Genomic DNA, 230,686 nt, shown 5'->3' with positions numbered 1-230,686 from the left:
AAGTGTTTTGAATACCTAGGATACAAAGAAGGTCAGTTCCCAGTAACTGAAAAGATGTGTAAGCAAATTCTTGCATTACCTATATATCCAGAGCTTACTAATGAAGAAGTTGAATATATATGTGAATGTATAAAAGAATTTTATAATTAATAAAGGCTTTGTTTATCCAACAACAACCAGGTTGTTGGATAAACCTAATTAATTGTTAAAAAAGTATCAATATTTATTAAAATAGTAATTGCTAATTTGAACAGTAGGAGACGATATAATGAAAGATTTAAAAATATCCTTAGTAGGACTTGGCTATGTAGGAATGCCTTTAGCAGTAGCTTTTGCTAAAAAGGTTCCTGTAGTTGGATTTGATGTAAACAAGGAAAAGATAAATAAGTACTTAAGCGGAGTAGATGTGACTAATGAAGTTGGCGATGAGGCTATTAAAGCATCTACTGTAGATTTTACAAGTGATGAAACAAAACTAAGAGGATGTAACTTCCATATAGTTGCAGTACCAACTCCAACTAATGAAGATAAAACTCCAGATCTAAGACCAGTTATAGGTGCTAGTGAAATTTTAGGAAGAAACTTAACTAAAGGTTCTATAGTAGTATATGAATCTACAGTATATCCAGGGGTAACAGAAGAAATCTGTGTACCAATATTAGAAAGACAATCTGGACTTATCTGTGGACAAGATTTTAAAATAGGATATTCTCCAGAGAGAATAAACCCAGGTGATAAGGTTCATAGATTAGAAAACATAATGAAGATAGTATCTGGTATGGATGAAGAAACTCTAGATACAGTTGCTAAAGCTTATGAACTAGTTATAGAAGCTGGAGTATATAGAGCTGAAAGCATAAAGGTTGCAGAAGCAGCTAAATTAATAGAAAACTGTCAAAGAGATGTTAACATAGCCTTTGTTAATGAACTTGCTATGATCTTTGATAGAATGGGTATAGATACTAAAGCTGTAATAGATGCTGCAGGTAGTAAGTGGAACTTTATAAAGCTAAACCCAGGTTTAGTAGGAGGACACTGTATTGGAGTAGATCCATATTACCTAATCCACAGAGCTAAAGAGGTTGGTGTTGAATCAAAGGTTATAGCTGCTGGAAGAAACATAAATGATGGAATGGCTAAGTATATCGCAGAGAACACAGTGAAAAGTTTAATAAAAGCTAATAAGAGAGTTAAAAATGCAAAGGTAGCAGTTCTTGGACTTACCTTTAAGGAAGATTGTCCAGATACAAGAAATACAAAGGTAGTGGATATCATAGATGAACTTAAAGACTATGGAGTTAATGTATTAGCCACAGATCCTGTAGCAAGTAAAGAAGAAATTAAACATGAGTATGGAATAGATATGGTTTCTATGGAAGATATTAAAGAGGTAGATGCTATTATACTTGCTGTATCTCATCATAATTACAGAGAAATGACCATTAAAGACTTTGCTCCACTATATAGAAGCGAAGCTTTAGATGAAGTAGCAGCAGCTAAGGATGAAGTAGAAAAAGATGTGTTCATAGATGTAAAAGGCATCATTGATAGACATAGTGTAGATACAGATTCTGTGGTTTACTGGAGATTGTAATATAAAAAATAAACAATATAAATAAAACACCGAATATCTAATATATTCGGTGTTTTTACTATTATTTTTTATCGGCAAATATATAATCTCTCATTTGTTTTTTAACGGTTTCAATATCAAACTTTAGATAGTATATTCCAGTGCTCATATCACCAGCTCCATCTCCATCCCTTGGGAATCTTTCTTGCTCTAAATTCCCATTTCCTAAACCGGCTACCTTAGTTGCTAGAGATATAAAATCACCAGAACTTAGGTTAGTTTGAACTAAAGGAAGGATGTTATTTAGAATACTAGGATAAGATGTAGGAGATGCAGCAAGAGCTTTATTAAACACTGCAGACATTACATTTCTATGTCTGTGGGTTCTTTCATAATCTCCACCACTAGCATATCTTATTCTAGAATAGGCCAAGGCTTGATTACCTGTTAATAAGGTAGCGCCTGTAGAACTTACTCCAGGAATATGAGATACTTCCTCTTCAGTAATATCTATTGTAATTCCACCAAGGATATCAATAATTTCTGGCAATGAAGAAAAGTTTACTGATACAAAATCCTCTACATTAAGGCCAAAGTTTTCATTTAAAGTTCTTAAAGCTAAGGTTGGCCCTCCAAAGGCATAGGCATGATTTATTTTATCCATACCACGGTCTGGGATATTAACATAAGAATCCCTCATAATAGATGTTACTTTAACCTTATTATGAGCGGAATCAATGGTAGCTATCATTATGGAGTCAGAACGACCAGCTTGTCCTTCTTCTGCATCAATACCATATAAAGCTATATTTTTTATGGATTCATGGTTGTCGTATTCTTTAAAGGCATCCTTTGAAGCAATACCTAACTTAGATTTGTCAATCTCTACTTTATCCATCTTATTATATAATGAATAAAAATATCCTCCTCCAATAGCTATTATAAATATCAACACTCCTAGAATTCCCATTGAAATTTTAAATCCCAGTGAGCGTTTTTTCTTTTTTCTTCTTTTATTTTTCTTTTTTTCAGGATCAATTCTGTTTTGTGACATAGTTACACTCCTCTCTGTACCTAATTCTATCATCATATGTTAAAGGTGTAAATATAAAGAAATGCATAATGGTGGATTATTCCATGAAGTTTATTATAAATTTTTATGAACATGATACGATGATATAATTATGAACTAATAATAAAAATAATAGTATATATAGGCGCAAAATCAAGGATATTGTAGAATACATTAGGTTATTATTCATAATTATACATAATATTACTAGTAACATTAGTTTTTTACTAGTAATGTTACTGGAAATATGATATTATACAAATGTGACAGTTATGTATGCAATTGAAATATAAAGAAATATGTACTATTATACGGATGTTACAACTAGGTATTCAAATTATATTTTTATATGGTAAAAATATACATAAGATGTTGTAATATGTATAAATTGATTTTGTAAGGAGAATTAATTTGGAAGAGAATATTATTAGTTTAAATGACATCTTCGAAATTTTAAAAAGAAAGTGGAAAATTATATTAGTATTTGCTTTGACCTCTACTTTAGTAGCATCAATAGCATTATTTTTACTAATAACTCCACAATATGAATCAACCACTAAGGTATTTATAGGTAAAGAAGAAAGTCAGCAGGAAGGATATAATATTTTAGATATACAAATGTATCAAAAATTATTAAAGACCTATGCTGAAATTATTAAAACTGAAGACTTGGTAAAAAAAGCTATAGATAAAACAGGATTCGAAATAAACCCTAAAGAAGCAGTTGAAAATTTAACAGTGGTATCCCTAGCTGATACACAAATTATTGAAATAAAGTATAAAAGCAGCTCACCAGAAGAAGCTGTAAAGTTAGTATCTGCTATAAAAGATGAATTTGTTAAATTATCAACAGAATTAGTTCCTAATGGAAATGTACAAGTCCTAGAAGAACCTAGATTTCCATTAAGAGCAGTAAGTCCTAACAAGAGTATGGGGCTTATAATAGCTATAGTATTGGGAGTGTTTATAGGAATAGGAGTTATCTTCCTTATAGAGTTTATGGATAACACCTATAAAAATAAAGATAGGCTAGAAGAAGAATTAAACATACCAGTTTTAGGAGTAATACCAAAGATAGACCTATAAAATCTTAAGTAGGATGATTAACACAAGATGGAAACGGAGGAATAATAATTTTGGAAGAACAAGTAATTAGCCTTGGAGAAATTCTAGAAGTGTTAAAGAAAAGGTGGAAGTTGATACTAATAGTAACTTTATTAGCGACTTTAGTATCAGGGTTGGTAAGCTTTTTCTTAATAAGTCCTAAGTATGAAGCAAGTACTAAGTTATTTATAGGTAAAGAAGCAGGAGCAGAGGCAGGTTATGATCAAAGTGAGATAGCTATGTATCAAAAGTTAATGAAGACCTATTCTGAAGCCATAAAAACTAGAGATTTAGTTGGTAGAGCTATAAAGGTTACAAACAGTAATCTAACAGAAGATGAAGTTCTTAAGAAGCTTACAGTGGTAACTGTAGCTGATACACAAATCCTTCAAATTAAAATTGATGATAAAAATCCTAATATGGCAGCAACTATGGTACAAGCTATAACCAATGAGTTTGTAACTACATCTAAGGTTTTGGTGCCAAATGGTAATATAAAAGTTATAGAATCAGTAAAAGTTCCAGAAATACCAGTGAGCCCTAATAAAAAAATGAATATAGCTATAGCCTTTTTATTAGGATTAATGGTAAGTGTAGGAGTAAGCTTTTTACTTGAGTTTTTAGATAATACATATAGAAATAGGGAACAATTAGAAAAGGAATTAGATATTCCTGTAATAGGAACTATACCTCACACTGAGCAATAGAAAGTTACAGCAGATAATCTTAATAGATTTTTACTTAAGGAGAGAAATTAATGTTTATAGTAGAAAAAGATCCCAGGTCTATAGCTTCAGAAAGTTATAGGACTCTAAGAACAAATTTGCAATATTCATCCTTTGATGAGGAATATAAAGTAATAGTAGTAACTAGTGCAGAACCAGGAGAAGGAAAGAGTACTACAGCAGGAAACTTAGCATTATCTATAGCTGAAGGAGATAAAAAGGTGGTACTTATTGATTGTGACTTAAGAAAACCATCACTACATAAAAAATTTGAAATATCTAATACTGCAGGACTTTCTGATGTAATAGTTGGGAAGGAGAGTATTTCTGTAGTAGGACATAGATATAATAATAATCTTACCGTATTGACCTCAGGTAAGATTCCACCTAATCCATCTGAGATGTTAGGGTCAAAATCCATGAAGGCTCTCATAGATGCCTTAAAAAAGGTTTTTGATTATGTAATATTAGATACGCCACCTGTACAAGCTGTTACTGATGCGCAAATACTATCTACTAGAGCCGATGGAACATTGCTTGTCATTAGAGCAGAAAAAACAAAAAAAGATTCTGTTGTAAATTCTATTAATCTTTTAAAAAAGGTTAATGCAAATATCATCGGTACCATATTAAATGGAGTAGACACTAAAAGAAACAGCTATTATTACTATTATGGTGATAAATAATATATAAAATTTCACTTAAAGGTTGGAGGAGTGCTTATGATAGATTTTCATAGCCATATACTTCATGGAGTGGATGATGGATCTAAAGATGAAGATATGACTGTAGACATGCTTAAATTAGCAAAAAAGTTAGGAACCACAGGAATTGTTGCCACCCCCCATTTTTTTAGGGGTAGGTTTCAAGTACCTTATGAAGAAATTAAAAGAGAAGTAGATAAATTGAAAATTTTAGCTAAAAATAAGGATATAGATATAGAAATATATTGTGGGCAAGAGGTTTACTATACTAGTAGAATTCTAGAAAGCTTTCAATGTGGTGATATAGGTACCATAGAAAACAGTAGATATATGTTAATAGAATTTCCTTTAAGAGAGTTTTCTGTGGATGAAGTTATAAATGACATCTATGAACTTCAATTAAATGGAGTTGTACCTATCATCGCTCATCCTGAGCGGTATAAAACATTTATAGAAGCCCCAGAATTGATAAATAAGTTTATTGAAGAGGGGTTTTTATTTCAACTAAACACAGGGAGCATAACAGGAGATTTTGGTGGTGGAGTTAAAAAGACTGCTAAATTATTTGTAAAACATAAAATATATAGCACTATAGGTTCCGATGGTCATAGGTCTCAAGTTAGAACCACAGATATGACAGCAGGGATAAAAGCTATAGAAAAAATAAACCCTGGATATGTAAGGGAGATGGATAACATTTCTCAGGAAATCTTAATGAATAATAAGGTTGAATTTAGAGGAGAAAGGATTAGAAAACAAGGTGGAATTTTTAATATATTTAGAAGATGAGTTGAACGTTGTTCAATATACATAAATTTAAACTGGGTGTATCGATTATATAAAAGTCGGGAAATTGGGGGAACTTTTTAGAATCGATAGGGGTTAAATAAAATTCGACATAAATAACTTAAATTTAAAGGGAATTATGAACTGTAGTCTGTACTTGGGCGCTTGGACTACAGGGAGTTAGTAGCGCAACCCACCTTTATCTTATTAATTCGGGGTAACTATAAGTTTGAAGGGGAAATTTATGGTATATGAGTTAGTGAAAGATAGCGGTGGGTTATTTTTATCTGGTTTTATAAATTAAGAATTGGTGGGCAGTCTTAATAAAGGAAAGTATAAAGATGAAAATGAAATATTAGGGGGTTATTATATGGCAAATCATAACTCAAATAAGAATTTAATAATTCTAGGTGCTGGTGGCCATGGTCATGTTGTTAAGGAAGTTGCAGAAGCTATGGGGATATTTAATAAAATAGACTTTTTAGATGATAATTCTAATGAAGCCATAGGGTTATGTTCTGAAAATTCGAAATTTATAGAAGAATACACCTATGCAATACCAGCCTTTGGAAACAATGAACTACGTATGGAGTGGATTGAAAAACTTGAAAAGAATAAATTTCAAATTCCAACTTTAATTCATCCTACAGCATATATTAGTCCATCAGCTAAAGTATCTTTAGGTACAGTAGTAGAAGCTAAAGCAGTTATAAATACAAACTCAAAAATTGGAAAGGGTTCTATTATAAGTATTGGAACCATTATTGATCATGATGCCACCATTGGTTATGGATGCCATGTGGACTGTGGAGCAGTGGTAAAGTCTAACTGCATCGTTGCTGTCTTATCTAAAATTAATAGTGGTCAGGTTATAGAATATAATAATTCAAATGGATGAAGTAATAGATCATAATATTACTTTAACTTAAGGGAGGAATTGATATGTATTTAAAAGTAAAAAGATTATTTGACTTTATACTTGCACTTATAGGATTAATTTTACTATCGCCATTATTTTTGATAATTATTATAGCTATAAAACTTGACTCTAAAGGTCCTGTTTTCTTTAAACAAAAGAGAGTGGGGGTTAATAAAACTCACTTTAATATTCTGAAATTTCGCACCATGAGAATAGATACACCTAAGGATATGCCAACCCATCTCCTTAAAAATCCAGAGCAGTATATAACTAAGGTAGGTAAATTCTTAAGAAAGACTAGTTTAGATGAATTGCCACAAATTTTGAATATAATAGCTGGCTCCATGGCAATAGTTGGACCTAGACCTGCTCTATGGAATCAATATGATTTAATAGCAGAAAGGGACAAGTATGGAGCTAATAACATACGTCCTGGTCTTACTGGATGGGCACAGATCAATGGAAGAGATACAGTATCCATTGAAGACAAAGCAAGATATGACGGAAATTATGTTGAAAATTTGGGAGTAAAAATAGATGCTAAATGCTTCTTTGGAACTGTTGTTTCTGTACTAAAGAGAGATGGAGTACTAGAAGGTGGAGTTAAGGAAGCAGTTAAGGGGAATGAAGTGGAAGTGCAGAGGGATTCGGTGTCCTTTTGATATGGGAAGGTGGTTAGCGGATGAAGAAAATACTTATAACAGGTGCTAATAGTTATATAGGTACAAGCTTCGAAAAATGGCTGAAGCAATGGTCAGAAGATTACTTAGTTGATACTGTAGATATGATAGATGGAACTTGGAGAGAGAAGAGCTTTTCAGGATATGATGTAGTATTTCATGTGGCTGGGATTGCTCATGTTTCTACAGATCCCAATATGGAAGAACTATATTATAAGATTAATCGTGATTTAACGGTAGAGACTGCAAAAAAATCAAAAGAGGAAGGTGTAAAGCAGTTTATTTTTATGAGTAGTATTATTGTATATGGGGACAGTAGTAGTTCAAAAGGGATAATTGATAGGAGCACGGTTCCAACACCAAGAAATTTCTATGGCAATAGTAAGCTCCAGGCTGAAGAGGGCATTAAGAGTTTAGAGTGTGATAATTTTAAGATTGTTGTGTTAAGACCACCTATGATTTATGGGAAAGGCTCAAAGGGGAACTACCCTAAGCTTGCTAAGGCAGCTCAGAAGCTTCCCATATTCCCTGATTTTGATAATGAGCGCAGTATGCTTCATATAGATAACATTTGTGAGTTTATAAGGTTGATGATTGATAATGAAGAAGGTGGTTTATTCTTCCCGCAGAATGCTGAATATGTTAAGACGTCAGAGATGGTTAGGCTGATTGCAGAAATTCATGGGAAGAAGATAAGGTTAGTGAAGATATTCAATCCGGTGTTGAGGTTAATGTTTGGAAGAGTTGGAATGGTTAATAAGGTATTTGGTAATTTGGTTTATGAGAAGAGTGTGAGTCAGTACGATAAGGGAAACTATAAAATATTAGGTTTAAAGGAAACGATAGAGAGGACTGAAACTTAGAATGAAGGTTATGTATTTGGCATTTGAAGGTTTTGATACACAAAATGGTACTAATCATTTAGCATTAACAATGATAGATGAGTTTTTAAATGCTGGTATGGATGTTTATCTTGTATCAAGTCATTCTAAAGGTATGGCAGATGATATACCAGATATTTTTAAAAATCGTAAAGGATTTACATACGATATTATAAATAGATCAATTGTTTCAAAAACAAATTTTTTTCAAAGGTATTGGGATGGCTTTAGATATGCTTTTAATTGTATGAAAGCATGGAAAAAACATATTGATAGCATTAATATAATAATTTTGCAGTCAACTCCAACAGCAGTTTTTTCTTCAATATTACTTAGATGGTTTGGGAAAAAACCAGTAATATATAATTCATATGATGTATTTCCGGATGGACCATATGCTATGGGTGCTATAACTAATAAATTGGTTTTTAAAGTACTGCAAAGATTGCAGCAGATTGTATATAAAAATAGTGAAAAAATTGTTGTGATTTCATCAGACATGAAATATCAATTACAAAAGATAGGAGTCCCATCAGATAAGCTTGTTGAAATTAAAAATTGGTATGACGACAAAGCTATTAGAGTGGTACCATTTGATAAAAACAAGTTTGCAAAGAAATATCAATTAAGTAAAGATGCCTTTTATGTTCAATACGCAGGGAATTTTGGCTATACCTTTAATTATAAGATGGTACTAGATATTGCGGCACTATTAAAGAGCAACAAAGAAATAATTATTCAAATGATTGGTGATGGAGCATTTAGAGAAGCTTTTGTTAGTGAAGCTAATGAACGCGGACTTGACAATATAATTTTTTATCCTTGGCAACCACTTGATATAATTTCGGATGTATATAGTGTTTGTTCTGTTGAATTGATTCCTTTATCTAATGGAGTGATTTGGAATAGCTTTCCTAGTAAGGGTTCATTGTTAATGGCGTGTGGTCGTGTGATTTTATGTGCGACTGAAAAAGAATCTGATTATTATAAACAAATAAATGAAAATGATGTTGGTATTTGTGTCTCAAATAAATCTCCAGAGAAAGCAGCGAGCTCTATATCTATGCTATTTAAACATAGAGAAAGATTAAAAGAAATTGGAATAAATGCTCAGGAGTATGGAAGAAAAGAATACTCAAGCTCGGTGAATGTTAATAAGTTTATAAAACTTTTAGATGAAGTAGTTAATAGTAGAACAAAAGGTATTAGCAAAACAAAAAAAGGAAATGAGGTGGAAGTAAATGTTTGAAAATAAAAATTTACTTATTACTGGGGGAACAGGTTCATTTGGAAATGCTGTTTTAGAAAGGTTTCTTAGTACAGGTATTAGAGAAATTCGTATTTTTTCTAGAGATGAAAAGAAGCAAGATGATATGCGCAGATATTACCAAAATGAAAAAATAAAATATTATATTGGTGATGTTCGCGACTTAATGAGCGTAAAAAATGCTATGCATGATGTAGACTATATTTTCCACGCAGCAGCATTAAAACAAGTACCATCTTGTGAATTTTTCCCAATAGAAGCAGTAAAAACGAATGTATTTGGTACAGACAATGTACTAACTGCAGCAATTGAAGCTGGGGTAAAAAAGGTAGTTTGCTTATCTACAGATAAAGCGGCTTACCCAGTTAATGCTATGGGAATATCTAAAGCTATGATGGAGAAAACTTTTGTGGCAAAATCAAGAACAGTTTCTCCAGAAAGAACATTAATTTGTGGAACACGATATGGCAATGTAATGGCATCACGGGGTTCGGTAATTCCATTATTCGTTGAACAAATAAAGTCCGGTAAGCCATTGACTGTAACAGACCCTAGAATGACCCGATTCATTATGAGTCTTGACGAAGCAGTTGAATTAGTTTTATATGCTTTTCAGAATGCTCAAACAGGAGATATTATGGTTCAAAAGTCGCCATCAGCTTATATTGGAGATTTAGCACAAGCAATCAAAGAAATTTTTAATGCTGATAATGAAATTCAAGTTATTGGAACTCGTCATGGAGAAAAGATGTATGAGGTTCTTTTAACTAATGAAGAGGCTTCAAAAGCAGTGGATATGGAGAATTTCTATAGGGTTCCGGCTGATAATAGAGATTTAAACTATGAAAAATACCTTGAGGAAGGATCTACAAAGATAACACTTACAGATGAATACAATTCAAATAATACAAGAATTCTTTCGGTTGATGATATAAAGCGAAAATTACTTCAACTTGACTATATTCAGAATGAACTATATAAATTACGTTTAGATGAAGCTGCTGTTGCTAAATGAGAACATCGAATATGTAAATGAAAGGTAGGACAAACTATGAAATTTCTTGTATTAGGTGCAACAGGTATGGCAGGACATACTATCTCTATATATTTGAAGGAAAAAGGTCATGATGTGACAGCATTTTCTACAAATTCATTTCCTTATTGTAGAAATATAAATGGAAATGCTATGGATAAGGAGTTTATGATATCAATGTTAAAGCATGATGATTATGATGTGGTTATCAATTGTATAGGTGTATTAAATCAAGCTTGCGATAAAGAACCATCTAAAGCGGTGTATCTTAATGGCTACTTGCCACATTTTATTGCTGATACATTAAGAGATACTAAAACAAAACTTATCCACATGAGTACTGACTGTGTTTTCTCTGGAAAACTGGGGTCATATAAAGAAGATAGCCTTCGCGATGGCGAAACATTCTATGATAGAACAAAGGCACTTGGTGAAATTGAGGATAATAAGAATCTAACGTTTAGAAATTCAATTGTTGGTCCTGATATGAAAGATGGGGGAATAGGACTGTTTAACTGGTTTATGAAACAGAAAGGCACTATAAATGGCTATTCTAAGGCTATCTGGACAGGGGTTACAACACTAACATTGGCTAAGGCTATGGAAAGGGCTGCTTCAGAGGATTTATCGGGTATTTATAATCTTGTAAATAATGAAAGCATAAGTAAATTTGATTTACTTAATTTATTTAATAAGCACATGCGGAATGGAAAATTGAATGTGATATCAAGTGATTCAGTTAATTTAAATAAATCTCTTGTCAACAATAGAAAAGATTTTTCATTTGAAATACCTAATTATGAACAAATGGTGATAGAGATGGAAGAATGGATTTATAACCATAAAGAGCTTTATCCACATTATTTTAAATAAAGGATGGAAATTTGAAATGGAGAACAAAGCAGTTTGTTTTATATTTATGGGAAATCTTTATCTATGTCCATACATAACTAAATATCTTGAACACATAGATTACCCTTTTGACATTATATATTGGAATCGTGATGGAATCAAAGAAGATATAAGGGCAAGAAACGTTTATAGCTTTGAATATGAGTTAAACAATACAAATCATAAATTCGAAAAATTGAAAGGTTATTGGTATTTTAAAAAGTATGCTACAAAGATACTTAAAGAAAATAGTTATGATGGAGTTATAGTATTACAAACTATAGCTGGAATTCTACTACATGAAGTATTGAGAAAACAATATTTTAATAAGTTTATTTTAGATATAAGAGATTATACTTTAGAAAAAAACAAAATATTTTATTATATTGAAAAAAAAGTTATTAAGGCATCTGCTTTTACTGTAATTTCATCGGAAGGTTTTAAAAAATTTTTACCTGAGTTTGAATATGTAATTTTACATAATAATAGAATGTTAGATAAAACTATGGTTTCAAAAATTAAAAAACGAAGTAAACTTACAAATAAACTTGTAATAGCTTTTATTGGATTTATCAGTTATCAAGAGCAACATAAGAAATTACTAAAGATATTTAAAAATGATGAAAGATTTGAATTGTACTTTATTGGAAAAGATGCTGAAAAGTTGATACCATTTTGTAAAGAAAATGATATCAATAATGTCAAAATAGAAGGAAAGTTTTTGCCACAAAATATTTTGTATTTTTATGAGAATGTTAATATTATTAATAATCTATACGGAAATAACACACCTATATTAGACTATGCATTATCAAATAAATTATATTTTGCAGCAGAACTGAGGATGCCAATATTAGTATGTGAGAAAACATTTATGGAAGAAATATCCAAAAAATATGACTTAGGGTACACAGTGAATTTTAATGATCCAGAAATTTGCAATAAGATTTATAATTATTATCATAATATAGGTTGGAAAGTTTTTGAGCAGAATTGTGATTTGTTTTTACAGAAAGTTAATGATGAAAATAAAAACTTTGAAACAAAAGTAAAAAAGTTTATCAAAGGAGAACGAAATGATTAAGGTATTGCACATAGTTCCAGCATTAGATGGTGGAGGAGTAGAAAACTTACTATTAAATTACTATAATAATATAAATAGAAATATCTTCAAATTTGATTTTATTGTGTTTGGGCAAGAAAAAGGTGCTCTTGAATCTACTTTTGAGAAACTAGGTTCAAAAATTTATCATATACCACCAAGACATGTAGCTTTTTTTTCTAGTCTTAAACAAATGAAAAAAATTATATGCTCTAATAGATATGATATTGTGCATACTCATCAAAATAGAATGTCATTTATTCCATTATTTTTTGCCGAAATATGTGGAATACAGATGAGAATAGCTCATAGCCATATGGCATATGAACCAGAAAACCTATTAAAAAAAATTGAAAGAAAATTATGTTCATGGTTAATTAAATGCTATGCAACAGAGTGGTTTGCTTGTGGGATAGATGCAACAAAATGGCTATATGGTAAAAAAGCTGTCACAAATGTTAAAGGTTATATTATGAATAATGCTATAAATATTGAAAAATTTATCTTCAATGAGAATACAAGACGAATAACACGAAAAGAACTAGATATTGAAGGGAAATTTGTTATAGGCAATGTGGGCAGATTATCTTATCAGAAAAATCATGAATTTCTTATTAGAATTTTTAATGAAATCTATAAACTTAATAAGAATGCAATCTTATTGTTAGTAGGTAGAGGAGAACTTGAAAATGAAGTGAGAGAGCAAGTTGAAAATCTTGGATTACAAGAGGTGGTGAAATTTTTAGGTGTTCGAAATGATGTGCCACAACTTTTACAGGCTATGGACGTATTTTTACTACCATCAAGATATGAAGGATTAGGTATTGTCTATATAGAAGCTCAAGCTACAGGCTTAGCTAGTTTTGGATCAGACAAAGTTGTACCAAAAGAGGCAAAAATAACAGATTTAATGCATTTCATAGATCTAAAAGAATCTCCTAAATATTGGGCAAGTGAAATACTCAAATATGATAACGGATATGAAAGAAATGATTTATCCGTAGAAATTGTAAATAGAGGATATGATATAAAAAGAGAAGCTAGAAAGTTGGAATTAATTTATGAGAAAAGTAAAAAATAATTCAAGTGAAAATGTTTTTTCTATATCAGAAATATTATCTTTAATTTTTATAGTTATGCTCAGTATTTTAGCAGGGATAATAATATTGCTTGATTCATCTAGACCATCTCATTATGAATGGCTTCCTATATTACCAATTAGTTTTGGAATTATAAATATATTTTCTTTGAAAATATATCACAACATATTTAAAAAAGGTGCCTATATAATTGTTATATTTCTATATTTAGTACGCAATGTTATTACACCATTAATTATGAGATTTGGGGATTATTATGGGTTCTTCAAAATTATCAATGTTGAAAATGTTAATAAAGCAATTATGTTAATGATATATGAAACGGTAAGTGTGTTCATATTTTTATTATTATTGAATTGTAAAACTATAAAGATACGTAAACCGAAATTAAAAAGCAAAATAGCGACAAAATTACAAATAAAATTATTCTCATTGATAATAGTAACTCTTACTGTTATATGTATATTTGCATATCTTAGAGTACCTGAAATAAAATTAAATTATACAACAATTTTTCAAAGCTCAAAAGCTGTGGGTGCATTAGGGGCATATGAATTGTTACCATCAGGATCAATAAATAGAATACTATATACATTATTTAATTTTTGTTTTAACATCATACAACTATTTATTTCAGTATGGCTAATATATAACACTAGAAAAGTCATTGGAGCAAATATAATTAGTTTACTTACATCTTTACTTGTAGTATTTTTTCAATTTTTCTTTATGACAGGCGAAAATGCGTACACATTTATGATAGCATTTATTTTAATCAAAATTATATATAAATTATATAATAACCAAAGAAAAAAATTAAATATTATTATTGGATTAGCAGGATTAACTTTATTGGTTGTTATTTATATTGCAAAAGCTAATACGGTAACAACTGGATCGCATTTATCAGATTTATCGCAAATGTTTCAAGCTTATTTTCCAGGTGTTTGTAATATGTCAGGTGTATATAATATAAGTAATCCTAATAAGTTATCAACTTTATTTTATGATTTTTATTATATGATACCTTTTAGGGAAACTTTATTTGGTTGGTCAGGAGAGCGCTTGGCTGCTGTTTATACTGCTCAAAATGTAGCACCTTCACAAATAATACCTTGCATCGGACAGGCATATTATTATCTAGGATTTATATTTGCACCTCTTGTTCCGTGTTTTTTTATATATGTTGCAGTGAAATATAAAGATATGACAATGAATCAAAGCAATATTTGGAAATATGCAACGTATACATTACTTTGCTTGTTTGCGGCAGTAACACCGGTTATGTATAATGCCACTATTTTTGGTTTAAGATTTTTTGGTACTATATTACCAATGATGATTATTTCTTCTTATTCTAAAGATGAGACAGTTAAAAAAAACATATAAATAATAATAACGTAACAAGAATCGAAGATGTACAACAACTTATAGTATAAATATAAAAGTTATTCATGAAAAATGGAGGGGCAAAATGCTATCACCTAAAATTAGAAGATTAGAGCAAAATAATAGATTTATAAGAAGTTTATTTTATATCTTAAGAAAAACTAATACTTCATTTCAAAATTTAAAGTTTGAAGTTAAAGCCAGATTAAGAGTATTAGGATTTGAAGATAAAAACTATGTGAAAATAAAAAAAATAAAAAATATTTATAATAACGCTCGTTGTTTTATTATTGCAACAGGACCAAGTCTTACAATAGAGGATATGGAGAAATTGAAAAATGAATATACTTTTGGAATGAACTCAATATGCCTTATATTTGATAGAACAGATTTTAGACCATCATATTTTGGGATACAGGATGTGCATGTATATGAAAAAGTAAAGAAAAATCTAAGTGCTTATTGTAAGGAGAATGTGTTTGTTAGTAGTAATATTTGCAAAGTGTACAACACTCCGAAAGAATGGATTAAATTTCCTTTGAATTTAAGTTATCATGCATTTCAAATAAGATATGGTCAAGAGTATTTTGCGAAATTTAGTGATGATTGTTACAACGTAGTTTATGATGGGTCTTCAATAACTTATTCGTTAATTCAAATTGCTGCTTATATGGGATTTCAAGAAATATATTTACTGGGATGTGATTGTAGCTATTCTGATGATAAAAATAAACAACATTTTATTGAAACGGGTCACTATGATCCTACATATAAAACTGCTGGTGAACGCATGATTGCTGCATATAAAGCAGCAAAAGAGTATGCTGATGCACATGGTATTAAAATATATAATGCAACTAGAGGTGGCATGTTGGAGGTCTTTCCACGTGTAGATTTAGATGAAGTTTTAGGAGTTAAGGAGATAAAATGAGTTCAATAGTAAAAATACTTAAAAATAAAAATGCTAAGGCTGGTTCTTTTTATTTAATAGGTAATATATTTAATAAAGCAATTGTATTTTTAACTATTCCAATTTTTACAAGATTAATGTCTACAACAGATTTTGGAATAGTTAACACATATATGTCTTGGGTTTCTATTTTATCATTAATAGTAGGACTTTCATTAGGTAGTTCAATACGGAGTGCATATATGGATTTTAAGGATAGTTTGGAAGAGTATATTTCTTCTATACTTTTTCTTTCGCTAATTAACTTTGTTATATCGTCTACACTAATTATTACGTTTTCATATTTATTTATAAAGCAAATAGATATATTTTTGATTTTGCTATGCTTAATTCAATCTTATATGACATTTATATCAAATACTATAAGTGTTAAATATATGGTTAAAATGGATTATGTTAAAAATACACTTTTATTAGCATTACCAAATACAATTGTTGCAATTTTATCAGTACTTTTTTTAATAAACATGGATAGTCATAAGTATCTTGGGAGAATAATTCCATATGTTATAGTTACATCAATATTAGGGTGTTATTATCTTATAAGATATTTTGTTAAGGAGAAAACTTTTGTAAATAGAACATACTGGAAATATGCAGTTTTATTATCAATACCACTTATTTTTCATGGATTATCTGTTAATGTTTTAAGTGTTTCAGATAGAACAATGATAACTGCTTTTAGAAGTGCTTCAGAAACGGGTATTTATAGCTTAGTTTACAATTTAAGTATGATTCCATTAGTTGTAACCACATCAATGGAAAGTATATGGATACCTTGGTTCAATAACAAATTGCAAAATGGCGAGAGAAATATTATAAATAGAAATGTAAAAATATACATTGAAATAATAGTAATTGTAATGATAGGATTACTTTTTATAGGCCCAGAAATTCTTGTAGTAATGGCGCCGAAAGAATATTGGAGTGGTAAGATATTAATACCACCAATATTATTAGCTTCGTTCTTTATATTTTTATATTCTATTTCAGTTGATTTAGAATATTATTATAAATCAACTAAAATTATTGCAACTAATACCATAATCGCTGCATTTGTAAATCTTGGTCTTAATTTTATTTTTATACCGAAGTATGGAGCGATAGCCGCAGCATATACAACTGTTATAGCATATATAGTATCTTTTGTAGTTCATTATAATGCTGCTAGAAAACTTGATAATCAGTTATTTCCATTTAGTGTTTATGTTAAACCAATTCTAATAATGGTTATTGCTGTATTCATTTCATATTTAATAATGAATAAGTTTATTATGAGATGGACAATAGTTATAATTGGACTAGGATTATATGCAGTTATATCATATAAAAAACATAGATTTACAATTTTATTAAAACAATAGCAAGTCCTCTCTGGCTTTCGCCCCCCAGGGTGGTTACAAGATTGTATTAGAAGCCAATTTGCTTATGATACAAGAATCTCTAAAAGCAATACTTGTCCTTTTAGGTCAGAGACATCAAGAGAATTGCAAGATAATCCAGTTTTTTCAATGGAGTGCGATTAGATTATTTATGATATTGAAACTGTTACATATTTTTCATTACAACTTGCAAGCGTATATGGTATTCAAACGAAATTATCTTTTGGGGATGGATAATAGGTATGTATATAGTTTTACAAGAGATGGACAAGGTGTAAAAAATGAAGGTGTTATTTCCTACTTTAGTAATAATGGAGGAAAAGAGCCTGATCCATCGACGGTCGTATCTACATGGGAGTTGGACGAGGCATATGATTATGATGAAAAATATTCTAAAAAAATGGTTTTAGAATATTTATTGCTACTAGAGGTAGGTTCTTGGAAAGTTTTGAAAGAGTTTCTCTCGATAATTTACTGGAACCGTAAAGCGATTAGAACAAAGCTGGATATGCTAAGAGATGTGTGCAATATAATTTGACTGGATGATAATATGGGATTTAATGGAGTATATTTGTTAGAATGCGACTGTATGGTTTCTATTTACACAGTAAACAAGAAAATGATTCCTTTTCTGCTAACTCAGCTGATTAAAATAAAATGAAGTAGATGGGGGAGTTGTAGATTAATAGCATGTAAAAAATCAACCAAACCTTTAAAGGAACTTTTGAGATTTTATTAGAAATATTTACGTCCCGAAAGCAAAATAGAGTTCAGTTAAATGGTACACGGCAAGGCGACTTCTAAAATCTATTCTGCGATAAGTGAATATTCCAACGATACGTCCGCGCCCCTATGGTTTCTTGGAACAAGAATATTCTAGGTAAGAGTTGCAGATATTTTAAAACATGGACAAAAATAATTATTGAAAGGAAGGAGAGCATTCTGTAAGAATGCGGAAATTTTTATGAAAACAGTAGCATTAATCCCAATAAAATTGGGAAGTAAAAGAGTGCCAAAAAAGAACATCAAACCTTTTTTTGACGGAACACCTCTGATGACATTCATTCAGCGTGTTTGTTTGGAATCAGATCGTATCGATGAGACTTACATCTACTGTTCAGATGAATCTATTAAGGAATATGTGCTTCCAGGGATAAAGTTTTTGAAACGTCCAGAATTTTTAGATGGAGATTCAATGAACGCGAATGACATCATCAGAGAGTTCATGAAATCAGTTGATGCAGATATTTATGTTAACACACACACAACATCTCCGTTTGCTAAGGTGAGCACAATAAATACCTGTGTCGATAAAGTTGCGTCCGGAGAATACGATAGTGCATTTTGTGCTGAAAGTTTGAAAACTTTTATGTGGAAGGATGGAAAGCCTATCAATTTCGATCCGGACCATTTTCCAAGAACACAAGATTTGCCTTTAATATACGCAGAAACTTGCATTGCCTATGTGTTCAAGAAGGAGACTTTTGAAAAGTTCGACAGAAGAGTTGGAGATAATCCATTTATTTGTGAGGTGGGAAAGATTGAAGCCATGGATATAGATTATCCAGAAGATTTTGAGATTTGTGATTCGATTTACAAGGAGGTAATGAGTAAATGAACGTTCAAATAACGGATTGTACTATTAGAGACGGGGGGTACTTGTTAAATAAAAATTCAGAGCCCGAATTTGTAAAGGGAGTCATTAGCGGATTGGTTTCTGCTGGCATTGATTTTATTGAAACAGGATTTCTGCAAAATAAGGTAAATGAAGAAACAATTGTTTATCATAATTCAAAAGATATAGTAAAGTATTTGCCTGAGGATTGTAAGAATTCGAACTACATGGGTTTTTGTGATAATAGTCGTTATTCTGTAGATAACCTTGACGAATACGATGGGAAGTCTTTTAAGTGGTTAAGGATCTCTTTCGCAAAACATGAAATTGATTCTTCATTAGAATTTTGCCAGGCCGCCATGAAAAAAGGGTATCTAGTTCAATTCAATCCAATGGACTCAATTAGCTATTCTTTTGAGGAGAGGGAAGAGTTAATAAACAAAGTGAATACGATTAAGCCGGATGCTTTTTCTATTGTCGATACATTTGGTGCTATGTATCTCGATGATCTTACTAAGATTTTTAGGCAGGTTGATGTGTTGCTTGATAAGGATATCAAGATAGGTCTTCATTCGCACGATAATTTGGGGCTTTCTTGTGCACTTGCTGAACATATGGTTATGTTAGCAGAAGAAACAGATCGAGACATAATCATTGATGGCTCATTATTTGGTATGGGGAGAGGAGCTGGTAATGCTTCCACAGAATTGCTTGCAGATTATTTAAACAAAAAATGTGGAAAGAACTACAATATACCAGCTCTATTGGAAACTATTGATAAATATATCGCACCTATGCGCTGTGATATTCACTGGGGGTATGATCTTCCGATGTACATTTGTGGTAGTGAACATTCACATGTTGATAATGTTTACTACTTGAGGGATCATTGCAACTGCTCTACAAGGGAAATGTATGAAGTTATTAGCGCATTGACCCCATCTCAGAGGACAAGATACGGAGCTAACTATTCTAAGACAGATTTTACAGATTTGCAGAAGATATATGACGGACTGAAACTGGAGGTGAAGGAATAAATGAATTGCTCAGATTACTTAGTTGATTTTTTGATTAAAAAGGGAGTAACTGATGTGTTTGGTTACTCTGGAGGGTATATAGTTCCATTTATGGATGCTCTTTATGCAAGAAAAGACGAAATAACTGTTCATGTGTGTTATAACGAGCAAGGATGCTCGTTCGCTGCTAACGGTTATGCCCGTACAAGTGGAAAATTAGGTGTATACTTCACGACTTCTGGTCCTGGGGCTGTAAATGCTCTTGGAGGATTAGTGGATGCTTGGTTCGATGGAATACCAATTATGGGTATTTGCGGTAATGTACCTACGAATGAAATGAAAGGTTTTTCAGGGATTCGTCAGAATGGGTTCCAAGAGATGGATATTGTTTCATTAACACGTTCAATTACAAAGTATTCAGTTACACCAAATAGTGCAGAAGATTTTCCAGAAATAATTGCAAGAGCTTATAATATGGCAATGCTAGGACATAAAGGAGGGGTTATCATTGATTTTCCGTACAACATCCAGAAAACCAGTATTGGTTGTAGGTAATGGAGCAAGATCGGCTGGAGCAACTGAATTAATTCATGAATTTACAAAGAAGACCCATATTCCTGTTCTTACAACACTTAATGCTGTTGACTTGGCACAGGACGATATTAGAATAGGTTTTATTGGTACTTACGGCAATCGTGTTGCTAATATGATTCTTAATGAATGTGATTTACTAATATCTGTTGGGGCAAAACTCGGATTAAGACAGATTGGCCATATAACAGAAAGGTTTGCGCCAAAGGCAGAATTGATAAGAGTGGATATTGACCAGTATGAGTTAAGTCGCAATATAAAGGATAATGAAGAAAAGCATTTAATGGATGCAAAAGATTTCATGAAAATTCTATTAGAAGAAAATATCCCAGATTATTCTGAGTGGTTCAATAAATGCAAGAAGGCAAAAGAAGTATTAGATGGAATTGATAATGTCACTGGAAATATGGCAATTGAAAAGATATCTTCCCTTTTGCCAGAAAATCCGGTGGTAGCTATTGATATTGGTCAACATATGTGCTGGAGTGCACAGTCATTATCATTAAAAGGTAATTATGGTAGAATTCTCATTGGTGGTAGCTATGGTTCTATGGGATGTGGTTTACCATATGCAATAGGTGCATCTATTTCAAATAAAAATGGACTGATATTCTGCATAACAGGTGATGGGGGTCTTCAAATGAATATTCAAGAACTTGAAACCGTAAGACGTGAGAAATTACCAATAAAAATTCTTGTTATTAATAATGAGGTACTGGGAAAAATTAGTGAGATTCAAGAAGGATCTTACAATGCTAGATTCGCGCAGACCACAAAGGAAAGCGGATATACAGTTCCGGCTTTTGAAAAAATAGCAGAAGCTTATGGCATTAAAGCAGCTGCAATTGCATCGTATGAGGAACTTGACAAGTATACGGATTGGCTCGCGGATAATGATCCATGTTTAATTAACATTCATATTCCTGAAGCTACTTTACTGATACCAAAGATCAAATGGGAAACTTGTACTATTAAGCCAGATCTTGATGATAAGACTATGGCTCAAGTACAAAGTTTCATTGGTTAAATATCGATTAGGTTCCTAGTAGATATAATAGTGCTATTAGGGCCTTGAACTATAATAAGTGTAAAGGTGGAAATCTCGAATGATTAAATTTTTAGCGATGGATGTTGATGGCACATTAACTGATGGTAAAGTGTATATGGGCAACGATGGTGAGTCATTTAAGGTCTTTGATATAAAAGATGGATGTGGTATAAAAGAGATACTGCCTACATATGGGATTGTTCCAATCATTATTACTGCAAGAGATAGCAAAATTCTCTTGAATAGATGTGCAGAATTAGGAATTACTGAAATTCATCAATGTGTAAGAAAAAAACTCGATTGTTTAAGAGAAATTGTTAAAAAATATTCGACAGATAAAGAGCATTATACTCTTCAAAATGTTGCGTATGTTGGCGATGATATACTAGATTTGCAATGCATGGAAACAATAAAGCAAGCTGGAGGTTTAGCTGCATGCCCAAGTGATGCTGTTGAAAAGGTAATTGAGTGTTGTGATTATATTGCTCCCCACAAAGGTGGAGAGGGCGCTGTGCGTGATGTAGTTGAATACCTAGTAGCTGCTATTAATAAAGAACGAACACCTAAAAATAAGGAACTAAGCAATAGAATCGCACAGGCAATTAGTTTTATTTCCCAATTGGACTTTAACGCACTTACAGTTGGAAAATACGAAGTAGAAGATGGATTTTTCTACTTCGTTCAAGAATATGAGGCTTTTGATGAGAACGATAGTATTTACGAGTCTCATAAAAAATATATTGATATACAATGGTTAGTAGAAGGATATGAAAAATTGTTAGTTACAGATATTAGAAATTTAAAAATATCTGATCAATATGATGAAGCAAGAGATGTAATTCATTACGCAGAATCTGATAATATGTCTGGAATGATTCTGAGTAAAGGAAGTTGTGCGATTCTGTTTCCAAATGATGCGCACAGAGCTGTATGTGTTAATAGAAAAAAATGCATAATCAAAAAGGTAGTTGGGAAGATGAAAATCGATTTAGAGTAATACACATAGACTTATATTAAATGGTATCAAGGTAAAAAATAAAAAAGTGGAAGGATATAAATGATGAAAAAAATAATGCTCGTCTTCGGTACTCGTCCAGAGGCAATAAAGATGTCCCCCTTGGTTAAGGAATTGAAGATAAGAAAGAATATGGAAATAGTTGTATGTGTTACCGGGCAGCATCGTCAAATGTTGGACCAGGTACTGGATGCTTTTGATGTTGTACCAGATTATGATTTATCTATAATGAAGGAAAAACAGACATTGTTTGATGTAACAATAAATATTCTTGAAACAATGAAAGAAGTCTTAGAAGAAGTAAAGCCAGACGTGGTATTGGTCCACGGCGATACTTCTACTACTTTTGTTACTTCTCTTGCTTGTTTTTATATGCAGATACCGGTTGGACATGTTGAGGCTGGGCTTAGAACTTATAATATTTATTCTCCATATCCTGAGGAATTTAATCGCCAAGCTGTTGGTATAGTGGCCAAGTATAATTTTGCACCGACGGAAACGTCCAAGCAAAACCTTATTAAAGAAGGGAAAAACCCTGCAACTATTTATGTTACTGGAAATACTGCTATAGATGCATTAAAGACTACTGTTAGGGAAGATTATACTCATGACCAACTTAAATGGGCAGAAGGTAGTAGACTTATTATGATAACTGCTCATAGAAGAGAGAATCTAGGTGAGCCTATGAGAAATATGTTTAGGGCCATTAAAAGGATAGTAGATGAAACACCAGATATTAAAGCTATTTATCCTATTCATATGAATCCTGTAGTAAGACAAGCTGCAAATGAAATTCTTGGAGATTGTGATAGGATTAGAATAATTGAGCCACTTGATGTATTAGATTTTCATAATTTCCTTTCTAGGTCTCATTTGATTTTAACTGATAGTGGTGGTATCCAGGAAGAAGCTCCAAGTTTAGGTAAGCCTGTGCTTGTTATGCGTGATACTACAGAGAGACCTGAAGGAATAACCGCTGGTACGTTAAAATTAGTGGGAACTGATGAAGAGATTATTTATAATACATTTAAGTTATTACTTGAGGATAAATTAGAATATGAAAAAATGAGCCATGCAAGTAATCCATATGGTGATGGTTTTGCAAGTAAGAGAATAGCAGATATTTTGGAGGGTCTAGGCACTTCTGTCCAAGAAGCTGAAACATTAGAGGAAGTTGCTGCTTCAAAATAGTCTTTAAATACTAGGAGATTGAAATATGAAGGATATAGATATTAGAAATTTATTAGGTAGGGATGCAATACAACTTAAATCAGAGCATATTGATAGGTATATCAAGGATAAGGTTATTCTTGTAACTGGTGGTGGAGGAAGTATTGGTTCAGAGATAATTAGGCAAATAACTAAATTTTCACCAAAGAAAATTCTTATTTTAGATATATATGAAAACAATGCTTATGATTTACAAATGGAGCTTAATAGAGACTGTCCCCAGCTGTGTAAAAGTGTGATAATTACTTCAGTGAGGGATTTGGTAAGAATGGATCAGGTATTTTGCCAGTATAGACCTGATGTGGTATTTCATGCTGCTGCTCATAAGCATGTTCCTCTGATGGAAGAGAATATGGCTGATGCAATTAAAAACAACATAATAGGCACCTATAATGTTGTTAAGTGCGCCCATAAGTATGTAGTAGATAAGTTTGTATTAATAAGTACAGATAAAGCTGTGAATCCTACTAATATAATGGGAGCTACTAAGAGGTTTTGTGAACTTATAGTACAAGCTTTTAATGAAGTTAGTAAAACTGATTTTGTAGCTGTGAGATTTGGAAATGTTTTAGGAAGTAATGGTTCTGTGATACCACTATTTAAAAGGCAGATTGAAAAAGGTGGACCTGTCACAGTTACACATCGAGAGATAACTAGGTTCTTCATGACTATACCAGAAGCAGCTCAGCTTGTAATTCAAGCAGGAGGCTTTGCAGAGGGGGGAGAAATATTTGTCCTTGATATGGGGAAGCCAGTTAAGATGGTGGAGCTAGCTAAGGAGTTAATAGCTCTTTCAGGTTATAAACCAGAGGTTGATATAAAGATAGAGTATATAGGCCTAAGACCAGGAGAAAAACTTTATGAAGAACTACTCATGGATGAAGTTGCATTAACTTCTACAGAACACGATAAAATCTTTGTAGAAAAACCTAAAGAAGCAAATATAGACTTCATAGAATTATCTATAAAAGAATTTAAAAACGTAGACAATATGTCTAAAGAAGAAATTATAAAATTAATGAAAGAAAAGGTTCCTACTTACTACCCTATGGGGTTAGATTACGGGGTATCCCCAATAGCTGAAATCTCGCAAACCCTTGCTACGTAAACTACTAGTTAACTAGTTATATAGTTTTATAGTTAAATATGGATAAAGTTATAAAGTTAACTAGGTTTATAGCTTTATATTTATATAGTTTCCTAAGGAAAATTTTAAATAGTTAAATATAATAAAATGTAATGGGGTCAGACCCCATTACATTTTATTATATTATTAGTAAGGCGTACTACATGCTAGTGCAATTATAAAGAAGAATATATATATAGCAACGGTAAAAATGATTGAAGCTATGAATCCAAACAATGACCATTTACCTATAGCATCTGAACTTCTTGGTTTATTATCCTTCCACATAAAATAAACTATTATTCCAACGATAGGAAAGCAACAAGCTATTATATTTGCAATGGTGTCAGGCTCATCTTTTACTATTGGATGGCCATAATTATATGAATTATTATTATTATTCATTGATTGCTGGTTATTTGGATTTGTAGCATTGCCACATTCAGGACAGAAGGTGACGTTATCTAGAATTTCTTTTCCACATTTAGAACAATACATATGCGAATCCTCCTTAAAAATTAAGTTAGTTTTTTATTTGATTTTTGGGTTACCACAGTGTATACAGAATTTAGCATCAACACTTATTACTTTTTTGCAATTATTACAAAGAGTTTCATTTTCATCCATATTTGAAATGGCATTTGTATCACTCACTATAGGAGTACCACAAGTTGTGCAGAATTTACTGTCAGGGTTAAGTGGGGTTTTACAGTTTCTACAAACATTATCGAGATTATCTAGTACAAGTTTTTCATTAAAGTTTATAGAATTTGTGATAACTCTCTTTTTAAATATCAATTTACTAATAAATAAAGTTAATGAAACGAACAATATAAGTATTGGAGAATACTTAAGGTTTCCAAAAATGAAATCACCCAAGCCAGTAAAATAATTATCATTAAAAGTCATACTCAATACAAAACATCTGATAAAAGAGTATAATGAAAATGATGTTATAATCCCAAGGTTTATTAATAATATTTGTATAACTAAGTCAATAGTTTTAGATTTATTTTTGAAATATGAACTTATCAAGTATGATATTAGAATCGTAATAATATATATTCCGTAATAACATAATTCTAATAATAAGAATGGCACATTATCTATGCTAATATCATTTTTGAACATATTTATGGGTATAGCTAAAATTGGACCTAGAAATAAAAAAATGCAAGTACTTAATCCCACGTCTAAGATGTTAGAGGAAGCATACCCTATAAACACTAGAATTGCTAAGAGGAAGCATAATATAACCTCATAAAGTACATCATTAAAAGGTACAAAATCTATAATTAAAGATGTAATTATAGCTATAGAAGTGGCAATGGCAAGACAAATTATTTTTTTAGTATTAATGGATTTTTTATCATAATTAATCATTCTATTTAATTCCTCCAATGAGGCATATATTATAGGCCTCTCAAAATTTTTTGTAATTTAACTCCATGACTATAACCAAGTTTTCCAATAAAAATAATAATATATATTGTAGCAATGCCAGCTAAAATACCTGTGATTAGCCTTCTTGTATTTGTACTTGTCCACTTTCCTAAGTATTGTCCTATACCATCAATTCCGATAGGTATCAATAGAACAAAACTAAACATCAAGGGTATTTCTATGAAAAATGCCATTAGTAATGCTATTAAGTATCCAATTAATATACCAGTGCAACGAGCACAAATAGGAAACTGCTTTCCTTTATAAAAGAATGAACGCTCAGGTAGCTTGTGACATATAAAAAGATAGTCAAGTATTTTCATATTTTGATTTTTTCCTTTCTCATTAAAACCCATTAGTTGCTAGCCTAAACACAATGAATAATATGTATACAATTATGATTTTATGCGGATTTTGATTAAAGTAGTAGCTAATATATTAAGCTACTACTTTAATCAAAACATTATAATGTAAAAAATAATTAAAAGTTTACAGTTATTCTAGTAAGAAGAAAATGAACTTCCAGCTAAGCCTAATATAATACAGAGTATGTATATAATAGCTACGGCAATAACCCCACCGATGGCCCATTTGCAAACTGCACTTGAACTCTTTGGTTTTGTATCCTTCCAAACTAAATAAAGTACTAGTCCAACTATTGGAAAACAACAACTTGCTATGTTTGCAAGGGTGTTTGGCTCATCGTTAACAATTGGTTGCCCATTGTTATATGTATTTTGAATATTTCCCATTGATTGTTGTTGGCTAGTTGGATTTGTATTATTGCCACATTCAGGACAGTAGATGGCATTGTCAGGAATTGATTTCCCGCATTTTGAACAAAACATGTATATATCCCCCTTAAAATTAAAATATTGTATAAATTCCATTAACAATTGTATCATTTATTGTAGAAATAGTAAACAATTTAGGTACAAAAGTAACTCCCTAAGCCTGCTGAGGCAAAATAAGACATATTCACGATTTGTTCACAATTATTGTTGTACTTATAGTAAGTGGATGCAGCATAACGGAGCCCATTTAACTTTAGGAACTCTTTTTTCTCTACAACGAGCATTTATGGTGAGCCGGTAGGTAGAAAGAATTTTGCTTCCTCACCAGGGTTTGAATTTATCAAATTAAAGGAAATTATAAGAGAAACATTAAAATATATAGATTAAGCTTATAATCATGATAAAATAAACATAGAAGATTATAGTGAGATGACAATAATAATGGATGATATTATGAAATTAATTAAAGATAGTGGAATAGATATTGATATGCTCTATGATGTTATAGCCTTATGTGCTTTTGGAAGTTATTTAGTAGCAACAGAAAATTATATACATAATAAATCAGGGGTAGAATAGCGTTAGTTTACTATGGGGTCAGATTTGTTCCATAAAATGGGAGAAAGTCTGACCCCAATTTTAAATTACATTTGGTTACCTGTTGGTTCAGATATACTCTTAAGAGCATCTTGGGCATTGTCAGAAAGAATAGGTTCAAGGGAAATATCTCCTAGTGAAACAATACCTACAAGACTATTATTTTCTACGATTGGAAGTCTACGTATCTGTTCTCTACTCATTATTTCAGCAGCATCATGAACATCCATTTCTGGGTTCCCTACAGTAGGGTTTGAAGTCATGATATTTCTCACTTTTGTTTGAGCTGAATCCTGACCTGAGGCTACAGACCTTAAAGCAATATCACGATCAGTAACAATACCATTTATCATTTTGTTACTACATACTGGTATGGAGCCAACATTATATTGTTTCATAAGTTGAGCAGCCTTTTCAATAGAATCCTCTGGGGTTAAACAAGCAACATCTTTTGACATGATTTCTTTTACTTTCATAAATTTCACCTCCATATATAGAGTAACCAATTAAATTATTATTTATTAGCTTGATATGCTGAAATTTTTGTGAAATTCATACTAGATATAGATCTATATATCAGGCTATAAAGGTCAATAAAGTCTAAAAGATTTTTAAATTAGCCTAAAAAATGCAAAATATCCTAAAAACAACCTATAAATTATAGCAAAATAGTTACAATTTTTTAATATTTATGGTAATATGATAAATAGGGGTTGACTGAATTATTAAAGTCAGACCATTCGCTAGAGAAATGAGGGGATAATTATGGGAAAAAAACTAATTTCACTTATTTTAGGCTTATCATTAACTTGTACTGTTTCGGCACCTGCCTTTGCTGCAGAATTAGAGGTAGATAAAGAAACAAAAAAAGTACAAGCTATAGAGAAACTTGAAAAGCTAAGTGATGAAACAGTGGAACTAAAGGAAAATGATGGACAAGTCTTTTTATCAGGAGAGCTTTCTGATAAAGAAGTTCCAGGCGAGGGTTCAGCAACTAAATTTTTAGAGGAAAACAAAGAGCTCTTTGGAATTGACAATACAAAAGAGGAACTAAAGGTTGTTGAAGTAAATAAAGATGACATAGGGGATACTTTTGTAAAGTTTGCACAAGTTATTGAGGGAACAGAAGTAGATAACAGTTTAATAAATGTGCACTATGATAAAAATGGAGTTATAGTTAGTGTTAACGGTAACCTTGAAGAAAATAAAGAAATCACTACTCTTGGTAGTAAGGTTATTTCTCCTGAGGAAGCTATTGAAATAGCAAAAAGTCAATTTGAAATTAAAAAATTAAAAAAGACGCCAAAGGCTGAAAAGTTAGTAATAACTGAAGATGGTGTGAACTATGAAGTTTACAAGATAAATATTTTCTTTATGGAGCCTACCATAGGAAATTATGATGTTTTTGTTGAAGTAAATTCTGGTAAGGTAATTAAAATAGAAGATAAGATTAGATATAATAATCCAGTAACTGGAACAGGCATTGATGTTCTTGGAAAAACTAGAGAGTTAAATTTGAATCAATCTGGAGATCAATATCAAATGATTGATTTAACAAATAAGGGTAGCATATATACCTATGATGCAAAGAATGGCATTAGTGATGGAGATTTAGTTTCAAATACTACTGGAAAGTTTACAACTGAAGCTGATAAGTCGCCAGTTAGCGCACATCATAATGCGGGTAAGGTAATTAGCTTCTATAAAAATGTATTTCAAAGAGATAGTCTAGATAACAATGGAATGGATGTTCACTCTTTTACACACTTTGACTTGAATTATAATAATGCCTTTTGGAGTGGTGGTGTAATGATTTATGGAGATGGAGATGGAGAAGAATTTACATATCTTAGCGGAGATTTAGATGTGGTTGGCCATGAAATGACTCATGGAGTAATAGAGTATACAGCTGACCTTGCATATCATAATCAATCGGGTGCATTAAATGAATCTATGGCTGATGTGTTTGGAGTACTTATTTCAACTTATGATAAGTATAATGTTGCTAATAGAGGAACTTGGAAGTTTGACTCAGCTGATTGGGTTGTAGGAGATGATATTTATACTCCTAACATTCAAGGTGATGCTTTAAGAAGTTTAAAAGACCCTACCCTATATGGTCAACCAGCACATATGACTGAGTACTATGAGCTTGCTGATACAAAAGATGAAGATTGGGGAGGAGTTCATATTAACTCAGGGATTCCAAATAAAGCAGCATATAATATAGCTAAAAGTATAGGAATGGATAAGACTGCAAGGATATATTACAGAGCATTAACTCAGTACATGCATGCGGATACTAATTTTCAACAAGCAGCATACTGCCTTGTACAAGCAGCAGCTGACTTATATGGAAAAGGATCTAATGAGATCACTGTAATAAAGAATAGTTTTGCTTCAACTGGAGTGGCATATAAAGGACAGAAACCAGTTATTTCAGGAGTTACAGCTAAGAATGTAACAGTTGGAAATGTGTTTGATACAAAAGCTGGAGTTACAGCTGCAGATCTTGAAGACGGAAGCTTAACTTCAAAAATAGCTGTTAGTGGAACCATAAATACAAATAAAGTAGGTAAATACACTTTAACTTATACAGTAACAGATAGCGATGGAAACAAGGTAAGTATACCTAGAGTTATTAATGTTGTTGCTAGAAATGTACAAATTAATGCATTAATAGGTACTGATAGATACGATACAGCAGTTAGACTAAGTAAGGGTCAATTTACAACTGCAAACACTGTAATGATAGCAAATGGTGGAGCTTTAGCAGATGGATTAGCTGCTACACCACTAGCAACCTTTAAAAAAGCACCTTTACTTTTAACAGAAGCAAGTAGTCTCCCAGAAGGAACTAAAGGTGAAATAAAGAGATTAGGTGCAAAAAATGCTATTATTGTAGGTGGAAGTGGAGTAGTTAATGACAGTGTAATAAAGGATTTAAAAGCACTAGGTGTAACTAACGTGGAGAGAATTGGTGGAAAAGATAGATATGAGACATCTTTAGAGATTGCTAAGTATATTGATAAAAATTGCTATGAAGTAAGTAAAGTAGTTATAAGTAATGGACATGGTGAAGCAGACGCTCTATCCATAGCTTCCGTAGCAGGTAGAGATAAGATGGCAATAGTTTTAGTAGAAAAGGATACAATTCCAACGAAAGTTTATAGTTGGTTACAATCAGAATCTCTACAAAATGCCTATATCATAGGTGGTACTGGGGTAGTTTCTGATAATGTACTAAGTAAGGTTAATGGAATCACTTCAGGAAATATAACAAAGAATAGATTAGGTGGCAAAGATAGATATGCAACTAATGCCATGGTTATAGATAAATTCTATGGAAGTGTTGTAAATAAAACTTATATAGCAAAAGGATATGAATTAATAGATGCTCTAGCAGCAGGTCCAGTTGCAGCCCTTAATGGATCACCAGTGGTTTTATCAGATGATGACTTAACAACAGAACAAAAAACTGTACTAGATAAGAGATTTGGAAATATAATCATAAGAACTGGTGGCGGAATTGCAGATAAAGCAGTAAATTCTTTAAAAAGTTGCATTCAACAGTAATTAAGTAATAGAGTCCAAGTATGGAGGATACTACTATTTCTTAGACTCGAATATAAAGCTGGTGTGGTATTTCACACCAGCTTTTGTTATGTGTAAATCATTAGTATGTATGCTGAGCTGTGAGGCAAAAGAAACCAGAAGTTCATGTTTTAAAATTTTATAAATTTTGTTTTTTAAACTTTAAATTTCATAATAATTGTTTGTAAGTTTTGTGCTAAATTTGATAGGTTTTCACTAGAATTTGCAATTTCTTCTATAGAGGCAACTTGTTCTTCCATGGATGCTGTTGCTTCTTCAGTTGCAGCCGCACTTTCTTCAGCAAGGGATGAAAGCTTTTCTAAAATATCTAGTATTTCATATTTTGTTTTTTCCATATTTTCTCCTGAAACATTTAACTGTTTAACTACTTTTCCAGATTCTTTCATTGATTCAGCAATTAACATATACTTATCTCTAGTATTAATTACACTACTAGCTTGTTCTTTAGATATATTAGATAGCCTTTCCATTGTATTTACAGCATTTTTAGCATTTTTTTGCAATTCATTAACCATTCCATCAATCTCTTTTGTAGAAGTCGAAGATTGTTCGGCTAATTTTCTGATTTCATCTGCTACCACTGTAAAACCTCTACCTGCTTCCCCGGCTCTTGCTGCTTCTATTGCTGCGTTTAATGCTAATAAATTAGTCTGTTCTGCTATAGAGGCAATGACATTACTTGCTTGTCCAATTTTATTAGAACTATCATTAGTTTTTAATATAACTTCATATATCTCTTTTGTTGCATCATTGCTTTCTTCTGTTATTTTTGATAGGATATCAATGTCATTTAAACCCTCATTAACCACTTCTGCTACCTTCATTGAAGCAGTATTTAAATTTCTCACATTTTTCTGATCTTTTTCAATAATTTCTCCTAATATAGTAGCTTTTGAAGAACCTTCTTCTGTAATTAGTGATTGTTCAGAGGCTTCCATTGCTATTTCTTCTACTGTTTTTGATACTTCGTCTACAGCTATGGCTGATTGTTGTGAAGTAGCCATCAACTCCTCTGAAGCAGCAGTAACTTGTTCAGAAGAATCACTGACTTTGTCAATAATATCCCTAAGATTTTTAATTATGCCTTGTAGAGCTTGGGCTAAGGCTCCAATTTCATCATTTTTTTTAAGATAGTCTTCAGAAATATCTTCTGTAATATCTAAATTAGCTATTTTTTCTGAATGTTTTATTGTTTTTATAATAGGTTTAGTGATGGACTTACCAATTAAATATGTAATAGCAATACTAATAAATAAAATTATAGAAGTAACTATTATAATTGTTCTTTGTAGCCTAGGAATTGCAGATAAAACCTCACTCTTGTTGGCAGTAGTAATAAATATCCAATCAGTACCTTCAATAGGAGCAAATCCAGCATATAAATCATTACCTTCAAGGGAATAGGTGCTAACTCCTTTCTTATCTTTCAATGCTTTCTGAAGTAGCGTAGACATTGAGGTTAGACTTTTATCTTTTTTCATTTCTTCAGACGGATTAAACTGATTTAATACTTTTTCCCTGTCTGGATGAGCAATTATTGTTCCATTACTATTAATAATATAGCTATATCCTTCATCACCATATCCAATATCATCTATAATTTCACTTAAAGCATTTCCGTCTCTACGCCCTATTAAAGCACCTATAACTTTACCCTCTCTCTCAATAGGGGCTGCATACATTAAAACAATTTCATTGGTTACACGACTAATTAATAAGTCGGATACATTCACTTCGCCATTTAAAGCCTTTTTTACATATTCTCTATCACCTAATTGGTTAGTTGATCCATTTGAATAACGGGCAGTACCATCAGGATCAACCACAGCAATATCAAGAAAATTTAGTCCTTCTACTTGTCTTTGTAGTATAGGTTGTTGTAATGTCCAATCCATGCTCTTAATTTTGTCTAATAGAGCTATTGTTTTTAAGCACTGTTCTTGAGTCTCACTTCTACTCTCTGTTACTCGTGCTCCTTCGGCTGCTAGTGAAACTAGAGATTTTTCTGCTTCTTTTGTAAGAGCAATATTAATATTTTGCGTAGAAATCATCTCTAATGAAATTGATGATAATAAAATTAGCACAGAGAAGTAGATAACTAATTTTGTTTTAATACTTTTTATTTTAAACTTCCTTTTAAAGTTTTTTAGATTTTTCATTTTCATCCCTCCATTTAATTAATCTATAGATTTTGGTTTTAATACTACTACTTAAGAGTAGATATTTATAATATGCTAGATGCAACATAGTGTAAATAGGTTACTTTAAAAATAAATATTGCAAAATATGTAGTTTGTATTCCAATTCATATTATAACAAATTATCCTATAAAACAACAGAATTAAAATATTTTATACAAATAATACTAATTTTTTAACTTAAACAATCAAAAAAATTAGGCTTAAGTTGTTAACTAATGAAGCTTAAACCTATAGAAATTGAAGATAGGAGTTCTAAATTTCAATATTACTTTGAAAACATACAAATATAGGATATAATATACTGGTAAGGAGGGGAATATATGAGAAAAGATAGGATACAAACCATATTATGCATAGTATTATCCGTTGCGTTAATTGCTACTTTAGCTTTAGGTATAAATAGATCTAAGAAGGAAAAAGAAAAGATTTTAGAAAGTAAGAAACTATATGAAAGCTCAATAAATCTAACATCTAAACTGGGAGAAGAGAAAAAAGAAGGTAATGTTAAGAGAGAAACCAAAGGAAGTGAAGAAAAGTTCATTTTGGAAGGAAAAACTCTACTTTCTCTTGGAGATGGAGTTTCAAAAGGAAGTACATATCAAGAAAAGGTAAAAACTCTTTTGAATTTAAAAAGTGTAACAAATAACTCTAATAATGGCTTAGTTATGAGTAGTATGCTTAACTTAATTAATGTAGAAGCCCTCAAGGATATAGATATTATAATTATTATGGTAGGTACTAATGACTACACTAAAGGAAGAGCTCTAGGAACTAAAGATGATGGGGGAGAAGTTGAATCTTTTTACGGAGATGTGCAAGCGGTTATAAATACATCACAAAAGGCTAAGCCTGAGGCAAAACTTGTATTTTTAACTCCATTAAAGCATGGATATATTGAAGGACAGCCAAGCTATCCTGATAAAAACAATATTGATCTTGGTCTAGAGGATTACTCCATGGCAATTAAAGAAGTATGTAATAAAAATTCTATACCAGTAATAGACTTATTTAATGAAAGTGGCATAGAAGCAGAAAACATAGCTGATTATACTGTAGATAATATGAATCTAAATGAAGCTGGAAATGAAAAAGTAGCCAAGACTATCAGCGAAGGTTTAAAGGAGATATTTAAGTAGGATATACTAAAGTGGATATACATAGTAGATATGCTAAAGTAGATATGCATAATAATATTGTAGTTTTGTGATATAGATGAAAATTCTTAGAAATGACAAAAGTTAATCAATGCAGAAACCATTAAATTTTGGTTTCAAATGATTAACTTGTCATGAATAAGAATTTTCAATAGGAATTATTTAAATTGCTTATTATTTTGAAAGTATTTATACACATAAAGAATTAAGTGAGGACCTTAGCTTGTTAAGAGCTACGGTTCTTCTTTTTGCTGCTGTTGAATAGTTAAGGTTTCTGGATTTTGAATAATCTTTTAGGTTGCCTTCACAATTTATGTATATGAAGGTTATTAGATCTCTTAAGTTATCTTGGAGGTTGTCCACTTCTCTTTTTATAAGTTTATACATTTCTTTTTCTATAAAACTATCTTCAGTTGATGCATCAGCTATTAAAGTATCCTCTATTCTAAGGTTAGTTTCAATTGGAGCTTCGATGGTTTGTACTTCATTATCTTTTGCTCTTTGCCTTATTAGGTAATTAAAGTTATTTTTTATTGCATAGGATATATAAGCTGTAAAATTGCCTTTTTCCGGAGTGTATTTTTCAAGGCAACGCATTAAGGTTATGTTTCCCATTTGAATTAAGTCTTCCATTTCATAGCCTCGGACATGAACCTTTGAAGCTTCTTTAATTATTAGGTATTTGTATTCATTAATCAATTCTTCCATTGCACTTTGGTCTTTATTTTTTGCTTTTAATATAAGATTCTTTAAATTGGAATAATCCATAGATATAACCCCCTAAAATACTTTAATAATATATATGCATTTTTTTGAAAAAGTGGAAATATAACTGATAAAAAATTTTAACACAAACATTAGTTTGTGTAAATATACAATTGAAATATTTGGATAAAAAATATCTGAACAAAATATTTGAATAAAAATATCTGGATTAAAATTTTAATTTTATATTTATATGTTTTCTTATAATATATAGTGAAAGAGGAACAATATATATAAGGGAAATATATAAGGGAGAAATATACAGGATATTGATATACTGTATTAGTTGATAATTAAAACAGAATAATATATATTATCAAAAGATAAGAGATTTAAATGGTTTGAATATATTCTTTCTGTATTATAAAAAAATTTTAAAATAATGCAGAATATCTTGCAATAGATAATAATTGTTTGTTAATATGTAAGTATGGAAGATAATATGAATGCGGAGGTAATGAAATGGAACCTTTAAAATTAACTAATTCAGTTCATTGGGTTGGGGTTAATAATCCTGAACTTAGAGTATTTGACATAATAATGGAAACAAAAATGGGAACTACATATAATTCCTATTTAATTGAAGATGAAAAAATCACTATTGTTGACACAGTTAAGGATGGATACTTTGAACAATATTTAAAGAATATTAAATCTATTATTGGTGATAAAAAAATAGATTATATTGTAGTTCAGCATACAGAACTTGATCATAGTGGTTCATTAAAGGAACTATTAAAGGAATATCCAGAAGCTCAGGTTGTTGGATCAAAGGCTGCAGTAAGATATCTTAGAGGAATTATAAACATGGAATTTAAGTCTATAGATGCTTCAGGAGAGCTATCTATAGGAAAGAAGACATTAAGATTCGTAAATGCACCAAATCTTCACTGGCCTGACAGTATATTTACTTACTTAGCAGATGAAAAGATATTATTTACATGTGATTTTATGGGATGTCACTATTCACCAAGTGGGTGCATTACTGATAGTTGTTCTGGAAACTATGAAACTGAAATGAAGTATTATTTTGATGTTATCATGGGACCTTTCAAAAAATTTATTAATACGGCCCTTGATAAGATTGAAAATATAGAAACTGAAATTATTGCTCCTAGCCATGGTCCAATTCATATTGATGATAGAGAGTATTATAAAAATTTATATAAAACTTGGGCTAAGGAAGCTGCTATTGAAGAAAAAAACATCCAAATATTCTATGTTTCTGCCTATGGAAATACAGAAAAGGTTGCAAATCATTTAAAGGATGCCATTGAAAAAAGAGGAATTAAGGCTGGAGTTCATGAAATTACAACTACTCCTTTAGAGAAACTTGTATCTCTTGTAGAAAAGTCAAGTGGTATATTAGTAGGTTCTCCTACTATAAATCAAGATGCAGTGGAGCCAGCTTGGAATTTACTTGCTCATGTTAGTGCTATTGTAAATAGAGGTAAAATTGCTGGAGCTTTTGGATCTTATGGTTGGAGTGGAGAAAGTGTGCCTATGCTTTCAGAGAGATTAAAGAGCCTTAAATTTAATGTAATTGATCCAGGTTTTAAATTTAACTTTGTACCAAGTGAAGAAGAACTTAAGCTAGCAGATGAATTTGCTGATAACTTCCTTGGAATGTTAAAATAAATTTAGTATATAATAATAGATTATGGTATATTATTAAGGTATGAGATATAATATAAAAAATGTTATATTCCATACCTTTTTTCATAGCCAATACTAATTTCAAACTTAATAATATGTTTACATGAAAGATTTTATTATGGAATATGCTATAGAGAGAAAATATGGTAAAATGTAAGAAAGCTGATAAATTTCATTGCATTTTTATAGGAGTGATTATATTGAAGTGGTTAAATAAATTAGAGAGAAATTATGGCAGGTATGCCATTAGTGGATTGATGAAATACATTGTAGCAGCTAATTTGGCTGTATTTTTATTAGAGGTTATAAATCCAGGGTTAGAGGCAAACCTAATGTTAATACCTCAGGCAGTAATGGCAGGTCAAGTGTGGAGGTTAGTTACCTTTATTTTAATTCCACCAGCAACCAGTGCCTTTTGGATACTCTTTACCCTTTATTTCTATTATATTATAGGTATGGGGTTAGAACAGGCTTGGGGAAGCTTTAAATTTAATATATATTATTTAGTAGGGATGATTGCTACCATAATTGTATCTTTAATTGGAGGTAGTCCTGCTACAGGGGTATTTATAAATTTAACTTTATTTTTAGCCTTTGCATCCATATATCCTAACCATGAAGTTTTACTATTTTTCATTTTACCAGTTAAAGTTAAGTATTTAGGAATTTTAAATGCAGTGCTTTTGGCACAGCAGTTTATAATGGGTGGAGTTGGAATAAAACTCATGATCCTTGCATCCTTAGCTAACTACTTTATTTTCTTTGGAAAAGACTTTATAGAGTTATTTAAAACTAAGAAGAAAGTTAAGAGGAATAAGGAAAAATTTAAAGTCATAGAGATGAAAGATTATGTACGTCATAGATGTACTGTATGTGGAATAACTGAAAGAGATGACCCTAATATGGAGTTTAGATATTGTTCAAAATGTAGTGGACATAAGGAATATTGCATGAATCACTTGAAAAATCATGAACATATTAATGATTAGTAGTGTATACCATGACTTTTTGTTAAAAAATTAAGGGATCCATCAGAATTAAATGCTAACTATTAAGGTTAGTTAAATTTTGATGTATTCCTTTTTTATTCCATGACTACCAGCTCTAGTATTCCCATCTTATTTAAAGGTGAGGAAAGAGCTTCTATATCCTAGGATAAGGATTTCTATATATGAAGGAGGAAAATTTATGAGATATGAAGGTGCAGTTTATAGACCACCTAGTGAAGGAAGAAGTTTAATAGTTCAAGCTACCATTGGTTGTTCTCACAACAAATGTAGTTTTTGTAATATGTATAAGGCAAAGCAGTTTAGAATGAGGGATTTAGAAGAAGTAATTGAGGATTTAGTTTGGGCTAGGGAGAGGTATGGACATATAGAAAAAATATTTATAGCTGATGGTGATGCTCTTATCATACCTACAGAAAGACTTATTACAATTTTGGATAAAATTAAAGAATTATTTTCAGAATGTAAAAGCATTACTGTATATGCTAGTCCCAAGTCCATTTTACTTAAAACTCCAGAAGAACTAAAGCTTTTAAAAAGTAAGGGTTTGGCAATGGTATATCTAGGTATAGAAAGCGGAGATGATGAGGTTCTGCTTAAAGTGAATAAGGGAGCAACCTCAAAGGAGCTTATTGAGGCTGGAAGAAAAATTAAGGATAGTGGAATAAAACTATCTTGCACTCTAATAAGTGGCTTAGGTGGGTTAGAAAACTGGAAAAATCATGCTTTAAACTCAGCAAAGGTTATTAATGCCATAAATCCAGATTATCTAGGCCTTTTAACTCTTATGACTCCTGAAGATGCACCTATATATGAAGAAATAAAAAGAGGAGCTCTTATGCTTTTAAATCCTAGGGAAGTAATGGAGGAGGTTTATCACCTTGTTAAAGAACTAGATCTTACAAACTGCATATTTAGAAGCAATCATGCATCAAACTATGCACCACTAGCTGCAGTATTAGGTAAAGAAAAGGAAAGATTACTTTCAGATATAGAAGGTTTTTTAGCAGGACAAAATAACTTTAAACCAGAATATTTTAGAGGGCTTTAATAATATTGAAATAAAGCCCTCCCTTTGATATAATTAGGATGTTAAAAAACTTTAAAACCTAATGGAGAAGGTTAGCACATAATGTAAACCATTACCTAATTTCAACAGAGCCTAAATATTAATGTACTATTTAAATTAAAGAGCTGTTTAATTTAAAAACAGTCTATTAAGGAAGGATGTTAATAATGAAAAATACATACATAAATATTCTTAAGAGAGAAGTTATACCAGCCTTAGGATGTACAGAGCCCATAGCTCTAGCCCTTGCAACGGCGAAATGTAGTCAAGCTTTAGGAGGAGTTCCAGATAGGGTTACGGTTCTTGTTAGCTGTAATATTCTAAAAAATGGTATGGGAGTAGGAATACCTGGTACAGGAATGGTTGGTTTAAATATTGCAGCAGCCCTTGGAGCTATTGGTGGTAATGCAGAGGCTGGATTAGAGGTTTTAAAGGATGTTACTAAGTCAGATATTGATAAATCAAAGGAATATTTAGCTGAGGGCAAGGTTACAATAGACCTTACTAAAGCGCCGGAAAAACTTTATGTAGAGGTTATTGGACATAAGGGCCATGATAGCTCTTCTGTAATAATTAAAAATAAACATAACAATATAGTTTTAATTACTAGAAATGAAGAGATATTGTTTGAAATCGAAGAGGTTAAAACTGTAGCTACAGAGGATAATGGAGACGAGGAACAGTTATCTGTTAAAGATATATATGAATTCATAAAAACTGTACCCTATGAGGATATAGAGTTCTTAATGGAAGGTATAGAAATGAATCGTAGAGTTTCAGAGGCTGGAAGAAAAGAAGAATATGGACTTAAAGCAGGAAAAATTTTATTAGATGGAAAGAACAGTAAAATGTTTGCAGATTCACTTCAAACCTATGCCATGGGATTAACTGCTGCAGGCGTTGATGCTAGAATGGATGGATGTACACTGCCAGTAATGAGTACAGCAGGTAGTGGAAACCAAGGATTAACAGCTACTTTACCTGTAATTGCAGCGGCAGAAAAACTAGGAGTTAGTGATGATACTTTAGTTAGAGCCGTAGCCCTTAGTGATCTTATAACTATTCATGTAAAAAGCTTTATAGGAAGACTTTCAGCTCTATGTGGATGTGGAGTTGCAGCTTCAATTGGAGCTAGCTGTGCCATTGTTTATATGCTAGGAGGAGAACTATGTGCTATAAATAAAGCTATAAAAAATATGGTGGCAGACGTTTCTGGTATGGTCTGTGATGGAGCAAAGCCAGGATGTGCTCTAAAAATTTCTACAGCAGTAGGTACATCAGTGCTATGTGCAGCCCTTGCATTGGAAGGGGTAGAAGTTTCATCTCATGATGGAATTGTTCATGAGGATGTGGAGAGAACTATAAAGAACATGGCAGATTTAGGGGTAGTTGGAATGGCTGATGCAGACAGAGTTATCCTTAATTTGATGATGTGTAAGTAAAAGGGATGAATTTTTAACTTGGAAGGGATAAATTTTTAACTCGTAATAGTTGACAGTATGGTTTAAATTATCTATAATTTTATAGGAAATTAAGTTTTGTAAAACTAAATAGAAGTGTAATTTTTAAAATTATACAAGTGCTGAAGCAAACCACTTTGATAACCTTCAAAGTGGTATTTTTTTTTGCCGGAAAGGAGAATATCTATGACTAAGAAAACTTTAAAAGAATTATTTTATGATAAGAAATTTTATAAGATGGTATTATTTTTAGCTTTACCAATTATATTGCAGAACCTAATAGCATCCTCAGTAAATATGTTAGATACTTTGATGATAGGAAGAGTTGGAGAAGTAGAGTTAGCAGCAGTAGGTATTGCTAATCAATTTTATTTTATATTTAGCTTATTTATAATGGGAATAAGTTCAGGATGTGCAGTTTTTATAGCTCAACTTTGGGGGAAGAGAGATAAAAATAATATACAGAAGGTTTTAGGTATTGGAATTATAAGTAGTGTTCTTATAACCACTGTTTTTAATTTAGTAGGAGTATTATTTCCAGAGAAAATAATTTCAATTTTCAACATAGATCCTCAAGTTATTAAGATAGGGGCTAGCTATTTAAAAATAGTTTGTTTTAGTTATATCTTTACAGCTATATCTTTTAACTATGCAGCTGCTTTAAGGAGTGTAGAAAATACTGTACTTCCAATGTTAGCTAGTTTTTTAGGGCTAGTTGTAAATGGAGTTCTTAATACTGTCCTTATATTTGGTTTATTAGGTTTTCCAGCAATGGGAGTTAGGGGGGCAGCTATTGCCACCATAATAGCTAGAGGTTCAGAATGTGCACTTTTAGTTTTATATACCTATACTTCTAAGAATATTTTAGCTGCCAAAGCTAAAGATTTATTTAATATTACAAGAGAGCTGACTAAAAGTGTATTTGTAACTATGATACCAGTGCTTTTAAATGAAGCTTGTTGGGGGTTGGGGAACCTAACCTATGCAGTAATTTATGGAAGAATAGGAACTCAAGCTACGGCATCTATACAAATATGTACAACCATCTTTAATCTATTTATGATTATAACCTTTGGACTTGCCAATGTGGCGGTGGTAGTTATAGGTAAGGAAATTGGAGCTGGAAGAGAAAAGCGAGGATTACTTTATGCTAGAAGACTATGTGTAATTTCTTTGATTACAGGAGTTATATTAGCTGTAGTTTTAGCTATAACTTCACCAATAGTTTTAACTGTGTTTAAAGTTTCTGAGGAAGTGCTAAGAAATTCTTTAAGGATTCTATATGTATACTCTGCTCTAATGCCTCTTAGAGTATTTACAGTAATTTTGGTAGTTGGAATCTTAAGAGGAGGCGGTGATGCTAAATATGGTGCTATTGTACAGGGTATAACTCTATGGGGCATCGGAATCCCATTATCTTTTGTGGCAGCTTTTATATTACATCTACCAATATATTTGGTGGTTTCAGTTACTGCAGCAGAGGAAATTGTAAAATGTATTATTGTAGTTAGAAGATATAGAAGTAATAAGTGGATAAATAATATAGTAAATCAAGTTTCTAAGGAAAGTGTAGAAATAGTTATATAATTCTTTGTGTATCGGTATGTGTTGCTTAGCAATTATCATACCGATTTTTTTAGTGAACTGTTGTCAGCCGAAAAAAATTTATATATAATTTATTATAAGGGAATTATTTGAAAATTATTTAAATAAAATATTTTGGGTGGGGTATATTATGACATATAAAGAAATGAAGTTAAAAATGCGAGATGGAAAAGAGATTTATTTATACAAATGGGAGCTAGATGAAGGTGTTAAACCTAAGGGAGTTATACAACTTATTCATGGTATGGCTGAATATGGTAGCAGATATGATAGATTTGCAAAGGAATTGGTTAAGGATGGTTTTATAGTTTATGCTGATGACCATAGAGGCCATGGAAAATCTGCAGAAAGCCTAAGTGCTTTAGGATATATTAGCGATAATGATGGATTCCATGACATGGTTCATGATCAACGTGAAATAAATAATTTTATAAAAGAAGAAAACCCATCACTAGATATTTATATTTTTAGTCACAGTATGGGGTCTTTCATAGCACAAAGGTATATGGAGATATATGGAGACACTGTTAAGGGTGTAATTTTATCTGGAACTGGTGGTAAACCTAATACTTCAATGAATATGGGAATATTTTTGTCAAAGGTTATAATGAATCTTAGGGGTAGAAGATCTAGTGGAAAGTTAATGGATGATTTAGGCTTTGGAAATTACAATAAGCTAGTAGAAAATCAAAAAACTAAATATGATTGGTTAAGTAGGGACGAGGAGGAAGTAGAAAAATATATTCTAGACCCCTATTGTGGAGGAGTGTTTCCGGTATCCTTTTTCTATGATTTTTTAAAGGGAATGAAGGCAATACATAAAAAGGACAATCTTGCTAGCATACCAAAGAACTTATCTATAACCATGTTTAGTGGTGATAAGGACCCAGTAGGAAACTATGGCAAGGGAATATTATCTCTAGTTGATACTTTTAAAAGTTTAGGTATTAAAAATTTAAGTTATAAACTATATGAAGGTGGAAGACATGAAATATTAAATGAAATAAATAGGGATATGGTTACAGAAGATATTAAGGCGTGTTTAAATAGCTGGGTTAAAGGGGATAATTAGATTAGTAGGATTATCTCTAGTTTGACATATTAATCATTACAATATAGAATAGATAGAGTTGTAGTTATTTGAATTTACTATGGTTTGCAAGTGTTGTTTATGAGAAAATTATAGGAAGTTTTGCCATTGTAAAACAAATGACTTCTTATGGAAAGATGTTACTTAATTTGGAGGAATGATTATGTCAAAAACCATAGAATATAAAGATCTAACTGGAGACTATGTCCTTGTTGATGTGAGAAGTACAGGAGAATTTAATGAGGCTACTATTAACGGTGCAGTAAGTATTCCTCTTTTTAATGATGAAGAAAGAGCAATTATTGGAACCATATATACTAGAAAAAGTACTGAGGAAGCAAAGAGATTAGGGGTAGAGACAGTATCTAAAAAACTACCTTATATATATGATAAAATTTATGAGCTTGAAAAACAACATAAAAATGTAGTATTATTTTGTGCTAGAGGTGGCATGAGAAGTGCATCTATTACAGATCTTTTAGGTGCCCTTGGCATGAGAGTTAGCAGAATAAAGGATGGTTATAAAGGCTATAGAGCCTTCATAAATGAGGAGTTGCCTAAGGTTAATGAAAAAGTTACCTATATAGTACTTCATGGTAATACGGGAGTTGGAAAAACTGAGATTTTAAAAAAACTTAGAGCTGATGGATATGATGTATTGGATTTAGAAGGATGTGCTAATCATAGAGGCTCCATATTAGGTGCTGTAGGCCTTGGAGATGGTACTAGCCAAAAGCAGTTTGAATCTAATATCTATGAGGAATTAAAGGCTGTTAAGGGTAAATATGTATTCATTGAAGCAGAAAGTAGAAGGATAGGAAGGGTTTTAATTCCGGAATATATACATTCTGATATGAAAAGGGGACTTCACATATTTGTAGATGCTCCAATAGATTTTAGAAGTAAGATAATAATTGATGAATACACTAAAAATAATAGCTGTAATGAAGAAATTTGTGATGCACTAAGAAGATTAAAGAAACACATCAGTGAAAAAAACATAGAAATATATTGTGATATGGTTAATAATGATCAGTATGAAGAAGTGGTTAAGGAACTTATGGTAAGGTACTATGACCCACTATATACTCACAGCTCTGATAAGTATGAATATGACAAAAAGCTTATGATAAACTCCATAGATGAAGGAGTAGAAGAATTAAAAAGCTTTATAGATAATTTAAAATGTGAAGAATAAAATATGTATATTAAGTAAAGCTTATAATTAATGTTTATGAGACTTTTGTAAAATAAACTAATCTAAATAAACCTTAAGCACGTACTAATATTATTCGCTAACAATAATATTAAAGCACATGCTATATATTCCATATAAGATTAGTAATATATTTTACGAAAACATAGCAGAACAGTAATTATAGGCTTTTTCATGTAAAATTTTAATATTTACTATATTTTAAATAAGGAACTTTGCGGTTCATTAAAGGGATAGAATTTTATTCAAGTAATTAGAAAAATAATAAAAAAATACCGCAAAAATAAGAACGTTTGTTTTGGAATTTCAAGAAAAAACTTTACTCCTTTGGAATAAAGTTATACAATAACAAATGTAACTCAACTTTTAAGGAGGGATAATATGGCGCAAAAGGAGAATAATAGAGGTACTTATGAAGTTACAGATCTCACATCTCTTGAAAAATTAGAGCCAGTAAGGGTTAGGCCTGGAATGTACATTGGCTCAACGGGTACTAAGGGTCTGCACCATTGTATATGGGAAATACTAGATAACTCTATTGATGAAGTTGCCAATGGATTTGGAGACAGGATAATAGTTACTTTAAGTAAGGATAAAACCGTTACTATAGAAGATAATGGAAGAGGAATACCTACAGGAATACATCCTGTTAAAAATAAATCTGGGGTGGAGATGGTTTATACAGAACTTCACACAGGAGGTAAATTCAATAATAATAACTATAAGACCTCAGGAGGACTTCATGGAGTTGGAGCTGCTGTTGTAAATGCTCTGTCTAAGTGGTTAGAGGTAGAAGTTAAACAAAAAGGAAATATTTATCTGCAAAAATTTCACTATGGATATGACAAAGAACTTAAAAGGGACATGCCGGGAACCCCAGCTACACCTTTGAAGATTGTAGGAAAGTCTAATGAAACTGGTACTAAAGTAACTTTTTTAGCAGATGGTGAAGTTTTCGGAAATATAGATTATAAGTTTGAAATAATTGATGAAAGATTAAAGGAGCTATCCTTTCAAAATAAAGGGATTACCTTAATTCTAAGAGATGCAAGGAAAGATGATGTTGTAGAAAAAGTATATCATTCAGAGAGAGGCCTTTTAGACTTTATAGATTATTTAAATGAAAGTAAAACCGTCCTTCACAAAGAGCCAATAATTTTCCAAGGAGAAAGAGAAATTAATGGACTTATGGTATCGGGAGAAATATGCATACAGTTTACAGATTCTACGGCAGAGCATATTGCTAGCTATGTAAATAATATTCCCACAAAAGAAGCTGGTACTCATGAAACAGGATTTAAGACTGGTATGACTAGAGCCTTTAAAGAAGGTAGTAAGAAGTTAAATCTTTTAAAGGAAAAGGATAAGGACTTTGAAGGGGACGATATTAGAGAAGGTATGACTGCCATTGTAAAGGTAAGAATTACAAATCCAGTCTTTGAGGGTCAAACTAAAACTAAGCTAGGAAATGTTGAAGCCTATTCTGCAATGAATGACCTTGCCTATACTAAGCTAGGTGAATGGATAGAGGATAATAAAGAACTAGCTACTGTAATTATTAATAATGCTATTTCAGCTGCAGCTAGAAGAGAGAAAATTAAGAAAATAAATGAAGCAGAGAAGAAAAAGATAGGAAATGGTACTGCACCACTGGCAGGAAAAATAGCTGTCTGTACTTTGAAAGACAGAGAATTTACTGAGTTTATAGTGGTGGAGGGAGATTCTGCGGGAGGTTCTGCAAAACAAGCAAGGGATAGACGATTCCAAACCATAATGCCTTCTAAGGGTAAGATTATGAATACGGAAAAACAAAAATTAGAAAATGTTCTTGCAAGTGAAGAACTTAGAATCTTTAATACTGCCATAGGAACTGGAGTTTTAGAAAACTTTAAACCAGAGGAATTAAAGTATGGAAAGATAATTATACTAAGTGATGCCGATGTGGATGGATATCATATCAGAACCCTTTGGATGACTTATGTTTATAGATATATGAGACAACTTATTCAAAATGGAAATTTATTTATTGCATTACCACCTCTTTATAAGGTTTATAAAATCACTAAAAATGGTGAGGTTAGTAAGTACGTTTATAATGATGAAGAGCTAAATAAGGCTAAGAAGGAAATTGGTAAGGGTGCATTAATTCAAAGGTACAAAGGGTTGGGAGAGATGAATGCAGACCAACTTTGGGATACTACATTAAATCCGGCTACTAGAACTCTTCAAAGGGTTACCATTGAGGATGCTGCTAAGGCTGAAAAGATGATTTCCTTGTTCATGGGAGATGTGGTAGAGCCAAGAAGAAACTATATGTACAATCACGGTGAATTTTAGGAGGTGTTATAATGGCAAAGAAAAAAGAACCAATTCCAATAGATAATAATATTATAGATGTTTCTATAGATGAGGCTATGCCAGAGAACTATCTTCCCTATGCTGTAGAAGTATCAAAGGATAGAGCTCTTCCAGACGTAAGGGATGGACTAAAGCCTGTTCATAGAAGAATTTTATATGGAGCTTATATGCTTAAGGCATTCCCAGATAAGCCATATTATAAGTCTGCCAGAATAGTAGGAGATATTCTAGGTAAGTACCATCCCCATGGAGATACATCAGTTTATGATGCCATGGTAATTTTATCTCAGGATTTTACTACAAGAAAGCCCCTTATAGATGGTCATGGAAACTGGGGATCTATAGATGGAGATAGTGCAGCTGCCATGCGTTATACAGAAGCTAGACTATCTGGCATTGCCTTAGAAATGCTTAAAGATATTGATAAAGATGTAGTTGATATGATGGATAACTACTCTGATACAGAAAAGGAACCTACAGTTTTACCTGCAAAATATCCAAACCTTCTTGTTAATGGAGCCTTTGGTATTGCTGTAGGATTGGCTACCAATATTCCACCCCATAACTTAGGAGAGGTTATTGATGGAGCCATTGCCTATGCAGATAATGAGGAAATAACCACTAGAGAACTTATGGAATACATAAAGGGACCGGATTTACCTACTGGTGGAATATTAATGGGAAAGGATTCTTTAGTGGCTGCCTATGAAACTGGGGAAGGAAAAGTGGTTTTAAGAGCTAAAACTCATTTTGAAACCTTGGATAATGGTAGACTTGGTCTTGTTATTTCAGAGTTTCCTTATAGAAAAAATAAGGCTAAGCTTCTTCAAGCAATATCTGATTTAACAGGAGATAAAAAGCATAGCAAAGCAGTGGAAGCCATTGCGGATATTAGAGATGAATCTGATAGAAATGGTATTAGAGCCGTTGTAGAATTTAAGAAAAACACTACAGAGGAAACGGCGGATAGAGTCCTTAAATATCTATTTAAGAGAACGGAGCTTCAATGTAATATATCCTTTAACATGGTGGCTTTAGCTGGTGGAAAGCCTAGGACCATGGGACTTAGGACTATAATTAAATACTATATAGAACATCAAAAGGAAGTTATTACAAGAAGAACAAAAAGAGAGCTAGAAATAGCAGAAAAGAGATTCCATATTGTAGAAGGCTTTATTAAAGCTATTGGAATCATGGATGAAATAATTAAAACTATTAGGGCATCTAAATCTAAAAAGGATGCAGGAGAAAATTTAATAAGCAAATTTGGCTTTACTAACCCTCAAGCAGAAGCTATTTTAGAGTTGATGCTTTATAGACTTACAGGTCTTGAAATTAAGATATTCCAAAAGGAACATAAGGAATTAGAGACTAAGATTAGGGGACTTAAGAAGGTATTAAGTAGTGAAAAGGAGCTTATTAAAGTTATTAAAAAGGAGCTTCTAGAGGTTAAGGAAAAATATGATGACCCAAGGAGAACTACTATTTTAGAAGATGATAGTGATGCTAATATTCAATTAGAAGAACTTATAGTAGAGGAAGATGTGGTAGTAACCATGTCTAAGGATGGATATGTTAAGAGAACTGCTTTAAAATCCTTTATTAGAACAACACAAAATACTGAGGATATAGAATATAGAGAAGGAGACTTTAATAGATTCTTCTTTGAATGTAATACCAGAGATACCCTATGTATCTTTACAAATCAGGGAAATATGTATCAATGTAAGGTTGCAAATTTAATTGAGTTTAAGTGGAGAGACAAGGGTGAGAGAATTCAAGGATTTATTAGAACTCTAGATTTAGATAAGGAACACATAGTAAATGCCTTTGTAGTACAGGATTTCTCTATTACTAGGGATGTGCTTCTTATGACCTCTAGAGGTCTTATCAAGAAAACTGAACTTAGCAAGTTTATTACTAATAATTCAAGACTTCAAGGTATTAAGCTTAAAAAGGATGAAGAATTGATAAGTGCTGAATTAGTGGATAAAGATAGAGAAGAAAGATTTATTGAAATAACTACTGCTAAGGGATTAAACTTCATTGCACAGGAGCCTAAGGTTGAGCCAGTGGATAGAGGTATAGTTGGAAAACCTATAGTTAATTTAACCCATGGAGATAGTATAACTCAGTGTAGTTATGTAGATGAATTTAATTATAAAGAGTTCTATATAACTGTTAATAAAAAGGGGATCTTAAGAACTTCCAGTAGAAGAAGCGGAGAACCGGTTATAACTACATCAAACTCTAACGGTGAGTTATTCCTATTTACAGCTGGTGGAGAGTTATTTAAAATGTCAGCCTTAATGATACAAAACATAGATAAAAAGGGTATTGAACTGGAAAAGCTATTTGAAGGTTATAATTCTAAGGATCCAGTGATTGCAATAATATCTGTGGATAATGAAGGAAGCTCTAAAGAAAATTTCTACTTCTTTACTGAAAAAGGTGTAGTAAAGAAAACTAGTATAGAAGAATTCACTGGTGAGTTTACTAATATCTCAGCATATAAATTTAAGACTCCGGAGGATAAGCTAATTAAAGTAGAAGTTGAAGCTGACAAAGGAGAAGGGTTACTCTTCACAAGAAAGGGTATGTGCCTTAAATTTGATTTAGAAGCTATAAATGTCATGGGGAAAAATGCTACTGGAGTTATGGGAATTAGCTTAAAGGATGATGATAAAGTTATCTTTGCAAAAGCAAGAAGCGGTGCTATTTCAAATAAAAATAATGAATTATGCGTAGATTTATTTGAAGAAAACCTGAAAATAACTACCCAAAATGGTCAAGAGAACATAGTGGATTTAGGAGCCTTACCAATTCAAAATAGAGCTGGTAGAGGTAAAAATGTCATTGTATTTATGGATGATGACTTTATAGAAAAGGTAGAGCTAATTAAGTAATAGAAGTAAAGTGGGGGTAGCATGGATAAGATATTTTTAAAACATGGAGTTAGGTTGCTTTATGAAAGAGTTCCAGGAAATATAACTTCTTTTACCATAGGGTTAGAAGCAGGAGCTAATAGTGAACATTCTAATAATCTGGGCATTGCCCATGTTGTAGAACACATGGTATTTAAGGGTACCCATAGTAAAAGCGAGAAGGAAATCAATGAGATATGCAATGAGTACCTAGGATTTCATAATGCTATGACTAATTATCCCTATGTAGTTTATTATGGAAGCTCCTTAAAGGAAGATTTTAAAAATGCCTTTAATATATATTTTGATATAGTATTTAATCCAGCCTTTAGAGAAGAAGGTTTTAAGGAAGAAATGGCAGTTATCATAGAGGAACTTAAGGAGTGGAGTGATGATGTAGTTCAGCACTGTGAAGATTTTTTATTCTATGAAACCTTTGAAAAAAGAAGAATAAAGGAGTTAATCATAGGCAGAGAAGAAACTATAAAGGCTCTAACCTTAGAAGAGATAAGGGAGTACCATGAGAAGTTTTACACCCTAGATAACTGTGTAGTTTCTGTAGTAACTTCTTTAGACCTAAGTGAGGTTATTGAAATTATTGAAGGTGAAATAGCATCCTTGAATAAGACAAAACCTTTATTAACGCATAACACCTGTGAAATAGAAGTCCTGGAAGGGGTAAAATCATCCTTCACCCAAAGGAGCTCTGAAAGAGTTTCATCAAGGGAAAGTCAAGAAGAAAAGACTTTTTCCCTTTACGAGAATCCCAAGGCTGGAGTGTATATTGAAGAGAATCTCTCAATTAATGGATGCAAGGTTCAATATATATTTCCCATTCATAACCTAAGTGAAAGGGAAGTTACCTTACTTCAATTATTTAATGAATATTTTGCAGGGGGCACTAGCTCCTTGCTCTATGATGAAATCAGAACTAAGAGAGGTTTAGTATATGATATTCAAGGAAAGGTTAAGGGAGAAAAGGGCATAAAACTATATACCATAACTTTATCTACATCTAAGGAAAATATTGATTTGGTTAAAGAGATAATTAAAGAAAACATTGATAAAGTAAAAGCTTTAAAGGGCATATTTACTGAAGATTTCTTTAAAAAATATATAAAGAGTCAAAATTTAAAGAGAATGTTAGCTCTAGAGAAATCCATAGTTTTATCTATGCACCTAGCTGTCTATGAAATAATGCACAGTGGTGGAGAATTACTTTTAAATGAGTTTTATAACCTAAGTAATTGCACAGAAGAAGAAATCCTTAGTGTAATAGATAAGGTATTTATTAAGGAAACAATAGGAATCATAAGGAATTAAAGGTAAGGTGATTTGGTGAATACTGTTTGGAAAGATAGTCAGTGCTCTATGGAGGTTTTAAAGGAGCTACTTAAGGATATAAAGGTTACTCCTATTACGCTTAGGGTGCTTATGAATAGAGGAATAGATACTAAGGAAAAGGCAGATGAATTTTTAAATTCTTCTTTGAATAAGCTATATAACCCTTATCTTATGAAGGATATGGATAAGGCCATAGAAATTATGGTGGAGGCTATAAATAATAAGGAAAAAATTATGGTCTACGGAGATTATGATGCAGACGGAGTTACTAGTACTGCCATTCTTTATAAGGCTATAAAAAGCTGTGGTGGAATAGTAGCTTATCATATACCACATAGGGAAAATGAAGGCTATGGTATGAGTATTTCTAGAATAGAGACCATAGCAGAGGAAGGCTTTAATCTTATAATAAGTTGCGATAATGGGATTTCTGCTATAGAAGAGGTAAAAAGAGCTAAGGAACTTGGATTAAAGGTTATTATCACAGATCATCATGAACTTCCCTTTGAGGAGATAGATGGAGAAAGAAAGATGGTAATTCCAAGTAGTGATGCCTTAATAAACCCTAAGCAGGAGGATTGTAATTATCCCTTTAAACTTTTATGTGGAGCCGGTGTGGCTTATAAGTTTTCTTTAGCTTTATATGGAGCTATGAATATGAAGGATAAAAATACTGATGATCTTCTAGAATTAGCTGCCATTGGCACTATATGCGATGTGGTAGATTTAATGGATGAAAATAGAATCATTGCAAAGGAAGGGCTAAAGATACTTTCTAATACAAGAAATTTAGGAATAAAAGCTTTAAAACATATAATTGATATAAAGGATGAGGTAACTTGTTATAATGTTGGCTTTAACATTGGTCCTTGTATCAATGCTACAGGAAGGCTAGAAACTGCTGAGCTATCCTTAGATCTACTACTTTGTAAAGATATGGGTCAGGCTATGGATATTGCTACAAAGGTTTTTAATCTTAATAAGGAAAGGCAAGACCTTACCACAGAAAGTGTGGAACAAGTTTGTGCTGACATAGAAGGGTCTTCTTTGATAAATGATAGAGTACTTGTAGTATATAACCAGCATATCCATGAGAGTATTGCAGGAATTGTAGCAGGCAGAGTTAAGGAAAGGTATGGTAAGCCAACCTTTATTTTAACCCAGGGAAAAGATATGCCAAAGGGTTCAGGTAGATCCATTGAAGAATATAATATGTTTGAAGAAATGCTAAAATGTAAGGATTTACTAAGCAAGTTTGGTGGACATCCAATGGCAGCAGGACTTTCCATAGAAGAAAAAAATATTTCAAAGTTTAGACAATTATTAAATGAAAACTGCTATTTAAGTGAGGAAGATCTTGCTTCTAAAATGAGAGTAGATTCTCCCATAAAGTTAAATTATATAACAGAACAGGTTGTAGAAGAATTCAAGTTATTAGAGCCCTTTGGAAAGGGAAATCCAACGCCAATTCTAAAGGCTAATAGAGTTTTAGTGGCAGATATAAGATTTTTAGGAAGTGAATATCAGCATGTTAAATTTAGATTTAATGTGGAAAGTACCAATAATCTGATAGATGGTTTATATTTCAATAAAAGAGATGAAGTTATTGAGATTTTAAAAGATGTCTATGGAGATGAATATGGAGATATTGGAAGTGGGTATATAAGACCGAAGGGTCTATTTCTAAATATATTATTTCAGCCAGATATAAATGAATATATGGGAAGAAGAAGTGTGCAATTAAAACTTAAAGATATAAAATGCAACTAAAAGTATAAGATGTAAAAGGTAATTAAAAGTTTTATATAAGAAAGTCAATTAAAAGTTAAAATCCCATTAATAAAGAGATGCACCTATAAGGTGCATCTCCTATTTAGGGTTTACTTACTATTAAATAATTTATTCAGATATTAATATATCCTATAAATTTCTTTCGTAAGCTTCAACCATTTTTTTAACCATTTGTCCGCCGATTGATCCAGCTTCTCTAGAAGTTAAATCACCATTATATCCTTCTTTTAGGTTAACTCCAACTTCTTGAGCTGCTTCCATCTTAAATCTGTCTAAACCTGCTTTAGCTTCTGGTACTAATAATCTACTTTTGCTTGTCATTTTATATTCCTCCTCCAATAAATTAGTAGAAGTCAACAAACATATTAATGTGAACCTCTTATTATTTAAACAAACTTTGCTAACTTCTTAAATAATAAACTTACCACACGCTACTTACAAATATTTGATTAAAGATTTTTTTCGTAAGCTTCAACCATTTTTTTAACCATTTGACCACCAACTGATCCAGCTTCTCTAGAAGTTAGGTCTCCGTTATATCCTTCTTTAAGATTAACTCCTACTTCTTGAGCAGCCTCCATTTTAAATTTGTTTAAACCTGCTTTAGCTTGAGGTACTGCTGGTTGATTAGAATTATTATTATTGTTTGACATGTATTTTCACCTCCTTTGTTTTGATAATAGTATTGTACCCGGATATAAGAAGATTATTTAAGAGAATGGGTGGAAACATATGAAAGATTATGAGCAATTACCTTTTTATGTATATATTCAATAGTTTTTAATATAAAATTCATATTTTATATTTACATTTGTCTTCATATGTGGCATAACTTAATAAGGAGAATAATATATCTAATATAATAAAAAACATATTATAATAAAAATCTATAAAATCTATAAAATCCATATAGTAATAACATTATTTTTAGCTTTAGCGAGATTACATATACTCGTCTAAGGCTTAGATATTTTTATTTTAAATATTTCAAAGCTATTAAAGCTTTTACTAGGTAATTTTAGGAGGACTTTTAAATTGAGTAACAAAAAAATCATTATGACAGGTGGAGGAACAGCTGGACATGTAACTCCCAATATCGCACTTGTGCCCAAGCTAAAGGAGCTAGGATATGAAATACAGTATATAGGTACTGAACATGGAATAGAAAGAAAACTTATAGAAGCAGAAAAAATTAAATATCATAGTATTTCTAGTGGTAAGTTAAGAAGATATTTTGATGTAAAGAACTTTACAGATCCTTTTAAGGTTATTAAAGGGGTTTTTGAAGCAAAGTCAATTATAAAAAAAGAAAAACCAGCCATAGTTTTTTCAAAGGGAGGATTTGTATCAGTTCCAGTGGTGTTAGGAGCTTATTTTAATAAAATTCCAATTATAATACATGAGTCAGATATTACACCTGGTCTAGCAAATAAAATATCCATGCCCTATGCAACAAAGATTTGTGTTACCTTTGAAGAGGCTATGGATCATGTTAATAAAAAGAAAGCTGTACTTACAGGTTCACCAATTAGAAGTGAACTATTTAAGGGCAGCAAAACAAAGGCTAAGGAATTTTGTAAATTTAAAGATGATAAGCCTGTAATTTTAGTTACTGGTGGCAGCTTAGGTTCAAGAATTATAAATGAATGTGTTAGAGAAGCGTTACAGGACCTACTTAAAACTTTTAATGTAATACATCTATGTGGAAAAGGTAATTTAGATAAGAGTTTAAATGTAGTTGAGGGATACGCTCAGTTTGATTATATTAAAGAACAGTTATCAGATTTAATGCAATTGGCAGATATAGTAGTTTCTAGAGCAGGGTCTAATACTATATTTGAGCTTTTAGCTTTAAAGAAACCTAATATTTTAATACCGCTATCAGCTAAGGCAAGTAGAGGAGATCAAATTTTAAATGCTAAGTCTTTTAATAAATCAGGATATAGTAAAGTTATAGAGGAAGAAAATTTAAATGCATTGACTCTTTTAGAAGCTATTGATGAAGTTAATAGAGATAAAGAAACTTATATTAAAAACATGAGCAAAAGCAAACAAAGGGACAGTCTTGGAAAAATAATAGATCTAATTGAAAGCTGTAAAAGAAAATAAGAAAAACCCTGAAACCCGCACTATGACAACAACTAGTTAAATAGTTTTATAGTTAAATATATAAAATTTTCCCTATATAAATAGTTATATAGGGATATTTTTATATAGTGAAAATGATAAATATATAAATAGTCCATACATAAAATCCTATGGCATTAGTGAATAATAGTAAATATATTAAACATAGGAAAGATAGGAGAAGTTTCAATGGAGATAAAGTTAAAGTTCTTAGGAGCTACTAAGTGTGTTACAGGCTCTAGTCATTTACTTACTGTTAATAATAAAAAAATACTTTTAGATTGTGGCTTATTTCAAAGTAATGATTTGAAGTCTTATAGTAATGATATATTGAATGTGGATCCTAAGGAAATTGACTATATTGTGTTATCTCATAGTCATGTGGATCATAGTGGTAGGATACCTCTTTTCTTTAAGTTAGGATTTCAAGGGAAGGTAATTTGTACTGAGCCTACTAAGGAATTATGTGGGTATTTACTTAAGGATGCTGCTAGGATTCAACAGGAGGAAACTTATTTTGAAAATCTTTCTAGACATGGTAAAGGAGTTAAAGCTTTAAGTCCACTATATGATGAAGAGGATGTGGAACTAGCTCTAAAAAGTTTTTATACCTACGGATATAATGAGGAAATCCTATTGGAAGAGGATATAAAAGTTATTTTTAGAGATGCAGGTCATATATTAGGTTCTGCAATATGTGAAATTTTAATCAAAAATTGTGGTGAAAGTTGGATTAAATTGATATATACTGGAGATATAGGAAGTATTAATAGAGATATTTTAAATAATCCAGAAAAAGAACTCCAGGGAGATTTTTTAATCCTTGAAAGTACTTATGGAGATAAGATGCATGAAGAAAAAGATAATTATGCAAAACTCCTAGAAATTGTAAAGGATATCATGGAGGGTGACGGAAATTTAATAATTCCTTGTTTTTCCTTAGGAAGAACCCAGGAGATTATATACATGCTAAATACTTTTATAGAAAGTGGACAGGTGCAGGGCTGTAATGTATATATAGATAGTCCTTTGGCAGCAGGAATTACCAAAATATTTAGAAAGTATGAAGAATACTTTGATAAGAAGGCTAAGGCTCTTATAGAAAAAGGTGATGATCCATTGAACTTTAAAGGACTGCATTTTGTTGAAAGTAGTGATGATGGAAAAAAGGTTTATGAAGTTAAGTCAAAATCCATAATTATTGTAGCTGGAGGAGTTTATGATGGGGGGAGAATAGCTAACCATCTAAGAAATAATCTTCCTAGACCAGAGTGTGGCGTATTAATTACCTCCTATCAAGGGAACCAGAGCATTGGAAATAAATTGTTAAAAGGAAATAAAAGAATTAAACTCCAAGGTGAGAACATTGAGGTTAAAGGAAAAGTTTTTTATATGGATGGACTATCAGGTCATGCAGATAAGGCAGGACTATATAATTGGGTAAGTAGTATGAAGGAAAAACCTAAGAAAATATTTCTAGTTCATGGTGAAGGAAAAAATATTGAATCCTTCACTAATAAATTAAAAAGTGAAAATTATTCCGTGGTTATACCGGATTTTTTGGATGAATTTCCCTTAGAAATTAATTAAAAACTTAACAAAGTGTGTTAATTTTTAGGGTTGAATTTTAATAAAATTAAGGTATAATTTAAATGTAAGGTCATGTTAAACATTACCAAACCTTTAGTTTGGCATTAATATGTCTTAGAGAAATAGCTAAATATAAGTGAATTCATGATAGCATTTTCACAAAGAAAAAATAAGATTATGAGTTTGCTAATAAAATATTTATAGAAGAAAGAGGGTTGCTTACAATGAGAAAAATGAAAACTATGGACGGTAACACCGCCGCAGCTCACGTAGCCTATGCATATACTGATGTAGCAGCTATATACCCAATTACTCCTTCATCACCAATGGCTGAACACTGTGATGAGTGGGCAGCACAAGGTAGAGAAAATGTATTCGGACAAAAGCTAAAGATAATGGAAATGCAATCAGAGGCAGGCGCAGCTGGAGCAGTTCACGGTTCACTACAAGCAGGTGCATTAACAACTACTTTCACAGCATCTCAAGGATTATTACTTATGGTTCCAAACATGTACAAGATTGCTGGAGAATTACTTCCAGGTGTTTTACATGTAAGTGCTAGAGCATTAGCAGCACAAGCTTTATCCATATTTGGAGATCATCAAGACGTTATGGCTACAAGACAAACAGGTTTTGCTTTACTTGCTACTAATAGCGTTCAAGAAGTTATGGACCTTGCTCCAGTAGCTCACTTAGCATCTATTGAAGGTAGAGTTCCATTCTTACATTTCTTCGATGGATTTAGAACATCACATGAAATACAAAAAATTCAAACTTGGGACTATGAAACTCTAGGAAAATTCTTAAATAGGGATGCAGTAGATGCATATAGAGCAAGTGCTTTAAACCCAGAGAATCCTGTAACTAGAGGAACAGCTCAAAACCCTGATATATACTTCCAAGCTAGAGAAGCTTCAAACCCATTCTACAATGCAATTCCAGGAGTTGTAGAAAAATATATGGAAATGATCAATAAAGAAATTGGTACTGATTACCACCTATTCAATTACTATGGAGCACCAGATGCAGAGAGAGTAATTGTTGCAATGGGTTCAGTATGTGATGTTGCTGAGGAAACAGTTGATTACTTAACAGCTCAGGGAGAAAAAGTTGGACTAGTTAAAGTTCACTTATATAGACCATTCTCATTAGAACACTTCTTTAAACATATGCCAGCAACAGTTAAAAAGATTGCTGTATTAGATAGAACAAAAGAGCCAGGATCTGCTGGAGAGCCACTATATCAAGATGTTAGAAATGCATTCTATGATAGAGCTGAAAGACCAGTTATTATTGGTGGAAGATATGGATTAGGTTCAAAAGATACTACTCCATCTCAAATAGTTACTGTATTCGATCACTTAAAAGAAAAAGAACTTAAAAATGGATTCACTATAGGAATAGTTGATGATGTTACAAATACATCACTAGACATTACAAGAACTATAGCTACTACACCAGCAGGAACTGTTGAGTGTAAATTCTGGGGATTAGGATCTGACGGAACAGTTGGAGCTAATAAGAGTGCTATAAAAATTATAGGAGACCATACAGACATGTATGCTCAAGCATACTTTGCTTATGACTCTAAAAAATCTGGTGGAGTAACAATGTCTCACTTAAGATTTGGTAAAGAAGAGATTAAATCTCCATACCTAATCAATCAAGCTAACTACATTGGATGTCATAACCAATCTTATGTTAATAGCTATGATGTATTAGCTGGAATTAAAGATGGTGGTACATTCCTATTAAACTGTATTTGGGATGAAAAAGATTTAGAAGAACATTTACCAGCATCAATGAAGAGATATATTGCTGAGCATAACATAAACTTCTACACAATAAATGCTGTAAAAGTTGCTCAAGAAATTGGTCTTGGCGGAAGAATTAACATGATTTGTCAAGCTGCTTTCTTCAAATTAGCTGAAATCATTCCAGTAGATGAAGCTATTAAATACCTTAAAGATGCAGTTCAAACATCTTATGGTAAAAAAGGTGAAAAAATTGTTAAAATGAACAACGATGCTATAGATGCTGGAGTTAATGCTATAGTTAAAGTTAACGTTCCAGAAGCTTGGAAAAATGCAGAAGATAAAAATGAATGTAAGAAGGATACTCCTGACTTCATTAAAAACATCGTTGAAGTTATGAATAGACAAGAAGGAGACAAACTTCCTGTAAGTGCTTTTGAAGGAAGAGAAGATGGTACTTTTGACCATGGAACAGCTGCTTATGAAAAGAGAGAAATAGCTGTTAACGTACCAGAATGGATTCCAGAAAATTGTATCCAATGTAACCAATGTTCTTATGTATGTCCTCATGCTACAATAAGACCATCTATTGGAACAGAAGAAGATTTTGCTAATGCACCAGCAGCTATTAAGCTTGCAGATGCAAAAGGCGGACAACTTAAAGGCTTAAAATTCACAATGTCTGTAGCTGTTCAAGATTGTACAGGCTGTGGAAACTGTGCACAAGTTTGTCCAGCTAAACAAAAAGCTTTAGTTATGAAACCTCTTGATACTCAAAAGGATCAAATAGAGTCTTGGAATTTCACAGTTAAAATGAAAAAACCTGAAAATCCATTAGGTGTTGCTTCAGTTAAAGGTAGCCAATTTGAGACTCCACTTCTAGAGTTCTCAGGTGCTTGTGCAGGTTGTGGAGAAACTCCATATGCTAAGCTTATAACTCAATTATTTGGAGACAGAATGATGATAGCTAATGCTACAGGATGTTCTTCAATTTGGGGAGGAAGTGCTCCTTCAACTCCATACACTAAGAATCAAGAAGGTAAAGGACCAGCTTGGGCTAACTCATTATTTGAAGATAACGCTGAGTTCGGTTTAGGTATGTTCTTAGGTGCTAATCATCAAAGAGAAAAACTTACTGACTTAGTTAAAAAAGCAGTATCAACAAGTTGTAATGAAGAGTTAAAAGCTGCTTTAAATGAATGGTTAGAGAATAAAGATAATGCAGAAGCTTCAAAAGCTGCTACTAAGAAAGTACTTCCATTAATCGAAGCAAACAAAACTTGCTGCGAAACAATGGAAGAGTTATATAAATTCAAAGACTTCTTCGTTAAGAGATCTCAATGGATCTTTGGTGGAGACGGTTGGGCATACGACATTGGATATGGCGGTGTTGACCACGTTCTAGCATCAGGAGAAGATGTAAATGTATTTGTATTTGATACAGAAGTTTACTCTAACACTGGTGGACAATCTTCTAAAGCTACTCCAACTGCAGCAATTGCTAAATTTGCAGCTTCAGGTAAGAGAACTAAGAAGAAAGATCTTGGAATGATGGCAATGAGCTATGGCTATGTATATGTTGCTCAAATAGCTATGGGAGCTGACCAAGCTCAAACTCTTAAAGCTATAAGAGAAGCAGAGGCATATCCAGGTCCATCTTTAATAATTGCTTATGCTCCATGTATCAACCATGGAATTAAGACAGGAATGGGTAATACTCAATTGGAATCTAAAAAAGCTGTTGCTTGCGGATATTGGGGATTATATAGATTCAACCCAACTCTTAAAGAAGAAGGTAAGAATCCATTTAGCTTAGATTCTAAAGAGCCAACTGAATCTTTCAGAGACTTCTTATTAAACGAAGTAAGATATGCATCACTTCAAAAAATGTTCCCAGAAGTAGCTGAGGAATTATTTGTTAAGACTGAACAAGATGCAAAAGAAAGATTAGAATCTTATAAAAAACTTGCAGCTCAACAATAGTTTTAAATAATTTAAGGGTTGTCTCCGTTTTGGGGCAGCCCTTTTCTTTATGCAAAATTAGGATAATTGTTGGATTAAAATAAAAACTTTGTATTAAAATATTATAAAACACTTCTAAAATATGAAGATTAAGGGTACAATGAAGAGGAGTATTATTTAAGGAGGCTATTAATATGGGAAATAACTGTTGTGGAAATAATGAAGATAAAAAAGAAACAGGATGCTGCGGAGGACATGAGCAAGAAAGTCATGAATGCTGCTGTGGAGGACACGACCATGAACATGAGCATGAAGAGTGTGGTTGTGGCTGCGGAGAGCACGAAGCAATGTTCGTTGAGTTAGAAGATGAAGAAGGAAATGTAACTCAATGTGAAATAGTTGATGGATTTTTATTTGAAGAAAATGAATATGCCTTAGTACAAAATCCAGATGATGGTTCAATATACTTATTTAAAGTAGTTGGTGATGATGAAGTAGGAGAACTTGTTGTACCAGAAGATTCAGAGTATGATGCAGCAAAAGCATATTACGAAGAATTACTTGCAAATGAAAATAGTGAAAACTAATTAAACTTTTAAGAGCCGCTATTTATATAGCGGCTTTTATGCTTAGCTACTCCATATTCTCCTATGGAAATAATATATTAAGAAGGATATGGAATGGATGATCAATGGTTAAGAATAACATGAAAGTAGGTCAATTTCACATGGAAAAACTAGCTATATTTGATATTGATTATACATTAACTAAAAAGGAGACTTCTATAGAATTATATAAATATATGCTTAAGAAGGATAGGAAGTTACTTAGGTATTTACCATCACATATAATAACTGGTATTTTTTATGGTTTAAAGGTTTATAATGCTGGAAGAACTAAGGAGAATTTTTTAAGATTTTTAGCAGGAACCAGTGAGGAAGACTTAAAGAAGCTAGTGAAAAGCTTTTATAAGGAAAAGATAGAGAGTATATTGTATGAAGATGCAATTAAAGCAATTAAGGACTTTAAGGAAAAGGGCTATAAGATATATTTAATTTCTGCCTCTCCTGAGTTTTATGTTAATGAATTTTATAGTATAAAAGAAGTAGATAAGGTTATTGGAACTAAGTTTCATATTGATGAAGGAAAATTTAATCCTAAAATTTTAGGGGAAAATTGCAAAGGTGAAGCAAAGGTAAAAAGATTAATGGAGGAATTAAAAAAAGACAATATAGAAGTGGATTTTAAAAATTCCTATATGTTTTCTGATTCTCTTTCGGATTTACCTCTTTTGAAGTTAGTGGGCAAGGGATATTTAATAAATTATAAGAAGAATCATGAATTAGAGATTTTAAGGTGGCGATAATTATGGAGAATTGTATAAATGATTACTTTATAAAAAATGATGAAGCTTATGAAAGGGAGGAATTTCAAGATATATATGTGGTAGAAGGTAAGTGCATATATGAAGTTATTAGGGTTATAGATGGAGCTCCTCTATTTTTAGATGAACATTTAGCTAGGCTTGAAAATTCTTTAAAGTTAGAAAAAAAAGAAGAACTTATATCTATGGATAAGATTAAGGAGTACATAGGAAAGTTAATAACTCTAAACAGAGTTGAAAATGGTAATTTAAAGCTTGTAATAAATAAGGATAATCTATTTATATTTTTTATAAAGCATTCTTATCCAACTAAGGATATGTATAGTAATGGAGTAAAGACTATTCTTTATTTTGGAGAAAGACATAATCCTAATGCAAAGGTTATAGATAATTCCTTTAGGGGAAAAGTTAATGAAAAAATAGATGCTAGTGGCAGTTATGAAGCTATTTTAGTAAATAGTAAAGGGTACATTACAGAGGGAAGCAAGTCCAATATATTTATGATCAAGGGTGATGAAATAATTACAGCCCCAGTAGAAGGGGTACTTCCAGGAATAACTAGAAGCGAGATAATAAAAGCTTGTGAAGAATTGGGCTTAAAGGTAAGAGAAGAAAATATTCATTATGAACATATAAAAAATTTAGATGGATTATTTATATCTGGAACTTCTCCTAAGGTGCTACCTATAAATGAAGTTGAAGGTATTATAAAATATGATAAAATTTATCAAAGAATTTATGATATAAAAGATAAGTTTGAAGAATTAATTACAAGAAACTTGAAGAATTATAAAACAAGTAAATAGTAAAGTATGTCAAAAACAATACGATAATATATTATAGTATTGTTTTTGTATTTTAGAAGGAAATGATCTGTATTATGTATTAGGGGTGATAATGTGGAAAATAAGACATTAAGGGGAACTGCAAAAGTACTTGATGGCAAACTGATTATTACTGATGAAGAAAATATTTCTGAGGGTCCTTGGATTGTAAAGGGCAAGGATGTTGGTTTATTTGTAGATGAACAAGAAGTAAAAGGAAGAGCTAGAGTTAGCTCTGAAAGTAAGATAGATATAATTTTTAATGAATCTAAGGCAATAAGAGAATTGAATATAAATATTAGTGAAGACAAAATGACAGCTAGTATATCAATAAACTATAGTCCAGAAGTAATTTATACTTTAGAAGATACACCAGAAGCACCTATGATTACATTAAATGCAAAGGTAAAAGGAGAGAAATTTCCACCTAAATATACAAGAGATGAATTATTAAAAGAACTTAAAGATAAGAACATAGTTTATGGGATTGACAATAAGATGTTAGATGACATAAAAAATATGGACAAGATAGAAAATGTTGTAGTTGCTAGAGGAAAGGAACCTATTGAACCTATAGATGATGTATTAGAAGTATATTTTGATACTAGTACCCATAAAGGATTTAAAAGTGACCAAAGTGGTAATGTAGATTTTAAATCTATAGGTAGTATAACAAGTGTGAAGAAAGATGATATCCTTGCAAAGCGTACTGTAGGAAAAGAAGGTACCATAGGTATTAACCTATTTTCACAACCTATCCAACCAAAGAAAAGAAAAGTTAAGGACATGATGGTAAAATCAGGATGCAAATTTAAGGATAAGGATACTATAGTGTCTACAATGGAGGGAAAACCTCAAGTAAAGGGATGTATTTTTCAGGTTAATAATGTTCATGAGGTTCTTAGTGATGTAGATATAACTACAGGGGATATTAATTTTATAGGCGATGTAATTATTAATGCTGATGTTAAAGAAGGTATGAAGGTTAAATCAGGAAATACCATAATTATAAAGGGAAATGCAGTAAGATGTAGTCTTTGGTCAGAGGGAGATATGCAAATTATTGGTAGTGCAATTTCATCTACCATAAAGATTAGAAGTGAGTTCTCTGAGTTTAAAGGATATTTAGAAGAGTTATCTGCCATAGTGGATAGTTTTCATAGCTTGTATAAGGCTGTAATAGCTGTTAAAGAAGGTGGAGATATAAAGGGGAATATAAGAGATTGTGATATTATAGCCCTTGTTATAAAGAGTAAATTTCCTTTGATAACAAAGATAATTAATAAAGTATTAAATACAATGGTTGAAATTAATGATAATAACAATGAATTATTTAGAGTGTTAAAGATTAAATATGCTAATAAGAACTACATGTTAATAAGTGGTGTAGAAGAACTAATTAAGGTTAAAACTTTGGCAGAAGAGAAAATAAAGGCCATAGAAGCTATGAAAGATATTAATTCAGATGCTACAATAGGGTACATTCAAGATTGTACAGTATTTTGCTCTGGGGGCTTGACAATAAATGGAAAAGGTATTTATAAATCCAATGTTTACGCAGAAAAGGGTATATATTTTACAGGAGAAGGTCAATGCGAGCTTCGAGGTGGAAAAGTTAAGGCGGAAAGTGAAATTAAGGCTAAGGTAGTAGGTTCACCTTCGGGGGTTATGACGGAGGTCGTAGTAGGTAAGGAAGGACATATTTATTGTGATGTTGCTTACTTAAATACTAAGTTTATAGTTGGAAATATGGAAACTATAATGGATGAAACATGCAAAAATGTTCATGTATATATAGATAAAAATCGAGATTTAATTGTTGATAAGTTTAAAATTTAGGAGGGGTAAAAGTGGCAGAGGAATTTAAATTACTTGTGTTTAGATTAGGAGACCAGTGCTTTGCAGCAGATATTAGAGAGGTAGAACGTATTCTAAACTATGAAGAGCCAACAAAAATTCCAGATTCACAAGATTTTTTACAGGGAGTTATAAATTATCAAGATGGAATATTACCAGTTATTAGTTTAGCTAAAAAATTTGGAATATATAATCTGGAAGATAAAGAAAAGGATGGTTCAATAATCGTTGCTAGAAACGAAGATGGTGCCATGGGAGTTATAGTAGAAGCTGTTAATGAAGTTATATCTAGGAAAGTTGAGGATTTAGAACCCACACCAGATATATCTTCTAATATATCGAAGCGATATGTGAAGGGTATAATAAAAGACAAGAACAAAAATACTATTATTTTACTTTTAAATTTAAATGAACTTCTTTCAAAGGATGAAAAGGAGAAAATAGAAAGGTAAGCTATGGAATACAAGGAGATAAAAGTAGGCATTGCAGATTATAAAATAGCCAAATGTCCAGATAGACTTATGACAATTGGGCTAGGTTCTTGTATTGGTATTGCCATAATAGATAAAAAAAGTGGAATTGGAGGCCTTGCCCATATTATGCTTCCAGACAGTGAAAAGTTTAATAAGATAGCAAATGAAATAAAGTTTGCTAATCTTGCAATACCTATTCTGATTAAAGAAATGGTAGAAAATGGTGCAAAAGAAAAGGATCTAAGAGCTAAGATTGCTGGTGGAGCGTCTATGTTTAACTTTGCAGACAGTAAGGTTAATATGGATATAGGTGCTAGAAATAGCCTAGCAGTTAAGGGTATATTAAAGGCTAGAAAGATACCTATAGATAGTGAAGAAATTGGAGGAACTAAAGGAAGAACAATAACCTTTGATACAGTAACAGGGGAGCTATATGTAAAAACTGTAGGAGAAGGTATTAAAATTATATAGAAATTAATGATTGGAGTGATTACATATGGTACAAAAGGTTTCAGTTATGGTTGTAGATGACTCCGCTTTAATGCGAAAGATGATATCAGACATGATAAATATGGAAGATGACATGGAAGTGATAGCAATTGCAAGAAATGGAGAAGATCTTTTAGAAAAGTTAAAAAAGCAGGTTCCAGATGTTATCACTTTAGATATTGAAATGCCAAAGATGAATGGAATAGAAGCTTTGAAGAAAATAATGGAGTTAAAGATACCTACTAAAGTTATTATGATTAGTAGTTTAACACAAGATGGTGCCGAGGAAACTATGGAATGTTTAGAAAATGGAGCTATAGATTTTGTACCAAAACCATCAGGTTCAATTTCTTTAAACATTAATGTAGTTAGAGAAATTTTAGTTTCAAAAATAAGAGGCATCAGATTTGTTAGAAAGACTTCTTCCATTAGTAACACAAAAGATGTTGACATTAAAGAAGATAAAAAAAGAGAAATACATAGAGTTTCTACAGTATTGAAAATAAGAGAAAGAGACTCAATGCCTAAAGCTATAAGAAGTAAAGAGATAGGTAATAAAAAAATCTCAGCAATTGTAATGGGGGCATCTACAGGTGGTCCTAAGGCATTATTTAATGTCATTACAAATCTTCCAGAAAAATTAGGAGTTCCTGTATTAGTGGTTCAGCATATGCCAGAAGGCTTTACAAAAGCATTTGCTGAAAGACTTGATAAATTTTCTAAGGTTAAGGTGGTGGAAGCCAGGGAAGGTATGTCCATAGAAAAGGATGTTGTATATATAGCACCTGGTGGTAAACATATGGAGATAAGTAGAAACAAAACTATAACCTTAAATTTAGAACCTCCAATGTGGGGAGTGAGGCCAGCTGTAGACAAGCTATTTATATCAGGAGCTAAGGTATATGGAGAGAATTTATTAGGGATTATCCTCACTGGCATGGGAAGAGATGGGGCTGATGGAATTATAGAAGTTAAAAAAGCAGGTGGAGCCACTATATCAGAAGATGAGTCTACTTGTATAATATATGGAATGCCTAAAGCAGCTTATGACACTAATATGATAGACGAAGTTATTCCACTTTATGATATTAGTAAAAGAATAGCTAATATAGTACTGGGGGATGTGAAGAATTAATGGATTTTACAAAGTTTGAAAGTTTTATATTAAGAGAGTTTAATTTAGATTTGTCTGGCTATAAATCAGCTCAGTTACATAGAAGAATACTTACTATTATGTCTAGAGCTGGAGCTAAAGATTTAGATGAATATATGATATTAATAAAAAAAGATAAGGTCATAAGGGAAAAGTTTTTGGATTATGTTACGATAAATGTAACAGAGTTCTATAGAAACCCACAAATATTTCAGGAACTTGAAAATTTTATAAAAAGTGAATTATCCTATAACAGACCACTAAAAATATGGAGTGCAGCTTGCTCTATTGGTGCAGAACCTTATTCTATATCTATGATGCTAAAGGAGATGACTCCTAGTGTTAGGCATAAGATATTAGCTACGGATATAGATACTAACATCTTAATAAGAGCAAAAGCAGGAGAGTATGTAAGTGGAGATATTAAAAACATACCTAAAGTTAAGCTTCATAAGTATTTTAAACATGAGGGGGAAAAATTTATAATTAACCAGGAAGTAAAAGATCTAGTAACCTTTAAAAAACATGATCTTATATTAGATAGCTATGAAGGTGGCTTTGACATAATTGTATGTAGAAATGTGGTTATATATTTTACTAATGAAGTAAAAGAAAAAATTTATGAAAGGTTTTCTAAAGCATTAAATCCAGGAGGTTTATTATTTATAGGTGCTACAGAAAGTATATATGGATATAAAAATTTTGGTTTTGAGAAACTTTCAACATTTATCTATAAGAAAATTTAAGGAGGGGTAACATGGACACTTCTCAATATCTATCTATGTTTTTAGAAGAGTCAAGTGATAATCTACAACTATTAAATGAGTCATTACTTATATTAGAAAATGATTCGGAAGATATGGAAATATTAAATCAGATTTTCAGAGTTGCACATACCATTAAAGGAATGGCTGCTACTATGGGTTATACTAAAATGGCAGAACTTACCCATAAGATGGAGGATGTACTTTCTAAGTTTAGAGAGGGACAACTTAAAGTAACCCATGAAGTGGTAACAGTATTGTTTAATTGTTTAGATATTTTAGAATCCATGGTAGGTGATATTACTGATGGAGGTGATGGAGACTTAGAGATTAATAACATTGTAACTCAGCTAGTAAAGATAGCAGAGGGAAATGAAAACATCCAAAAGGAAGAAAATTCATCAGAGGTAATTCAGAATAAAGATAAAGAAGTGGTACAAGATATAATTGGCAGTGAGGAGATTGTAGACTTAGGTCTTGATGAATATGATATTGATACCTTAAAGGAAGCTTTAAAGAATAATTTCAATACCTTCCATGTTCATGTTGGACTTGATGAAAAAACTATTTTAAAATCTGCTAGAGCATTTATTTTATTTCAGACTTTAGAGGAGAATGGAGAAATCCTAAAATCAAATCCAAAGCTTGAAGATTTAGAAAGTGAAAATTTTGATTTTGATATTGATTTAGTATTTGTAACAGAAACATCTCAGGACATAATAAGAAATTCTATTAATGGAATATCTGAAATAAGGCAAGTAGATGTAAGAGATATAAGTGGCTTGGTTATAAATGGTAAAAGTATTAGCGATGCTAAAGGAGCTAATGAAGTTGCTGCCACAGCTTTAGCTACTAGTACTAAGGCTACAAATACTGCTGAAATTGCTAAAGACAAAGAAAGTTCTAACAAAGTAGTAGAGCTGAAGGATTCAAAAAATAATCTTAAGGCAAAAACTGTAGAAACAGCACCTAGTACCAAAGAGGAAAATAAAAAACAACCAGTAAAACATAAAAATAAAGGTGTTGGACAATCTGTTAGAGTGGATTTAGAAAGATTAGATAACTTTATGAATATGGTATCTGAGCTAGTAATTCATAGAACTAGATTAGAGCAAATAAGTGCTAATCATAAGATTGTGGAATTAAATGAAACCTTAGAAGAAGTAGCAAGAACTACTACTGATCTTCAAGATTTAGTTATGAAGATTAGAATGTTACCTTTAGATGTAGTATTTAATAGATTCCCAAGAATGATAAGAGATTTATCAATGGAACTAAATAAAGAGATTGATTTTGAAATTCAAGGACAGGATACAGAGCTTGATAGAACTGTAATTGAAGAGATAGGTGAACCTTTAATACATTTACTTAGAAATGCTGCAGACCATGGAGTTGAGTCAGCAGAAAAAAGAATTAGTCAAGGTAAGCCAGCAGCAGGAAAGATAAAATTAATTGCCTATTCTGAAGGTACCAAGGCTGTTATAAAGGTAGAAGATGATGGTAGTGGTATCAATGTAGAAAAGGTTAAGGCTAAGGCAGAGAAAGTTGGTATTAATACTGAAGGAATGAGTGATAATGATATAAAAAATCTTATTTTCTCTCAAGGGTTTAGTACTAATGAAGTAGTTACTGATATATCAGGAAGAGGAGTTGGAATGGATGTTGTAAAAACAAAAATTTCAAGCCTTGGAGGAACCGTAGATGTATTCAGTGAAGAAGGAAAAGGAACCTCCTTTATAATAAAGTTGCCTTTAACTCTACAAATAATTCAATCCTTACTTGTTAAGATTGGAACAGAGACTATGGCTATATCCTTAGGATTTATAGATAGAGTTATGGAATATAATCCAGAGGAAATTAAAAGAACAAATAATAAAGAAATTGTGGTATATAATGATAAGGTGTTTAAATTAGTAAGAATTAATGATAAATTAGATATAGAAAGTAAGGATTATGGAAAAAAATACGTAATACTTGCAAAGGTTGGCGAAAAAGAAGTTGCCTTACTAGTTGATTCATTATTAGGACAAAAGGAAATAGTTATTAAAACATTTGGAAATATACTAAAATCGACAAAAGAATATATTGGAGCTACCATATTAGGTGATGGATTAGTAACCTTAATTTTAGATGTAGCAGCACTTATTTAGGAGGAGAGCTATGGAGTTTACCGAGTTACAAATAGATGCATTGAGAGAGATAGGCAATATAGGTCTTGGAAATGCAGCTACAGCCATGGCGCAAATCTTGGGGAAAGAGATTCAAATATCAGTTCCCCTGGTAAATGTTATTTCCTTAGAGGATATTTTTGAAAGGGTAGATGAAGAAACTGTAGTTTATGCGGTAATTGCAAGAGTTCTTGGTGAAGCCCCAGGAAATATATTATTTATGTTTGATACAGCTACAATGATGAAGATTGCAGAAATGCTAGTTGGAAAGCAAGAGGGAGAAGAGTTAAATGAACTAGGTTATTCAGCCCTTGGAGAAATAGGTAACATAATATTTGCAACCTATATGAATGCCATAAGTCAAATGACTAATTTAAGGCTATTCCCGTCGGTACCGGCAGTAGCAAAGGACATGCTTACAGCAGTGCTTTCCACAACTTTCATTGAATCTGGTCAATTTAATGACTATGTATTAGATATAGAAACAGGATTTTCTCAGGAGAATGAAGACTTAAAAGGTGATTTTTATTTTATCCCAGCGCCAGGGTCTTTGGAAAGAATATTAGAATCATTAGGATTAAATTAACGGAGGTTATGTAGAAAATGGCAAGAGTATTAATAGTAGACGATGCGACTTTTATGAGAATGATGGTTAAGGATATTTTAGAGAAGAATGGATATGAAGTTATTGGAGAAGCTAATAACGGAATTAAGGCAGTGGAGATCTATAAAGCAGAAAAACCAGATATAGTGACCATGGATATTACAATGCCTGAGATGGATGGAATAGAAGCAGTTAAACAAATAAAAGCATTTGACCCAAGTGCAAAGATAGTTATGTGTAGTGCAATGGGACAACAAAGCATGGTTATGGATGCTATAAAGGCTGGAGCAAAGGATTTTATAGTTAAACCATTCCAAGCAGACAGGGTACTTGAAGCTATAAAAAAAGTATTAGGATAATATGGGAGGGATTTTAGTGCAAGTTGTGGTTTTTACAATAGGTGACGAAGAATTCGCAGTAGAGACAAGCAAAGTTCAAGGAATAAACGGACTAATGAAAATCACAAAGGTTCCCAAAGCGGAAAAATATATTAAAGGACTTATAAATCTAAGGGGAAGTATACTTTCCGTATTAGATATTAATCTTCTTTTAGGTATGAATGTAAGTGATGAAAACAATAATAACATTATAGTAATAGATTTAGATGGTGAGCAGGTTGGAATAACTGTAGACCATGTAGAAGAAGTCATGAATGTGGAAGAAGATATGATTAAAAGAGTTCATGAAGATAAAAATAAGCCTTTTATAAAAGGACTTATAAATCTTGAAAATAGAATATTAACTATGATTGATATTGATAAACTACTACAATAGACCCACTGGGTAGAAAGAGGTAGAATATGGCAGAAACCTTATCGCAAAGTGAAATAGATGCACTTTTATCTGCCTTGTCTTCTGGTGACTTAGAACCAAGTGACATTGAAAAAGATGAAGAAAACGTTAAAATTAAAAATTATGATTTTAAAAGACCACAAAAGTTTTCTAAGGATGTTATTAGAGCAGTAGAAGTTATCCACGATAATTATGCAAGGATAGTATCTAACTACTTAACAGCTCAGCTTAGAAGTAATGTTAAGGTGAAGATAGAAAGTGTAGAACAAATAACCTATGAAGAATTTATACATTCTATTCCAAGCACCACTGTGCTTAATTTGTTTAGAATGCCTCCTCTTGATGGTCAAATAATATTAGAGACTAACGAGGAATTTGTCCTTAGAATATTTGATGTTCTAGCTGGAGGAAGTGGAGACAAAAAGCCTAAATTTAAGGAACTCACAGATATAGAAAAAAACATTATTAAGCATGTTAATCAGGAGATGATTTCTAAGTTAAAGTTAGCTTGGGAAGATGTAATGGAAGTAGAACCAATTCTAGATAGTATAGAAACTAATCCAGCATTGAATCAAATTCTAGCTCCTAATGAGCCTGTAGCATTAGTAACTTTTAGTGTAGATATGTTTGATACAAGTTTACTTATAAATATATGTATTCCGTATTTAAGCATAGAAAAAGTTTTAGACAACTTGGTTATAAAAAATTGGTTCAGCACCATAGATAATGAACAAGGTGAAGAGGTAAAAGCAAATATAAACAAAACTATAAAAAATGTAGATGTAGCAATGAAGGCTGTCCTTGGAGAAACGAAGATTTCCGTAAATGACTTCTTGAATTTATTTACAGGAGACATTGTTACCCTAGATAGAAGTTATGATAGTACAGTTGATATTTATGTTGAAGATGAACTTCTATTTAAAGCTAAACCAGGATTAAAGGGTAAGAATAAGGCAGTTCAAATAATTGAATATATTGACAAGGGAGTTGAGAATGATGGATAATTCGTTTCTTTCACAAGAGGAAATAGATGCACTTCTAAATGGAGATGGTGGTTCTTCGGAAACTGAACCAGTTAATGAACCAGCTGAGGAATTATCAGATTTAGAAAAGGATTTATTAGGTGAAGTAGGAAATATATCTATGGGCACAGCAGCCACAGCGCTTTCAGCTGTAGTTGGTAAACCTGTAAATATTACAACTCCAACTATAACTCTTAGTACATTAGATAAGCTGAAAAAAAGCTTTAAAACACCTAATATAGTATTAGATGTTCAATTTGTCAGTGGAATAGTTGGGGGAAATCTATTTATAATAAATATTGAAGATTCAGCTGTTATAGCAAACTTAATGATGGGTGGAGATGGTGTTGTAGAGCCGCCAAATGAACTTTCTGAATTAGAAATAAGTGCTGTTCAGGAGGCTATGAACCAAATGATAGGTTCAGCAGCAACTTCCATGGCAACTATGTTCAGTAGAGAGGTAAATATATCACCTCCTATATCTTCTGTTTGTGATGAAAATTCAGAGGAAATATCTACAGATATATCTGCAGACGAAGAAATAGTGAATGTTTCTTTTAGAATGACTATAGGTGATCTAGTAGATAGTAATATTGTTCAAATATTACCAATTGCTACAGCAAAGAAAATTGTAAGTATTATGATGGGAACTGAGGAAGGTGCACCAGTATCAGAATCTACAAAGGCATCAACTGAAGTGAAAGTTGTAGCTGAGCCTAAAGAAATTTCTATGAATAATGAAGTTGTAGCTAATGAAATAGCTTCAAAAGACACTAATAGAAATGAAAATAATTACAGTGTTCAAGGTCAAGGAATTGTAGAAAATCATGAAGAACCTGTTAACGTGAAGCAAGCATCCTTTGGACAACTAGAAGAAATTAGAGGTGCAGAAATGCCTAAAAATATAGACTTAATATTAGATGTTCCATTAGAATTATCAGTAGAGCTTGGTAGAACAAAGAAGAATATAAGAGATATTCTAGCTCTTACTAGAGGTTCTTTAATTGAATTAAACAAACTAGCAGAGGAACCAGTAGACATTTTTATCAACGGTAAAAGAATTGCCCATGGTGAAGTAGTTGTAGTAGATGAAAACTTTGGCGTTAAAATTACTGAAATTGCTAGTGGAGAGGATAGAGTAAAAAGTCTTTCTAAGTAAAGACTTTTTTTCTATTAATGAGGCAATAACAAGTTTGTAAAAAATTTACTAAAAAACCCTATAAACTTTAATTAAATAGGTTCGAGTATAAAGGTAGAGAGAAGTAGTTGGGAGTGAAAACATGAAAATTAATAATGGAAATATTCACGCTCTATATGTAAATAGCTATAAGACTAAAGAAAATGCTAAAGCAGAAAATTCTAAATCAAACAAGGATATGGTTAAGGATACTTGTCAGCTTTCAACTTTAGGAAAGAGCTTGAATAAATTAGCATTAGAAGAAGAAAGTGTTGGTATCAGTGATAAAGAAGTAGAAAAGATAAAAAGTAGAGTTTCTAAAGGAACCTATACTGTGGATTCACAGGTTTTGGCTAAGGCTATGATGGCATATGGGAAAGGTGGACAATAGATGAAAAACCAGCTTAAAGGAATATTAGAAGAAGAGCTAAAGGCAATAAAGGCTCTTATAGATATTTTAGAAGCTCAACATGAACTATTGGTTCTTCAAGATGTGTTTAAATTAGAAGCTATAACTAAAGATATTGATGATTGTAGTAGAAACTTAGCAAGAGCTGAAGGTTTAAGAAGAAGCTTAACAGGTAAAGAATCTATTAAAAAAATAGTAGAAGAAGTAGATGAAAAGGAAATTACTCATATATATGATGAGATGGTTAAAGCTATTAACGCTTTAGTAATTCAAAAGGAAACTAATGAACTACTAATAAAACAAAGTCTTAGCTATACAAATTCTATGTTAGCTATGATAAGTCCTAAAAAAGAGCCGGTAGTTTATAATGGATATGGAAAAATAAAGAGATAAGGAGAAGGTTATGTCAGGATTATTTGCAACATTAAATACATCAAAGGGCGGTATGTTTGCTCAACAGCAATATATCAATGTAACTAGCCATAATATTTCAAATGCTAATACGCCAGGTTTTTCAAGACAACATATTGTACTTCAAACAGCAAGACCTCAAACCATAGCAGGGGGCGTAGGACAGATTGGTACAGGAGTAACAGTAAGTTCCATTGAAAGAACAAGAAATCAGTTTCTTGATTTTCAAATAAGAAAAGAAAGCTCTCTTCTTGGAAATTATGGTGTTAGACAAGATTACTTATCAGAAATTGAAGGTATTTTTAATGAACCTTCTGATACAGGAATGTCAGAACTTATGTCGGAGTTTTTCGATGCTTGGCAAACTCTTTCTAAAAATCCAGAAAAGTCTGATGCTAGAACAGTAGTAGCTCAAAAGGCAAAAGCTTTAGCAGATGAATTAAATCATACTTATAAGAAGTTAAATGATACTAAGGATAATGCAGCTAAAGAAATACAAAACAACCTTTTTGAAGTAAACACTATTCTTGATCAATTAAATTCTATAAATAAAGAAATAATAACTGTTACCATTGCAGGGAACAATCCGAATGACTTATTAGATAGCAGAGATTTACTTTTAGATGAGCTAAGTACAAAGTTTGGTATCGATACTAGAAATCAAATACTTAATGGAATTACTTGTAAACCAGAAGATAATGACTCTATGAATCTAATAAGAAATAAAGATTCTCAAGATATTAATAAATTAGGATTTGTAAATAAACTAACAAAAAATCCAGATGGAAGTTATGATATAGAATACTATAAAAATGGAGATATGACTTCAGATAAAAATAAGGTTACATTAACAGGAGTTACCATTTCTGATGAGCAATATGAAAATTTAAATAATGGAAGAGTACTTGTTACTGAAGAAGATGGAAGTGTGAATCTTACAGGTGGAGCATTAAATAATGATCAAATATTTAATCCATCCTCAGGAAGACTAGGTGGACTTCAATCAATTCACGAAGATGCTGAAAGTTACATCGAACAAGTTAATACCTTGGCAAAGACTTTAGCATTTGCAGTAAATGCTATTCATACAGAAGGAGTTCCAGCAGGTGAACAGTATGCCTTCTTTGTTAATTCAGGAAATGACCCTCTTGATTACGATGGTATTACAGCAGGAAATATAACAATGAATTCAGATATCCTAAAAAATGTTATGCTAATTCAGGCTGGAGCAAGTAAGGGTTCAGGTTCTACTGATGGAGATAGAGCAGGAGCATTAGCAAGCCTAAGAGACTTTGGACTTAATATAGATAGTATTCAAAGTGGTAAAAAGAAGGATGGCTCAGTATATGACTATAAAGCTTTTGTAGAGGAACATCTAGGTACTACTGCTGGAGGAGAGGTACCAAAGTTTAATACTATAGATGGAGGAGTCAAGGTAGAGGGATTCTTTAAAAATACTATAAATAAGTTAGGAGTTCAGTCTGAGGAAGCTACTAGAATTGTTAAAAACCAAAACACTTTGTTAAAGGGACTTGTTGAAAGAAGACTTTCAACTTCAGGAGTATCCTTAGATGAGGAAGCTATAAATCTTGTACAATTCCAACATGCCTTCCAAGCTAATGCAAAGGTAATAACAACGGTAGATCAACTCCTTGATGTAGTAATTGGTCTAGTTAGATAAAAAGATAAGAAGTTGAGGTGATAAAATGAGAATAACTCATGGTGTAATGGTTAGTGGCTTTTTAGGTGATATGAATACTAACTTAAATAGCTTAAACAAAATACAAAAGCAATTAAATACTGGTAAGGTATTTTCAAAACCTTCAGATGACCCTTTTAAAGTAGCAAGATCCATGCAGATGTATTCAGAAATAAATGCTAATAAACAATATAACACTAATATAAAGGATACTATAAACTGGATGGATACCACAGACACAGCTCTAAGCAATGGTACTAAGTGTCTTCAAAGAATAAGGGAACTTATGGTATCTTCTGGAAATGCTGCCTATGGTTCATCAGAACTTACTGCTATTAAAGAAGAGATAAATGAGAGAGTAGCAGAATTTGGACAGATCTTAAATACTAGCTTTGATGGAAAGTATATCTTTGGTGGTAAAGATGGAGCTTTAAAACCAGTAGAAGTAAATTTAGATGGGGTAACAGGTGAAAATTCCATAAGTATATCAGGAGATGAAAATATTATAAATAAATCTCTAAAAGTAGAGATATCTTCTGGTGTTAAAGTGGATTACAATGTAAATGCTGTAGAAGTTTTAAAGTTTAAGGACAAAGCAGGTAATGATATTGAAGTTACACAATTCTTTGATGACCTTCTACATAACTTGAGTGATGTAAATGGTAAGTCTAAGGTTGTAGGAGAAAACTTGGATCAGATGGATAAGGTAATAGAAAATATGATTAGTATAAGTGCTAAGGTTGGTACTGTGCAAAATAGGATGGAAAGTGCTAAGGAGCTGAATACAGCACAAAATGAAAACCTTACAGAAATACTATCTGGTAATGAAGATATAGATTTCATGGAAAAGAGTATGGAGATGGCTGTAGCAAGAACCATCTACGTAGCATCCCTACAAACTAGCTCCAAAGTCCTTCAGCCATCAATTCTAGACTTTTTATAGAGACTTGTAGGCTATGAAAATTCTTTTCCGTGACATGATAAGTGTTTGAAGCATATTTTTAATTAAGAAACTCTAAGTCTACGCTTTTGTGAAATTACCTATCCTCACTATTGGCCATCCTGGCTCAGAGCTCGGCTCTTGCCGTCAGTGGCAAGAGTTACGGTAATTTCACAACGCTACAACTAAGAGTTTCGAGAATCACAAATTTTATTGCTTCTGCACCACTTATCCTTGTCACTACAAAGAATTTTCAAATATAAGAAAGTCACATAAAAGTTGATAGTAGATAAGCAGTAATTAATAGAGATAAGAGGTGTCATTATGGCCGTAGAGGAAAAAGAAAAGAATATTATTACCTTTAATAATGGGTTGCCGGGGTTTGAGAGTTTAAAAACTTTTGTTCTTGAGGAGATAGAAGGGTCAGAGCCTTTTAAGACCCTTAAGTCTACAGAGGATGTGAATATTGGCTTTGTTACTATAGTTCCCTTTGATTTCAAAGTGGATTATGAAGTTAAGTTAACAGAGGCTGTTATAAATTCTCTTAAGATAGAAGCTCCTGAAGATGTTTTGATTTTAAATACGGTTACTCTTAATAGTGATGTTAAGAAGATAACTACTAATTTAAAGGCTCCTATTATAATAAATTCAAAAAATAACTTAGGGTATCAAATGATTCTAGATAGGGAAAACTATAGCATTAAACATCCCTTAATAAAGGAGTGATAGTATGCTAGTGGTAACAAGAAAACCAGGTGAAGGAATTAAAATTGGAGACAATGTAGAGATAACTATAGTTAAAATTGACGATAACTCTGTTAAGGTATCTATCAATGCACCTAAGGAAGTTAAAATATTAAGAAGTGAGCTTTATAAAGAAGTAGGAGAAGAAAACATCAATGCTTCTAAAATAAACATGGAGCTATTACCTAAAATAAAAAAATAATTTTATACATAACCCCCAAATAGTTAAATATTCACACTTTTAACTATATGACTATATAAATAGTTAGCTATATAAGTATAAAACTATATAGCTATATAACTAGTTAAATAGTAACTAGTTGTTGTCATAGTGCGGGGTTGAGAGGTTAAGTATATATATCAGGGAAGATAATTAATATAATTTACCGAAACATTTATTATAAAATATTATAATTTGGGGGAATTAATATGGAAGTTAGTAGAGTTAATGTTGGAAGAGCCATGGAAGGTGTAACTCCAGCAAGAGAAGTTCAACCTATATCACAAAATAATGCAACGACACAGGAAGCTATAGATAAAAATCAAAATTATAAATTAGAAGAGATTCATAAGGCTGTTGATAAACTTAATAAATTTATGGAAGACGAAGATATCCATGCAGAGTATGAGGTACATGATAAATTTAATCAGATAATGATAAAAATAGTAGATAATAAAACCAAGGATGTATTACTCGAAGTACCACCAAAAAAAATCCTAGATATGGTTGCTAAAATGTGTGAAATGGTGGGGATACTTGTAGACAAAAAGGCCTAAACTGGAGGAGATAAAATGTATAATGCAGGTGCTAATGCATATAACGCGTACAAAAGTAATAGTGTTAATTATGCTTCTAAGGAGCAATTGCTATTAATGCTTTTAGATGGAGCTGTAAAATTTGCTAAAATGGCTAGACAAGCTATATTAGATAAAGATGTAAAAGGTAGTCATGAAAATCTTGTGAAAACTCAAGATATATTTACAGAGCTTATGATTACTTTAGATCAAAATGCCGGTGAATGGGCAGTGAATATGTATAAGATATATGAGTTTATAAAAGAAAGACTTTTCCAGGCAAACATTAAAAAGGATGTAAAAATTATAGATGAAGTTATGCCACTTATAGAAGAAGTAAGAAACACATGGCAGGAAGCTTATGAAGTTTCAAAAGGAAAAAGATAAGGAGGACTAAGTATGAGAATAACAGGACTTGCCACAGGAATGGATATGGACCAATTAGTCAAGGAAACTATGCAGCCCTATAGAATTAAAATTCAACAACAGAAGCAACAAAAAGACATAATGGAGATAAAACAACAACTTTACAGAGACTTAATTAAGGAGTCTAAGGAACTTTATGATAAGTATTTTGATGTTGCGAAAACAGATAGTTTACTATTAAGCAAGAATTGGTCAACAGTAAAATTTCAATCATCCAATGAGAATGTGTTAACTGTAACTGGTGGTAGTGATGTAAAGCCGGGAAATTACACAGTAACAGGGAATACAGCCACAGCAGCTAAGGCAATAGTGACAGAGGGACTAGATTCAGGTAATAGCCTTGTGATAAATGGAAAAGAATTTACGCTACAAGGTGATACAGCAAAAGCAAGGGCTGAAAACTTAAATAAAGAATTAAAAGCAGCAGGAATGAATGTATCGGTTAGATATAGTGATTTTGCAGGAACAGAAGCTGGAAATCAAAGTGGATTTATCTTTGAATCTACAGTTTTAGGTAAGGATAGTACATTTACAATAGGTGGGACAAGTTCATTAGTAGGAACTATAGTAGAGGGAATAGATGCAACAGCCGCAACTGTAACTGGTTTTACAGTTCAGGATTTAAAAGATGCTAATGGCGAAATAAATGTAAATGGTGAGATAGTAACTATTGATATTACACCTGAAAATGTTAATGATGATATAGAGAAGTTATTACAGAGTAAATTGAAAGATAAAAAATTAACTGCGGAAATTGATGACAGTGGAAATATTACTTTTAGTAGCACAGTATTAGGAAGTAAAGTTGAAGATCCTAATATCAAAATAAGTGGTAATACTGGAACTTTTACTAGTGGAATAAATGCTACTTATACTACTAATACTTTAAATGCAGCTGATATAAAAGGGAAAACTATATCTATTAATGGAAATGTTATTGACTTATCTAAAGCAGTTGATGGACAAGAAGTAGAATATTTAAATAAGGTATTAAAAGAACAAAACATAAAGGTAACTGCTAAGTTAGATGAAGCTGATACAAGTAAGATTATATTTACTTCTACCAAAGCTGGAGCAGATGGTAAAGTTGATGTAGGTATATTAGATGGTACAACAATGTCATCACAAGGCACAGACGCTGAAATAGTAGTAAAAGATGATAAAGGTGGAGTGTTTACCCATACTGGTATTTCTAATACGTTAACTTTAGATGGAATGACTTTTAAATTTACAGGAGAAATACCAGCAGAAGGGATAAGTGTAAATGGTAAAAATGATGCTGCTGGGGTAAAAGATAAGCTTGTTAATTTTATTAACGATTATAATAAGCTTATGGAAAAACTTAACACCTTAACTATAGAAAAAAGAAATAAAAACTATATGCCATTAACAGATGAGCAAAAGAAAGAAATGTCAGAGAATGAGATAAAAATTTGGAATGAAAAGGTTAAGCAAGGACAGTTATATAAAGATTCTGATGTATCAAGAATAGCAAATTCTATGAAGAGTGCTATGAGAGGTCTTGTAGATGGAGTAGATGGAAATTTAGAGAAGTTTGGTATTAAACCAGTTGCAGACTATCAAGGAACTAAAAATGGAACTTTTGTTATTGATGAAGATAAACTTACTAATGCTTTAGAAAATAATTTAGAAGATGTAATGAAATTATTTATTTCAACTCCACCATCAGATGATAGTTTATCTGCTCTAGAAAAGAATAAATCAACAGGCGTTGCTCAAAGGTTAAAAGGCATACTATATAATGAAACTGTAAGTATATCATCAAGTTTAATTAAAAAAGTTGGTATAGAAGGTTCAGCTTCATCAGTTAATAGTGAGATAACAAAAGCTATAAAAAAATATGATAGAAAGATGGAAGATATGGAGAAGGATTTTGCTAAAAGAGAACAGCAGCTATATTCTAAATGGGCAACCATAGAATCTATGATGAATAAGCTTAATGCACAACAAAGTTATCTTACATCTCAATTAGGAATGTAGTATATTATGGAATTAAAGGAATTGCTTTTAAGGTATAAAGAAATTACAGAGAAGTTTATTGAAGCTATAAAAAATGATGAAGAAGCCGATAAATTTCTAGAAGAAAGAACAGAAATAATAGAAGAAATGAACAGTATGAATATAAAAAAAGAAGAATTAAAGAAAGTAGTAGAAGAAATAAATTTGTTAACTGTGGAAAAAGAAGCTTTTAATATTCTTAATGAAGAAAGAAGTAAAATAAAGGATGAAATCTTTCAATTAAAAAAAAGTAAAAGGGCTGCTTTTGCATATGAAAATAAATTTAATGGTATTAATTTTATAAATAAAGAGATATAAAATTAAAAAAGAAAAATTGATAAAAAAATAAAAAAAGGTATAAAGTTCATCTTGAACCTACCGATAAATATATTAGAAGATAAAATTAGAATAAACTCATGAGAAACATATCTAGTTATATACTTCTATCAAAGAAGTTATAAATATAAAAGGACAAGGATGTCCGTTAAAATCAAGGAGGAATTAATTATGATAATTAATCACAACATGAATGCGTTAAACGCACACAGAAACATGGGAATCAACACTACTTCAGCAGGTAAATCTATGGAGAAATTATCTTCAGGTTTAAGAATAAACAGAGCTGGAGATGACGCTGCAGGATTAGCAATTTCTGAAAAAATGAGAGGACAAATCAGAGGATTAGAGCAAGCTTCAAGAAACTCTCAAGATGGTATTTCTTTAATTCAAACAGCAGAAGGTGCTTTAAATGAAACTCACAACATTCTTCAAAGAATGAGAGAATTAGCAGTTCAAGCATCAAGTGATACAAATATCCAAGATGATAGAGCTCAAATTGGTAAAGAAATTACAGAATTACAAAATGAAATCAACAGAATAGCAAGCCAAACAGAGTTTAACAAGAAAAAACTTATCAATGGATCTTTATCAGGAGCTGATAACAATGCTTCAGTATTATTACAAGTTGGAGCTAACTCAAAACAAACTGTTACTTTAAAGATTGCAACTATGACAGTAAGTGCTTTAGGAGTAAGTGCTGGAAAAATAGTTATATCATCTGCTACTAGTGCAGCTAGTATTACAGCAATGATAGATACTATAAACACTGCAATAGATACTGTTTCTGGAGAAAGAGCAAAACTTGGAGCAATGCAAAACAGATTAGAGCATACAATTGCTAATGTTAATACTTCATCAGAAAACTTAACAGCTGCAGAATCAAGAGTTAGAGATGTTGATATGGCTAAAGAAATGATGAATTTCTCTAAAAATAACATTTTACAACAAGCTGCACAAGCTATGCTTGCTCAAGCTAACCAACAACCACAAGGAGTTCTTCAATTATTAAGATAATTTAGAACTGGATTATTTTTAAAAGGTACCGATTTATCGGTGCCTTTTTTGTGTAGAGTATTTAAGTTTTTGTTTGAAACAACGATAATAGTGATATATAGAAAAGTGACATAAAAAAGGAGTGATTTATATAGCTATTAATAGATTAACACAAAATAATATAGATAAAGCTATAGAATATGAAGTATATGAAGAAATAAGTAAAGATAATAAAAAAATACTAAGAATATTTACTGAGGGAAAAAGTATTTATTTAGGAAGTAAATATTCTGTTCAAAGGGACATAGATTCAATAAAGGATTTTATTTTAAGTAATGGAGATAAACATAGTATAATCATTGGATTAGGAACTGGAGAGTACATAGAAGAAATAGAGCCTTTAATTAAAGAAGATAATAAGCTGATTATAATCGAACCTAATATTGAGGTTTATAATAAATATATCTATGGAAAAGAAAATAAGTATGAAAACATAGCAATAATTTCTATGACAGATGAATTTTTAAAGTATTTAGAAATGTATATTGGAGGCATTGCTTTAAAATCCTTTGTAGTTCAAGAATACCCTAATTATAGAAATGCATATCCTGCAGAAGTTCATAATATTTATGAGCTTATTAGAAGCGTCACAAGAAGAAGAGTTATTAATAGAAACACCAATATATTTTTTTCTAAGATTTGGTTTGAATCTACCATTTCTGATCTTAAATATTTAAGTAAAAGTAAAAATATAGTGAATATGAAAAATGCATATAGTGGTAAACCAGCAGTTATAGTATCAGCAGGACCATCACTATCCAAGAACATAAGTCAACTTAAACAGTTTGAAGATAAGGCTGTGATTTTTACTGGAGGAAGAACATGGAGAACTCTAATAGAAGAAGGAATAAAGGCGGATTTTCTATCTATAATAGATGCCCATGAATTATCTTATGAATTGGTTGATGAAGTTATTAATAAAGAAGAGGTAACATTAGTACATTCAGAGATTTTGCCTAATAAAGTTCTGAAATTACATAAAGGAAATAGAGTGTTCTATCCTTATGCACCTTGGATAAATGATATAGTGGAAAATCCTAATTATAATTTTACTCATTCATCTGTTGCACATACTTGTACAAAATTAGCTATGTATATGGGATGTAATCCTATAATATTTTTAGGTCAGGATTTAGCATATACAGATGATAAGGTTCATGCAGAAAATGCTGAATTTGTACAAGAAAAGTATAAGGATAAAGAAGATATCACTAAGGTAGCTGATAACTTTAGTCCGTACGTGGAAGATATATATGGAAATAAGGTAAGAACAAGTATGACATTAAATTTTTTTAGAGAAGAATTTGAGGAAATTATTAAGGAAAACTCTCAAATAGAATTTATTAATTCCACAGAAGGCGGAGCAAATATCAAGGGAACACAGATTAAAAAATTTATGGATAATAAAGTTATGTTTGATAATGTAATAGATAAGAATCATATATCTGTTAATTATGAAAATATGATTGGATGTATAAGCGATGATAAAGTTATAGATATAATTGATTGTGCTATAAATTATTTAAAAGAGTTAGAGATAAAATTAATAGAAGCTATAAAACATAATGAAAAGTATTATGATAATTTTACTAGTAAACATAAAATATTAAAGAGCTCATTAAAGATTTTAGAAGATACAGATAAATTTATAAGAGAAATACCTAAAGAAATTAGATTTATAGAATATTTATTTGCAGATACTATTAATATCGTTTTATATAATCCAGATTATAAAATTGGAAATGAAGATACGGAGTTAAGTAAGGCTAAGAAAATATATGAAAAAAGTAAAATACTATATTCAAACTTGTTAAATGAAGCTGAATATGCATTAAAATATATAAAAAATGAAAGAAAATCTATATGTAAAGGGGAAACTTACAGTGAATATTAAGGAATTTGCAGAAAATTTAGTAGAACTTATTAGTATAAATAATGAAGAAACAAGAAACAATGGGGGTAAAATAAATACTCAAGTGTTTGAAAGTATACTTGAATATATACAAATATTCATGACAGAAGCTATAAAAGTAAATAGTAATTGTATTAATATAGAAAAATTCAATGAAATTCTTAAAGAGATATTAGAAGCCCTAAAAAACAATGATTTAATCTTAATGAGTGATATGTTTGAATATGAGATTATACCAGAAATAAATAAAGTTATAGAACAATTAAGTTAATGAGGTGTATTAGATGAGTAAAAAGGTATTAATAACAGGAGCAGATGGATTTATTGGAAGTCACCTTACAGAAACACTTTTAGAAGAAGGTTATGATGTTAAGGCATTTACATATTATAATTCATTTAATTCATGGGGCTGGTTAGATACATTGTCTAAAGATAAGTTAAAGGAAATTGAAGTGTTTACAGGAGATATAAGAGATCCTAATGGAGTTAGAGAAGCTATGAAAGGAGTAGATGAAGTATTTCATCTTGCAGCCTTAATTGCAATTCCTTTTAGTTATCATTCACCAGATTCTTATGTTGATACTAATATAAAAGGAACTCTGAATGTGCTACAAGCTGCAAGAGACTTGGAGACTGAAAGGATACTGGTAACTTCTACGTCAGAAGTTTATGGAACAGCCCAGTACGTACCTATAGACGAATTGCACCCATATCAGGGTCAATCTCCTTATTCAGCAACTAAGATAGGTGCAGATAGGTTAGCTGAATCTTTTTATAGAAGCTTTAATATGCCGATTTCTATTGTTAGACCATTTAATACATACGGCCCAAGACAGTCAGCTAGAGCTGTTATTCCAACAATAATTACCCAATTATTATCTGGAGAAACTGAAATAAAATTAGGTTCTTTAACACCTACAAGAGACTTTAATTTTGTTAAGGATACAGCAAGAGGATTTATAGAAATTGCTAAATCAGATAGAACCATAGGCGAAGAGATAAACATAGCTACTCAAGATGAAATATCCATAGGAAGATTAGCAGAGGAAATGATAAGACAAATAAATCCAAATGCAAAAATCGTATGTGATGATCAAAGATTAAGACCCGATAAAAGTGAAGTAAATAGATTATTAGGTTCAAATGAAAAAATTAAGAAGTTAACAAATTGGTTGCCTAGTTATACTTTCGAAGAAGGAATTAGAGAAACTATAGAATGGTTTAGAAAACCAGAAAACTTAGCTAAGTATAAAGCTGACATATATAATATTTAATTAAAGGAGATGGGCTAAGTGAAGAAGTTTATTCCGCTTTCAGTACCTAATTTAAAAGGAAATGAATTAAAGTATGTAGTAGATGCAGTAGAAAAAGAATGGGTATCTACTGGTGGAGCATATATAAATGAATTTGAGGATAGCATAGCTAAATATCTTAATGTTGAATCTGCCGTTGCTTGTCAAAGTGGAACTGCTGGTATTCATTTATCGTTAATTTTAAGTGGAGTAGATGCTGGAGATGAAGTCATAGTTCCTACATTGACATTTATTGCAGCAGTAAATCCTGTTAGATATATTGGAGCAGAACCTATATTTATGGATTGTGATGATTCATTAACAATGGATGCTAATAAACTAAAAATGTTTTGTGAAGAAGAGTGTGAATTTATTGGTGGAAAATTAATAAATAAGCTTAATAGGAAGCATATAAAAGCCATAATTGTAGTTCATGTTTTTGGTAATAGTGTAAATATAGAGAGGATAATGGATATTGCACAAAAATATAACCTTAAAGTTATAGAGGATGCAACAGAAGCATTAGGAACTAAATTCATTTCAGGAAAATATATTGGAAAGTATGCGGGAACTATAGGTGATTTTGGAGTGTACTCGTTTAATGGAAATAAAATAATTACCACTGGTGGAGGTGGGATGATAGTATCAAATCATCCGGAACTTTTAGCAAAAGGAAAATACCTCTCTACGCAAGCTAAAGATGATGAACTTTACTATATACATGATGAAATAGGATATAATTATCGAATGACTAATTTACAAGCAGCACTAGGGGTTGCGCAATTAGAACAATTAGATAAATTTATAGAAATTAAGAAAAAAAATTATGAGTTATATAATAATGGATTGAAAAATACTAAAGGATTAACAATGCTTGATTTTAATAATAATATACAACCCAATTATTGGTTTTATTCTTTATTAATAAATAATGATATATATCCATTAAGAGTTAAAGAAATTATTCCGTATCTTAAAGAAAAAAATATACAAGTAAGACCAATATGGAATTTAATTCATACTCAAAAACCGTATAGAGAATCAAGAGCTTATAAAATAGATAGAGCTAATTATTATTTAGAAAATGTGATAAATATTCCATGTAGTAGCAATTTAACAGAAGAAGAAGTTAATTATGTTATTAATGTTTTGAATAGTATTTAAAGCATTATTAAGTATGGGGAGATATAGCTATGAATATTCAGGATATAATAATAAATGAAGAGATAAGTATAAGACAAGCTGCTAAGATTTTAGATAAAACTGCCAAGCAGGTTTTACTTATAACAGAAGATAATAAGTTAAAGGCTATACTTACAGATGGCGATATAAGAAGATGGATTTTAAAGAGTGGGGATTTGTCGGCACCTGTAAAAGAAATTGCTAACTATTCGCCTAAATATATAACAGAAACAGAGAGATATAAAGCTAAAAGACTTATGAAGAAATATTCAATTAGTTCTATACCTGTAGTTAGTATTGAAGGGGAAGTAAAATCAATAATATTTTGGAACGACTTGGATATGTCTAGTGTTGAGAAGAAGCCTTCATTAGATATACCAGTGGTAATTATGGCTGGAGGGTTAGGCACTAGGTTATATCCTTACACTAAAATTTTACCTAAGCCTCTTATACCTATTGGTGATATACCTATAGTAGAAAGAATAATTAATAGATTTAAGGAATTTGGATGTAATGAATATTATTTAACCGTTAATTATAAGAAAAATATGATTAAAGCATATTTTGAAGAAGTAGTTAAGAATTATAATATATACTATATAGAAGAAGATAAACCGCTAGGTACTGGAGGGAGCCTTTATTTTCTTAAAGATAAAATAAAGAGCACATTTTTTGTATCTAACTGTGATATATTAATAGATAGTGATTATGAAGCCATGTATGAGTATCATAAAGAAAATAAAAACTTTATTACTATGGTATGTGCAGTTAAAAATATGGTAATACCTTATGGTGTAGTTAATTTAAATAATGAAGGAAATATACAGAGTATGGTAGAAAAACCTGAGTATTCATTTTTAACTAATACAGGAATGTACATAATAGAGCCTGAGGCACTACAATTAATAAAGGAAGACACATTTATTCACTTACCTGATATAGCAAAAGAATGTATGGATAAAGGAATGAAAGTTGGAGTTTATCCAATAACAGAGAGAGCTTGGATGGATATGGGACAACCAGATGAAATGCAAGAAATGATGAAAAGATTAGAGGAAGGTTAATGAAAAAGATTGTATTAGTAGGTGGAGGAGGGCACTGTAAAAGTGTCATTGACTCCATAAGAAGTAAAAATGAATTTGAAATAGTAGGTATTACAGATCCTGTTGACAAAGGGGAGATACTTAATGTTAAGATACTTGGAACGGATTATATATTACAAGATATGCATAATCAAGGTGTTGAATATGCATTTATTACAGTTGGAAGTATTGGAAATCCTAAATTAAGAATTACTTTATATGATATGCTAAGTAAAATAGGATTTAAATTTCCAGCTATAATAGATAAAACGGCTATTGTATCGGAAGAATGTGGTATAGGTGAAGGAACTTTTGTAGGAAAAGGTGCTATAGTAAATGCAGAAGCTATAATAGGGAAACAAGCTATTATAAATACAGGAGCTATAGTTGAGCATGACTGCCTAGTTGGAGATTTTGTACATATTGCTCCAGGAGCAACTCTGAGCGGAGGAGTGACCATAGAAAAGTATTGTCATGTAGGAACAAATGCTACTATTATTGAGGGAATAAGTGTAGTCAAAAGTACTGTAATTGGAGCAGGATCCGTAGTAATTAATTCAATAGATAAAGTATCTAAAGTATATGGAAATCCAGCAAGGGGGAAAGAATATGAATAAGGTATTTATTATTGCAGAAGCTGGTGTTAATCATAATGGAAGTGTTGAAGTAGCAAAAAAGTTAATAGATGAAGCAGTAATAGCAGGAGCTGATGCAGTTAAGTTTCAAACCTTTAAAGCGGAAAATTTAGTGACTAAGAATGCTAAACAAGCTAAATATCAAGTAAGAAATTTAAGCGAAGAGACTTCGCAGTTTGAAATGCTGAAAAAGTTAGAATTGGATTACGCTGAATATAGAGAGTTGGTAGAATATTGTAAAAAGAGACATATAATGTTTTTATCATCACCATTTGATATAGAAAGTATAGAGTTTTTAGATAACTTGGGAATTGAAGTATTTAAAATTCCATCTGGAGAAATAGAAAATGTACCTTACCTTGAAAAGGTAGCTAGAATAGGTAAAAAGATTATCTTATCTACAGGAATGAGTGATTTATCAGACATAGAATTTGCTTTAAGCACTCTAAGAAATAATGGTAATAATGAAATTATTGTATTACATTGTAATACAGATTATCCTACTAATATGAATGATGTAAATTTGAAAGCAATGGAGACAATAAAAGAAGCATTTAAGGTTGATGTTGGATACTCTGATCATACAGAAGGAATAGAGGTTTCAATTGCAGCTGTAGCAATGGGAGCAAAGGTAATAGAGAAACATTTTACACTTGATAAAACTATGGAAGGACCTGATCATTTAGCTAGTTTAAATCCAGATGAGCTTAGGATGATGATTAAGTCTATTAGAAATATAGAAAAGGCTCTTGGAGATGGAATCAAGTATCCCACCACTGTAGAAAAAGAAAATAAGAAGATAGTAAGGAAAAGTATCGTTGCTAGTGTAGATATAAAATGCGGTGAAGTTTTCACAGAAAAAAATTTAACTGTTAAGAGACCTGCAAGTGGAATAAACCCCAAGATGTGGCACGCTATAATTGGTATGGTTTCTAAAAAAGATTATAGAAAGGATGATCTAATTCAATGGTAAAAAGAATATGTGTGATTACTGGAACAAGAGCTGAATATGGATTACTGAAGCCGTTAATAATGAAAATGATAGATGATAAAGAGATAGATTTAAAATTGGTTGTTACAGGAATGCACATGTCAACAGAATTTGGACTTACATATAAATTGATTGAAGAAGATGGCATAGTTATTGATGAAAAAATAGAAATATTACTAAGTTCAGATTCACATGTAGCTACTTCAAAAGCAATGGGATTAGCTATTATTAGCTTTAGTGAGTATATTAATAGAACTAAGCCTGACATGGTAATTGTACTTGGTGATAGATATGAAATATTGGCTGCAAGTATTTCAGCTATGGTAGCTAATGTTCCTATAGCACATATACATGGAGGAGAGATAACCGAGGGAGCACAGGATGATGTATTTAGGCACTGCATAACTAAATTGAGTTATCTTCATTTTACAAGTACTGAAAGTTATAGAAAGAGGGTAATGCAGTTAGGGGAAGAGCCTCATAGAGTTTTCAATGTTGGAGCTATAGGAATAGAAAATATTAAAGTATTAAAATTATTATCCCAGGAAGAGATAGAAAAAAGTATAAATTTTGTTTTGAATAAAAAATTTGCGCTTGTTACATTTCATCCAGTTACACTAGAACAAGGATTAGCAGAGATACAGATTACAGAGTTATTAGGTGCTTTAGAAGAATTTGATGATATGAAATTTATAATTACAAAAGCTAATTCTGATAATGAGGGGAGAAAAATAAATAGAAAGATAGATGAATTTATATCTAAAAACCCAGAGAAATATATTGGTTTTGTTTCTATGGGACAACTAAAATATTTAAGTGCTATGAAGTATTGTAGTATGGTAATAGGGAATTCATCTAGTGGAATTATAGAAGCTCCTTCCTTTAATATCCCTACTATAAATATTGGTGATAGACAAAAGGGAAGATTGCAAGCTAAAACGGTAATCAATTGTGACCCTATTAAAAGTGATATTATTAAAGCAATAAAAAGAGGACTAAGTAAAGAATTTAAAGATAAAATATCAAAGATTGAAAATCCATATGGAGATGGAGATACATCTAACAAAATACTATATGAAATAAAAAAAGCGTTAAGCAAAGAGATAGAGTTAAAAAAAACTTTTTACGATATAAATATGATGTGAAAGGTAAAGGTATAAATGTATAGTAATAAAAGAATCTTAGCAATAATACCTGCAAGAAGCGGTTCTAAGGGGCTAAGGCATAAAAATATAAAATTATTAAATGATAAGCCATTAATAGCATATACCATTGAAGCTGCTATTGAAAGTGATATATTTACCGATATAGTTGTTTCTACTGATTCAGAAGAGTATGCCAATATATCTAAACGATATGGAGCAAGTATACCATTTTTAAGACCAGATGAATTAGCTAGCGACATAGCTAGTAGTACAGATATGATTGTGTATACCATTCAAAGATTAAAGGAGTTAGGGAAAGTATATGATTATTTTATGTTACTACAACCTACTTCACCCCTAAGAAAAGCTTTAGACATAAAAAAATCATTAGATTTATTAATAGAAAACAAATTAGATTCTGTAGTAAGTGTTTGTGAGGCTGAACATTCTTTAAGTATATATAATACATTGAGTGATAGTTTATCTTTAGAAGGTTTTATAAATAAAAACAGTGCAACTCGAAGGCAAGATGACAAAAAGTATTATCGTATAAATGGTTCAATATATATATCTAATGTTGAAAAATATTTAAGCGAAAGGGATTTCTACGGAAAGAAAAGCAAAGCATACATTATGAGTAGAGAAAGCTCAATAGATATTGATACAGAGCTAGATTTTAGAATTGCAGAATATATTATGGCCCAAAATATATAATTGAGCTAATTATGTTGAGGTCAAATATCACTTAGCATAATGCTATGGAATATTCATACTGGTCTTTCATTCATTAAGAGGTGATAAATTTGCATTATAAACTAAACACACTATATTTTAGTGCTACAGATACAACTAAGAAAGTAATATCTGGTATAGCAGAAGGACTTTCGGAAGATATGAACCTAAAGGAAAGCATAAATAGTATTGATTTTACCTTACCAAAGATAAGGGAGAAATCTGTATCTTTTTCAAAGGATGATATTGTTATTGTAGGAGTTCCAGTTTATGCAGGGCGAGTGCCTAATGTGCTTTTAAGGTATATAAATTCTATTGTGGGTAATGGTGCGTTGGCTGTCGCAGTGGTGGTTTATGGAAATAGAAATTATGATGATGCTTTGATAGAGTTAAGAGATATATTAGAACTAGATGGCTTTAGGGTTATTGTGGGGGCTGCATTTATAGGACAACATTCTTTTTCTAAAACCTTAGCTAAGAATAGACCTGATGAAAAGGATATGGATATAGTTAGGAATTTTGCTGATAAAATATATAGTAAAATTGCTGCTGGAGAAGATGGACAGGATCTATTAATAAATGAACAAAAGCCTTATAGAAATTATTATATGCCTAGGGATGAAAAGGGAGAGCCTATTGATATAAGAAAGGTGAAGCCCAAAACTAAGGATAGTTGTATAGATTGTAAACTTTGTGCTAGTGTTTGTACCATGGGCTCTGTTGATCTTGAAGATGTGACTAAAGTTAATGGAATTTGTATTAAATGTTGTGCATGTATTAAAAAATGTCCTGTAGAAGCAAAGTATTTTGATGATATTGGATATTTAAAGCACAAAGAAGAATTAGAAATAAATTTTATACATAGAAAAGAACCAGAATTATTTTTGTAAACAGATAATTGTAAAAAGCATTAATGGCTAATAATAGCTGTTAATGCTTTTTATATGTGATAAAGTTTTAAAAAAACCATAAAGTTATAATGTTAAATATCGATAATATTATTAATTTTAATTATATATTACTAAAATTTTGTGACAGAGGAGATTAAATTTATGAAAAGCTTAAAATGGAAAATAACTACTATTATTCTTACTATTATTATAATTATTTCGTTGTCTATGATGTTTATGGGACTTTTTAAGTCATTTAGTGTTACTAAAAATATTATAAACAAACAATCAGAAGATGCAATAGGTTCAGGTTATAGTGTGCTAGATATTTATCTTAAGGAGCAGTTTGGTACATTAAGTCTTAATGATGATGGGAAACTTATAGACTCTAATGGTAAGCCCATTGATGGTGACTATGAGTTTATTGACGAATTAGCGGAAGGTATGGATATACTTGCTACTGTCTTTGCTAAGTCTGGTGATGATTATGTGAGAGTTTTGACCACAATTAGAGATGATAAAGGGGAACGAATTATTGGAACAAAATTGGATGCTAGTGGTAAAGCCTATGAAGAGATTTCAAAGGGGAATGAATATTTTGGAGAAGCTGATATATTAGGTGAAAAGTATATGACAAAATATGCACCTATTTTTGGTGATAATAATGAAGTCATTGGTATTTATTATGTTGGAAAATCTGTAGAATCAATTTTAGATATATATAATGAAGGTGTATTATCTACCATAAAATCGGTAGTTATAGTAATTGTTATTGGACTACTTATATCTGTTGCTATAAGCTATAGCTTAGGGGCATCAATTACAAAACCTATAGTTGCTTTAACTAATACTATAAAAAAACAGTCAAATTTAGACTTTAAGTTTAATGAAAAAGATGAAACATTAAAATATATGAAAAGGAAAAATGAAATAGGAATTATGGCAAATTCTCTGAAGGTTATGGAGGACAATGTAAGAGACTTTGTTATAAAAACTTCAGAAGGTGCAGAAAAGGTAGTGGCAACTTCCCAGGAACTAACAGCAACAGCAGAACAGTCAGCCATAGCTTCTGAAGAAATATCAAGAACTATAGAAAATATAGCTAGTGGAGCAAGTAGCCAAGCTCAAGATACAGGAGAAGCAGCTTTAAGTGTAGAAGAAATGGGTAGTTTACTAGAAGAGAATAAAGAATATACAGAGGAATTAAATAACGCAGCAAAGGATATAGAAAAGGAAAAAGAAGAAGGTTTTATTATATTAAAAGATTTAGTATTAAAAACGGGAGAAAGTAATAATGCTTCTAAACAGGTGTATGAAATTATATTAAGTAATAACGAAAGTGCAGAAAAGATAGAAAAGGCAAGTACAATGATTCAGTCTATATCGGAACAAACAAATCTACTTGCTTTGAATGCAGCTATTGAAGCAGCAAGAGCAGGCGAGCATGGAAGAGGTTTTGCCGTAGTAGCAGAAGAGATAAGAAAACTTGCTGAAGAATCTAATAATTTTACAGGAGAAATCAAAACTGTAATAGAAGAGTTAAAATTAAAATCTGAAAATGCAGTAAATAGAATGAAAGAAGTAAAAGGGATAATTGATTCCCAATCTGAAAGTGTAGAAAAAACTGAAGAAAAATTTCATAGAATATCAAATTCTATAGAAATAACTAATAATGTTATAGATAAGCTTAATGAATCATCAGAAAAAATGAATGAAAATAAAGAAAAGCTTGTAGACTTAATGCAAAATCTATCTGCTATAGCAGAAGAAAATGCAGCAGGAACTGAGGAAGCTTCAGCAGCTATAGAAGAACAATCAGCAAGTATCGAAGAAATAGCCAATGGTAGTGAAGGATTGGTAAATATTATAGATGAACTACAAGGTATTATCAATAAATTTACAGTATAAATATTCCACGGGGTCAGACCCCGAGGAAAAGAATTCCTGGGGGTCTGACCCTATGGTGATTTTTTCAATTAAATTTGGTCACAGGCATTTGTAAAAGAATGGTTCAATCCCTGCATTTTACATGGTATAATAAAATAGTATGAAGATGAATATACTATGGTTTTAAGAGAAAAAATAATTAAAAAGCAGGTGGCTTTACAGGTGGCTTTATATGAACAATGATATTCGCTGGAAACAGAGATTTTCTAATTATAAAAAGGCTACATCACAACTAACGGAGTTTATAGAAAAAGGTGACCTTAATAAATTTGAAGTTCAAGGTTTAATAAAATGTTTTGAATATACTTTTGAATTAGCATGGAAGACTATGAAAGATTATCTTGAATTAGAAGGATTTGAAGTAAAAAGTCCAAGGGGAATGATAAAAACTGTTTTTCAAATTCAGTTGATTGAAGATGGACATATATGGATTGATGCATTGGAAAAGAGAAACTTAATGTCATATACTTATAATGAAGAAGTGGCTGAAGAAGCAGTAGAGCTTATTCGTAAATCCTATTATCCTATTATTAAAAAATTATATTCTAAATTGGAGGAATTACAGTGAGTTTTGGGCTAAGAGAATTAGATTTAGAATATATAGTTAGTGTTATAAGAGGATTTGATGAGATTGAAAAAGCATCTATATTTGGTTCCCGTGCTAAGGGTAATTATAAGCCAGGCTCAGATATTGATATAGCTGTCTATGGAGAAAATATAAATTTGGATATTTTATCAAAACTTAATTCAATACTGGAAGAAAAAAGTCCTATGCCGTACTTTTTGACATAGTTGATTATTCACATTTAAAGCATAAGGAATTAAAGGAACATATAGATAGGGTAGGGAAAGTTATCTTTTCTAGGTGACGGGCACTTGTGAAAGAATGGAAAAGCATTAATGGCTAAAAATAGCTGTTAATGCTTTTGCTAATCATAAAGTAATTAATAAAAAGTGACGATAAGTAAAATGGATTTAGTTGTCAACATAGTTTAAATAAATGGAACTTTATTCCATGGGGTCAGACCCCAAGGAAAAAAATTCCTGGGGGTCAGACCCCGTGGTAATTTTTGTGAGGAGTGAGATAATGAGATTAAGTAGAAATATGTCCGCTATGAGGATATTTAATAGCTATACTAAAAATTTAGTAGCTCAATCTAAGGCTTATGGTAGTATTAGTTCAGGTAATAAGATACAGACCTATAGAGATGATCCTAATGCTAAGGCTAAGAGTGATAAGTTGAAGTTAGAGATTAGAGGTCTTCAAATGGCCACTAGAAATATTCAAGATAGTGTAAGTCTTATGCAAACCATGGATGGTGGTATGCAAAGTATAAGTGAAGCCTTACAAAGGTCTAGAGAACTTATGGTTCAAGCTGGAGGAGCAACTACGCCGGAAGATAGAGCAGTTATTCAAAAGGAAATAGATGAGAATCTAGAACATATAACTTATACTGCTAATAATACGGAGATGAATGGTGTAAAGCTGTTAGCCGATAAAAATAATCCAGGTGATACAGTGGATCTACTTATTGGAGCAACTAGTGACTATGTAACTAAACTGCCAACATATAATTTAACATCTACAGGACTAGGACTTGTGAATGCTGACGGTAGCAATAAAATAAGTGTGGAGAATATGAATGATGGATTAGAACGCTTAGATGATGCTATAGATAAGCTTAATTCTGGAAGAGGAAAGTATGGAGCTCTAAGTAATAGAATGGAGTCTACTGCAGATTATACCAGTGAAATAGTAGGTAAGGTTGAAGGAGCAGAAGGTGAAATTACTGGTACTGATATAGCACTAGAAATGGTTGAATATGCTAAAAACTCAATTTTAGTGGAATCAGGTATGGCTATGATGGCTCAAAGTAATGAATTTCCACAGGATATTCTACAAATATTGAGCAATGTATATCCTAATAGGTAGAGAAAAAGTAATTTCGTGTAGCAAATAAGGAATTTTAAGTAAAAAGTAAATAATTTACGTTTAAAAGGTTGAATGGAAGAAAAATATAGTATATAATGCAGATATGTGAAAAAATTAAATAGGCAAAATTGACGAAAGTTAGTGACGCAAAGCTATAGGGGCTAAGCCTAAGGGTATGCCAGCCAGTTGCCAAAGAGTAAGTATACTTTTTGTTTTAGGTATTATAGAAGTAAATAATATTTTTATTTTAACCTTGTTGTAATTAAAAGCTACTCTTTTTGAGTAGCTTTTTTTATATAAAATTTATAGTTTTTCATATAAAAGTTGCAATTGGCTTTATAAAATATACCATATTGTAAATGATTACCCAGGTTCATGTTTTACAATGAGTATTTTACATAAGATTACATGTAACCATTATTATTCAATCTTTACCATACTGTTTTTTACTAATGATGAATTTTGTAGATTTATTTCTATTTAAAGTAAGTTTAAAGTGTATAAAATAAATAAAAAATCGTATAACTAACAAAAAAAAGAAGGGATTTAAGTATTTATGTCTAATTTATAAACATTAAGTATGTTTAAGTGGAAAATGGAGGTATAAAATGTCACAAAATGAAGTATATGGATTGTTAAAAAAATCTATGAATGTAACTGTTGAGGCTAATAAGGTTATTGCTAATAATATTGCAAATGTAAATATAAAAAACTATAAGAGATATTATGTTCCCTTCGAACAGGTTATGGAAGAGTCAACAGCTAATGGTAATTTAAAAACTACAAATGAAAAACATATAGGCATTGGAAGCAAAGATGTACAAGTTAAAAGAGATGATAGTGCATCTATGCGAGAAGATGGTAATAACGTGGATATTGAAACAGAAATGACAAGTCAAGCTGCTAATACTATGATGTATGAATCTTTAGTTAGATTTGCCAGTGGAAAGCTAAATAGTACAAGTAGAGTTATAAAAGGAGGGAACTAAAAGTGGAGGCATTTAGAGGAATGAGAATTTCAGCTAGTGGTCTTACTGCAGAAAGATTAAGAATGGATACTATCTCTTCTAATATTGTTAATGCAGGAACTACTAGAGGAAAAGATGGGAAACCTTATGTAAGAAAGATTGCTATGTTTCAAGAGAACTTAAAGGAAGCCTACAATAAAAGCAATGGAAAAGTAGAGGACAAGTTAAATGGGGTTAAAGCAGTTGGCATTGTAGATGATGAATCAGAACTTATTAAAGTATATAATCCAAGTCATCCAGATGCGGATGAAGAAGGATTTGTATCTATGCCAAATGTAAATATCTCCAATGAAATGGTGGAGTTAATAGCATCAAGTAGAGCTTATGAAGCCAATGTCAATGCAATGAACGCACAAAAAAGTATGTTTTTAAAAACTTTAGAAATAGGTAAATAAAAGATGGGAGTAGTACTTTATGATGAACAATTACATACCAAATGCAACAATTTTTCAAAATGAGCTAAGGGAAATTTATGGGGTAAAAGAAAAGGATACTGAAGAGAATAGCACTTCGGGTGGCACAGGATTTGCAGCTGTTATAAAGGATGAATTGCAAAAGGTCAACGATCTACAAGTTGAAGCAGATAACAATGTAACAGGATATATTGCAGGAGAAAAAAGTATCCATGAAGTAGTATTAGCTACAGAAGAGGCATCTATGTCCCTAGAGCTTGCTATTCAAATAAGAAATAAGCTAGTTGATGCTTATAAGGAATTTAATAATATGCAAGTATAATGGGGGTAAGGATTAGATGAGTAAGCTATCGGAGCTAATGAAGAAGATAAAAGATAAGTGGAATTCCATGTCGAAAACTAGAAAGATAGCTTTAGTGATAATTGCGGTGGTGACTTTTATAGCAGTAGGAACACTACTTTATGTATCACTTAAACCAAAGTATACGGTTTTATTTTCAAATATGGATTCCCAAGATTCAGGAAAGATTATAGCCAATCTAGAGGGCAAAGGAACTAAGTATGAAATAGAAGGAAATTCCATTTTAGTTGAAAAGTCTCAAGTAGATAAACTGAGAATGGAAATGCTGTCAGAGGTTCAAATAACAGAAGGAAGCCAAGGCTTCGAACTTTTTGATAAGGGTAGCATTGGGGCCACAGATGAAGAATCAAGAATAATGTATCAAAGAGCACTTTCTGGAGAACTTGAAAGAACTATAAAGGGTTTTGAAGAAGTTGAGGCTGCAAAAGTAAACTTAGTTTTACCAACCAACTCAGCCTTTGTAACTAAACCAACTCCTGCTAGTGCTTCAGTAACGGTAAAGTTAGTGCCAGGAAATGAACTTTCACCTGAACAAGTTAAAGCTATTGTACACTTAGTAACAGGTAGTGTGGAAAACTTAGATAAGGAAGACGTTACAATAGTATCAGACAATCTAAAGTTATTAACGGAAGGTTTGTTTGATAATGAAAAAGGGACCCAAGCTACTAGTACAGAAAATCAAATTGATTCAACTAAAAAAGTTGAGAAAGAATATGAAAAGAAAATCTTAAATGTATTAGAACCAATATATAAAGATAATGTAAAAGTATCTGTAAATGCACAGCTTAATTTTGACGCTGTAAAGCAGAATAATGTTACATATGATCCAAAGGGATCCGCAGTAGTAAGTGAGCATATTATTAAAGACAATAGTAAGGGTACTGAAAATACTTCAGGAAGTACTGTAGATAATAATATGACTAATGAGCAAGATGCAGAAAAAGATACTGAAAAAGCAGGCTATTCGGAAGAAACAAGAAATTTTAATAATACTAAGAGTGAAGAAACAGTTGTCAAGGCACCAGGTCAAGTGGAGAGAATTACCACATCTGTTGTTGTAAATGGAGATATGGATAATGCAACTAAGAATACTATAAAAAATTTAGTATCTGATGCCATTGGTTTTGATGAGGCACGAGGTGATGGAATTTCAGTTGAAAGCTTAACATTTAATGATGATTATAAAACACAAGCTGAAGAAGAAATTAACGCTATGAAGGAAGCAGAAGCAAAATCTAGAAGGATTAAGCTTATTGCTTTAGGAGTAGGAGCAGTTATAGCACTTATACTTATTATTGTAGTTGTTTCTATTATTAGAAGTAAGAGAAAAGAAGATGATGAAGAAGATGAAGAGGCTATAGAAGGGCTAGATGTAGTTATAGGAGATGAAACTTTAGAAACAGTGGCGGATTTATACAAAGATTTAGATTTAGAAGCAGAAACTGAAAGAGAAAAGATTATGAAAGAAGTTAAAAAATATGCAGAAAAGAAACCTGAACAGGTAGCGGATATTATAAAATCATGGATGACTGATGAAGAAGGGAGATAGTAATGGCTAAAACAGAAAAATTTACAGGTATTCAAAAGGCAGCAATATTATTTATCTCTTTGGGACCAGATGCATCTGCAGCAATAATAAAAAGATTAAATGAAAGAGATATACAAAAGATAACCTATGAGATTGCTAATATGTCATCAGTTAAAGCTGAGGACAGACAAGCTGTTTTAGATGAATTTATGGAATTAAATAAGGCTAAGGATTATATTCTTGAAGGTGGAGTAGAGTATGCTAGAAGCGTTTTATCTAAAGCTTTAGGAACTCAAAAGGCCAACGATATTCTAGAGAGAGTTACAGAGTTTTCACAGCAGTTTAGACCTTTTTCTATTGCTAGAAAAGCCGATGCAACTCAGCTTATGAATGTAATTTCAGGAGAACATCCTCAGACTATAGCATTAATACTTTGTCATCTACAGCCGGACAAAGCGGGACAGATAATGTCTGCACTTCCATCTGAATTACAGAGTGAAGTTGCTTTTAGAGTTGCTACTATGAGTAATATATATCCGGTGGTAGTGAAAGAAATTGAAGAGGTATTAAATAGTAAGTTATCTTCAGTGGTTACTAGTGAAAGTAGTGTTATAGGAGGAGTTCAATCTTTAGTTAATATACTTAACCAAGTTGATAGGACTACAGAGAAAAACATTACAGAAGGTCTTGAAAGGGAAGATATGGAACTTGCAGATAAAGTTAAGGAATCTATGTTTGTATTTGAGGATATTATTACTATCAATGATGTGGAAATTCAAAGAATTTTACGTGAGGTTGATAATAAGGAGCTATGTATGGCTCTAAAGGGTACTTCAGAACAAGTAATAGAAACTATATCAAGAAACCTTTCAAAACGTGCAGCAGCTACATTGAAAGAAGATATGGAATTCTTAGGACCTGTAAGACTTATGGATGTTGAAAAAGCTCAACAAAAAATTGTTGCCTTAATTAGAAGACTAGATGAAGCTGGAGAAATAACAATTGTAAGAGGTGGAGACGATGCACTCATCTTATAGGGTAATAAAAAGTGTTAATGTATGTGAAAGTGGAACCAAGGCAATAGATACAGACTTTTATATAGAGCCAGCTCCCATAGTAGAGGAGACTATAGAGCTTGAGGATACTAATCCTAGGAGCATGGAGGAGTATCTAAAACTAAAGAAAAAGGGTGAAGAAATAGTTGAAAATGCCCATAAAGAAGGGGAAGCTATTCTTGCAAATGCAAATGCAAAAGTAGAAGAAATCCTATATGAAGCCAAGGAAGATGGATTTAATAAGGGTTATGAAGAAGGCCATAGTATTGGTTATAAAGAAGGCTATGACAAGGCTTATGATGAAGGAGTAAAAAAAGGTGAAGAAATAATTCGAAATGCAAATTTTATTCTTTATCAAGCTAAGGAAGAGTATGATAAATTTCTTAAGTCTAAGGAGATGGGCATTAGAAAAATTATTGTAAATGCCGTAGAAAATATGCTTAAAAAGGAGCTTGAAAGTAAGGAAGCACTAAATGGATTACTTTTCAACATCCTATCTGAAGAGAAAAATGCCAAGATGATAATTATAAGGGTAGCACCTAACTATTTAGAAGAAATAGAGACAAAGATAGAAGAATTCAAGCATAGTATGGGCATCAGAGGAGAAGTTGTGGTTTTACAGGATAATTATTTAGATTATGGAACCTTAGTTGTTGAAAAGGATGATGGAAAAACCACCTTTACTATTAAGGGGAGCATAGAGAAACTAAAGGAAATTCTCATGGAAGCATAGAGGAAGATGGTATTATGATTAATTTGAATATAGGAGACATTGAAAAAAGTATTAGTAAAACAAATTTTAATCATATGGAAGGCATAGTTAAAAACATAATAGGTCTTACCATTGAAGTAAAAGGAGTTAAGGGTTTTGTAGGGGAAATTTTCCACATATATAATGAGGAAAACAAAACTATAGTCTGTGAAGTAGTAGGTTTTAAAGATGGAAATTTGATTCTTATGCCCCTTGGAAACCTAATAGGGATATCTCCTGGATGCAGAGTAGAGAGAACAGGAAAGCAGTTAAGCATAAAGTGTTCAGATGAACTTTTAGGAAGAGTTTTAGATGGAATTGGAAATCCTTTAGATGAAAAGGAATTGTCACTTTATAAGAATTATCCCTTGGAAGCTATGCCACCAGACCCATTGAAGAGAAGAAGAATTAAAGAAGTTCTTCCTACAGGGGTAAGAGCCATTGATGGATTTCTTACTTGTGGTGAAGGACAAAGGATTGGTATTTTTGCTGGTTCAGGGGTAGGAAAAAGTACTACTCTTGGAATGATTGCTAGAGAAGCTAAGGCTGATGTAAATGTAATATCCCTAATAGGAGAAAGAGGTAGAGAGGTTTTAGATTTTATAGAAAAAGATCTAGGTCCAGAAGGGTTAAAGAAATCTGTAGTAGTATGTGCTACATCTGATCAACCGGCTCTTGTTAGGCTAAAGGGTGCATTTACTGCTACAGCCATTGCGGAATACTTTAGAGATAAAGGATTAAAGGTTATTCTTATGATGGATTCTGTGACACGTTTTGCTATGGCACAAAGGGAAATTGGTCTTGCTATAGGAGAGCCTCCAGCTACTAAAGGATATACTCCTTCGGTTTTTGCAATGTTACCTAAACTTCTTGAGCGTAGCGGTATGTCTGATAAAGGATCTATTACAGCTTTTTATACCGTCCTTGTTGATGGAGATGACTTTAATGAACCAATTGCAGATGCGGTAAGAGGTATTTTAGATGGACATATTGTCTTAAGCCGTGAGTTAGCTACTAAAAATCATTATCCAGCCATAGATGTACTTAAAAGTGTATCTAGACTTATGCCAGAAATTGCAGAGGAAATCCATATAAAGGCTGCCTCACTTGCTAGAGATTTAATGGCCTCTTATAAAGAAGCTGAAGATTTAATAAATCTAGGAGCTTATGTAAAGGGAAGTAATTCTAAAATAGATATGGCCATTGAATATATAGATAGTATAAATGGATTTTTAACTCAAGAGATAAAAGAAGGTTGCGAAATTGAAGCTAGTAAAGACATGCTTATTAATATGTTTAAATAAAGGTGGTGTAAATTTTGGGACAAACTTATAAGTTTAAATTACAAAGGTTATTGGACTTAAGAGAAAAAGAAGAAGATGGTAAAAAAATAGTTTTTATGGAGGCCCTTAGGGATAAGAACAGGGTAGAAGAAGAACTTAAAAGTCTAGAGGATAGCTTCCAAAGATACTCTACTGTGAATAATAACATGAGTGTAACTGAAAGAAAAATTCAGCATCATTACTTAAATCTATTAAATAGTACTATTGATATTACACAAGAAAAGCTTAAAACTGATGAAGAAAGAGTGAAGCTCACTAGGAAAGAATTAGTTACTGCTCAAGTAAATAAAAAGATTGTAGGCATATTAAAAGATAAGGATCAGGCAGCATTTATAAAAGAAGAAAATCGAATAGAACAAATTCAAAATGATGAATTTGCACTTTATGGATTTATACGTGAGTGTGGGAGGCGATAAATTTGATGGAAATGGCACAATTTAGTGTTGGAAATGACCTGTATAAAGGTAGTAGTACTAGTGATAAAGTTAAAAAGTCTGAAGGAAATAAAGGATATTCTAATAAGGAATTTTCCAAGGAACTTAAAAACTACAGTACAGATAATGAAAGCTCTAAAACTAAATCAGTAAATTCTATTAAGCAAGAAAAAGTTAAAGAGCCTTCGAAGGATTACATATTGAGCTCTGAGGAAGTTCATGAAGGTGAAAAGCTAAGTACCTCAGAAGATATGCAGTCACTAATAAATCTAATAATAGCTCTTTTGAATAAGAAGGATCCTTCTAAGGATGAAATGGTTTCTTCTGATCTTATCAGTGGAAATGAAGGTAAAGTGGAACTACAACCTTTATTAGACCTTTTAGGAAGTGAAAAAAGGGCAAATGGCTTATTAGAATTATTAAGTGAAGCATCAATTAATAGTGACATGAAAAATAAACTTACAGAGTTATTAACTTTAATTAATGAAGATATTACTGAGCTAGACAATAGTAGTGAAAGTCTTATGAAACTATTAACAGCAGAAGAAGGTATAGATAATGATGATCTAATAAGTCAGTTACAAAAAATAGTTTCAATGAAAGATGCTAATAAAGAAGAGGAGCCTTTAAATATACCTAGAAGAATAGAACTGGAAGCTAATGTTATAGAAAAAAGTAGTGTAGTAGCTAGAGTAGAAGATAATGAAGAAAGTAGTAGTAGTAAAGATAGTAAGTTTTCAAAGGAAACAGCTATTTTGAATAAAGTAATTAATGGTGAAGAGAAGGATTCAAAGGTTACAAGAGCTGCTGATTTTATGTCATACTTTGAAAATAGTGTACAAAAATCAGGAGAAGTATCTAGTGAAAAGCCTATAGCTATTACAAAGAGTGATCTTAATAATGATGTGATAAAAGCTTTATCATACATGGATAAAAATGGGGTTAAGGATTTAACTGTAAAGATTTATCCTAAAGAGTTGGGTGAAATATCCATATCTGTAAGTATGGAACAAGGTGCTTTAAAGGCAATGATTAAGGCTACATCAAAGGAAACTGTAGAAATGTTAGCTTTAGGACTTAAGGACATAAATGAAAAGCTAAATGGAAACAACATAAAAATACAATCAGTAGATATAGGACTTTATGAAGAGGATACTACCTATTATGCTCATGGAAACAACCAAGGCAAAGCATATGAAAATGGTGGACAAAGAGGTAGTGAGAATGGTAGACAAGGGTCAGAGGTCAATATAGTTGAAGAGGATGTTATACCTGAAGCTAATGTGAAAGCCTCTAATGAGATAGATTTACTAGTTTAGGAGATGATGAAATGGCAATATCAACTAATAATACAACAGCACCTTGGGTTGAAGGAAACAAAACTAAAAATGGTACGCCTATTGTAAAACCAGGGGCAGAACTTGACAAAAATTCCTTCTTTAAAATATTAGCTGCTGAGCTTTCTAATCAGGATCCAACTCAATCACAAGATACTACTGCATATGTCTCACAGTTAGCTCAATTTACAACCCTTGAACAGATGAGTTCATTAAATTCTACAATGACTCTTTCATCTGCACAAGGATTAACTGGAAAATTTGTAGCTTTAGATGCATTGGATGCTAATGGAGTACCTCAGTGTGGCGTAGTTAGGGCTGTGTATAAACATAAGGGAGACGTTTATGTTACTGTGGAAGGTGTAGATGGAAAATATACAGATTATGAATATAGCCAAGTTACAGATGTCATTGATTCGGGAGATCCAAATATGGATAACTTAACCTTCTCTAATGCAGTAACATTGATGGGTAAAATTGTTGAAATAGCATTGCCAGCAGATACATCTGTAGAAAAGCCTAAGGGAGATGGCAAGGAAGAAGAAAAGCCAGTAAAGCCTAAGAGTATTACAGGGAAAGTTCTAGAAGTATATAGGGATGCAGAAGGCATAAAGCTTAAGGTTGAAGTTGAAGTTGATGGAAAAATAGAAATCAGAGATTACTTATTTGACTCTGTAATTGGAGTAAAAGGTTAATAAAATTACATTAAAAAATAGAGAATCGGAGGGATAGTATAATATGTTAAATTCAATGTACTCAGGGATATCAGGTTTAGGAGCAAATCAAAAAAAGTTAGATGTAATAGGAAATAACGTGGCTAACTCAGGAACTACTTCCTTTAAATCATCTTCAGTTACTTTTCAGGATAGTATGTATCAAAGTTATAAGGGAGCATCAGGTCCAGGATTAAACTTAGGAGGAGTTAACCCTTCTAGAGTTGGTATGGGAGTTTCTATACAAAGTATAGTAACAAACATGGCTCAAGGAAGTCTGCAACCAACAGGAAGACCTTATGATGTAGCTGTAGATGGAACAGGATATTTTATAGTAGCTAAAGGAAAAGAAAATGGCACAATAACAGTTAATCCAGATCAAAGTATGGAATCTACAACCTTAGAGAGCTTTTATACAAGAGATGGTTCATTTAAGGTAGATAGTAAGGGAAATCTTCTAAATTCTAATGGATATAGAATTATGGGTTATGCTATAAGTGATGGAACAGCAACATCTCCATTAGGTGGAATAGTTAATTATGTAGATGGAGAATCCGAAAACTTAAATGCTAATCAAAATGAATTAGTAGCACTTAAAATACCAGAAACTGTTTCTAAGCTGGTAACTGATAAAGATGGAAATCCAGAAGTAGATGCTGGTGGAAATCCAACAGGAAGAAGAGAAGATGTTAGAATTCAAGGTTTCTCTATAGAAAATGATGGACTAATTAAGGCTGTCCTTGCTGATGGTAGTACTACTGTTCTTGGACAAGTTGCCATGGCGTCATTTACTAACAATGAAGGTCTTGAGCAAAAGGGAAATAATATGTATTCTCCTTCAGCAAACTCAGGAAATCCATTAGCTAGAGTTGGTAAATATACTGATAAAGCTGCTTTAGGTGCAAGAGAAGACAATGGCAAGGCTTATGGACAAGTTTTAAATGGATTCTTAGAGATGTCAAATGTTGATTTATCTGCACAGTTTACAGATATGATAGTTGCAACTCGTTCTTTCCAGGCTTGCGGTAAAATCATCACTACTGCAGATGAAATATTACAAGAACTTGTAAATTTAAAAAGATAATTTATTTAAATATGTAAATGTGATTTTCCTTAGGCTAGGACGGTGCTTATATTGATCTTAGCTTAAGTAAATTTACTATATCATAGGAGGTATAGGAGAATATGATAGAGGTTAATCCCTTAAATGGAAACAAATTTATTCTTAATAGTAATCACATTGAAAAAATTGAAGAAATCCCAGAGACAGTAATTACCTTAGTCAATGGAAAAAAGTATTTAGTTAAAGAAAGTTCTAAAGAAATAGTTGATAAGGTTATAGAATTTAGACGAAAATACTGGGCAAATGTACGGTTGGAGGAAAGCAATGAAGAAGAATGATATGTTAACAGCTATAGGTTTTGTGATTGCAATTGTTCTTGTATTTTATGGAATGCTAAATGGAGGATCGTTAAAGCTATTCTTTGATGTACCATCCTTAGCTATAACAGTAGGAGGGTCCTTCGGTGCACTTTTAATGTCTTATCCAATGAATGAAATAAAAAGATTTATCAAGGTTGCAGCACAAGCTTTCAAAGAAGATGGAACATCTAAGGTAGATAATATTGCACTATTTGTTAATTTATCTAAAAAAGCTAGAAGAGATGGACTACTTTCTTTAGAAGAAGATATACAAGAGATTAGTAACGAGTTTGTTAAAAAAGGCTTAAATATGATAGTTGACGGTATTGAACCTGAATCTATTAGAGAAGTTATGACTTTAGAAATTAAAGAATTAGAAAAAAGACATGAAGATGCAGCATCTATGTTCACAACTTGGGGAGCATATGCTCCAGCCATGGGTATGATTGGAACATTGATTGGACTTATTCAAATGCTTGCTAACCTATCAGATGCAGACAACTTAGCATCAGGTATGGGTAAGGCTCTTATTACAACTTTTTATGGATCAATGCTTGCTAACTTAGTTGTACTTCCTATAGCAGGAAAGCTAAATTATAAAACATCTAAGGAAGTAAACCAAATGGAAATGATGATTGAAGGAGTACTTTCTATACAATCAGGAGTAAACCCAAGGGTAATTGAAGATAAAATGATAGTATATTTATCACCAGAGGATAGAGTAAAGTATTTAAGTAGTGTTAATCAAGGAGAGTAGGTGAATAATTATGGCCAAGAAAGACATAAAAACTGATGGGTGGTTAGCTACTTATGCAGATACTGTTACTTTGCTATTAACCTTCTTTGTTTTACTTTATTCACTATCAACTATAGACTCACAAAAATTTCAGCAGATAGCTGTAGCCATGCAAAGTGCTTTTAGTGGTAAGGCTGATAGGTCCATACTTGAATTTAACTCAAGTAGTGGTGATGTACCTATAGTTGGAAAGCCACAGCTTACAGTGGAGGATATTCAAGAAAATGAAGACTTGGAAATTTTAGAGGACGTATTAACTTACATTAAGGAAAATGATTTAGAGAATGATGTTCAAATATATGAAGATGAAAAAGGTCTTAATATCCAGATGAAGGATTCGGTGCTTTTTGATACTGGAAAGGCAGAACTAAGGTCAGATAGTAAAAACGTATTAGATAAGGTTAGTGACTTAATTGGAAAGGTAGATAACAAGATTATAATTGAAGGTCATACAGATAATGTACCAATTAACACACCAGCTATGCCAAATAACTGGCATCTATCTTCTGCTAGAGCATTAAGCGTACTGGATTATTTTCTTGGTAGTAAAAAGATTTTAAATCCTCAAAGATTTTCAGCTCAGGGATGTGGAGAGTATAGACCTATAGCAAAAAACGATACGGATGAAGGTCGAGCTAAAAATAGAAGAGTTAATATTATAGTTGTAACTAATGTAAAGGAGCAAGGAAATGAGCAAGAAAAATAGTAATGGCAATGAGTTAGAAAAAGAAAAGGGCGGAAGTTCTAAATTAGTTCTAATTATAGTAACCGCTATAGTAATATTTGCACTTATAAGTGGAGCTGTATTTGTTGGATATACCATTGCAACAAAGAATGTAGGTAAAAATAATAATGGCACTAGTGAAAGTAATGTAGTAGAAAAGGAAGCTACCTTAAATTTAGACGAGTTCTTAGTAAATTTAAGTGATGAGGGAAAGTCTAAATTTGTAAAGGTGAAAATTTCCTTAGGTTCGAATTTAGAGAATAAGGATTTGCAAGAAGAACTTACAGCAAAGATTCCACAAATAAGAGACTGTATAAATAAGGTATTAAGAGCTAAGAAATCTACGGATTTCAAAACAGAGGGAGATGCTTTATTAAAAGAAGAGATAGTCGTAAAGGCAAATGAACTTTTAAATAGTGGTAAGATAACCAATATTTATTTCACAGATATAATTGTTCAATAGGTGACCTATGGATAGTCAATTGATTTTAACCTTATTAAAACTTGTAATATTTTTCCCATTAGTTATAGGATTAATTCTTTGGCTAGGGAAGACAGTTGAGAAATATAGTCACATAAACAGAAAATCTACAATGAGAGTAGTAGAGAGACTAACCATTAGTAAGGATAACTCTCTGCTCATTGTAAAGATAAGAGATAAATATTATTTAGTAACTTCAGCTCAAGGAAAAATAGAAATTGTAGAAGAAGTTGCAGGGGAAGATTATAAAGAAATTGAAATGATTAAATTAAAGAATAGTAGTGAGTTAAAACAAATTTTTAAAGACAAGTATCTTAAATGGAGAAAGTAAAATATTATTTTAGGAATAAAGGGATAATACATATGAAAAAATTTGATCTAAAAAAGTTTATAAAACCCATAACGCTAATACTACTGGTGTTTTGTGTTATTTCAATTAGTAGTAAAGTAGCTTATGCTACTGGAGATACCATGCCAATTCCAGATATAAATATATCTTTTGGTGATGGGGATGCAAAAACTCCTACTGAATATGTGGACAATATAAAATTATTATTAGTACTAACAGTACTTACAATACTTCCATCAATCCTTATAATGACCACAGGATTTATAAGAATTGTAACAGTACTTTCTTTCTTTAAGAGTGCTATAGGAGCTACATCACTGCCAAAACAAATAATTGTTGGGTTGTCCTTATTTTTAACTTTCTTTGTAATGGCACCTACCTTTTCAGAAATTAATGAAAAGGCAGTTCAGCCTTATATGAAGGAAGAAATAACAATGGATGTTGCTATAGATAAAGGGATAAAGCCCATGAGGGAATTTATGTTAAAGCAAACTAGAGTAAAAGATTTAAAGTTGTTTCTTGAAGCTGGAAAGGTAGAGGACGCTATTAAAGTAGAAAAGGATGCAGATGGTAAGGAAACTTATAATTATGATGATGTTCCACTTTATACAATTGTACCAGCCTTTGTTATAAGTGAGTTAAGAACAGCCTTTGAAATAGGATTTTTGTTATTTATACCATTTATATTGGTGGACATTGTAACAGCTAGTGTTCTTATGTCTATGGGTATGTTTATGTTACCGCCAGCTATGATTTCTCTGCCATTTAAATTACTTTTATTTGTATTAGTAGATGGATGGAATTTGTTAAGTCAATCCTTAATACTAGGATTTTAGAGAGGTGATGTAATATGACACAGACTATGGTGGTTGCAATATTACAGGATATGGTGAAGACAGCTTTAATGGCAGCTGGACCAATACTACTTACAGCTACGGTAGTAGGTCTTTTGATAAGTATATTTCAAGCCACAACTCAGATACAAGAACAAACTTTAACCTTTGTACCTAAAATAATAGCTGTGGCAATAGTGGGAATAATTACTGCCACATTTATAGGAAACACAGTGATAGGTTTTACTCAAAGAATTTTTTCAATAATTTCTAATATAGGAGCTTAGGTGGGATAACGTTGGTAGATATTTTAATGTTTATAGCTTTTTTAATGGTGTTTATGAGGATAACATCCTTGATTTTTACAGTGCCAACCTTTTTCCCAACAGGAACACCAAATATAGCAAAGATTGGTGTAGGACTTATTATATCCATGATTTTATCTCCCATAATCAGTACTGAAGCATTACCAGAAATAAGGAATATGTTTGTTTTAATAGTGCTTATAGGTAAAGAAGTAATTATAGGAATATGTCTAGGATATATAGTAAATTTACTGTTTAGTGTTGTACAAATGGCAGGACAAATTATGGATTTTTCCATGGGCTTTTCTATGATGAGCCTATTTGACCCAGTTGCAGGTGAAAACATATCAGTAATGGGAAGGTTGATGTACTGGATTTGTCTTGCTGTATTTATGTTAGTTGATGGACATCTTATTTTAGTGCAGTGTCTTATAGATAGTTTTACTTCAGTTCCTGTAGGGACTGTAACCTTTAATAAAGAAATTTTGGGATATATTATTCAAGTTGTATTTGAATTTTTTACTATTGGGATTAAGATTGCAGTGCCAATAATGCTTATAATACTTATGACGGAAATTGTATTGGGCTTGGTATCAAGAGTTATGCCTCAGCTTAATGCTATGATACTAGGAATGCCAATCAAGATTTTTGTTGGACTTGCGACCTTTGTAATTTCTATTCCTTTAATTATGAAAATTATAGCTTCAAATTTTGGTGCTATTAAGCATATATTCTCGGAAATATTCACTATGATGCCCTTTATATTAATTTCCGCATCTAATGATAGTGGAGATAAAACGGAAAAACCTACTCCTAAAAAACTTCAAGATGCTAAGAAAAAAGGTCAAGTAGCTAAAAGTAAGGAATTATCTTCTGCCTTAACTCTTTTAGCAGCTACTTTAGTTATAGCTATCTTAAGTAGCTTTGTGCTAAAGGTATTAAGCTCCAGTATGACAAAGTATCTAGGGAGTTACTTAAATTTTCAATTAAGCCAAGAGAGTTTAGTAGGACTTTTAATAAAGGTATTCATAGATATATTTAAAATATTTATACCAGTGGCAGTTCCTATTATGGTTATAGGCGTAATTGGATCAATAATTCAAACTGGTTTTATATATACTGGAGATCCATTAAAACCTAAGTTTAGCAAACTAAATCCTATAAGTGGATTTAAAAGAATGTTTTCTATAAGATCCTTAGTGGATTTAGTAAAAAATTTAGGTATTGTTTCTATTGTAGGATATATAGGATATAAGTTTGTTATAGATAATTACTATAGTCTTTTGAACTTTGGAAATCTTAAAACAGGAACAATACTTACAGAATTGGCTAGTTTAATAATTAATGTTTTTGTTAAAGTTGGGATAGCCTTATTAATAATAGGATGCATAGATTTTTTATATCAGAAATTCCAACATAATAAGGATTTAAAAATGACTAAACAAGAGATAAAGGAAGAATATAAACAACAAGAAGGAGACCCTATAGTTAAGGGAAAAAGAAAACAAAAGCAAAGAGAAATGGCTATGAGAAGAATGATGCAATCAGTACCAGATGCTACTGTTGTAATTACAAACCCAACTCACATTGCGGTGGCTTTGAAATATGAAGAAAATAGTGGAAAAGCACCGATAGTTGTGGCAAAGGGCAGTGAGTATGTGGCGTTAAAGATTAAGGAAAAGGCGATTGAAAATAATGTACCAATTATAGAAAATAAACCATTAGCTAGACTCATGTTCAAAGAAGTGGATTTAGATAAGGAAATTCCCTTTGATATGTATAAGGCAGTGGCAGAAATATTAGTATTAGTTTATAAAATGAAGAAATAATGTAAAAAGGATGATAATTATGCTTAAAGATAAGGGATTTAGTATTAAGAATAACTTAGATATAATAGTAGCATTTGGGGTAATTCTTATTGTACTAATGATAATTATACCATTACCCCCAGGAATACTTGATATTTTCTTTGCCATTAATATTTCAATATCTATAGTTATAATGTTACTTACAATGTTTACTACAAATGTATTGCAACTATCAGTATTCCCAACATTATTACTTGTAACTACCCTATTTAGGTTAGCACTAAATGTATCATCTACTAGACTTATTCTAGGACAAGCAGATGCAGGAAAGATAGTGCAAGCTTTTGGAGAGTTCGTAATTGGTGGAAACTATTTCGTAGGAATAATAATATTTTTAATTATTGTTATTATACAGTTTTTAGTTATAACTAGTGGTGCTGGAAGAGTATCTGAGGTTTCAGCAAGATTCACCTTAGATGCAATGCCAGGAAAGCAAATGAGTATAGATGCAGATTTAAATGCAGGAATGATTACAGAAGAAGATGCTAGGAAAAAGAGACTTGACCTTCAAAGGGAAGCAGATTTTTATGGAGCTATGGATGGTGCATCTAAATTTGTTAAAGGTGATGCCATAGCAGGTATTATAATTACTATAATAAATATTTTAGGTGGTATTGTTATAGGGGCAGTAATGATGGATATGAGCATAGGCGAGTCTGCTGCTAAGTTTACACAACTCACCATAGGAGATGGACTTGTAAGTCAATTACCTGCACTGTTAATTTCTACAGCTTCGGGTATCTTAGTTACTCGTTCAGGAAGCGATGATAACTTTGGAGCACAGGTATCATCACAATTGACAGCATTCCCAGTAGTTATAGCAATTGCATCTCTAGTACTTTTTATCCTTGGAATAATTCCAGGGATGCCTACACTAGTATTCTTTGCTCTATCTGCAGCATCAGGAACAAGTGCTTATCTAATGTATAAGGATGAAAAGCAACAAGCTAAGCAGAAGATAGAAATAGAAGAAAAGGAAATTGTAGAGAGTGAGAGTAGAGAGCCAGAAAATGTGATGAATTTAATTTCTGTTGAGCCATTAGAGGTAGAAATAGGCTATGGACTTATTCCTATGGCTGATGAATCCTCAGGAGGAGATTTATTGCAGAGAATCTCATCAGTGAGAAGACAATGTGCTATAGAGATGGGAATTGTGGTTCAACCTATTAGAATTAGAGACAATCTGCAAATTAGAAATAATGAATATGTAATAAAGATAAGAGGAACAGTGATAGCTAGAGCGGACATAATGCCAAGCATGTTTCTATGTATGAATCCTTCTGGAGAAGATATAAATATTCAAGGAATAAAGACCATAGAACCTACCTTTGGAATAGAAGCTCTTTGGATAAATAAGGATCAAAGAGAAGATGCAGAGATAAAGGGACTTACTGTGGTAGATCCAACTACAGTTATGGTTACTCATCTTACAGAAACTATTAAAGCTCATTCTTATGAACTTCTTGGACGTCAAGAAACTAAAGTTATTTTAGATTCTGTAAAGGAAAAGTATCCTACTGTGGTAGAGGAACTTGTACCGGACCTTATGACCATAGGAGAAATTCAAAAGGTGTTACAAGGACTTTTAAAAGAGAAGGTATCTATAAAAGACATGGTAACTATATTAGAATGTCTTGCTGATAATTCGCGAAATACTAAGGATATTGAAATGTTAACGGAATATGTAAGATTTTCATTAAGTAGAACTATTTGCAATGATCTAGTGGATGATGAACATAGAATTACTGCAGTAACCATATCTCCAGATATAGAAAAACTAATAGGAAGTAATATTCAAAAATCTATGCAGGGTTCTTTCCCAGCAATAAATCCAGATATTACAACAGAAATATTTAATAGTATTAAGGGAATGTTAGAAAGTACACACTTTCCAACTAATATACCTATAATTCTAGTTTCTCCAAGAATTAGACCAGCTTTTAGAAAGCTTATAGAAATGGTATTTCCAAGCATTGTAGTGTTATCTTTAAATGAAATACCTAATGATGTAGAGATAAGGACCGAAGGAGTTGTATCTATCTAATGATTATAAAGAAATATGTAGCTTCTACCATGAAGGAAGCATTAAGTAAGATAGGTAAGGAGTTAGGAAAAGATGCTGTAATTATAAGTCAGAGAGCTATAAGAAAGCCTGGTATTAAAGGGTTGTTTTCTCCTAAAGTAGTGGAGATAACCGCAGCTGTTGAATCTAAATCTAATGATTTAAGTTGGGATGATAAAGAAATAAACAGTAAGAGTATTTTACCAGTAGATATAGTGGAAAATGATGAAGTGGAGCTAAGACAAGAAGTTGAAACAATGAAGAGTCTTATAAATTCCTATTTTTCTACTCAAAGCAATAATTCTATAAATGAAGAAATTAAATTAGAAGAATTAGATAACAAAAACAAAGAAGAAAGTGAGTTGCAACAAGAAAAGACTAATAATAGTGAAATTTATTTTAAAGAAGCCAAGGAAAGACTTAGAGAAGTAGATATATCTAAAGATATAATTGAAGAATTAATAGAAACTATAAAAATAAATAAACAAGTGTCTTCCGTTGATGAAATCATGAATGGAATTAAAGAGGAACTTGGCGCTATTATAAAAATAGATTCTAGTGAAATAAATGGAACCATAGCTTTAGTTGGTCCTACAGGAGTAGGAAAAACTACAACTATAGCAAAGCTAGCAGGGGAGCTAGCTCTTGTAAAAAAGAAAAAGGTAGGTTTAATTACTGTAGACACCTATAGAATAGGAGCAGTAGAACAGTTAAAAACCTATGCAGATATTATGAATATTGATTTTAAAGTGGTATTTTCATTAGCTGAGATGGAAGAAGCTATAAACTCAATGAAAGACTGTGATGTGATCTTATTAGATACTACTGGAAGGAGTAGTAAAAATACTATGCAAGTATTAGAATTGAAGGCTTTTCTAGATAGGGCTAAGGTGGATAATGCTTATTTAGTAGTCAGTGCTACTACTAAGAGTGGTGACATGGACATCATAGCTAATGGATTTTCTAATATAAATTACAAGGGACTAATACTAACTAAGCTAGATGAGACTTCAACTTATGGTTCCATACTAAATATATGTAGAAGGACTCAAGTTCCTATTAAATTTATCACTGTAGGCCAGAATGTACCAGATGATATAAAGGTACCATTGGAGGATGAGATAATAAAATTGGTGTTAGGGGAAAATAGTATATGTTAGACCAGGCTTCAAGATTAAGACAAATGGTATTTGAAAAGCAAGATACTATGGAAGAAGGCAATAATAATACTAAAATCTTTACCATAACTTCCGGTAAGGGAGGGGTAGGTAAGAGTAACATGGTAATTAATTTAGCAATTTCTCTTAAAAAACTAGGGAAAAAGGTCTTAGTACTAGATGCAGATTTAGGTATGGGCAATGTAGATGTTTTAATAGGGACTATACCTAGATATACCATTTTTGATATAATATTAAATAATAAATCTGTTAATGAGGTAGTAATAAATGGACCTTTAGGTATAAAAATTTTATGTGGAGGTACAGGGCTTTCTAGATTAGATGACTTAAATAGGTCGCAAAGAGAAGTTTTAATTAATAAGTTAGGAGAAATAAAAGATTTTGACTATATATTAATTGATACAGGAGCAGGCATAAATAGAACAGTTATGGCCTTTATAGAGTGTAGTCATGAAGTTTTTATTGTGACTACTCCGGAACCAACAGCATTAACGGATGCATATAGCTTATTAAAAACCATATGTAATCATAATGTGAAAAATAGAGCAAAGATTATTGTTAATAAGGTTTTAAGCAAGGAAGAAGGAAATGATACTTTTAATAGACTTAATAGTTCAGCAAATAGATTTCTAGGAGCTAATCTAGTGCATTTAGGAAACATCGCTGAAGATAAAAAATTAGTGCAAGCTGTAAGGATGCAAAGACCTGTGGTATTGTCTTTCCCTAAAAGTGAAGTAAGTGAAAACATTGAGTCTATTGCAAAGGGGTTAGAAGGTATATCTTATAATAAGGGCAATAGCATCCAGGGTATATTTAAAAAAATGCTTAATATTTTTTCATAGGAGGAGAGTATGAAAGCTAATAATATGATGGAAATCAATAATAAAATAGAGATTTATACAAAAAATCGAGAATTAGCAAAATCAAAAATTCAGGATATTGATGAAGATGGTATATATATAGCTATAGCTACACCTATACTAAATGGCATAAGCTATCCCTTAAGTACTGGAGACACAGTTAAGTGTAATTATAATGATGGAAAAGGTAATATATATAATTTTCAAGCTAAGGTGAAAGGGAGAAAATTTGATAAAATAGCCTTGATTACATTGGAAAGAGAAAGTGAATTGCATAAGGTACAAAGAAGAGACTATGTAAGATTGCCATTTATAAATGCTATGAAATATTCACCAATAGATAAGTATAATGAAAGTGTCCTCAGGGATATTGAAAACTGCGATTATAGGGAAGGACAAACTTTAGATTTAAGTGGTGGAGGTATTAGAATAAAGGTAAAGGAAAGTCTTAATTTAGGGCAACTAGTCATGTTGAATACTAAGATTAATAACGAAGATATATTAGCCTTAGGTAAAATCGTTAGAGATGAAACACAAAATAAAAATGAATATGTATATGGAGTAAAATTTCAATTTATTGATGATAAGGTAAGGGAAAATATAATACAGTTTATTTTTAAGAATATGAGAAAGTTAATGAAAACAAAGTAGGAGGGAAATGATGTGTCTGTAGCTTGTGATGTAGATGTTAGAGAAGAAATAATTAAAAAAAATATACCTCTTGTAAAGTATATTGCTTCCAAGATTATCGTAGGAAAAAATAAATATGTTGAATATGAAGACTTAATAAGTTATGGAATGATTGGGCTTATGGATGCTATAAATAAGTTTGATGACACTAAGGGTATGAAATTTTCCACCTATGCTGCCATAAGAATAAATGGAAGTATTATAGATGAAATACGAAAAAATAGTCCTATATCTAAAAGAGCCATCGATAAGCTTAATAGATACAATAAGGTAGTGGAAGAATTACAAAATAAACTTTACAGAGAACCAAAAGATATTGAAGTAGCTGAAAGAATGGAAATAAGTTTAAAGGAGCTTACAGATATACAAGGTTATGTAAACTATATTTCAATGATGTCCTTAGAAACTATTTTATTTGGTGATGATGAGGAAATGTCTTTAATCAATTCCATAGAGGATACTAAAAGTCCTTCTCCACAAAAGTCTTTGGAAGAAAAAGAAATGCTAGAGTACTTGAGGAGAGGCCTGGATAATCTAAAGGAAAGAGATAGACTTATACTAAATCTATACTACTTTGAAAAACTTACTTTAAAACAAGTAGGAGCAGTGTTAGAAGTATCAGAATCAAGAGTTTGTCAACTTCATAGTAGAGCTATTTTAAATTTAAGAAAAGAAATTGAGAAACTCCAATATGATATTAAGTCATAGAAGATAGGTGAGAATATGTATATTTTATTAATTATTATTGGAGTGGCTTTAATTGCTACAAATATAAGGGCTATAATGAGAGAAGAAAATAACTTTAGTAAAGCTATGATAGATGCAGAATCTAATATAGATGAAGTAGACATGAGACTTGTTGAAATAAGAAGTGAGTTTGCTAAAACAATTACAGAATTACAAAGAGAAATAAATGACTTAAAAAAAGTAAATCATACTGTATTTATTAAAAATGAATTATTAGAAAAAAGGGATGATTCAGATAAAAATATTAGTAATGATGAGTACATAAATACCTTGGTAGATAAGATTGATTCCTTAGATGATGATATTCTTCTTCAAGGAGAAAATATGGATGAATTAATGGACGATTTAAAAGAAGAAGAAAAAGACGGTAATCCTAAAAAAGATATAAAGGGTAATAGCTTAAAAGTAGAAGAGGTAAAAGCCTTATTAGCTGAAGGCTTAAGTGAAGAAGGCATAGCACAACGGCTGAATATAGGAAAGGGTGAGGTCTTATTAATAAAGGAATTATATTTAAAATAAAAAAATTTATTAAAGTTTTAAGTGATAGAAAAATTTTATTTGGTATAGGCATTGGCATAATACTAGGAATATTTTTTAGTATCCCTGCAAAAATAGATTATAAACTTAGCGATGGTGAAATTGAAATAAGAGCAAAAAAATTAGGAATGACCTATCCAGACCAGATTAAAATTGATATAAAGGCGGGTGCAAACAATGATTAGAGGATTGTATACAGTAGCTTCAGGAATAATTACCAGTGAAAAAAATCAAAGTGCTATTATGAATAATATAGCAAATATAAACACTACAGGATATAAATCACAGATTTTGTCCATGAAGAGTTTTGATGAGGTATATATTTCTAATAAAGATGGAAAAAACAATGAAAGAGTAACCATTGGAGCTATGAGTAATGGAGTAGAAATAAATGATCGAACCACTAATTTCTCACAAGGAACTATAAAGGATACAGGAGTAACAACTGATTTTGCCCTTCAGGGAGAAGGATTTTTTGTAGTTCAAAGACAAACCGCTAATGGAGCTACAAATTATTATACAAGAGATGGTCATTTTGCTGTAGACACTTCAGGATATTTAGTGACCTCTAATGGAGATAGGGTACTTAGTAGGAGTGGGAATGGATTAGCACCTATATATATAGGTGAAGGAAGTATTTCTGCAGACAATATTGGGAATATATCTGTAGATGGACGAGACGCTGGCAGATTAGCTGTAGTTAATTTTCCAAAGGATAACCAAGGTAAATATGAAAATCTAAATGAATTTACATATAATCTTTATGAAGGAGTTAATCCTACCTTTGTTAATAATCCTTATGTAGTTAATAAATCCCTTGAAGGATCTAATGTTAGCGTAGTTCAAGAAACTAGTAACATGATGACTGTTATGAGAAACTTTGAAAGTAATGCAACTATTTTAAAGGTTTTAGATTCTACCTTGGACAAGGCTGTAAATGAAATAGGTAAAGCTAGATAGAATTAATAGAGAAAGAAAAATTTGAGGAGTGAGTTTATGTACGGTATGTTTTACACCAATAGAAGTGCAATGGAAGCACAACAGAATAAATTAGACTTAGTATCAAATAATATAGCAAATTCCGGTACTATTGGATATAAAAAAGTAACATCTACATTCCAAGACCTTTATACCAGTTCATTAGAGAGACTAGGAGTACCATGGTCTAAGAATGCAAATACTGAACTTTATGTTGGTACAGGGGTTAAATCTACTAATGAAGTTAGAATAAAAACTCAAGGAAGCTTAACTAATACAAAGATATCTACAGATTTAGCTATAGATGGAGAAGGATTCTTTAAAGTATATAAACAAGATGGAAGTGCAGCCTATACTAGAAATGGAAACTTCAAAGTGGATGCTTCAGGAATTTTAGTAGATAATAATGGATATAGATTATCTATAACTGATGCTAATGGTAATGAGATAAATGTGCCAGGGGGTCCAATTAACTTTGCTAAAGATAAGTTTTCTATAGATGCAAATGGGGCTTTATCCTTAGATAATGATGGAAACTCTATAAAAGTTGGAGATATTAAAACTTATAAGACCATAGGTGATACAGATTTTATTTCTGCAGGACAAAGCTTATTTGTTCCAATAGAAGGAGCTACTGTATTGGAGACTACGGATAGAGATATTTATCAAGGGTTTACGGAAAGATCTAATGTAGATATGTCTACTGAGATGACTGACATGATTGTAGCCCAAAGAGCTTTTCAATTAAGCTCCTCTGCATTAAAAACTGCAGATGATATGTGGGGAATGATAAATAACTTAAGATAGTAATGGAAATAGAAAAGAATGAAAGACATAGTTTTTCATTCTTTTTTTATATTTTCAAACATATAATATAACATTAACAAAGGATAAATTTTAAATAGAAGGGGTGATATTATGGGGTAGGATATTTATTTGGATGTTTGCTAAGTATATTATTTTGGAAGTTTGATAGACATAGATTAGCAATAAAAGTCAATGAGAAATTTAGTGCTAAAATAAGAAGCAAAGTAGTTTTACGATGGGTATACTTTATACTTATACCTACCATAGGGATAATTATAAGTCTTATATCTAATAGGGAGATTGTTAATGCTATTGTAGCTTTCTTCGTTATTGAGATAAGCAATAGTGAAAGAAAAACAGTAATTAAAAAATCCACTGAAAAAAAGGAGTTTTACAATACTTTATCCTTAATTAGCAAATCATTGATTTGTGGTTTTTTAGCACCCTTAATTTATATTCTAATCATAGGTAATGGAGGAGGAGTAATATATACATTAATATATTATATCAGTGACGATGAGAGTCTAAAGTTTATTAATGGTATATTAAATGTGTTAAATATTATTCCAACTCTAATAGGTGGAATGTTCTTATATATTGTCTATATTATTAGAAATAAAACCTTTAAAATTAATTTCAAGGGGGATTTTTTAAAAAATCTATTTACTAATCCACTTTTAAACATTTATATTTTTGCTGCATATATTGAATCAGTTAATTTTTACTACATAGAAGATAAGGGGGTACATTATCTAAAAAGTTATGGGGTGTATCAAGGAAAGATTGATGATTTATGTGTTAAGGATTTTTTAACTGTGATATATGGAGTGTGTTTTATTTTCTTTGTTATATTTTGGATTTATATTATTAATAAGGGATCAATTCTAAAATTAGTGGTACAGTAAACAAAAGGAGGCAGTCTTTAGGGACAGCCTCCTTTGGAGCTAAAGAATTACTTAATTTGGTTTATAACCTCTGTAAGAGGTGGAATAACTTGTTTCTTTCTAGAAACTACCTGGTCAATATATGCTGTTCCATTGTTTAACTTAATGTTAAAGGCTCTTGAGAATACTTCTTTGTGTTCGCCACACACAATGAATAAAGAAGAACTTTTAAATATGTCAGTAACCATAAGAATAATTAGGTCAAACTTTCCTTGACTTGCTTTTTCATTCATTACAGTTTTTAAATCATTAATTAGTGGAGTAAATCCATCCATATAAGTAGTTGTTATTTGTCCAACACCTACTTTAAAATTACCCATATTAAAGATTTTGAAATCTTGGTATAAAAGTTCCTTTGAGCTTTTTCCTTCTAATGAAGTTCCAGCTTTAAACATCTCTTGAGCAAATTTTTCTATATCTATACTTGCTATTTCAGCTAATCTCTTTAGTATGATTTCATCTACAATAGTTGCTGTTGGAGATTTTAATAGTAGAGTATCGGAAATAATAGCTCCACATAATAATCCAGCTACTTTCTTAGATGGTCTAATTCCATTTTCAAAGAAAATATTAGCAACAATGGTAGAAGTACTTCCTACAGGCTCATTTCTAAAGTATATTGGTTGACCTGTTTGAATATCTCCTATTCTATGGTGGTCGATAATTTCTAAAATGTCTGCATCTTCAAGACCGTCTACAGACTGAGTCTTTTCGTTATGATCCACTAAAATTACTTTCTTTCTTTGTTGGGTTATTAAATGATATCTAGAAATGCTTCCAACCACGGAACCATCTTCATCTAAAACTGGATAACTTCTATATCTAGTTTCTAGCATAATATCTTTAATCTCCTCAATGAAGTCACTAGTAGAGAAGGTAATTAAATTATTTTTAGTCATTACGTATTCTATAGGAATACTTTGAGGTATTAGTCTAGCAGCAGTAAAAGAGTCATAAGGAGTAGTGATTATAGTGCATCCTTTTTCTTTAGCTAGGTCAATAATTTTTTCAGAGGGATTTGTATTATTAGTGATTATCATTAATCTAGCATTACAATCTAATACAAATTCTTGAACTAACTCACGGTCTCCACAGATGCAAATATCTTCCGCTTCTATTAAATTTCTATCATTTGGTTCCATCATAGAAACTACAACTTTCCCCTTAAGTTCTAAGTTTTCATCTGATAAGTAAACAATTTTAGCGGATAGAGTTTCTAAAATGTTACTTAGACTTGTTTTACTTTTAGCTAAAACGTAATTATCCCAAATGTCTAGATAACTAGCTGCCAGATTTGATACAGATACAATTCCAGCTAATTTTTCATTAGGATATATAACTGGGAGAGTTTTAATGTTTTTTTGCTTCATTATAGACCAAGCCATTTTTAAGGATATGTCTGAAGCAATAGGAGCTACTGTATCTATTTTTAAATCTATAATTTGAGGCTTTACAGTTTGAACAAGCTGTGGTGGCTGAACTCCAAAGTAATCTAGGATAAACTGAGTTTCTCTACTAATTTCCCCTAGTCTAATTGGAATTGCATTGATTCGTTGGGTTTTATTTTTAAACTCTGAATAAGCAATGGCTGCACAAATAGAATCAGAGTCAGGATTTCTATGACCTGTTATGTATACTTTATTTACCATGAATAACCTTCCTTTATAATATCTATTCTTATTTATAATTAGTATTTTAAAGGTTTATTTACCTTATGTAAAGTTAAAGTTTTCATATACTGGTAGGATGGTACATATATTTTAATGATAGATTATTTCTAACTATAAATAAAAAAATTGTAAGGGGGAAAAAATGTGAGTGCTAAAGAATATAGAGGGCTATCTACCAATGAAATAGAAGATAGGCTGAAAGAATACGGACTAAATGAGTTACAGAGTAAGAAAAAAGTGTCACCTATAAAAATATTCTTGTCACAATTTAATGATTTGATTATTTGGATACTAATGGTGGCAACCGTTATATCGGGTTTTATGGGGGATAAAGCAGACGCTATAACTATTCTAATAATTATAGTAATGAATGGAATTTTAGGTTTTGTACAAGAATATAAAACTGAAAAATCCTTAGAACAGTTAAAAAAATTATCATCACCTACTGCTAAGGTAATAAGGGATGGAAAAATTGAAGTTATTAATTCCATATATTTAGTACCAGGAGATTTGGTTATATTAGAAAGTGGGGATAGGATACCTGCTGATAGTATTTTAGTTGAAGGAAATAATCTTATGATGGATGAATCTCTTCTAACTGGTGAATCCGTAGGAGTGCACAAGAATCCAGAGGACAGTGATAATAATATATATATGGGAACTATCGTATTGACAGGTAGGGGAAAAGCAAAGGTATATGGAACTGGAATGAATACAGAAATGGGGAGAATAGCTCATATGCTTCACTCTATAGAAGATGAACCATCCCCACTAAAGGAAAGATTAAATTCCCTTGGAAAAGTACTTGTAGTTCTTTGCTTAACTATATGTGCAGTAGTAACCTTTTTAGGTATTTATAGAGGTGAAAATGTCTATGACATGTTTTTATCTGGGGTTAGTTTAGCCGTTGCTGCTATTCCAGAAGGGTTATCAGCTATAGTAACTGTTGCCCTTGCTTTAGGGGTATCAAGAATGCTTAAGAGAAATGCCCTAGTAAGAAAGTTACCAGCAGTGGAAACCCTAGGATGTACCTCTGTAATATGTAGTGATAAAACAGGAACTTTAACAGAAAATAGAATGACGGTAACAGCACTTCTTCATAATGGAAAAATTCATGATATTGATGAAGATAAAAGTTTTGACCATGATATTTTAAAAAAGATATTTGTATATTGTAATGATTGTAACTATAATTATTCTTCTAATTCCATGGAAAAGGCTTTAATGGGAGACCCAACAGAGACTGCTTTAATAAAAGGCTTCTTTAAAAAGGTTTCTGAAATAGAAAGATTTAATAGTAAAGTAGAGAGGATTTTTGATATCCCATTTGATTCTACAAGAAAAATGATGACAGTAATTGTGAAGGACGTAACTACTAAGAAGGATGTATGTTATGTTAAAGGAGCTCCAGAGCGAGTACTTGATAGATGTTCACATATATTAGTAAATGGAAGGGTAGAGCCATTAACTATACCTTATAGAAGAAGTGTAGAAAAGCTTATTGATGATATGTCCTTTAGAGCGCTTAGATGCATTGCAGGTGCATATAAAGATAATAACTTAATTAAGGGAGACAAGGTGGAAAATGGTTTAATTTTTGTAGGGGTGGCTGGAATTATAGACCCACCAAGAAAAGAAGTAAAGGATGCAGTTTTAAAGTGCAGAGTTGCAGGAATAAGACCGGTTATGATTACAGGTGACCACAAAAATACAGCCTTTGCCATAGGGAAAGATCTAAATATATGTAATGAAAGCAAGGAAGTAATTACAGGAGCTGAACTTGATAGAATAAATGATAAAGAACTTGAAAAATCCATAGACGATTATAGAATATTTGCAAGGGTTAGCCCTAAACATAAATTAAGAATAGTAAAAGCTTTTAAAAGTAGAGGTAATATTGTAGCTATGACTGGGGATGGAGTTAATGATGCCCCTGCTATTAAAGAAGCTGACATTGGAATAGCTATGGGAATTTCAGGAACAGATGTAACTAAGGAAGCGGCATCTATGATATTGTTAGATGACAACTTTGCTACTATTGTAACTGCAGTAGAAGAAGGTAGAGTTATATATGATAATATTAGAAAATTTATAAGATATCTATTATCCTGTAACTTAGGTGAAGTATTGACTATGTTCTTAGCTTCATTGTTTTATTTAGAAGTACCACTGCTTCCAATTCAAATTTTATTTGTAAATTTAGTTACTGATGGACTTCCAGCTATAGCTCTTGGAGTAGACCCACCAAATAAAAATATAATGTATGAAAAGCCAAGAAAAAAAGGCGAAAGTGTTTTTGCAAGGGGATTAAAAGAAAAGATATTAATTAGAGGTGCATTAATTGGTGTTTGTACAGTTCTTGCATTCTTAGCGGGTAAGTATTATGGATATGGATTAGGAGTATGTAGAACTTTAGCCCTTGGAACTTTAATTTGCTCACAGTTAATTCACGTATTTGAATGTAGAAGTGAAAAGTATTCTCTCTTTGAAATCAATCCATTTACCAATATGTATTTATTGGGTTCTGTTATTATTTCAGTGACAGCACTTTTATTAGTAATATATGTTCCTATGTTACAAGGTATATTCCATACCATGTCTATAGGTATTGGACAGTGGGCAATCATTGTATTTTTCTCAGGAATAATATCCTTTATTAATAGCATTGCTACTTTTGTAGGAAACAGAACTTAAGAATATTTTAAGTGAAAAATAGCCATGGTACTTTCTGATATTCTCATCCTTATAATAGACAATTTTATTATTTAAACTGTCTACCATAAGGGAAGCATATCACTGTAGATGCCTTGGCTATTTATATGCTTATAGCTTGTACAAATATATTGCTGTAATTTTAAGCAGAGCCCAACAATTACAAAAGATTAGCAAATATGGAGGCACCAATTACTGTGAATAAACCTGCCACTGCTATTGCAAGACCACTCATAGCACCTTCTATTTCTCCAATTTCCATTGCCTTTGAAGTTCCTATGGCATGGGAAGAGGTTCCTATGGCAATTCCTTTAGCAATTGGTTCATGGATATGAAATACCTTACAAATAACTTCAGCAAGGATATTACCAATAATACCAGTTACAATAATGACAGCTACTGTAATTGTAACAATTCCATTTAGCTCTTCTGAAATTCCCATTCCTATAGCTGTGGTAATGGACTTTGGAAGCAAGGTTACATACTGTTCATGGGTAAACTGAAAAAGCAAGGCGAATAAAAATACACTTATAAGACTGGCTGCTACTCCTGAAAAAATTCCTATTATAATAGCTTTAAAATTGTTTTTTAATAAATCCAGTTGCTCATATAGAGGGATTGCTAGACATACTGTAGCAGGAGTTAGTAAATAGCTTAAATATTTTGCTCCATTATTGTAACTTTCAAAATCTACTTTAAAAATAACTAAAGCTGCCATTACAAAAAGAATTGAAATAAGTAAGGGATTAAAGATCCCATTATTAAATTTCTTTTTTAAAAACAACCCTATTTCATAGCCTAGAATACTGACCACTACTCCGAAAAATGCTGAATTACATAATAAATCCTTCAATTTCTATTCATCCTCTCTAGCTTAATCATAAACTGGGTAACCTTACCTGTCACTATCATTACAATAACTGTGGTTAAAATAGTTATTATAATAACAGGAATCCAAATATTCTTTAGTACATCCCAAGAAACTAATAAACCAACTGCTGCTGGTATAAACATAAGAGGCATAATTTCTATTAAAAAAGTTCCAGTTTCCTTCACTTGTTCAAGGGAAATTATTTTTGTTTTTAAAATTATAAGCATGAGAATTAAACCATATATACTAGCAGGAATAGGTAATGGAATAATATATTTTAATATTTCTCCAATAAAAGTTACTGCCAAAATAATTCCAAATTGACGAAAATACTTCATATAAACATCCCTTTCTAAATTGGTACTACCAATTTAGAATTGTACATCTTTTTTATAGGTATGTCAAAAAACACAGGATACAAATAGTATCCTGTGCTAACTAAAAAGTTAAGTTTTCCAATTACGCCCCAGCCAAGGGAGCTTCATTACTTATTTAAATCTTCTATCTTGTCTTACTCTCTGTATCTTCTTTTGACCACCTTCAACAGGAACTAAGTCTCTCTTATTAGTAAGGTTCATAACGTTCATTATGCTTATGTAGTCCTTAACTTTCTTTTTCTTCTTTTTCTTTTTAGAATAATCAGGTTTTAAACCTTGGATTAATAAAGAATGGCCTTGAGATACAGGAATGAATTCTGGCTTTTTAAACCATCTCTTTTTCTTATAAACACAAGTTGCTATAGTTCTAGCACTGTCTTGTTTCACTACAATAGTAACAATAATAGTATTTAAAATTCCAAGAAAAGATTTCTCCTCTGTTTTAACAGATAAAGCCCTTCCTTGAACTTGTGTTATTCTATCACCATATCTATTTATAAAAGCATTAGAATAACTTTGTGATAATTTGTCTTTGAATCCCATATGAATAACTCCTTTACATGAAGAATAAATAACTACGTATAATATCTGACTGTATTCAAGTGTATAATATTACACAATATCATTATTATATAATAATTAAGTTGTTATAACAAGTTTATGTTTAATTTTTAAAAATATATCATGAATTTTTTAAAATTATAATATGAATTTTTATGTTTTTGTTCCAAAAGTCCTTTTATAAGAATATTAATATACTAAATGATTTTATTTGGGAGGACAGTATGAAAAGAGTTTTAAAACCCAGTGAAGTTTTGTACGATTTTGAAATTGTTGAAGATAGAGAAATAGAAGGCGAATTTATATTGCCACAATATAAGGATGCATATAATAAAATAAAAACCTCACTTCTTTTAAATGGGGAAGGATATAATATTTACTTAGTTGATGAATTTTGCAAGGATAGAGTAAAACATATTATTAGCTATGTAAAACATATATTGACGGATGGAAAGCCACCAAAGGATATATGTTATGTTATAAAAGGAAATGTAAAGGAACCTGTTCCTTTGTTTGTTAACAATGGATATGGAAATAAGCTTAAAAAGGTAGTAGACAAAATTCAAGAATTTTATGCAGAAAGTATATTTAAATTTTATAATGGTATAGATAATAAAGAAAAAGAGCACCTTATTAGTACTATTAAAGATAGGCGTAGCAAAATAGTTGGAGATTTAATTAAACTTTCTAAAGAATATGGTTTTGATATAAAAACTAGTGGGGATGGATTTACATTTATACCCCTAGTTGATGGAAAAGAAATGACAGAGGATGAATTCGATAATCTTAAGGAAGAAGAAAAATTTGAAATATTAAATAAAGTGGATGAGTTAAAGATAAATGCTAATGACATATTAGAAAAGTTAAGAAATATGAAAAATGATGAAATAAATAGAATTAGAGAGATAATGGATAACTTTTTTAAAGAAGAAATGGAAGAGTTAAATGTAATAATAGAAGAAGAATTTAATGATGATAGTGAGGCTAAGGCTTATATTCATTACTTAATTACTGAGATTAAGGGTGAACTTGAGGAAAACTATTCTATAAGCTACGAGGATGATGAAGAAGCTATAAGAGACATTATATATAAATATGATGTAAATGTAATTGTTGATAATTCAGATATTGAATATCCACCAGTAATCTTTGAAGAAGATCCTAGTGTATCTAACCTTTTTGGATCTATAGATTATGAAAATCATAATAATATATATGTATCTACTGTAAAATCCATAAGAGCAGGTAGTTATTTAAGAGCTAATGGGGGATGCCTAATTCTTAGAGCCAGTAGTCTACTTAGTAATTCTCAGTCTTATTATTATTTGAAAAGAGCTATAATATCAGAAAAAGTAGACTTGGATTACAACAGAGGATATATAGAACTATTTACTTTAAGTAGTTTAAAACCAGTACCTATGCCAATTAATACTAAAGTAATAATAATTGGGGATTATGATATTTATGACGCATTGTATAACTATGATAAAGAATTCAGAACAATATTTAAGACGAGGGCTGATTATAGAGGAGTATTGAAGGCTGAGAATAAGGTTAAAACTGTATTAATAAAAGAAATAAATAGATTGTCTAAGGAAAATAATATTAAACCTATAACATCTAGTGGCATAAGAGAAATTGCAAAATTTTTATCTAGAAAGGCAGAAAATAAAAATAAGATACATTTTGACCATGATGAATTATCAAACCTTATAATACAAGCTAATTATAAAGCAGCAGAAGAGGCAAGGGAGTTTATTGATGGAGATAATATAGAGAACATTGCTTATAGGAAAGAACCTATAGAAAGAGAATATCTAGAGTTATATGATGAAAAAAGATTGTTAATAGATGTTTCGGGAAGCAAGGTGGGGCAAATTAACGGGCTTTCTGTCATTGATACGGGATATACAAGTTTTGGTAAACCTGTTAAAATAACCTGTACCTGTTTTAAGGGAGAAGGAAAAATCATTGATGCTCAAAGGGAATCCAACCTAAGTGGTAAAATTCATACTAAGGGAATTAATATTTTAAAAGGATATATTAATAATATCAATGGAGGATATAAAACTCTACCAGTAGATTTCAATCTTAGCTTTGAGCAGTTATATGGAGTTATAGATGGTGATAGTGCATCAGTAGCTGAAGCATTAGCTATAATATCTGCTCTTTGCAAGATTCCTATCAAACAAAATATTTCAATTACTGGATCCATAAATCAATTTGGTCAAGTACAGCCTATAGGTGGTGTAAATGAAAAAATTGAAGGATTCTTCGAAGTGTGTAAAATCATGGATGATACGGAAGGAAAGGGAGTTGTTATTCCTCTATCTAATAAAGATGATTTAGTACTTTCAAGAGAAGTTGAGAGAGCAATTTTTGAAGGTGAATTTAAAATATATACTATAGAAACTGTGGAAGATGCCATGGAGTTAATATTTGATGCTGAAGAAATTACTATGGATAATATAATGGAGTTAATAAGTAAGCAGTGTATAGAATATGAGAAGAAATGATGGTAAAGGAATGGTGCAAATTCCTTGAAACCCCCATGAATAGAACAAATAGTTAACTATATTCATATATAACTATTTATATATGTAAAAATTAATATAGGTATATAGGTATATAGTGAAATAGTAATATAGGTATATTGTTATATAACTAGCTAGTTTTATGGGAATGTATTAGCATATCATATATTTTCAATATTGAGGGAATAGATATACAATAAGTGTAAAGTGGAGAGTATTATGCAACTTTTAAGGTGATGAGTTGTAATAATACCCTCCATTTATATTTAATTAAGTTATTTAAAATAGAGCGATTGCCTTTGGAAGAGAAGTTTAATTATATAGGTTTTGCTCTTCGAAACATCCATTTTAGTTTTATAACTTCAATCAACTACATACCTAATTAATAATTGTATATTAGTATAATTATTCTATATAAAGAATTTTATGAATGTTTCGAAAATTAAAATATAAAGTTTGAAAAACTTTATATTAATAAATTTTGAATGGGGATGGGTATATGAAAAAGAATTTAAACAGCTTAAAGAGTAAACTTATAATTTCGTTGCTAGGAGTATCTATTATCCCTTTAATTTTTATAGCCTTATTGGTTTATAATGAATGTTATAGTTTACTTAAGGATAACTTAAAGTACTCCACTGGTCAAACACTGGTAGAGGTGAATAGAGGGATAGAAAATTATTTTAATACAGTAGCGAATCAAATAAATTCACTAACACTTAACAGTAAGTTTATTGAGTTGGACAATAGTAGTGAAAGCATTAAAGATATAATAAGTCATATGAATAATGTAGAAGTATCAGATTCTAATATTAGTACAGTGTTTTATGGAACAGAGAATGGTGATTTTTATACTTCCCACAAAATTAATCTTCCAGATGGATATAATCATAAGGAGAAGGAATGGTATACTTTAGCTACAGCAAATAAGGACTCCTATATAATTACATCTCCATATACTAGTGCTGAAGATCAAAAAACTACGGTTACACTGGCTAGGACAGTGGTAAAGGATGGACAGGTTGTTGGAGTTGTTGGATTAGATTTATCTTTAGATGTTTTTAGTTCAAGTATATCTAACATAAAAATAGGTGATGAAGGGGTTGTAGTTGTATGTAGTAGTAATGGGGATATTATATCTCATACAGATGAAGGCTTAATAGGTAAAAATTTAATAGAGGTAGATGAGGAACTTAAATCTGTAGTAGATGATAATTCAGGTTTTATAGAATTAAGTAATAATGGAAAAAGAAATTTTGTAGTTTATAATTTGAATTCCTTAGAAAACATAAAATTAGTGGCATTTATACCGGAAATAGAATTATTAAAAGATACTAATGCAGTTAGAAGCTTTTTAATAATAGGGATAATTGTAATAGGAATAGTTGCAATAATTATAAGCATAATTTTAGGAGAAGGCATCGCTAAAAATATGAAAAAGGTTAAGAACGTAATATCTAAAGCTGCCAAAGGAGATTTTACAGGTAAAGTAGAAATTAAGTCCAAAGATGACTTTAAAGAATTAGGAGATTACTTTAACAATATGATGGAATCAATTGCACTGTTAATGAAAAATGTGGACAAGTCATCTCAGGTGGTATTAAAAACTGCAGCTGATTTAGCTATAATGTCTAATGAAACTACTACTGCCCTTTCACAAACGCATATAGCCATGGATGAAATAGCTTCAGGTGCATCTAATCAAGCTGAAAGTACTATTCAATGTGCAAGCCATATGGAGGATTTAGCCCAAGGAATTGATAATATAGAAAACTCCTCTACAGAAATTGATAGTATATCTAAAGATACAAAGAATTATAGTATTGAAGGAAGCAAAATAGTTTCAGAGCTAATAAACAGTTCAACGAAAATAAAAGATACTTTTGAAGTTGTTGGAAATATAGTGAAAGAAGTAAATGAAAGTATGGATCAAATAAATCTTATATCTAAAACAATTTCTGATATAACAGAACAAACTAATTTATTATCTTTGAATGCATCTATAGAGGCAGCTAGATCTGGCGAGGCAGGTAAGGGATTTGCTGTAGTAGCTAATGAAATAAGAAGATTAGCAGATCAATCAAAGAGTTCAACTGATAGAATAAATGTTATGATTAAAGCGATAGAAGAAAAATCTATGTTAGCTGTATCTGCTATAAATAACTCTCAACAAGTGGTAGATGAAGAAGGAAAAATGGTAAGTGAAACCTCACAAATTTTTGAAAACATATCTGGAAGTGTACTTGAGTTATCAAGTAAGATAAGTGAAATTAAAAAATCTATTGAGAATATTCAATATGAAAAAATTAATGTAGTAAAAGAAATAGAAAATGTTACATCAATTTCAGAAAGCACTGCTTCAGCCACAGAAGAAATATCAGCTTCTACAGAAGAAATTACTGCTAATATGGATGAAATTTCAAGATATACTCAAAATTTAAATGAATTATCTGAAACTTTAAAATTTGAGATTTCAAAGTTTATAATTGAATAATACATTATATAAAAAATGTATGAGTGAATTTCACTCATACATTTTCAAATTATATAAAGAATTTAATTTTAGAATAATTATACATTAAATCTAAAGTTTACTACATCTCCATCTTGCATTATATATTCTTTTCCTTCAAGTCTGTAGAAGCCTTTTTCTTTAGCTGCAGCTTCAGAACCACATTCAACTAACTTATCAAAGGAAATTACCTCAGCACGGATAAATCCACGTTCAATGTCGGTATGAATTTTACCGGCAGCAGCAGGTGCCTTTGTACCTATTTTAATTGTCCAAGCTCTTACCTCTTGAACACCAGCAGTTAAGTAGCTCATTAGTCCAAGAAGTTTATAACTTGCATGGATTAGTTTATCAAGACCTGATTCTTCAAGACCATACTCTGAAAGTAAGTCTTTCTTTTCTTCATCATCTAATGTAGATAATTCTTCTTCTAATTTAGCACATACTATGATAATTTCAGATTTCTCCTTAGCAGCATAGGCTTCTACTTCTTTTACCATTTCGTTTTCTCCGCCACACTCCATTAAGTCTTCTTCACTTACATTGCATGCATATAATACAGGTTTAGAAGTTATTAAGAAAAGAGATTTAACAAATTCATCTTCTTCATCTGTAAACTCTAAAGTTCTAACTGGCATATTGTCTTCTAAATGTTTTTTAATTTTTTCCATAATTGCATATTCAACCTTTGCAGTCTTATCCCCTGAGCGTACTAGTTTTATAGACTTTTCCATTCTTCTTTCTAGGACTTCTAAATCAGAAAAAATTAATTCTAAATTAATAGTTTCAATATCTCTTATAGGTGATACAGATCCTTCTACATGAACAACATTATCATCTTTAAAACATCTAACAGTATGAACAATTGAAGCTACTTCTCTTATATGAGATAAAAACTTGTTTCCAAGTCCTTCACCTTTACTTGCTCCTTTAACTAATCCTGCTATGTCATAGAATTCTATGGCAGTATGCACTTGTTTTTTAGAATTATATAATTTTTGTAATACATCAAGACGGTTGTCAGGTACACTAACAACTCCTACATTTGGCTCTATAGTACAAAAGGGATAGTTAGCAGACTCTGCTCCTGCTTTTGTAATGGCATTAAATAATGTACTTTTTCCTACGTTAGGTAAACCTACTATTCCTAATTTCATATAATACTCGTCCTTTCTATGTAAACCATGTGGCTTATTACTTAAAAATTTCATTCTTTTAAATTATACTCTACAGAAAAGGGAATTTCAATAATTCTACAAGTTATATAGAGTAATAGAGAAAAAACCGTAGAAAAATAAGGAACTATATTATATAAATGTAATATATTTGAAATTAGTTGGAGATTCTTTATATATATCTATAAATTTGTTTAAAAAAAGTTTTTCATTTAGGGAATATTTAAAAGGAATTTATGTAAACTTATAGAATTATTTATGGTACAATGAAAAGTGTATAAATGGATTCTATAGTTTATATTTTATAAACCATAGACGAAACAAAGGAGAATATATAATGGAATTTAAACACTTTTCAGTAATGTTAGAAGAATGCATAGAAATGTTAGATATTAAAGAAGATGGTATATATGTTGATTGCACTTTAGGTGGAGCAGGTCATTCAAAGGAAATTTTAAAGAAACTTTCACCAAAGGGAAGATTAATAGGAATAGACCAAGATTTAGATGCTCTTAAGGCTGCAAAGGAAAAGCTAAAGGATTTTAATAACATTACCTATGTACACAATAATTTTTATAATATTAAGGACATATTGGAGTCTTTAGGAATAGAAAAAGTTGATGGTATACTCATGGATTTAGGAGTTTCATCTTATCAGTTGGATCAAGGTGAAAGAGGCTTTAGTTATATGAAGGAAGCGGCCTTAGATATGAGAATGAATAGGGAAGAAGCTTTTTCAGCCTATAATGTAGTGAATGAATATAGTGAGGATGAACTCTTTAGAATTCTTAGAGATTTTGGGGAGGAGAAGTTTTCAAGAAGAATTGCGAGCAGGATAGTAGAAAAAAGAAAAGTAAAACCTGTTGAAACTACCCTTGAACTTGTAAAAATTATAGATGAGTGCATACCTGCCAAGTTTAAAAGGGAGGGTGGACACCCTGCTAAAAGAACATTTCAAGGTATTAGAATAGAAGTAAACAGCGAATTGAGTATTTTAGATAGAGCCATAGGAGATGGCATAGAAGCTTTAAATAAGGATGGAGTTATGGCAATAATTACATTCCATTCTTTAGAAGATAGAATTGTAAAAAATAAGTTTAGAGATTTAGTGGATCCATGTAAATGTCCTAAGGATCTTCCTATGTGTGTTTGTGGGAAAAAGCCAATAATTAAATTGATTAACAAAAAGCCTATAGAAGCCACTAAGGAAGAACTTGCTAATAATTCAAGAAGTAAAAGCGCCAAGTTAAGGGGATGTAAAAAGATTTAGTTCTAAAAACTAGATGGGGGTAGTAAAATGGTAGTAGAAAATAGAAAAAATACGGTAAGTGGGAATACAGCTTTAGCTTCTCAGGTAAATCCGTTACCTAGAGAAAGGGTAAAAACTCCTACTAAACAAGGCCCTAGTAAAGAAGAATTAAGAAAAGTTAGAAAGCAAAAGATAGCAAAATTTTTAAAGCTTAATGGAAGTATAGTAGCAGTAGGACTAGTTGGGGCTATTATTGTATCTAGATACAGTGCTATATATAATAATCAAAAGGAAATAATAGTTCTTCAAGAGCAGATACAAACGCTAACAGAAGAGAGTGAAGATTTGAGAATAAAACTACTTAAGTTTAACAATTTTTCCTACATAGAAGAAGTTGCCACTAAAGAATTAAAAATGATTGAACCAAAGAGTACTAATGCAATCTATTGTGATATTGATGCAATTAAAGAGATAGCTACAAGTAGCACTAATGAAGAAAAAGGGGTTAGTTTATTAAATAAAATTAAAAACTTATTATTTAATTAGTTAGTGAGGTAATTGTAGGTGGCAAAGAAATATTTTGTTGATAAGGTGTTAATGAAAAAGAGAATGATGTTAGCTATGCTATTAGCCTTCTTAGTTTTCCTAGGATTAAGTATAAGATTAGGTTATGTTATGTTTGTTGAAGAATCAACCTATAAGTCTTTGGCGAAACAGCAATGGACCAGTGATGTTAGGATAAATGCTAAAAGAGGTAAGATATTAGATAGAAATGGTAATGAGCTAGCAATAAGTGCTAATGTTTATAGAGCGGACTTAGATTTGAACACTTTAAGAAAAGATATAGAAAATAATGGAATGACCATGGAACAAGTTGCAACAACTCTAAGTGGAATAATTGGAGAAGAACAGGCTGACGTGTTACACATATTAACTAATCCTCTTCCCAATGGAAAACCTAGAGGCTCTGCAATATTAAAGAGAAGAATAGAAAAGGATGCAACAGATGCCATAAGAGAGTTTTGTAAAAATAATAACATAAATGGTATAGTAATATCACCTGATACGAAAAGGTATTATCCAAATGGTAATTTTGCTGCCCATATATTAGGTCATACTAATTCAGATGGAGAAGGACTCACAGGGTTAGAACTGTATTATAATAAGTATCTATCTGGAGTTCCAGGAATTAAAGTTGCTGAAATTGACCAAAAGAGTGAGGGATTACCATATACAATCTCAGAATTTACAGAACCTATTGATGGAAGAAACGTAGTTACTACCATTGATGAAAATATACAAAACTTTGCAGAAAAGTTAGCTGAAGAGGCCTTGGCAGATAATGAGGCTAAAGCAGTATCAATTATGGTTATGGATCCTAATACAGGAGAAATATTGGCTTTAGCAAATAAGCCAGATTATGATCCTAATAATCCGTGGGTTGGGGGAACATCAGATGATGACATTCAGCAGATGTGGAGAAATAGATTAGTCAGTGATGCCTATGAACCTGGTTCTATTTTTAAGGTAGTTACAGCCACGGCGGCCATAGAAAAAGGGATTCTTACAGAGGGAGAAGCTTTTAATTGTGGAGGCTCCCTTAATATTGGGGGAAGAAATATTCACTGTTGGAAGACTTCAGGTCATGGTCCTCAAACCTTTGAAGAAATATTAAAAAATTCTTGTAATGTTGGATTTATGGTTTTAGGAGAAAGATTAGGTGCTGCAAATCTTAACGAATATATTGAAAAGTTTGGGTTAGGACATAAAACCGGAATTGATTTACCTGGTGAATCAGCTGGTATAGTTAAAGCCACAAAAGATATATCTGTAACAGACTTAGCTACTATATCCTTTGGACAAAGCAATACAACTACAGGAGTTCAATTTATGAGAGCTTTCAATGCAATTGCCAATGGTGGATATTTGATAACACCTCATTTAATGAAGGAAATAAATCATTATGATGATAAAAAAGAGCTAGTAGTTGATGAAACCTATAAGATAGAAAAGCAACAACGTTTTACTCCAGAGGCTATGACTGAAATGAGGTCTCATTTAGAACAAGTAGTTGGTGCAGGTGGAGGATCAAAGGCTAAAATTGATGGATATAGAATTGCTGGTAAAACTGGTACAGCACAAAAGGTAGACACTGTTAATGGTGGATATGCAAATGGTAAGTATCTATCATCCTTTGCAGGGATGGCTCCTGCTGATAATCCAAAGTATACAGTATTTGTATCTATTGATGAACCAAATCCATCTTGGTACTATGCGGGACAAATTGCTGCCCCAGTTGGACAAAAGTTATTTAATGATTTGTTTAATTATACAGAAATGAAGCCTAATGGAAGCTATATGGAAGTTGATGAAAGTTTAAAAGCAGATGTAATTGTTCCTGAGGTTAGGGGACTATCAGTTGCAGATGCTAAAAAAGTAATAACTGATGCAGGGTTAACTATTAGAGTAGAAGGTAGTGGAGGCACTATAACAGATATAAATCCAAAACCAGGGTTTACTCTTAAGGAAGGTAAAGAGATAATCCTATATGCAGGAGGCAGTAATGGAAGCGCAGATACAGTTATAATTCCTGATTTAAAGGGATTTACAAAGGAAAGTATCATAAAGCTTTTCAATGATTTAGGATTAAAGAGTGAATTTATAGGTGAAGGTCTAGTGGTAGAACAAAGTGTTGCAGGAAACCAAGAAATTAAAAAAGGAACCACGGTAACCTTCCATCTTGGCACCTTAGTAGATTAGATTATCCGGTAGTTACAGGTTGACTTGTGCTACCGGATTTTATATGCTATAAGGTATAAAAATTAAATTTTGGACAATGTTTTAATTAGAAAGAAAAGTATTTTAAGGATGTGAGCAAGATGAAAATAGAAGAGATATTAAAGGGATCAACCTATACAGTGTTAAGTGGAGATGAGAGTATAGAAATTAATGATCCTCAATATGATAGTAGAAAGATAAAATGTGAAGATATGTTTTTTGCAATAGGAGGATTTAATGTAGATGGACACAATTTTATATCAAAGGCTATAGAAAATGGTGCTAAAGCTGTAGTGGTTGAAAAAGATGTGACTCTTGTTGAAGGAATAACGTTTATAAAAGTTGAAAATGGTAGAAGGGCATTAGCTATAGCAGCTTCAAACTTTTATGATAATCCAAGCAAAAAGATGAAAATAATAGGTATAACTGGTACCAATGGCAAGACTACTTCTGCCTTTATGTTAAAGGGAATATTAGAGGCAAAGGGGTATAAAGTTGGGCTAATAGGTACCATAGCTAACTATATAGGGGATAAGGAGATTCATACAGAAAAAACTACTCCAGAATCTTTGGAATTGCAAAAGCTTTTTAAGGATATGGTAGACAGTGATATAGATTATTGTGTTATGGAAGTTTCATCTCACTCTTTAGACTTAGATAGAGTTTATGGGATTGAATTTTCACAAGGGATATTTACAAATCTAACTCAAGACCATTTAGATTTCCATAAAACCTTTGAAAACTACTTCAATGCAAAAAGCAAGTTGTTTAAAATTTGTAAACATTCTGTGGTAAATGTAGATGATAGTTATGGAATTAAGCTTCTTGAAAAAATAAATTCAAGGGTAACAACTTATTCTATTGAAAAAGAAAGTGATTTAAGGGGAACAGACATTAATTTAGAATCTACGGGAATTATATTTAATTTAAAAGGAAATGAAAAAACATATAAAGTTCAGTTGCCTATACCAGGTAGATATAATGTTTACAATGCACTAGGTTGTATTGGAGCTGCCTTAGATGAAGGTATAGATATGGATACTATTGTTGAAGGACTTTCTAAGGTTACTGTGCCTGGAAGATGTGAGAACTTAACTTTAGGGATGAACTTAGGTTTTCAAGTAATTAGAGATTATTCTCATACTCCAGATAGCTTAAAAAATATCTTAGAAAATCTTAGAGAACTTACTAAAGGAAAGTTGATTTGTATCTTTGGGTGTGGTGGTGATAGAGATAGAACCAAAAGACCTATCATGGGTGAAATAGGAACAGAACTCAGTGATATAGCCATAATAACCTCTGATAATCCAAGAAGCGAAGATCCTTATATGATATTAGAAGATATTAAGGCTGGGGTTGAGAAATCTAACTATAAACTTATTGAAAATAGAAGAGAAGCCATAAAAACAGCCTTACTCCTCGGGGAAAAAGATGATATTATAGTAATTGCAGGAAAAGGACATGAAACTTACCAAATCCTTAAAAATGAAACTATTCATTTTGATGAAAAGGAAGTTGTATTAGAATTGATAGAGGAGTTGGAGCTTTAGATGGAAACTATAAGGTTAAAGGAAATAGCTGAGGCTATATCCGGAGAAATATTAATTAGTGGAGCTACAGAAGAGTTTTCTAATGTAACCATAGATAGTAGAAATGTCTCTTTGGGAGATATTTTTATAGCAATCAAGGGAGAAAACTTTGATGGTCATAAATTTGTAAAGGGAGCTATAGATAGTGGAGCTAAACTTTGTATAGTACATGAAAAAGAACAATATGAAGATTTAGATGAAAAAGATTTATCTATAATTTTAGTTAAGGATACTAAGAGGGCCCTTCTTGATTTAGCATCCTACTATATTAGTACTTTAGATATAAATGTGGTAGGAATTACTGGTTCTACTGGTAAGACATCCACAAAGGATTTAATGGCAGCAGCTCTTAGCAAAAAATATAGGGTGTTTAAAACCCAAGGGAATTTTAATAATGATATTGGACTTCCTTTGATGATATTTAAATTAGATAAAACTTACCAGGTTGCAATTTTAGAGATGGGTATGAGTGATTTGGGAGAAATTGATACCTTGGCAAAAGTAGCAAAACCATCTATAGGGGTCATAACTAACATAGGTACATCTCACCTAGAAAACTTAAAGACTAGAGAAAATATTTTAAAAGCTAAACTAGAAATAGCAAATAATTTTACAGAAGAAAATGTGTTAATTATAAATGGAGATAATGATATGCTTCACAATTATTACACAGATAAATATAAAATTGTAAAAATTGGTATAGATAGTGATTATAATTTTAAAGGTTGTAGAATAATTATAAATAAGGACAGTATAGAGTTTGGTGTTAAGGAAAATGGTGAGGATGTAAATGCTACTATAAAAGTACCAGTACCAGGAAAACATAATGTGCTTAATTCATTATTGGCAATAGCTGTAGCTAGAGAGCTTAAGGTTACCTATGAAGAAATCCAAGGAGGAATAGAAAATTTACAGGCTACATCTATGAGATTGGATGTTTTAAATTTAGATGACTATACTATAATAAATGATGCTTATAATGCAAGTCCAGATTCTATGGAGGCTGCTCTAGAGGTCTTAAAACAATATAATGGAAGAAAAATTGCTGTACTTGGAACCATGAAGGAACTAGGTGAGGATTCTGCTAGAGCTCATGAGCAGGTAGGAGCTTATGCAAAGGCAAGGGGCATAGATTTATTATTTACCCTAGGAGAGTTTAATGAGAACTTTAAAAAGGGCTATGGCAGTGAAAATTTTATGGATTTTAATTCCATGGAGGAGCTAATAGCAGAATTAAAGAAAACTATTAAAAGTGATGATATTTTATTAATAAAGGCATCTAGATCTATGAAATTTGAAAATATAATTAAAGAATTACAAAAGAAAAATATATAGGGAGGGATGGAATATGAATAAGTTAATATATTCTATTTTAGTAGCATTTATAATATCTTTTGCAATAGCACCATTTATAATACCAGGATTACACAAGTTGAAATTTGGCCAAAACATTAGAGAAGATGGACCACAAAGTCATTTAAAAAAACAGGGAACTCCAACCATGGGAGGAATAATATTTATTATTTCTACTTGTATTACTATGATATTAATGGTTAGAAATCCTCATGATGAAGCAATGCTTGCTCTTTATGCCCTTATCGCCTTTGGAGCTATAGGATTTTTAGATGATGGTCTAAAGATAATCAAGAAGAAGAATGAAGGCTTAAAAAGTTATCAAAAAATGTTGCTTTTGGTAATAGTATCTATAGTCTTTGGATATTATGCTAAGGATAAAATAGGAACGGATATTATGATACCTTTCCTAGGTACAGTAACTTGGGATTTAAAAGTGCTATTTATACCTTTTATAGTAGTATACTTTGCAGCAGTAACTAATGCGGTTAATCTTACAGATGGATTAGATGGGCTTTGTAGTTCTATTACCCTTTTAATTATGACTTTCTTTGCTCTTGTAAGTTTTGGCATGGCATATTATACTTTAGCAATTTTCTGTGGAATTCTAGCTGGAGCTATTCTTGGATTCTTAAAGTACAACTCGTATCCAGCACAAATTTTCATGGGAGATGGTGGTTCATTAGCTCTTGGAGGAGCTGTTGCAGCTATTGCTATGATATTAAAGCTAGAGCTTATAGTAATAATTGTAGGTGGAGTTTATTTATTAGAAACTCTTTCAGTAATTATTCAGGTTGCTTCCTTTAAACTTACTGGAAAGAGAGTATTTAAGATGGCACCTCTACATCATCACTTTGAATTAAAGGGATGGCATGAAAGTAAGATAGTAGCAGTATTTTCCATCATAACAGTTATACTATGTTTAATAGGATTCCTTGCACTAACTTATTAAAATGGCGTAGGAGGAATTTAATATGAAAAAACCCAAAATGAAATTGGGAGATGTGGACTTTCTACTTTTTGCTGTAATTATTATGTTAGTTACAGTGGGAGTTGTCATGGTATATAGTGCTAGTTCATATTTTTCAGCCTTTAAATATGATGATGCAGAATTCTTTTTATGGAAACAGCTTCAGTGGGCTGGACTTGGACTTATTGGAATGATGATCACATTGAATATCGATTACCATAAGTATAAAAAGTATACAAGAATTTTAATAATCTTTACATTTATAGCCCTTTGCTTAGTGTTTTTATTTCCACCAGTAAAGGGAGCTCAGCGGTGGATTAGACTTGGACCTCTATCCTTTCAACCATCGGAGATTGCAAAGTACGTGGTAGTGCTTTTTGTAGCAAAATATATATCAAGCAATCCCCAAAATATAAAAAAGTTTTGGAAGGGCGTAGTGCCTAACCTTTTATTTGCAGGTTTTATAGCAGGAATGATTCTTCTTGAAAAGAATCTTAGTATTGCCACAGTCACCATGGTGGTTAGTCTTATAATGTTATTTGTAGCTGGAACTAAAGTTATTCATATGGGAGGACTAATAGGAACTGTAGGAGTTTTAGGTGCTGTTTTTATTTTAACAGAGGAATATAGACTTAGAAGACTTTTAAGTTTTACTAATCCTTGGAGTGATTCTCAAGGAGATGGATATCAATTGGTACAATCTCTCTTAGCATTAGGTTCTGGAGGACTTATTGGTGTTGGAATAGGTCAATCAAGACAAAAGTGTTTTTATATTCCTGAACCTCATAATGATTTTATATTGTCAGTTATAGGTGAAGAACTAGGTTTTATAGGCTGTGCCTTTATAATTATATTGTTTATACTGTTTCTATGGAGGGGAGTTATTGCAGCATCTAAGGCAAAGGATATGTACGGTTCCCTATTAGCTACAGGAATAACTTCTGTAGTAGTTATTCAAAGCTTAATCAATATTGCTGTTGTTACAGGCTCTATGCCAGTAACAGGGGTTCCTCTACCATTCATAAGCTATGGAGGGTCTTCCTTAGTAATTAATATGCTATTTATGGGAATACTTCTTAATATAACTCGGCAGAACAATAAAAAAACTTCATAGAAATAATAGGACTGAAGAATAGAAAGCATCTTCAGTCCTATTATTTTGGCTCTGTTGTTGATTAAAGTGATAAATCATGGAGACGATTTATAGGAACATTAATTATGGAGGTTTGATAATGAGTTCGCCAAATTATCACGAAGTGTTAGCGTTAGCTAGAGAAGTAAAAGAAAATGAAAGATTAAAACTAATTTTAGAAATAAGTAAAACAATGAATGATGTTTTAATATTGAGCCTAGCTGTATGGGACGTCCAGAAAGTAGTGATCTTTTAAGAGTACTAGGAAGAGTAATAAAAAAGATAGTGTGCTTGTAACAAAACAGTGAATCTGTTACAAGCACACTATCTTCCTATAGTAAATCAAAACATATAGCAATCCCTACGGGTTCTCGCAGAGTAGGTTCATATAATATCCAAAGAATTAATAACCTTCATAGCAAGGTAAAAAGTTTTATGAGGCCCTATAAAGGTGTTTCAACTAAGTATCTTAGTAATTATATGTTTCTTTTTAAATACATAGAGTCAAAATATGAGGCTACGCCTATATTTTTTTAGGGGCACAAAGCCTTGTTTCAGCACGAACTTTAAGGGACGTCCACCAATATTCTCATAGCATGTATATTCTATCACTGTAATTTTCAACAGAGCCATAATATTTAATATTTTTGTAATGAATTTGTAATATAAAAATGGTATGATAGAAGGTGTATTAATTTACTTTCATGTTCATATATTGTAATTTGGTGGTGAAGATGTGGCAAAAAAAACTAAACAGAGTTATGGTAATTATATAATAGATAATAAAGAAGAGATATTAAAGCGAAAGAAAAAAATAATTAAATTAAAAAAGACCATGTTACTACTTGTAGTAATGATTTCTATTTTAATAACTTTGGCTTTAACTTTACCTACTTTTAATTTATCAGAGATTTTAGTTAGTGGGTTGGTAAATTTATCTGAAGACGGTGTTAAAACAACTACAAAGCTTCAAAAGGGTACCAATATATTCAAGATAAAAACAAAAAAAATAGAAAAAGAGTTAGAGAAAAACCCTTACATATTAGAAGCAACCATTATTAGAAAATACCCTAACAAACTCTCTATTGCTATCAATGAGAGAAAGATTGCTTTCTACACAGAAATATCAGGAGGTTTCTATGTGATTGATGATAAGGGTGTGGTTTTGGAAAAAAAGGAATCTATCGAAGGTATAGAAGCTTTAAAGATTGAAGGAATTGATGAAACATGTTTAAAAATAGGCGAACAGATTAAAAATATAGACGAAGATAAAATAAAGGCAATTTGCAATATTCATAAATTTATAAAAGAAAATAGTTTGTTTGAAAAATATAACATAATAAAATTGGAAGTTAATGACTTTGTAGACTTGAAATTATACGTAAATAATTTACACATGAAACTTGGAACTGTTGATAAAGTTAATAGCAAAGTTGCTAGGGGGTTTAGCATAATAGAAAGTGGGACCCTTGGAGAGATGAAGGGATATGTGGATGTAAGTTTTGAAGGCAATCCAGTTATTTATAAGGAAAAATAGATCAAAAGATTAAAAAGTAAAAGCATCATAGTTCAAGAAAGATTTTATTGGGAGGTAGGGTAAGTGAAAAGTATTATTTCCAAGCTATGTACCGGACTTATATTTTTAATGTTTGGATTTGTTATAATCACTCAACTTAATACTATAGGAGAGCAAAGTACAGATAAAGTTGAGGGTTCACAAAGTCCAGAAATATTATTAGAAAATGAGCAATTAAAAAAACAAAAGGAAGAATTGGAAAAGGCTGTTGAGGAACTAGAGGTGAAGGCGGCTGAATACGAAAAGGAAGCAACAGAAGATACAAAGAATCAAAGGCTCCTTGAAGAGCTAAATAATACTAGACTTAGAGCCGGATTAACTAATGTTGAGGGGCCAGGTATTACAATATATATTGATCCTAAAACTAGTTTATTCACTCCACAAGTAGAAGATGATCCTATACAAGATTATGAGTTACTGTATATCGTTAATGAATTATATGCTGCAGGGGCTGAAGCTGTATCTATAAATGATATAAGACTTATTGGAAACAGCAGTATAAGGATAGCAGGAAATAGTATTAGAATTAATGGTGAAAGAATTTCACAACAGGAGCGTATAGTTATAAAAGCTATAGGAAATAAGACTATATTAGAAGGGGCTATGGGATGGTTCATTCCTAATAGAGTGAAAAGAATCTGTGAGGTTACATCGGAAACAAAGGATAATATTAAAATTAAAAAGGCAAGTATACCAGTAAAATATGAACACATAAAAGAAGTACAAGAAAACTAAAAGTAGGAGTGATGAAATGATTGCATTAATAGGACTTATAATAGGAATTATATTAGGAATAGCTTTCAACATAAATTTTCCACTTAAATTATCACCATATATATCTGTTGCAATATTTGCTTGTATAGACTCCACTTTTGGGGCTATTAGAGCTACCTTAAATAAGGATTTTAGACCAGATATATTTATATCAGGATTCTTTGGAAATGCATTTTTAGCAGCAGGAATGGTTTATCTAGGGGATAAGCTGGGTATACCTGTATATATTGCAGCAATTATAATATTTGGACAGAGGATATTTACAAACTTTGCTGTTATAAGAAGGTTATTGATGGATAGAATAAAAACACATCATTAAGGAGATAATTAAATGCGAGTTAATGAAGCTAATATATTTTTACTTATAGCTACCATTATAATTGGTATTTTAATAGCTATGAATGTAAATTTAGGAGGAAAAACTAAATTTTTAGATGTAGAGCAGTATCAAAAGGCATATGATAGTAGGACAAAGTTACAAAATGAAATAAGTAATTTAGAAGACCAATATGTTGAAACTAATGATAAAATTAATAAATATGAAAGAAGTAGTATATCTGAGGATGAAGTTAGAAAAGAGATGATTGGAGAGATAAGCAAAAATAAACTTGCATTAGGTTTGCTTCCAGTGGTGGGAAATGGTGTAAAGATTACTTTAAATGATGCACCGGAAGCTACAATTTTAGGGCAAGATGTACCCCTTTATATGTTAATTCATGATTCGGATTTAACAATGGTTGTTAATGATTTAAGAGCTGCAGGAGCAGAGGCAATAGCTATTAATGGATATAGAATAATAGGTTCAACAGCTGGACTTTGTGCTGGAGCAACCATAGAGTTAGATGGGATAAAAGTAATAGCTCCTTTTTACATTACAGCTATTGGAAATCAGGATGTAATAAATAGTTTTCTTGAAAATCAACAAAATCAACTTAAGAGTTTGAAGGCAAGAGGCTGTTATGTAGATATTGAATCAGTTTATGATGAAAAGTTGCCAGCCTATAATGGAGAGTTAAAAAGTGAGTATCTAAAATTAAAATAAAAAACTAGAAAAAATTAATAATATTAAAGGTTTTTTAGATTATATCGAGAATAAATTATATGGGCATATATTTTCCATTATAAGCTAGAGTTTGTATATGAGACGGGAGGAATAAAATTGTCTATTGAAGAAAATTTTATAAAATTGAAGAATGAGTTGCCAGAAGAAGTGACATTGATTTCAGTATCAAAAACTAGATCTATAGCTGAAATACAAAATGTATATGACTTAGGGGAAAGAAATTTTGGAGAGAATAAAGTTCAAGAGTTAATGGAAAAGCAAGAAATCTTACCTAAGGATATTAGGTGGCACTTAATAGGTCATCTTCAAAGAAATAAGGTTAAATATTTAGTTGGACGAGTTTATTTAATACATTCTTTAGATAGTGTTAGACTTTTACAGGAGATTGAAAAACAATTTTCAAGTAAGGAACTTATTGCAAATGTATTAATTCAAATTAATATAGGTAGAGAAGAGTCTAAAACTGGGATTATGATGGAGGATTTAGATGAACTTATAAATGCTTGTGAACAGTGTAAAAACGTCAAGGTGAAAGGTATTATGGCTACTATTCCAAAAGGAGATACTGAAAGTTGTAATTACTATTTTACTAAGACTAAAGAAGTATTTGATACCCTGAAAACTAAAAGCTATAAAAATATTACCATGGAGATTTTATCTATGGGAATGAGTGGAGATTATAAAGAAGCTTTAAAAGTAGGATCAAATATGATTCGAATTGGTGAAGGGGTTTTTGGGAAAAGAGATTATAACAAATTAAAGTAGGAGGAAGGTTTATTATGGAATTTTTCAAAGGAATAAGTAGAATGATGGGATTTGATGAAGAAGATGATGAAGAATTATTAGAGAACAGGGAAGAAAACTATGATGAAGGTGAAGAGGAGATTGAAATTGAACCTTTCGTAAGCAAGAAGCAAAATAAAATAGTTAATATTCATACTGCATCATCCTCAAAGGTTGTAATTAGTAAGCCTTCAAATTATGATGAGGGAAAAATTATTGTAGACAATTTAAAGTCTAGAAGAATAGTTATTGTTAACTTAAATGGAGTAGAGCCTAAGGAAGGTCAAAGAATACTTGATTTCCTAATAGGAGCTATTTACGCATTAGAGGGAGGACTTCAACCTGTAGAAAAGGGAGTATTTATATTAACTCCATCTAATATTGAAGTTAGTAATGAATTAAAAAATGAGCTTACAAACAAAGGAATTTTTAGTTCCTTCAAATAAGTCTAGTACTCGAACTTAGTAAAGTATTACGTGGTTAATTTTATATATATTTGAGTGGTAGAATATAGCTTAAAAAACATGAACAGTATTAAGAGGAATTATAATAATATATAATGAATTAGAGGAAAGCTATGGAGAAGAAGGCATTTTTAGATATATTTAAAGACCACGATAAAAATTATATTTCAAGTATATATGAGGACATAGAACTATGTAAGAACATAGAAATTCCTATATATACAAAGGAGTTTGTGACTCCGGATATCTATATGAATATAAAAAACAACCAAAGTAAACTTGGGGTTTTTGTTCATGGTACTGGTGTGTTTGCGGATTGTGAGAGAAAGATGTTATGTTTTTCTACTAATACATATGAAACTCTGGACTATGATATTCATATTGTAAAGATAAAAAATAAATCAAAGTTTAAAGATCTTAAGCATAAAGATTATTTAGGCTCTATAATGGCTTTAGGAGTTAAGAGAAGCTTATTTGGAGACTTAGTAGTAAAAGGAGATGCTTGCTTTGTTCCAATGACAAGGTCAGTTTCTCAATATGTTCAATATAATTTAACTAACATTGGAAATTGTCCATGTACTATTGATAGAATAGATATAAATAGTGAAGATATCCCAAAGATTGAATTTGAAGAAAAGATTATAATGGTTACATCCCTTAGACTAGATAATGTGGTACCTAGTATTTGCAATATGTCTAGGGCTAAGGGCACAGATCTTATAAGTAATGGGTCTGTATTATTAAATTATCTTAAATGTAATAGAAAGGATAAATTAATAGAAATGAAGGATACTATTACCATAAGGGGATTTGGAAAGTATAAAATTAATTCAATTGAAGGAGAAACTAGTAAGGGACGAATTAAATTATTAATAGGTAAATATATTTAATGCGGGGTGAAGGATATGAAGATGACAGCTATGGACATTATGAACAAAGATTTTAAAAAAGCCATGAGAGGATATAACATGGATGAGGTGGATGAATTTTTAGAACAAATTTCTGAGGATTATGAAACCGTGTATAAGGAAAATGCTATTTTAAAGGAAAAATTAGATGTTTTTCAAGATAAATTAGATCATTATTCAAAGATGGAAACTACTATTCAAAGCACTTTGTTATTAGCACAAAATGCTGCAGAACAGGCAAAGCAAAGTTCTCAATCAGAAGCTGAACTTATAATTAAAAATGCAAATGAAAGTGCTAAAAGAATTTTAGATAAAGCTCACACTGATGTTTTAAATATCAATGATGAATTCGATAGAACAAAACAGGAATTTGCTAAGTTTAGGAGCAAGTTTAGAAACTTTATAGTTACACAAATGGAAATGTTTGAAGCGCTAGAAAAAGATTTTGATAAAAATTATAATATTTCAACTGTAATGGAAGAGAAGGTACATGAGCCAGTATTAGAAGTTGCTTCTGAGAAGGATGTAGAAAGCTTTGAATATAATACAGCTGAATTAGAGGATATAAAAAGTTTTTTTGTAGATAAGTAATATTGAAATTTTATTTACATATATTGTGTAATTTTTGGTAAATATGATTAATGTATAAATAGAATTCTTTGCTTTAGAGAGAGTTTTTACTCCCACTGAAGGTTATTAATAGAACTATAAGTATGAATTTATTCATACTTATAATTCGTTGTCCTTTAGGGGAAATTATTATCCAGGGACGTAGCAGCTCTTTAATCTCACTTTAGGGTGAGATTTTTTTATCTGCTGAAAGCTATTGACATATCCCGGAACATGTATATTATAATAGATGTAGTTGTACCCAATTAATGTGAAAAATTATATTTCGATATGTATTAACATAATTGGTGACCTAAATTTGTATTAAAGAAAAGTACCTAGAATTATTTGTACCTAGGAAGAAAAGAGGAGATTTTAGCATGAGGATAGGAATTATAGGAGCTATGGAAGAGGAAGTAAGCTCTCTAATAGCTGATATGGAAATAAAGAAAAAAGTTACAAGAGCAATGATGACATTTAATCATGGAACTATTTATGATAAGGATGTTGTAATAGTTAGAAGTGGAATAGGTAAGGTAAATGCAGCAGTTTGTACACAAATTTTAGTTGATGATTTCAATGTGGATGCTGTTATAAATGTCGGTATAGCTGGTGGTATTGGAGAAGATATATATCCAGGAGATGTGGTTATTGCAACAGATTTAGTGGAGCATGATATGGACACAACTAAATTTGGAGATAGACCAGGTCAAGTTCCTAATATGGAAGTCTTTGACTTTAAATGTGATAAGGGATTAGTAGAAAAAGCCCAAAGTGCTTGTGAAGGTATAAAAGATATAAATATTTTCACTGGTAGAATAGTATCTGGAGATCAATTTATAGCTGATATAGAGAAGATAAGATGGTTAAAAAGCGAGTTTAATGCGCTATCTTGTGAGATGGAAGGAGCAAGTATAGCTCATGCAGCTTATCTTAATAACAAACCTTTTGTTATAATACGATCAATTTCTGACAATGCTAATAATGGAGCACATATGGACTATGAAAAATTTAAAGAAATATCAGTTAAAAATTCAAATACCATATTACGTTCTATGTTAAAAACTTTATAAGGTGATATTATATGAAAAGAATACTTGCAGAAAAAAATAGTGGAGAAAAAATTACAGTACAGGTTAAGGATGTAATCATTGGTGGAGATGACTTAGTGTTTATATCTGGACCATGTGCAGTGGAAAACTATGATAAAATGATAAAGATAGGAAGAGCCTTGAAGGACCAGGGAGCACATATGATGAGAGCAGGTGCCTTCAAGCCTAGAACATCTCCCTATGATTTTCAAGGTCTCGGTATAGAAGGACTAAAAATACTTAAAGAAGTGGGAAATGAATTTGGTTTGCCAGTAGTATCTGAGGTAATGGATGCTAGAGATATAGAAATTTCTCTTCCTTATGTAGATATGATACAGGTTGGTTCTAGAAATATGTATAACTATACATTTTTGAAGGAATTAGGAAAGCTTAAAGTACCTGTACTTCTAAAAAGAGGGATAAGTGCAACTGTAGCTGAATGGATTTATGCAGCTGAATATGTTTTAAAGGAAGGTAATAATCAAGTAGTACTTTGTGAAAGAGGAGTAAGAACCTTTGAGACTACCACTAGAAATACCTTGGATTTAAACTCTGTAGCAGTGATTAAGGAAAATTATAGACTTCCTGTTATTGTGGACCCTAGTCATGGAACTGGAAGGCGTGAGTTAGTTGAAGCTATGAGTTTAGCTGCTGTGGCAGCTGGTGCAGATGGATTAATTATAGAAAGTCATGTAAATCCTGATAATTCTGTATCAGATGCAAGACAAACTATTAATGTAGAAAATTTAAAAAAAATTATAAATAAGTCTAATGCCATTAAAAATATTTTATCCGAGTTAAGATAAGGGGGAGTGGTTTTGACTTTAGGAATAATAATAGTAGTATTAGGTCTAATAATAGATAGAGGAACAAAATGGTGGGCTATAGGTACCTTAAAGGGTTCAGAAGGATTAACTGTAATTAAGGATTTCTTTACTCTTGATTATCTAGAAAACCGTGGAGCTGCTTTTGGAATGCTTCAAAATAAGCAGTGGTTATTTATTGTTATTACTATAGTTGTAGTTATAGGAATGATATTCTATTTATTAAAGTATAAGCCTAAGTTTAAATTAGTATATGTATCTATTGCTATGATAATTGCGGGAGCAATAGGTAATCTTATAGATAGAATAAGTTATAATTATGTAGTAGATTTTATTATGGTTCATTATAGGGATGTATATTATTTTCCAACCTTTAATGTGGCTGACATGCTAGTTTGTATAGGAACATTTTTTCTATTAATATGTATACTGAAGGATGAGATTTAATGGATTTTAAAAATTATATTATAGAAGAAGAAAATGTAGGGAAGAGACTTGACTTATTTGTAAGTGAAAATGAAGTAGATATGTCTAGATCTTTTGTCCAGGGAATTATTGAAAAACAACAAGTGAAAGTCAATGGACAGATAAGAAAAAGTAATTACAAATTAAGAGTAGGGGATCAGGTTCGAGTAGAACTAGCTGAGCCAGTGGAGCTTCAAGTAGAGGCTGAAGATATTCCTTTAGATATAATTTATGAGGACAGTGATGTTATAGTAATAAATAAACCACAGGACATGGTAGTCCATCCTGCCCCAGGAAATTATACTGGAACTCTTGTTAATGGTCTTCTTTATCATTGTAAGGACTTATCAGGTATAAACGGAGTTATAAGACCTGGTATAGTGCATAGAATTGATAAAGATACTTCTGGGGTATTAGTAGTTGCTAAAAATGATAAATCGCATAATTCATTAGCTATGCAGCTAAAGGACCACTCCATGAAGAGAACTTACTATGCCATAGTAGAAGGTATAGTAAAAGAGGAAGAGGGTACGGTTAGAAACAATATAGGAAGACATCCTGTAGAGAGAATAAAGATGGCTGTAGTTAAGGATGGAAAAGAAGCTATTACTAATTATAAAGTGCTGGACCGATTTAAAAGTAATACCTTGGTGGAATGTAGATTAGAAACAGGTAGAACACATCAAATTAGAGTTCATATGGCTCATTTACATCATCCACTAATTGGAGATCAAGTATATGGATATAAAAAACAGAAGTTTAAATTGCAAGGTCAAGCACTTCATGCGAAAAATTTAGGCTTTATACATCCTACCACAGGAGAGTATATGGAGTTTGATTCACAACTTCCAGAATATTTTCAGGATATATTAGATAAATTAAGAAAAGAAGTTTAGGGAGGGATTGTTATGGAACTGAAATCAGTACTTATGGACGATAAAGCAATTAAGAGAACTCTGACGAGAATTTCTCATGAAATTATAGAAAAAAACAAGGGTACAGAAAACTTAGTTATATTAGGAATTAAAAGTAGAGGAGTGCCACTAGCTAATAGAATTGCTGAACTGATCAACATGTTTGAAGGTGAAGAGGTAGAAGTAGGGAGTGTAGATATAACTAAATATAGAGACGACCTAAAAAAACCTGAAAACTTAAAGGAACATAATAGTATAGAATTAGGTGTAGACATAACTGGTAAGAGAATAATTCTAGTGGATGATGTTTTATTTACAGGAAGAAGTGTAAGAGCGGCAATAGATGCAATCATAGATAGAGGAAGACCTGAAATGATTCAGTTAGCTGTACTTGTAGATAGAGGTCATAGAGAGCTGCCAATAAGAGCTGATTATGTGGGGAAAAACATACCAACTTCAAGAAAAGAGGATATATCTGTTGAACTAGTAGAAAAAGATGGAGTGGACTCTGTAAGTCTATACGAGAATAATTAGGAGAAAAAATTTATGTATAAAATAATTGTAACTACTACCTTTGGTATAGAGGCTATTACAGGCAAGGAGCTAAAGAATTTAGGATATGAAGACTTAAAAATAGAAAATGGAAAGATAACCTTTGAAGGAGATGAAATGGATGTTGCTATCTGTAATATCCATTTAAGAACTGCAGAGAGAGTTTTTCTAGAGATGGCAGAATTTGAAGCTACCTCCTTTGAAGAATTATTTCAAGGAACTAAAAAAGTTGACTGGGGTAGCTTAATACCTATTGATGGTAAGATGCATGTTATAGGAAAATCTGTTAAATCTACTTTACATAGTGTACCTGACTGTCAAGGTATAGTAAAAAAAGCTGTAGTAGAAAAAATGAAAGAAAAATATGATACTAATTGGTTTAGTGAAGATGGACCAGTATATAAGATAGAAGTTGGAATTCTAAAGGATAAGGTAACCCTTGCAGTAGATACCTCTGGAATAGGACTTCATAAGAGGGGATATAGGGAAAATGCAGGAATGGCTCCTTTGAAGGAAACCTTAGCAGCAGCCTTAGTTTTGATAGCCAAATTCAATGGAGATGAGCTTTTAATAGACCCATTTTGTGGATCAGGAACTATACCTATAGAAGCGGCACTGATAGCTAAAAATATAGCACCAGGAGTTAATAGACACTTTGTAAGTGAAACTTGGCCTACCTTTGACAAAGAAATTTGGGAGCAGGTACGCGAAGGAGCGAAAAGAAGTGTTAATAAAAAAGACTTCGTTATTCAAGGCTCTGATATAGATGGAAGAGTACTTAGAACTGCCATGGATAATGCTAAAAAAGCAGGTGTAGAGAAGTATGTTAACTTCCAAAGACTTGATATGAAGGATGTAAGAAATAGAAAAAAAGGTGGTATGATAATAACTAATCCACCTTATGGAGAGAGACTTTTAGATGAAGATGAGGTTAAGTATCTCTACAAAACTTTTTCTAATGTGTATGCAGGACTAGAGGATTGGTCTTGCTATGTACTAACATCCTATGATGACTTTCAAAAGGTATTTGGAAAAAAGGCTGATAAAAACAGAAAACTTTATAATGGAAGAATTCAGTGTTATTACTATCAATATAATCCGAAGAAATAAATTAAAGACTATCTCAAAAAAATTTGAGATAGTCTTTGTTTTAAGCTTGCTTTAAATCAAGTTTTATAGGATCTACATAGATGGTTTTGTTTGTGGAGTAGGTTACCATACCAGGCTTTCCTTTAGCCATTTTTTTAACATTTCTAATTTCTGTGTAGTCTATAGGTACCTTTGTAGAGTTTTTACCCTTGCTATAGAAGGCGGCTAAGGTTGCAGCTTCAAGAAGGGTGGAATCAGGTACTTCTCCAAGGTTTTTAATGATTACATGGGAACCTGGAATATTTTTTATGTGAAGCCAAATATCATTGTTATGAGCAAACTTCAGAGTTAAATAATCATTTTCTAGATTGTTTTTACCTACATATATATCAATGCCATCACTAGATATGAAGTGGAGTGGTTTTGAAGGCTTAGTCTTTTTACTTTTCATAGACTTTTTGAAAGCAATGTAGCCAGTTTCCACTAACTCATTTTTTATATCCTCTAAATCTTTATAGTTATCAGCATTTTCAATATTACTAAGTACTGATTGAAGATATTCATCCTCTTCTTCGGCTAATTCTATTTGGATATAAGCATTTTCTTCTGCAGCTTTTAATTTACTGTATTTTTTAAAATACTTTTGAGCATTTTCAGAAGGGGTTTTATTTACATCTAAAGGAATTTTAATATATTCTTCTTCCTCACTATAATAATTTAATGCTTCAACCTCTTTATCACCCTTTTTAATATTATAAATATTTGCAGTTATAAGCTCTCCATATAGATTATATTTTTGCTTTTCTTCACATTCAATTAAAGTTTTTTTTAGAATGTTTAATTTTTTTTCAACTCTGTCTATGTTATTTATAACTAGCTTTTGCATATCATGACTTTTACTTTGAAGTCTACTTATTTTATCCTTTGCATGATAGAAGCTTTCTAGAAGACTACTAGGAGAAGAATATTCTTCACATTGTCCACCATAATCTAAAATATACTCTAGCTTTATACAGTGGAAATCTTTTAGTTCATCATTTATGGAATAGCTATAAAGGTCATAATTATTATCTTTGGATTTAGCAAAAAACTCTATTAAGAATTCATAGATTCCCTTTAGGTTATTTTTACTTAAAGGAATATTTCTTTTATTTAGCCTAAAAGAAATCTCTTTAGCTATAGGATTACTTACTCCATCTAAAACTCTAGTAAAGAATTTTTCATTTAGCTCTTCATCTTCATAGAGACTAAAAGTTTTTTCTTGAAATGATTCAAAGGTAGTGTTGAATATATCAAGTTTATTACTTTCAGGAGGATATACATATTCAATACCAGGATAGAGTACTCTATAGCTATTTATATCTGGTGTAATATGTTTTATGGAATCCATGATGAGTCCATCTCTTTTTCTTATCAAAGTAATGTTACTGTGTCTACCCATGATTTCAATTATCAGGGTATATATACTGTTAAAGCCTAATTCATCACTACTTTCAAAATCTAAAAGTAGGATTCTGTCGTTATTTAATTGAGTAACATCTTTTAAAACTGCAGTATTTAGATATTTTCTTAAAACCATACAAAATACAGGTGCCTTAAGTGGACTTTCCTTAGAGTAATCAATAAAGTTTATTCTAGGATAAGAAGCGTTAGCGTTTAGCAGTAGTCTAACAGGTTTCCTATTTATTTTAAAGCTCAGTATTATTTCATCCTTTTCAGGTTGGGTTATTTTATCTATTCTACTGCTTATTAGAGTGTTTTTTATTTCATTGGCTAGAGAGCGCAAATATAATCCATCTAGTGCCATATAAATCATCCTTTCATTTAAGCATATATTTTACAGTATATCACTATTATTTTATAAATAAAATACAAAATAAGTTAGGACAAGGATAATTTCCTTAATTGAAGATGATATAATAAAAGTAATATTGAATTTAAGGAATATTTAAGTTAAAGGAACTGTAGTTGTTTAAGAAGTAATAAGAATGAATTTACATAAGAGTTGAATATATAGAAAAAATTATAAAGGCAGGGTGGATATAAATGGAGTTAAGGAAAAGTATCATTAACTTAAGAAGGGAATTTCATAGATGTGCAGAAGCTGGGTGGTTAGAATTTGAAACCACCATAAAAATAATGGATTACTTGAAAAAACTTGGATATAATCTACAATATGGTAAGGAAATACATAGTAATCCAATGGGTATGGCTGATGAAGAAATACTTACTAATCATAGGATAGAGTGTAGTAGAGCAATTAAAAACAAGTCCTATAATGTAGATGAAATTCTACAAGGCTATACTGGGGTAGTAGCAAGTATAGATACAGGAGTTCAGGGTCCTACCATGGCTTTTAGATTTGATATAGATGGTCTTAAGGTTGAGGAAGCTAAGGAAAATCATAGACCTTTTAAAGAGGGATTTTCTTCTAAAAATCCAGGAATATGTCATTGTTGTGGTCACGATGCTCATATAGCTATGGGCCTTCAGCTTGCAAATACTATTGTAGAGATGAAAGAAAAATTAACAGGAAAAATAAAGCTCATATTTCAACCAGCAGAGGAAGAGGTTAGAGGGGCTAAGTCTATGGTAGAAGCTGGAGTTTTAAAAGATGTAGATTATTTATTCTCTGGTCACATCGGCTTTATTAATAAAAATAATGCCATAGCTGTTAAAGTTAAAAATTTGCTTGCTACTAATAAAGTGGAGGTAGAGTTCTTAGGTAAATCTGCCCATGCAGGTCTTTGTCCAGAAGAGGGAAGAAATGCTCTTTTAGCAGGAGCAAGCTGTATTTTAAATCTTCATAGCCAAGTGCAATTTGGAAAAGGAGTAGGAAGACTTAACGTAGGAACTCTTCATGGAGGAACTGGAAAAAATGTTATAGCAGATAAAGCAGTTTTACAGTTGGAAACAAGGGGCGATACTAACGAAATTAATGATAGAATCATGGATATGGTTTGTCGAGTAGTTAAGGGTGCAGCAATTTCCTACAATGTGGAATATAATATAAGAGTAGTTGGTTCTGCAAGGGCATATAATAGCACCGATAATGAATTTTCTAAGATAGTAATAAAAAATCTTAGAAGTTTACCTATAGAAATTATTGAAGAATTTTCCTTTGGAGCTTCTGAGGATATAACTTATATGTTAGAAGAGGTGGAAAAGCAAGGGGGAAAGGGAATCTATTTTATAATTCCATCTTCTATTGTGGCACCACATCATAATCCCTATTTTGATTTTAATGAAGAATCACTTATAATAGGTCATGATGCATATGTACGTATGATAAGAACTTTTTTACAAAAAGATATAATTTAAACTTGAGATAAATTTACTAAATTAAACAAGCTAAGGGATGTGTAGTTTTGAAAGAAGCAATGAAAGAAATTTTGGAAAAATATTATGGATATAAAAGCTTTAGGACAGGTCAACAGCCAGTTATAGAATCTATTTTAAAGGGAGAGGATGCACTTACTATAATGTCTACAGGTAGTGGTAAGTCTATATGTTATCAAGTGCCTGCTTTAATCCTTCAGGGATTAACTATAGTAATTTCACCTTTAATTTCCCTTATGAAGGATCAAGTAGATGCACTTAAGGACATGGGGATACCTTGTAGCTATATTAATAGCTCCTTAAGCAGTAAAGATTTTAAAGAAGTATTAGATGGAATAAAGGAAGAAAAATATAAAATACTTTATATAGCCCCTGAGAGATTAGATAATATAGAATTTTATAATGTAATTTCTAGGATACCTATTAGCCAGATAGCTATAGATGAGGCCCATTGTGTATCTCAATGGGGTCATGACTTTAGAGCTAGTTATAAAAGAATTGCAGGTTTTATAGAAAGGCTTATGGTGAGACCTATAGTTACAGCCTTTACTGCAACAGCTTCTAAAGAAGTAAGACAAGATATAGTAAAACTTTTAAAGCTTCAAAGTCCTAAAATATTTATTACTGGCTTTGATAGAGAAAACTTGTCTATAAATATAGTTAAATCTGAGAATAGGAAGAAATATCTTCTTAAATTTATGGAAGACAATAAAGAGAACTCTGGTATTATATATGGAGCTACTAGAAAGGAAGTAGATAATATTTATAGAGAGCTTTCTAGTAAGGGATATAATATAGCTAGATATCATGCGGGTTTATCTGATGAGGAAAGAAAAGAGAATCAAGAAGATTTTATTTATGATAGAGTTAAGATTATGGTGGCAACTAATGCCTTTGGTATGGGAATAGATAAGTCTAATATAAGATATGTGGTTCACTATAATATGCCTAAAAATATAGAAGGTTATTACCAAGAGATTGGAAGAGCTGGTAGAGATGGTGAGAAGAGTCAGTGTATATTATTATTTTCTCCAGGAGATATCCATGTTCAAAAGTATTTAATAGAGATGAGTATAGAAAATCCGGAGAGAAAAAACAATCAGTATAAAGCACTTCAGCAGATGGTGGATTTTGTTTATAGTAATGATTGTTATAGAAAATATATTTTAAATTACTTTGGAGAAAGTTATGAAGATGATTGTAATAATTGTAGTAATTGTTTAAATCAGGGAGAGATAGTTGATAAAACTGTAGATGCTCAAAAGGTATTATCTTGTATATATAGGATGAAACGAAACTATGGTGCAACTATGCTTATAGATGTACTAAGAGGATCGAAAAATAAAAAGGTTACACAGTTTAATTTTCAAGAGCTATCTACCTATGGAATAATGAAGGATTATTCAAGTGAAAACCTAAAAACTTTTATAAATACATTAATTTCTCATGGGTATATAAATCAAGTTGAAGGAACTTATCCTGTCCTTGCATTAAATAATAAGTCTATGGAAGTACTTAGAGGTAAGGAAGTAGTTCACTTTAAAGAATTTAAAGTTAAAGTAAATGCAGAGGTAAGAAATGAACTCTTTGATATATTAAGAGAACTTAGATATAACATGGCAAAGGCTGCTGGAATTCCTCCATATATAATTTTTAGTGATGGAACCCTTAGGGAAATGAGTGTTAAGCATCCTACAAATAAGGAGGAGTTTTTAGAGATATCTGGAGTGGGAGAAACTAAGTATAGTAAGTATGGTAAGGAATTTCAAGGTGCTATTATAGAGTATGTTGAAGCTAACAATCTAACTGTTAAGGAAAAGAATAACCCTGACAAAAGCTATGAAGAAGCTAGTGTAACTAAATCAGAAGAAATTAGTAGTATTAATGAGGAATCAGGGGATTTTTATGTAAATACTGATAAAAAGCTATTTGAAAGGTTAGTTTTAGTGCGAAAGGAATTTAGCAGGATAGAAGGTGCCATGGAACAGAATATCATAGCAAAAAATACTCTAAAAGAGATAAGTGGAAGATATCCTAAAACCTTAGAAGAGCTAAAGGATATAGGAGGTATGGGGCCTAAGAAGATAGAAAAATATGGAGTGGCTTTAATAGAAGCAGTAAATACATATATAGAAGAAGAAGGAATAACTCCTATATGGGAAGAAAAAAAGAAAAAAAGATTAGTTATAGATGGAGATGAAAGAAAGAATAAGGAAATAGCTTTAGACATGCTAAATGAAGACTTTGCAATTGAGGATATTGCAGAAGAGATTGAGGTATCAATTTCAACTATACTTGGATACGTTACAGAGTATATAGAGGAGTATGGAAGACCTAAGTTTACTATTCCTTTAAATAAGTTTTTTAACCAAGATGAAGAAAAAATTATCATGGAAGTTTGTGAAAGAGTTGGCTATGATAAGGTTAGTAAGGTAAAGGCAGAGTTACCTAAGACAATTAATTATGAATCTATAAGAGCTGTTATACTTAAGAATTACTTTTAAGAGGAGAATATTATGGAAATTTTAAAATTTACAAAGATGCAGGGAGCAGGAAATAATTTTGTGGTTTTTGAAGATATGGAAGTAAAATACAATGATTTAGGTACTTTAGCTAAAAAGTTATGTGATAGAAATTTTGGCATAGGAGGAGATGGAATATTAGTAGTAAGAAGAAGTAAAATTGCTGATATTCAAATGATAATAATAAATAGTGATGGTTCCTATGCTGGTATGTGTGGAAATGGAATAAGATGCTTTGCAAAATACGTATATGAAAATAACATGGTAAGAAAAAGTGAGTTTACCGTAGAAACAGGAGATGGTATAAAGGTTTGTCATCTGTTCATAGAAGATAATAAGGTAAAAGCTGTTAAGATAAATATGGGAAGAGAGAGTTTTAATCCAAAGTTTATTCCTGCCTTAGGAGAGGAAGAAATTATTAAAAAAGATATATGTGCCAATGGAAAAAGCTATAATATAACTTCATTATTACTTGGAGTTCCCCATACTGTTTTATTAACTGAAGAGGGCGGGTTTAAGGTTGAAGAAGGTGCAGCCATAGAAACCCATGAATTATTTCCACAGGGGACCAATGTTAACTTTTGCAGAGTTGTGAATAGAGAGGAAATAAAGGTTAATACCTGGGAAAGAGGAGCAGGGCCAACCCTTGCCTGTGGAACAGGATGTTGTTCATCGGTGGTGGTTTGTAATAAATTAAATTTAGTAGATAAATCTGTGAAGGTTATGGCTCCAGGAGGTATTTTAACTATAGAAATAACTGAGGAAGGAATAATGATGACGGGGCCAGCGGAGAATGTATTTAAGGGTGAAATAGCAGTATAAGTGAACATTAAGGGTTTATATTTAAACAATTTATAAATTTGTTTTAATATAAACCCTTTTTTATTTATTTATAGAATTATATTTGAAATAAATGGTAACAATTATAGTTGTGATAAAAGAAATCTATATTTTTAATATGTTTAAGGAGATAAACTGGTGATCAACAAAATAGATTTAGATTCAATAGCAATAAATACGAAGGCTATGTCTATGCTTTCCAAGGAAGTGTGTGAAGAGTATAGCATTTTACCTTATGACATAAAAAATAATGAGATTTATTTAGCTACCTTTACGGAGCATTCCAATGAAGAAATTAATAGATTAAGATTTATTTTAAAGAAAAAAATTGTATTTAACTTATGTACTATAGATCAATTTAAGATTTATTTAGATAAATATTATGAAGAAATTTATAGAAAGCAAATAGTTAAGGGACTTAAAGGTGAAGAATATCCTAAAAAGGAGCGTGATAAAGAAGTAAAAGGACCCATTATTTCTTTAGTGGATTCGATTTTTAGAGAAGGTATTGAAAAAGGTGCAAGTGATATACATATAGAGTCATGGAAGGATACAATTACTGTAAGATATAGAATAGATGGAGTTTTAAATATTTTTAGTACTTTACCTAAAAATCTTTATGAGGTTATAGCCACAAGAATAAAGGTTATGGCAAATATGGATATTACTAATAAATATACTCCAGAAGATGGAGAGATAAATCTTGAAGTAAAGGAAAATATTTATGATTTAAGAATATCTACAATGCCTACTGTTCATGGAGAAAAATTTGTAATAAGAATATTACAAAGAAATGCACCTTTGTTAGATATAAATAAGCTAGGTTTTACACCTAAAGATTATCGACTCTTAAAAAATATATTAAAGTTCAAACAAGGTTTAATCATAATTACAGGTCCTACAGGAAGTGGTAAAACTACTACTTTATATTCTATGATAAATGAGTTGAACGAAGAAACTAGGAATATAGTCACTGTAGAAAAGCCGGTGGAGTGTGAAGTTGAGGGAATTAATCAAGTTTCCATAGGAGATGGTAGTGCTACCTATGGAAATATATTAAAGGCAGTATTAAGACAGGATCCTGATGTAATAATGGTGGGTGAAATTATAGATAAGGAAACTGCTGAAGTAGCTATAAGAGCATCTTTAACAGGTCACTTAGTTTTAACTACCTTGCATACTAACGATGCTAGCAGTGCTATAAATAGACTAACTAACATGGGGATAGATGGAGATATAATTAAAAGTTCTCTCGTTCTTGTAATTGCTCAAAGGTTAACAAGATTAATATGTGAAAAGTGTAAGGTGAAATATAAATTATCCAAGGAAGAAAAGAAGCTTCTAGCCATGGATAGGATTGAAGAAGGCTATAGAGGAACTGGATGTATTAAATGTAATAGCACTGGATACAGAGGAAGAACTGTAGCCTATGAGATTATGATTATGGGAAAGAGATTAAAGGAGTCTATGGATAGTGGGGATAGTGATATATTAAGAAACATAGCGATTGAAGAGGGAATGGTTACTATGAATGAATATTTTAAGGAGTTAGTTGTAGAGGGAAGTACTTCTGTGGAAGAGTATTATGGAAATATGCAGGTTTATAACATTGAAAAAGCCTTAGGAGTGGATTATGGAGTATAAGTATAAGGGGATAAATGTAAAGGGAAAAATTGTATCAGGAAAAGTTATAGTAGAAGATCATTGTAGTTTAATGGAAAGATTAGAAGAGGAAGAAATATATTGTATTAATTATAAAGAGTTGCATAAAGAAAATACATATTTGTTTAAAAGAAGGATTTCAGAAAAGAATTTATCTACTTTTTGCAGAAATTTAAAGAATAATTTAAAGGCGGGAATTCCTTTAGTTAATGCTTTGAAACTATTAGAAGAGCATTTAGGGGATAAAAGGTTATGTGAAATTCTAAATAAAGTTATAAATAATATAAAAAGTGGTTTATCTTTTTCAGAAAGCTTAGAGAAGTTTAAAAGTGTATTCCCAGAATTTTTTATAACATTAATTCATTTTGGAGAAGAAAGTGGTAGATTGCAGCAGATTCTAACTTTCATGGAAAAGTACTATATGAAGGAATATAAAAGGCGAAAGAAAATTATTAGCGTAAGTACTTATCCTATAGGATTATTTATATTTGTATTAATTATGGGCATGATTGCTATTTACAAGTTAGTACCTACATTTTTTAATTCTATGGATATAGAAAATATGAAACTTCCTTATATAACTAGATTTTATTTAGGATTATCTAGAGTTATAAATAGTCTAGGTATACTTGTAGTACCAATAGGCATAGGGATTTTTATAGGCATAAGCTTTATACATATCTATCTAAAGGGGAAAGGGATAACCTATAATTTAAAATATAAAAATCCACTAACGAGAAATTTAGAGAAAAATAGATTTTGTTGTAAATTTACTATGGCCCTTTCAATGATGATAGGTAGTGGTATTGATATAAAATCTTCTTTAATCTTACTGAGAAATTGTGAAAATGCCATTTACATTAAGGAGCGGTTAAATAGATGTATAGAAGGATTAGAAAGAGGTGATAGCCTTTATGAGGGCCTTAAGAGGTGCAATATTTTTTCAAATTATTTTCTATCAACAATATATATAGGAGAAATTAATGGAAGTGTTGAAGAGGTGTTGCAATGTTGTAATGAAGTTTTCGAAGAAGAACTTGAAGGGAAATTAGATAGGATCACATCCCTAATAGAGCCACTACTAATAGTCTTTGTAGGTCTATTTATAGGATCTATCATTATTGCAATTATGATTCCATTGTTTAATATGTACAATACAAAGTTTTAAAAGGTATTAAGGTAGAAAACTATGAAGAAAAATGGATTTACACTAATAGAATTAATAGTGGTATTAGGTATATTGTCTATATGTTCATTTATAATATATCCTCATTTAAACTCCTATGATGAAAAGAAGTTAGCCATGGAAATGGAACATGGGGTTAATGGCACAATTGAATTTATAAATAGCTGTAAGATGTATGCAAGAAATAATTATGATAATAGGAAACTCTTTAGATTAGTTATCCAAAGTAGAGAATTAAACCTATATCATGGAACTGTAAAAGTACACAGTTATCTATTACCAGATTCACTAAGGATACATATATCTAATGATGCTAGTATAACTATACCATTAGATATTGACGGAAATACATCTTTGGGAAGGTCTATAAATATATATGATCCAGATGGACGTAGAGAAGTTATAACCATAAAGGTAGGAACAGATTATGTTAGTAAGCAAAAATAAAGGAATTACACTGTTAGAAACTATAATAAGCATGTTAGTTATATCTACTATTCTCATAGGAGCACTTACTTTTTATGGTGTAATGAGAAGGTGTGAAGAAGAAGAGCAAAAGAAAATGAAGGCCACTTTTCAGATAGATGCAGTTAAAAAGCTTATTTTATGCAATATGGATTATGGTGATATTAAAAAAGAGATAGTTGAAAAAACTAGATTTATAAATACTAGTGATTTATCAGAGGAAGCTCTAGGTAGTATAAATATAAAATATATTATAAAGGATGAAGTAAAGCAATACCCAATTATAATGTTAATGGGAACTGAAGAAACTGGTAAAGAAATTATAAAAATAGAGGTTTTATATAAGTTTCAAGATGGAAAGGAAATAAATTATGTATTTTACAAGGGTAATTATGAGAAAAGCTAAAGGGGTTACCATATTAGAATTAATAGCGGCCTTAAGTATTTCCTCCTTAATAATTACAGTTATTATTAGCAGTTATAGTATTTGGATGAAAAGCTATAAGGAAAACGTATATTATTCTAGTGAAATTACAGGGATTTATGAAGCACTTATGTATATAGAAAATTATGTTAATTATAGAGGTGAAGGATGTTTTTTAAAAGATGGGGATATAATTATACCTACATCTGTAGGAGAAAGTTATGTTTCTTTAGAGGGGAATGAACTTAGGTTTTTTTTCAAGAATAAACATGGAGTAGGCCACACCAATCAGCCTCTTTTATATGATGTGAGAGAATTTAAAGTTAGGCAAAATGGTGAGGTTCTATTCATTAAAATAGTTACGAATAAAGGAATTAGTGGAGAGAGAGCAATTGGTAAAATATAAAACAGGGTTAAGCAAGTATAGAAAAATTCATAGGGGATGGATATTAACTTATGTGGTAATTGTAGGAATGATTATTTCCCTAACTATATGTTATTCTATGAAGTCCTTTATTAATAGAAATTCTTATATTAAAAATTATGTGGAATATAACTTGAAAGAAAATAAGGACCATAGCTATAAGGAGCACTTAATAGCTAATTTTAATAGTTATGTACTAGAAAATATAGAAACTATAAATGCAGAGACTTCAGAGAAATACTTTGAAAGGAAGGCTGGTGAAAAACTAATAACCTATGATTTAAGTAATAAGTATTTTCAAATCAATGGATTAAATAGAGTTTATAGGTTCGCTATGGAGATTAGTGGTAGTGAAGTTAAATATATTTTTAAGGGGAATTTAGTACAGTAGAAGGGAGAGTTATGAAGAAAAGGTGTACGATTGAAATAAGTGAAGAAGAAATAAAGTTTGTAAAAGAAAAGATTAAAGATTTAAAAAAGGATAAGAATTTTTACTGCACATATTGCTGTAAGAAAAATTATAAAGACATTGATGTAGCAGTTGAGGAAAATTTAAGAAAGCTTAATTTGGACATAATTTTAGAGGGAGAAGAGATATTTGTACATAATATTTTTGTGCCTAAAGTAAATAAAAATAAACTAGATTTAATTGTTAAAAATCAAGTAATAAAAATTTTTTATGATATAGAAAATATAATATTTAACTATGAAATTATTAGGAATAAAAGAGGAAAATTAGAGGTAGCCATATACTGCATAAATGTAAAGGATTCACTTTTAATGAATCGAGAATTGTTTTTAGGAGCAAATATAAACTCTATAATACCTATACAACAGTTATATACAAATAAATACAACAAAAAGATTAAAAATGGAGAATTCACTTTAATAATATATAGAAATAAATATGTTTATATCATTGAAGTAGAAAATGGGACTATAAGAGCAAATAGAGTTATAAATGGAAGTAAAGAAAATGTAAATATAGAAATCTTAGCATTTTTGAGAGAGATTAATGGAGAAGAACATAATAATAATAAGGGAATTTACATCATTACAAATGAAAAAAAGGAAAAGGTTAAGGTCGCTAATTTATATGAGATGAAAAGGAGTTTTCCTGTAAATTCTTAATTTATGAAAGGGAGGGAGACAATGAAAGAAGGATATTATCCTCAATGGTATATAGAGAGTTTAAGGTACATCTATAAGAAAAATATAGTAAGGACTTTGATATATTTCTCTATATTATTTATAATTATTTCCATGGGAATATTAGGGAATCATTATAAGAGATTAAATATTGTAGGTAAAGTGCAGTATAACAAAAACATAGAATTAAATAATGACAGAAAAAGTATTACAACCTTTGCATATAACTATATTTATGAAATAATTTCAAAGGAAGAGCTTGAGATAAATTCTATGAATATAGATGACAATAATATAGGATTTAATATAAAGATTAAAGATAAGGAAGATTATTCAATGTGTATTAAAACTTTAGAAGAAAAGTTTTCAATAGTTGAAGTTTCATCTATTCTTCAAGAGAAGGAAGAGCTATATTTTACAGCTAGGGTAAAGATTAATGGATACTAGAAAATATAAATTAATTAATATTACTATAGTTATAGCAACTATAATACTCTTAATAGCCTATGGTAAAACACAAATAAATTTAAATAATGCTAAAAATCATAGAAATTTAGTTGTAAGTAACCTTGTAGAAGAAAATAAAAAGGAAGAGTTTAAACTTGGAGAATTTTTAAATAGATTAAGAAGTTATAATGATATTTCTTTAAATAACATTGTTGTTTATGACTCTTGGGGTGAAGTAACTATCAAGTGTAAGGGGGATTTTACTACTTTTAAAAATTTACTTAGTGATTTAGGTAAGATGGATGAAATAAAAGAAATTAACTCTTTGGTGGTGGAAGAAGATATTTGCACCTTTATTCTTGTATTCAAAAAAATCTAAAAAATTTGGTATTTTTATGTTGACTATTTATTTATTGTTATGTATAATTAGTGCCAAGGTAAAAGTAAATATTGTCTTATCACGAGCGGTGGAGGGACTGGCCCTTTGAAACCCAGCAACCTGTGTATATATATTGAATCATATATCTTTATATGTGCGTCATGGTGCTAAATCCTGCAGCTTTTTTGAGCTGGAAGATAAGAGAATGAATTGGCATGCATGAAGTTTTATGCACTAGAGATTTATTCTCTAGTGCTTTTCTTTTTACCCCAAATAATTAAATCTAGATTTAAAGTAAATAGGATATCTACAGTAAAGGGCGGTGCTAGATAATGATAGAGGTATCACATATCAATAAGAGCTTTGAGAGTTTAAAAGTTCTAAAGAATGTATCATTTACCATAGAAGAGGGACAAGTATATGGAATCATAGGTCACAGTGGAGCTGGAAAATCTACCATGTTAAGATGTATAAATGGATTAGAAGGTTATGATGAAGGCAGTTTGAAAGTTATGGGAAAAGAAGTTTCCTCTATGACAGAAAGAGATATTAGAGAGTTTAGAAAAAATGTTGGAATGATATTTCAAAATTTTAACTTACTTAAAAGGTCTAATGTATATAATAATGTGGCATTACCATTACAACTATGGGGATATGATAAAGAGTATATAGAAAAAAAGGTAGAAGAATTGTTGAAAATTGTTGGATTATTCCACAAGATAAAGTCTATGCCTAAAGAGTTAAGTGGCGGAGAAAAGCAAAGAGTAGCAATTGCAAGAGCTTTAGCTTTAGAACCTAAAATATTACTTTGTGATGAAGCAACCTCAGCACTGGATCCTAAAACTACAAAGGACATATTAGAGCTGTTATCTAAAATTAATAAAGAAATGGGGATTACCATAGTAATGGTTACTCATCAGATGGAAGTAGTAAAGTCTATATGCCAGCGAATAGTGCTTGTAGAAGGAGGAGAAGTTAAAGCTGAAGGAAATGTAGATGAACTGTTCTTAAGACCAGGATATTCTCTAAGAAAATTCTTAGGAGAAGAAGAAGAAATTTTATTTCAAGATGGAGTCAATATTAAGATATATTTTCCGGCAAATAAAAGTGAAAATTCATTTATAACCAACATGGCTAGAGATTTGAATGTAAATTTTTCTATTGTGTGGGGCAAGTTAGAAAGATTTAGGGAAAATATATTAGGATCATTAGTCATAAGAGTTGATGAACAGTGGAAGGAAGTTGTTACTAGTTACTTAGAAAAGAATAAATTCCAATGGGAGGTGTTATAGTTATGACAGCAGAAGCAATTATAGGGATCCTTAGTAGTGCACTAATAGAAACTTTAATAATGGTAGTGATATCTACGATCTTTGCAGTAATTATTGGTATGGTTTTAGCCATAGCTTTAATACTAACAACCAAAGAAGGTCCAATGGAAAATAAATATATATATAAAATATTAGATGGGGTTATAAATACTTTAAGAAGTTTACCTTTCGTAATATTGATGGTGGTAGTAGTTCCTGTTACTAGAGTTATTGTAGGTAAATCCATAGGAACTACAGCGGCCATAGTACCTTTGACTATAGCTGCAGCTCCTTTTGTTGCAAGAATTATTGAAACTTCTTTAAAGGAAGTAGATAAAGGAGTTATAGAAGCAGCTCAATCCTTAGGAGCTACTAAGACTCAAATAATATTTAAAATAATGATAAAAGAAGCCTTACCATCTATTGCGTCAGGTCTTACTTTAACTATTATAAGCATTATAGGCTATTCTGCCATGGCTGGATCTATTGGTGGAGGAGGTCTTGGAGCAGCAGCTATAACCTATGGATATAATAGATTTAATACTCCAATTATGATATTTACAGTGGTAGTTTTAATTATATTTGTTCAACTTATTCAAAGCTTAGGAAACTACATATATAAGAAACTAAGCTAGTATTCAAAATTTAAGTTTAGAAATTTATAATCAAGGAGGAATATATACATGAAAAAATCAGTAAAGAAATTATTAAGTTTAACGTTAACATTAGCTTTAGGGGTGACTTTAGTAGGCTGTGGTTCTAAGGGGAAAGCAGGCTCAGGGGCTAAGGGTGAAGATAAGGTTATAGCTATAGGAGTATCTCCAGAGCCGCATAAAGCTATAGTGGAAAATGCTATAAAGCCACTATTGGAGAATCAAGGATATAAAGTAGAAGTAGTAGAGTTTTCAGATTATGTACTACCTAATACTGCCCTTGAAGAAGGTGAAATAGATGCAAACTATTTTCAGCATGTACCTTTTTTAGAAGCTACAGTTAAGGAAAAATCTTATGAACTTTCTTATACAACAAAGGTACACCTAGAACCAATGGGAGTATATTCAGAAAAATTAGATGGTATGGGGGCTATTAAAGATGGTGCGGAAATAGCAATTCCTAATGATCCATCTAATGGAGCAAGAGCTTTAAAACTTTTAGCTAAAAATGGAGTAATTGAAATTTCAGAGGGGGATCTAGTAACTGCAAAAGATATTACTTCAAATCCGAAAAATGTTAAGATTACAGAGCTAGATGCAGAACAGTTACCAAGGGTTCTAAAAGATGTAGAATTAGCAGTAATAAATACTAACTATGCTTTAGAGGGGGGACTTAACCCTTTGAAAGATGCTTTAGCAATTGAAGGTACAGATAGTCCATATGCTAATATCATTGCTGTTAGAACTGAAGATAAAGAAAAGGATAAAATAAAAGCTTTAACAAAAGCAGCCACTTCTGAAGAAGTAAAAAAATACATCGAAGATAATTATAAAGGAGCTATTGTTCCAGGGTTTTAAATCTATCAAAATGTATATAATAGATATGAATATATGGATATAATATGTATTTTTAATAATATATTTAAACTTTTATTGCAAGTTTCTTAATATGAAGGTATAATTTGTTTGCAAAGAATACATAGTTTTGATAAAATATCATTGTTAATGTAAATGTAAGTAATTATAATTATTAAATTAGGTAATTAATTTATTACTAAAATTTAGTATGCATATTAATAACTACATAAGGTATTAAAGTGCTTTAAATAGGTTATAATAATTTTATTAACAAAGGCTATTATATATTGGGAGGTTACATTATGATATCAGCTGGAGATTTAAGAAAAGGAACAACTTTTGAAGATGGTGGACAAGTTTACACTGTTGTAGAATTTTTACATGTTAAACCAGGTAAGGGTGCTGCCTTCGTTAGAACTAAATTAAAAAATGCTATAACTGGAGCGGTTACAGAAACAACTTTCAACCCAACTGCTAAATTCCAAGAAGCAGTAATAGAGAGAAAAGAAATGCAGTATCTTTATTCTGATGGAGAGTTATACTACTTCATGGATCAAGAAACTTTCGAGCAAATTCCTTTAAACTACGATAAAGTAGAAGAAGCTATAAAGTTCTTAAAAGAAAACATGTTTGCAATAATTAAATTCTACAAGGGTGAAGCTTTCTCAGTAGAAGCTCCAAACTTCGTTGAACTATTAATTACAAACACTGAACCAGCAGTTAAAGGAAATACTGCAACTAACGTGTTAAAACCAGCTACAGTAGAAACAGGGGCAATAGTTCCAGTTCCTCTATTTGTAAATGAAGGAGACACAATTAGAGTTGATACTAGATCAGGAGAATATATGGAAAGAGTTTAGTCCATATTGAGCTAGCTTTCATAATTGAAGGCTAGTTTTTATTTGCTCTATGAATACATATTTAATAGGTTGCAGAGATATATGAAAACATACTGTTTTTAATAAGTGCTTCCTATAATGAAATATTATATTTCGTTATAGGAAGCACTTATTTTTTTGCAAAAAATAAAAAAATAAAAATATTATAGTAATAATTATCTATGAAAGGTAATAACAATTAAGTAAGAAAGGGTGAGTTGCATGATTACTAAAGATGTTTTGGATATACTATCTCCTTCTATTAGAACTGAAGTTATAAACTATGACCATGGTGGAAAACTACAAGAAATTAGATTGAAAGTTAACAAACCGCTTATATTTATAAGCAATAATAAGGAGATAAGAACAAGTTATAATACAAAACTAGAGGACATAAAGATAATTATTCAAAAGATAAGTAGCTACTCCATATACGCCTTTGAGGAAGAAATCAAACAAGGATATATAACTATTCAAGGTGGTCACAGAGTTGGAATTTGTGGTACCTGTGTTTTAGAAGAAAACTCTCTTAAGACTATAAAACACATATCTTCAATTAATATACGTATTGCTAGAGAGGTAAAGGGATGTAGTGATGGAATCTTACCTTTTATTATTAAAGATAATTCTATATTAAATACTATAATAATATCTCCACCTAAATGTGGGAAAACAACTATATTAAGAGATTTATCAAGAGAGATATCTAATGGATTATCAAGATATGGGTTAAGTGGCAAAAATGTAGCTATTATTGATGAAAGAAGTGAAATTGGAGCATGTTATAGAGGGGTTCCTCAAATGGATGTAGGCATTAGGACAGATATATTGGATAACTGCCCGAAAAGTCAAGGAATAATCATGGCCATTAGAAGTATGGCTCCTCATCTTATAGTATGTGACGAAATAGGTACCTATAAAGATATGGAGAGTATTGTGGCAGCATTAAATTCAGGTGTAAATGTAATAACGACTATCCACGGATTTAGTGAAAAGGATCTCTATAATAGACCAGTATTCAAAGAAATTTTAGAAAATAAAGTTTTTCAAAGAGCTGTAATTTTAAGTAATAAGTGTGGCATTGCAACCATAGAATATATATATGATTTTACAAAAGGTGAGAAAGTAAGGGGGTGGTAATAAATGATAAAAGTAATAGGGTTTATTCTTATAGTAGTTTCATCTACTATTTTAGGATTTTCTTATGGAGAAAAATTTAAAAAAAGAGTTAGGGAGTTAAAGGAATTTCAGCGAGGCGTATATGTATTAAAGAATGAAATAAATTTTACCCATGCATTACTTCCAGAGGCTCTTAATAAGGTATATGAAAAATGTGAAGAACCCATAGCTGGAATTTTTAAGGAAGCGTCAGAATTAATTATTAGTAGCGAAGAATGTGATGTAAATAGTTGTTTTATTCATAGCCTAGATAAAAGAGTGGACAAATTATCCTTAACTAAAGATGATCTAGGCATATTTTTAGATTTTACTAAAAGCCTAGGTGAGATGGATATAGAAGGACATAATGATATGTTTGCACTAACTCTAGAAAATTTGGGAAAAGCAATTAAGAATGCCGAATATAACATTGATAAAAACGTGAAGATGTATAGGTACCTAGGGTTTTCCTTCGGTGCCATGATAGGAATTATTTTAATGTAAGGAGGCGTGTGGATTTTGTTAGATATAAGTATAATAGTGAAAATTGGTATAGTTGGAATTGTAATGATAGTTTTAGATAAGGTTTTAGATAGTGGAGGGAAAAAGGAATATGCAGTTATTAGTAATTTAGCAGGAATAGTAATAATACTAATATTGGTGATTAGTTTGGTTTCAAAGCTATTCAATGCAATACAAACTTTATTTTACTTTTAGGAGGAAACTATGGATATTATCAAAATAGTATCCTTTGCACTAATAACTCTTCTTATTGTGATAATGGTAAAAAGGGAAAGACCAGATATTGCACTTTTAATTAGCTTAATAGCAGGCATAATAGTATTTATGTTTTTAGTTAGCAAGCTAACTATAATAGTAAATTTCCTTCAAACCTTATCTAATAAAGCTAATATAGACATAGTGTACTTGGATACAGTATTTAAAATTTTAGGTATTGCATATTTATCATCCTTTTGTAGTGAAATTTGTAGGGATGCTGGTGAGAGTAGTATTGCATCAAAGGTTGAATTTGCTGGTAAAATATTAATTCTTACTCTTGCAATACCAATACTAATGGCTGTAATGCAAACAATATTAAAGATAATGTAGGTGTAAATATGAAGAAAAGTATATTTGTTTTAATAGTTATGATCATATTTTTAATTCCTATAAAAGCTTATGGTAATGATGAAGTAAATATAGATGATGAGCAAATGAGCAAAATAAATGGACTATATGATTATATAAGTAATCTGGATACTGGAACTGAATTACTAAAGGATATGTCGCCTAAGGAATTTGTGCAAAGTTACATGAAAGATGGACAAGGCTCCTTAGAAAGAAAAGAAATATTAAAGATGGCTTTGGGATACTTATTTAAAGAAATAGTAGTATCTTTTAAAATAATAGGACAACTTATCATAATAGCTATAGTTTGTGCATTATTAAATAATCTTCAAAATGCCTTTAGCAATGAAAAGTTGTGTAATGTAGCATATTTTGCTTGCTTCTCTGTGATGATTATACTGATTGCTCGAGGATTTTATATAGGAGTGGAATTAACCCAACAGGTTATAAATAGTATAAGTGATTTTATGGTAGCGCTAATGCCGGTGCTTATAATGTTACTGGCAAGTGTAGGAAGTGTAAGTCAAGCTGTGGTAATGGACCCCATTATTATGGGTGTATGCACCTTAGGAACTAAGCTTTATTCTTCTATAATCATACCTATAATTTGTATGAGTTTTGTCCTAGACTTTGTAAATAACATATCTAATGAATATAACGTTAAGAATTTAACTAGTTTACTTAAAAAGTTTGCTCTATGGGTTCAAGGTATTTTTCTAACAATTTTCGTTGGGATTATAACAATTAGGGGAATTGTAGGAAATAGTTTTGATGTTGTGACCACAAAAACAGCTAAATTTGCCATGGACAGTTTTATACCTGTAGTAGGTAAAACTTTATCTGATGCCTTTGCAACAGTAGCCAGCTACACCTTACTTTTGAAAAACTCAGTTAGTCTATTAGGTGTAATAATTCTTATATCTATAATTTTACTTCCTATAATAAAGATTTTTGTTATGGGATTCATGTATAAACTAACTTCTGCATTATTACAACCAGTAAGTGATAATAAAGTAACTAATATTATAGATGCTGCAGGAGGATCTTTGATGCTACTTGGTTCTTGCATTATATGTGTTAGTGTAATGTTTTTTATAATGATTACTATAATAGCTGCTACAGGTAAGGGATTTATTCTAATGTAGATATTAGATTAATTTATGTTAAAAGTAGGTGATGGAATGATAGAAGCTTTAGGAAAGTGGATAATAACCATATGTGTGGCAATATTTTTTTCTACAGCAGTACAAATGATATTACCAGATAATTCATTAAAAAAGTATTGTAATTTTGTTCTTGGATTAATTGTTTTTGTAGTTATATTAAGTCCTATTTTAAAAATATTTAATGAAGAGCTACAAGTGAACAAAATAATTGAAGAATCTGCAGACTTAGTATTCAATGATAGAGGTGAGAGAAATTATGAAGAATATAGACAGGCTAACATAAATAGTACATTAGAAAGATTTAAAAACAATTTAGAAAAACAATGTGTAGCTGATTTAGAGAAAAATTTTAAGGGAGATCGGTATAGTGCCAAGGTAAATGCAGCTTATGACAATGAAAACAGCATTTTTCTTATTGAAAGAATTGAGATAGGAATTAATGATGGTTCAGTGGAAAGGGTAAAAAAGGTACAAATCGGTGATGAGTCAGTTCAAGTAGACAATCAAGATTCTTCAACAGATAAAAAATCAATGGAGGTTAGAAATTTTATTAGCTCTACTTACGATATAGATGAGGAAAATATATATGTATACAAACTTAATAATAATTAAACATAAATTTTATATAGAAGTTTGGGGGGATAAAAGTGTCAAATAATCTTAAAAAAATATTTGAAGATATTTTTAAGGGAAAAGGAGGTGAGAACAAACAGCAAGATAAAGATTCCAAAACTACTATAGGAGAAAGTGGTAAAAAGCCCAAGGTGATAAATTCTAATCTATTAACAAATTTAGCCATAGTATTTTTAGTTGGAGTTTTATTATTAATAGTAGGAAGTATGTTTACAAAGGACAATAGTCCAAAGGGAAGTGACAGTGGAACTGCTAATGTAGTGGCAATAGGTGGTGATGAAATACAAAAGAATACAGATACTACATCTTCAGCTGTAGATAAGGCTTATAAGGAGAAGATGCAACAAGAATTAATTAGTTTATTAGAGAAAATAGAAGGTGTAGGTAAAGTCCATTCTATGATTTACTTTGAAAGTGGACAAGAACAGGTACCAGTATTTAATGAAGAAACTTCAACTAGTGTTACTAGTGAAAAGGACAATGGTGGGGGACAAAGGGAGATAACACAAGAAAATGATGGGAGTACAGTAGTTATGGAAAACAAGGAAAATCAGCAACAACCCTTTATAACAAAAACTTATAATCCAACCATTACAGGTATTTGTGTAGTAGCTGAAGGAGCAGGGGATTCAGTGACAGAATTAAGGATACGCCAAGCAGTAATTAAATTATTTGGTCTTTCAGATAATAAAGTACAGGTATATCCTATGAAAAAGTAGCATATAAATGTGATATAAATAAAAAATTCGGGGGGAACTATAATGAATAAAAAACAAACTATAATTATTTCTTCACTAGTAGTATTAATTTTATTTGCAGGTTATTTAGCGACTCAAGTAAATGGACCACTTTATGTAAATGATACAAAGGGAAATGATGGAACTACAATTAGTGCATCAACTAATGCAAATTATTTTACAGAAGCAAGATTACAACGTGATAACAATGCCACTAAAACTCTTCAAACTTTAAAGGCTTTATTAGATGATGAAAATACTCCACAAGATCAAAAGGCAGAGGCTGCTGATGAATATAAGAATTTAGCACTTCAATCTGATAAAGAAGTTAAAATTGAATTAGCACTTAAAGCTCAAGGATTTGAAGAAGCTCTTTGTACTTTAGATAAGGAAAAGGCTACAGTGGTAGTTAAACATGAAGGAGAGCTTTCAGACCAACAAGTTAGACAAATTAAAGATGTAGTTATGAGTAAAGCTGATATAAAAGATATAGAAATAAAAGTAGCTGAATAACTAAACATATTTTGTTTTAAAAACAGTAGAGTAAAAATCTGCTGTTTTTAATATGTTTATAGGGTAATATTTATAAAAGTGGGTAATATAAAAATAATGAGTATTTCTATTATAAAATTTGTAAAAGAAATTGTTATCTGATATAATATGAATATTATTAATCACACTGGTAAGGGGGTAGTGAATTATGGAAGAAAATATATTAAATGAAGTTCCTACAGAGGAAGAAGTTGGTATAGTAAGAATATCTGACGAAGTTATTGGTGTAATAGCTAGTCTTGCAGCATCAGAAATAGAAGGTGTTGCAGGTATGAGTGCTGGATTAGTAGAAGATATAAGTAAAAAGCTCACTGGTAAAAAGAATATATCAAAGGGCGTTAAAGTAACTATGGATAACGATTCTGCAGTAATAGATTTACATATGTCCGTGGAGTATGGTATAAAGATACCGGATATGTGTTTAAAGGTGCAGAAAAATGTTAAGAACACTGTTGAAACTATGACAGGTTTAAATGTATCATTAGTTAATATTAACGTGCAGAATATTATATTTCCTAAGATGAACAAAGAAGAGGAAATAGAGTAATTTTAAACACCCTCTAGTGAAGAGGGTGTTTCCATGTGTAAAATTAACTTATCCATGTCATGATGTGGAGTTTAATTTCAATTTTAAAAACATAATATTAATAAGAAGATATAAGGAGCTTATACATAAGAAACTCCCATTTAAGTGGTTTTATATAGATAATTCATTTATAAAAGGTTACAAAAAACTTATTAGGATAAATAACAAACAAGAGATATTTTATGGAGGTATATATATGAATAGAAGAAAAAGTAGAGAGATAGCAACTAGGTTAATATTTGAAATGTCAATTAACAAGGAGAGTTATGTAGACATTATTGAAAATTTTCGCGAAAATACAGAGGAAAAAATAGAGGATATAGACTTTGAATATGTAATAAGAGTATTAAAGGGAGTATCTGAAAATGAAGCTCAAATTAATGAAACTATTACTAAGTATCTAGTAAAATGGAAATTAGAAAGATTACCAAAGATGAACTTAGCTATACTGAAAATGGCAACTTATGAAATCTTATTTGATGAAGATATTCCAAACAAAGTTACTATTAATGAAGCTATAGAACTTGCAAAGAGGTATGGAGATGATAATGCACCATCATTTATAAATGGGGTGTTAAATAATTTAATTAAAAAGTAGGTGTATTTATGGGAACAAAATTAAGTGGAAAAGACTTGGCAGTTCAACATAAAAGCGAAATTAAAGAATTAATTGCAAGCAGAGTAATAAAAGGGAAAAGACCTCCAAGGCTAGTATCAATAATTGTTGGTGAAGATGGAGGATCTATTTCATATACTCGAGGACAAAAAAAGGTAAGTGAGGAGCTTGGAATATTGTATGAAACAAAAATGTTTTCAGAAAATATTTCGGAAGATAAGCTTATTGATAAAATTAAAGAGTTAAATGAAGATAATTATGTTGATGGAATAATAATTCAATTACCTCTTCCAAAAGCATTAAATGAAGAAAGAGTTTTAGATGCTGTTGATGTAGAAAAGGATGTAGATGGACTTACAGATTTTAATCTAGGAAAGATGTATAAAGATAAAAAATCTTTCATGCCCTGTACAGCTAGGAGTGTTATTGAACTTATTAAATCTCAAGTAGATATAAAGGGAAAAGAAGCAGTAATAATTGGACGAAGCAACATAGTTGGAAAGCCAGCAGCTTTTTTACTTCTTAAAGAAAATGCTACTATTACTATATGTCATTCAAAAACTATAGATATAGAAAGTGTTTGTAAAAAAGCAGATATTTTAGTTTCTGCCATAGGAAAACCTGGCTTTGTAACTAAAGATTTTGTTAAAGAGGGAGCCATAGTTATAGATGTAGGAACTACTATGGTGGAAGGTAAGGTCAAAGGGGATGTAAACTTTGAAGAAGTATTAGAAGTGGCTAGTTTAGTAACTCCAGTACCTGGTGGGGTAGGCGCTATGACAACAACTATGCTTATGAAGAATACCTGTGAGGCATGGTTAAAAAATGTACAGTAAAATTTTAACAGTGACAGCAGTAAATAGCTATATAAAGAAAGTAATAGATAATGATTTTATACTTAAAAATTCTAATATCAAAGGAGAACTATCTAATGTAAAAATCCATAGCAGTGGTCATATATACTTTTCATTAAAGGATAGTTTTACAAAGCTTAAATGTGTAATGTTCAAGACAAGAGCCATGAATTTAACATTTATACCTAAGGATGGAATGAATGTAGTAGTGTCTGGGAATATATCTATCTATGAGAAAGAAGGAACCTACCAACTTTACTGTAACACTATGGAGGTAGAAGGGGAAGGAGAACTCTTTATTGCATTTAATTTATTAAAAGAAAAGTTAGAGAAAGAAGGACTTTTTGATAATAATTTAAAAAAGGCAATTCCATCCATGCCAAGAAGAATAGGAGTAATTACTTCACCTACTGGTGCAGCAGTAAGGGATATAATTAAAGTAGCAACTAGACGAAACCCAAACATTGATATTTTAATATATCCATCCTTAGTTCAAGGGATCAATGCCAGTAGAGATATAGCTGCTGGTATAAAAGCTCTTAATAATATTGAGGATGTAGATGTGATACTTTTAGCTAGAGGTGGTGGCTCAATCGAAGAGTTATGGGCCTTTAACGAGGAAGAGGTAGCGAGGGCTATTAAAGCCTCTAAAATTCCGATTATTACAGGAGTAGGACACGAAACAGATTTTACAATAGCTGACTTTACAGCTGATTTAAGGGCAGCCACTCCTTCCCATGCTGCTGAAATTGCAGTATACAGCTTAGAGGGTTTTAAGGAAAAATTAAATGGATTAAGAGAAGAAATAAAATATGCTATTATTAAGAATATTAATGATAAATTTAATATTCTTAATAATATGCTTAATAGATTATTGTTATATAGCCCTGAGAATTATGTGGTAAATCAATATGATAAGTTAGATAATCTAAAAAGTAAACTAGTGTTTACTATGGAGTTAAGGCTTCAAGAGGAAAGAAATAGATTAAAGGTTATAAGCCATAGATTAATTGGAAATAACCCATTAAACATATTAGAAAAGGGGTATAGCATTATAAAAAGTCCAGAGAATCAGCCTATAGAATCTTTAGAAAAATTGAAAAAGTATGGAGTTGTAAGGATTACCATGAAAGATGGTCATGGGCTATTTAAAATAGAACAGGTGGAGGAATAACATGGCTAAGAAAAAAGAAACTTATGAGAGTAAGGTCCTCAAGTTAGAGGAAATATTGCTTGAAATGGAAAATAGAGAAGTTACTTTAGATGAGGCTATTTGTAAATATGAAGAGGGAATGAAGCTTTATAGTGATTTATATAAGACTCTTCAAGAAGCAGAAGGAAAAATAAAGATATTGACAGATAAAGGTGAAGAAGATTTTCATCAGGAAGATTAATTGTATTTTGTGAGGGATTAAATATGAATATTAATATCTATAAGGAAAAAATAGAAAGTTGGATGGAAAACTATTTTAAAACTAAAGATGTTGGTGATAGTTCCATGTTAGAACCTATAATATATAGCTTAAAGGTTGGGGGTAAAAGAATAAGACCTATTCTTATGATTTGTACTTATAATATGTATAATAATATTATAGATGAAATCCTTCCTTTTGCTGCATCTATGGAGATGATACACACCTATTCATTAATACACGATGATCTTCCATGTATGGATGATGATGATTTAAGAAGAGGTAAACCAACAAATCATAAGGTGTATGGAGAAGCTATGGCTACTTTAGCTGGAGATAGTTTACTAAATGAGGCTATGAATGTTATGTTTTCACAATGTCTAAGTGGGGAATTGAAAAAAATTAGAGCAGCAGCGATTATTTCAAAGTCATCAGGTATAGATGGTATGATAAAGGGTCAAATTATAGATATAAGAAGTGAAGGTCAAAAAATAAATGAAGAAATTCTTTTAGAGATGCACAAGAATAAAACAGGTCAGCTAATATCAGCTTCTATTATTGCAGGGGCTACAATGGGAGAGGCTCCAGAAAAAGATTTGGAAACTCTTAAATCTTTTGGAGAAAAACTAGGTCTTGCATTCCAAATTAAAGATGATATTTTAGATGTTGAAGGAGATTCGAAATTACTAGGTAAAACTCAAAGTGATGGAGAAAATGATAAAGCGAATTTTATTACCATGTATGGAATTAATAAGTGTAAAGAGTTTTGTAACAATTTAACTCAAGAATGTTATGAGCTTTTAAATAGCATAGAAAGAGATACAAAAGAACTAGAAGATATAACTAAGTTTTTGTTGGAGAGAGAATACTAATCTACTAAAACAAATGACTCTAAGCACATTTAACTTTATTCGATGACTACCAGCTCTAATACTCCCATCTTTTTCAAATCGGGAGTTAAGAGCTGGTACGTCTCTGGATAACGATTTCTCCTAAAGGACAACGAATTCTAAGTATCAAATTAATTGACACTTAGAATTCTGTTAGTAAGTTTCAAGGAAGCTAAGAAATCTGTTAATAAAAAAAGTAATGTCAATTAATTATAGTTATGCTATAATTAATTTAATGAGGTGGTGCAGTATTCTAGTCAGGTAAGTACTTTTGAGGACGGGGCTAAAAATCCGTTGAAGGGCACATCGATGAAGTTCCTTGTGCTGGCCTGTAACGCCCAGTTGTGGGCTTGTGCTGGGAGTAAGGTTGTGGGGCGACCGCAAAGGCATGCGACATCGACCCTACAATCGTGGAGACCAATGTTTGTGCTTTGGGAGAGATACCCACGGTACGGCACTGGATTAAACCTGCATTGTGGTAAACGAGCTATGTGCAGAGTAGCCTGCCTTGAGTGAGGTGGGTGGAGGTGAGAACAAATCTTGTTACCCCGGCCAGGGTAATGGGGCTATTGCTTGCTAAAACCCATGTTGCAAAAGAGGATAAGAGAGTACCTAACTGTCGAGGAAATCTCCTAGACTGTTCCATGTGAAGCATATTAAGGATTGCAGTGTGGACTAAGTGGTAATCTAGCCCTGTAGTTGGAAACACTATAGATAGAGCATTAAAGGGAAACCGTCAAGATGGCGACATCTTGATTACTCTATGGGAAATCCTGCTAGACCTAAGCCGCAAATTTTACTTAGTATGCTACCACCTTTATCTATTTTGGAGGGTAAAATTGGAAAGCGATAGTAGTAGGCGGAATAAAAAAGCCAAAAACAAAGAATGTAAGAAAAAAAATACAAAAGAAGCATTATGGATAACTAAAATTACAATTTATACTATAATTATTAGTGGAACTGCTTCACTTTTATCAGAATCTACACTTCCAAGGGTTAATGCTTCCTTAGCGTTTACCATATTAGTGTTGATTATTTTTTTAGGCGTAATTTTTGATGTGATAGGTACAGCGGTTACGGCAGCAAATGAAATTCCATTTCATGCCATGGCTGCAAAGAAGATAAAAGAAGCAAAGATAGCAGTGAAGATGATAAGAAATGCAAGTAAGGTTTCGAACTTTTGTAACGACGTGGTAGGAGATGTGTGTGGTATTATAAGTGGAGCTGTAGGTGTAGTAATAGTAGCAAAAATATTGCAACTTTACCCTTATGGTTCTGAAATATTAATAGCATCTGGTATTAGTGCAATGATAGCAGGAGCTACTGTTGGTGGAAAAGCAATAGGAAAAAAATTCGCAATTACAAATAGTAATAATATATTATATGCAGTTGCAAAAGTAATATATTTTATAAAACGAGGTTAAGGCAAATGTCAAAGTATTTAGATAGATATGAAGATTTTAATGAAATAAGAAACATGAAAATAAATGAATTGGAAGAATTTGCAGAAGAAATACGTCAATTTCTGATTACTCAAGTCTCCAAGACGGGAGGACACTTATCATCTAATTTAGGTGTAGTTGAATTGACTATGAGTTTATTTAACGTATTTGATTTTAACAAGGATAAGATAATTTGGGATGTAGGACATCAATCTTATGTTCATAAAATATTAACAGGACGTAAAGAAAAATTTGATACCCTTAGACAATATAAAGGTCTTAGTGGATTTCCTAAAACAGAAGAAAGTAAGTATGATATGTTCAATACAGGACATAGTAGTACATCTATATCGGCAGCCGCAGGGATGGCAAGGGCTAGAGACATAAAAAATGAGAAACATGATGTGGTAGCTGTAATTGGAGATGGAGCCCTTACTGGCGGAATGGCTATGGAGGCTTTAAATGATATAGGATATAATAAAACTAAGATGATAGTAGTATTAAATGATAATCAAATGTCTATTTCACCAAATGTTGGAGGAATATCCACATATCTAAATGATTTAAGGATGGGAAATGCTTATAATAGAGTTAAAAGTGATGTAAATGCTACTTTGGAGAAGATACCAAAGGTAGGAAAAAGTATGATTAATTCTATAAATAAGATGAAGGATTCTGTAAAGCAACTTATGGTTCCTGGAATGCTTTTTGAAAATATGGGTTTAAAATATTATGGACCAATAGATGGCCATGATATTAAAGAGATGAGTAAGGTACTAAAAAAAGCTCAACAGGTAGAAGGCCCAGTAATTATTCATGTAATAACTAAAAAAGGTAAAGGTTATGAGTATGCAGAGGAGTTCCCAGATAAATTTCATGGAGTAGGACCTTTTAATTGTGAAAATGGACAGCAACCTTCAAAGGCTAGCAAATCCTATTCAGAAATTTTTGGTGATACTATGGTAAAATTAGCAGAAAAAAACAGAAAATTAGTAGCTATAACTGCAGCTATGCCAGAGGGAACAGGACTTGAGGGATTTTCTAAGGAATTCCCAAAGAGATTTTTTGACGTAGGTATAGCAGAGCAACATGCGGTAACCATGGCAGCAGGTATGGCATCACAAGGATTAAAGCCTGTATTTGCAGTGTATTCTACTTTTCTTCAAAGAGCCTATGATCAAGTTATTCATGATGTAGCAATACAAAAATTGCCAGTGGTAATTGCTATAGATAGAGCGGGTATTGTAGGTCAAGATGGAGAAACTCACCAAGGGGTATTTGATTTATCTTACTTAACACACATACCAGATATGACAATAATGAGTCCTAAATGTACTGAAGAGTTAAGGTATATGCTACAGTTTGCAGTTACACAAAACTATCCTATAGCTATAAGATATCCAAGGGGTGGAGACTTATCTAATATTAAACTTTCACCTATGACTTTCTTTAGAAAAGGTAAGTGGGAAGTTTTAGGTAATAAATCTGGAAAAGTGGCAATAATAGCAGTAGGTAAAATGGTTCAGAATGTAATTATTGCTAAAGAAATGTTAAAGGAGAAAAATATAGATTGTACAATAGTAAATAGCTGTTTTGTAAAACCTATAGACACTGAATTGATAAAAGAACTAGTACAGTCAGGATATGATTTAGTTACTGTAGAAGATAATATGATATCTGGTGGTCTTGGAAGTGAGATATTAGAGTATTTAAATAGGGAAGGGTTACTTAAGAATAATATTTTAACATTAGGATTTAAGGATAAATTTATACAGCATGGAGATGTTAATATATTATATAATCTTAACAAATTAGACCCAGAAGGAATTTGTAGTAGTGTAGAGGAATTTTTAACTAAGGAGTAAGCATGTTAAAGGAAAGAGTTAGATTAGATTTATTAGTAGTAAAAAAGCAATTAGCAATTTCTCGTGAAAAAGCTAGAGAATATATTTTATCTGGAAAAATATATGTCAATGGAAAAGAAGAAAGAAAATGCGGGCTAAAAGTTGAAGAAACTGCTGAAGTTGAAATGTGTGGGGAAGTAATTCCCTATGTAAGTAGAGGTGGACTTAAATTAGAAAAAGCCCTTAAAGATTTTAATATAAATCTTAAAGGGCTTAAATGCTTAGATATAGGAGCATCTACTGGAGGATTTACAGAATGTATGCTTACTAGTGGAGTCATTAAGGTATATGCAATAGATGTAGGTAAAGATCAATTGGCAGACAAACTTAAAGGGGATAAAAGAGTTGTTTCTATGGAAAGCACAAATGTAAGAAATCTTACAATAGAACAAATTGGTGAATCCTGTGATTTTGCATCTATAGATGTATCTTTTATTTCATTAGATAAAGTAATACCTCATGTTATTCCACTTTTGAAGGACGTGGGAGAAGTGGTAGCACTTATAAAACCTCAGTTTGAAGCTGGTAGAGGAAAAGTTTCTAAAAAAGGGGTAGTAAGGGATAGTAAAATCCATGAAGAGGTTATTTTAAATGTAGTAACTTTTTTGAAGGAGAGTCACATTAATATATTAAATTTAACTTATTCAGGCATTAAGGGTCCTAATGGAAATATAGAATATCTGATTAATTTTACTAAAGATTTTAATAGAATTGGAAATTTTAACAGCAATAGTATAGGAAACATTGTAAAAAATGCTCATGAAAAACTTACTGTGGAGGATATATGAAGAGTATAGGTATTAACATAAATTCATCTAAAGATAAGAAGAATACAATACTAAACTATGTTCATGATCTAATAAAGGAAGAATTTCCTGAAAGTGAATTACACATATTTAAAGATGCTGAGGGATTGGAGCTAGAAGAAAACAAAAAATTAGATTTACTCGTTACCTTAGGTGGGGATGGAACTATCTTAAGAGCAGCAAGAAAGATATATAAATATGGAGTACCAATTCTTGGAGTTAATATAGGCCATTTAGGTTTTTTAACTAGTGTAGAACTAACAGAAGTTAGTGAAGCTATTAAAAAACTTAAAAATAATGAATTTAAAATCATGGAAAGAATGATGATAAAGGTTACTATTCCTAAAAAAGATAGTGAAAATGTCCATGTAGCTTTAAATGATATAGTTATAACCAAAGGGATTCTAAGCAGAATGTTGACTTATAATATATTTGTAGATGGAAGCTTTTATAGTAGCTATAAAGCTGATGGGTTAATAGTATCTACCCCTACAGGCTCTACAGCCTATTCTTTATCAGCGGGGGGGCCAATAATCTATCCAACTATGGAGCTAATAAGTTTAACTCCTATTTGTCCTATATCTAATGGAGTAAAGACGATTATTTTAGATCCTCATAACAAGATAAAAATAATATTAAATACTAATGAAGATAACGTATTCTTAACCTGTGATGGGCATTTAGAATTAGAATCAGATAAATACAATGAGATGATAATTGAAACAATTGAAGATAAGTGTAAGATTGTTCAATTTAAGGATTATGATTATTTTAAAATATTAAGAACGAAAATAATTTCAAGATCTATGGATTGTGAGGAGAAAATATATGAAAGAAAATCGCCATAGTATAATATTGGATATAATAAAAAATGAAGATATTGAAACTCAAGAAGATTTAGCTGATAGATTAAGAGCTAAAAATATAAATGTAACTCAGGCAACTGTATCTAGAGATATAAAGGAATTAAACTTAATTAAAACCTTATCTCATACAGGAAGATACAAGTATGCACAAGTAAATTCAAATAACAACTCAACTATTAGTGCATTGGCATACATATTTTCAAATACAGCTATATCTGTTGAAAAAGTAGATAAAATTTTGGTTGTTAGAACAATTACAGCATCAGCTCAAGTTGCAGCTGAAGCAATTGACTCTTTTAAATTAGAAGGAATTGCAGGAACGATAGCTGGAGATAATACTATTTTTATCTTGGTAAGGACTGACGAAAAAGCCGAGGAACTTAAATTAGAAATAGAAAAATTAATAAAGTAAATGAGGAATGGTATAAATGCTTTTACAACTTAATATTATGAACTTTGCTCTTATAGAAAAACTATCCATAGATTTTTCTAAGGGATTTAATGTTTTATCAGGAGAAACAGGAGCAGGTAAATCTATATTAATTGATGCTATTAGCTTTGTTCTTGGAGGTAAATTTAATAAGAATTTAATAAGGGTAGGAGAAGATAAAACTGTAGTAGAAGCAGTTTTTTCTATTGAAAATCAAAGAACTAAGGCTATTTTAGAAGAATTAGATATTATTGATGAGGGAATAGTAATACTCAGTAGGGAAAGCTTTCACTCAGGTAAAACCATAGCAAAAGTAAATAATAAAACCTTATTGCTATCTAAAATAAAGCAGGTTAGTGAAACTTTAATTGATATTCATGGTCAACATGAAAACCAAAATTTATTAGATAGTTCAAAGCACATAAATTATGTAGACTCATTTGGCCAAGATTTATTGGTGAATAAGCTTGAAGAATACGATAAATTTTATTTAAAATATGGTGAAGTTGAAGAAAAAATAAATAGACTTCAAGGAAACGATGGAGAAAGAGAGAAAAAAATAGATTTTCTAAAGTTTCAAATAGATGAAATTAATAGCATAAAACCTAAAATAGGTGAAGATGAAGAGTTATCAAAAAAATTTAATATGTTATCTAATGGAGAAAAAATCAAAAAGGCGTTAGAAAAAAGTTATATGCTACTTAAAGAGAATGATGAAAGTAGGATTTCTATTATAGATTCCTTAATGTATGTTATTAGAGAACTTAAGTCTATTGAAGCTCATCATGAAGAAGTTAAATCCATAGTAGATTCTCTGGAGGAATCATATTACTTGTTAGAGGATAATACTAGAACTCTTAGTGACTTAAAGGATAATACAGACTATGATATAGGTGAATTGGAATTTATAAATTCTAGAATGTATCAATTATCTGCTTGTAAAAAGAAATATGGACCTACTTTAGAAGATGTGCTAGTGTATAAAAATAATATAGAAGAACAATATTTCGAATTAATAAACAGTGGAGAGATTATAGAAGAATTATTAAAACAAAAGAAAAAGTTATATGAAAAATTAGAAGGAATAGCACAGGAATTACATAATTTAAGATTAGAAATAAGTGAAGTACTAGAAAAAGAAATAAAAAAAGAATTAGATTATGTAGGTCTTGAAAAAAGTAGATTTAAAATAGAGGTAGCATATACAGATAATCTTAATTATAAAGGTAGAGACAAGATACAGTTCAACATTTCCACTAACCCTGGACAGCCATTACAGCCTTTAGAAGAAGTGGTTTCGGGTGGAGAATTATCAAGGATTATGCTAGCACTTAAAACTGTGTTTGTAGATAAAGACCAAATTCCATCTGTAATATTTGACGAGGTAGATACTGGAATAAGTGGTAGGATAGCTCAAAGAGTAGGAGAAAAAATGGTGCTTATTTCTGAAGCTCATCAAGTATTTTGTATAACTCATTTACCTCAAATTGCAGCACTAGCAGATGTGAATTATTTAATTGAAAAAAACAGCGATGAAGTAAATACGTTTACAAAAGTTAAGAAGCTGAAGGATGATGAAGTGGAACAAGAAGTAGCTAGAATAATTGGTGGTAGCGAAGTTACGGCTATAACTATTGAAAATGCAAGAGAGATGATTTCAAAAGCAAAAGAAATAAAAAGTGATTTAAGACAATAAACAGAGTTCTTAGATTTTATTATAAATTTTAAAAAATAAAAATTAAAATGTGAATATATACTATAAAAATGTTTAACACTATAAACTAAGTATAACTTTAGTTTATAGTGTTTTATTTTCATGTTCTAAAAAATTCAATTAGGAAATCTTTTTGGGTTTAAAAGAAAAAGAACTCTAACATAAAAATTTCTCATAGGGGAAAATTAAAGTTAAACATTCTTTACAGGAGGTAAAGCATTATGAAAAAATTTAGTAATATTTTATTCTTGATATTTACTACAACCTTCATACTAATATCTATAAATTGCTATACTGATATAATTAATAGATATTTTAATGAAGCAGTGCCTTCAATAAATAATTATTCAAGTGCTATGGACTATAAATTAAATTTTTCAGAAGCTACTAGTCTAAAAAAGGTTAATTATGCTAAAACCTCCGACATAATGGTTTACCCAGGAGGAAAACCTTTAGGAATTAAAATTAATACAAAAGGAGCCCTTGTTATTGCTTTGTCAGATATTGAGGTAGATGGTAATAAGGTTCAAAGCCCAGCTGCTATTTCTGGAATAGCTATAGGAGATAGTATTACAAAAATTAACAATGAAACAATAAAAAGTGCCGAAGATATAGCTACTTATGTAAATAGAGCAAAGGGAGGGCAGGTTAAAATTACAGTAAATAGAAAAGGCGAAGAAATGAATTTTGTAGTTAATCCAGTGGTCAGTAAGAAGGATGAAAACTATAAAATTGGATTATGGGTTAGGGATTCTGTGGCAGGTGTGGGAACTTTAACATTTTATCATAAAGAAAGTGGGAAGTTTGGAGCACTAGGACATCCTATAACAGATATGGATACCAATACTATTATGAGTGTTGGGAAAGGTGAAATTGTAGATTCTAATATAGTGTCAGTTAGGAAAGGAGCTAAAGGTAGTCCAGGTGAACTTAGGGGGATTTTTACAGATAGTAATAAGACCTTAGGAATAATTAGATTAAATACCCCTGTTGGAGTATTTGGAGAAGGTAATGATAATTTAATATGCAATAATTATAATAAGCCTATGAAGGTAGGATTTAAAGATGAAGTTAAGGTAGGAAAAGCACAAATTCTTACAACTATAGATGGAGAAGAGCCTCAATTATTTGACATAGTAATAGAAAAATTATTAAATCAACAAGAACCAAATGGTAAAAGTATGATAATAAAAGTTACAGATCCATTGTGCATAGAGAAAACAGGTGGGATTATTCAAGGTATGAGTGGAAGTCCAATAATTCAAAATAACAAAATAGTAGGTGCAGTAACCCATGTTCTTGTCAATAAGCCTGATACAGGATATGGAATATATATGGATTGGATGATAAATGAAGCAGACATTAGGAAATAAATAAATATTATCAATTACACTTAAAAAATACAAAAGGCTATATAATAATCATAAATAATTAAATAAAAACAATCTATTTATATAAAATTACAATAGGTTGTTTTTATTTGACTCAAAATGATGTTATAATATAAGAAAAGGTTGAATTTTAAAAAAATTTATTTTTTTTTAGGTAGTAGAAGGAGTTTTATTACTTTTGTCGAAATTATATATCTATGATATGGTAAAAATTACAAAAAGGGGAGTTGTGGAATGGAGCAAAGAAGCATTAATGTGCTAATTGCAGATGATAATAAGGAGTTTTGCAATATTTTAAGTGATTATTTTTTAAGTCAAAAGGACATCAACGTAGTTGGTGTAGCAAAAGATGGAGTAGAGGTTTTAGAACTTATTGAACAAACTAACCCTGATTTAGTAGTTCTAGACATTATAATGCCTCATTTAGATGGATTAGGAGTTCTTGAGAGATTAAATACAATGAATTTAAATCCAATGCCTAGAATAATTATATTATCAGCAGTAGGTCAAGACAAAATAACTCAAAGAGCTATATCTTTAGGAGCTGATTATTATGTAGTTAAGCCTTTTGATATGGACGTATTATCTAATAGAATTAGAGATATGTTTAATAATTCAATTTCAAGTGATACAGTTAGAAAAACACCAGTTACTAATACAACTAGTTCTTCATCATTAATGATGGATGCTAAACCCAAATCAAATAGTGGATCTATGGATTTAGAATCAGAAATTACTAATATTATTCATGAAATTGGTGTACCAGCTCATATTAAAGGGTATATGTATTTAAGAGAAGCCATAACTTTAGTGGTAAATGACATAGAATTATTGTCAGCAGTAACTAAAGAACTATATCCAGCAATAGCTAAGAAATACAATACTACTGCAAGTAGAGTAGAAAGAGCTATAAGACATGCTATAGAAGTTGCATGGGGTAGAGGACAGGTTGATACTATTAATAAGTTATTTGGATACACTATTCATAATGAAAAGGGTAAACCAACAAATTCAGAGTTCATTGCAATGGTAGCAGACAAGCTAAGACTTAAAAATAAAGTATGCTAGAAGTTTAATATTATTAGGTTTATAGTAAAATTTAAGTCGATTAATTATTAAAGCTAAGGCAACAAATTGTTTTTACACCAACAATATATAATTAAAAATTATAGACATCTTTTAATTTGAAAAAATTGAAGGTGTCTATTTTATGTATGATAGGTTATTATATATTGTGAGGAGTGGTGATGATGAAACTTTTTGAGAAAACTATTAGTGAAGAATATAAGTTTAAAGGAACAGTAATAAATTTAAAAGTGCAACAAGTGGAACTTCCTAATGGAAAAGTGGGAAAAAGAGAACTTGTAGAACATCCAGGAGCAGTTGGTATAGTAGCTTATTTGAATTCAGATACTATACTTATTGTGGAACAGTTTAGAAAAGCATTAGATAGAGCAATTTTAGAAATACCAGCTGGAAAAATAGAAAAGGGAGAAGATATTAAACTATGTGGCATTAGAGAATTGGAAGAAGAAACTGGATATAGGGCTAAAAAATTTCAGTTCTTAGGTAAAATAGCTACAGCACCTGGATTTTCAGATGAATATATATATTTATATAAGGCTACTGAGTTATATAAAGGGAAAGTTAATAGAGATGATGATGAATTTATAAATGTAAAATTATATAGTATAGATAAAATTAAAGAAATGGTTAAAAGTGGAGAAGTTATAGACGGAAAGACCATTGCAGCTTTAGCATACTTGTAAAAATTAAACAAAATGGAATATTACCCTTGGGTTAGGCATAAATATAAATTAATTCTTAAATAAACTAAGGGGGAATATGTATGACATTAAGAAGCATAATAGATAGTTTTAATAAACATTTTTATGAAAATATTTGGATGTATTTATTAACAATATTATTTATTGCCACTGGGATGATTCTAGGTCTCTATTGTGTTAAATATATGGGGGATGTGGACAAGAGTACCTTAATTAACTATATAACTGCTTTTGGATCATCATCGACCTTAGATGGATTATCTAATAAAGAAATATTAATGGGTACTTTAAAAAATAATATACCCATTATAATTGGATTTTGGTTCTTGGGATTAACAGTGGTAGGACTTCCAATAATTATTTTGATTAATATTTACAAAGGATTTTCTTTAGGATTTACTTTTAGTTTTTTTATATATGGATTAAAAGAAAAAGGATTACTCTTATCACTTTTAGGTGTTTTACCACAAAACCTTATATATATACCATGTTTAATATTTTTATCAGTATTATCTATTGAATTTTCTATAGGTATAGTAAAAGAAAAATTTACAAAGAAATATTCACCTAATACTGGTTCAGTAAAAAATTATACTATGATGTTTTTAATTGTCACAGGAGTTATGTTCATTGGATTTTTATTTGAGTCTTTTATAACGCCTATACTTATAAATTTTGCACTAAAGGGGTTAGGGGCATAAAAGTATGAAAGATGACATTAAAAAGTTCTTAATTATATACGCAGAGTGCTTTATAATTATATTTGTCATGGGGGGAGTACTGCCTAATATATTAGATTATGTACTGAATTATTTTTATAAACCTGGAATTTATGAAAATAGTATTTTAGTTGGCAATGAACTAATAAAACCTTTAGAAATATTATATAATTATATTCATATATTTAATTCCATATTGAGATAAAGGAATAATATAGATAAATAAATTCAACTAATAAATTGACATATTTCAATAATAATGTACTATTATATTATGTGCCATTGCTAAAAAAGATGGAAGTTTAGCAGTGACACATAATTTATTTTATTTAGTTATATATTTTGAAACAACTGTGGTAAAATATAATATATCAGTGACTAAGAAGAAAGGAAGTATATCATGGATAGAAAAGTAGTTTTAGTTGTGCTTGATAGTGTTGGTATTGGAGAACTTCCAGATGCAGAGCTTTATGGAGATAAAGGTAGTAATACTTTAGGTAATATAGCAAAACATGTTAAAGGTTTTTCTATTCCAAACTTAGAAGCTTTAGGAATTGGTTCCATAGAAGGCGTGGAAAACCTTATTAAGTGCGAAAATCCAGAAGGAATTTATGGAAGATGTAGTGAACTTTCAAAAGGAAAGGATACTATTACAGGACATTGGGAAATGGCAGGAGTAATTTTAGAAACACCTCTTCAAACTTATCCTAATGGTTTTCCAAGAGAAATTATGGATGAATTTGAAGCTAAGATAGGAAGAAAGACTTTAGGAAATGTAGTTGCTTCTGGTACAGCCATCATTGAGGAATTAGGGGAAGAACATATAAGAACTGGATACCCTATAATCTACACTTCTGCAGATAGTGTATTCCAAATTGCAGCTAACGAAGATGTAATACCTTTAGAAGAATTATATAATATGTGCAAAATTGCAAGAGAAATGTTAGTTGGAGATAAGATGGTAGGTAGAGTAATTGCCAGACCATTTAAAGGTATGAAAAAAGGTGAGTTTGTAAGAACAGCTAATAGACATGATTATGCACTAGAGCCTTTTAATAAGACTGCTCTTGAGTATGTCAGTGAAGCTGGCTTACCTATGGCAGCTGTAGGTAAGATTAAAGATATATTTACAGGAAAAGGTGTTACAGAATCAGTATCTATAAAGGACAATATGGATGGGGTTGATAAAACTTTACAAATGATGAAGTCTCATTCTAATGGATTCATATTTACAAACTTAGTAGATTTTGATATGAAATTTGGACATAGAAATGATGTAGAAGGATATGCTAAGGCTTTAGAAGAATTTGATGATAGATTACCAGAAATTAAAGAAGCTTTAGGAGATAATGATGTATTAATCATTACTGCAGATCATGGATGTGATCCAACTACAGAAGGTACAGATCATTCCAGAGAATATGTGCCTGTACTTGTATATGGAAGAAATCTTAAGGAAGATATAAATCTTGGAACTAGAAATGGATTCTGCGATATAGGTAAAACTGTATTAGATTTACTTGATATTGAAAATGATTTAGTAGGAAAAAGCTTCAAAGATTTAATTGTATAGCTAGTAATCTAGGTTTAAAAGAGTTTTAGATAGTATAAAAATATAAAGACAATAAGAATAATAAAAATTTTAATACACAAATTACAATATATAAATTCCTTAAAGGTAATAATATATTGTAATTTGTTGTTAATATTATTTATTTAACTAACTAGTCAAACAAATAACATTAAGATAAATTAATAAGCTGATAATATAGAGTATAACTAAATAAAATTATATAACTGTGAAGAAGAGGAGAAATTATAATGGATATTAAATTAATTAATGAGAGTGTAGAATACATAAAGGCTAAGTTAAGCTTCCAACCAGAAATAGGTATTATCTTAGGCTCTGGTCTTGGTGATATGGCTGACAAGGTTGAAGATAGGGTGGTAGTAAAGTATTCAGAAGTACCTAATCTTCCGGTATCTACAGTACAAGGTCATGCAGGACAATTTGTATGCGGAACTTTAGAAGGTAAAAAGGTTATCATGATGCAAGGTAGATTTCATTATTACGAAGGCCATCCTATGAGCGTATTAGCACTTCCAATCCATATCATGAAATATTTGGGTGTTAAGTCCTTGATAGTAACTAATGCTTGTGGTGGTGTTAATACTAGCTTTGTACCAGGTGATTTAATGATGATTACAGATCATATAAACTTTGCAGGTACAAATCCACTTATAGGTAAAAATGAAGAAGAAATAGGAGCAAGATTCCCAGATATGTCTACAGCTTATGATAGAGAATATTTAAAACTAGCAAAAGAAGTTGGAGCATCTCTTAATATAGAATTAAAAGAAGGGGTTTATATGATGTTTACAGGTCCAGTATATGAAACTCCAGCAGAGGTAAGAATGGCAAGAATACTAGGTGCTGATGCAGTTGGAATGTCAACGGTTCCTGAAGTTCTTGCAGCTAATCATTGTGGTCTTAGAATACTAGGAATTTCATGCATAACTAACATGGCAGCTGGAATCTTAGACCAACCATTAAATCATGAAGAAGTAATAGAAACTTCTGCTAAAGTAAAATCAAAATTTGTTTCTTTAGTGAAAGGAATAGTTAGAGAATTATAATAGTGGGCCATTACAAACAAAATTAAATATAAAGGTATAGAGCGGGGTGTGATTTATGAGAATGTATGATTTGATTCTAAAAAAGAGAAATGGTGGAGAGCTTTCTACAGAGGAAATAAATTATTTTGTAGAGAGCTATACAAAGGGAGAAATTCCAGATTATCAAGTATCAGCTCTTTTGATGGCTATATATTTTCAAAAGATGAATAAGAGAGAAACTTCAGACTTAACAATGGCAATGGTACATTCTGGAGATATGTTAGATTTAAGTGAAATTCAAGGCGTTAAGGTAGATAAGCACAGTACAGGTGGAGTAGGAGATACTACGACTTTAGTGCTTACACCTATGGTAGCAGCATTGGGGATACCAGTAGCTAAGATGTCAGGGAGAGGCCTAGGGCATACTGGAGGAACCATAGATAAGTTAGAAGCTTTCAAAGGTTTTTCAGTGGAGATGCCAACAGAAAAATTCATTAATAATGTTAACACTATTAAAATTGCTGTGGGAGGACAGACTGGAGACTTAGCACCAGCTGATAAGAAGTTATATGCCTTAAGAGATGTTACAGCAACCGTTGATAATGTTTCTTTAATTGCATCTAGCATTATGAGCAAAAAAATAGCTTCAGGAGCTGATGCTATAGTTTTAGATGTTAAGGTTGGAGATGGAGCTTTCATGAAAAATACAGAATCTGCTAAGGAATTGGCTACAGAAATGGTTTCTATAGGAAAACATATTGGGCGTAATACTATGGCAGTAATTTCTGATATGGACCAACCATTAGGTTTAGCTATAGGTAATGCTTTAGAAGTAGAAGAAGCCATAAATACATTAAAGGGAAATGGTCCCGAGGACTTATTACAACTTTCTTTAGTTTTAGGAAGTCGTATGGTAATGTTAGCAGGAAAAGCAAGTACTGCGGAGGAAGCTGAAGCTATGTTAAAAGAGACTATAACTTCAGGAGCAGCTATAGAAAAACTCAAAGAGTTTGTTAAAGCTCAAGGTGGAGATATAGACTGTATCGATAATACAAATTTATTACCTAAAGCTAAGTATGTAGTACCGGTAATTGTAGAAAATAGTGGAGTGGTTAAAAAAATCCATGCTGAAAACTTAGGAATAGTTGCAATGGAACTTGGAGCAGGAAGGGCCACTAAAGAAAGTAAAATAGATTTAGCAGTGGGAATAGTTTTAAATAAAAAACGTGGTGATAAAGTAGAAAAGGGTGACACCATAGCATATATTCATAGTAATAATGAAAGCCTTATTGAAAAAGCTAATGAGGGTATCTTAAAAAACTATGAAATAGTTGAAGGCTATAAAAATGACATACCACTAATCCATGAAGTAATTAGTTAGTATATATTAATATAAAATGAAGCTATATAAAANNTTTTATATAGCTTCATTTTATTTTTAAAGTAATATATGCACCTCGAGGATATAAATTCTATATTAGGGAACTCTAAATAGGAAGAAATTTAGAAAATAAAATTTCTAAATTTCTAGGATAATTTTTAAGATTGAGGTAAAAATAACCTCATAATAATTGTTTTGGAGGTCGGTTATGAAAAAGAATAAATTTGTTTTAACTTTATTATTATCCGTACTACTTTCATTGCAGGCTATAATCCTTCCAACAGCCTTTGCTGATGATGAAATAAAAAATGAGCCTGCAGATAATGTAATAGGATTTGAGCCACAGGCAAAATCTGTAATACTATTAGAGCCTAATTCAGGTAAAGTTATTTATGAAAAAAACGCAGATGAACAGTTTGCACCTGCTTCGGTTACTAAGATAATGACTATGCTACTTGCTATGGAAGCCTTAGATGATGGAAGAATAACTCTTCAAGATAAAATAGTTTGTAGTGAAAAGGTTAAATCCATGGGCGGTAGTAGTATGATATTGGACACAGGAGAAGTAAGAACTGTGGAAGAAATTCTAAAAGGTATAGCTATAGCATCAGGAAATGATGCAGCAGTTGCAATGGCAGAGTTTTTAGAAGGCAGTGAAGAAGCTTTTGCAGTAAAAATGAATGAAAGAGCTAAGGAACTTGGAATGACTAATACTCACTTTGAAAATGCTACAGGTCTTAGTGCTCCAGGACATTTAAGTACTGCTAGAGATATTTCCATAATGTCTAGAGAGCTTTTAAAACACCCAATAATATTAAAATATTCATCTATATATATGGAAACTATATCAGAAGGTAGAAAAACACCAATTGAATTAGTTAATCATAATAAGTTGGTGAGATTTTACAAAGGGTGTGATGGACTAAAAACAGGATTTACACAAGAAGCTATGTATTGTATATCTGCTACATCAACTAGAGACAATGTAAGGATGCTTGCAGTAATAATGGGAGCACCTACATATAAACAAAGAAATGCAGATGCGAGTAAGCTTATGGATTTTGGATTTTCTAAATACCAAAGTAAAACTATAGTAGCTAAAGATGTAGATGTGCAACAAATACCATTAAATAAAAAAGGTGATTCTTTCTTTATAGCAAAAGCAAAAGATGATTTAAAAGTAACCATAGAAAAAGGCACTGAGGAAGAATTAACAAAGAAAGTAAATATTAATCCTGAACTGAAAAAAATAAATGCTGGTGATGTTGTTGGATATTGTGAAGTTTATAATGGAGATGAATTACTAGGAAAAGTAGAATTATATAGTGATAGGGAAGTAAAACAATCTCAGTTCTTTAAAAATGTTAAAGATATATTTTCAAATATATTTGATCATTCAATATAAGTATATTAAATCTTTAAATATTAATAATATAGAATAAAAAATAAATATCTGTAAAAAATATATATAAAGGTTAATTTAAAATTCAGTTTAATGCTATAGTTATCAGTTACAATATACAACCCCAAATGTATAATGCTGATATAAAAAGTCACTCTAAAATTTTTAGGGTGATTTTTTATTTTTAAATGAACTACAGTAATTTTCGATTCCAAAATAACAATTGTCATAATTGAAAGATGTGGTTTTTACTATTGTAAATTTAACTAAATTTAGAGTATAATTTAAAATGAGTGTTTTCATGCTAAAATATATATTGAAGTTTTTAGTATGCAGATAAATTTGTTGTAAGGAAGGTGAAATCATGGCATTAACAATTAAAACTTCAAACTTTGAGGGGCCCTTTGACCTTTTATTACACTTAATAAAAAAGAACCAAATGGATATATATAATATAAGTATTTTAGATATAACAAATCAATATATAGGATATCTAAATGAAATGAAGGAATTGGATTTAGATATTGCCTCAGAATTTATTGTTATGGCTACTACATTAATTGAATTAAAATCTAAGGTATTACTTCCTAAAAATAAGGAACCAGAGATTGAAGAGGTTGATGATACACAAGAGCTTATAGATAAATTAGTTCAATATAAAAAATTTAAAAATATAGCTGAATTTTTGGGCAAGAGACAAATGAATACAGGCATTATATTTACTAAAAGGCCTGAAATAATTGAAGATACCAGAGAAAAAAAGCAAGATGCCAAAGAGCTACTTAAGGGCATAACCATGATGGATTTATATAATATGTATATTGAACTTATGGAAATATATAAAAATAAGATGAATGAAACCTTCAACATAGAAGACAGAGTACAGGTTGAGTTATTTAAAATAGAAGATAAGATGGATTACTTAAAAGACGTATTAGTGCATAGTAAAAATACTACCTTCACTAGTATAATAAAGGAGAGCAAAAGTAAAACGGAAATCATTGTAACCTTCTTAGCCTTGTTAGAGTTAATAAAGCTTAAGGATGTACGAGTAGTTCAACATGGTAACTTTGGTGAAATATATTTAGAAGGAGTGATGGGGGATGAATGAACATACTAATTTAAATCATGAAGATGTAGAAGTTAATGATAAAATTTTAAGTAGAGTAAATAAAGAAGATGGAAGCATAGATATTGATCCTAGAAATAAAATAGAAGAGGTTCTTCAAGAATCAGAACATCAGTTAAATTATCTTATAGATGAATCTAAATATGAAAGATATTTTTCTATAATAGAGTCTTTATTATATGTAACTGGAGACCCATTGGAAGTAGACACTATAGCAAGTATTTTAGAATGTTCAGTAGAATTTGCTACAGAACTTTTAAAGGTTTTAGAAAAGGTATATGAAAGAGATGAGTCTAGGGGGATAAAACTAATATGTATCAATAAGGCTTATCAGCTTGGTACAAAACCTATAAATAGTGATTATCTTCAAATGCTGTTAAAGACAAATATTAGACAATCCTTATCTAGGGCTGCTCTTGAAACCCTATCTATAATTGCTTATAAACAACCAATAACTAGAATAGAAATTGAAGACATAAGAGGAGTTAAAAGTGATAGAGCTATTAGTACTTTAGTAGAAAAAGGACTTATAAAGGAATCAGGAAAGAAAAGTGTTATAGGAAGACCAAATCTTTATGCTACTACTGACGAATTCTTAAAGCATTTTGATTTTACATCTTTAGGAGAGTTACCATCTTTAGATAATTTTATTGAAGATGAAGAGCTAGTAGAATTAGAGGAAAAGGATATTGAAGAAAAGAAGTTCTAATAATATTATGGCTATATTTAAAATAAAATCTAAATCTTAAATAAATATTGAGGATGTACTTATAGTATTAAAATACACCTCAATATTATAAAAAGATTAATGAATTATTTTAAGATAGCCTTTTTTCTTAGAGTTAATCACAAGGGTCGCATGGGTTATAGACTTCAGAATAATTATCACCATTGACTTTATCTTTGTTAAATAGCCCAGAAATCATATCAATGGCTTGAGGCATTGCATCCATTATCTTATCGTATGGATTATACTCAGTCACGGAAAGAAATCTTATGGTATTTTTGTGTACTACTAAGAACCCCACTGGTTTTAAGGAGATTCCAGCACCAGATCCACCAGCAAAGGGATGCCTGTTAGAGGAATCTAAGTTAGTATCCTTAAATTCACTTCCACCTGAGGCAAAACCAAAGGATACCTTTGAAATTGGAATGATTGTGGTACCATCAGGTGCACTTACAGGATTACCGATAACTGTATCCACATCAATCATATTTTTAATATTTTCCATAGTCGACTTCATTAAATTTTCTATTGGATGACCGTCCATCTAAAATTCCTCCTTTAAATTCACTTTATCAAAGGAAGAAGTTTTTCGTACTTTGATAAGGTGATAAAAAATTACAATAACCATGTATATAATTTTTGCTATATTTATAAAAATTATACTAGTACTTTCAAATTTAAAGAAATTTTTATTATATTTAATATTGATAGTAGGAGTAAAATTTTTAACTTTAAAAAATAGATTTAAAATTGTTGAAATAAATGCTGTAATTTGATATAAAAAGCCGTAAGTAATAGCGTTTATAGCAGCATCTTCTATAGAGTAATCCACTCTAAATTTAGTGCGTATAGTAAATTTAAATTTAGAATTAACAAAGAGTTCTATTATTCCTTTCAAATCTTTAAATTTTAATTTTGAAATTTTTTCTTCGTTAGGAGTTTTTACATAATCACTCCATTTGTTTTCATTTTTAGCCCTATTTTTTTTAGTTTTTGATGGAATTATTACTTTATTATATATTTTTAAGGTAAAAATTTCATTAGCATATATAAGTGTTATTTTTATTGGAATAGGAAATAATAAGACCAGTGTAACTATGGCTAAAATCCATAAAAAACATTTCATTAGTATACTAAACCTCCATAGTTTTATATCTGCAATTCTATCCAACTATGATTTATATATTCATGGTAAATAAAAAAATAAAACTATTTGAGAATAAGTCACAAATTTAAGTTGGGAGTGTAAAAGGATGAAAAGAAGAGTATGTTGTTTCCTATTAATATTTTTATTTATTATAGTGAGTATTCCTATGAAAAACGTAGATGCAGCTCCAATAAGAGTAGATGCAGTATCTGCCATAGCTATAGATTCAGCTACTGGAACTATTTTATTTGATCAAAATGCCCATAAAGTTATACCTATGGCAAGTACAACAAAGATAATAACTGCTCTGGTTACTTTACAGTATGGAGATATAGATAGAGTTGTGGAAATATCTAAAAATGCAGCATCTATAAGAGGCTCTAAAGTAGGATATAAGGCTGGAGATAAGGTAACCATAAGAGAACTTTTATATGGTCTTATGCTCAAGTCAGGTAACGACTGTGCCATTGCTATTGCTGAAGGAACTAGTGGGACTGTAGAAAAGTTCTGTGAAGTCATGAATGAATTTGCAGTATCAATAGGTTTGTTAGATAGTCATTTTGAATCACCTCATGGTCTAGATAGTAACTCCCATTACTCTTCAGCCTATGATTTAGCTATAGCAACTAAAAAAGCTAAGGAGATTGAAGAATTTAATAAAATTGTGTCTACTAAATTAATCTCGGGAGAAGAAGGAATAGAATTTACAAAACAATTTAATAATATAAATAAACTTTTATATTCAGAGCCTAATTGTACTGGAGTTAAGACTGGATATACAGGACAGGCTGGAAAATGTCTTGTTAGTTCCTTTAAACTAGATAAAAATGAAATAATTGTAGTAACATTAAATTGTGTTCCAAGATGGAAAGAAAGTCAGAGAATTTATGAATATGTAAAAGATAATTATGAATATAAAAAAGTTATAGAAGCTGGTGAAGTTATAGGAGATATAAAAGTTAAAGGAAAAGACAAGGGAATACCATTAGTTGCTGAAGAAGATTTAATTTTTCCTGTTAGAAATGAAGAAAAAATAGTCAAAGATATTGTTCTACCTAATTATGAGTTAACTACACCAATTAGAACTACAGATGATATAGGAATGCTTACCATAACCAATGAATTAAACTCTAAATACGCAATAACCCTTCATCTCAAAGAAGATATTGAAAAAATTGGAATATGGGATTACATTAAATACATGATTAATAAAGATGAATAGAATAAATAATATAAACCAAGGTAAAAACCTTGGTTTTTTTCATGGAAATAGTAGCAAATAACTTATTGTGAAATATTCTGATAATATAGTAATTTTGGAGGCACAGGTAATGGGCTATGAACCATATAACTGTATAGATTGTGGAAGTGAATACTGTCCATGTCATTTAGCTGAGTCAGGAAATTGCATTCTTTGTTCTCACTTAGATGGCAAAGACTTTTGTGATTGCGTAAATTGGAATGGAGTATGTATATATCAGGAATTTATGCAAAACAATTTTAAGGCAAAGGAAGGAAGGAAACATCAAAGATTTCAAATTATAGATAAAGAACTAATAAATGAAAAGCTTATGATATTAAAGATTAAAGTTACTCAAAAACTAGCTAGCGAATTAGTTGGTCCTGGTTCCTTTGTATTTATTAGAAAAGAGGATTGTGAACAAGCCTTTGATACCCCAATTTGTGTAATGGATAGTGATACGGGAAATGATGTTATTACCTTGGCTATTGAATTAAAGGGACTTAAAACAAAGATACTTAAAGATGTAAATATCAATGAATATGTTTTAATTAAAGGTCCTTTTTGGAATGGAATTTTAGGACTTAATTCAGTGAATACCATTAAAAGAAATCATTGTGTTTTAGTATGTAGAGGTATAGGTCAAGCACCTATGGTACCTGTTATGGAGAAATTATACAATAATGAAAATACAATTACAGTAATTATTGATGAAGGAACTTTAGATACAATATTTATAGAAAAGGAATTGAAAAAATTTGCTACAGAAATAATTAAAACCAATACACTGCTTATGGGTGGAATTCTTGATTGTAAGTGTAGAAAGATTTTAGAAGGAATTTTAACTAAGGGTAATGTTGCTTTAGTGCATTGTGACAGTGCAGATGTGCTTAGTCATCAAATCATGAAAATAGTAGAAGCTTATGATAAGAATATTGAATTTTCTTGTTCCAATAATGCAAAAATGTGTTGTGGGGAAGGGGTTTGTGGTTGCTGTACAATTATGAATGATGATGAAAAATTGAGAAGACTGTGTAAGATGCAAACCAGTCCTAAATATATATTTGAAGGGAGAAGATTGTATTGAAGATAGTTATAATAGGGGGAGGCTGGTCTGGTTGTGCAGCTGCAATTTCTGCACGTAAAGCCGGAGCTGAAGTTGAAATATTTGAAAAAACAGATTTATTACTAGGACTTGGAAATGTTGGCGGAATTATGAGGAATAATGGAAGGTATACTGCAGCAGAGGAGCTTATAGCTCTAGGAGCTGGAGATTTAATCAACATAACTGATGCTAATACACTCCACAAAAATATAGATTTTCCAGGACATGAACATGCATGGCTTTACAATGTAAATAGAATAGAGCCAGCGGTAAGAAGACACATTGAAAAAATGGGAATAAAAGTTAGATTTGTAAGCCGTGTAGTAGATGTAAATATGGAAGGGATTAATATAAAGGGAATTTATCTTAGTAATGGTGAATATATAGAAGCAGATGCCTTTGTAGAAACTACTGGTTCTACAGGACCTATGGGAAATTGCTTACGCTATGGAAATGGTTGTTCTATGTGTATTTTAAGATGCCCAGCCTTTGGACCAAGAGTAAGTATTAGTTATAGAGCAGGTATAGAAGATATAAAAGGTGAAAGACAGGAAGATGTATTTGGTGCTTTCAGTGGATCATGCAAGTTGGAGAAGGATAGCTTATCAGAGAAAATAGTAAAACAGTTAGATGAAACAGGAGTAGTAGTATTAAAGGTTCCACCAGAAGATATAAATACGGATAAGTTAAAGCAAAAGGTTTGTCAACAATATGCACTAAAGGAATTTGCGGAAAATATAGTACTTTTAGATACTGGTCATGCTAAGTTAATGACTTCTTATTATCCCTTAGATAAACTTAGAAAAATTGAAGGTCTTGAAGAGGCAAAATTTGTAGATCCATATGCAGGTGGTAAAGGAAACTCCATTAGATATTTATCAGTTGCACCAAGAAGTAATCAGATGAAAGTTGTAGGACTTGATAATTTATTCTGTGCTGGAGAAAAAAGTGGGCTTTTTGTAGGACATACAGAAGCTATAACAACTGGTTCATTAGCAGGACATAATGCTGTTAGAAATGAGCTTGGAATGCCACTTTTAACCCTTCCAAGAAATTTAGCTACTGGAGACATTATAGCTTATGCTAATGAAAAGGTTCAAACTACAGAAGGTAGAAGAAATAGATATACCTTTGCAGGAGCCGAGTACTTTAAGAGAATGAAGGATAATGAACTTTATATTTTAGAGTCAGAAGAAATTCAAAAAAAGGTGAGGAAGTTGGAGTTAGATAATATTTTTAATCAAAAATTAGTATAGAATACATCAAATTTAGAATATAAATCTATTTAACAGTAACCATCAAGATATATGATTTAGTATATCCTGATGGTTTTATTGATGAATTTTCAATAATTTATTTATATAAAAATTTATGTTTTAAAAATTTTATATCTATATTTTCGCATTTAGCAATAGTGTTTATAGATAAACCTTCGTAATTAAGTATTATTGACTTATCAATCAACAGCTCAGCTGCAAATTGATCAGCTTGCATTTCATATTTACCTTTAACTTGAGTAGTTTTACTTTCTAAAAAAAGTATATTTAGATTACTATGCAATATAGCGTGGCCAAGTTCATGAGCACAAGTAAATAACATATCGATTTCACTTAATCTAATATTTAAGTGAATTATTTTATTTTTTGGAGCATATTGATAAAATCCATGAATAGACCCTAAATCTTCGTACATAACATTTATTCCAAGAGCATCACATAATTCTCGAGGATCATTAGTTTTATATTTTTTTACTAAGTTATTTACTAAATTTGAAATTTCCAAAATTATATTCCCCCCCAAAAACATCATCAAATTTTACGAAATAAAGTTTGAAATTATTTTTTATATTTTTTAGGGGTATATTTTATCTTATTCATTTTCTTAGCATACTCAATTCCATTTTGAATAGCAGATTTTAATAATTCCCAGTCTTCATCATTAATAGGATTACCGGAAAGCATAAGTCCTTCTTGATTTTCTAAAGACTCCAAGGTACTGTTAAAAATTTTCTCAATATCTTTTTTATCTTTGGGATTTAATTCTAAATCATCAAAAGTTGATTTTTTAGGTGATGATATATCACTTCTACCAAGTAAGTAGTCTACAGATACGGAAAAAAAATCGGCAATTCTTTGAAGCAATTCATTTTCTGGTATTGCTTTATCATTCTCATATTTAGAAATTGAGCTATTATCTATTAAAAGAATATCTGCTAATGATTTTTGTGTTAATCCATGTTTTTTTCGAAGTTCTTTTAACCTAATACCCAGTGTATTCATATATTTACACCTCCTATAATTATATTATAACCATATTTGAAGTAAAATCAATATAAGTTGAAATAAAATCAAAAAAAATTCAATATGACTTGACAATTTGAATTTAATTCAATAAAATCAAAATATGAATATTGAATTAAATTCAAATATGGGGGTTGTATAAGAAATGAAGTATATTTAGAGAAATAACTCAATAATAGTAAATCACGTTATAATTAGAGTGCAGGCTGAAATATGTCTTTAACAAATGAAATATTATATTGAATTTAAATCAATATAATATTTCAACAACAAATAATAAAAATTGAATTAAATTCAAGGGGGATCGGTATGAATATGAATAAAAAAATTGAAACTATGCTTTATAACTTTAATCAAACGAAAGCAGAAATTAAAAATATAAAACTAGATATAGAGTTATTAGAAAATGAATATGATGACGGAATTGGTGTAAATTACGTGGAGAAGACAGGAAAAACTAATAAAATTACTTCAACAGTGGAAAACATGATAATAAGAAAAGAGGCTCAAATTAACAGATTAAATTATGCTATAAAAGTTAAAGAAGCTGAAATAAAAAAGATTGAAAATGCTCTAGAAATTCTTACAGATAGAGAAAGAAGTATTATTGAAATGAGATATTTTCAGAAGGAAAGTAATAGAAATATTTCAGCAAAGCTTTATATTACAGAAGAATATGTATCAGCAATAAAGTCAAAAGCTATTAAATCTCTTGCAAATATATTCTTTATAAATTCTTTATAAATTCCTTTTAAACTCTCTTTATATAATCGGGTTAAAGCGGTGCTAGAATAATATTATCGCAGTGGTGATAAGTTATTAAAAGTTGAGTCTTAAGATAATAAATTAGTTTTAAATTTTAAAATAAGAATAATAAAGTTTAGATTACTAATTTATCACTATGAGTTATGGTTAAAAAGTTTTATTAACAAATAAGAAATGGAGCTAAAGGAAAGGGGTGATAACAATGCGGTGACTTTCATATTAAGATTTATAAATTCTTTGAAATACATTAGGATAATTCAAAAAGAAAGAATAGCCTCTAATTTAAAGTAAATAAAAATATATATTTAAATTTTATTAGCTAAATAGGATCTAGATAAACCATTTCAATTTTAAAAACTAGTAACCAAAGTCTTAAACTGTGACAATGATTTTAATAAATAGCTAATAGATATTAAAAATATATAAATCAGTAGAGGAGGTAGAAATGAATATAGTAGAAAGTATCAAAGAATATATAGGAACCTGTCCTTATCTAGCAAATATTAATGATGGTATTAATATTAATTACTTAGGTGAAAATACAGTATCCTATATGATAGAAGAACTTCCTAGAGAACAAATTTTAAAAAAGTATATTGATGGAACTAGTCTTAGACAATACTGTTTCATGTTTGTCAGTAGGGAAGTATGCGGACAAGATGTAGTACAAAATATAGCTAATAGTAAATTCTATGAAAACTTTACTAAGTGGCTAGAACTTCAATCAGAGCTTAATAATCTACCAGTACTAGATAGTGGGAGAGTGGCACAAAAAATAGAAGCATTAACAAGTGGTTATGTTTTCGAAAAAAATCTAGATAAAGCACAATATAAAATAGAATGTAGATTGGTATATTACCAAGAAGGAGGAAAAAATAATGAGTAGAGAATCAATACAAAGACATCAAATAGCAGATTATATAAATATAGGTGGATCAACAGGTGTAGAAAAATATGAATTAATGGGAGCTGGATTTAATACATTAGATGAAAATCCAGCAGCTCAACTTGATACTAAAGTTTATATTAACGATAAATCATCGTCAACTACAATTAAGTCATACCAAACACAATTCCCATTCACATCAGATTTAATTAAAAGTGAAGGGGCAGTAATGGCATTATACAATGTTGGAAGAAATCATCTTACAGGTGCAGATGCACAATTTGACTATGTTAAAGTTGAACTATTTCAACCAATAGAAGGAAGTGAGAATACTTATAAGGCTAGAAAATTTATAGTAAGTTGTGAAGTTGCTGGATTAGCTGGAGCAGGCGGAGAAACTATTGTGGTATCAGGAAACTTAAATGCAGTAGGAGATTTTATAGAAGGTACATTCAATACTGCAACAAAAACATTTACTGCAATTTAGTAGGAGGAATATTTAATGAATATTAATGGAATTGAGCTAGAATTAGATATATTTGATGCCGATGTTGCAGAAAAATATGATAAAGCAATAAAAAAAGTAATGAATATAGAAGAAGAAACAAAGGGTATGTCAATTGGAGAAGGGATAAGAACTCAGTGCAAAGCCATCTTTAAAGTTTTTGATGAACTTTTTGGACAAGGTACTCATGAAAGAGTATTTGGAGATAAAGTTAACTTACTTGAATGTTTAAAGGCTTTTGAGGCTCTAATAACAGGCATAAATGAGAAAAATAAAGAAATTGAACTCATTGCTAATAAGTATTCTTCTAATAGAATTCAAAGACGTTCTAAAAAATAATGAATATTTTAATTGATGTTTTACCTCGAAAAGTTGAAATAGATAATAGAGAATATAAGATTAATTATGATTTTCGTACATCCATTTTGTTTGAGATAATGATTCAGGATGATGAGCTTGATGATAAAGAAAAGATATATAATGCTCTTCTTCTATATTATCCAGTAATACCAGATAATTTAGAAGAAGCAATTAAACAAATTCTTTGGTTTTATAGAGGTGGAAAAGATATTAATGAAGGAAGTAGTGGAGTATCTATGGGTAAGAGTACAAGAGCATATAGTTTTGAATATGACGATGACTATATTTACTCCGCTTTTCTAACCCAATATGACATAGACCTTCAGGATATAGAAGATTTACATTGGTGGAAATTTAAAGCCATGTTTAGAGCTTTAAAGGAAGACAATGAAATAGTTAAGATTATGGGATATAGATCTATGACTATAAATACCAATATGAGCAAAGAACAAAAGGATTTTTATAGTAATATGAAGAGAATTTATGCTATTCCAATGAGTAAATCTAAAAAACAAAAGGTAACAGAAATTGAAAATGCTCTTATGGAAAATGGAGACTTAAGGGGAATACTTTGATTTTAGTATTCTAACTATAAAAACTAATAAAAAGTGCTTATAAAACTAGGCACTTTTTATTAGTAAAGGTAGGTGATTTGCATAGTAAAAGTAAAATGTCCATTTTGTAATAAATTATTAATTAAAGCTGATTACATCAAAGGAGAAATAAAATGTAGTAGATGTAAGAGGTTAATAAATATAGAAATAGAAAAGCCAGAGCTTAGAGCCACACCCTAGAGTAGTGAGCCGTAGCCTGCTTTATAAAAGGCAGGTGATATTATGTCAAATATTATAATTGATAGAAAAGAACTATTAGTTGACTTAACAAAAATAAATATAGAAATAAATAATACCATAAACCAAACAATGAATAATACTATAAATAACTTTGAAGAAAAAGCTAATGAGGTAAAAGAAAAAAATAGTAAAACTATGTCAGACTTAGCTATGGACATTGGTAAATCAAGTATAAAGGCATTTAGCAATATTACAAAAGCTATTGGAAAAGTTGGCTCTTATGGAATAAGTGCTGGAAAACAGTTTGCACAAGGCGTATCTAAAATAGCAGATTTTAGCCAAAATGCAGGAGCAGAAATAGAAAAGCTAAATGCAACAGCGGCAACTATGGAAGAGGGTTTAGGCCGTGAAGTTACTATATTTAAAAGCTCACTAATGAGTCTTGGAAAAGATATGAGTGATAGCGTAGATGCCCCATTAAAAGAAATAACAGCTTCAGCAACAGATATGATAGGACAGCTATCTTCAGCATTCCAAGAAGGTGGATTTGAAGGACTTGCAGGTAGTATTGGAGATGTATTTGCGAATATGTTATCAAATATATCAGAAAGTTTACCTAAGTTTGTTGATATAGGAGTTTCTATTATAGAATCTTTGATAGAAGGAATAAAGAGTAATTTGCCTAGCATTCTTGAATCGGCTGGTAAAATTATTGTAAGTCTTATTGAAGGATTAGTTGAATTATTACCTGACTTATTGGATTTACTACTAAACTTAATCTTAGAGTTAGGAAAGGCAATATTAGAAATGCTACCTACAATAATACCTTTAATAATTGAAGTAGTGGCTTCACTATTTGCTACATTAATGGAGTTTATAGGTGAAGGAATTTTATCTATTATGGAATGGTTAGGCGAACAAATATCATCATTAGGAGAAACTGTGGGCAGCTGGTTTTTGGAATTATGGGGAATAATTAAAGAAGTATTTGCAAATGGATGGCAAGCTATAGTAGATTTCTTTACTGAAGTTATTCCAATGTGGATACAATCTATAATTGATTGGTTTAGTCAATTACCAGAAAAGATAGGATTTGTTTTAGGATATGTCCTTACTACTATTGTAGAGTGGGGAATTGGTGTATTGGATTATTTTATAGAGAATGTTCCAATATGGATAGATACTGTAGTTACATTTTTCTCAGAGTTACCCGGAAAAATATGGGATTGGCTAGTTAATACCTATAACAATATAGCTGATTGGGGAACACAAACATATAACAGTATGGTTGACACAGTTAATAATACTATAAATGCAGTTATAGAATGGTTTTCTACATTGCCAAGTAGAATAGGTGAATGGCTAAGCAATACAATAGATAGAGTTATAGAGTTTGGTATAAATTTAGGAAGTAAAGCCGCTGAAGCAGGATCAGATATGGTTAAAAATATTATTGATGCAGTTAAAGGCTTACCTTCACAGTTTCTGGATATAGGAATAAACGTTGTAAAAGGTATATGGGAAGGTATTACAAGTATGGGTAGTTGGATAGGTGAAAGAGTAAGTGGATTCTTCAAGGGAATAGTTGGAGGAGCCAGAGCAGCATTAGATATTAATTCACCTAGTAGGGTTTTCAGAGATCAAGTAGGTAAATATATGGCACAAGGTGTAGGTGTAGGATTTACTGATGAAACAGACAATATAAAAAAATCTATGGAAAAAGATTTATCTGACTTAGTATACGGAATGCAAATGGCAGTAGATTATAATGTATCAAGTACTACAGGAGGTATAATTGCTAGAAATAATCAAGGTACAAGTACTATAAGTTCTAATCTAAATAGTGATGATATTCAAGAAGATAGTACATTTATAGTTCCAGTATATATGGATAGCGAGAAAATATCCGAGTATACTTATAAAAAAGTTGATGGTAAATTTGCTTTAGCTGGAAAGAGGGTGAGATAGTGTTTATAAATAATATTAATATAAGTAACTTTAAAGCAAAATTGTTAGATAGAAATATAGGAACAGCTGAAATTGATATTATAAACAATTGGAGTGCTAACTCACTTAATCCATATATATCTAATAAGTTTAGATATAAATATAAGGTACTTAAACTTACTTTAGATATAATATGCAGCAATGATGATGAGATAGAGATAATGAAGAGTATTCTTATTAAGGAATTAGCCATATCAACAATAAAATTTCATGATATAGACATTTATTATAGGGGTTTTATAAGTGATACTCCATCATCAAAGCATATAGTAGAAGGAAATGAAATTCTAGAAGTGACTATGCTTGTTGTAGCTGAGAAAGAAGAGAAAATTGAAATCATGAATAGAATTAATAATAAAACTATAAATGTAGATGGTGATATAGAAATACCGGCTATAGTTGAAATAATACCTTCTATATCTATTGCAGATATAGTAATCAATGGATTAAGTGATAACCCTATTATTATTAAAAACTTAATAGGGGGTAAAAGGGTAACAATAGGAGAAGATACTGTAACAGTTGATGGAATTAATAAGTTTAGTGATTGCGATATGTGGGAATTTCCTACACTTAAACCAGGAATTAATGCAATTACTGTTAGCAGAAATAATGTAGATATAAATATTAAATATAAACCTAGATATATCTAGATGAAAAGATGATCAATATGTTAAAAGCAACTAAGAAGTTAGCATTCACAAAAAATAATGAGATGGAAGATCTACAATTTGCTTACGTGATTGAATTTTATAAAAATTTATATTTTGGTAAAAAAATTGGTTTTAGGAGGTACTTTATAATGATTATAAAATTAAACAATAACCGAATAGTAAATGATGCTCCAGTTTTAGGAGCAATATCACAAAAAAAATTACCTATAAAAGTTTCCTATGTTTTAGCTAAGAATATAGCAAAAATAGAAGATGAACTTAAGTTATACAACAAAGAAAAACAAAAACTTATTGATATGTATAGTATTAAAGACGAAGAGGGAAAACCTTTAATAGAAGATAATAATATAAGGATTGCAGAGGAATATATAATGGACTGGAATCGAGATATTAAAGATCTATTAGATATAGAGAATGAAATAGATATTCATAAATTCCAAATAGATGAACTTGTAAACTCTAATTGTGTTATGAGTCCAATGGAGTTAATGCTTATAGATTATATGATAGAGGAGTAATCCCTAAAACTCTTGATACGGAGAAAGGAGATTAATAATGCTACAATTATATGACTTAAACAAAGTTAAAATAAGTAATTTAACTTTATATAAAGACCTTAAAATACAAAGTGTTCTTAGCAATGGAGATAAGACACTTTCTTTTTCATATCCATCTAGATTCTCCGATGAGATTAAAGAAGAGGGGTATATAAGAACTAAAACCCATGAGTTTGTAATAAAAGAAATTTCAACTAATGGAGATTGGAAATCTATTAAAGCAGTTCTTAATGTAGAAGCCTTAGAGGGGAAAAGTTGGGAACATTTTGATACTTCTAATCAAACTATAGCTGAATGTTTGACACTTGCACTAGCTGGAACAGGTTGGATAATAGGATATTGCAATGAGACTAAAAAGAGAACCATAAGAAAAATTAATTGTAGTACGTGGGATATAATCCAAGATATTAAGAAAACCTATTTTGTAGAAATGGAGTTTGATACACTTAATAAAAGGATAAATATAGCCAAAAAGCTTGGAAATGACAAGGGAGTCTATTTTATAGACTCTCTAAATTTAAGAGATTTAGATGTAAAAAGTAATTCTTATGATTTTTGTACAAGACTTATTGCCATAGGAGAAAACGACTTAAAAGTTACAGTAGAAAATTATCAATATTCTTCAAAAAAGAAAACTATTATATGGAAGGCTGAAAAATATACAGATGAAAATTCACTTAGAGAAGATGCGATTGCAAAGTTAGAAGAGTTAAGTAAACCTTATAAAAGTTATGGAGCTGATATAGTAGATCTCGCAAGCATTAATGATAAGTATAGTCTTTTATCATATGGTCTTGGAGACATAATTACTCTTATATCTAAAGAAGAAGGTATTAAAGAAAAGCAAAGAATAGTTAAAATGGTAGAATATCCAGATGAACCTGATAAAAATACATGTGAGATAGCAAACACTATATTGACATTTGAGGATATGCAAAAGGAATATGAAGATACTTCTAAAACTGTAAACAATATTACTAGCAGTAACGGAACTATATCTGAAGGAGCTATAAAGGGTACAGTAGAAAAAATTACAATTAATAAGGCGGACATACAGAGCCTTAATGCAGTTGAAATTAGAGTTGGTGATCTTGAGGCTACAAGTGCTACAATAACACAACTAGATGCAGCCAATGCTAATATAGTAAAGTTACAGGCTGATAAAGCAGATATAATAGAACTTAATGCTGGTGTAGGAAGAATAGAGATATTAGAAAGTAGCGTAGGAGATATACAAACTCTTGTAAATGGAAACCTTACATCTAACAATATCCAGTCTTTAATCCTTACATCTGATAAAGTCACTGTAGACAATGGCTTCATCAAAAACGCAATGATTGAGAATCTAGATGTTAGTAAAATTAATTCCGGAGATATATCTACTAATAAGTTCAAGATAAAATCTGATAATGGTGGAATTGAAATAACAGGTGCTACCCAACAGTTTAAGGATAAGAATAATAGAGTTAGAATACAAATGGGACAGGATATCAAAGGTGATTTTAATTTTATTTTAAGAGGAGAAGATGGAACTACCACTCTTATAGACCACACAGGAATTAAGGAAAATGCTATAGGTGATGACCTCATAAAAGGTAATATGATTTCTGAGAATTCTGTAGGTGGTAAGCAGATAGATTATAATAGTTTCATAGAAGAATTTAATAAAGATACTAATACCCATACTTTAAAGTCTTCAAAGGTACTGTTAGATAAAAATAATCAAACATTGGATATAGCCTTTAATACACTTAGTACTACTGTTGATGAAATTGAGGTAGGTGGTAGGAACTTATTGATTAAAAGTAGATTAGATTATATACCAAGTAGTTCAAGTGGTACCGGATCTATATCTGAAATAGTTGAAGACACTATTCATGGTAAAGTATTGCATACTAATAAACAGTATGTATATGGTTCTGAATTATATTTACCAAAAGGATTGCTAAAAGTAGGAGACAAGGTTACGTTATCTATATTAATAAAAGCTAAAGCTAATAGTGATTTTACTTGTCAATTATATAATACTGCTACTATATCTAATACATTTACATTTAATGCTACAACAGAATGGCAATGGTTATCTTTTACTCAAACTGTTGTAGGTGATCCAAACTTGGATAGTAGACTTTATTTATATTTCAAACCGACAGATGAATATTGGATAAAAAATATAAAAGTTGAACTAGGGAATAAATCTACCGACTGGACACCAGCTCCAGAAGATATAGATGCATCCATTCAAGGTGTAAAAACTATTACAGAAAGTAATACAACAGCTCTAAACATTCAACAAGGTAAAATAAGTGCATTAATAAGTAACACTACAATAGTTAAGGATGGAGTAATTACGCAGTTAAAGGATGCTTATAATTCTACAGTAACAACAGTAGAATCTATAAGTAGCACAATTAGTAGTCATACTAGTACTATAAATAACTTAACTGGTCAAGTATCAGGAGTGGAAAATAAAACTAATGATACAATAAGAGATTTAGATAAAACTAAATCAACGGTTAGTGCTCACTCTACAAGTATAAGTGGGCTTAATGAAACGGTAACAACTCAAGCATCTACTATTGAACAAATGAAAGATTCTATAGCTTTAAAAGTTGAAACCACACAAGTTAATAATATTGTTAATGGTGCTATAGATAAGATTGAAGTTGGTGGAAGGAATTTAGTATTAAATAGTGATTTTAAAAACACTTATAAAAGTAGTAGTATAACGGATAAACATGACAACTTATATGCTACTGAGTGGAGTGGATATAATGGTGGAGTGCCTAATCCTACTACATCATACCATGCACATATAGACATCATTACTTTTAATTATCCTGTTATCGAGTTTAATGAAAGTGATGGTAATGGACAATGGAAATGTATATCTCAAAATATTGAGAGGACTCTTTCTGATTTTAGTGAATTAGTTGTATCTATGGATGTGTTTTCTACAGGAATAGGAACAAAACTATTTGGAGGTATACATCATTATTTAATTGGTGGGATTTCCTTAGGTTTTCATTCTGGTCAATACACTTTAAACAATTTTCCAGTAAATAAGTGGGTTAGAGTATATGCTAAAGTACCTTTACTGGATACTATAGATTTTACAAGGGAAAGAAGCTTTTATATTTATGGGTATGGTTTTCAAACAGACTCAATAGTGTATATTAAAAATGTAAAGTTAGAAAAAGGTAATAAACCTACAGATTGGTCTCCAGCACCAGAAGATGTAGAAAATAAGATAACTACAGTATCTAAAAAAGCCGCTAGTATAGAACTTGACCTGGGTAAGGTTACTACTAGGGTTGAGGGTGTAGAACAAACAACCGAAACCGTAGATGGTAAAGTAACATTACTTACTAACAGGGTATCTAATGCAGAACAGAAGATTACTGATACCGCAATTGTATCTACGGTTAGAAGTTCTACTTATTATAAAAATGATTTAGGAGCAAAAGTTTCTTCCAATGAAATTATTTCTTGTATTAACCAAACTGCCGAATCTATAAAAATAAGTGCTAGTAAAATAAATCTTACTGGATATGTTACCATGACGAACCTAAGTACAGCTGGTCAAACGACTATTGATGGTGGGAATATTAAAACAAATACAATATCTTTAGAGCGTTTAAAATCTGCGACAAATAACCCTATTATAAGATTATTTGGAAAATGTAGTTTAGATGCAACTGCTAAAGATGAGTTGGGAGTAGGTTCCGCAGTAAGACTTAAGTGGGACGCATCTAACTACTTATATATATCTTCTAACAAAACAGATATATATCAAGGTGGAATTTCTAAGTATACATTCAACCCAGCAGGACTCACTGTTACAGATGCTGATGTTATTATAAATAGTGGATTCCTTGTAATCGGAGGTAAAAAGAATAGGGGTTGGGGATTTTCAAGTGGTAATAATTACTGGTTTGGTTTAAGTGGTGATGATGTATATGTCAGAATGTATAACGACGCAGTTAATGTTTTAAATGGAGTATCTTATCTAGGATCTCCAAGTGGTCGATTCATAAAGCTTTATTCTACACAAGCGGCAGACGTAAGTTCAGACAGAAGGAAAAAGAATAATATTCTAGCTTATGATGAAAAAATAGAAACATTTTATGAAAATTTAAAACCAATAAGTTATGAATTGATTAACGGACACAGTGGAAGAAAACATTATGGATTTATCGCACAAGATGTAGAAGATGCCATGGATGTAGCTGGTCTTGATTATAAAGATATGGCATTATTGCAAAAAGCTCCCATGGATGCAAAAGGTAATGAAATAGACCCCACTTCCATAGTAGATTACTCTACAGATGAAAGAATAGTAGATTATGAATATTCTTTAGCTTATACGGAAATGATTTCTATAAATACTCATATGATTCAAAAACTACGAGCAGAAATTACTCAATTAAAAAATGAAATTAATGAAATTAATGAAATTAAGGGATTAGGTTAAAGCCTGGTCTCTTTTATTTTGTAAAAAAGGAAGGTGTAATATGGATAAAATTTTAAACTACATTAAAGTAATAGTAATGGCATTAGGAACAGGCATAACATGGCTATTAGGAACATGGGATACTGCATTGGTAGTATTGATACTCTTTATGGTTTTAGACTATGGTACAGGATTGTTAAGAGCATGGATTAACAAGGAAGTATCTAGTGATGTTGGGTTAATGGGGATAGCTAGAAAGGCAGTTATATTTATAGTTCTCATAGTTGCTGTAATGCTAGATAGATTACTTAATACAGGCACTTGGGTTTTTCGTACTCTTGTATGTTATTTCTACATTGCCAATGAGGGGATTAGTTTACTAGAGAATTGTGCAGGGCTCGGATTACCTATACCAGAAAAAATAAAGGATGCACTAGCACAGCTTAAGGATGGAGAAAAGAAAGAATTAAATAATTAGTTTACAGAATAGAAGCAATCTCACTCTTTTATATTTAAGGAGGAATTGATTATGAAATTAAGAGGTATAGACGTATCACATCACCAAGGGACTATTGATTGGGATAGGGTTAAAAGTCAGATAGATTATGCAATCTTGAGTGTAGGATATGGTGATAACATAACAAGCCAGGATGACAAGCAATTCCATAGAAATGCTAAAGAATGTACTAGACTTGGGATACCCTTTGGAGTTTATATTTATTCTTATGCAATCTCAATATCACAAGCTAAAAGTGAAGCGGATCATATCCTAAGATTAATAAAAGGATATGAACTAAAATATCCAGTTTATTATGATTTAGAAGATGCAGGGACTACAGGAAAGTGCTCTAATAAACTTATAGCAGATATGGCGGAGGTATTTTGCAATGCTATAGAAAAGACTGGTTATTGGGCAGGTATTTATGCTAATACATCCTGGTTTAATAATAAGCTAACAGATAACAGGTTTAATAAATGGGTTAAGTGGGTGGCTCAATATAATACGACTTGTACCTATAAAGGTAAACATGATATGTGGCAATATGTTAGTGATGGAAGAGTAAATGGCATTAGTGGTAATGTAGATATGAACTATTGCTATGTTGATTATCCTGGATTAATTAATTCTAAAGATAACATAGCTAAGCCAGAAAAACCAAAACCTAATACAGATAGCAAAGATGAAAATAAAATGGATTATATTATACAATATTCAAATGCAGTAGACCAGGCAATAGCTGAGATAATAGCTGATAGGCTTAACTGTCCAACAATAAACTGTTTAAGACCATATGCACATTATGGACAATATAAAACAGTTATTGCAGTAGGAGAGGCTAAGAATAAGAGTGGTTATACAAATGTACTTATCCAGGGGAAGAATAGACAGGAAACATTAGATAAGGCTATAGATTATTGTAAGAAGTTAGGTAAATAATATTTAAGGCTAGTAAGGAGTAAAATCTTTATTAGTCTATTTATAAATATACAATTGAAAAGAGAACAAATGTTTGATAAAATGTATTTATAGGGGGTTATAAAATGTTGACTAAAAAGCAAAGGATAGTTCTTAATGCCATAAATGAATATGTACAGAGGGAGAGTATTTCACCAACAGTTAGAGAGTTATGTGATATTGTAGGTATAACATCTACATCTACAGTTCATGCACATTTAAATAAGCTTGAAGAAAAGGGGTATATAACAAGAAAAAAAGAATCTCCAAGGAGTATAAGAGTAGTAAAATAATACAACATATAGGGTTTTAATAGGATTGTATTTTATATGAGTAAAGATTAGGTTAACTATACTGAGACATAGTCTTTTAAATATGAAATATAGATGTTAAGTTTATATGTGGTTTTTAAAAGAAACTACATTAGATATTTATAAGTAGTACAAAGAAATGACTAAATGAATGTTAACTGACTTTATAATTTATATAGGAAACTATTTAACTATTTAAATAGTTGTTTTATTCATGCAGGTTTGAAGGAATTCAGATTATAGGTGATGTGGGTAAAGGGGGTATATAAAGGTGCAATTTGAAAGATTTTAACAAATATGATATAATGGTAAAGAATGAAATATATAAGAAAGGTTAAAGCGGTAAGAACAGCAAATAATTTTAATAGATACACGGAATTAATAGGGAAATTAAACAATTTAGAAGTAAGAATATGGTATAATAAACGTGATAAAAACATTATTAATGAAATAGATAAATCATTATCAATAAAAGAACAAGCAAAGCAAGCTCACTTTTTAAGAAATAAGTATAGAGTACAAGCTAGAAAGCTAATGGCAGATAGAATGTTGGCAGAAAAATTAAGTATTAATAATACTAATCTACCTTTTGAGTATTATGAAAATAAATATTTAAATCAAGGATATAATGACAATGAACTCTATGAAAAGATAATAGCAGCATCTACAAGGACAAATAAAATGGTAAACGTAGCATTAGGAATTGGTTAGTGATTCTAAAAGTGCTACTATCATATTTTCAAGATAAATTTTTAAATTAGCTAAATTAAAAATGTTTTAATTATAAAATATATTTATATAATTTACCAAAAGTGAAATTAAGGGCAGTAGACTGAAGAAAGTCTTACTAGCCTTATTTTTATTTCATTTAAATTGAGTATAAAATTGTTTATGGAAATAATAGAAAATTTAGAAAAAAATGTTGACCAAGCGGTGGGAGTTAGGTACCATAATATTGTAATAGTAATTTTAAATGGAGGGTTACAAAATGGAGCAACAATATTTATATACTGATAGGCTTTTACTGCGTAAGTTTACAATAGATGACCATGAGGATTTATATGAATATTTATTTAATTCCAAAGTTGTAAAATATGAACCTTATGATACATATACATAATTTATCTTTAAAAATAATGTATTATTTTCACGTTGACATTGATATATATAGCTTATAGAGAAAATATAGGAGATGAAAAAATGAAAAAAGTATTGTTGATTATAATGTGTTTAGGTGTTGTCGTTACTTCCATGGTAGGATGCAATAAGTCTATTAAAAACTCTAACAAAGATGAAAGCAATGGAACTCAAATTGAGGAACCAGTAGAAGATAATAATGTAAACATAGATATAAGAGATACTGCAATACAAGTTCAAAGTTCACAAGTAGAAAGTGGAGAATTAGAAGGAGAAAAAGTATTTGCAGTAGGAGTTGTATCTTCAATAGATTCTTTAGGGGAGAATATAGACAAAACTAATTTCATAATCACACAAAATGAAGGAGAAGAGGCCAAGTCTTATGTAGTTACATGGGAATTAGGAAAACTTAATTTTAAAAGTTTAAAAATATCAGACGGAGATGTAGTTAGGATTTATGGGGTATTAGAAGGGAAAAATGAAAAAGGTATGCCAATAATTAAATCTTCTCTCATAGATTTGGCAATGTAGTGTATGCAAAATAGCAAGAAATTAATTCTTGCTATTTTTATTTTTATAAAGGAAATAGATATTAATAGTAAGAATATGTTGTTACTAATTGTTAATAAGTAAATAATTTGTTAATGTACTTTTTCCTTTTAATGAAGATATTTATATATATGAAATATAGGTTCAATTTTCAGAAAATTTCATTGGGATCAGAATGACGATTCTCAATGGAGATAAAGAATAAAGTTAATTTTTATTGAAGGAAAATAGGATTAGAAATTCATTATTGTAAAAATATTACTTTAAAAAGAGGTGATGCTATGAAAAGTGAAGAAAAATTAAGATAATGTGCCATGGAAACGTTTTAAATAGTGGAAAATTGAAGAAAACTAAGGTAAGTGATAATTGATAAAACTGACTGGTCGGTATAAAATTGAGAGATATTAATGAAAGGGAGATGGACATGAACTATGGCAAAGATATCTAAGAAGATAGCTGAGAGTAGAGTTATAATTTTAGTTTTAGCATTTTTATTACTTATTCCATCTGTATTGGGGTTTATTAAGACTAAAATTAATTACGATATACTAAGCTATTTACCAGATGATTTAGAAACTGTAAGAGCAGAAGAGATTCTAAAAAGAGATTTTGATTGTGGATCACTTAGTATGCTGATAGTAGAAGGTATGGAAGATAAGGATGTAGCAAAAATAAAGGAAAAGGTGGAAAAAATTCAAGGAGTACAAAAGGTATTATGGATAAATGATGTTTTGGATTCACCAATTCCTAAGGATATACTTCCTAGTAGCATACAAGATGTGTTTTATGCTAAGGATTCAACTATGATGGTAATAATGCTAGAGGAAGGTAGTGCTAATATTATTACACAAAATGCTGTAGAAGATATAAGAAAGGTTGCTGGAGAACAAAGCTTTCTAAGTGGGATGGCTGGAATAGTTAAAGATACTAAGGACTTATCAGATAAGGAAACTCCATTTTATGTATTAATAGCAGTAGTATTATCTTTAATAGTTCTAGCACTGACTATGGATTCAGTGGTAATACCAGTTATATTCTTAGGAAGTATAGGAATTGCAGTAATTTATAATATGGGAAGTAATATTATTTTTGGAGAGATATCCTATATAACTAAGGCTCTGTCCGCAATATTGCAACTTGGAGTAACTATGGATTATTCAATTTTCTTACTTCACAGATATGATGAAGAAAGAGAAGTTCAAAAGGACAAAGTAATAGCTATGGCAAATGCTATAGCAAATACAATGATTTCTGTAGCAGGAAGTTCATTAACTACAATAGCTGGATTTTTAGCTCTTTGTACAATGGACTTAGCTCTTGGTAAAGATATAGGGCTAGTTATGGCTAAAGGAGTATTACTTGGAGTTATATGTACAGTAACTGTTTTACCTGCCTTAATTCTTACATTTGATAGGGTTATTCATAAATACAGACATAAAACTTTACTACCAACCTTTGAGAAGACTTCTGAATTTGTGGTAAAACACCATAAAGCCTTTGTATTAATAGGAATTTTAGTATTTATCCCTGCATTTATAGGTAAGGTTAATGCTAAAGTATATTACAATTTAGATGAGTCCCTTCCAAAGGATTTACCATCTATCGTGGGAACCAATAAGTTGAAGAATGACTACGGAATGACATCTACAAACATGATTTTAATTAAAGATAGCCTTGATAACTATAAAGTTAAAGCCATGGCTGATGAACTAGAACAGGTAGATGGGGTATCCTCAGTAATTGCCCTAGAGAAAATATTAGGACCAAGGGTACCAGAGAGCTTTATACCAAAAGATTTATTAGAAAAGATAAGATCAGGAGGCTATGAGCTTTTTGTAGTAAACTCAGAATATAAGGCAGCAACTGATGAGGTAAAGGAACAACTTGTAAAAATAAACGACATAGTAAAAAAATATGATTCTGATGGATTAGTAAGTGGAGAAGCTCCATTGACTAATGACTTAATCAAAATTTCAGATATAGACTTTAAAAATGTTAGTATTGCATCTATAGTAGCCATATTTATAATTATAGCACTAGTATTTATGTCATTAAGTTTGCCGATAATTTTAGTTATTGCTATTGAGCTTGCTATATTTATAAATTTAGGTATTCCTTTCTATACAGGTAGTGTAATTCCTTTCATAGCGTCAATAGTGATAGGAACAATACAATTAGGTGCTACAGTGGATTATGCTATATTATTAACCTCTAGATTTAAAGAAGAACTTGAAATGTCATCAAACAAAATGGATGCTATGAGAATAGCTGTTCAAAGCTCATCTAGATCAATTATTACTAGCGCTTTGACATTCTTTGGGGCTACAGCTGGAGTTGGTATTATATCTAAACTGGAAATGGTAAGTTCTCTATGTACATTAATGGCTAGAGGAGCAATTATAAGTATGTTTGTAATTTTATTTGTATTACCAGGGATTCTACTAATTAGTGAGAAAGTAATAATAAAAACAAGTAAAGGTTTTATAAAAAATGTTGAGGAGGCTGCATAAAAATGAAAAGAAAAGCATTATCTAAGAGAGTTATAGTGTTAGCTACAGTAGCAGCTATGATGACTTCTACAGTGGCAATGGCACAAGAAATAAATAAGGATGAAACAGTATATGTAATTTTAGATAGTAATGGAAAACCAGAACAAAAGATAGTATCCACTTGGATAAATGGTGAAGAAAATCTAGGAGAATTTAAGGACAAGTGTAATTTAGATAATATAAAAAATGTTAAGGGTGAAGAAACTCCAACTATAAGTGGAGAGGAACTAACTTGGAAGGTAGATGGAAAAGATCTTTATTATGAAGGAGAAAGTAAGAGAGAATTACCTTTATCAGTTAGTCTAAACTATGAGATTAATGGAAAAAAAGTAGAGCCTAAGGAAGCTTTAGGACAATCAGGTAATTTTAAAATAACTCTAACAGTAAAAAATAATGAATCACGAACAGTTAAAATCAATGGAGAAAATAGAACTTTGTATGTTCCTTTTGTCACAGTTTCAGAAATTATGTTATCTAATGATAAATTTAAGGACGTAAAGGTGGATAATGGTAAACTTATTCAAGATGGAAATAATTCCTCAATTACCTTTGTTTCTGCACCAGGATTAAAAGAGTCTTTAAATTTAGGAAGTATATTAGATATTAAAGATACTTTAGTAATAGAAGGAACAACTACAAACTTTAGTGTACCAGCTATTATGATGGTTGCAACTACAGAAGCACTAGATTTAGAAAATATTAGTGATGATGATAGTTTAGATAGTTTGAAAGATTCCCTTGTTCAACTTCAAAATGGTGGGGATGAATTGTTAGAAGGTTCTAAAAAGCTAGTAGATGGTCAAGGGCAGTTAAGTTCCAACTATGCTAAATTTAATGATGGAGTAGGAACTTTAAAAAATGGAGTTGCTGATTTAAGTAATGGAATAGACAGCTTATCTAATAATACTCCTACTTTAAAAGCTGGAGCTGATAAGCTACAAAATGGACTTTCACAATTAAAAGATGCTCAAGGACAATTTTCTAAAGGAATAGAAACTTATGAAGACAACGCTTCTAAATTATTTACAGCCTATAATTCCATAGATAAAGGGATAAATTCATGTTTAACTGGTTCAACAAAGCTAAAAGAAGGATTAGCTGCAGGTAATGAAGGTTTAACTAATCTAAATAATTCTACAGCAAATTTAGATACAATAGCAGCTCAATTAGATGCAATGAGTGCTTCAGTTGCAAAGGTTAATCCTGAATTAGCAAATAATATTGCAAAGGCAAGTGGTGGAATTAAAGCTGTATCTCAGGGACAAAAGGATGGCATAGGAAAACTACAACAAGGAATGAAAGGTGCTTCTATTGGTGCAGGTGACCTTGAAGAAGGATTAAATGGATTATCTAAGGGGTCAAATGAGTTTAAAAATAAAGGGCAACTTTTATTACAAGGTACTAACACTTTAAAGGAAAGTTCAGCAAAACTTAATGGAGCTTCAACAGAGTTGTATAATGGAAGTACAGCACTATCTCAAGGAATTGGTTCTTTAGTAAATGGTACTAATAAGTTAAGAGCTGGAGGTTCATCATTATTAAATGGAAGTAATGAACTATATGATAATTCAGGGAAATTATTAAAAGGTATAAATCAATTAAAAGAAGGAAACACAGAACTTTATAAGGGTGTTGTTAAATTAAAAGAAGAAGGCTTAGATAAGTTAAATGAAAAAGGTAATACTGCTATAAAGGATATACAAGGGGTAGTTGAAGCTAAGGACGAGCTTGTAAAACTTTCTAAGGAATATGGTGCTTTTTCAGGTATGAATAATTCTATGAATGGAAAAGTTAAATTTGTTATGAGAACAGAGGAAGTTAAAGCAGAGGCAGATAATAAGGGAGATAAAGAGAAGGTAGTAGTAAAAGAAGAAGTTAAAGAGGAAAAAGGTTTCTTTAAAAGTTTATTAGATATATTTAAAAAATAGATTTATGTATAGTAATATTAAAAACAAGAGAGGTTCTTAAGAACCTCCCTTATATTTATATTTAAAATATATTATCAGTGTTAACTAATAGTATGTATTTTAAATGAAAGATTATTAAGAAAAATTCTAATAATAATGTAGAAAAACTTAGAATAATTTCATAAATGTAGGTAAAAATACTACCGAAGGAGGAGTATTTATGGATATTGTAAGTTTTTTATTATATTTTACATTTAATTTCTTTTTCTATGGATTTGTAGGGTGGATAATTGAGAATTTGTTTTGCTATTGTATTAGAGGTCACTTTCAAAAGGATGGCTTTCTAAGTGGACCATTTAAACCTATGTATGCCATAGCTATGAGCATTTTAGTAGTAATAGAATCTACTTTTACAATTAATGTTTATTATTTAATACCATTATGTTTTATAATTCCGACTACTGTGGAATATTTAACGGGAATAATAATGAGAAATCATTTTAACAAAAATTACTGGGACTATACTGATCTTAAGTATAATTTTAAGGGAATTATATGTTTAGAGTTTTCTATAGCTTGGACTTTATTAAGCTTTATTGGAGTAAAGTATTTACAGGTAGTGATAAATCAAGCATATGAAATAATTTATCCAATATGGCCAATTTGTTCTACGATTTTACTAATAATTTTACTTATTGATGAGATTATTACTTTTAGAGAGTTTAGAGAAAAGGGAAAAATTATCCAAAATTAAATTAAGACATAGTAGTAGAATAAGGTCTATATTTATAAAGTATTATATAAACAGGTAGTTAGTATAACTGCCTGTTTATTTTTCAATAAATCCTAATAATAGTTTGTTTAATCTATAAGACAAAAGTATAAGTACAAACAAAATTATAATATATCTATAAATACATAGACAAAAACTTGAATATATCATATTATTATATTATAGAATAATTGAATAATATTTGATTAAGGGAGGTATTATAGTGGAAAAGATGGATAGATTTATTGATGATGAAGGTAGAATAAAAATATGGCCAAAGAAGAAAGAAGTAAAAATTGAGATTCTGAAATATTTAGCTACTAAGTTTAAGTATGACTGTTTATATAATGAGAAGGAAGTTAATGATATTATTAAAAAATGGCATACTTTTGAAGATTATTTTTTGCTGCGTAGAAGTTTAATAGATTATAAATTTTTATGTAGAAAAAAGGATGGATCAGAATATTGGAGAAATAGTGAGGAAACCCATGAATAATAAAATAGATATAAAAAAAAGTAATATAAAGAGTGTTGATACAGAAAATAAAGATATTAAAAACAGTGGAGTTTTAGAAGTAAAATCTAATGAAATATTCTGGAATTCAACCATGGAAGAGCTTAAAAAGGGATATATTCAAGAAGGAGATATTATTAAATGTTTAATTTGTGGTAAAACATTCCAAAATGGAAAAGTATATAGAATAGATGAAGAATTTTATGAATCATGGAAAGCAGCAGAGCTTCATATTCAGAATGCTCATAATTCCATGTTGGAATATCTATTAAATATGAATGGAATTTTTACTGGGGTTACAGATGCACAGAGGGAAGTATTAAAGCTTTTTGCAGAAGGTATATCAGATAAAGAAATAGCCAGTAGATTAGGAGTTGCCACTTCTACTATAAGAAATCATCGATATAAGTTAAGGGAAAAAGAAAAGCAGGCAAAGCTATATTTAGCAATGATGGAATTATTAAATGAAAGTACTAATAAGAAGATAAATAAATTAGAAGAGGGAATTATTTGTGATGCTCATAAGACTGCTACTACTTTAGATGATAGATTTAATATAACTACTGAAGAAAAGCTTCAAGTTATACAAAATTATATTAATGAAGATGGTAGTTTGAAAAGATATCCATCTAAGGAAAAGAAAAAGATTATAGTTTTAGAGCAAATAACAAGAAATTTTACTATAGGAAAAACTTATCCAGAGAAAGAAATAAATAGAATATTGGCTAGGATATATGAAGACTATGCCACTGTAAGAAGAGCATTAATTGAATATGGATTTTTAAGCAGATCTAATGATTGTAAAAAATATTGGGTGAAAGAATAAAATACTATAAGTGTGAATACTTTAAATTAAATTGAAGGAAAAATAGTATTTATATAGAATATACATTATTATTAGATTACAGTATAAACTTAAATAGAAGTAGATTTTAATTAGTAATTTATAGAAAGGAAATGGTATAGAAAATTTATATAAATTTATCTATACTGGGTGACAATATGAAAATAGAATTAGATGATAAAAATATACTTTATGTATTAGACAGTATTCATGGTAAATATATAAGCACAAAGTTATATTTTAAGGAGCATACCAATGAAATAGATAAAATAGGTATGACTACTCCTGAAGAATTAAAAGACTTATATAATAATTTACTTGAACAAGTACATGCTCAAGGAGAGTACAAATTTCTAGAAAAAATAAAGTAATGGAAGGTAGAGTTTCTATTGCATGGAAATAAGGTCATATACAAAGAATAAACTTTGTATATGACCTTATTTTACTTCAGGTAGGTGATTCCAATATCTGGTGGGCATACTTCTACGTGTTAATTTAAGATTTTCTCGTTCCTTTATATTTATAGCATTGTAGAATTCTTTCCAAAGGCTTTCAAAATTATCATTAAGAGAGGAAGTTTCTAGATATTCACCATTAGCTTTAGAAAAAGATGAGATAATACCGTCTTTTTTATTATATATTAAAGCAAGCTCTCTCTTTATATCATGAATTATAAAATTTTGGTCAGAAAATCTTTCTATAAAATGAGTCTGAATAAGGGGAAGAATATTATGATCAGGCTCTATAACTGAGTAAAAGGTAAAGGGAGCTATTTCTTTAAATCTAACAAATCCAGTAAATCTATGAGCTTCTAAAGAGACTCTTCTGCAATATTTATCTACAGTTAAGATAATGTCATTATTTTTAGCTAAATTAATGCTATCTCCAAATTTGTAACAAAGTTTAATGTATTTAAATATTAAATCCTCAGAAGAGGGGAGAGCACTTAAATATAAATAGTATATATTTTTAAGTGTTAAGTAGCTAAGGTTATCTTTTATACTAGAATATACTCTATTAAATTTGTCTTCTTCAGTAGTTATTTCTTCTGTTGTTGTAATTAAGCTAGGAACATATGAGGAAGACTTGGTAATTTTCACTTCCTCTTTATAACTATAGGCATAGAAAATTGTAGTTAAAAGTCCCTCAAAGGAACCATCGTATAAAAATTCTTTCATGTTGTAACACCACCTATAACTTTATTATATTTATAGTTCTCCAGTTATATAGGAACCTCTATCCTCTAGAAGTAAAGTTTTATCTAAGGAGTTTATATCATCTTGGGAGGATGAGGATAATATAAGTTTATTATATTCATTACCTAAAATTGGTATAGAACTGTTATTATAGTTAAAGCCAAGAAAGCTTAATTGTTCATACCTTTCATTTTCAATATAGTTTAAGTCAATTTTAGGTTTTAGCACAGATCTTACTTTTTCTTCATCTAAATCCACAGAACCGTAATACTTACCCTTACATATTATAAAGTATTGAGCTCGTTTTAAAACAACTCCTAATTTTTTTAAATCCTGAAAGGTGAGAAAACCAATTCTTCGAGCACTAATTATCTTTTTAGCGCCTCGAATACCTATACCAGGTATTCGAATTAATAGTTCATAGGAAGCTGTATTAATTTCTAAAGGAAAGATATGAAGATTATTTAGAGCCCAATTAGTTTTAGGATCAAAATTTATATCAAAATTTGGATTTTGTTTATTAAGAAGTTCTTCAGCTTTAAAACCATATACCCGTAGTAACCAATCTCCTTGATAAAGTCTATGCTCTCTAAGGGTAGGTGGGGTTTTGAAATTGGGTAAATTTTTACCATTATTCACTGGAATGTAGGCTGAATAATAGACCCTTTTTAGTAAGAAGTTGTTATATAGATTTTCTGTAAGATTTAAAATATCTAAATCATCTTCTTTAGTTGCACCTACGATTAATTGAGTGCTTTGTCCACCAGGTACAAATAAAGGAGCTTTTTTAGACAGCGTTCTCTCTCCATTACTTATAATTATGTTATTTTTTATGGATTTCATAGGGGTAAATATATCCTGTTTATTTTTTTCAGGGGCTAGAAGTTTTAGGGAATTATTAGATGGAAGTTCAATATTAACACTCATTCTATCTACATATTGGCCAGCTTCTTTTATTAGATCTTCATCAGCTCCTGGAATAGCTTTAAGATGAATATATCCACGAAAGTTAAAATGATTTCTTAGCCTTTTTACAACTGATGTTAATAGTTCCATAGTGTAATTAGGATTTTTAATTACTGCTGAGCTTAAAAATAATCCTTCAATATAGTTTCTTCTATAAAAGTTCATAGTTAAGTTTATCACTTCATCTACGGTAAAGGCAGCTCTTTCTACATCATTAGTCCGCCTATTAATACAATAGGCACAATCGTATATGCAGTAATTAGTTAATAAAATTTTTAAAAGAGATATACATCTTCCATCTGGAGTAAAGGAGTGACATATACCACTAGGAGCAGAAGAACCTAAAGCACCTTTGATTCCTCGACGATTAGAACCTGATGAGGAGCATGATACATCATATTTTGCTGCCCCACTTAATATCCTAAGCTTTTTACTAATCTCCATTTAAACTCACCTTCTACAATAAAATAGATAATCCATATAAGAATTATAACAGAACATTTGTTCGAGGTCAACAAAATAAAATTTATTTTTTGTAATATAGTGTGACTTATTTGAAGCATCATACATAACATAAAATATAGCAAGAATTATGGAGTTATTAAATGAACAATTGTAAAGATAACTATAATTGTAAGGATAAATGTGATTGCAATGACAATTGCAACGATGATTGTAAATATGATTGCAATTATGAGTGCGATTGTGATTGTGATTGTGATTCCACTGACGGTGGAGTAGGTGGAGTTGTTGATGCGAAGGAAGTTAGATGTCAAAGAAAGGAAGATAGACTACTAATATTAATATTAATACTTCTTTATTGTCAAAATGTATATACAAACTCTCAATACTATAGATGTATTAATAGTCAAATGCTAAATTACATGATGTGCTCAAATCGTCAGTTAATGTGTACAATTTTATGTATGTCTCAGAACTTAGTAGATAGCATAGTAGATTGTTGTGCTAATCAAAGAAATCGTAAATAAGAGCAGAGTAATCTGCTCTTTTACAATTGGTTAAAAATATATGAAGTGTGATAAAATAAAGTATATATTTAAGAAATAAGGTGATGAGATGGATATGTACGAAGATATAATATATGGAGAGCTAATAGAGTGGAAAAGAGAAATGATGAGGAAACCTACTATTGGAAATAAGCTTTCTAAAAATATACAAGATAAAATGAACGGATTTATTCCAGAAAAATTTCATGTTATGGTTACAGAAGTTATAAAAAATATGGTTAAAGTAGTTATTTTAGGGTCTGAATATACTACATTGGAACCTATAACATATATGTCAATAATAGAAAGAGAAATGTTAGTAAAGGAAAAGATTCAATTATATAGAAAGGTAGCAACAGTAAGTGGAGCTAGCACAGGATTTGGTGGTTTTTTTATAGGGCTAGCTGATTTTCCTATTTTGCTAAGTATAAAAATTAAGCTGTTATATGAGATTGCTAGTATATACGGTTATGACACAAAAGATTATAGAGAAAGATTACATCTTCTTTACATATTTCAAATTGCTTTCTGTAGTGATAAAAGAAGAATAGAAGTATTTCACATATTAAATAATTGGAAATCCTATTCAGATAAGTTGCCTTTGGATAAAGAAAACTTTGATTGGAGGATCTTTCAACAGGAGTATAGGGATTATATAGATTTAGCTAAGTTTTTTCAGCTTGTACCAGTTATAGGAGGAGCAGTAGGAGCTGTAGCTAATTATAAGTTAGTAGAAAAGCTAGGTGATACTGCTATGAATGGATATAGATTAAGGTATTTTCATTAGAGCAGCAAAATTTACAATTCTAATTTCAATAAAATATCTTAAGAGAACACCTCTTAAATATTATATTGTTGTAGCATAGTTTAAGTTAAAGAAAAAAAAGTCGGAATGTGAAGTTTAATCTACATCCCAACTTATTTTAAAACTCCCGCTATGATCTCCTTCAACTTGTATTTTATATTTCCCATCATGAGGTATGACTATAGTTTGAATTAAAGAATTATCTATGTTTTCAGTTTTATATAATGTGTGATCATCCTCATCAATTAGCAATATAGCCAAGTTTCCACTTTCATTTTCAACCTTTATATTAAGAGTTAACTGGTCATCCATGTCTAACTTAAGAATTTTATATTTATAACCCTTAAAGCTTTTGTAGGTCATTTCTATAGAACTATCTGAAGAGTGTTCCTTAGCTTTACTAGTTTTGTAGTTGCCATCAGTGGTTGAACATTTGTTGAGTAGCACAATAGTAATTAATATACATAGGAGTAGTAGGAGTTTAGTTTTTTTAGCCATAAATAACCTCCACATACACATCTAATATATTATATAAAAATAATAAAGAATTATGCCTAAATTATCTATAAATTATATTTTTAAATTTTAAGAGAGCTATTTACTAAAAGTACATAATATACTTTAAAAGAAACATATGTACTATATATTATCTATATAAATCATAGTATATGTAGACAAGATAATATATAATTTAATATAAATACAAACTTGTTTTCATATTAAATGTTAATAAAACGGAGGTTTTTAATGATTAATGAAAAAAAAGAAATAACTAAAAAGGGAAATAAAAAGAAAGGCAACTTTTTATCTGGGCTTATGTTTTTAGTAGTTTGCGGAGCTATTGGAGCTGGTATAGGGTTTTTATCTGCAAGTTACTTTAAAGGTTTTATGAATACCTATATCAAAAGTGATAATTTTCTTTTTGAATTACTTAAATACTATGGACTTATACTAATATTTTTCTTAGGGTATATAATTCATATTATTATTCATGAAGCAGGACATCTTTTATTTGGATTTATGACAGGATATTCTTTTGTATCCTTTAGGATAGGATCTTTAACTATAATTAAAGACAAAGATAAAATAAGCTATAAAAAGTTTGGTATACCAGGCACAGCAGGTCAGTGTCTTATGATGCCTCCAGAAATAAAGGATGGAAGATATCCCTTCATAATGTATAACTATGGCGGAGGAATAATGAATTTAATAGTAGCAGGAGTGGGGATACTACTAGTTGTTTTAATAGAAGGAATTCCTGTTTGGATTTCAACAATACTAATATTGATTAGTGGAGCAGGTATATTTGCAGCCCTTACTAACATAATTCCTTTAAAGGTTGGAGGAATTTCTAATGATGGATATAATGTTATATCCATGTTGAAAGATGAAGATGCAAGAAGAGGGTTTTATTTACAGCTTAGGGTTAATGGATTACAATCACAAGGAATGCGAATTAAAGATATGGAATTGGAAGAATTTAAGTTAAATGAAGGAAGTAACTTAGTGAATCCACTTAATTCTTCACTTAAACTTATGGAGTACAACTGGTATTTGGATAATATGGACTTTGCAAGGGCAAGAAGGTGTATTGAAGATTTTACACCATGGCTTAATAAGATAATCCCATTGTATAAGAATGAAATAAATTGCGAAAAAATTTTTTTAGAACTCATAGGTGATTGTAATAAGGAGTTTATTGATAGCATATATGATAAAAATCTTAAAAAATATATAAAAGCTTCTAAATTTATGATAGGAAAAAAGAGAATAATGATGGCTTATGAAGCTTTCTATAATAATAATAATGAAAAAGCATTAGGTTATTATGAAGAGGCCATAAAGCTATCTGAGAAGTATCCAGTTAAAGGGGATGCAGAAATGGAGTTAATGTTAGTAAATTGGATTAAGGAGATGAAGAATATTTAATCCATGACTACCAGTTCAAGTGGAGTTGAAAGCTATGTCTATATAAGATGTAGCTTTTTCTGTTGTATTTATAGAAAAAGAATAAAATTGGAGATAAAAGTTTTAATATTTAGAAAATAATGCAGTTACATTTACAACGTAATGTGATAAAATATACAATATAGATATAAAACTTTTTCTAAGGCTATTAATAAAAAGAGGGGGAT

The 230,686-nt window shown here is 30.9% G+C and carries 230 protein-coding genes, 1 pseudogene and 3 riboswitches (1 of these 234 cut by a window edge); of the genes and pseudogenes, 208 read left to right on the top strand and 23 right to left on the bottom strand.

Annotation, left to right across the window (positions count from 1 at the left end; translation table 11 throughout):
* On the top strand, positions 1-150 hold the 3' end of the coding sequence (locus B3086_RS09625) for a DegT/DnrJ/EryC1/StrS family aminotransferase (RefSeq protein WP_346876511.1). The gene continues 975 nt to the left of window position 1, outside the view; the window shows 150 of its 1,125 coding nt (coding positions 976-1,125); its start codon lies beyond the left edge, outside the window; the stop codon is at positions 148-150.
* 118 nt (positions 151-268) lie between these two features.
* Positions 269-1,594 (top strand): nucleotide sugar dehydrogenase, encoded by a 1,326-nt coding sequence (locus B3086_RS09620; protein ID WP_346876512.1) that lies wholly within the window; start codon positions 269-271, stop codon positions 1,592-1,594.
* A gap of 61 nt (positions 1,595-1,655) precedes the next feature.
* Here B3086_RS09620 and B3086_RS09615 read toward each other — a convergent pair whose 3' ends face one another.
* A complete protein-coding gene (locus B3086_RS09615) occupies positions 1,656-2,627 on the bottom strand; it encodes an LCP family protein (RefSeq protein ID WP_346893306.1) in 972 nt (323 codons plus the stop codon).
* Between the two features lie 429 nt (positions 2,628-3,056).
* Between B3086_RS09615 and B3086_RS09610 the strand changes: the two genes are divergently transcribed.
* The 23 genes and pseudogenes from B3086_RS09610 to B3086_RS09500 form a co-directional block, all read left to right on the top strand.
* Positions 3,057-3,731, top strand: coding sequence for a YveK family protein (locus B3086_RS09610; protein WP_346893304.1), 675 nt, complete (start codon positions 3,057-3,059; stop codon positions 3,729-3,731).
* A gap of 50 nt (positions 3,732-3,781) precedes the next feature.
* Positions 3,782-4,456: a YveK family protein gene (locus B3086_RS09605; protein WP_346893302.1), complete on the top strand. Its 675-nt coding sequence runs from the start codon at positions 3,782-3,784 to the stop codon at positions 4,454-4,456.
* A 50-nt stretch (positions 4,457-4,506) separates the two neighbouring features.
* Positions 4,507-5,160 carry a CpsD/CapB family tyrosine-protein kinase gene (locus B3086_RS09600; protein ID WP_346877313.1) on the top strand — a complete coding sequence of 218 codons (654 nt, stop codon included), beginning with the start codon at positions 4,507-4,509 and terminating at the stop codon, positions 5,158-5,160.
* Between the two features lie 36 nt (positions 5,161-5,196).
* Positions 5,197-5,967 (top strand): tyrosine-protein phosphatase, encoded by a 771-nt coding sequence (locus B3086_RS09595; protein ID WP_346893300.1) that lies wholly within the window; start codon positions 5,197-5,199, stop codon positions 5,965-5,967.
* Positions 5,968-6,087: 120 nt separating this feature from the next.
* Positions 6,088-6,171: riboswitch (cyclic di-GMP riboswitch) on the top strand.
* A gap of 163 nt (positions 6,172-6,334) precedes the next feature.
* Positions 6,335-6,862 (top strand): hypothetical protein, encoded by a 528-nt coding sequence (locus tag B3086_RS09590; protein ID WP_346891550.1) that lies wholly within the window; start codon positions 6,335-6,337, stop codon positions 6,860-6,862.
* A gap of 44 nt (positions 6,863-6,906) precedes the next feature.
* Positions 6,907-7,545: a sugar transferase gene (locus B3086_RS09585; RefSeq protein ID WP_346893298.1), complete on the top strand. Its 639-nt coding sequence runs from the start codon at positions 6,907-6,909 to the stop codon at positions 7,543-7,545.
* A 20-nt stretch (positions 7,546-7,565) separates the two neighbouring features.
* Positions 7,566-8,426, top strand: coding sequence for an NAD-dependent epimerase/dehydratase family protein (locus tag B3086_RS09580; RefSeq protein WP_346893296.1), 861 nt, complete (start codon positions 7,566-7,568; stop codon positions 8,424-8,426).
* A gap of 1 nt (position 8,427) precedes the next feature.
* Positions 8,428-9,693 (top strand): glycosyltransferase family 4 protein, encoded by a 1,266-nt coding sequence (locus B3086_RS09575; protein ID WP_346893294.1) that lies wholly within the window; start codon positions 8,428-8,430, stop codon positions 9,691-9,693.
* Positions 9,686-10,726, top strand: a complete 1,041-nt coding sequence (locus B3086_RS09570) for a polysaccharide biosynthesis protein (protein WP_346893292.1) — start codon at positions 9,686-9,688, stop codon at positions 10,724-10,726. Before B3086_RS09575 ends, B3086_RS09570 begins: the two co-directional genes overlap by 8 nt.
* Positions 10,727-10,762: 36 nt before the next feature.
* Positions 10,763-11,617, top strand: a complete 855-nt coding sequence (locus B3086_RS09565) for an SDR family oxidoreductase (protein ID WP_346893290.1) — start codon at positions 10,763-10,765, stop codon at positions 11,615-11,617.
* 16 nt (positions 11,618-11,633) lie between these two features.
* Complete coding sequence (locus tag B3086_RS09560) at positions 11,634-12,719, top strand: hypothetical protein (RefSeq protein WP_346893288.1); 1,086 nt, start codon at positions 11,634-11,636, stop codon at positions 12,717-12,719.
* Complete coding sequence (locus B3086_RS09555; RefSeq protein ID WP_346893286.1) at positions 12,712-13,818, top strand: glycosyltransferase family 1 protein; 1,107 nt, start codon at positions 12,712-12,714, stop codon at positions 13,816-13,818. Before B3086_RS09560 ends, B3086_RS09555 begins: the two co-directional genes overlap by 8 nt.
* Complete coding sequence (locus B3086_RS09550; RefSeq protein ID WP_346893284.1) at positions 13,799-15,226, top strand: hypothetical protein; 1,428 nt, start codon at positions 13,799-13,801, stop codon at positions 15,224-15,226. Before B3086_RS09555 ends, B3086_RS09550 begins: the two co-directional genes overlap by 20 nt.
* A gap of 85 nt (positions 15,227-15,311) precedes the next feature.
* Positions 15,312-16,157: a 6-hydroxymethylpterin diphosphokinase MptE-like protein gene (locus B3086_RS09545; protein WP_346893282.1), complete on the top strand. Its 846-nt coding sequence runs from the start codon at positions 15,312-15,314 to the stop codon at positions 16,155-16,157.
* Positions 16,154-17,560 (top strand): oligosaccharide flippase family protein, encoded by a 1,407-nt coding sequence (locus tag B3086_RS09540; RefSeq protein WP_346893280.1) that lies wholly within the window; start codon positions 16,154-16,156, stop codon positions 17,558-17,560. Before B3086_RS09545 ends, B3086_RS09540 begins: the two co-directional genes overlap by 4 nt.
* A gap of 247 nt (positions 17,561-17,807) precedes the next feature.
* Entirely contained in the window at positions 17,808-18,116 is a 309-nt protein-coding gene (locus B3086_RS09535; RefSeq protein WP_346893278.1) for a hypothetical protein, read from the top strand.
* A gap of 426 nt (positions 18,117-18,542) precedes the next feature.
* Complete coding sequence (locus B3086_RS09530; RefSeq protein ID WP_346893276.1) at positions 18,543-19,196, top strand: acylneuraminate cytidylyltransferase family protein; 654 nt, start codon at positions 18,543-18,545, stop codon at positions 19,194-19,196.
* Complete coding sequence (locus tag B3086_RS09525) at positions 19,193-20,230, top strand: hypothetical protein (RefSeq protein WP_346893274.1); 1,038 nt, start codon at positions 19,193-19,195, stop codon at positions 20,228-20,230. Before B3086_RS09530 ends, B3086_RS09525 begins: the two co-directional genes overlap by 4 nt.
* The gene (locus B3086_RS09520) at positions 20,231-20,764 is read left to right on the top strand and encodes a thiamine pyrophosphate-binding protein (protein ID WP_346893272.1); all 534 of its coding nucleotides are present in this window, start codon (positions 20,231-20,233) and stop codon (positions 20,762-20,764) included.
* On the top strand, positions 20,718-21,827 hold the full coding sequence (locus tag B3086_RS09515) for a thiamine pyrophosphate-binding protein (RefSeq protein WP_346893270.1): 1,110 nt from the start codon (positions 20,718-20,720) through the stop codon (positions 21,825-21,827). Before B3086_RS09520 ends, B3086_RS09515 begins: the two co-directional genes overlap by 47 nt.
* A 79-nt stretch (positions 21,828-21,906) precedes the next feature.
* Positions 21,907-22,845, top strand: a complete 939-nt coding sequence (locus B3086_RS09510) for a YhcH/YjgK/YiaL family protein (RefSeq protein WP_346893268.1) — start codon at positions 21,907-21,909, stop codon at positions 22,843-22,845.
* 63 nt (positions 22,846-22,908) lie between these two features.
* Complete coding sequence (wecB, locus tag B3086_RS09505; RefSeq protein ID WP_346893366.1) at positions 22,909-24,054, top strand: non-hydrolyzing UDP-N-acetylglucosamine 2-epimerase; 1,146 nt, start codon at positions 22,909-22,911, stop codon at positions 24,052-24,054.
* 40 nt (positions 24,055-24,094) lie between these two features.
* Positions 24,095-25,201: pseudogene (locus B3086_RS09500) on the top strand (UDP-N-acetylglucosamine 4,6-dehydratase family protein); the annotation flags it as partial.
* Between the two features lie 165 nt (positions 25,202-25,366).
* Here B3086_RS09500 and B3086_RS09495 read toward each other — a convergent pair.
* From B3086_RS09495 to B3086_RS09480, 4 genes are all read right to left on the bottom strand, one after another.
* The gene (locus B3086_RS09495) at positions 25,367-25,717 is read right to left on the bottom strand and encodes a zinc ribbon domain-containing protein (protein WP_346893266.1); all 351 of its coding nucleotides are present in this window, start codon (positions 25,715-25,717) and stop codon (positions 25,367-25,369) included.
* A 33-nt stretch (positions 25,718-25,750) separates the two neighbouring features.
* Positions 25,751-26,602 (bottom strand): zinc ribbon domain-containing protein, encoded by an 852-nt coding sequence (locus B3086_RS09490; RefSeq protein WP_346893264.1) that lies wholly within the window; start codon positions 26,600-26,602, stop codon positions 25,751-25,753.
* A 29-nt stretch (positions 26,603-26,631) separates the two neighbouring features.
* Entirely contained in the window at positions 26,632-27,018 is a 387-nt protein-coding gene (locus tag B3086_RS09485; RefSeq protein ID WP_346877331.1) for a DUF2085 domain-containing protein, read from the bottom strand.
* Between the two features lie 144 nt (positions 27,019-27,162).
* Positions 27,163-27,510, bottom strand: coding sequence for a zinc ribbon domain-containing protein (locus tag B3086_RS09480; RefSeq protein ID WP_346877332.1), 348 nt, complete (start codon positions 27,508-27,510; stop codon positions 27,163-27,165).
* A 399-nt stretch (positions 27,511-27,909) separates the two neighbouring features.
* Between B3086_RS09480 and B3086_RS09475 the strand changes: the two genes are divergently transcribed.
* Entirely contained in the window at positions 27,910-28,035 is a 126-nt protein-coding gene (locus B3086_RS09475; protein ID WP_346893262.1) for a hypothetical protein, read from the top strand.
* 65 nt (positions 28,036-28,100) lie between these two features.
* Here the strand turns inward: B3086_RS09475 and B3086_RS09470 are convergent, their stop codons facing one another.
* The gene (locus tag B3086_RS09470; RefSeq protein WP_035129150.1) at positions 28,101-28,529 is read right to left on the bottom strand and encodes a CBS domain-containing protein; all 429 of its coding nucleotides are present in this window, start codon (positions 28,527-28,529) and stop codon (positions 28,101-28,103) included.
* Positions 28,530-28,818: 289 nt separating this feature from the next.
* Here B3086_RS09470 and B3086_RS09465 point away from each other — a divergent pair, with 289 nt between their 5' ends.
* Complete coding sequence (locus B3086_RS09465; protein WP_346893260.1) at positions 28,819-31,629, top strand: M4 family metallopeptidase; 2,811 nt, start codon at positions 28,819-28,821, stop codon at positions 31,627-31,629.
* 173 nt (positions 31,630-31,802) lie between these two features.
* Here the strand turns inward: B3086_RS09465 and B3086_RS09460 are convergent, their stop codons facing one another.
* A complete protein-coding gene (locus B3086_RS09460) occupies positions 31,803-33,827 on the bottom strand; it encodes a methyl-accepting chemotaxis protein (RefSeq protein ID WP_346893258.1) in 2,025 nt (674 codons plus the stop codon).
* Positions 33,828-34,189: 362 nt separating this feature from the next.
* On the opposite strand from B3086_RS09460, the gene B3086_RS09455 reads away from it, so the two are divergent.
* Positions 34,190-35,005 carry an SGNH/GDSL hydrolase family protein gene (locus B3086_RS09455; RefSeq protein ID WP_346893256.1) on the top strand — a complete coding sequence of 272 codons (816 nt, stop codon included), beginning with the start codon at positions 34,190-34,192 and terminating at the stop codon, positions 35,003-35,005.
* Positions 35,006-35,212: 207 nt separating this feature from the next.
* Here the strand turns inward: B3086_RS09455 and B3086_RS09450 are convergent, their stop codons facing one another.
* A complete protein-coding gene (locus B3086_RS09450; protein ID WP_346877336.1) occupies positions 35,213-35,791 on the bottom strand; it encodes a sigma-70 family RNA polymerase sigma factor in 579 nt (192 codons plus the stop codon).
* 459 nt (positions 35,792-36,250) lie between these two features.
* Between B3086_RS09450 and B3086_RS09445 the strand changes: the two genes are divergently transcribed.
* The 11 genes from B3086_RS09445 (at position 36,251) to recJ (ending at position 53,287) form a co-directional block, all read left to right on the top strand.
* On the top strand, positions 36,251-37,426 hold the full coding sequence (locus B3086_RS09445; RefSeq protein ID WP_346847835.1) for an FprA family A-type flavoprotein: 1,176 nt from the start codon (positions 36,251-36,253) through the stop codon (positions 37,424-37,426).
* Positions 37,427-37,635: 209 nt separating this feature from the next.
* Positions 37,636-38,433: a hypothetical protein gene (locus tag B3086_RS09440; RefSeq protein WP_346893364.1), complete on the top strand. Its 798-nt coding sequence runs from the start codon at positions 37,636-37,638 to the stop codon at positions 38,431-38,433.
* Positions 38,434-38,632: 199 nt separating this feature from the next.
* On the top strand, positions 38,633-39,502 hold the full coding sequence (locus tag B3086_RS09435) for a radical SAM protein (protein WP_346893254.1): 870 nt from the start codon (positions 38,633-38,635) through the stop codon (positions 39,500-39,502).
* Between the two features lie 185 nt (positions 39,503-39,687).
* Positions 39,688-40,962 carry a serine dehydratase subunit alpha family protein gene (locus B3086_RS09430; protein ID WP_346847838.1) on the top strand — a complete coding sequence of 425 codons (1,275 nt, stop codon included), beginning with the start codon at positions 39,688-39,690 and terminating at the stop codon, positions 40,960-40,962.
* A 204-nt stretch (positions 40,963-41,166) separates the two neighbouring features.
* On the top strand, positions 41,167-42,567 hold the full coding sequence (locus B3086_RS09425; RefSeq protein WP_346893252.1) for an MATE family efflux transporter: 1,401 nt from the start codon (positions 41,167-41,169) through the stop codon (positions 42,565-42,567).
* Between the two features lie 148 nt (positions 42,568-42,715).
* Positions 42,716-43,657, top strand: coding sequence for an alpha/beta hydrolase (locus B3086_RS09420; RefSeq protein ID WP_346891524.1), 942 nt, complete (start codon positions 42,716-42,718; stop codon positions 43,655-43,657).
* Between the two features lie 181 nt (positions 43,658-43,838).
* Complete coding sequence (mnmH, locus tag B3086_RS09415) at positions 43,839-44,873, top strand: tRNA 2-selenouridine(34) synthase MnmH (protein ID WP_346893250.1); 1,035 nt, start codon at positions 43,839-43,841, stop codon at positions 44,871-44,873.
* A 399-nt stretch (positions 44,874-45,272) separates the two neighbouring features.
* Positions 45,273-47,228: a DNA topoisomerase IV subunit B gene (locus B3086_RS09410; protein ID WP_346893248.1), complete on the top strand. Its 1,956-nt coding sequence runs from the start codon at positions 45,273-45,275 to the stop codon at positions 47,226-47,228.
* An 11-nt stretch (positions 47,229-47,239) separates the two neighbouring features.
* Positions 47,240-50,155, top strand: a complete 2,916-nt coding sequence (locus B3086_RS09405; RefSeq protein WP_346893246.1) for a DNA topoisomerase IV subunit A — start codon at positions 47,240-47,242, stop codon at positions 50,153-50,155.
* Positions 50,156-50,176: 21 nt separating this feature from the next.
* The gene (locus tag B3086_RS09400; RefSeq protein WP_346878707.1) at positions 50,177-51,496 is read left to right on the top strand and encodes a pitrilysin family protein; all 1,320 of its coding nucleotides are present in this window, start codon (positions 50,177-50,179) and stop codon (positions 51,494-51,496) included.
* Between the two features lie 15 nt (positions 51,497-51,511).
* Positions 51,512-53,287, top strand: coding sequence for a single-stranded-DNA-specific exonuclease RecJ (recJ, locus tag B3086_RS09395; RefSeq protein WP_346878708.1), 1,776 nt, complete (start codon positions 51,512-51,514; stop codon positions 53,285-53,287).
* Between the two features lie 150 nt (positions 53,288-53,437).
* Here the strand turns inward: recJ and B3086_RS09390 are convergent, their stop codons facing one another.
* Together B3086_RS09390 and B3086_RS09385 are read right to left on the bottom strand one after the other, a co-directional pair.
* The gene (locus tag B3086_RS09390; protein ID WP_035129176.1) at positions 53,438-53,629 is read right to left on the bottom strand and encodes an alpha/beta-type small acid-soluble spore protein; all 192 of its coding nucleotides are present in this window, start codon (positions 53,627-53,629) and stop codon (positions 53,438-53,440) included.
* A 128-nt stretch (positions 53,630-53,757) separates the two neighbouring features.
* On the bottom strand, positions 53,758-53,961 hold the full coding sequence (locus B3086_RS09385) for a small, acid-soluble spore protein, alpha/beta type (RefSeq protein WP_150845036.1): 204 nt from the start codon (positions 53,959-53,961) through the stop codon (positions 53,758-53,760).
* Between the two features lie 382 nt (positions 53,962-54,343).
* On the opposite strand from B3086_RS09385, the gene B3086_RS09380 reads away from it, so the two are divergent.
* From B3086_RS09380 to B3086_RS09035, 70 genes are all read left to right on the top strand, one after another.
* The gene (locus B3086_RS09380; protein WP_035129182.1) at positions 54,344-55,417 is read left to right on the top strand and encodes an undecaprenyldiphospho-muramoylpentapeptide beta-N-acetylglucosaminyltransferase; all 1,074 of its coding nucleotides are present in this window, start codon (positions 54,344-54,346) and stop codon (positions 55,415-55,417) included.
* A gap of 207 nt (positions 55,418-55,624) precedes the next feature.
* Positions 55,625-57,025, top strand: coding sequence for an MBL fold metallo-hydrolase (locus B3086_RS09375; RefSeq protein WP_346893244.1), 1,401 nt, complete (start codon positions 55,625-55,627; stop codon positions 57,023-57,025).
* Between the two features lie 224 nt (positions 57,026-57,249).
* A complete protein-coding gene (gene nifJ / locus B3086_RS09370) occupies positions 57,250-60,762 on the top strand; it encodes a pyruvate:ferredoxin (flavodoxin) oxidoreductase (RefSeq protein WP_346847847.1) in 3,513 nt (1,170 codons plus the stop codon).
* Between the two features lie 173 nt (positions 60,763-60,935).
* Positions 60,936-61,328, top strand: coding sequence for a DUF1292 domain-containing protein (locus B3086_RS09365; protein ID WP_346847848.1), 393 nt, complete (start codon positions 60,936-60,938; stop codon positions 61,326-61,328).
* A 140-nt stretch (positions 61,329-61,468) separates the two neighbouring features.
* Positions 61,469-62,107, top strand: coding sequence for an HAD-IB family hydrolase (locus tag B3086_RS09360; RefSeq protein ID WP_346867714.1), 639 nt, complete (start codon positions 61,469-61,471; stop codon positions 62,105-62,107).
* 2 nt (positions 62,108-62,109) lie between these two features.
* Positions 62,110-62,931, top strand: coding sequence for an aminotransferase class IV (locus B3086_RS09355; RefSeq protein WP_346847849.1), 822 nt, complete (start codon positions 62,110-62,112; stop codon positions 62,929-62,931).
* A 93-nt stretch (positions 62,932-63,024) separates the two neighbouring features.
* Positions 63,025-64,788 carry a FapA family protein gene (locus B3086_RS09350; protein WP_346893242.1) on the top strand — a complete coding sequence of 588 codons (1,764 nt, stop codon included), beginning with the start codon at positions 63,025-63,027 and terminating at the stop codon, positions 64,786-64,788.
* An 11-nt stretch (positions 64,789-64,799) separates the two neighbouring features.
* A complete protein-coding gene (locus tag B3086_RS09345; protein WP_346867717.1) occupies positions 64,800-65,258 on the top strand; it encodes a chemotaxis protein CheW in 459 nt (152 codons plus the stop codon).
* Positions 65,259-65,261: 3 nt separating this feature from the next.
* Positions 65,262-65,750: a chemotaxis protein CheD gene (locus B3086_RS09340; protein ID WP_346877347.1), complete on the top strand. Its 489-nt coding sequence runs from the start codon at positions 65,262-65,264 to the stop codon at positions 65,748-65,750.
* A 25-nt stretch (positions 65,751-65,775) separates the two neighbouring features.
* A complete protein-coding gene (locus tag B3086_RS09335; protein ID WP_346893240.1) occupies positions 65,776-66,903 on the top strand; it encodes a chemotaxis response regulator protein-glutamate methylesterase in 1,128 nt (375 codons plus the stop codon).
* The gene (locus B3086_RS09330; protein ID WP_346878712.1) at positions 66,903-67,667 is read left to right on the top strand and encodes a protein-glutamate O-methyltransferase CheR; all 765 of its coding nucleotides are present in this window, start codon (positions 66,903-66,905) and stop codon (positions 67,665-67,667) included. Before B3086_RS09335 ends, B3086_RS09330 begins: the two co-directional genes overlap by 1 nt.
* 11 nt (positions 67,668-67,678) lie before the next feature.
* The gene (locus B3086_RS09325) at positions 67,679-69,835 is read left to right on the top strand and encodes a chemotaxis protein CheA (protein WP_346847855.1); all 2,157 of its coding nucleotides are present in this window, start codon (positions 67,679-67,681) and stop codon (positions 69,833-69,835) included.
* Positions 69,836-69,845: 10 nt separating this feature from the next.
* Positions 69,846-70,439, top strand: a complete 594-nt coding sequence (locus tag B3086_RS09320) for a chemotaxis protein CheC (RefSeq protein WP_346893237.1) — start codon at positions 69,846-69,848, stop codon at positions 70,437-70,439.
* A gap of 17 nt (positions 70,440-70,456) precedes the next feature.
* Positions 70,457-70,816 carry a response regulator gene (locus B3086_RS09315; protein WP_346847857.1) on the top strand — a complete coding sequence of 120 codons (360 nt, stop codon included), beginning with the start codon at positions 70,457-70,459 and terminating at the stop codon, positions 70,814-70,816.
* A gap of 16 nt (positions 70,817-70,832) precedes the next feature.
* Positions 70,833-71,231: a chemotaxis protein CheW gene (locus B3086_RS09310; protein ID WP_346847858.1), complete on the top strand. Its 399-nt coding sequence runs from the start codon at positions 70,833-70,835 to the stop codon at positions 71,229-71,231.
* 26 nt (positions 71,232-71,257) lie between these two features.
* Positions 71,258-72,253, top strand: a complete 996-nt coding sequence (gene fliM / locus B3086_RS09305) for a flagellar motor switch protein FliM (protein ID WP_346877349.1) — start codon at positions 71,258-71,260, stop codon at positions 72,251-72,253.
* Entirely contained in the window at positions 72,246-73,430 is a 1,185-nt protein-coding gene (gene fliY / locus B3086_RS09300) for a flagellar motor switch phosphatase FliY (protein WP_346847860.1), read from the top strand. Before fliM ends, fliY begins: the two co-directional genes overlap by 8 nt.
* Before the next feature lie 121 nt (positions 73,431-73,551).
* On the top strand, positions 73,552-73,839 hold the full coding sequence (flgM, locus tag B3086_RS09295; RefSeq protein WP_346847861.1) for a flagellar biosynthesis anti-sigma factor FlgM: 288 nt from the start codon (positions 73,552-73,554) through the stop codon (positions 73,837-73,839).
* Positions 73,840-74,250 (top strand): flagellar protein FlgN, encoded by a 411-nt coding sequence (locus tag B3086_RS09290; protein WP_346877350.1) that lies wholly within the window; start codon positions 73,840-73,842, stop codon positions 74,248-74,250.
* Between the two features lie 10 nt (positions 74,251-74,260).
* Positions 74,261-75,949 (top strand): flagellar hook-associated protein FlgK, encoded by a 1,689-nt coding sequence (gene flgK / locus B3086_RS09285; RefSeq protein WP_346878714.1) that lies wholly within the window; start codon positions 74,261-74,263, stop codon positions 75,947-75,949.
* A gap of 25 nt (positions 75,950-75,974) precedes the next feature.
* A complete protein-coding gene (flgL, locus tag B3086_RS09280) occupies positions 75,975-76,910 on the top strand; it encodes a flagellar hook-associated protein FlgL (protein ID WP_346877352.1) in 936 nt (311 codons plus the stop codon).
* 321 nt (positions 76,911-77,231) lie between these two features.
* Positions 77,232-77,633, top strand: a complete 402-nt coding sequence (gene fliW, locus B3086_RS09275) for a flagellar assembly protein FliW (protein ID WP_346877353.1) — start codon at positions 77,232-77,234, stop codon at positions 77,631-77,633.
* Positions 77,634-77,637: 4 nt separating this feature from the next.
* Positions 77,638-77,853 (top strand): carbon storage regulator CsrA, encoded by a 216-nt coding sequence (csrA, locus tag B3086_RS09270; RefSeq protein WP_346847866.1) that lies wholly within the window; start codon positions 77,638-77,640, stop codon positions 77,851-77,853.
* Positions 77,854-78,080: 227 nt separating this feature from the next.
* A complete protein-coding gene (locus tag B3086_RS09265) occupies positions 78,081-78,428 on the top strand; it encodes a flagellar protein FlaG (RefSeq protein WP_346847867.1) in 348 nt (115 codons plus the stop codon).
* A 15-nt stretch (positions 78,429-78,443) separates the two neighbouring features.
* On the top strand, positions 78,444-78,833 hold the full coding sequence (gene fliS / locus B3086_RS09260; protein ID WP_346877354.1) for a flagellar export chaperone FliS: 390 nt from the start codon (positions 78,444-78,446) through the stop codon (positions 78,831-78,833).
* A 12-nt stretch (positions 78,834-78,845) separates the two neighbouring features.
* Entirely contained in the window at positions 78,846-80,873 is a 2,028-nt protein-coding gene (gene fliD, locus B3086_RS09255) for a flagellar filament capping protein FliD (protein ID WP_346893235.1), read from the top strand.
* Positions 80,874-80,879: 6 nt separating this feature from the next.
* A complete protein-coding gene (locus tag B3086_RS09250) occupies positions 80,880-81,209 on the top strand; it encodes a hypothetical protein (protein WP_346877356.1) in 330 nt (109 codons plus the stop codon).
* Between the two features lie 189 nt (positions 81,210-81,398).
* Positions 81,399-82,244, top strand: coding sequence for a flagellin Hag (gene hag / locus B3086_RS09245; RefSeq protein ID WP_346877357.1), 846 nt, complete (start codon positions 81,399-81,401; stop codon positions 82,242-82,244).
* Positions 82,245-82,365: 121 nt separating this feature from the next.
* Positions 82,366-84,177, top strand: coding sequence for a motility associated factor glycosyltransferase family protein (locus B3086_RS09240; protein WP_346893233.1), 1,812 nt, complete (start codon positions 82,366-82,368; stop codon positions 84,175-84,177).
* A complete protein-coding gene (locus tag B3086_RS09235) occupies positions 84,167-84,466 on the top strand; it encodes a hypothetical protein (protein WP_346877359.1) in 300 nt (99 codons plus the stop codon). Before B3086_RS09240 ends, B3086_RS09235 begins: the two co-directional genes overlap by 11 nt.
* 13 nt (positions 84,467-84,479) lie before the next feature.
* Positions 84,480-85,469, top strand: coding sequence for an NAD-dependent 4,6-dehydratase LegB (locus B3086_RS09230; RefSeq protein WP_346877360.1), 990 nt, complete (start codon positions 84,480-84,482; stop codon positions 85,467-85,469).
* Positions 85,470-85,487: 18 nt separating this feature from the next.
* A complete protein-coding gene (locus B3086_RS09225; RefSeq protein ID WP_346877361.1) occupies positions 85,488-86,651 on the top strand; it encodes a LegC family aminotransferase in 1,164 nt (387 codons plus the stop codon).
* Positions 86,652-86,680: 29 nt separating this feature from the next.
* On the top strand, positions 86,681-87,733 hold the full coding sequence (locus B3086_RS09220) for a nucleotidyltransferase family protein (protein ID WP_346877362.1): 1,053 nt from the start codon (positions 86,681-86,683) through the stop codon (positions 87,731-87,733).
* Positions 87,733-88,368: an acetyltransferase gene (locus B3086_RS09215; RefSeq protein ID WP_346877363.1), complete on the top strand. Its 636-nt coding sequence runs from the start codon at positions 87,733-87,735 to the stop codon at positions 88,366-88,368. The genes B3086_RS09220 and B3086_RS09215 overlap by 1 nt, the downstream gene beginning before the upstream one ends.
* On the top strand, positions 88,361-89,359 hold the full coding sequence (gene neuB / locus B3086_RS09210; RefSeq protein ID WP_346878716.1) for an N-acetylneuraminate synthase: 999 nt from the start codon (positions 88,361-88,363) through the stop codon (positions 89,357-89,359). The genes B3086_RS09215 and neuB overlap by 8 nt, the downstream gene beginning before the upstream one ends.
* A complete protein-coding gene (gene neuC, locus B3086_RS09205; protein WP_346877365.1) occupies positions 89,353-90,522 on the top strand; it encodes a UDP-N-acetylglucosamine 2-epimerase in 1,170 nt (389 codons plus the stop codon). Before neuB ends, neuC begins: the two co-directional genes overlap by 7 nt.
* 15 nt (positions 90,523-90,537) lie before the next feature.
* Positions 90,538-91,236 (top strand): acylneuraminate cytidylyltransferase family protein, encoded by a 699-nt coding sequence (locus tag B3086_RS09200; RefSeq protein ID WP_346877366.1) that lies wholly within the window; start codon positions 90,538-90,540, stop codon positions 91,234-91,236.
* Between the two features lie 89 nt (positions 91,237-91,325).
* On the top strand, positions 91,326-92,144 hold the full coding sequence (locus B3086_RS09195; protein WP_346893231.1) for an EFR1 family ferrodoxin: 819 nt from the start codon (positions 91,326-91,328) through the stop codon (positions 92,142-92,144).
* A 162-nt stretch (positions 92,145-92,306) separates the two neighbouring features.
* On the top strand, positions 92,307-94,052 hold the full coding sequence (locus B3086_RS09190; protein WP_346878719.1) for a methyl-accepting chemotaxis protein: 1,746 nt from the start codon (positions 92,307-92,309) through the stop codon (positions 94,050-94,052).
* 211 nt (positions 94,053-94,263) lie between these two features.
* Positions 94,264-94,659, top strand: a complete 396-nt coding sequence (locus B3086_RS09185) for a nucleotidyltransferase substrate binding protein (RefSeq protein ID WP_346893229.1) — start codon at positions 94,264-94,266, stop codon at positions 94,657-94,659.
* Positions 94,656-94,883, top strand: a complete 228-nt coding sequence (locus B3086_RS09180; protein WP_346877370.1) for a nucleotidyltransferase domain-containing protein — start codon at positions 94,656-94,658, stop codon at positions 94,881-94,883. Before B3086_RS09185 ends, B3086_RS09180 begins: the two co-directional genes overlap by 4 nt.
* A 295-nt stretch (positions 94,884-95,178) precedes the next feature.
* Positions 95,179-96,024, top strand: coding sequence for a flagellin (locus B3086_RS09175; RefSeq protein ID WP_346877371.1), 846 nt, complete (start codon positions 95,179-95,181; stop codon positions 96,022-96,024).
* Positions 96,025-96,135: 111 nt separating this feature from the next.
* Positions 96,136-96,218: riboswitch (cyclic di-GMP riboswitch) on the top strand.
* A 414-nt stretch (positions 96,219-96,632) separates the two neighbouring features.
* The gene (gene flgB, locus B3086_RS09170; RefSeq protein ID WP_346877372.1) at positions 96,633-97,013 is read left to right on the top strand and encodes a flagellar basal body rod protein FlgB; all 381 of its coding nucleotides are present in this window, start codon (positions 96,633-96,635) and stop codon (positions 97,011-97,013) included.
* Between the two features lie 2 nt (positions 97,014-97,015).
* Positions 97,016-97,447 (top strand): flagellar basal body rod protein FlgC, encoded by a 432-nt coding sequence (gene flgC, locus B3086_RS09165; RefSeq protein WP_346877373.1) that lies wholly within the window; start codon positions 97,016-97,018, stop codon positions 97,445-97,447.
* Between the two features lie 19 nt (positions 97,448-97,466).
* Positions 97,467-97,787 carry a flagellar hook-basal body complex protein FliE gene (gene fliE / locus B3086_RS09160; protein ID WP_346877374.1) on the top strand — a complete coding sequence of 107 codons (321 nt, stop codon included), beginning with the start codon at positions 97,467-97,469 and terminating at the stop codon, positions 97,785-97,787.
* A gap of 16 nt (positions 97,788-97,803) precedes the next feature.
* Positions 97,804-99,375, top strand: a complete 1,572-nt coding sequence (gene fliF / locus B3086_RS09155; protein ID WP_346893227.1) for a flagellar basal-body MS-ring/collar protein FliF — start codon at positions 97,804-97,806, stop codon at positions 99,373-99,375.
* 2 nt (positions 99,376-99,377) lie between these two features.
* Positions 99,378-100,391 (top strand): flagellar motor switch protein FliG, encoded by a 1,014-nt coding sequence (gene fliG, locus B3086_RS09150; RefSeq protein ID WP_346847886.1) that lies wholly within the window; start codon positions 99,378-99,380, stop codon positions 100,389-100,391.
* Positions 100,375-101,142 carry a hypothetical protein gene (locus tag B3086_RS09145; protein WP_346877376.1) on the top strand — a complete coding sequence of 256 codons (768 nt, stop codon included), beginning with the start codon at positions 100,375-100,377 and terminating at the stop codon, positions 101,140-101,142. Before fliG ends, B3086_RS09145 begins: the two co-directional genes overlap by 17 nt.
* Positions 101,143-101,156: 14 nt before the next feature.
* Positions 101,157-102,464, top strand: coding sequence for a flagellar protein export ATPase FliI (gene fliI / locus B3086_RS09140; protein ID WP_346893225.1), 1,308 nt, complete (start codon positions 101,157-101,159; stop codon positions 102,462-102,464).
* A gap of 14 nt (positions 102,465-102,478) precedes the next feature.
* Positions 102,479-102,919: a flagellar export protein FliJ gene (gene fliJ / locus B3086_RS09135; protein ID WP_346877378.1), complete on the top strand. Its 441-nt coding sequence runs from the start codon at positions 102,479-102,481 to the stop codon at positions 102,917-102,919.
* 5 nt (positions 102,920-102,924) lie between these two features.
* On the top strand, positions 102,925-104,256 hold the full coding sequence (locus B3086_RS09130; protein WP_346877474.1) for a flagellar hook-length control protein FliK: 1,332 nt from the start codon (positions 102,925-102,927) through the stop codon (positions 104,254-104,256).
* An 11-nt stretch (positions 104,257-104,267) separates the two neighbouring features.
* Positions 104,268-104,969, top strand: a complete 702-nt coding sequence (locus B3086_RS09125; RefSeq protein ID WP_346877379.1) for a flagellar hook capping FlgD N-terminal domain-containing protein — start codon at positions 104,268-104,270, stop codon at positions 104,967-104,969.
* A 43-nt stretch (positions 104,970-105,012) separates the two neighbouring features.
* Positions 105,013-106,071, top strand: a complete 1,059-nt coding sequence (locus B3086_RS09120; protein ID WP_346877380.1) for a flagellar hook-basal body complex protein — start codon at positions 105,013-105,015, stop codon at positions 106,069-106,071.
* 101 nt (positions 106,072-106,172) lie between these two features.
* On the top strand, positions 106,173-106,388 hold the full coding sequence (locus B3086_RS09115) for a flagellar FlbD family protein (protein WP_346847892.1): 216 nt from the start codon (positions 106,173-106,175) through the stop codon (positions 106,386-106,388).
* Positions 106,375-107,166 carry a motility protein A gene (locus tag B3086_RS09110; protein WP_346847893.1) on the top strand — a complete coding sequence of 264 codons (792 nt, stop codon included), beginning with the start codon at positions 106,375-106,377 and terminating at the stop codon, positions 107,164-107,166. The genes B3086_RS09115 and B3086_RS09110 overlap by 14 nt, the downstream gene beginning before the upstream one ends.
* A gap of 10 nt (positions 107,167-107,176) precedes the next feature.
* Complete coding sequence (locus tag B3086_RS09105) at positions 107,177-107,911, top strand: OmpA family protein (RefSeq protein WP_346847894.1); 735 nt, start codon at positions 107,177-107,179, stop codon at positions 107,909-107,911.
* Positions 107,895-108,392 carry a flagellar basal body-associated FliL family protein gene (locus B3086_RS09100; RefSeq protein WP_346847895.1) on the top strand — a complete coding sequence of 166 codons (498 nt, stop codon included), beginning with the start codon at positions 107,895-107,897 and terminating at the stop codon, positions 108,390-108,392. The genes B3086_RS09105 and B3086_RS09100 overlap by 17 nt, the downstream gene beginning before the upstream one ends.
* Positions 108,393-108,399: 7 nt before the next feature.
* The gene (locus tag B3086_RS09095; RefSeq protein WP_346877382.1) at positions 108,400-108,741 is read left to right on the top strand and encodes a flagellar biosynthetic protein FliO; all 342 of its coding nucleotides are present in this window, start codon (positions 108,400-108,402) and stop codon (positions 108,739-108,741) included.
* A 32-nt stretch (positions 108,742-108,773) separates the two neighbouring features.
* Positions 108,774-109,595, top strand: a complete 822-nt coding sequence (gene fliP / locus B3086_RS09090; protein ID WP_346877383.1) for a flagellar type III secretion system pore protein FliP — start codon at positions 108,774-108,776, stop codon at positions 109,593-109,595.
* Between the two features lie 14 nt (positions 109,596-109,609).
* Entirely contained in the window at positions 109,610-109,879 is a 270-nt protein-coding gene (locus B3086_RS09085) for a flagellar biosynthetic protein FliQ (protein ID WP_346847898.1), read from the top strand.
* 11 nt (positions 109,880-109,890) lie between these two features.
* A complete protein-coding gene (locus tag B3086_RS09080) occupies positions 109,891-111,726 on the top strand; it encodes a fused FliR family export protein/FlhB family type III secretion system protein (RefSeq protein WP_346893223.1) in 1,836 nt (611 codons plus the stop codon).
* 19 nt (positions 111,727-111,745) lie between these two features.
* The gene (gene flhA / locus B3086_RS09075; RefSeq protein ID WP_346847900.1) at positions 111,746-113,809 is read left to right on the top strand and encodes a flagellar biosynthesis protein FlhA; all 2,064 of its coding nucleotides are present in this window, start codon (positions 111,746-111,748) and stop codon (positions 113,807-113,809) included.
* Complete coding sequence (gene flhF / locus B3086_RS09070) at positions 113,809-114,987, top strand: flagellar biosynthesis protein FlhF (RefSeq protein WP_346877385.1); 1,179 nt, start codon at positions 113,809-113,811, stop codon at positions 114,985-114,987. Before flhA ends, flhF begins: the two co-directional genes overlap by 1 nt.
* Positions 114,981-115,847, top strand: coding sequence for a MinD/ParA family protein (locus B3086_RS09065; RefSeq protein WP_346847902.1), 867 nt, complete (start codon positions 114,981-114,983; stop codon positions 115,845-115,847). The genes flhF and B3086_RS09065 overlap by 7 nt, the downstream gene beginning before the upstream one ends.
* A gap of 9 nt (positions 115,848-115,856) precedes the next feature.
* A complete protein-coding gene (locus tag B3086_RS09060; protein ID WP_346847903.1) occupies positions 115,857-116,516 on the top strand; it encodes a flagellar brake protein in 660 nt (219 codons plus the stop codon).
* A 12-nt stretch (positions 116,517-116,528) separates the two neighbouring features.
* Positions 116,529-117,263 (top strand): FliA/WhiG family RNA polymerase sigma factor, encoded by a 735-nt coding sequence (locus tag B3086_RS09055; protein ID WP_346847904.1) that lies wholly within the window; start codon positions 116,529-116,531, stop codon positions 117,261-117,263.
* 15 nt (positions 117,264-117,278) lie between these two features.
* Positions 117,279-117,821: a hypothetical protein gene (locus tag B3086_RS09050; protein ID WP_346893221.1), complete on the top strand. Its 543-nt coding sequence runs from the start codon at positions 117,279-117,281 to the stop codon at positions 117,819-117,821.
* 195 nt (positions 117,822-118,016) lie between these two features.
* A complete protein-coding gene (locus B3086_RS09045; RefSeq protein ID WP_346847906.1) occupies positions 118,017-118,799 on the top strand; it encodes a flagellar hook-basal body complex protein in 783 nt (260 codons plus the stop codon).
* A 36-nt stretch (positions 118,800-118,835) separates the two neighbouring features.
* Positions 118,836-119,624, top strand: coding sequence for a flagellar hook-basal body complex protein (locus B3086_RS09040; RefSeq protein ID WP_346847907.1), 789 nt, complete (start codon positions 118,836-118,838; stop codon positions 119,622-119,624).
* A 137-nt stretch (positions 119,625-119,761) separates the two neighbouring features.
* Positions 119,762-120,529: a hypothetical protein gene (locus tag B3086_RS09035; protein WP_346847908.1), complete on the top strand. Its 768-nt coding sequence runs from the start codon at positions 119,762-119,764 to the stop codon at positions 120,527-120,529.
* A 47-nt stretch (positions 120,530-120,576) separates the two neighbouring features.
* On the opposite strand, the gene B3086_RS09030 is transcribed toward B3086_RS09035, so the two are convergent.
* Complete coding sequence (locus B3086_RS09030) at positions 120,577-122,217, bottom strand: putative manganese-dependent inorganic diphosphatase (protein ID WP_346878723.1); 1,641 nt, start codon at positions 122,215-122,217, stop codon at positions 120,577-120,579.
* 165 nt (positions 122,218-122,382) lie between these two features.
* Here B3086_RS09030 and B3086_RS09025 point away from each other — a divergent pair, with 165 nt between their 5' ends.
* Positions 122,383-124,932, top strand: a complete 2,550-nt coding sequence (locus B3086_RS09025) for a calcium-translocating P-type ATPase, PMCA-type (RefSeq protein WP_346877389.1) — start codon at positions 122,383-122,385, stop codon at positions 124,930-124,932.
* A 178-nt stretch (positions 124,933-125,110) separates the two neighbouring features.
* Here B3086_RS09025 and B3086_RS09020 read toward each other — a convergent pair whose 3' ends face one another.
* From B3086_RS09020 to B3086_RS09010, 3 genes are all read right to left on the bottom strand, one after another.
* On the bottom strand, positions 125,111-125,803 hold the full coding sequence (locus tag B3086_RS09020) for an LrgB family protein (RefSeq protein ID WP_346847911.1): 693 nt from the start codon (positions 125,801-125,803) through the stop codon (positions 125,111-125,113).
* Complete coding sequence (locus B3086_RS09015; protein WP_346847912.1) at positions 125,800-126,159, bottom strand: CidA/LrgA family protein; 360 nt, start codon at positions 126,157-126,159, stop codon at positions 125,800-125,802. Before B3086_RS09015 ends, B3086_RS09020 begins: the two co-directional genes overlap by 4 nt.
* Positions 126,160-126,309: 150 nt before the next feature.
* Positions 126,310-126,741 carry a hypothetical protein gene (locus B3086_RS09010; protein WP_035129279.1) on the bottom strand — a complete coding sequence of 144 codons (432 nt, stop codon included), beginning with the start codon at positions 126,739-126,741 and terminating at the stop codon, positions 126,310-126,312.
* 242 nt (positions 126,742-126,983) lie between these two features.
* Here B3086_RS09010 and B3086_RS09005 point away from each other — a divergent pair, with 242 nt between their 5' ends.
* Both B3086_RS09005 and B3086_RS09000 read left to right on the top strand, forming a co-directional pair.
* Positions 126,984-129,275, top strand: a complete 2,292-nt coding sequence (locus tag B3086_RS09005; RefSeq protein ID WP_346847913.1) for an AAA family ATPase — start codon at positions 126,984-126,986, stop codon at positions 129,273-129,275.
* A gap of 517 nt (positions 129,276-129,792) precedes the next feature.
* Positions 129,793-131,787, top strand: coding sequence for a methyl-accepting chemotaxis protein (locus B3086_RS09000; RefSeq protein ID WP_346877390.1), 1,995 nt, complete (start codon positions 129,793-129,795; stop codon positions 131,785-131,787).
* A gap of 77 nt (positions 131,788-131,864) precedes the next feature.
* Here the strand turns inward: B3086_RS09000 and ychF are convergent, their stop codons facing one another.
* Positions 131,865-132,962, bottom strand: coding sequence for a redox-regulated ATPase YchF (gene ychF, locus B3086_RS08995; RefSeq protein WP_346877391.1), 1,098 nt, complete (start codon positions 132,960-132,962; stop codon positions 131,865-131,867).
* 355 nt (positions 132,963-133,317) lie between these two features.
* Between ychF and rsmH the strand changes: the two genes are divergently transcribed.
* The 22 genes from rsmH (at position 133,318) to B3086_RS08880 (ending at position 153,184) form a co-directional block, all read left to right on the top strand.
* Positions 133,318-134,250, top strand: a complete 933-nt coding sequence (gene rsmH / locus B3086_RS08990) for a 16S rRNA (cytosine(1402)-N(4))-methyltransferase RsmH (protein WP_346877392.1) — start codon at positions 133,318-133,320, stop codon at positions 134,248-134,250.
* Positions 134,251-134,277: 27 nt separating this feature from the next.
* Complete coding sequence (locus tag B3086_RS08985) at positions 134,278-134,775, top strand: septum formation initiator family protein (RefSeq protein WP_346877393.1); 498 nt, start codon at positions 134,278-134,280, stop codon at positions 134,773-134,775.
* Between the two features lie 18 nt (positions 134,776-134,793).
* Positions 134,794-136,989, top strand: a complete 2,196-nt coding sequence (locus B3086_RS08980) for a stage V sporulation protein D (RefSeq protein WP_346877394.1) — start codon at positions 134,794-134,796, stop codon at positions 136,987-136,989.
* Between the two features lie 119 nt (positions 136,990-137,108).
* Positions 137,109-138,557, top strand: coding sequence for a UDP-N-acetylmuramoyl-L-alanyl-D-glutamate--2,6-diaminopimelate ligase (locus B3086_RS08975; RefSeq protein WP_346877395.1), 1,449 nt, complete (start codon positions 137,109-137,111; stop codon positions 138,555-138,557).
* Complete coding sequence (locus B3086_RS08970; RefSeq protein WP_346893219.1) at positions 138,558-139,931, top strand: UDP-N-acetylmuramoyl-tripeptide--D-alanyl-D-alanine ligase; 1,374 nt, start codon at positions 138,558-138,560, stop codon at positions 139,929-139,931.
* A 13-nt stretch (positions 139,932-139,944) separates the two neighbouring features.
* Positions 139,945-140,901 (top strand): phospho-N-acetylmuramoyl-pentapeptide-transferase, encoded by a 957-nt coding sequence (mraY, locus tag B3086_RS08965; RefSeq protein ID WP_035129292.1) that lies wholly within the window; start codon positions 139,945-139,947, stop codon positions 140,899-140,901.
* 22 nt (positions 140,902-140,923) lie between these two features.
* On the top strand, positions 140,924-142,033 hold the full coding sequence (gene spoVE / locus B3086_RS08960; protein WP_035129299.1) for a stage V sporulation protein E: 1,110 nt from the start codon (positions 140,924-140,926) through the stop codon (positions 142,031-142,033).
* A gap of 118 nt (positions 142,034-142,151) precedes the next feature.
* Positions 142,152-142,307 (top strand): hypothetical protein, encoded by a 156-nt coding sequence (locus B3086_RS08955; RefSeq protein ID WP_346877397.1) that lies wholly within the window; start codon positions 142,152-142,154, stop codon positions 142,305-142,307.
* 480 nt (positions 142,308-142,787) lie between these two features.
* Complete coding sequence (locus B3086_RS08945; protein WP_346878729.1) at positions 142,788-143,588, top strand: cell division protein FtsQ/DivIB; 801 nt, start codon at positions 142,788-142,790, stop codon at positions 143,586-143,588.
* Between the two features lie 63 nt (positions 143,589-143,651).
* Positions 143,652-144,362 carry a DUF881 domain-containing protein gene (locus tag B3086_RS08940; protein ID WP_346847922.1) on the top strand — a complete coding sequence of 237 codons (711 nt, stop codon included), beginning with the start codon at positions 143,652-143,654 and terminating at the stop codon, positions 144,360-144,362.
* A gap of 16 nt (positions 144,363-144,378) precedes the next feature.
* Positions 144,379-144,720: a small basic family protein gene (locus B3086_RS08935; RefSeq protein ID WP_035129303.1), complete on the top strand. Its 342-nt coding sequence runs from the start codon at positions 144,379-144,381 to the stop codon at positions 144,718-144,720.
* Between the two features lie 12 nt (positions 144,721-144,732).
* Positions 144,733-145,443: a DUF881 domain-containing protein gene (locus B3086_RS08930; protein ID WP_346877399.1), complete on the top strand. Its 711-nt coding sequence runs from the start codon at positions 144,733-144,735 to the stop codon at positions 145,441-145,443.
* Positions 145,444-145,560: 117 nt separating this feature from the next.
* Positions 145,561-146,229: a YggS family pyridoxal phosphate-dependent enzyme gene (locus B3086_RS08925; RefSeq protein ID WP_346877400.1), complete on the top strand. Its 669-nt coding sequence runs from the start codon at positions 145,561-145,563 to the stop codon at positions 146,227-146,229.
* Between the two features lie 14 nt (positions 146,230-146,243).
* Complete coding sequence (locus B3086_RS08920; protein WP_035129307.1) at positions 146,244-146,693, top strand: cell division protein SepF; 450 nt, start codon at positions 146,244-146,246, stop codon at positions 146,691-146,693.
* 131 nt (positions 146,694-146,824) lie between these two features.
* On the top strand, positions 146,825-147,601 hold the full coding sequence (locus tag B3086_RS08915) for an RNA-binding protein (protein ID WP_346877401.1): 777 nt from the start codon (positions 146,825-146,827) through the stop codon (positions 147,599-147,601).
* Positions 147,602-147,616: 15 nt separating this feature from the next.
* Entirely contained in the window at positions 147,617-148,210 is a 594-nt protein-coding gene (locus B3086_RS08910; RefSeq protein ID WP_346847926.1) for a DivIVA domain-containing protein, read from the top strand.
* 398 nt (positions 148,211-148,608) lie between these two features.
* Positions 148,609-149,301, top strand: coding sequence for a 5'-methylthioadenosine/adenosylhomocysteine nucleosidase (locus tag B3086_RS08905; protein WP_346877402.1), 693 nt, complete (start codon positions 148,609-148,611; stop codon positions 149,299-149,301).
* Between the two features lie 11 nt (positions 149,302-149,312).
* Complete coding sequence (gene aroF, locus B3086_RS08900) at positions 149,313-150,125, top strand: 3-deoxy-7-phosphoheptulonate synthase (RefSeq protein WP_346847928.1); 813 nt, start codon at positions 149,313-149,315, stop codon at positions 150,123-150,125.
* Between the two features lie 12 nt (positions 150,126-150,137).
* Positions 150,138-150,590: a signal peptidase II gene (gene lspA, locus B3086_RS08895; protein ID WP_346847929.1), complete on the top strand. Its 453-nt coding sequence runs from the start codon at positions 150,138-150,140 to the stop codon at positions 150,588-150,590.
* Positions 150,590-151,504, top strand: a complete 915-nt coding sequence (locus B3086_RS08890) for an RluA family pseudouridine synthase (protein WP_346847930.1) — start codon at positions 150,590-150,592, stop codon at positions 151,502-151,504. Before lspA ends, B3086_RS08890 begins: the two co-directional genes overlap by 1 nt.
* Before the next feature lie 12 nt (positions 151,505-151,516).
* Positions 151,517-152,056, top strand: a complete 540-nt coding sequence (pyrR, locus tag B3086_RS08885; RefSeq protein WP_035129314.1) for a bifunctional pyr operon transcriptional regulator/uracil phosphoribosyltransferase PyrR — start codon at positions 151,517-151,519, stop codon at positions 152,054-152,056.
* Positions 152,057-152,068: 12 nt separating this feature from the next.
* Positions 152,069-153,184 (top strand): class I SAM-dependent RNA methyltransferase, encoded by a 1,116-nt coding sequence (locus B3086_RS08880; RefSeq protein ID WP_346847931.1) that lies wholly within the window; start codon positions 152,069-152,071, stop codon positions 153,182-153,184.
* Between the two features lie 40 nt (positions 153,185-153,224).
* On the opposite strand, the gene B3086_RS08875 is transcribed toward B3086_RS08880, so the two are convergent.
* The gene (locus B3086_RS08875; protein ID WP_346847932.1) at positions 153,225-154,970 is read right to left on the bottom strand and encodes an Rqc2 family fibronectin-binding protein; all 1,746 of its coding nucleotides are present in this window, start codon (positions 154,968-154,970) and stop codon (positions 153,225-153,227) included.
* A 239-nt stretch (positions 154,971-155,209) separates the two neighbouring features.
* Between B3086_RS08875 and B3086_RS08870 the strand changes: the two genes are divergently transcribed.
* The 47 genes from B3086_RS08870 (at position 155,210) to scpB (ending at position 197,727) form a co-directional block, all read left to right on the top strand.
* Positions 155,210-156,484, top strand: coding sequence for an amidohydrolase (locus B3086_RS08870; RefSeq protein WP_346893217.1), 1,275 nt, complete (start codon positions 155,210-155,212; stop codon positions 156,482-156,484).
* Between the two features lie 47 nt (positions 156,485-156,531).
* On the top strand, positions 156,532-159,006 hold the full coding sequence (recQ, locus tag B3086_RS08865; protein WP_414632281.1) for a DNA helicase RecQ: 2,475 nt from the start codon (positions 156,532-156,534) through the stop codon (positions 159,004-159,006).
* Positions 159,007-159,018: 12 nt separating this feature from the next.
* Positions 159,019-159,846, top strand: coding sequence for a diaminopimelate epimerase (dapF, locus tag B3086_RS08860; protein ID WP_346847935.1), 828 nt, complete (start codon positions 159,019-159,021; stop codon positions 159,844-159,846).
* A gap of 156 nt (positions 159,847-160,002) precedes the next feature.
* Complete coding sequence (locus tag B3086_RS08855) at positions 160,003-161,508, top strand: GspE/PulE family protein (protein WP_346877406.1); 1,506 nt, start codon at positions 160,003-160,005, stop codon at positions 161,506-161,508.
* Positions 161,498-162,694, top strand: coding sequence for a type II secretion system F family protein (locus B3086_RS08850; RefSeq protein WP_346847937.1), 1,197 nt, complete (start codon positions 161,498-161,500; stop codon positions 162,692-162,694). Before B3086_RS08855 ends, B3086_RS08850 begins: the two co-directional genes overlap by 11 nt.
* A gap of 21 nt (positions 162,695-162,715) precedes the next feature.
* The gene (locus tag B3086_RS08845; protein WP_346847938.1) at positions 162,716-163,159 is read left to right on the top strand and encodes a type II secretion system protein; all 444 of its coding nucleotides are present in this window, start codon (positions 162,716-162,718) and stop codon (positions 163,157-163,159) included.
* On the top strand, positions 163,140-163,583 hold the full coding sequence (locus B3086_RS08840) for a hypothetical protein (RefSeq protein ID WP_346847939.1): 444 nt from the start codon (positions 163,140-163,142) through the stop codon (positions 163,581-163,583). Before B3086_RS08845 ends, B3086_RS08840 begins: the two co-directional genes overlap by 20 nt.
* On the top strand, positions 163,549-164,007 hold the full coding sequence (locus tag B3086_RS08835; protein ID WP_346893215.1) for a hypothetical protein: 459 nt from the start codon (positions 163,549-163,551) through the stop codon (positions 164,005-164,007). Before B3086_RS08840 ends, B3086_RS08835 begins: the two co-directional genes overlap by 35 nt.
* A complete protein-coding gene (locus B3086_RS08830; RefSeq protein ID WP_346893213.1) occupies positions 163,994-164,416 on the top strand; it encodes a hypothetical protein in 423 nt (140 codons plus the stop codon). Before B3086_RS08835 ends, B3086_RS08830 begins: the two co-directional genes overlap by 14 nt.
* Before the next feature lie 11 nt (positions 164,417-164,427).
* Positions 164,428-165,156, top strand: coding sequence for a hypothetical protein (locus tag B3086_RS08825; protein WP_346847942.1), 729 nt, complete (start codon positions 164,428-164,430; stop codon positions 165,154-165,156).
* Between the two features lie 21 nt (positions 165,157-165,177).
* A complete protein-coding gene (locus B3086_RS08820; protein ID WP_346847943.1) occupies positions 165,178-165,621 on the top strand; it encodes a hypothetical protein in 444 nt (147 codons plus the stop codon).
* On the top strand, positions 165,611-166,000 hold the full coding sequence (locus tag B3086_RS08815) for a hypothetical protein (RefSeq protein ID WP_035129332.1): 390 nt from the start codon (positions 165,611-165,613) through the stop codon (positions 165,998-166,000). Before B3086_RS08820 ends, B3086_RS08815 begins: the two co-directional genes overlap by 11 nt.
* 73 nt (positions 166,001-166,073) lie before the next feature.
* Positions 166,074-166,204, top strand: a riboswitch (SAM riboswitch).
* A gap of 128 nt (positions 166,205-166,332) precedes the next feature.
* Positions 166,333-167,292 (top strand): methionine ABC transporter ATP-binding protein, encoded by a 960-nt coding sequence (locus B3086_RS08810; RefSeq protein WP_346847944.1) that lies wholly within the window; start codon positions 166,333-166,335, stop codon positions 167,290-167,292.
* A gap of 2 nt (positions 167,293-167,294) precedes the next feature.
* The gene (locus tag B3086_RS08805) at positions 167,295-167,945 is read left to right on the top strand and encodes a methionine ABC transporter permease (protein ID WP_414632280.1); all 651 of its coding nucleotides are present in this window, start codon (positions 167,295-167,297) and stop codon (positions 167,943-167,945) included.
* 48 nt (positions 167,946-167,993) lie between these two features.
* A complete protein-coding gene (locus B3086_RS08800) occupies positions 167,994-168,821 on the top strand; it encodes a MetQ/NlpA family ABC transporter substrate-binding protein (protein WP_346847945.1) in 828 nt (275 codons plus the stop codon).
* Between the two features lie 302 nt (positions 168,822-169,123).
* The gene (gene efp, locus B3086_RS08795; protein ID WP_035129348.1) at positions 169,124-169,681 is read left to right on the top strand and encodes an elongation factor P; all 558 of its coding nucleotides are present in this window, start codon (positions 169,124-169,126) and stop codon (positions 169,679-169,681) included.
* A gap of 240 nt (positions 169,682-169,921) precedes the next feature.
* Complete coding sequence (gene spoIIIAA, locus B3086_RS08790) at positions 169,922-170,839, top strand: stage III sporulation protein AA (RefSeq protein ID WP_346847946.1); 918 nt, start codon at positions 169,922-169,924, stop codon at positions 170,837-170,839.
* A 3-nt stretch (positions 170,840-170,842) separates the two neighbouring features.
* On the top strand, positions 170,843-171,361 hold the full coding sequence (gene spoIIIAB, locus B3086_RS08785) for a stage III sporulation protein SpoIIIAB (protein ID WP_035129352.1): 519 nt from the start codon (positions 170,843-170,845) through the stop codon (positions 171,359-171,361).
* Positions 171,362-171,376: 15 nt separating this feature from the next.
* On the top strand, positions 171,377-171,574 hold the full coding sequence (gene spoIIIAC, locus B3086_RS08780; RefSeq protein WP_035129354.1) for a stage III sporulation protein AC: 198 nt from the start codon (positions 171,377-171,379) through the stop codon (positions 171,572-171,574).
* 9 nt (positions 171,575-171,583) lie between these two features.
* Complete coding sequence (gene spoIIIAD, locus B3086_RS08775) at positions 171,584-171,967, top strand: stage III sporulation protein AD (protein WP_035129356.1); 384 nt, start codon at positions 171,584-171,586, stop codon at positions 171,965-171,967.
* An 8-nt stretch (positions 171,968-171,975) separates the two neighbouring features.
* Positions 171,976-173,130, top strand: coding sequence for a stage III sporulation protein AE (gene spoIIIAE / locus B3086_RS08770; protein WP_346893211.1), 1,155 nt, complete (start codon positions 171,976-171,978; stop codon positions 173,128-173,130).
* A gap of 15 nt (positions 173,131-173,145) precedes the next feature.
* Positions 173,146-173,763 (top strand): stage III sporulation protein AF, encoded by a 618-nt coding sequence (gene spoIIIAF, locus B3086_RS08765; RefSeq protein WP_346847947.1) that lies wholly within the window; start codon positions 173,146-173,148, stop codon positions 173,761-173,763.
* Between the two features lie 35 nt (positions 173,764-173,798).
* A complete protein-coding gene (gene spoIIIAG, locus B3086_RS08760) occupies positions 173,799-174,503 on the top strand; it encodes a stage III sporulation protein AG (protein ID WP_346890901.1) in 705 nt (234 codons plus the stop codon).
* A gap of 42 nt (positions 174,504-174,545) precedes the next feature.
* A complete protein-coding gene (locus tag B3086_RS08755; protein WP_346847949.1) occupies positions 174,546-175,034 on the top strand; it encodes a SpoIIIAH-like family protein in 489 nt (162 codons plus the stop codon).
* A 187-nt stretch (positions 175,035-175,221) separates the two neighbouring features.
* Positions 175,222-175,620, top strand: coding sequence for an Asp23/Gls24 family envelope stress response protein (locus B3086_RS08750; protein ID WP_035129363.1), 399 nt, complete (start codon positions 175,222-175,224; stop codon positions 175,618-175,620).
* A gap of 235 nt (positions 175,621-175,855) precedes the next feature.
* A complete protein-coding gene (gene nusB / locus B3086_RS08745; RefSeq protein WP_346847950.1) occupies positions 175,856-176,257 on the top strand; it encodes a transcription antitermination factor NusB in 402 nt (133 codons plus the stop codon).
* 8 nt (positions 176,258-176,265) lie between these two features.
* A complete protein-coding gene (locus B3086_RS08740) occupies positions 176,266-177,111 on the top strand; it encodes a bifunctional 5,10-methylenetetrahydrofolate dehydrogenase/5,10-methenyltetrahydrofolate cyclohydrolase (protein ID WP_346893209.1) in 846 nt (281 codons plus the stop codon).
* Positions 177,101-178,303 (top strand): exodeoxyribonuclease VII large subunit, encoded by a 1,203-nt coding sequence (xseA, locus tag B3086_RS08735; RefSeq protein ID WP_346893207.1) that lies wholly within the window; start codon positions 177,101-177,103, stop codon positions 178,301-178,303. The genes B3086_RS08740 and xseA overlap by 11 nt, the downstream gene beginning before the upstream one ends.
* A 1-nt stretch (position 178,304) precedes the next feature.
* Entirely contained in the window at positions 178,305-178,523 is a 219-nt protein-coding gene (gene xseB / locus B3086_RS08730) for an exodeoxyribonuclease VII small subunit (RefSeq protein ID WP_035129370.1), read from the top strand.
* A 23-nt stretch (positions 178,524-178,546) separates the two neighbouring features.
* Positions 178,547-179,413 carry a polyprenyl synthetase family protein gene (locus B3086_RS08725; protein ID WP_346878743.1) on the top strand — a complete coding sequence of 289 codons (867 nt, stop codon included), beginning with the start codon at positions 178,547-178,549 and terminating at the stop codon, positions 179,411-179,413.
* A gap of 857 nt (positions 179,414-180,270) precedes the next feature.
* Positions 180,271-180,855, top strand: a complete 585-nt coding sequence (locus B3086_RS08720; protein WP_346847954.1) for a hypothetical protein — start codon at positions 180,271-180,273, stop codon at positions 180,853-180,855.
* A 5-nt stretch (positions 180,856-180,860) separates the two neighbouring features.
* Positions 180,861-182,738: a 1-deoxy-D-xylulose-5-phosphate synthase gene (gene dxs / locus B3086_RS08715; RefSeq protein ID WP_346847955.1), complete on the top strand. Its 1,878-nt coding sequence runs from the start codon at positions 180,861-180,863 to the stop codon at positions 182,736-182,738.
* Between the two features lie 2 nt (positions 182,739-182,740).
* On the top strand, positions 182,741-183,565 hold the full coding sequence (locus B3086_RS08710; RefSeq protein WP_346877413.1) for a TlyA family RNA methyltransferase: 825 nt from the start codon (positions 182,741-182,743) through the stop codon (positions 183,563-183,565).
* Positions 183,562-184,431 (top strand): NAD(+)/NADH kinase, encoded by an 870-nt coding sequence (locus tag B3086_RS08705; protein WP_346847957.1) that lies wholly within the window; start codon positions 183,562-183,564, stop codon positions 184,429-184,431. Before B3086_RS08710 ends, B3086_RS08705 begins: the two co-directional genes overlap by 4 nt.
* Complete coding sequence (locus B3086_RS08700) at positions 184,412-184,861, top strand: arginine repressor (RefSeq protein WP_346847958.1); 450 nt, start codon at positions 184,412-184,414, stop codon at positions 184,859-184,861. Before B3086_RS08705 ends, B3086_RS08700 begins: the two co-directional genes overlap by 20 nt.
* Before the next feature lie 16 nt (positions 184,862-184,877).
* A complete protein-coding gene (recN, locus tag B3086_RS08695) occupies positions 184,878-186,575 on the top strand; it encodes a DNA repair protein RecN (RefSeq protein WP_346847959.1) in 1,698 nt (565 codons plus the stop codon).
* Between the two features lie 236 nt (positions 186,576-186,811).
* Entirely contained in the window at positions 186,812-187,966 is a 1,155-nt protein-coding gene (gene spoIVB / locus B3086_RS08690) for a SpoIVB peptidase (protein WP_414632284.1), read from the top strand.
* A gap of 252 nt (positions 187,967-188,218) precedes the next feature.
* Entirely contained in the window at positions 188,219-189,052 is an 834-nt protein-coding gene (gene spo0A / locus B3086_RS08685) for a sporulation transcription factor Spo0A (protein ID WP_150844952.1), read from the top strand.
* Between the two features lie 182 nt (positions 189,053-189,234).
* Positions 189,235-189,753, top strand: a complete 519-nt coding sequence (locus B3086_RS08680; protein WP_346847961.1) for an NUDIX hydrolase — start codon at positions 189,235-189,237, stop codon at positions 189,751-189,753.
* Between the two features lie 80 nt (positions 189,754-189,833).
* Positions 189,834-190,472, top strand: a complete 639-nt coding sequence (spoIIM, locus tag B3086_RS08675) for a stage II sporulation protein M (protein ID WP_346847962.1) — start codon at positions 189,834-189,836, stop codon at positions 190,470-190,472.
* Positions 190,473-190,476: 4 nt separating this feature from the next.
* A complete protein-coding gene (locus B3086_RS08670; RefSeq protein WP_346847963.1) occupies positions 190,477-190,695 on the top strand; it encodes a hypothetical protein in 219 nt (72 codons plus the stop codon).
* 195 nt (positions 190,696-190,890) lie between these two features.
* Entirely contained in the window at positions 190,891-192,063 is a 1,173-nt protein-coding gene (locus B3086_RS08665; RefSeq protein ID WP_346847964.1) for a phosphopentomutase, read from the top strand.
* A gap of 248 nt (positions 192,064-192,311) precedes the next feature.
* Positions 192,312-193,127, top strand: coding sequence for a purine-nucleoside phosphorylase (locus B3086_RS08660; protein ID WP_346877414.1), 816 nt, complete (start codon positions 192,312-192,314; stop codon positions 193,125-193,127).
* A gap of 55 nt (positions 193,128-193,182) precedes the next feature.
* Positions 193,183-194,487: a pyrimidine-nucleoside phosphorylase gene (locus B3086_RS08655; protein ID WP_346847965.1), complete on the top strand. Its 1,305-nt coding sequence runs from the start codon at positions 193,183-193,185 to the stop codon at positions 194,485-194,487.
* 208 nt (positions 194,488-194,695) lie between these two features.
* Positions 194,696-195,892, top strand: coding sequence for a D-alanyl-D-alanine carboxypeptidase family protein (locus B3086_RS08650; protein WP_346880618.1), 1,197 nt, complete (start codon positions 194,696-194,698; stop codon positions 195,890-195,892).
* 361 nt (positions 195,893-196,253) lie between these two features.
* Positions 196,254-197,000, top strand: a complete 747-nt coding sequence (locus B3086_RS08645) for a segregation/condensation protein A (protein WP_035129401.1) — start codon at positions 196,254-196,256, stop codon at positions 196,998-197,000.
* Complete coding sequence (gene scpB, locus B3086_RS08640) at positions 196,993-197,727, top strand: SMC-Scp complex subunit ScpB (protein WP_346847967.1); 735 nt, start codon at positions 196,993-196,995, stop codon at positions 197,725-197,727. The genes B3086_RS08645 and scpB overlap by 8 nt, the downstream gene beginning before the upstream one ends.
* 133 nt (positions 197,728-197,860) lie before the next feature.
* Here the strand turns inward: scpB and ytfJ are convergent, their stop codons facing one another.
* Both ytfJ and B3086_RS08630 read right to left on the bottom strand, forming a co-directional pair.
* On the bottom strand, positions 197,861-198,289 hold the full coding sequence (gene ytfJ, locus B3086_RS08635) for a GerW family sporulation protein (RefSeq protein WP_346847968.1): 429 nt from the start codon (positions 198,287-198,289) through the stop codon (positions 197,861-197,863).
* The gene (locus B3086_RS08630) at positions 198,290-198,871 is read right to left on the bottom strand and encodes a DUF2953 domain-containing protein (RefSeq protein ID WP_346847969.1); all 582 of its coding nucleotides are present in this window, start codon (positions 198,869-198,871) and stop codon (positions 198,290-198,292) included. It lies immediately after the preceding gene.
* 127 nt (positions 198,872-198,998) lie between these two features.
* On the opposite strand from B3086_RS08630, the gene B3086_RS08625 reads away from it, so the two are divergent.
* From B3086_RS08625 to B3086_RS08615, 3 genes are all read left to right on the top strand, one after another.
* Positions 198,999-200,114: a D-alanyl-D-alanine carboxypeptidase family protein gene (locus B3086_RS08625; protein ID WP_346847970.1), complete on the top strand. Its 1,116-nt coding sequence runs from the start codon at positions 198,999-199,001 to the stop codon at positions 200,112-200,114.
* A 67-nt stretch (positions 200,115-200,181) separates the two neighbouring features.
* Positions 200,182-201,219, top strand: coding sequence for a sulfide/dihydroorotate dehydrogenase-like FAD/NAD-binding protein (locus B3086_RS08620; RefSeq protein WP_346847971.1), 1,038 nt, complete (start codon positions 200,182-200,184; stop codon positions 201,217-201,219).
* A complete protein-coding gene (locus tag B3086_RS08615) occupies positions 201,216-202,493 on the top strand; it encodes an FAD-dependent oxidoreductase (RefSeq protein ID WP_346877416.1) in 1,278 nt (425 codons plus the stop codon). Before B3086_RS08620 ends, B3086_RS08615 begins: the two co-directional genes overlap by 4 nt.
* A gap of 97 nt (positions 202,494-202,590) precedes the next feature.
* On the opposite strand, the gene B3086_RS08610 is transcribed toward B3086_RS08615, so the two are convergent.
* Entirely contained in the window at positions 202,591-203,019 is a 429-nt protein-coding gene (locus B3086_RS08610) for an ImmA/IrrE family metallo-endopeptidase (RefSeq protein WP_346847973.1), read from the bottom strand.
* 53 nt (positions 203,020-203,072) lie between these two features.
* Entirely contained in the window at positions 203,073-203,516 is a 444-nt protein-coding gene (locus B3086_RS08605; protein WP_346847974.1) for a helix-turn-helix domain-containing protein, read from the bottom strand.
* A gap of 330 nt (positions 203,517-203,846) precedes the next feature.
* Here B3086_RS08605 and B3086_RS08600 point away from each other — a divergent pair, with 330 nt between their 5' ends.
* From B3086_RS08600 to B3086_RS08500, 21 genes are all read left to right on the top strand, one after another.
* Positions 203,847-204,281, top strand: a complete 435-nt coding sequence (locus tag B3086_RS08600) for a sigma factor-like helix-turn-helix DNA-binding protein (RefSeq protein WP_346847975.1) — start codon at positions 203,847-203,849, stop codon at positions 204,279-204,281.
* 466 nt (positions 204,282-204,747) lie between these two features.
* Positions 204,748-205,188 (top strand): chloramphenicol resistance protein, encoded by a 441-nt coding sequence (locus tag B3086_RS08595; protein WP_346847976.1) that lies wholly within the window; start codon positions 204,748-204,750, stop codon positions 205,186-205,188.
* Positions 205,181-205,675 carry a hypothetical protein gene (locus B3086_RS08590; protein WP_346847977.1) on the top strand — a complete coding sequence of 165 codons (495 nt, stop codon included), beginning with the start codon at positions 205,181-205,183 and terminating at the stop codon, positions 205,673-205,675. Before B3086_RS08595 ends, B3086_RS08590 begins: the two co-directional genes overlap by 8 nt.
* 15 nt (positions 205,676-205,690) lie before the next feature.
* Positions 205,691-206,032 (top strand): DUF6673 family protein, encoded by a 342-nt coding sequence (locus B3086_RS08585; protein ID WP_346847978.1) that lies wholly within the window; start codon positions 205,691-205,693, stop codon positions 206,030-206,032.
* A complete protein-coding gene (locus B3086_RS08580) occupies positions 206,032-206,628 on the top strand; it encodes a bacteriophage Gp15 family protein (protein ID WP_346847979.1) in 597 nt (198 codons plus the stop codon). Before B3086_RS08585 ends, B3086_RS08580 begins: the two co-directional genes overlap by 1 nt.
* 261 nt (positions 206,629-206,889) lie before the next feature.
* Positions 206,890-208,815: a hypothetical protein gene (locus B3086_RS08575; protein WP_346893205.1), complete on the top strand. Its 1,926-nt coding sequence runs from the start codon at positions 206,890-206,892 to the stop codon at positions 208,813-208,815.
* Positions 208,815-209,507: a phage distal tail protein gene (locus B3086_RS08570; RefSeq protein ID WP_346878753.1), complete on the top strand. Its 693-nt coding sequence runs from the start codon at positions 208,815-208,817 to the stop codon at positions 209,505-209,507. Before B3086_RS08575 ends, B3086_RS08570 begins: the two co-directional genes overlap by 1 nt.
* Positions 209,508-209,656: 149 nt before the next feature.
* Positions 209,657-210,046: a DUF1617 family protein gene (locus tag B3086_RS08565; RefSeq protein WP_346878754.1), complete on the top strand. Its 390-nt coding sequence runs from the start codon at positions 209,657-209,659 to the stop codon at positions 210,044-210,046.
* Positions 210,047-210,083: 37 nt separating this feature from the next.
* Entirely contained in the window at positions 210,084-214,559 is a 4,476-nt protein-coding gene (locus tag B3086_RS08560; RefSeq protein WP_346878755.1) for a phage tail spike protein, read from the top strand.
* A gap of 40 nt (positions 214,560-214,599) precedes the next feature.
* Positions 214,600-215,016: a phage holin family protein gene (locus B3086_RS08555; RefSeq protein WP_346878756.1), complete on the top strand. Its 417-nt coding sequence runs from the start codon at positions 214,600-214,602 to the stop codon at positions 215,014-215,016.
* A gap of 51 nt (positions 215,017-215,067) precedes the next feature.
* The gene (locus tag B3086_RS08550; protein WP_346878757.1) at positions 215,068-215,976 is read left to right on the top strand and encodes a glycoside hydrolase family 25 protein; all 909 of its coding nucleotides are present in this window, start codon (positions 215,068-215,070) and stop codon (positions 215,974-215,976) included.
* Positions 215,977-216,080: 104 nt separating this feature from the next.
* On the top strand, positions 216,081-216,287 hold the full coding sequence (locus B3086_RS08545) for a LexA family protein (protein ID WP_346878758.1): 207 nt from the start codon (positions 216,081-216,083) through the stop codon (positions 216,285-216,287).
* A 333-nt stretch (positions 216,288-216,620) separates the two neighbouring features.
* The gene (locus B3086_RS08540; protein WP_346893203.1) at positions 216,621-217,016 is read left to right on the top strand and encodes a hypothetical protein; all 396 of its coding nucleotides are present in this window, start codon (positions 216,621-216,623) and stop codon (positions 217,014-217,016) included.
* A gap of 277 nt (positions 217,017-217,293) precedes the next feature.
* Positions 217,294-217,425, top strand: a complete 132-nt coding sequence (locus B3086_RS08535) for a hypothetical protein (protein ID WP_346893201.1) — start codon at positions 217,294-217,296, stop codon at positions 217,423-217,425.
* Between the two features lie 80 nt (positions 217,426-217,505).
* The gene (locus tag B3086_RS08530) at positions 217,506-217,973 is read left to right on the top strand and encodes a hypothetical protein (RefSeq protein WP_346878760.1); all 468 of its coding nucleotides are present in this window, start codon (positions 217,506-217,508) and stop codon (positions 217,971-217,973) included.
* A 449-nt stretch (positions 217,974-218,422) separates the two neighbouring features.
* Complete coding sequence (locus tag B3086_RS08525; protein ID WP_346893199.1) at positions 218,423-220,501, top strand: efflux RND transporter permease subunit; 2,079 nt, start codon at positions 218,423-218,425, stop codon at positions 220,499-220,501.
* Between the two features lie 2 nt (positions 220,502-220,503).
* The gene (locus tag B3086_RS08520) at positions 220,504-222,468 is read left to right on the top strand and encodes a hypothetical protein (protein ID WP_346847994.1); all 1,965 of its coding nucleotides are present in this window, start codon (positions 220,504-220,506) and stop codon (positions 222,466-222,468) included.
* Positions 222,469-222,667: 199 nt separating this feature from the next.
* Positions 222,668-223,201 (top strand): putative ABC transporter permease, encoded by a 534-nt coding sequence (locus B3086_RS08515; protein WP_346847995.1) that lies wholly within the window; start codon positions 222,668-222,670, stop codon positions 223,199-223,201.
* 250 nt (positions 223,202-223,451) lie between these two features.
* Complete coding sequence (locus B3086_RS08510) at positions 223,452-223,715, top strand: DUF2087 domain-containing protein (protein ID WP_242844065.1); 264 nt, start codon at positions 223,452-223,454, stop codon at positions 223,713-223,715.
* A gap of 112 nt (positions 223,716-223,827) precedes the next feature.
* On the top strand, positions 223,828-224,559 hold the full coding sequence (locus tag B3086_RS08505; protein ID WP_346848215.1) for a DUF2087 domain-containing protein: 732 nt from the start codon (positions 223,828-223,830) through the stop codon (positions 224,557-224,559).
* Positions 224,560-224,735: 176 nt separating this feature from the next.
* The gene (locus tag B3086_RS08500) at positions 224,736-224,948 is read left to right on the top strand and encodes a hypothetical protein (RefSeq protein WP_150843745.1); all 213 of its coding nucleotides are present in this window, start codon (positions 224,736-224,738) and stop codon (positions 224,946-224,948) included.
* Between the two features lie 66 nt (positions 224,949-225,014).
* Here the strand turns inward: B3086_RS08500 and B3086_RS08495 are convergent, their stop codons facing one another.
* Positions 225,015-225,755, bottom strand: a complete 741-nt coding sequence (locus B3086_RS08495) for a TIGR03915 family putative DNA repair protein (RefSeq protein WP_346847996.1) — start codon at positions 225,753-225,755, stop codon at positions 225,015-225,017.
* A gap of 30 nt (positions 225,756-225,785) precedes the next feature.
* Entirely contained in the window at positions 225,786-227,183 is a 1,398-nt protein-coding gene (locus tag B3086_RS08490) for a putative DNA modification/repair radical SAM protein (protein WP_346893197.1), read from the bottom strand.
* A gap of 161 nt (positions 227,184-227,344) precedes the next feature.
* Between B3086_RS08490 and B3086_RS08485 the strand changes: the two genes are divergently transcribed.
* Positions 227,345-227,728, top strand: coding sequence for a hypothetical protein (locus tag B3086_RS08485; RefSeq protein ID WP_346847998.1), 384 nt, complete (start codon positions 227,345-227,347; stop codon positions 227,726-227,728).
* Positions 227,729-227,816: 88 nt separating this feature from the next.
* Positions 227,817-228,533 (top strand): EcsC family protein, encoded by a 717-nt coding sequence (locus tag B3086_RS08480; protein WP_346847999.1) that lies wholly within the window; start codon positions 227,817-227,819, stop codon positions 228,531-228,533.
* Between the two features lie 114 nt (positions 228,534-228,647).
* On the opposite strand, the gene B3086_RS08475 is transcribed toward B3086_RS08480, so the two are convergent.
* The gene (locus tag B3086_RS08475) at positions 228,648-229,049 is read right to left on the bottom strand and encodes a hypothetical protein (protein ID WP_346848000.1); all 402 of its coding nucleotides are present in this window, start codon (positions 229,047-229,049) and stop codon (positions 228,648-228,650) included.
* Positions 229,050-229,298: 249 nt separating this feature from the next.
* Between B3086_RS08475 and B3086_RS08470 the strand changes: the two genes are divergently transcribed.
* Complete coding sequence (locus B3086_RS08470) at positions 229,299-230,480, top strand: hypothetical protein (RefSeq protein WP_346848001.1); 1,182 nt, start codon at positions 229,299-229,301, stop codon at positions 230,478-230,480.
* Positions 230,481-230,686 lie beyond the last annotated feature (206 nt).

It is taken from the genome of Clostridium sp. UBA871 (genome assembly GCF_002295255.1).
GTDB classification, from domain to species: domain Bacteria; phylum Bacillota; class Clostridia; order Clostridiales; family Clostridiaceae; genus Clostridium_J; species Clostridium_J sulfidigenes.
The sequence above is the reverse complement of the archived record's forward strand: the minus strand, read 5'-3'. Positions and strand labels throughout refer to the sequence as shown.

Coding starts and splice junctions, on each gene's coding strand:
- B3086_RS09445 (WP_346847835.1), top strand. CDS start 36,251: ATGGAACCTTTAAAATTAACTAATTCAGTTCATTGGGTTGGGGTTAAT.
- B3086_RS08680 (WP_346847961.1), top strand. CDS start 189,235: ATGAAACTTTTTGAGAAAACTATTAGTGAAGAATATAAGTTTAAAGGA.
- B3086_RS08975 (WP_346877395.1), top strand. CDS start 137,109: ATGAAAATAGAAGAGATATTAAAGGGATCAACCTATACAGTGTTAAGT.
- B3086_RS09590 (WP_346891550.1), top strand. CDS start 6,335: ATGGCAAATCATAACTCAAATAAGAATTTAATAATTCTAGGTGCTGGT.
- B3086_RS09130 (WP_346877474.1), top strand. CDS start 102,925: ATGGAAATGGCACAATTTAGTGTTGGAAATGACCTGTATAAAGGTAGT.
- B3086_RS08535 (WP_346893201.1), top strand. CDS start 217,294: ATGGAGCAACAATATTTATATACTGATAGGCTTTTACTGCGTAAGTTT.
- B3086_RS08825 (WP_346847942.1), top strand. CDS start 164,428: ATGAAGAAAAGGTGTACGATTGAAATAAGTGAAGAAGAAATAAAGTTT.
- pyrR (WP_035129314.1), top strand. CDS start 151,517: ATGGAACTGAAATCAGTACTTATGGACGATAAAGCAATTAAGAGAACT.
- ytfJ (WP_346847968.1), bottom strand. CDS start 198,289: ATGGACGGTCATCCAATAGAAAATTTAATGAAGTCGACTATGGAAAAT.
- flgB (WP_346877372.1), top strand. CDS start 96,633: ATGTCACAAAATGAAGTATATGGATTGTTAAAAAAATCTATGAATGTA.
- B3086_RS09000 (WP_346877390.1), top strand. CDS start 129,793: ATGAAAAAGAATTTAAACAGCTTAAAGAGTAAACTTATAATTTCGTTG.
- aroF (WP_346847928.1), top strand. CDS start 149,313: ATGAAAAGAATACTTGCAGAAAAAAATAGTGGAGAAAAAATTACAGTA.
- B3086_RS09520 (WP_346893272.1), top strand. CDS start 20,231: ATGAATTGCTCAGATTACTTAGTTGATTTTTTGATTAAAAAGGGAGTA.
- dapF (WP_346847935.1), top strand. CDS start 159,019: ATGGAAATTTTAAAATTTACAAAGATGCAGGGAGCAGGAAATAATTTT.
- B3086_RS08575 (WP_346893205.1), top strand. CDS start 206,890: ATGTCAAATATTATAATTGATAGAAAAGAACTATTAGTTGACTTAACA.
- B3086_RS09550 (WP_346893284.1), top strand. CDS start 13,799: ATGAGAAAAGTAAAAAATAATTCAAGTGAAAATGTTTTTTCTATATCA.
- B3086_RS09510 (WP_346893268.1), top strand. CDS start 21,907: ATGATTAAATTTTTAGCGATGGATGTTGATGGCACATTAACTGATGGT.
- B3086_RS08740 (WP_346893209.1), top strand. CDS start 176,266: ATGGGAACAAAATTAAGTGGAAAAGACTTGGCAGTTCAACATAAAAGC.
- B3086_RS09375 (WP_346893244.1), top strand. CDS start 55,625: ATGGAGATAAAGTTAAAGTTCTTAGGAGCTACTAAGTGTGTTACAGGC.
- ychF (WP_346877391.1), bottom strand. CDS start 132,962: ATGAAATTAGGAATAGTAGGTTTACCTAACGTAGGAAAAAGTACATTA.
- B3086_RS09400 (WP_346878707.1), top strand. CDS start 50,177: ATGGATAAGATATTTTTAAAACATGGAGTTAGGTTGCTTTATGAAAGA.
- B3086_RS08625 (WP_346847970.1), top strand. CDS start 198,999: ATGAAAAGAAGAGTATGTTGTTTCCTATTAATATTTTTATTTATTATA.
- xseA (WP_346893207.1), top strand. CDS start 177,101: ATGTACAGTAAAATTTTAACAGTGACAGCAGTAAATAGCTATATAAAG.
- B3086_RS09250 (WP_346877356.1), top strand. CDS start 80,880: ATGGAATTAAAGGAATTGCTTTTAAGGTATAAAGAAATTACAGAGAAG.
- B3086_RS09015 (WP_346847912.1), bottom strand. CDS start 126,159: ATGAAGTATTTTCGTCAATTTGGAATTATTTTGGCAGTAACTTTTATT.
- fliE (WP_346877374.1), top strand. CDS start 97,467: ATGATGAACAATTACATACCAAATGCAACAATTTTTCAAAATGAGCTA.
- B3086_RS09420 (WP_346891524.1), top strand. CDS start 42,716: ATGACATATAAAGAAATGAAGTTAAAAATGCGAGATGGAAAAGAGATT.
- fliY (WP_346847860.1), top strand. CDS start 72,246: ATGGATAATTCGTTTCTTTCACAAGAGGAAATAGATGCACTTCTAAAT.
- B3086_RS08605 (WP_346847974.1), bottom strand. CDS start 203,516: ATGAATACACTGGGTATTAGGTTAAAAGAACTTCGAAAAAAACATGGA.
- B3086_RS08750 (WP_035129363.1), top strand. CDS start 175,222: ATGGAAGAAAATATATTAAATGAAGTTCCTACAGAGGAAGAAGTTGGT.
- B3086_RS09215 (WP_346877363.1), top strand. CDS start 87,733: ATGAAAAAGATTGTATTAGTAGGTGGAGGAGGGCACTGTAAAAGTGTC.
- B3086_RS08590 (WP_346847977.1), top strand. CDS start 205,181: ATGAGTAGAGAATCAATACAAAGACATCAAATAGCAGATTATATAAAT.
- B3086_RS08495 (WP_346847996.1), bottom strand. CDS start 225,755: ATGAAAGAATTTTTATACGATGGTTCCTTTGAGGGACTTTTAACTACA.
- B3086_RS08670 (WP_346847963.1), top strand. CDS start 190,477: ATGAAAGATGACATTAAAAAGTTCTTAATTATATACGCAGAGTGCTTT.
- B3086_RS09460 (WP_346893258.1), bottom strand. CDS start 33,827: ATGAAAAATCTAAAAAACTTTAAAAGGAAGTTTAAAATAAAAAGTATT.
- B3086_RS08920 (WP_035129307.1), top strand. CDS start 146,244: ATGGAATTTTTCAAAGGAATAAGTAGAATGATGGGATTTGATGAAGAA.
- B3086_RS08530 (WP_346878760.1), top strand. CDS start 217,506: ATGAAAAAAGTATTGTTGATTATAATGTGTTTAGGTGTTGTCGTTACT.
- B3086_RS09230 (WP_346877360.1), top strand. CDS start 84,480: ATGAGTAAAAAGGTATTAATAACAGGAGCAGATGGATTTATTGGAAGT.
- B3086_RS09470 (WP_035129150.1), bottom strand. CDS start 28,529: ATGAAAGTAAAAGAAATCATGTCAAAAGATGTTGCTTGTTTAACCCCA.
- B3086_RS09600 (WP_346877313.1), top strand. CDS start 4,507: ATGTTTATAGTAGAAAAAGATCCCAGGTCTATAGCTTCAGAAAGTTAT.
- spoVE (WP_035129299.1), top strand. CDS start 140,924: ATGAAAAAACCCAAAATGAAATTGGGAGATGTGGACTTTCTACTTTTT.
- fliF (WP_346893227.1), top strand. CDS start 97,804: ATGAGTAAGCTATCGGAGCTAATGAAGAAGATAAAAGATAAGTGGAAT.
- flgK (WP_346878714.1), top strand. CDS start 74,261: ATGTCAGGATTATTTGCAACATTAAATACATCAAAGGGCGGTATGTTT.
- B3086_RS09185 (WP_346893229.1), top strand. CDS start 94,264: ATGAACAATGATATTCGCTGGAAACAGAGATTTTCTAATTATAAAAAG.
- B3086_RS08935 (WP_035129303.1), top strand. CDS start 144,379: ATGATTGCATTAATAGGACTTATAATAGGAATTATATTAGGAATAGCT.
- B3086_RS09480 (WP_346877332.1), bottom strand. CDS start 27,510: ATGTTTTGTTCAAAATGCGGGAAATCAATTCCTGACAATGCCATCTAC.
- B3086_RS09490 (WP_346893264.1), bottom strand. CDS start 26,602: ATGATTAATTATGATAAAAAATCCATTAATACTAAAAAAATAATTTGT.
- B3086_RS09030 (WP_346878723.1), bottom strand. CDS start 122,217: ATGGTAAATAAAGTATACATAACAGGTCATAGAAATCCTGACTCTGAT.
- rsmH (WP_346877392.1), top strand. CDS start 133,318: ATGGAATTTAAACACTTTTCAGTAATGTTAGAAGAATGCATAGAAATG.
- B3086_RS08545 (WP_346878758.1), top strand. CDS start 216,081: ATGTTGACTAAAAAGCAAAGGATAGTTCTTAATGCCATAAATGAATAT.
- B3086_RS08905 (WP_346877402.1), top strand. CDS start 148,609: ATGAGGATAGGAATTATAGGAGCTATGGAAGAGGAAGTAAGCTCTCTA.
- B3086_RS09045 (WP_346847906.1), top strand. CDS start 118,017: ATGATTAGAGGATTGTATACAGTAGCTTCAGGAATAATTACCAGTGAA.
- spo0A (WP_150844952.1), top strand. CDS start 188,219: ATGGAGCAAAGAAGCATTAATGTGCTAATTGCAGATGATAATAAGGAG.
- B3086_RS09540 (WP_346893280.1), top strand. CDS start 16,154: ATGAGTTCAATAGTAAAAATACTTAAAAATAAAAATGCTAAGGCTGGT.
- B3086_RS09190 (WP_346878719.1), top strand. CDS start 92,307: ATGAAAAGCTTAAAATGGAAAATAACTACTATTATTCTTACTATTATT.
- nifJ (WP_346847847.1), top strand. CDS start 57,250: ATGAGAAAAATGAAAACTATGGACGGTAACACCGCCGCAGCTCACGTA.
- B3086_RS09110 (WP_346847893.1), top strand. CDS start 106,375: ATGAAGAAGAATGATATGTTAACAGCTATAGGTTTTGTGATTGCAATT.
- B3086_RS08800 (WP_346847945.1), top strand. CDS start 167,994: ATGAAAAAATCAGTAAAGAAATTATTAAGTTTAACGTTAACATTAGCT.
- scpB (WP_346847967.1), top strand. CDS start 196,993: ATGAATGAACATACTAATTTAAATCATGAAGATGTAGAAGTTAATGAT.
- B3086_RS08880 (WP_346847931.1), top strand. CDS start 152,069: ATGTATAAAATAATTGTAACTACTACCTTTGGTATAGAGGCTATTACA.
- B3086_RS08805 (WP_414632280.1), top strand. CDS start 167,295: ATGACAGCAGAAGCAATTATAGGGATCCTTAGTAGTGCACTAATAGAA.
- B3086_RS09585 (WP_346893298.1), top strand. CDS start 6,907: ATGTATTTAAAAGTAAAAAGATTATTTGACTTTATACTTGCACTTATA.
- B3086_RS08650 (WP_346880618.1), top strand. CDS start 194,696: ATGAAAAAGAATAAATTTGTTTTAACTTTATTATTATCCGTACTACTT.
- B3086_RS08875 (WP_346847932.1), bottom strand. CDS start 154,970: ATGGCACTAGATGGATTATATTTGCGCTCTCTAGCCAATGAAATAAAA.
- B3086_RS09565 (WP_346893290.1), top strand. CDS start 10,763: ATGAAATTTCTTGTATTAGGTGCAACAGGTATGGCAGGACATACTATC.
- B3086_RS09315 (WP_346847857.1), top strand. CDS start 70,457: ATGGCAAGAGTATTAATAGTAGACGATGCGACTTTTATGAGAATGATG.
- B3086_RS08490 (WP_346893197.1), bottom strand. CDS start 227,183: ATGGAGATTAGTAAAAAGCTTAGGATATTAAGTGGGGCAGCAAAATAT.
- neuB (WP_346878716.1), top strand. CDS start 88,361: ATGAATAAGGTATTTATTATTGCAGAAGCTGGTGTTAATCATAATGGA.
- fliD (WP_346893235.1), top strand. CDS start 78,846: ATGAGAATAACAGGACTTGCCACAGGAATGGATATGGACCAATTAGTC.
- B3086_RS08915 (WP_346877401.1), top strand. CDS start 146,825: ATGGAGAAGAAGGCATTTTTAGATATATTTAAAGACCACGATAAAAAT.
- B3086_RS09405 (WP_346893246.1), top strand. CDS start 47,240: ATGGCAAAGAAAAAAGAACCAATTCCAATAGATAATAATATTATAGAT.
- B3086_RS09200 (WP_346877366.1), top strand. CDS start 90,538: ATGTATAGTAATAAAAGAATCTTAGCAATAATACCTGCAAGAAGCGGT.
- B3086_RS08645 (WP_035129401.1), top strand. CDS start 196,254: ATGGCATTAACAATTAAAACTTCAAACTTTGAGGGGCCCTTTGACCTT.
- B3086_RS08505 (WP_346848215.1), top strand. CDS start 223,828: ATGGAAGAGCTTAAAAAGGGATATATTCAAGAAGGAGATATTATTAAA.
- B3086_RS08840 (WP_346847939.1), top strand. CDS start 163,140: ATGTTAGTAAGCAAAAATAAAGGAATTACACTGTTAGAAACTATAATA.
- spoIIIAE (WP_346893211.1), top strand. CDS start 171,976: ATGAAGAAAAGTATATTTGTTTTAATAGTTATGATCATATTTTTAATT.
- fliS (WP_346877354.1), top strand. CDS start 78,444: ATGTATAATGCAGGTGCTAATGCATATAACGCGTACAAAAGTAATAGT.
- B3086_RS08815 (WP_035129332.1), top strand. CDS start 165,611: ATGGATACTAGAAAATATAAATTAATTAATATTACTATAGTTATAGCA.
- B3086_RS09455 (WP_346893256.1), top strand. CDS start 34,190: ATGAGAAAAGATAGGATACAAACCATATTATGCATAGTATTATCCGTT.
- B3086_RS08705 (WP_346847957.1), top strand. CDS start 183,562: ATGAAGAGTATAGGTATTAACATAAATTCATCTAAAGATAAGAAGAAT.
- B3086_RS09435 (WP_346893254.1), top strand. CDS start 38,633: ATGAGATATGAAGGTGCAGTTTATAGACCACCTAGTGAAGGAAGAAGT.
- fliI (WP_346893225.1), top strand. CDS start 101,157: ATGATTAATTTGAATATAGGAGACATTGAAAAAAGTATTAGTAAAACA.
- B3086_RS08700 (WP_346847958.1), top strand. CDS start 184,412: ATGAAAGAAAATCGCCATAGTATAATATTGGATATAATAAAAAATGAA.
- flgL (WP_346877352.1), top strand. CDS start 75,975: ATGAGAATAACTCATGGTGTAATGGTTAGTGGCTTTTTAGGTGATATG.
- flhA (WP_346847900.1), top strand. CDS start 111,746: ATGCTTAAAGATAAGGGATTTAGTATTAAGAATAACTTAGATATAATA.
- B3086_RS08470 (WP_346848001.1), top strand. CDS start 229,299: ATGATTAATGAAAAAAAAGAAATAACTAAAAAGGGAAATAAAAAGAAA.
- B3086_RS09040 (WP_346847907.1), top strand. CDS start 118,836: ATGTACGGTATGTTTTACACCAATAGAAGTGCAATGGAAGCACAACAG.
- B3086_RS08630 (WP_346847969.1), bottom strand. CDS start 198,871: ATGAAATGTTTTTTATGGATTTTAGCCATAGTTACACTGGTCTTATTA.
- csrA (WP_346847866.1), top strand. CDS start 77,638: ATGCTAGTGGTAACAAGAAAACCAGGTGAAGGAATTAAAATTGGAGAC.
- efp (WP_035129348.1), top strand. CDS start 169,124: ATGATATCAGCTGGAGATTTAAGAAAAGGAACAACTTTTGAAGATGGT.
- B3086_RS08835 (WP_346893215.1), top strand. CDS start 163,549: ATGTATTTTACAAGGGTAATTATGAGAAAAGCTAAAGGGGTTACCATA.
- B3086_RS08580 (WP_346847979.1), top strand. CDS start 206,032: ATGAATATTTTAATTGATGTTTTACCTCGAAAAGTTGAAATAGATAAT.
- B3086_RS09060 (WP_346847903.1), top strand. CDS start 115,857: ATGAAAGCTAATAATATGATGGAAATCAATAATAAAATAGAGATTTAT.
- B3086_RS09290 (WP_346877350.1), top strand. CDS start 73,840: ATGAAAAACCAGCTTAAAGGAATATTAGAAGAAGAGCTAAAGGCAATA.
- B3086_RS08985 (WP_346877393.1), top strand. CDS start 134,278: ATGGTAGTAGAAAATAGAAAAAATACGGTAAGTGGGAATACAGCTTTA.
- B3086_RS08520 (WP_346847994.1), top strand. CDS start 220,504: ATGAAAAGAAAAGCATTATCTAAGAGAGTTATAGTGTTAGCTACAGTA.
- fliW (WP_346877353.1), top strand. CDS start 77,232: ATGGCCGTAGAGGAAAAAGAAAAGAATATTATTACCTTTAATAATGGG.
- B3086_RS08540 (WP_346893203.1), top strand. CDS start 216,621: ATGAAATATATAAGAAAGGTTAAAGCGGTAAGAACAGCAAATAATTTT.
- fliP (WP_346877383.1), top strand. CDS start 108,774: ATGAAAAAATTTGATCTAAAAAAGTTTATAAAACCCATAACGCTAATA.
- hag (WP_346877357.1), top strand. CDS start 81,399: ATGATAATTAATCACAACATGAATGCGTTAAACGCACACAGAAACATG.
- B3086_RS09265 (WP_346847867.1), top strand. CDS start 78,081: ATGGAAGTTAGTAGAGTTAATGTTGGAAGAGCCATGGAAGGTGTAACT.
- B3086_RS09065 (WP_346847902.1), top strand. CDS start 114,981: ATGTTAGACCAGGCTTCAAGATTAAGACAAATGGTATTTGAAAAGCAA.
- B3086_RS08485 (WP_346847998.1), top strand. CDS start 227,345: ATGAACAATTGTAAAGATAACTATAATTGTAAGGATAAATGTGATTGC.
- B3086_RS09570 (WP_346893292.1), top strand. CDS start 9,686: ATGTTTGAAAATAAAAATTTACTTATTACTGGGGGAACAGGTTCATTT.
- wecB (WP_346893366.1), top strand. CDS start 22,909: ATGAAAAAAATAATGCTCGTCTTCGGTACTCGTCCAGAGGCAATAAAG.
- B3086_RS09325 (WP_346847855.1), top strand. CDS start 67,679: ATGGACACTTCTCAATATCTATCTATGTTTTTAGAAGAGTCAAGTGAT.
- B3086_RS08510 (WP_242844065.1), top strand. CDS start 223,452: ATGGATAGATTTATTGATGATGAAGGTAGAATAAAAATATGGCCAAAG.
- nusB (WP_346847950.1), top strand. CDS start 175,856: ATGAATAGAAGAAAAAGTAGAGAGATAGCAACTAGGTTAATATTTGAA.
- spoIIIAA (WP_346847946.1), top strand. CDS start 169,922: ATGATTACTAAAGATGTTTTGGATATACTATCTCCTTCTATTAGAACT.
- B3086_RS09125 (WP_346877379.1), top strand. CDS start 104,268: ATGGCAATATCAACTAATAATACAACAGCACCTTGGGTTGAAGGAAAC.
- recN (WP_346847959.1), top strand. CDS start 184,878: ATGCTTTTACAACTTAATATTATGAACTTTGCTCTTATAGAAAAACTA.
- B3086_RS09620 (WP_346876512.1), top strand. CDS start 269: ATGAAAGATTTAAAAATATCCTTAGTAGGACTTGGCTATGTAGGAATG.
- spoIIIAB (WP_035129352.1), top strand. CDS start 170,843: ATGATAAAAGTAATAGGGTTTATTCTTATAGTAGTTTCATCTACTATT.
- B3086_RS08475 (WP_346848000.1), bottom strand. CDS start 229,049: ATGGCTAAAAAAACTAAACTCCTACTACTCCTATGTATATTAATTACT.
- spoIIIAF (WP_346847947.1), top strand. CDS start 173,146: ATGTTAAAAGTAGGTGATGGAATGATAGAAGCTTTAGGAAAGTGGATA.
- B3086_RS09335 (WP_346893240.1), top strand. CDS start 65,776: ATGGTACAAAAGGTTTCAGTTATGGTTGTAGATGACTCCGCTTTAATG.
- B3086_RS09360 (WP_346867714.1), top strand. CDS start 61,469: ATGGAAAAACTAGCTATATTTGATATTGATTATACATTAACTAAAAAG.
- B3086_RS08555 (WP_346878756.1), top strand. CDS start 214,600: ATGGATAAAATTTTAAACTACATTAAAGTAATAGTAATGGCATTAGGA.
- B3086_RS09320 (WP_346893237.1), top strand. CDS start 69,846: ATGGAGTTTACCGAGTTACAAATAGATGCATTGAGAGAGATAGGCAAT.
- B3086_RS09615 (WP_346893306.1), bottom strand. CDS start 2,627: ATGTCACAAAACAGAATTGATCCTGAAAAAAAGAAAAATAAAAGAAGA.
- B3086_RS09450 (WP_346877336.1), bottom strand. CDS start 35,791: ATGGATTATTCCAATTTAAAGAATCTTATATTAAAAGCAAAAAATAAA.
- B3086_RS09120 (WP_346877380.1), top strand. CDS start 105,013: ATGTTAAATTCAATGTACTCAGGGATATCAGGTTTAGGAGCAAATCAA.
- B3086_RS09485 (WP_346877331.1), bottom strand. CDS start 27,018: ATGGGTTTTAATGAGAAAGGAAAAAATCAAAATATGAAAATACTTGAC.
- B3086_RS08595 (WP_346847976.1), top strand. CDS start 204,748: ATGAATATAGTAGAAAGTATCAAAGAATATATAGGAACCTGTCCTTAT.
- B3086_RS08500 (WP_150843745.1), top strand. CDS start 224,736: ATGAAAATAGAATTAGATGATAAAAATATACTTTATGTATTAGACAGT.
- B3086_RS08755 (WP_346847949.1), top strand. CDS start 174,546: ATGAATAAAAAACAAACTATAATTATTTCTTCACTAGTAGTATTAATT.
- B3086_RS09425 (WP_346893252.1), top strand. CDS start 41,167: ATGACTAAGAAAACTTTAAAAGAATTATTTTATGATAAGAAATTTTAT.
- B3086_RS08810 (WP_346847944.1), top strand. CDS start 166,333: ATGATAGAGGTATCACATATCAATAAGAGCTTTGAGAGTTTAAAAGTT.
- B3086_RS08525 (WP_346893199.1), top strand. CDS start 218,423: ATGGCAAAGATATCTAAGAAGATAGCTGAGAGTAGAGTTATAATTTTA.
- B3086_RS09410 (WP_346893248.1), top strand. CDS start 45,273: ATGGCGCAAAAGGAGAATAATAGAGGTACTTATGAAGTTACAGATCTC.
- B3086_RS09575 (WP_346893294.1), top strand. CDS start 8,428: ATGAAGGTTATGTATTTGGCATTTGAAGGTTTTGATACACAAAATGGT.
- B3086_RS09475 (WP_346893262.1), top strand. CDS start 27,910: ATGAAATTAATTAAAGATAGTGGAATAGATATTGATATGCTCTATGAT.
- B3086_RS08600 (WP_346847975.1), top strand. CDS start 203,847: ATGAATATGAATAAAAAAATTGAAACTATGCTTTATAACTTTAATCAA.
- B3086_RS08560 (WP_346878755.1), top strand. CDS start 210,084: ATGCTACAATTATATGACTTAAACAAAGTTAAAATAAGTAATTTAACT.
- B3086_RS09010 (WP_035129279.1), bottom strand. CDS start 126,741: ATGGGATTCAAAGACAAATTATCACAAAGTTATTCTAATGCTTTTATA.
- B3086_RS09525 (WP_346893274.1), top strand. CDS start 19,193: ATGAACGTTCAAATAACGGATTGTACTATTAGAGACGGGGGGTACTTG.
- flgM (WP_346847861.1), top strand. CDS start 73,552: ATGAAAATTAATAATGGAAATATTCACGCTCTATATGTAAATAGCTAT.
- B3086_RS09530 (WP_346893276.1), top strand. CDS start 18,543: ATGAAAACAGTAGCATTAATCCCAATAAAATTGGGAAGTAAAAGAGTG.
- B3086_RS09220 (WP_346877362.1), top strand. CDS start 86,681: ATGAATATTCAGGATATAATAATAAATGAAGAGATAAGTATAAGACAA.
- B3086_RS09560 (WP_346893288.1), top strand. CDS start 11,634: ATGGAGAACAAAGCAGTTTGTTTTATATTTATGGGAAATCTTTATCTA.
- B3086_RS08970 (WP_346893219.1), top strand. CDS start 138,558: ATGGAAACTATAAGGTTAAAGGAAATAGCTGAGGCTATATCCGGAGAA.
- B3086_RS09385 (WP_150845036.1), bottom strand. CDS start 53,961: ATGTCAAACAATAATAATAATTCTAATCAACCAGCAGTACCTCAAGCT.
- B3086_RS08870 (WP_346893217.1), top strand. CDS start 155,210: ATGGAGTTAAGGAAAAGTATCATTAACTTAAGAAGGGAATTTCATAGA.
- B3086_RS09340 (WP_346877347.1), top strand. CDS start 65,262: ATGGAATACAAGGAGATAAAAGTAGGCATTGCAGATTATAAAATAGCC.
- B3086_RS09595 (WP_346893300.1), top strand. CDS start 5,197: ATGATAGATTTTCATAGCCATATACTTCATGGAGTGGATGATGGATCT.
- B3086_RS08480 (WP_346847999.1), top strand. CDS start 227,817: ATGGATATGTACGAAGATATAATATATGGAGAGCTAATAGAGTGGAAA.
- fliM (WP_346877349.1), top strand. CDS start 71,258: ATGGCAGAAACCTTATCGCAAAGTGAAATAGATGCACTTTTATCTGCC.
- B3086_RS09545 (WP_346893282.1), top strand. CDS start 15,312: ATGCTATCACCTAAAATTAGAAGATTAGAGCAAAATAATAGATTTATA.
- B3086_RS08820 (WP_346847943.1), top strand. CDS start 165,178: ATGAAAGAAGGATATTATCCTCAATGGTATATAGAGAGTTTAAGGTAC.
- B3086_RS09145 (WP_346877376.1), top strand. CDS start 100,375: ATGCACTCATCTTATAGGGTAATAAAAAGTGTTAATGTATGTGAAAGT.
- B3086_RS09085 (WP_346847898.1), top strand. CDS start 109,610: ATGACACAGACTATGGTGGTTGCAATATTACAGGATATGGTGAAGACA.
- B3086_RS08890 (WP_346847930.1), top strand. CDS start 150,590: ATGGATTTTAAAAATTATATTATAGAAGAAGAAAATGTAGGGAAGAGA.
- B3086_RS08910 (WP_346847926.1), top strand. CDS start 147,617: ATGAAGATGACAGCTATGGACATTATGAACAAAGATTTTAAAAAAGCC.
- B3086_RS08565 (WP_346878754.1), top strand. CDS start 209,657: ATGATTATAAAATTAAACAATAACCGAATAGTAAATGATGCTCCAGTT.
- neuC (WP_346877365.1), top strand. CDS start 89,353: ATGGTAAAAAGAATATGTGTGATTACTGGAACAAGAGCTGAATATGGA.
- B3086_RS08660 (WP_346877414.1), top strand. CDS start 192,312: ATGGATATTAAATTAATTAATGAGAGTGTAGAATACATAAAGGCTAAG.
- B3086_RS09115 (WP_346847892.1), top strand. CDS start 106,173: ATGATAGAGGTTAATCCCTTAAATGGAAACAAATTTATTCTTAATAGT.
- dxs (WP_346847955.1), top strand. CDS start 180,861: ATGTCAAAGTATTTAGATAGATATGAAGATTTTAATGAAATAAGAAAC.
- B3086_RS08515 (WP_346847995.1), top strand. CDS start 222,668: ATGGATATTGTAAGTTTTTTATTATATTTTACATTTAATTTCTTTTTC.
- mraY (WP_035129292.1), top strand. CDS start 139,945: ATGAATAAGTTAATATATTCTATTTTAGTAGCATTTATAATATCTTTT.
- B3086_RS09105 (WP_346847894.1), top strand. CDS start 107,177: ATGGCCAAGAAAGACATAAAAACTGATGGGTGGTTAGCTACTTATGCA.
- B3086_RS09580 (WP_346893296.1), top strand. CDS start 7,566: ATGAAGAAAATACTTATAACAGGTGCTAATAGTTATATAGGTACAAGC.
- B3086_RS09495 (WP_346893266.1), bottom strand. CDS start 25,717: ATGTATTGTTCTAAATGTGGAAAAGAAATTCTAGATAACGTCACCTTC.
- spoIIM (WP_346847962.1), top strand. CDS start 189,834: ATGACATTAAGAAGCATAATAGATAGTTTTAATAAACATTTTTATGAA.
- B3086_RS08655 (WP_346847965.1), top strand. CDS start 193,183: ATGAGAATGTATGATTTGATTCTAAAAAAGAGAAATGGTGGAGAGCTT.
- fliG (WP_346847886.1), top strand. CDS start 99,378: ATGGCTAAAACAGAAAAATTTACAGGTATTCAAAAGGCAGCAATATTA.
- B3086_RS08550 (WP_346878757.1), top strand. CDS start 215,068: ATGAAATTAAGAGGTATAGACGTATCACATCACCAAGGGACTATTGAT.
- B3086_RS09095 (WP_346877382.1), top strand. CDS start 108,400: ATGGATAGTCAATTGATTTTAACCTTATTAAAACTTGTAATATTTTTC.
- B3086_RS08725 (WP_346878743.1), top strand. CDS start 178,547: ATGAATATTAATATCTATAAGGAAAAAATAGAAAGTTGGATGGAAAAC.
- B3086_RS09100 (WP_346847895.1), top strand. CDS start 107,895: ATGAGCAAGAAAAATAGTAATGGCAATGAGTTAGAAAAAGAAAAGGGC.
- B3086_RS09535 (WP_346893278.1), top strand. CDS start 17,808: ATGGATAATAGGTATGTATATAGTTTTACAAGAGATGGACAAGGTGTA.
- B3086_RS09050 (WP_346893221.1), top strand. CDS start 117,279: ATGTATATTTTATTAATTATTATTGGAGTGGCTTTAATTGCTACAAAT.
- B3086_RS08850 (WP_346847937.1), top strand. CDS start 161,498: ATGGAGTATAAGTATAAGGGGATAAATGTAAAGGGAAAAATTGTATCA.
- B3086_RS09465 (WP_346893260.1), top strand. CDS start 28,819: ATGGGAAAAAAACTAATTTCACTTATTTTAGGCTTATCATTAACTTGT.
- spoIIIAD (WP_035129356.1), top strand. CDS start 171,584: ATGGATATTATCAAAATAGTATCCTTTGCACTAATAACTCTTCTTATT.
- B3086_RS09390 (WP_035129176.1), bottom strand. CDS start 53,629: ATGACAAGCAAAAGTAGATTATTAGTACCAGAAGCTAAAGCAGGTTTA.
- B3086_RS09430 (WP_346847838.1), top strand. CDS start 39,688: ATGAAAAATACATACATAAATATTCTTAAGAGAGAAGTTATACCAGCC.
- B3086_RS08665 (WP_346847964.1), top strand. CDS start 190,891: ATGGATAGAAAAGTAGTTTTAGTTGTGCTTGATAGTGTTGGTATTGGA.
- B3086_RS09175 (WP_346877371.1), top strand. CDS start 95,179: ATGAGATTAAGTAGAAATATGTCCGCTATGAGGATATTTAATAGCTAT.
- B3086_RS08845 (WP_346847938.1), top strand. CDS start 162,716: ATGAAGAAAAATGGATTTACACTAATAGAATTAATAGTGGTATTAGGT.
- flhF (WP_346877385.1), top strand. CDS start 113,809: ATGATTATAAAGAAATATGTAGCTTCTACCATGAAGGAAGCATTAAGT.
- B3086_RS09555 (WP_346893286.1), top strand. CDS start 12,712: ATGATTAAGGTATTGCACATAGTTCCAGCATTAGATGGTGGAGGAGTA.
- mnmH (WP_346893250.1), top strand. CDS start 43,839: ATGTCAAAAACCATAGAATATAAAGATCTAACTGGAGACTATGTCCTT.
- B3086_RS08585 (WP_346847978.1), top strand. CDS start 205,691: ATGAATATTAATGGAATTGAGCTAGAATTAGATATATTTGATGCCGAT.
- B3086_RS09005 (WP_346847913.1), top strand. CDS start 126,984: ATGAAAAGAGTTTTAAAACCCAGTGAAGTTTTGTACGATTTTGAAATT.
- B3086_RS08710 (WP_346877413.1), top strand. CDS start 182,741: ATGTTAAAGGAAAGAGTTAGATTAGATTTATTAGTAGTAAAAAAGCAA.
- B3086_RS09355 (WP_346847849.1), top strand. CDS start 62,110: ATGGAGAATTGTATAAATGATTACTTTATAAAAAATGATGAAGCTTAT.
- xseB (WP_035129370.1), top strand. CDS start 178,305: ATGGCTAAGAAAAAAGAAACTTATGAGAGTAAGGTCCTCAAGTTAGAG.
- B3086_RS08930 (WP_346877399.1), top strand. CDS start 144,733: ATGCGAGTTAATGAAGCTAATATATTTTTACTTATAGCTACCATTATA.
- B3086_RS09365 (WP_346847848.1), top strand. CDS start 60,936: ATGGGAAATAACTGTTGTGGAAATAATGAAGATAAAAAAGAAACAGGA.
- B3086_RS08955 (WP_346877397.1), top strand. CDS start 142,152: ATGAGTTCGCCAAATTATCACGAAGTGTTAGCGTTAGCTAGAGAAGTA.
- B3086_RS09330 (WP_346878712.1), top strand. CDS start 66,903: ATGGATTTTACAAAGTTTGAAAGTTTTATATTAAGAGAGTTTAATTTA.